This is a genomic window from Bacillus sp. 17RED48, assembly GCF_019837545.1.
Lineage (GTDB): Bacteria > Bacillota > Bacilli > Bacillales > Bacillaceae_G > Bacillus_A > Bacillus_A wiedmannii.
Window position 1 is genome coordinate 283,036 of record NZ_JADAXG010000001.1, and the last position, 230,686, is coordinate 513,721.

A 230,686-nucleotide genomic window follows, 5' to 3' on the forward strand; every position below is an offset into this window, starting at 1 on the left:
TTGGATTATCGATTGTAAAGCATTTAGTTGAGGCACATCACGGTACGATTACAGTGGATAGTGAAGTTGGGGAAGGGACAACATTTACAGTTGTTTTACCAAAATCAGCAACTGAAAAATAGGATGAAGGATATTTACAATATATTAACAATGGCTTAATTAAATATTAATAAAGGTCTGTTAATATAATACATGAAAACCCCTTCATCCAAGGAGTAATTTTGGACGAGAATAGTTATGCTGTTCTCGTCACTTCCCTTTTATGTTAGTAAACGTTTGTATATATAATAGAAAATAGCCGTTATTTTTCTTCTCTCTATTAGTCATGTTAATATAGAGAGAGGAAAGGAACGGTTTTTTTCTGTGAAAAAAATCATTTCAAATTTGTATGGGGAGGTTTCTGGTTTGGAAAAAAAGGTCGTATTAGTAGATGGTAATAATATCGCGTATCGTGCTTTCTTTGCACTACCGCTTTTAAATAACGACAAAGGTATACATACGAACGCAATTTACGGTTTTACAATGATGTTAATGAGAATATTAGAGGAAGAAAAACCAACGCATATGTTAGTAGCGTTTGATGCGGGTAAAACGACATTCCGTCATAAAACGTATAGTGAGTATAAAGGAGGGCGTCAAAAGACTCCACCTGAATTATCAGAGCAATTCCCGTTTATTCGTGAGATGCTTGATGCTTTCAACGTACCGCGTTATGAATTAGAAAATTATGAAGCGGATGACATTATGGGGACGTTAGCGAAAGAAGCGAGTGAACAAGGGTTTCATGTAAAAGTTATTTCAGGAGATAAAGACTTACTGCAACTTGTTTCAGATAATACACTCGTATGTATTCCTCGCAAAGGGATTACAGAAGTGGATGAATATACGAAAGAAGCTTTATTTGAGAAATACAGCTTATCACCAAAGCAAATTATTGATATGAAAGGTTTAATGGGAGACCAGTCAGATAATATTCCAGGTGTACCAGGAGTTGGTGAAAAAACTGCGATTAAATTGTTAACACAGTTTGAAACGGTCGAGGCAGTGTATGAAAATATAGATCAAGTAAGCGGGAAGAAATTAAAAGAAAAGCTAGAAGCAAATAAAGACCAAGCTCTTATGAGTAAAGATCTTGCAACTATTATTACAGATGCACCGATTACAGTGCATGTGGATGATATGGAGTATAAAGGGTATGAAGCAAGTGATGTGATTCCAATGTTCGAGAATTTAGGATTTACATCCCTTTTAAATAAATTAGGTGTTACGCCAGAAGAAACGACTCCAGCTGAATTAGATGATATTACATTTGATATTGTGGAAGAAGTTACAGAAGAAATGCTAGTGCAAGATAGTGCGCTTATTGTTGAAGTACAAGAAGATAACTATCATAGAGCGGACATTCAAGGTTTTGGTATTCAAAATGAAAATGGCTGTTACTTTATTCAAACAGACATTGCTCTTAAGTCAGACGCTTTTAAAGAGTGGCTTGCAGATGGAGAAATGAGAAAGTATACCTTTGATGCGAAGCGCGCAATCGTTGCACTTAAATGGAACGGGATAGATATGCAAGGGATTGACTTTGATCTATTAATCGCTGCTTATTTACTTGACCCGGCTGATACGGATAAAGATTTCCGTACTGTAGCAAAAATGAAAGAAACACATGCTGTGAAATCTGATGAAGAAGTTTACGGAAAAGGTGCGAAGCGTGCTGTTCCAGAGCTAGAAGTAGTAGCGGAGCATGTAGCTCGTAAAGTGCACGTATTATATGATGTAAAGCAAACATTCGTAGAAGAGTTACAAAAGAATGAGCAATATGAACTGTTTACAGAGTTAGAATTACCACTTGCGCGTGTATTAGCTGATATGGAAGTAAAAGGTGTAAAAGTTGATACGGAGCGTCTTCGTAATATGGGAGAAGAACTTGCAGGTAGATTAAAGGAAATGGAACAGGAAATTTATAAGCTTGCGGGAACAGAATTTAATATTAATTCACCGAAACAGCTTGGTGTTATTCTGTTTGAGAACTTAAACTTACCAGTTATTAAAAAGACGAAAACAGGCTATTCTACGTCAGCTGATGTACTAGAAAAGCTTATGGATCGCCATGAAATCATTCCAAACATTTTACATTATCGTCAATTAGGGAAACTGAATTCAACTTATATTGAAGGTTTATTAAAAGTTGTACATGAAGATTCATCTAAAATCCATACTCGTTTCAATCAAGTATTAACGCAAACAGGTCGATTAAGTTCAACGGATCCGAACTTGCAAAATATCCCGATTCGATTAGAAGAAGGAAGAAAGATTCGTCAGGCATTTGTTCCATCAGAAGAAGGATGGATTATGTACGCGGCAGATTATTCACAAATTGAACTTCGCGTATTAGCTCATATTGCAAATGATAAAGGGCTAGTTGAAGCGTTCCAACATGATATGGATATTCATACGAAAACAGCGATGGATGTATTTGGCGTTGAAAAAGATGAAGTAACTTCGAATATGAGACGACAAGCGAAAGCTGTTAATTTCGGAATTGTGTATGGTATTAGTGATTATGGTCTTTCACAAAACTTAGGAATTACAAGAAAAGCAGCAGCGGAATTTATTGAAAAGTATTTAGAAAGTTTCCCTGGTGTACAAGAATACATGAGTGACATCGTAAAAGATGCGAAACAAAAAGGATATGTGGCTACATTATTAAATCGCCGCCGTTATATTCCGGAAATTACGAGTCGTAATTTCAATTTACGTAGCTTTGCTGAGCGTACGGCTATGAATACACCAATTCAAGGGACTGCAGCAGATATTATTAAAAAAGCGATGATTATTATGGCAGACCGTCTAGAAGAAGAAGGATTACAGGCGCGTCTACTTCTGCAAGTACACGATGAATTGATATTTGAAGCGCCAAAAGAAGAAATTGAAAAATTAGAGAAGCTTGTACCAGAAGTAATGGAGCATGCAATTGAACTCGCAGTTCCGCTGAAAGTTGATTATTCTTACGGTCCAACTTGGTACGACGCAAAATAAGGAAGTGATGAAATGCCTGAATTACCAGAGGTTGAAAACGTCAGACGGACACTTGAAAATCTTGTGACAGGAAAAACAATTGAAGATGTTATTGTTACCTATCCAAAAATAGTAAAACGTCCGGATGATGCAGAAATCTTTAAAGAAATGCTAAGAGGCGAAAAGATTGAAAATATAAAGCGAAGAGGAAAGTTTTTGCTTTTATATGTAACGAATTATGTTATTGTTTCACATTTGCGTATGGAAGGTAAGTTTTTACTGCATCAAGAGGACGAGCCAATTGATAAGCATACACACGTCCGTTTCTTATTTACAGATGGAACTGAACTACATTATAAAGATGTGAGAAAGTTTGGTACGATGCATCTCTTTAAGAAAGGTGAAGAATTGAATCAAATGCCTCTTGCTGACTTAGGTCCGGAGCCGTTTGATGCTGAATTGACACCGCAGTATTTACAAGAAAGATTGCAAAAGACCAATCGTAAAATAAAAGTCGTATTATTAGACCAGCGTCTTTTAGTAGGGCTTGGAAATATATATGTAGATGAAGTTTTATTCCGTTCTCAAATTCATCCGGAACGAGAAGCTTCGTCTTTAACAGCAGAAGAAATTGAACGAATTTACGAGGCGACTGTTACAACGTTAGGTGAAGCAGTGAAGCGAGGCGGAAGTACAATTCGAACGTATATGAATTCGCAAGGGCAAATTGGCTCATTCCAAGAACTTCTAAATGTATACGGAAAAAAAGGAGAACCATGTGTGACTTGCGGTACGATATTAGAAAAAACAGTTGTTGGCGGAAGAGGAACGCATTACTGCCCGATTTGTCAGCCGAGAATATAGAAAAGAGATAACATCGGATAGGCATTTGTCATATACATACAGCAGGGCTATGTATAAGGGAGGAGCTTACCGATGTACCTTTATTTATCTCTTATTTTATTAGCTTTTACATTAAGCTTAGATAGCTGTAGTGTAGGGCTAACATATGGTTTAAGAAGCGTAAGAATTCCACTAAGATCAATTATAATTATCGGAATGTGTTCAGCGGCTGTTATGCTTGTTTCAATGGGAGTTGGACATATGATCGCGAAAATATTTTCACCTGTTATCGCAACGCGTATCGGTGGGCTTGTTCTTATTGGAATAGGAATTTGGGTATTATACCAATTTTTTCGAAGTGAGAAAAAAGAAGAACCAAAGCAAGAGGAGAAGGTTTGGAAATTAGAAATTGCTTCGCTCGGGCTAGTGATTCAAATTTTACGGAAACCGACTGTTGCAGATTTTGATAAATCAGGCACCATTTCTGCAGGAGAAGCGTTACTTCTTGGTATCGCTCTTTCTATAGATTCGTTCGGTGCTGGAATTGGTGCATCTTTATTAGGTTATGCGCCCGCTATGATGGCAATATTGGTTGCGGTTATGAGTTCTTTGTTTTTATTTATTGGAATGAAACTTGGAACGGTTTTATCGAATATGAAATGGTTACAAAAATTTACATTCCTGCCTGGGGTATTACTCATTATTATTGGAATTTGGAAAATGTAAGTATGGGCGTGGAACATTAGTTTCGCGCCTTTTATATTGTGAGGAGGATTATGATGACAGTAGTAATTGGATTAACGGGAGGCATTGCAAGTGGAAAAAGTACAGTGTCTCAAATGTTTCGTGAACTGAGTATACCAGTTATTGATGCAGATATTATTGCGCGAGAAGTTGTAGAACGAGGAAAACCAGCATATAACAAAATTGTAGAAGTGTTTGGAACGGAAGTATTACAAGAAGATGGAGAATTGGATCGCCCGAAATTAGGAAGTGTCGTTTTCTATAATGAAGAAAAACGATTGCAGTTAAATAAAATCGTTCATCCTGCAGTTCGTGAGGAAATGAATACACAAAAGGAAAAGTACATAAAGGAAGGTATGCAAGCGGTTGTGTTAGATATACCTCTCTTATTTGAAAGCAAATTAACAAGTCTCGTTGACCGCGTTTTAGTTGTAGCGGTTAAGCCACATACGCAATTAGAACGTTTAATGAAACGAAATAATTTTTCAGAAGAAGAAGCAACAGTTCGTATTCAATCTCAAATGCCGTTAGAAGAAAAAGTGAAAAATGCAGATGAAGTGATAAATAATGATGGCACAATTATGGGAACGAAAACACAATTACAGGTGATTTTAAAGAATTGGAACATTATTGACTAAAAAATTGTGAAATTAATGAAAATGCTTAGTGACATATCCCCTTTTTGTGTTATACTATTATTGGGATTGGAGATAAATAGTATAACGCATTCAAGGGGGATAACATATTATGACTCGTGTGGCAATTAATGGATTTGGACGTATTGGGAGAATGGTATTTCGTCAGGCAATAAAAGAAAGCGCATTCGAAATTGTAGCAATCAATGCAAGCTATCCATCTGAAACGTTAGCACATTTAATTAAATATGATACAGTTCACGGCAAGTTTGACGGAACAGTAGAAGCATTTGAAGATCACTTGTTAGTTGATGGGAAAATGATTCGCCTTTTAAACAACCGCGATCCAAAGGAATTGCCTTGGACAGATCTAGGTGTTGAAGTTGTAATTGAAGCAACTGGTAAATTTAATTCAAAAGAAAAAGCAATTCTTCATGTTGAAGCTGGAGCGAAAAAAGTTATTTTAACAGCGCCTGGTAAAAATGAAGATGTAACAATTGTAGTTGGTGTGAACGAAGACCAATTAGATATTACAAAACATACTGTTATTTCAAATGCATCTTGCACAACAAACTGTTTAGCGCCTGTTGTTAAGGTGTTAGATGAGCAGTTTGGAATTGAAAACGGTTTAATGACAACTGTTCATGCTTATACAAATGACCAAAAAAATATTGATAACCCACATAAAGATTTAAGAAGAGCACGTGCTTGCGGACAATCGATCATTCCGACAACGACAGGTGCTGCGAAAGCGCTTGCAAAAGTTCTTCCGCACTTAAACGGAAAACTTCATGGTATGGCACTTCGTGTACCAACGCCAAACGTGTCTCTTGTTGACTTAGTAGTAGATGTAAAGCGTGATGTGACAGTTGAAGCTATTAATGAAGCATTCAAAACTGTTGCAAACGGTGCGTTAAAAGGCATTGTAGAATTCAGCGAAGAGCCTTTAGTATCTATTGACTTTAATACAAATACACACTCAGCTATTATTGATGGTTTATCTACAATGGTAATGGGTGATCGTAAAGTGAAAGTACTTGCTTGGTATGATAACGAGTGGGGCTACTCTCGTCGTGTTGTAGATCTTGTAACGTTAGTTGTTGACGAATTAGCGAAACAAAAAAATGTGCAACATATTTAAGTGAATAAGGGAGAGGGCAAGTGGATATTTGCCTTCTTTTTTTTATTTTTTTCTGAAAAGGAAAAAAATTATATAAGTATATTTTTGAAAGTGGACATACCACGAAACGTTGTGATTACTGTATTTGTGAATCGTTTATTTTTTTTAGGGAAAAGTAAAGAGGAAAATATGACAGAAAATCGAAAAAACTGTTGTTGCAAAATGAAAATAAACAAAGTATACTAACACTCGTAAACTTAAGAGCTGAGGTACGTAGTCACTACTTAAAGGGTTAGGACCTCTCTGGACTAACTTTCCCCCGTGGTAGTGGAGCAAGCCAAATTGCAAATTAGTTTTCAATTCGAACAGTTAGAATAAATTTACAAGGGGGAACTGTAGAATGGATACTATGGATACGATGGGTCGTCACGTAATCGCTGAACTTTGGGATTGCGATTTCGACAAGCTTAATGACATGCCGTATATTGAACAATTATTTGTGGATGCAGCACTGAGAGCTGGTGCTGAAGTGCGTGAGGTTGCTTTCCATAAATTTGCACCACAAGGTGTAAGTGGAGTAGTAATTATCTCGGAATCACATTTAACAATTCATAGCTTTCCGGAGCACGGTTACGCAAGTATTGATGTTTATACTTGTGGGGATCGTATTGATCCAAATGTTGCTGCAGAATATATTGCAGAAGGTTTAAACGCGAAAACGCGTGAGAGCATCGAGCTTCCTCGAGGCACTGGTAGCTTCGAAATTAAGCAGAGAGAAACAAAAGCTCTTTAAAAAAGAACATAATTGATTTAAAATGTAAAGAGGTGTATAATGCACCTCTTTTTTAGTTTATAAAAAAGGAAAAATATAACGTACTCGTTAGTGAGATAAATTGAGCTCTTACGAATAAGTTAGCACTCCATCTACCATCTTATTTTTGAAAACGAGATGATAAAATAATGTGTTTAAACTTAAAGTGGTAAGAGAGTTAGAATGAGTTATATAATATTGTATATATATTGTCAGATGAAGTAAGTAGAGAAAAAATAAAGAGTATAGTGTAAAGGAGTGAATATATTGCGTTGTCCATCCTGTTCTCATAATGGTACAAGAGTGTTAGATTCGCGTCCGGTAGACGAGGGGCGCTCTATTCGAAGAAGGAGAGAGTGTGAAAGCTGTTTAAGTCGCTTTACGACATTTGAAAGAGTAGAAGAGTCACCTCTTATCGTTGTAAAAAAAGAAGGTACACGAGAAGAGTTTAATAAAGAAAAGATTTTGCGCGGCTTAATTAAAGCGTGCGAAAAAAGGCCAGTATCTTTAAGACAATTAGAAGAAGTAACTCAAAGTGTGGAACGTGAACTTCGTAATTTAGGTATATCAGAAGTGAAAAGTGATATGATTGGTGAAATTGTTATGGAAGAACTGCGTGATATTGATGATGTTGCTTACGTGCGTTTTGCTTCTGTATATCGCCAATTTAAAGATTTAAATGTATTTATTGAAGAATTAAAAGATATACTGCAAAAAGAAAGAGAGTAGAAGTTGTATTTTATTCTCTTTACATACCGTAAGTAATGAGATAAGAGAGCTAGAAGCGAAAGCTAATAGCTCTTTTTCGCTAAGCAATTATATAATGAAGATAGAACGAATGAAGTAGAGGATAGATTGGATGAGAGAAAGGAAAAGCAAGAATGGAAAAACAGTCATGGATGGAGCTATTGCCAATTGATCGTTATAAAGTAAGTGCGAAAGGGTTACTGCATAATTACGACCGAAAAGTGTTAACGATGTTGTATCAGCCGTTAATAGGTAGTAGAGCTTTTAGCTTGTACATGACGCTATGGGGAGAGTTAGAGCAAGATCGTGTGTTTGGAAAAGAGAATACACATCATTCCCTTATGGTGACCATGCAAATGCAGCTTCCCGAAATATATGAGGAACGAGTAAAGTTAGAAGCAATTGGGCTTTTGAAAGTATATATTAAGAAAGAAAAAGATATTCGAATGTTTATATACGAATTGCAACCACCTTTATCTCCGAAGCAGTTTTTTGATGATATTGTGTTAAGCATCTTTTTATACAATCGATTGAGTCGGACAAAATATAATCAAGTAAAGCAATATTTCTTAGAAGAAGAATTTGATTTTGCTTCTTATGAAAATGTTACGCGTTCTTTCAATGATGTGTTTGGTTCGTTTAATCCAGGACAGCTTGAGCATGCGCAAGAAGATCTTCGTATTCCAAAAACGACAGCTATGCCAAGTAACGAGAAGGGAGACGCTCCAAAAGTTTGGAATGATTTCTTTGATTTCTCCTTATTTGTAGATGGCTTGTCCGCTCTTGTCCCTAAAAAGGCGATTACAGATCAAGTGCGAGAATGTGTCAGTACACTTGCTTACGTGTACGATGTAGATGTGTTATCGATGCAAAATATCGTTCTTGGTACGGTGACAGAGATGCAGACAATTGATATCGAAAGGCTTAGAAAAGGAGCACGTGATTGGTATCAGTTCGAAAATGGTCAAGCGTTACCTGTATTAAGTGAAAGAGTACAACCTCACGCTGCACGTATGATGGAAGGGAAAGAGCCTTCTACGCAAGAAGAGATGTTAATAAAACAGTTAGAGGAAATCTCACCAAAACAACTATTAAAAGAAATCTCTGGTGGTGCAGAGGCGACAAAGGCTGACTTGCAGATCGTTGAAGATGTAATGATCAACCAAAAATTAACGCCAGGTGTTGTGAATGTACTTATTTATTACGTTATGCTACGCTCAGATATGAAACTTGCGAAAACGTATGTGGAGAAAATTGCTGGGCATTGGGCACGTAAAAAGGTCGGTACAGTAGCTGAAGCAATGGCATTAGCGAAAGAAGAAAATCGTCAATATCAAGAATGGGCTGAGACGAAGAAAAAAGGCCGTACGTCGAAGAAAACGATAAGAAAAGAAATGGTACCAGATTGGCTGAAAGAAGAGCCGAAAGAACAAGAGAAAGAAACAGTGAAGAAAGATGTAAGTAAGAAAAAAGATGCAAGTACGTTAGATGATGAACGAAAACGACTAGAAGAAGTGTTAAAAAAATATAAGCGTGATTAATAGAAGAGAATGAACGCTCTTTGAGGTGAGAAAATGGAGCATATTCAAAATTCATTTGCAAAGTTAATGGAAAATAAAAATTTTAAAAATAGATATGAAGTATTAAAGGCGGAAGTAATGGCACATCCGCGTGTGAAAGAATTTATAGACGAACATCAAGGTGAAGTAACAACTTCTATGATTGAGCGTAGCCTTGTGAAGTTATACGAATATATTGGACAAAGTGTAGGTTGCGTAGATTGTCCGGATCTAGGTTCGTGTAAAAACATGCTGCAAGGATATGAGCCAAAGCTCGTTATCCAAGGGAAGATGATTGATATTCAATACGATCGTTGCGTTAGAAAAGTAGCATATGACGAGAGAAAGAAATATGAAAAACTCGTTCAAAGTGTATATATGCCAACTGACATTTTACAGGCAACGATGGAAAACTTAGATCCTTCAGATTTAGATGCGCGTATTGATGCAATTGGTGCTGCTAATGAATTTTTAAGTACATATGAACCTGGTAAAAAAGTACAAGGTTTATATTTGTACGGTAAATTTGGTGTAGGGAAAACGTATTTGTTAGGAGCAATGGCGAATGAGCTTGCTCAAAAGAAAATAAGTTCGATGCTCGTATACTTTCCTGAATTTCTACGTGAAATTAAAAGTTCGATTCAAGATAATTCGATTGGGGAAAAGATTGATGCGGTGAAACGCGTACAAGTTTTAATGCTAGATGATATCGGAGCAGAAGCGATGTCAAGCTTTGTGCGTGACGATGTGCTTGGCGCAATTTTGCAATTCCGTATGTTAGAAAACTTACCGACGTTCTTTACGTCTAACTTTGATTTCAAGGAATTGGAACATCATTTAACGTATACACAGCGTGGTGAAGCAGAACAAATGAAAGCAGCACGTATTATGGAACGAATTAAATATTTAGCGAAGCCAATTCCGATTGGCGGGAAAAACCGACGTCATAAGTAAAGAGTAAGCTGAAAAGCTTGCTCTTTTTTCGTTTTGAACACTTTTCAGAATAGGTGAATTGTAAAACGAAAAACTTCTTATAGAAAATTCATTGTAGCTTGTATCATTTTTTTCTCCCTCCCTTAATATATATAAAATTAGCAAGCCATATTGAGTGGATTTTCTAACGATAGGAAATGTAATTCTACTAAGAGTGAACTTCCACGGGACGGACTCTTATAGGATTTGTAACGTATAGATACAATCCTTTAGAGCAGGGATAAAAGGGGGGACAAAAGTGATTGAAATTTGCTTCGAAGAAAAAAATGATGCTATGCATGTATATAGACAACTATTGAAAAGAGCGGAACTGTTATATAAGGAAACGAGTGTGTATTTAGAGGAACAAAAAGTGGTGATTCATATACCAGTATGTGAATCGAATTATATTGAAAAGATTTTATTGCCCGTAATGGTATATTTCATTGTGAATGTAAAGCAAAATGAGTGGATTTATACAATCTTAAAAGAGAAGTTTTTTTATGAAGAAGAGGAAGAGTGTCATCAAATATTGCATATGGCACAAGAGATTTTAAAGGGAAGAAGAAAAGAGATTGCTCGAGAATTAACACGTCACACATTTGAATCATATATTAAATCCTCTTTAAATAACTGGCTTTGTGATCCGCTTTCGTTCTCGTTTTCATCATATGTTCGTTTTCGCCTTCGTACATATAGGGAAATGGTAGCTAAGCTTGCTGAAGTGTCGATTGATGAGTATAAGTTGGAACAAGAATATCAAATGTTTATTGAGACGCTAAGGCAACAAGTGCGTAGCCGAAAATCACGTTTGTCCTGTGTGCATCTTATTTTTGATGAAAGCTTTATTTTCTATGATGATAAAGGTAGACGTTTAAAACAGGAGAAATTGGTCCAATATATAGATGAGGAATTATTGAAGCAAAAGGATGTATATATTGATACGAAAGTAATTGCACCACTTCTTTCTATTTCGCCGAAAAAAATTTATTTATATACGAAAGAACAAGACCATAATATGATTATTACTTTGCGAAATGTATTTCAAGAACGGGTCCAATTACATGGATTACATGAGTTTGAGCGCAATGTGAAAAATTTAAAAAATAAAGGTAACGCCCTTGATTTTCTAAGTTTTTGAGCATATAATTACCTACATAAATGAAATATATTGAAATGTCATGATGAGGACATGAGTAGTTTTCTACGATTTTCAGAGAGGGAAGCCTTAGGGTGTGAGCTTCCTAGTACGGGATTATTACTTACCACCTCTAAACTTTAGCAGTGAACGGTTTTTCCTAGTAATTGCTAACGGACAACACCGTTATGTTGAACTTGAGCAATTAACAATAATGTTAATTGGAACAAGGGTGGAACCACGAATTCAACACTCGTCCCTTTTTACGGGATGAGTGTTTTTTATTTTGAAAAAAAGAGGAGTGACCAGTGATGGCAGATGTAGTTAAAATTACTTTCCCTGATGGAGCTGTGAAGGAGTTTCCAAAAGGCGTAACAACTGAAGAAATCGCAGCTTCTATTAGCCCAGGCTTAAAGAAAAAAGCTGTGGCTGGAAAATTAAACGATGAGATGATCGATCTTGTTACACCAATCGAAGAAGATGGTGCAGTTTCTATTATTACATTAGATTCTGAAGATGGCTTATACATTTTACGCCATTCAACAGCCCACCTATTAGCACAAGCGTTAAAACGTTTATATAAAGATGCTAAGCTTGAGCTTGGCATTGGTCCAGTAATTGAAAATGGCTTCTACTACGATATTGATATGGAAGAAGCAATTACAGTTGAAGACTTCAAGAAAATCGAAAAAGAAATGCAAAAAATTGTGAACGAGAACTTAGAAATCGTTCGTCATGAAGTGCCACGTGCAGAAGCACTTCGTCGCTTTGAAGAAATCGGCGATGAGTTAAAATTAGATTTAATTAACGACCTTCCAGAAGATGCAGTTATTTCAATCTATGAGCAAGGCGAATTCTTCGACCTTTGCCGTGGTGTTCACCTTCCATCTACAGGGAAAATTAAAGTATTTAAATTATTAAGCGTTGCAGGTGCTTACTGGCGCGGCGATAGCAATAATAAAATGCTACAACGTATTTACGGTACTGCATTCGTTAAGAAAGCAGAATTAGATGAGCACTTACGTATGCTTGAAGAAGCGAAAGAGCGCGATCACCGTAAATTAGGTAAAGAATTAAAACTATTTACTAATAGCCAAAAAGTAGGACAAGGTTTACCACTTTGGTTACCAAAAGGTGCAACTATCCGCCGCATTATCGAGCGTTACATCGTTGATAAAGAAGCAAGCTTAGGCTATGATCACGTATACACTCCAGTACTAGGAAGCAGAGAGCTTTATGAAACTTCTGGTCACTGGAATCACTACCGTGATGGTATGTTCCCATCAATGGAAATGGATAATGAAGAGTTAGTTCTTCGTCCAATGAACTGCCCTCACCACATGATGGTTTATAAAAATGATATTCACAGCTACCGTGAATTACCAATCCGTATTGCGGAACTTGGAACAATGCACCGCTATGAAATGTCTGGAGCATTATCTGGATTACAACGTGTACGCGGAATGACTTTAAACGATGCGCACATTTTCGTTCGCCCAGATCAAATTAAAGAAGAGTTAAAACGTGTTGTAAACTTAACTCTAGAAGTGTACAAAGATTTCGGTTTAGAGAACTATTCATTCCGTCTATCTTATCGTGACCCAGCTGATACTAAAAAGTACTATGCTGATGATGAAATGTGGGAAAAAGCACAAGGTATGTTAAAAGAAGCTATGGATGAAATGGGTCTTGATTACTATGAAGCTGAAGGTGAAGCGGCATTCTACGGTCCAAAACTTGACGTTCAAGTTCGTACTGCTCTTGGAAAAGACGAAACACTTTCAACTGTACAATTAGACTTCTTACTTCCAGAACGCTTTGAATTATCTTACGTTGGTGAAGACGGTAAACAACATCGTCCAGTTGTAATTCACCGTGGTGTTGTATCAACTATGGAACGTTTCGTAGCCTTCTTAATTGAAGAATACAAAGGTGCATTCCCAACTTGGTTAGCTCCAGTTCAAGCGCAAGTAATTCCAGTTTCTCCGCAAGTACATTTAGACTATGCGAAGAAAGTACAAGATGAATTACGACGTGCTGGTATCCGTGTTGAATTAGATACTCGCGAAGAGAAAATTGGTTACAAAATCCGTGAAGCACAAATGCAAAAAATTCCGTACATGCTTGTAGTAGGTGACAATGAAGTAACTGAAAACGGCGTAAACGTACGTAAATATGGTGAACAAAAATCAGAAACAATTGCATTAGATGCTTTTGTTGATATGATTAAAGTAGAAGGAAAACGATAAGACAGAGCCGCGGTATACCGCGGCTTTCGTATGTATTATAAAAAAGAAAAACTAGAAAAAATAACCAAACAATACTTATCATAAAAAAGTATTGCAAGTATGTTAGTTGTTTGTTACAATATTTCTTGTTGTTAGTAAAACACATCGCGTCTTCTTGACAGACGTCATGTCCTATGATAAACTCATCAAGGATAATAGAATATTGTTTTGTGGAAAAAGTAGAAGCACCCGCTTCTCACCTGATGGACGCATTCGCAGTTTACAGGTAAATGTATTTCTTACTTAAGAATTTACAAGTGTGGGTGTCGTATGCCCGCACTTTTTTTGTCGGGTTCTATGACTACAAAAGATGTTCTGAAAAAACCTTGGAGGTGGCTTACTATTAGCAAGGATATGATGATTAACGAGCAAATTCGTGCACGTGAAGTACGTTTAGTTGGTGCAAATGGCGATCAACTTGGAATCAAGTCTCGTAATGACGCTTTAGACTTAGCTGCAAATCTTAATCTTGATTTAGTATTAGTTGCTCCAAATGCGAAACCGCCAGTATGCCGCATTATGGACTACGGTAAATTCCGCTTTGAGCAACAGAAGAAAGAAAAAGAACAGCGCAAAAATCAAAAAGTAATTAGCATGAAAGAAGTTCGTTTAAGTCCAACAATTGATGAACACGACTTTAACACAAAACTTCGTAATGCTATCAAGTTTTTAGAGAAAGGCGACAAGGTTAAAGCGTCAATTCGCTTTAAAGGACGTGCCATTACTCATAAAGAAATCGGTCAACGTGTTTTAGATCGCTTCTCAGAAGCTTGTGCTGAAGTTAGTACAATTGAATCTAAGCCTAAAATGGAAGGACGTAGTATGTTCTTAGTTTTAGCACCGAAAAACGATAAGTAATAGATAGAGGAGGAAATACCTATGCCTAAACAAAAAACTCATCGCGGCTCTGCAAAGCGTTTCAAAAAGACTGGATCAGGTAAACTGAAACGTTCTCACGCTTACACAAGCCATTTATTCGCTAACAAATCTACAAAAGCTAAACGTAAACTACGTAAAGCTGGTGTAGTAAGCGCTGGTGACTTCAAACGCATTCGTCAAATGCTTGACAACTTAAAATAAGTTCGGCTGATATATAGAACAATTAGGAGGTAATATTATGCCAAGAGTAAAAGGTGGTACAGTTACTCGTCAACGTCGTAAAAAAGTTATAAAATTAGCAAAAGGTTACTACGGTTCTAAGAGTACATTATTCAAGGTTGCTAACCAACAGGTTATGAAATCTCTAATGTATGCATTCCGTGACCGTCGTCAAAAGAAACGTGACTTCCGTAAATTATGGATTACACGTATCAACGCAGCAGCTCGTATGAATGGTCTTTCTTACAGCCGCTTAATGCACGGTCTTAAAAATGCTGGCATCGAAGTTAACCGCAAGATGCTTGCTGACTTAGCTGTTCATGACGAAAAAGCTTTCGCTGAATTAGCAACAGTTGCAAAAAACAACATTAACTAATTAATTAGTTGAAACCTTAGAAGATTTTTCTTCTAAGGTTTTTTTATTTGTATTCAAAGAGAAGTATGTCGTTATCGATATGACAAAATCAATATAAAAGCTATAGCGATATAGAAGAATATATATATGAAGCCAGGAGAATTCTCCTGGCTTTTTTCAATTATCCCCCTTTGGAAAGAAGAGTATCTTTCCTACCTGAAACGACACTGCTATAATGGAAAGATGATATGGAACTTTCATCAGATAAAATAAATTTTTTATCAGTGGACAATCCCCGGATAATGATTAACTATCACCAATCGGAGTGAACAATCTAATAGTGATGATTGAAACGTATTTGTAAATTAAGGACAAGCTATTTTGTAAAGAGATAAATGGCTGACTTATTAATAAGAAACGAAAAATAATAATGAACTTTGAGATGAAACAACATTGTTGCGTAAAATGCGATGTTGGAGGAGGACAATAGAATGGACTTACTACAACTATTTAAATTACAAAAAGAATTAGATGACCGTATTGTGAAAGAGCATGATTTACAACCGAAAAAGTTGTTAAAAGAAAAAATGTTAGCTCTTCTTGTAGAAATTGGAGAACTTGCAAATGAAACACGTTGTTTTAAATATTGGAGCAACAAACCAGCATCAGAACGTGAAGTAATATTAGAAGAATACGTAGATGGCTTGCATTTTATCTTATCAATCGGAATTGATTTAGGTATTGATAAAAACTTCCTATTCTATAAATGTGCACAAACGAATAAAACACAAGTAGAAATTTTCTTAGACACATATGCGAAAGTAATTCGTTTTACAGATCAACCATCTATTACGAACTATATTGAATTATTTACAAGCTATCTTCGACTTGGACAAGCGCTAGAGTTTGAGCAAGAAGAGATTGAAAAGGCATATTTAGATAAAAATGAAGTAAATCATCAGCGTCAAACACAAGGATACTGATTTAATTTTTGAATATTTCAATTTCCTTTTGTATAATGAAGTGACTGAAGAAAAAGGAGGGTGTTGGCAATGACAAAATTAGACGCGACATTGACAATGCTAAAAGAATTAACAGATGCACGTGGTATTGCGGGTAACGAGCGTGAACCACGCGAAGTAATGAAGAAATATATTGAGCCGTTTGCGGACGAACTTTCTACTGATAATTTAGGAAGCTTAGTTGCGAAAAAAGTAGGGGAAGAAAACGGCCCGAAAATTATGGTTGCAGGTCATTTAGATGAAGTCGGCTTTATGATCACGCAAATTGATGACAAAGGTTTCCTTCGTTTCCAAACGGTTGGTGGCTGGTGGTCACAAGTTATGCTTGCGCAGCGCGTGACAATTGTAACGCGTAAAGGAGATGTAACAGGTGTAATTGGTTCAAAACCACCGCACATCTTACCTCCAGAAGCGCGTAAAAAGCCAGTTGAAATTAAAGACATGTTCATCGATATTGGTGCTTCTAGCCAAGAAGAGGCAATGGAGTGGGGCGTACGACCAGGAGATCAAGTTGTACCTTACTTTGAATTCCAAGTGATGAAAAATGAAAAAATGTTACTTGCAAAAGCATGGGATAACCGAATTGGTTGTGCAATTGCAATTGACGTATTAAAACAGTTAAAAGATGAAAAGCATCCAAACGTTGTATACGGCGTAGGGACTGTACAAGAAGAAGTTGGCCTTCGTGGCGCGAAAACATCTGCGAATTATATTAAACCAGATATCGCGTTCGCAGTAGATGTTGGCATTGCTGGAGATACGCCAGGTGTAACGGCAAAAGAAGCGCAAAGTAAAATGGGCGATGGACCACAGATTATTTTATATGATGCGTCTGTTATTGGTCATACTGGTTTACGTGACTTTGTAGTTGATGTTGCTGACGAATTAGAAATTCCGTATCAATATGATTCAGTAGCGGGCGGAGGAACGGATGCAGGTGCCATTCATATTGCTGTAAATGGTATTCCGTCTATGGCAATTACGATTGCAACGCGCTACATTCATTCTCATGCGGCAATGTTACACCGTGATGACTATGAAAATGCAGTGAAGTTAATTGTAGAAGTTATTAAACGTCTTGATAAAGAGGCTGTACATAACATTACATTTAATTAATAGAAAAAGCGAAGGAGGTTCTCCTTCGCTTTTTTATGTTTTAAAAAGGTCGTTCTAATCCTGCAGCAGTATGAGCTCCTAAAATAATTAAACGAGTTAATTGCATGGCCATAAAATGCGGGGTATAAATCATCCCTCTTTTTAACCATGACATAATCATCCCGATATGAGCTCCTGTCACATAACTAATTAAAATATCACGAGGAACCATAAGATCTTTATCATCTGGCTGTGAAATAGACAAGCTTAATGTTAAATGTGTTTGTATTGTTTTCATCATTTTATAAGAGTAGTTTCCAGCGGCTTTATCACCAAGCATAACGTTATAGAAGTTCACATTTTCTGCGATATGTTCGAACAAAGCCAAAAATGTCGGATGTGGTGAATCAAATGTAAGTTGAAACTCTTCTTTATTTCTATTTTTCGGCTTAATAACTTCTGTTAATTTCTCTAACATTTCTTCGATGCTTTTGTCTAATAGGTCATATTTATCATGGTAATGGCTATAAAACGTAGCACGATTTACGGGAGCACGTTCTGCAATATGTTGAACAGTTACATCATCAAATCCTTTTTCGCCTACTAAAGCGACAAAAGCATCCTGTATGAGTTGTCTCGTCCGCTTTACACGTGGATCATTTGTATTTTTAATAGACATTTTTACTTCCCCTCGTTTAATTTTTTATACTTAAACAACATATAGGTATTATATTGTTGTTTAAGCGACATTTCATACGTAAATTGTCGGTTGTAGATTCAAAATAATTATTTATAATTATAAACGATAGTCCTTCAGAAATCAGCACCGCTCGCAGGTAGATAAATTTCGATTTACACCGCAGATGGTGTGATTTTTTTGTTTAAAAGTTAATATAATTAACAATTAAACAATCTAAACAATAAGGACGTAAATAGTTTAGAAAAAAATTATATGCGATATAAGGAGAGGAATGCAATGAATCAGTTTCGAAGAATGGTGATTATCAACATTATCACATTAATTGTACTAGTTGGCGGCGGTATTGGCGGTTATTACTATTACAATCAAGCGGAAAATTATTTGAAAACAGAAAATGCAAAAATTGATGGAAAGGTAATTCCGATTGCATCACCAGTAGCAGGTAAATTAACTGACTGGAAAGCTGAAGTAGGAAAGAATTACAATGAAAATGATAAATTAGGTGCTGTTACTGTAGCGGCAGCAAATGGAGAACAAACAGTAGATGTAACAATTCCACAAAATGCAACAGTTGTACAATCAAATGCAACAACAAATGCTTTCGTTGGAGCGGGTAGCCCAATTGCTTATGCATTTGATATGAACAATTTATGGGTAACAGCAAACATTGAAGAAACAGATGTTGACGATGTACAAAAAGGTCAAGATGTAGATGTGTATGTAGATGCATACCCAGATACAACGTTATCAGGAAAAGTAGAGCAAGTTGGATTAACAACAGCGAATACATTCTCTATGTTACCATCAAGCAACGCAACAGCGAACTATACGAAAGTAACACAAGTAGTACCAGTTAAAATTTCTTTAGATCATAGTAAATCAGTAAATATTGTTCCTGGAATGAATGTGTCAGTTCGTATTCATAAGTAAGGGGGAGATGAGATGTCCTCAATTGCAATTGCAGGATATGCACTATTTTGTATAATCGTCTTCTTCCTTGTAAATCGTCTTTTACGAAAGAAAAAAACGAACGTGGGAGAAGAACAAGTCCCAGCCGTAAATAAAATAGAAGTAAGTAAGGTAGAAACAGAAGAGAAAGAAATTGAACGAAAGCAAGAAGCAGAAATTTCTAATGTAGTTGAGTTAGAAACAGGAAAGCAAGAAGAAGTAAAACAAGAAAAAGAAGTGCCGAAAAAACAAATGTTTACGCCTGCAGAGAATGTGAACGTAAAAGCAGTTGTAGCCGTATTAATTCTCGGTATGTTCGTTTCTATTTTAAACCAAACAATCATTAACGTTGCATTGCCTCCGTTAATGAATGAATTTAACGTATCAACTTCAACAGCACAATGGTTAATTACAGGTTTCATGCTTGTAAATGGTATTTTAGTACCAATTAGTGCCTTTTTAGTTTCACGATTTACGTATCGTAAATTATTCGTAGCGGCAATGTTATTCTTCACGGTAGGATCTATCATTTGTGCTATTTCAGGAAACTTTACAATGATGATGACGGGCCGCGTTATTCAAGCTGTTGGTGCAGGTATTTTAATGCCGGTTGGTATGAATATTTTCATGACATTATTCCCGCCTCATAAGCGCGGAGCAGCGATGGGATTACTAGGTGTAGCGATGATTTTAGCACCAGCTATCGGACCGACTGTAACGGGCTGGGTGATTGAAAACTATAGCTGGAACTTAATGTTCTATGCGATGTTTATTATCGGTTTAATTATTACATTCCTATCTTTAAAATTCTTTACACTAGCTCAGCCGGTATCTAAAACGAAGTTAGATGTATTCGGTGTTGTTAGTTCAAGTATTGGACTAGGTAGCTTATTGTACGGATTTAGTGAAGCAGGAAATAATAGTTGGACTAGTGCAGAGGTTGTTATTTCACTTATCATTGGTGTAGTAGGTATTGCGGTATTTATTTGGAGAGAGCTAACAACGGACAATAAAATGCTTGATTTACAAGTGTTTAAATACCCAGTATTTACTTTCACTTTAGTAATTAATGCAATCGTTACGATGGCATTATTCGGAGGTATGTTATTGCTTCCAGTATACTTGCAAAACATTCGCGGTTTCACGCCGATAGAATCAGGTTTATTATTACTTCCAGGATCATTAATTATGGGGATCATGGGACCTATTGCAGGTAAACTATTTGATAAGTATGGTATTCGTCCGTTAGCAATTGTCGGTTTAGCCATTACAACGTTTGCGACATATGAATTCACAACGTTATCGATGGATACACCATATAGCGTTATTATGACGGATTATATTATACGTTCGATTGGTATGTCATTCATTATGATGCCAATTATGACAGCTGGTATGAACGCACTGCCGATGAAATTAATTTCTCACGGTACAGCAACGCAAAATACATCAAGACAAGTAGCTGGTTCAATTGGAACAGCGATTTTAATCACACTTATGACGCAGCAAACGACTGCTCACGTAGCAGATTATGGAAATATGTTAACAATATCAAACCCAATTTTAGTTGATAAAGTACACGGCATGGGGCAAAGTTTAGCAGCGATTGCTGGATCAGCTCAAGCAGGAGATGCGATGAGCACGCAACTATTATTTGGACAAATTTCAAAACTATCTGCAATTAACGGTATTAACGATGCCTTCTTAATTGCGACAATATTAGCTGGTATTGCTTGGGTGTTATCGTTCTTCTTACCGTCAGGCAATAAACCAAATAGAAAAGCAGGGAATTAATTTCCCTGCTTTTTTGTCTTTTTAAAGAGTTAAATATAAAAAATGATAACCAGTTACGGAGCACAATCCTGTTATAAACAAAACCATTCCCAAAGCACGAATACTTGATATTTGTCTGCCACTTATAATAGCTAATAGTCCAGCCAAAGAGAAGAAACACCAATATAAAGTTCCCGAAATTGGAACCATCCCCTCTAAATCTATTCCAGAACCTATACAAAGGATAGGAACAACAATAAGCGATATGCTAATGAAACCAGCCATAATAGTAAGTGATTTACGACATTTAATACCAGCAATAATTAAAAAAATGCCAACGATGAATTGGCATAACATCAAAGTAAGAGCCACAACCAACCAAGTTAATATTCCGAACACTTTTGTATTACCTCCGATTTATGCGTTTCTAAAAAATATTATATATAGTATGAATCACCTACAGTCATGAGTAACCAGAAGATAACCCCTAATATACCAGCGATAAAAATAATGAATCCCATATTACGTATACTTTTAATTTTGGCTTGGACTCCACTTACCCCTGCTAATAATCCAGTTAAAGAAAACAGTATACAATATAAAGTTGTTGAAATAGGGAGGATTGTATTGCTATCCACTCCCATGCCCCAAAAAACAAAAGGTAGTGTGACAAAGGAGAAGCTAAGTAGCCCCATTAAACCAACAAATAATTTACGATGTTTCATGCTAATAACAATTAAAAAGATACCACCGAAAAATCCGCATAAAACAAGAAGTGGCATATAAACAACCCAAAGTAAGCTCAACATATATAGTCTCCTTCTATGTAATCAGTTATATTTTACTACATGAGGTTTATTTTGGATATTATTAATAAATATGTATAAATTGATAGAAATGAGAAGTAACAATACGAATTAATAAAAGAGGTATCGCGATGATACCTCTTTTTAACTCAAGAATGCCAACATATTATTCATAATATGAAATAACATAGCTGGAATAATGGATTTTGTTTTTTTACATAAAATAGCCATTAATAATCCCATGAAGAAAGTAATTACCATGACTCCAAGTGAGTATGTATGAGCGATACCGAAGAAGAAACTTGTTATGATGGCTGCAATCCAAAATGGAAATCGCTCTGAGAAGAAGCCAAGTATAAAGCCACGGAAAATAAGTTCTTCAAAAATTGGTGTGAGTATTGCGAAGCCGAGAAGTAATAATATTTGATACTGCTTAAAAACGTCTAAGTTAAGTGCGGAAGATTGCTGCTTTGTTGCGTCTTGGAACATATAATTTAACAAGATGTAATTGAGTATAATGTTTATAGTGAAGAAAAGAAGTAAGTATACGTATGTACGCCATTCTTTAAGTGCTTTAAAGTTAAAAGATTTTAGTAGTAATTTTTTTGCGGGTTCGAATTTAAAAATGAAGAATAACAACACGGCTAGTTGTAATACGATACTTGCAGTATTTACGATAGATTCATACAGGGCAATTTGTTTTTTATCTGTAAGACCGGCTGTATAAATTGTTAAGGGCATTGCGAGGAACACAGTAATAAGTCCGGTTCCGAAAAAAGCGAATAAAACTGAGCTAATAAATTGTCCCCATGACATAGAGTATTTCTGTTCATTAGAAAGTTGTGTAGCGGGTTGCATTTATAAAATCACCTCTTTATATTTGTATATTTAATTATAAAGTATTTTGTTTTTATATGTAATATTTAAATATTACATATAAAAGTGTATTTTCCATAAAATAATAAAAGAGGTATCACCCTATAGTGATGCCTCTTTCTCATTGATAACTATGTTCTATCTTGTTATTCGATTTTGATTGCTCTATTTGTAATTCACGTTCTACCAATCGGTCTAACTGCTGAATAGCTTTAAGTGCTTTTTCATAAGAAATCGTTCTATAATGGTGTGCTCCGCCTGGTTCTTCATCTGCTTCGTCTGCCCATTTAATAATGTTTTGAAGAGATGTCCTTTCAATTTCTTGCTGTACTAAGAAAGAATCTGTATGAAGAAGAATCGCGATAGAAATTTCTTTTGCTAGTTTCGGATGTTCTCCTAATCTAATAAGCAATTTATGAGCTCTTTCTGCTCCTTTAATTGCATGTATATCATTCTTTTTATACAAGTCATAGTCCCATTCTCCCTCGCTGTACCATGTGTGATGTCCGATATCATGAAGGAAACCAGCTTTTGTTGCAGCATCGACTGAGGCATGATGCTTTTTCGCTAAGTGAAACGCATGGTAAGCGACAGCAATCGCGTGGACCATTCCAGAACGGTTTACATATTTTTGTGTAATGTGATGTTTAAAAACTTGTTCAAGCGTAATACGTTGCATAAAACATTCACTCCTTTTTATCTAATGGTGTCTATAAGAAAATCGATCGGTTTAAATGTATTTTGAACATTGTACTCCATCGGGATAGCGTTAGTAAAGTAGAAATGTTTAGGAGAAGAAAAATTTTATAGACATAAAAGGTCACCTTAGTTTTTTTTCTAAGGTGACCTTTTATTGTTTATTTTTTTAATCCTTGCTCCAGTGTTCCTAACATTTCGTGTTTTTCATTTTCATCAGCATTTTTCCAAATGACTTCGAATAAAACGCCAAGACCTGGAAGCATTTTTTCTTCACCGCTTTGAATTGCATCGACAATCGTTTCTTGTAATTGATCTTGTGAATTTCCAGATACATTCGCTAATACAGCACCGCGTAAATTAAAACTCATTATCTTCACCTCTTCTTCAGAATTGAAACTGACGTTAGTTTTTGTTCTTTTTTATGTAAATATGTATGAAAAATAGGCTATAATGATAAGACAAGAAGAGAGGGAAATACATATTATGAAAAACATTGATTCAGTGCAAAATCCGCGTGTGAAGCAGTGGAAAAAGCTGCAGACGAAAAAAGAGCGCGATAAAAAAGGTTTATTTTTTGTAGAAGGATTCCACTTAGTGGAGGAAGCTTTAAAAGCAGGAGTTGTAACAGAACTTATCGTTTCTGATCAGACAGATCTTCCGAAAGATTGGACAGTTAATGATGTGGAAATGTATATCGTACCTGAAGCAATCGTAAAAGTACTCCGTGAAACAGAAACGACGCAAGGGGTATTTGCTGTTTGTGAGAAACACGAGAGTGAAGTAGCTCTTGCAGATGGAAAGTTTCTTTTATTAGATGGTCTTCAAGACCCGGGCAACTTAGGGACAATTATTCGTACAGCTGATGCAGCTGGTATTCATGCTGTTGTGCTTGGAGAAGGATGCGTTGATGCATATAATAGTAAAGTGCTTCGTTCTACACAAGGTTCTATTTTCCATTTACCAGTTGTAAAAGGGAACTTAGAAGAGTGGGTAGACAAGTTAAAAGAAAATAACGTTCCTGTATATGGAACCGCTCTTGAAAATGGAGTTCCATATGGTGAAGTAACACCAGCTGGTAGTTTTGCATTAATTGTAGGAAATGAAGGAAGTGGCGTAAGCGAAGAAATTCTTGCAAAAAGTGATCAAAACTTGTATATTCCGATTTACGGCGGGGCAGAATCATTAAATGTTGCGGTTGCAGCAGGGATTTTAACGTATTATTTGCAAAGCCCAGTTGCGAACAAATAAAAAACTTCTTATAATAAGTTGAAGTATATTATATTAAAAGTTAAATAACGAAAAACGTTGATAGAGAAGAGTAACTTACAAAATCGCCATAAAGGGAGAGAATGCCTTAGACTGAAAGTATTCTTATGGTAGACGGAAGTGAATTCACCTCTGGAGTTGACGCCAGGACCATATATATGTAAAGGCGTTCCGGTCAGAATTGATCGTTATAACTAATGAGTGGGCAGACCTGGTCTGTCAATTTAGGGTGGTACCGCGAATTTACCTCGTCCCTTTTTGGGAGCGAGGTTTTTTTATTTTTAAAATTAGGAGGGTTCCAAATGGAAGCACGTTTAAAAGAGCTAAAACAAAAAGCGTTAGAGCTTATTGAAGAAGCGAAAGAGCTAAAGGGCTTAAACGACGTACGCGTAGCGTATTTAGGGAAAAAAGGTCCAATTACAGAAGTATTACGCGGCATGGGAAAATTATCAGCAGAAGAGCGTCCACGTATGGGAGCATTAGTAAATGAAGTACGTGAAGCGATCCAAACGCGTTTAGAAGACAAAATTGGTAACTTAGAAAAAGCAGTAATTGAAGCGAAATTGGCTACGGAAACAATTGATGTTACACTACCAGGCCGTCCTGTTGAAACAGGTTGTCACCATCCGTTAACAGCTGTTGTTGAACAAATTGAAGATGTATTCATCGGTATGGGTTATGAAGTAGCTGAAGGAACAGAAGTAGAAAAAGACTACTACAACTTCGAAGCATTAAACTTACCGAAAGATCACCCAGCGCGTGATATGCAAGATACATTCTACATTACAGAAGAAACGTTACTACGTACACATACATCTTCTGTGCAAGCACGTACGATGGAAAATAATAAAGAAAAAGGCCCAATTAAAATTATTTGTCCTGGTAAAGTGTATCGCCGTGATGACGATGATGCGACGCATTCACACCAGTTCATGCAAATTGAAGGTCTTGTAATTGATAAAAACATTCGCATGAGTGACTTAAAAGGTACACTGCAAGTATTCGTGAAAAAGATGTTCGGTGAAGATCGTGAAATCCGTCTTCGTCCAAGTTTCTTCCCATTCACAGAGCCATCTGTAGAGATGGATATTTCTTGTATGATGTGTCACGGCAAAGGTTGCGGCACTTGTAAAGGAACTGGCTGGATCGAAATTTTAGGCGCAGGTATGGTTCATCCGAACGTACTTGAAATGGCTGGTTATGATTCAAAAGAATATCAAGGTTTCGCATTCGGTATGGGCGCAGAGCGTATCGCAATGTTGAAATACGGCGTAGATGACATTCGTCATTTCTATACAAATGATGTACGTTTCTTACAACAATTCAAACGAGCGTAAGGGAAGGAGAGGATAAGTATGTTCGTATCATATCGTTGGTTACAAGAGTATGTAGATATTAAAGATGTAACAGCACAAGAACTAGCAGACAAAATCACGAAAAGTGGTATTGAAGTAGAAGGTGTTGAAGTATTAAATAAAGGTGTAAAAGGTGTTGTAGTTGGTCACGTATTAGAATGTGAAAAACACCCAGAAGCTGATAAATTAAGCAAATGCTTAATCGATATCGGTGAAGAAGAGCCAGTTCAAATTATTTGTGGAGCTGCTAACATTGCAAAAGGTTTAAAAGTACCAGTTGCAAAAGTTGGTGCTGTACTTCCTGGCAACTTCAAAATTAAAAAGGCAAAACTACGTGGTGAAGCTTCTCACGGTATGGTTTGTGCGCTTCAAGAGCTTGGCATTGATGGAAAGTTAGTTTCAAAAGAATATGCAGACGGTATCTTCATCTTCCCGAGTGACGCTGAAGTTGGTGCAGACGCACTTGAAATTTTAAACTTACATGATGAAGTACTTGAGCTTGGTTTAACACCAAACCGTGCAGATTGCTTAAACATGCTAGGTGTTGCATATGAAGTCGCTGCTATTTATGGTCGTGAAGTAAAACTTCCAGCTATCAGCTTACAAGAAACAGCAGAAAAAACTTCTGATTACATTTCTGTAAGTGTAGAAGCGAAAGAAGAAAACCCATTATATATTGCAAAAATGGTGAAGAACGTAAAGATTGGTCCATCACCAATGTGGATGCAAACGCGCCTTATGGCAGCTGGCATTCGTCCGATTAGCAATGTAGTTGATATTACAAACTACATTTTAATGGAATACGGTCAACCGTTACATGCATTCGATTACGATAAATTAGGTTCAAAAGAAATCGTTGTTCGTCTTGCAAAAGAAGGCGAAAAAATTGAAACGTTAGATGATCAAGAGCGTACGTTACAAAGCCACCACCTTGTAATTACAAACGGAACAAAAGCTTTAGCTGTTGCTGGTGTAATGGGCGGAGCGGATTCTGAAGTTACAAATGAGACAGTAAATGTTTTGATTGAATCTGCATACTTTGCAGGTCAAACAGTACGCCGTACATCAAAAGACTTAGGTCTTCGCAGTGAATCAAGTGCACGTTTTGAAAAAGGAATCGACCCAACACGTACATTTGAAGCAATTCAACACGCAGCTGCTTTAATGGCGAAATACGCTGGTGGAGAAGCACTTGAAGGTGTAGTAGAAGCTGACAACTTACAAGTACAAGAGCGTACAGTATCTGTTACTGCTGAAAAAGTAAATCGTGTATTAGGTACAGATATTTCTGCAAGTGAAATGGGTACAATGTTCACAAACTTGAAATTCCCATTCACAGAAGTAGAAGGGACATTCCATGTAAATGTACCAGCACGTCGTCCTGACATTACAATTTCAGAAGACTTAGTAGAAGAAGTGGGCCGCCTATACGGTTATGACCACATTCCAGTTACATTACCTTCTGGAACGATGACTCGTGGTAAATTAACAGCAGCACAAACGAAACGTCGTAAAGTACGTCGCTTCTTAGAAGGTGCTGGTTTATATGAAGCAATCACATATTCATTAACAAGCACTGATAAAGCGAAACAATATATGGTTGAGCCAAATGAAAAAGCTCCTGTAAATCTTGCACTTCCAATGAGTGAAGAGCGTAGCCAACTTCGTTTAAGTTTAGTACCGCAATTACTAGAAGCAGTTTCATACAATGTTGCACGTAAAAACGATAGCGTTGCTTTATACGAAGTAGGTTCTGTCTTCTTACCGACAGAAGCAGGAGAACTTCCGAAAGAAGAACAACATCTTGCAGGTGTTATGACAGGTCTTGCTCTTCACCATGCATGGCAAGGTGAAAAGAAAGTAGTAGACTTCTTCGTTGTGAAAGGTGTACTAGAAGGATTATTCGATGTACTTGGCGTTTCAAACCAAATCACTTATGCACCAGCAAAACGTGAAGGTATGCACCCAGGTCGTACAGCTGACATCGTATTAGATGGCGAAGTAATTGGTTTCATCGGTCAATTGCACCCTGAAGCAGAAAAACAATTAGATGTGAAAAATACATTCGTATTCGAACTATCTCTTGTAAAAGTATTCGGTGCAGACGCAGAAGAAACTTACTACTCAGCAATCCCACGTTTCCCATCTATGACACGTGATATGGCTGTTGTCGTAACGAAAGAAACAAAAGCTGGCGAAATGAAGCAAGTCATTGCTGAAGCTGGAGGAGAACTTCTGAAAGACGTAGCGCTATTCGACTTATACGAAGGTGAAAAAATGGAAGAAGGCAAGAAATCACTTGCATTCTCTATGACCTACTTCGATGCAGAACGTACGTTAACAGACGAAGAAGTAACAGAAGCACATAACCGTGTATTAACAACGGTAGAAGAGAAATTTGGTGCGGAGTTACGTAAGTAAAAAAAGATTGCCGGTAAGTCGATATGTTACAAAAATCGCTGATATATTTTTTGGTATCTTGCATCTTTCTCTCGAATGTAGTACATTAATTTTAGTTTAACAAAATGAAAGACGATGATAAGGAAAAGTAGTATATACTATAATCCAAAGCGAGTCAGGGACGGTGAGAGCCTGATGAGGCGGTATATGTGAAGAACACCTTGGAGTTGCTAACCGAAATTGAAACTTGTATTCAAGAGTAGGCTTAGACGGGAATCCGGCCTGTTACAAACCGGGAAGTATGTATTACATACGAGTTAAAGTTGGTCTTTATGACAAATTGGGTGGTACCGCGAAGTTTAACCTTTCGTCCCTTTATGGATGAAAGGTTTTTTTGTATTTAAATATATGTGCAAAGGAGAATTTCACTATGGAAAACACATTAGTAAAAAGTCTGTATAGAGATACAGATAAATACGCAGGTCAAACAGTACAAGTATCAGGGTGGATTCGTAACTTACGTGATTCAAAAGCATTTGGTTTCATCGAATTAAACGACGGTAGCTTTTTCAAAAGCGTTCAAATCGTTTTCGATACAGAGTTAGAAAACTTCAAAGAAATTGCAAAACTTCCACTTAGCTCTTCAGTTAAAGTAGAAGGTACAGTAATTGCAACGCCTGGGGCGAAGCAACCATTTGAAATTAAAGCAGAAAAAATTGATATCGAGGGCTTATCAGATTCTGATTACCCACTTCAAAAGAAACGTCACACGTTTGAATACTTACGTACAATTGCTCACTTACGTCCAAGAACAAATGCATTCTCTGCAACGTTCCGTGTACGTTCTGTCGCAGCATTTGCGATTCACCAGTTCTTCCAAGAGCGTGGATTCGTACATGTTCACACACCAATCATCACTGGTAGTGATACAGAAGGTGCAGGCGAAATGTTCCGCGTAACAACGCAAGATTTAAACAACGTACCAAAAGGTGAAGACGGACAAGTTGATGAATCAAAAGACTTCTTCGGCAAAGAAACAAACTTAACAGTAAGTGGACAGCTGAACGCTGAAGCTTATGCATTAGCATTCCGTGACGTATACACATTCGGACCTACATTCCGTGCAGAAAACTCAAACACAACTCGCCACGCAGCTGAGTTCTGGATGGTTGAGCCGGAGATTGCATTCGCTGAATTAGGCGACGTAATGGATCTTACAGAAGATATGCTGAAATATGCAATGAAATACGTACTAGAGCATGCACCAGAAGAAATGGAATTCTTCAACAGCTTCGTTGATAAAACAGTTCTTGAGCGCATGAACAACGTAATCAACTCTGACTTCGGTCGTATCACATATACAGAAGCAATTAAAGTGCTTCAAGAGTCAGGTGCTGACTTCAAATATCCAGTAGAATGGGGTATTGACTTACAAACAGAGCACGAAAGATACTTATCAGAAGAAATTTTCAAACGCCCTGTATTCGTAACTGACTATCCAAAAGACATTAAAGCGTTCTACATGCGTATGAATGAAGATGGAAAAACAGTAGCTGCTACTGACCTTCTAGTTCCTGGCATCGGCGAATTAATCGGCGGAAGCCAACGTGAAGAAAGAATGGACGTTTTAGTAGACAGAATTAAAGAATTAGGTATGAACGAAGAGGACTACTGGTGGTACTTAGAACTTAGAAAATACGGCGGTACAAAACACGCTGGATTCGGTCTAGGTTTCGAGCGCTTCCTAATGTACATCACTGGCATGGCTAACATCCGTGACGTAATTCCATTCCCAAGAACTCCAGGCTCTTCTGAATTCTAAAATATAAAAAAGCGAGAGGATTTCCTCTCGCTTTTTTGTTTGCATAGTTTATTACCTCGTAGCAAAAAGTAACGCGAAGGGGTGAATATAAATGAGTAAAAAAGTAAAAAAAGATCATTCAAGATCAAGCCTAGGTTCTCCAGAAGTAGAAGGACAAGGAACGACGACACATGAAACAGGTTCTCATAAAGTATCTTCATCAAATAAGAAGCAGAAAAGAAGCTAACATAAAAAAGGAGAGTCTTGGCGGCTCTCCTTTTTTTATATGTATTACACCTTATTATCATTAATCTCTTTTGTAATTTTATCTACATCTTTGTCTAATTGATCTAAATAGAAAAACCACAGTAAGCTCATGAGCACGTAATAGATGGCCATCACACCAAGATTATCAGATATATTTTCGAATGTGGATTTAGAAGTGAAAAAAGCTCCCCAAATGGTAGAAATAGTGAGGTAAGAAAGTGGGCCTACGAGGTGTACGAAAACATATAATAACTTTTTAACTTTTAAAGCGTTCATATGAATTCCCTCCTTATGTAAACAATCTTTTTCTTCTAATCATACATTCAAGTTCCTCACAGAAGTGTTGTAGTTTTGCTGGATTATGTATTAACAAGCGGGCATCGTGTTTCCCGATAAATCTTCGAATCCGAAAGTTTAATAAGAAAGATCGGCCATAGCGCTCTATTAAATCGTTGAATTCTCGTTGTTCACTTAGTAGCTGAATGTTTTCTCTAATTTCAAACTGTCTTTCGTGTGGATCGCCTAGTAAAATATTTAGAATCATTTGTAGAAGTAGCAATGGGAATCTCCTCATGTGTTAGAATAATCTGTATATTTTAATTGTAACAAAAATAAACGGACAATAGTATAGTGAAACAAAAAACAGGAGTTTGTAGCCTCCTGTTTTTGTCGATACTATTTTAATAAGCGAAACGCCTTCTCCTTATTAGCGAAATGCATTTTCACAAACTCAGGTAATCGTTCTTTACCAAGCTTTTGAATTAATTTAGCAGCGGCGATATCAACTTGTTTACCGGCACCTTTTGGAAGTGGCATACCAGCTTTTTTGCTTAATTCGTCAAACTGTTTTACGAATGAGTAACGAGCTAAAATAGAAGCAGCGGCTACTGCTAAATGGACGCTTTCGCCTTTCGTCGCGAAGTAAACATTTTCACGCTGTACCTGTTTTTGTTTAGCTAAATATTTATAGTATGTATCAGGTTGTGTGAATTGATCGATTAAGACGCCTTCAGGCTTTGTAGGTGCAATTTTAGCTAATAAGTTTGTAATAGCTTTATTATGTAGTAAAGCTTTTAACTTACCTTGGTTGTTTCCTTTATCAAATAGCTCGTTATATTTTTCATTATGAAGGACAAGAGAGCTGTAAGGAACAACGTGTAGAAGTTGTTTTGCAATGGCAGTAATTTGATTGTCATTTAAGTTTTTAGAGTCTTTTACACCAAGTTCTTTTAACAATGGGATTTGCTTCGCATCCACATATACAGCAACTACTGTCATCGGTCCGAAGAAATCACCAGTACCAACTTCATCTGACCCTACGATAGACATTGTACTGATGGAAGCAGGCGGTGCATAACGGTGTGAATCGACAGCTTTTTTTACAGCTGTTTTCGGTGTTTGAGAGACAGTTTGCCAACGAGAAGCTTCTGCTTCAGCACGGCCACCTTGGAACATTACTTTTCCAGATTTATAAGCTGTAATCGTGCAAGATGGCACCTTTGCCATGAAGATCCCGCCTTGTGGGGTTTTTGGACTAAGCGCTTGTTTGTATTGTTGTTTCATGTCTTCAATTACTGTGGAACTTGTTTGTATTACGATAGAATTTGACAAGATGGTCGCTCCTTTTTTATATTGTTATTTTTATCATATCGGATTGTTCTTTCTGTTTCCATAATATGATGGTTCATGGTATGATAAACTTTAGGATTCTGTACGTGATTGGAGGCCGGTGAGTTGTCACAACAAAAGGGAAAGAAAAGTCGAATTAATGTAGAAATCTATGGTCAACAATATTCAGTTGTTGGCGATGAAAGTACAAGTCATATCCGCATGGTAGCAGCGATTGTGGATGATAAAATGCGCGAACTCAATGCCAAGAATCCTTCGCTTGACACGAGTAGACTAGCGGTATTGACGGCGGTAAACGTCATACACGATTACATAAAATTAAAAGAAGAACATGAGAAATTGAAAGAAAGTATGACAAAAAAAGGAATGGAATAACATGATTGATATTATTATCATTTTACTGCTTGTTATGGGATTTTTCCTCGGCTTACGCAGAGGGTTTATTCTGCAACTTGTAAAGTTAACAAGCTTTATTATCGCATACCTTGTTGCATACTGGTACTGTAAAGATTTAGCGCCAGCACTTGCGAAATTTATTCCGTATCCATTTGATAAAAACGTATCTGTTCCAGAATGGATTGATGCAAATAATATTGAAACAGTATTTTATCAAGCACTTGCGTTTATCATATTGTTTATTATTACAAAAATTGCACTTTCATTACTTGGTAATTTGTTAAATATGTTTGCAGAAATACCGGTTTTAAAGCAAGTCAATGCGTTTGCGGGGGCAATCCTCGGATTTTTAGAAGTATATATTATTTTGTTTGTTTTAATTATCGTTGGAAACATTCTTCCAATTGAACAAATACAAACACCATTACAAAAATCATCAATTAGCAAAATAATTGTAGACGATACACCGATTCTTTCTGAAAAGGTGAAGGAACTATGGCAGACAGGTAGCAGAGTATAACTTCTCTTTTTTCGGAAAGAGGAGTTTTTTTCTATGAAGGAAAGGCGGGGTAATGATGAAAGTAAATAAAAAACAAGTTATTAAATTACTAGAGACAATCGGCCTGTTTATGGAACTAAAGGGCGCGAATCCATTTAAAATATCTGCATTTCGTAAAGCGGCAGCAGCACTAGAAAGTGATGATCGTAGTCTTTCTGAGATTGAAGATTTTACGAAGATTCCGGGCATTGGAAAAGGAACAGCAGCAGTTATTCAAGAATATATAGAATCGGGAACATCTGAAGTATTACAAGAGCTTGAGAAAGAAGTTCCAAGTAGCTTATTACCGTTATTAAAATTGCCAGGACTTGGTGGTAAAAAGCTGGCTAAGTTATATAAAGAACTTGGTGTTGTTGATATGGAATCGCTAAAAGCGGTTTGTGAGGAAAATAAAGTACAAGCTTTAGCAGGCTTCGGTAAGAAGACAGAAGAGAAAATATTAGAAGCAATCGATCAAGTAGGATCTCGTCCAGAGCGTTTACCAATCGCAATGGTATTGCCTATTGCCGGGGAAATAGAGGAGAAATTGTCGAATATTGCTGAAGTAATTCGTTTCTCTCGTGCTGGTAGTTTGCGCCGTGTTCGTGAAACAGTGAAAGATTTAGACTTTATCATTGCAACGACAGAACCAGCTGCAGTACGTGAGCATTTACTGCAATTTGATAATATGATTGAAGTAATCGCAAGTGGAGATACGAAAGTTTCTGTTCGTCTTCAATATGAATATGATATTTCAATCGATTTCCGTCTAGTAAAACCAGAAGAATTTATTACAACCCTTCACCATTTCACAGGATCAAAAGACCATAACGTAAAAATGCGCCAAATCGCGAAAGATAGAGGCGAGAAAATTAGTGAGTACGGTGTAGAAAACTTAGAAACAGGTGAAGTGAGAACATTTGAAACAGAAGAGGAGTTCTTCGCTCATTTCGGTCTTCCATTCATCCCACCAGAAGTGCGTGAAGATGGAAAAGAAATTGAATTAATTAAAGAGTATCCGAACTTAATTCAGTTCTCTGATATACAAGGTGATTTACATATGCATACAACGTGGAGTGACGGTGCCTTTTCGATTGAGGAAATGATACAGGCATGTCGTGCTCGTGGTTATAAATTTATGGCAATTACCGACCATTCACAATACTTAAAAGTAGCGAATGGTTTAACGAAAGAACGCCTTCGTGAACAGGCAAAAGAAATTGAACGTATGAACGAAAAGTATCCAGACATTACAATTTTACGCGGAATTGAAATGGATATTTTACCGGATGCAACACTTGATTTTGATGATGAAGTATTAGCAGAATTAGATTATATAATTGGAGCGATTCACTCTAGCTTCTCACAAGACCGTGAAACGATTATGAAACGTCTTCGTGCTGCGCTGGATAATAAGCATGTCACAATGATTGCTCATCCGACAGGACGTCTTCTTGGACGCCGCGAGGGCTATGATGTGGATACAGATTTATTAATCGAGCTCGCAAAAGAAACAAATACAGTTTTAGAATTAAATGCGAATCCAAACCGTCTAGATTTAAGCGCGAAATTATTAAAACAAGCACAAGATGCTGGTGTAAAAGTAGCGATTAATACGGATGCTCATACGCTTGAAATGTTAGAAGATATGGAAACAGGTGTAGCAGCAGCACGTAAAGGTTGGATTCAAAAAGATAACGTAATTAACACGTGGGATATTGAACGTTTATTAGACTATATTAAACGTAATAAGTAACACAAGGGGGACCTGCAACATGTTAGAAAGAACGTTGCGTGTATTAGAATACAATAAAGTAAAAGAACAATTACTTGAACATACAGCCTCTTCACTTGGCCGTGACAAAGTGAAGCATTTAGTGCCGAGCACTGATTTTGAAGAAATTGTAGAAATGCAAGATACAACGGATGAAGCAGCGAAAGTCATTCGTTTAAAAGGTAGTGCACCATTAGGTGGTATTACGGATATTCGCTCAAATGTGAAGCGTGCAAAGATTGGAAGTATGTTAAGCCCGAATGAACTACTTGATATTGCCAATACGATGTATGGTAGTCGCAATATGAAACGTTTCATTGAAGATATGGTTGATAATGGTGTCGAGCTTCCAATTTTAGAAACTCATGTCGCTCAAATTATATCTTTATATGATTTAGAAAAGAAAATTACAAATTGTATTGGTGACGGCGGAGAAGTAGTCGATAGCGCAAGTGATAAACTGCGTGGTATTCGTACTCAAATTCGTACTGCGGAAAGCCGTATTCGTGAAAAGTTAGAAAACATGACGCGTTCTTCCAACGCGCAAAAGATGCTGTCTGACGCGATTGTAACGATTCGTAACGAACGTTACGTAATCCCAGTAAAACAAGAATACCGCGGTGTATATGGTGGTATTGTCCACGATCAATCAGCTTCTGGGCAAACGTTATTTATTGAACCACAAGTCATTGTAGAGTTAAATAACGCGCTTCAAGAAGCACGAGTGAAAGAAAAACAAGAAATCGAACGCATCTTATTCATGTTAACAGAAGAAGTGGCAGTAGAAGCGGATATCGTTTTATCTAATGTAGAAGTAGTTGCGAATCTTGACTTTATTTTTGCGAAAGCTTTTTATGCGAAGCGTATAAAAGCAACGAAACCAATCGTAAATAACGAGCGCTATATGGATTTAAGACAAGCACGTCATCCACTTATTGATTCAGAAATTATCGTGCCAAATAACATTATGTTAGGGAAAGATTTCACGACAATTGTTATTACAGGACCGAATACAGGTGGTAAAACAGTTACGCTGAAAACAGTTGGTATTTGTGTATTAATGGCGCAATCTGGCCTTCACATTCCAGTAATGGATGAATCAGAGATTTGTGTATTTAAAAATATCTTTGCCGATATCGGTGATGAGCAATCGATTGAACAAAGTTTAAGTACGTTCTCCTCACATATGGTGAATATTGTTGATATTTTAGAAAAAGCTGATTTTGAAAGCTTAGTTTTATTCGATGAATTAGGTGCTGGAACAGACCCGCAAGAAGGGGCTGCATTAGCAATTTCAATTTTAGATGAAGTATGTAATCGTGGTGCTCGCGTTGTTGCTACGACGCATTACCCAGAATTAAAAGCATACGGATATAACCGTGAGAAAGTTATTAATGCGAGCGTTGAGTTCGACGTGAACACATTAAGCCCAACGTATAAATTATTAATCGGTGTACCAGGACGTAGTAATGCCTTTGAAATTTCGAAGCGCCTTGGATTATCTGATCGCGTGATTGATCAAGCTCGTAACCACATTAGTACAGATACAAACAAAATTGAAAATATGATTGCGAAGTTAGAAGAAAGTCAAAAGAATGCAGAACGTGACTGGAACGAAGCAGAAGCACTTCGTAAGCAATCTGAAAAACTGCATCGCGAATTACAGCGTCAAATTATTGAATTTAATGATGAGCGCGATGAAAAATTATTAAAAGCGCAAAAAGAAGGGGAAGAAAAAGTCGAAGCTGCAAAGAAAGAAGCAGAAGGCATTATTCAAGAACTTCGTCAATTGCGTAAAGCACAGCTTATAAACGTGAAAGACCATGAGCTTATTGAAGCAAAGAGCCGTCTAGAAGGTGCGGCGCCAGAGCTTGTGAAGAAACAAAAAGTAAACGTGAAAAACACAGCGCCAAAACAACAATTACGCGCAGGTGATGAAGTAAAAGTGTTAACGTTTGGTCAAAAAGGTCAATTACTTGAAAAAGTAAGTGATACAGAGTGGAGCGTACAAATTGGTATTCTGAAGATGAAAGTGAAAGAATCCAATATGGAATACATTAATACACCGAAGCAAACTGAGAAAAAAGCAGTTGCAAGTGTGAAGGGTAGAGATTATCACGTTTCGTTAGAGCTTGATCTTCGCGGTGAACGTTATGAAGATGCAATGATGCGCGTTGAAAAATATTTAGATGATGCACAGCTTGCAAGCTATCCGCGCGTATCAATTATTCACGGTAAAGGAACAGGAGCGCTTCGCCAAGGTGTACAAGATTACTTGAAGAAACATCGCGGTGTGAAAAACTACCGCTACGGTGACATGGGCGAGGGAGGCCTAGGTGTAACAGTTGTCGAATTAAAATAGAAAACAACGAAACAAAGGGGAACCATTATATGTTTATGGACAAACTTGCAAAAGTATTGTTAGCTTGTTGTGGAATATTTTTGGTGATTGGGGTTATTTATTTAGTTGTTTTTGCGAAGTAAACGAGCGTCAATCGTGGCAGAGTGATATTGCCATAGATTGACGCTTTTAATATATAGGAAAAGGAATAAGCTATGAAAATCAACCAATACATAAGCGAAGCAAAATCTTGCTCAAGACGCGAAACAGACCGTCTCATTAAAGCCGGACGCGTGGCTATTAACGGCGAAATATGTACGCACGGTGCACTCGTGAGCGATGGTGATGTGGTAACGATTGATGGACAGGTTATTGCAAAAGAAGAGAAGGAAAAGGTGTATATTGCCTTTCATAAACCAGTTGGTATTACTTGTACAGCAGCCGAGCATATTGAAGATAATATTATCGATTATATCAATTACCCAGAGCGTATCTTTCCTGTTGGGCGATTAGATAAAGCGTCGGAAGGACTAATCTTATTAACGAATGACGGTGGGATTGCAAATCAAATTTTACACGGTGGTCATGAGCACGAGAAAGAATACATCGTTACGGTTGATAAGCCGTTTACAGATTGGTTTATTGATGAGATGTCCAGCGGTGTAAAGATTAAAGATGGAATGACGAAGCCTTGTAAAGTGACGAGAATGGATCAATCTACATTTCGCATCGTTTTAACGCAAGGAATGAACAGACAAATTCGTAGAATGAGCCGTGCTTTCGGGTTTACTGTAACAAAGCTAAAGCGGGTTCGTATTCTGAATATAGAGCTAGACGATCTTGAAGTGGGAAAATGGCGGAGCGTTACATCTGAGGAATTAGACATTTTAATAAATCAGTTATAGGGAGGAAAAATTTTCTCCCTATATTTTTTTGTCAGAAAAAATAAAACTATTGATTTTTTAAAAAATAGCCCATATAATAAAAAACAACAAGTTTCGACAAGATATTTTATAAAAGTAATGATGAGGACATGAGTTGTTTTTGACGATTCTCAGAGAGGGAAGCCTAGGCTGTGAGCTTCCTAATACGGAAAGACAAACTTACCACCTCTAAACTTCAAGAGTGAACTGCATGATGCATTGTAATTCTTGGCGGATAAAACCGTTATCAATTTACACGAGCTATAAAATGAGCTTATTTTGTTATAAATTCATTTTATTAGAATAAGGGTGGAACCACGATTTCAACACTCGTCCCTTTGTTAGGGACGGGTGTTTTTTGCGTTCTTTTACGGGGAAGTATGCTTGAAAGAGGATATGTGACGGTCTTTAATTCAGAATATTTTGTTAATCTAAAAATATGTAGGGGGTTAGTAGAAATGAAATCATCTTTAAAGTTTTCTGAGATGTTTGCAATAAGTTTAATGTTATTTGCACTATTTTTCGGTGCAGGTAATATGATTTTTCCACCAGCATTAGGACAAGGTGCTGGAACAGATGTATGGATCGCGTTGTTTGGTTTTATCGTAACAGGAGTTGGGCTACCGTTATTAGGGGTAATTGTTATAGCTTTAAAGGGAGATATTAATGAGCTAGCAGGGCGTGTACACCCTATATTCGCACTAGTTTTTATCACTGCAATTTATTTATGTTTAGGCGTATTCGTAAGTGTACCGCGTACAGGAACTGTTGCTTATGAAATGAGTGTTGCACCGTTTTTACCAAGTGAGATAGCTGGTCAATCATATCCACTTGTTATCTTTACATTTATTTTCTTTGCCGTAACTTTCTATCTAGCTTTAAATCCGTCGAAATTAGTGGGGCGCATTGGTAAAGTGTTAACTCCAATTTTGTTAGCTGTTATTGCAATTATCGTAGGTAAAGCACTTATTACACCAATTGGAGAATTTGGTGCACCGACAGAAGCGTATAGTGCTCCGCTCTTTAAAGGTTTTATTGATGGATATTTAACTTTAGATGGACTTGCAGCACTTGTTTTCGGAAATGTTGTGATTAATGCGTTAAAAGCAAAAGGTGTTACAAATAAGAACAGCATTGCAAAAGTAACAATCTTTGCAGGATTTATTGCAGCGCTTGGTTTACTACTTGTTTATTTAGCGCTTGCTTATCTGGGAGCTTCTAGTGTGTCTCTTGGAATGGGAGCAAACGGAGGAATTATTTTAACAAACGTTGTAAATCATTTGTTTGGTAGTTATGGAACTTTATTATTAGGAATTGCAATTACAGCAGCATGTTTAACAACTTCTGTAGGTATTGTTGCAGCTTGTGGGGAATATTTTTCTTCCTTATTACCAAAGCTTTCTTATCAAAAGGTCGTTTTCATTTTCTGTGTATTAGCATTTATGGTAGCGAATCTTGGATTAACTCAGTTAAATGCATTAGCATTACCGATTTTAATTGCAATTTACCCAATTGGTATCGTGCTGATTGTATTATCACTTGTTGAAAACTACGTTCGTCTTCCATTAGCGATGTATGTAGGTGGTATTGTAGGAGCATTTGCAATAAGTTTCTTTGATGGATTACACAATGCAAACCTTCAAATTGCAGCGCTAGCCCCTATTTTAGATAAGATTCCATTATATAGTGTAGGCATTGGCTGGTTAGTTCCAGGCATAATCGGTATAGGATTTGGTTATATAGTTTCTAAGTTTCAAAAGCAGGAAATTGCTGTAGAAAAATAGAGGAAAGAGGCTTTCTATGAAAGAAAGCCTCTTTTTTTGTAGAAAAAGCCGTATATAGAGAAATTTAGATATTAAAAATTTTATACGTAATATAGTTGACAAAAAATTTACGAGTAGGCTAAGATTGACTTAGTTGTGGAAATATTGGAAGGAAAGTGAGGAGTGAAAGGTATAAGGTTTTCTATAACGATATCATTTTTGTAGATAGAGGTGATAGAGTAGGAAAATGGATAGTTTTATTTTTTTTGAGTTTCATTGAGAATGATAATCAACAAATGGGATAGGGACTTATGTTAAAATATGAATCGCTCTTTATACGGAATAGAGGGGGATATTATTTTTAACATCAAGTGAGAATGATAATCAATAATGTCTACAGTACATAAAGAAAGTACAATTAAATAATGGTAGAGGATTATTATTTTTTTCTTATAAATTGAGAATAATTATCATTTTCAAAAAAGTGTGGATGAAAGATAAACAAGGAGGAAGTAAGCCAAATGAGAAAGATTTCTGTATTACCCGCTTTTATTATAACGTTCGTATGTATGCTAGCTTTTCTTGTCATGCCATATGGGAAAGCTTCAGCACAACTAGCTGACGGTACTTATGATATTAACTATGTCATTCAAAAAGCGGAAAATGATTCAGCTTCAATGGCAAATGATTATTTTGAAAAACCAGCTAAGTTAGTTGTAAAAAATGGTGAGATGAGAGTGCAAATTCCGATGAATCATAGTGCTTGGATTACAGAATTTAAAGCACCTGAGAACGGGAATTTTGTTGATGCAAAAGTTGTTAGTAAAGATGAATCAGCAGATAAAAGAACTGTAGAGTTTAAAATAGACGATTTATCTAAGCCAGCAGCTGCAAAAATTCATGTTGTTGTACCTAACGTAAATTATGACCATAACTACACAATTCGCTTTGCATTTGATGCAGATGTAAAAGCGGTAGGCGGAGAAAATAAAGCAATTACTGCAACAAAGAATAATGATCAAACAAAAACAGATACAAAAGTAAAAGAAGAAGTGAAGAAAGAAGAGAGTAAAGAAGCAAATAAAGAGGCGAACAAAGGAACAAATGAAAGCGGTAAAGCTGAAAAAACAGATAACCCAAAAACAGGCGATGAAGCACGCATCGGATTATTTGCAGCGTTAATTCTTATTTCAGGTGTTTTCTTAATTCGTAAAGTGAAGTTAAGTAAATAAATCTTTTGAAGGGTGATGAATATATGTTTAAACAATTTAAAATGATTATTGCCGTATTTGCTGTTTTATTTACGTTTATAGCAACACTAGGTTCACAAGATACAAAGGCTGCTACAAAAGTAGCTGATGGAAAATATAATATTGCTTTTACTGTATGGAAAGGCGATAAAGATGAATCGTCTAGAATGAATAGTTATTTTGAAAGTCCGGCAACATTAACAGTTAAAGATGGAAAACAATATGTTTCATTCAAAGTGAAAGATAGTACTTCTATTAAAAGTTTACAAGTAGAAAAAAATGGTCAATTCGTAGAAGCTACTGTGTTAAGTGAAAATACAAAAGAGAATACTAGAGTTGTAGAATTTGAAGTTGCTGACTTGTCAAAAAAACTAAATGGCAAGGTGAAAATTAATATCCCAATTATTAATTATAACGCTTCATATGATATTCGTTTTGTATTTGATGGGAACAGTATTAAATAATTAAAAAATTTTCAAAAGGGAGAGTCGTTCCATTGAACAGGTATGTAAAAATTATTGTTGCTATGTTTTTAATGGTATTTACATTCGTATCAACATTACAACCACTTGCAGTTCAAGCAGCTACCCAGTTGGCTGACGGTGAATATTCAATCGGTTTCAAAGTTCTTAAGGACACATCAGATGAAGAATCTATGATGAATCAATACTCTGTAAGTCCAGGAACTTTAAAAGTGAAGGATGGGAAGAAGAAGGTATCCTTTACGTTAGAACATAGTTCATGGATTACAAAGTTTGAAACAGAAAAAAATGGCCAGTTTGTTGCGACAAATGTAATTAGTGAAGATAAAGAAAAAGATACAAGAGTAGTAGAATTTGAAGTGGACGATGTAGAGAAAGTATTAAATGCGAAAGTAAAAGTAGACATAGACTTTTTAAATTATCATCATGATTATGATGTACGCATTGTATTTGATCAAAATAGTATTACACCGATTCATGTAGAACAACCAAATGAAAAAGAGGACCCAGCTAATAAGCCAGATCCAAATGAAAATCCGGATCCAAGTCAGAAGCCCGACCAAAAGCCTGACCCAGATCAACAACCAAATTCTAACACAATTAAAGATGGAGAGTACAGTATTCCATTTAAAGTGTTAAAAGATCAAACAGACGAAGAATCTAAGATGAATACTTACATGGTAAATCCAGGAGTATTAAAAGTAGAAAACGGTAAGAAAAAAGCGTTTGTAACATTAAAAAGTAGTTCATTAATTAAAAATTTCCAAACGGAAAAAAATGGCGCATTTGCTGATGCAAAAGTAGTGAGTGAAGATAAAGAAAAAGATACAAGAGTAGTAGAATTTGAAGTAGACGATTTATCTAAAAAAATAAATACAAAAGTATTTATTGAAGTGGCATCACAAGGTTACAAGCAAACACATAATGTACAACTTTTATTTGAACAAGATAAACTTGAACAAATTAAAAATGAAGAGAAACAACCGGATGGAGATAAAAAGCCGGAAGTAGAAAAACCAGAAGTTGAAACAATTAAAGATGGAGAGTACAGTATTCCATTTAAAGTATTAAAAGATAAGACAGATGAAGAATCTAGAATGAAAGACAAGCTAATAAGTCCAGCAGTATTAAAAGTAGAAAACGGTAAGAAAAAAGCGACTGTAACATTAACAGATAACGCATCAATTAAAAATTTCCAAACAGAAAAAGAGGGTTCATTTGTTGATGCGAAAGTAGTAAGTGAAGATAAAGAGAAAAATACAAGAGTAGTAGAATTTGAAGTAGACAGTTTATCTAACAAGTTGAATACAAAAGTATTTATTGAAGTGGCATCACAAAATTATAAACAAACGCATGAATTACAACTTCAATTTAATCAAGATAAACTTGAGCCGATTAAGAACGAAGAAAAGCAACCAGACGGTGATAAAAAGCCGGAAGTAGAAAAACCAGATGCTGAAACAATGAAAGACGGTGAATACAGCATCAATTTCAAAGCTTTAAAAGATCAAACAGAAGAAATTTCAATGATGAACACGTATACAAAGAGTCCAGGCGTGTTAAAAGTGAAAGATGGTAAAAAATATGTATCATTCACATTAACGAATAGTGCATGGATTACAAAGTTTGAATTTGAGAAAAAGGGTTCGTTTGTTAATGCGAGTGTATTAAGTGAAGATAAAAAAGCCGATACACGCGTAGTGGAAGTAGAAGTAGACGATTTATCTAAAAAGTTAAATGCAAAAGTAAAAGTAGATATCGATTCAATGAATTATCATCATTTCTACGACATTCAATTTGCATTTGATAAAGGTAGCATTAAACCGTTAGATAACCAAGGCGGAAACGATAACCAAGGCGGAAACGATAACCAAGGCGGAAACGATAACCAAGGCGGAAACAATAACCAAGGCGGGAACAATAACCAAGGCGGAAACGATAACCAAGGCGGAAACAATAACCAAGGTAATAACACAACCATTGATCCAAAAGCACTAAAAGATGGTGAATACAGCATTGGCTTTAAAGTTCTAAAAGATAAAACAGAAGAAATTTCAATGATGAACACATATACAAAGAGTCCAGCTGTACTAAAAGTGAAAGACGGTAAGAAGTATGTATCGTTTACATTAACGAACAGTACATGGATTACAAAATTTGAGTTTGAAAAGAATGGTTCTTTTGTTAACGCAAAAGTGTTAAGTGAGAATAAAGAGCAAAATACAAAAGTAGTAGAGTTAGAAGTAGATGATTTATTTAAAAAATTAAATGCAAAAGTAAAAGTAGATATTGATGCGATGAATTATCACCATTTCTACGATGTTCAATTTGTATTTGATCAAGATAGTATTAAAGCTTTAGGTAACCAAGGTGGAAACGACAACCAAGGTGGAAACGACAACCAAGGTGGAAACGACAACCAAGGCGGAAGTGACAACCAAGATGGAAATAATCAACCAAAAGTAATAGTTGATCCGAAAAATTTAGTAGATGGTCAATATGATATTCCATTTAAAGTGTTAAAAGATAAAACAAATGAGCTTTCAAAGATGCATGACTATACTGTACATCCGGCAAAATTAATCGTTAAAGATGGTAAAAAGTACATTGAGATGACGTTGAAAAATAGTGCATGGATTACAAAATTCCAAACGGAAAATAACAGTCTTTTTGCTGATGCGAAAGTAGTAAGCGAAGATAAAAATGCAAATACGAGAGTAGTGCAATTTGAAGTAAGTGATTTATTTGCAAAATTAAATGCAAAAGTAAAAGTTGATATCAACGAAATGAACTACCATCATTTCTACGATGTCCAAATTCAATTTGATACAAATAATATTGGTGCGTTAGGAACGATTAAAGAGGATCCAAAAAAAGATCCGAAAAATGATCCGAACAATCCAGTGATTACACCGAAAGTAGATAATATAAAAAAAGTAGATAATCCTGATTTTAACCGAAATGCAGATGATAAGAAGAAAAAAGAAGGCCAAAAAAATGATCCGAAAAAAGAGAAAAACTCAAAAACGGCAGATACAGCACAACTAGGCTTATACATGGTGCTATTGCTTGGGTCACTTGCTTTATTAGTTCGTAAATATAGAGCAGGAAGATTGTAATTTTGGAGTCTTGATGCATGTTCGCATGCATCAAGACTTGTTTCATATTGTTTGGAAAGGAGTGGTGATTGAAAGTGAAGAAAATTGCTAGTGTACTAATGGCTATCATTCTATTAGTGAGTATAGCTGGATGCTCGACGCCCAAAAAAGAAGCAGCAAAACAGGTAAAGAGTGAGAGTAAAGAGAGAGTAGTTTCCACGACAGTCGCTGTTACTGAAATTATGGATGCGTTAGAAGTAGATTTAGTTGGTGTTCCAACAAGTACGAAAGATTTACCAAAGAGATATAAAGGTTTACCTGAAGTTGGGAATCCGATGAGTCCTGATATGGAAAAGGTAAAATCATTAAAGCCGTCAGAAGTATTATCCGTGACAACACTTGAATATGAATTAAAGCCAGTTTTTGATGGTGTGGGCATGAAAGCAAACTTTGTAGACTTAACTAGTTTAAAAAACATGCAAAATACCATTAGTAATTTAGGTAAGCAATATGGACGTGAAAAGCAGGCGGAAGCAGTTGTAACGAAGTTAGATAACAAAGTTACAGAGATTCAAAAAGCAGTAAAGGGAAAGAAAGAACCGACAGTGCTTATTTTATTAGGTGTGCCGGGGAGTTATTTAGTAGCAACAGAGCATTCTTATATTGGAGATTTAGTGAAACAATTAGGTGGTAAAAACATTGTACAAGGTGAGAAAGTAGAGTATTTAGCTTCTAATACAGAGTATTTAAAAAAAGCTGATCCAGATATTATTTTACGAGCAGCTCATGGTATGCCTGATGAAGTTGTGAAAATGTTTGATAAAGAATTTAAAACAAATGATATTTGGAAACATTTCGCTGCAGTTAAAAATAACCGTGTTTACGATTTAGAAGAGCGCTTATTTGGGACGACAGGTAATTTAGCAGCAATTGAAGCGTTAGATGAATTGAAAAAAATGATGTATCCGTGATGCATTTTAATATAAAGGAAGAGTGGAATGAATAAAAAAACTTGGAGTTTCCTCATTGTTACTGCATTGCTTATTGTTATGACGTCATTGTCAGCGACGAAAGGAAGTTTAGAAATAGGGATAGTGGACCTTGTACAAGGGATATTTACAGGGGCCAATGAAGATGTGGAAGTAATTAAAGATTTACGTTTCCCACGTATTATTATTGCACTATTTACTGGAGCAGCTCTGGCCGTTTCAGGTGTGCTTTTTCAAGCTGTTATGAAAAATCCACTTGCTGATGCTGGGGTAATCGGGATATCTTCTGGAGCAAGTTTTATGACACTTGTTATTATTACGTTATTTCCGCAATTTTTTTTCTGGACACCCGTATTCGCCTTTTTAGGTGGTGCGTTTGCATGTTATCTCGTTTATGCATTTTCATGGAAGTCAGGGTTAAGTCCGCTTCGCATTATTTTAGTTGGTATAGCTATTAATGCAATGTTCACTGGATTAAATGAATCGTTCATTACAATTTGCGGATACTTCATTAAGAGTATTAAGCAAACGACGACTTCTAACATAACGATGAAGACGTGGGGCGATGTAGAAATAATGGTTACATATGGAACAATAGGTCTTATTCTTGCTCTATTTGTAGGAGCTTGGTGTAACTTATTATCGCTACAAGATAAGACTGCGAAAAACTTAGGTTTGCACGTGACGAGAGTTCGTCTTATTATTTCTGCTATTGCAGTACTTTTAGCAGCAGTATCAACAGCGATTGCAGGTGTTATTGCTTTCGTAGGATTACTCGTTCCGCACATTTCAAGACAACTAGTCGGTTCGGACCATAAAGTATTAATTCCATTTTCTGCTCTTGCAGGAGCGTTGTTAATTTTGACGGCGGATACGATTGGAAGGTTAATTGTGCCACCTAACGAAATTCCAGCAGCGACGATTATGGCAGTGATTGGTGGCCCATTCTTAATATTCTTGCTTAGAAAGAGTGATAAAGTTCATGGAAATTAAAAATGTAACCTTTTCGTATGATAATGTAACGGATCGATTAAAGTCGGTTAGTAGTGAAATAGAAATTGGTAAAATTACAACAATTATTGGTCCAAACGGTTGCGGGAAATCGACATTACTTGGTGTGATGTCAAGAAATCACGACCCTCGTAGCGGTGAGATAATACTCGATGGGAAGGCGATTAGTCAATATAAACCGAAAGAGTTTGCTAGAAAGTTAGCCATTGTCCATCAACAAAATGAAGCACCGGCAGACATGACGGTAGAGAAATTAACAAGTTATGGTCGTATGCCTCATAAAAATATTTTTTCCTCGCAAACTGATGAAGATAGAGACGCAATCGAAAGGGCTTTAGCATGTACGAATTTGCTAAGTAAACGTGATAAAGAGATTCACGCTTTATCTGGTGGAGAAAGACAACGGGTTTGGATTGCCATGACGCTAGCTCAGAAAACACCAATGCTCTTTTTAGATGAACCGACAACATATTTAGATATTTATTATCAACTTGAAATATTAGAGCTCGTAAAAGAGTTAAATGAAGTACATGGATTGACAATCGTTATGGTATTACATGATATCAATCAGGCGATTCGCTATAGTGATCATATCATCGTTATGAAAGACGGCGAGATTGTTACGAAAGGTAAGCCAAATGATGTTGTGACAGAAAGTATGATAAAGACGATATACGGTGTAGATGTCGTTGTAAAGCAAGATGAAGATACAGGGTTGTATATGGTCCCAATGGGTATTTAAATATGCGAACAATCCGTTTTGAGGTGATGATTTGAGTAGTAAAAAAGAACGGAAGAAGAATTCTTTTTTTCAACGAATACTTACAGTTGTTTTTTTAGGTACCTTTTTCTATTCAGTATATGAATTAGGTGATATTTTCATGGATTACTATGAAAATCGTAAAGTAATGGCCGAAGCACAAAACATTTATGAAAAGAGTCCGATGGAAGAGCAATCACAAGACGGAGAAGTACGTAAACAGTTCAAAGCTCTGCAGCAAATTAATCAAGAAATAGTTGGATGGATTACGATGGACGATACACAAATTAATTATCCAATCGTTCAGGCGAAAGACAATGATTACTATTTATTTCGTAATTATAAAGGTGAAGATATGAGAGCAGGCAGCATTTTTATGGACTATCGTAATGATGTGAAATCTCAAAATCGAAATACTATTTTATATGGTCACCGTATGAAAGATGGTTCTATGTTTGGAAGTTTAAAGAAAATGTTAGATGAAGAGTTCTTCATGTCGCATCGTAAATTATATTACGATACATTATTTGAAGGATATGATCTTGAAGTGTTCTCGGTGTATACAACAACAACTGATTTTTATTACATTGAAACGGATTTTAGCAATGATACGGAATACACATCATTTTTGGAGAAAATTCAAGAAAAATCGCTGTACAAAACGGATACAAAATTGACAGCAAGTGATCAAATCGTAACACTTTCGACGTGTGACTATGCACTGGATCCGGAAGCAGGAAGGTTAGTCGTGCATGCGAAACTAGTAAAGAGACAGTAAAAAAAAGTATAGAATATGAGAAGTGGTAACGCTTCTCATATTCTATACTTTAAAAAAGAAATATGTTTACTGTGCTGCAGCCATTGGCATACGTACAACTTCAACATTGTAGTAAGTGATTTTATTATCAAGAATATATTCTGGCATCCCGCCTTGATGTGAGTGAGCATCTTTAAATGCTGAGCTCTTCGTCCAACCTTGGAAATCTTCTTTTGCATTCCAGCGTGTGCTAATTGTTACTTCATCATAATCAACTGTATTTTGCGTTAAAAGAACTTCTAATCCTAAAAAGCCTGGCATCGTTTCGACTTGACCTACTTTATTAAAACGCTCAATTAATTTATGCCCATTTCCCTTTGTAATTTTAGCTGTATTTGTAACAATAATCATGTTTTATTCCTCCTATAAATGTAGCCTTTATTTTCGAGAACTCATATACATTAAATGATAATGAAAATCATTATCATTGTCAATGGTAAATGTGAAATAAATAAGTTTTTTTATTATTTTAGACAGTAAGATTTCCATTTCAAAATGTAGTAAATATGTGGCGGTTAAGTGAGAGAATGAGTGAGTTGTACTAGCAAAGCAATAATATGGTATAGTGAAACGAGGCTGTTTTTTCAGGCTCGTTTTTTAAATGCTTCCTATAGAGAAAGCATGCAAATGGAAAGGAAGTTATTATATGCGATCAGAAGTAACTGTAAAAATAAAACCGAAATTTATAAAAGAAATTAAAAGCGGATATCCGCTTATTTTAAAAGATGCGATTCAAAATTTAAATGATGTTCAGGAAGAAGGAACAATCATTAAAGTAGTAGATGAGAAGAACAATTTTGTCGGAAAAGGTTATTATGGAAAACAAAATAAAGGATACGGCTGGATTTTAACGAGAAAAGAAAGTGAACAAATTAATCAATCTTTCTTTGAAAGTAAAATAAAATCTGCCTTACATAAACGAAAGCAATTTTACAAATCAAGTGATACGACAGCATTCCGTGCCCTAAATGGTGAAGGTGATGGTCTTGGAGGCTTAATTATCGATTATTATGACGGCTATTATGTAGTCAGTTGGTATAGTGAAGGGATTTATACTTTCAGAGATGAGATTATAGCAGCTCTTCAAAAAGTAGCAAACTTTAAAGGTATTTATGAGAAAAAGCGTTTTGATACGAAAGGGAAATACATTGAAGGCGATGATTTCGTAGCAGGAGAGCGCGGCGAGTTCCCGCTTATCGTAAAAGAAAATGGTGTGAACTTTGCTGTTTATTTAAATGACGGAGCGATGGTTGGTGTATTTTTAGATCAGCGTAACGTTCGAAAACAAATTCGTGATAAATATGCGACAGGGAGAACAGTGTTGAATATGTTCTCTTATACAGGTGCTTTCTCTGTATTTGCAGCGCTTGGCGGAGCGAGCAAAACGACGAGTGTCGACCTTGCAAATCGTAGTTTAAGTAAAACGATTGAGCAGTTTAGTGTAAATGAAGTTGATTATGAAGCGCAAGATATTATTGTAGAAGATGTCTTTCTTTACTTCAAATATGCAGCGAAGAAAAAGATGAAATTTGATATGGTTGTACTTGATCCTCCAAGCTTTGCACGCTCAAAAAAATATACATTTAGTGCAGCGAAAGATTATAAAAACTTATTAAAAGAAACAATTGCGATTACAGAAAATAACGGGATTATCGTTGCCTCTACAAATTGTAGCGCATTCGATATGAAAAAATTTAAAGGATTTATTGATACAGCCTTTAAAGAAATGAATGGTAAATACAAAATATTAGAAGAACATTCTTTACCAGAAGATTTTCGTACCATTGATCAATTTAAAGAGGGAGACTATTTAAAAGTAGTTTTCATTGAGAAAATTAAAGGATAATAAAGAAAAAGGAGCTCGAGTTTACTTGAGCTCCTTTTCTTATTGAACGATATTTTGTACTCTACCGACTTGCCCGTCCTGCAATCGTACTTTAATGCCATGCGGATGAGAAGGGGAGTTTGTTAAAATATCTTTTACAATTCCACGTGTTAATTTACCGGTGCGTTGATCTTGTTTTAATACAATATCAACTTCAAGACCGGGTGCGATATTAGAACGTTTTTGTCCGTTCATTTATACACCTGTACGTCTACGTTGGTTGTTTGTTTTCTTCGTTTGTTGGTTTTGTAATTTTTTCGTTGCTTGGCTTTGATTTGTATTATTTGAACCATTTCCATTTCCTTGCTTTTTCTTTGCAAGTTGTTCACGCATTAAATCAGCTAAGCTTACTTTTTTGTTTTCTGACATGATAAGTCTCCTTTATATAAAGTTAATTATGAACAATAGTAGTGAATTTTATCATATCATTGTTAAGGAAGGAAGGGAAGTTGGTTTGAAAATTCATATAATTCTTTCCAGTATTCATTCGTTACGATACAATTGAAATGCTAATGTTTGTAAAAAAAGGGGATAGACATATGTCACATCATATTTTATTAGTTGAAGATGATATTTCAATTCAAGAGATGGTGGAAAAGTATTTAATAAAAGAAGATTTTCAAGTTACAATCGCGTCTGACGGAGAAGAAGGGGTGCAAGCATTTTTTAAATCATCCTTTGATTTAGTTATCCTTGATATAATGATGCCAAAGTTAGATGGCTTAGAGGTTGTACGTATTATTCGTGAGAAGAGTGCCGTTCCGATTTTAATGATGTCGGCAAAAGATACAGATGTTGATAAAGCTGTTGGATTAGGACTGGGAGCAGATGATTACATTTGTAAGCCATTTTCTATGATTGAATTGGCTGCACGTGTAAAAGCGGGTATTCGGAGGTCTACGAAATATTCGGCTACAGAAACAACAGAAAAGATGATTCAAATTGGTGATTTAGCAATTGATCCAATTAATTTTACGGTTGAAAAAAACGGAAAGCCCCTCAAACTGACTTTAAAAGAATTTGAGATTTTAAAGCTATTCGTAAAGAATCAAAATCGTGTATTTACAAAAGCGCAAATATATACGTTAGTTTGGAACGAAGAGTATTACGGTGATGATAATGTTATAAATGTTCATATGAGAAGATTGCGCGAGAAAATTGAAAGTGATCCATCTAATCCAGAGTATATTAAAACGTTATGGGGCATCGGCTATAAGTTGGAAGTGATGTAATATGGTCAATTTGTTAATAGGTATTATTTTTATATTGTTATGTGTCATTTACATACAGTATAAAATGAGGGAAAACAGTAGCAAAAATTTACGATACACATACAAAAAGTTAGAAAGTATTGTAAATGAACAAACAGGCGAGAAGTTACTCGTTATGACAGATGATCTAGAATTGCAAAAATTATTAGTGGCAATTAATCAATTATTAGCTGCAAAACAGAAAACGAATGCAGATCATGCGAAAGTAGAAATTTCGATGAGAAAAATGCTTTCCAATATTTCACATGATTTAAAGACGCCATTAACAGTTATTCTTGGATATACAGAAATGTTAAATAAGGATAAAACGATAAATAAAGAAGAGCAGCAAATATTACTTGAAAAGGTGCATGTAAAAACACTAGAAGTAATGGAACTGATTCATAAGTTTTTTGATTTAGCAAAATTAGAATCTGGTGACAAGGCAATTGAGATGACAAAAATAAATATGAATGAAGTTTGTCGCGAGAAGATTTTATCTTTTTATGATTTGGTGACGACGAAAGGATTTCAAGTTCATATTGATATACCAGAAAGAAATATATATGCACTTGGAAATGTAGAAGTATTAGGTAGAGTATTAAATAATTTAATATCAAATGCAATTACATATGGAGACGATGGAAAGACACTTGGGATGACACTAAGAGATGATGAAACGAGTGTTTATATAGATGTATGGGATACAGGAAAAGGAATTGATGAATCTCATATTGATAAAGTGTTTGAGCGTATGTACACACTTGAAGATTCAAGAAATAGATTGTATCAAGGAAGCGGTCTAGGATTAACGATTACGAAAAGGCTTGTGGAAGCGATGGACGGAGAAATACATCTTTCTAGTAAGCCGTATGAAAAAACAATTTTTACAGTTGTATTAAAAAAGATGCTGTTTTAGCTTGTAGAGAAGTAAATTCTACAAGCTTTTTTTCAGCGTAAGGAATTTGTAAGGAACGGGTAAGAAAAAAGAGATTTCCGTTGTCTATTATAGAAATATAAAGTAGTGCGAAAGGAGAAAATGACATGACATATATATTAAAAACGAATCAGCTAACGAAAGTGTTTAAAGGGAAAGAAGTTATTTCTAGCGTTAACATGCATGTGAAAAAAGGAGAGATATACGGTTTCTTAGGACCGAATGGTGCAGGTAAAACAACGATTATGAAAATGATCACAAATTTAATAAAACCGACGAGCGGTGATATTGAAATTTTTGGTGAGAAGTTAACGGATACATCTTATGAATTGTTAAAGCGCATGGGGACAATTATCGAATATCCAATCTTTTATGATAAATTAACGGCGAAGGAAAACCTAGAATTACATTGTGAATATATGGGGTATTACGACAAGAGCGCAATTGATCATGCTTTACATTTAGTGAAACTGCACGGTATAGATGATAAAAAAGTAAAAGATTTTTCATTAGGTATGAAGCAACGACTGGGTATTGCAAGGGCGATCATGACAAAGCCAGAATTACTCATTTTAGATGAACCGATTAACGGTTTAGATCCAATTGGTATTAAAGAATTACGAGACTTATTTAAAATGCTCTGCAAAGAATATGGTATTACGTTATTAGTTTCTAGTCATATTTTAGGCGAGATGGAACAAATGGCGGATACAATTGGTGTAATTCAAAATGGAAAACTAATAAAAGAAGTTTCAATGAAGAGTATTAACGGAAAACAAACAGAGTACATCGAAATTACTGTTCCTGATGTGAAGCGTGCAGCTTATATTTTAGAAGATAAACTCGGTATAAAAAATTACAAAATAATGAGTGGAAATATGATTCGTGTGTATGAATTGGCAGCGACACAGCAAGCTATTTCAAAAGCGCTTATTATGAACGATGTAGAAATTGAAAGTATTAATAAGAAACATAGTTCCTTAGAAGAATATTTCTTAAATGTAATGGATGGAGAAGGCATTCATGCTTAATGGATTGTTAATGAATCTAGTAAGTGGATTGATCGTAATGTTCATAAGTGGGATTTTCTATTATAGGAAACCAGAGCGGAAATGGTTGTTAATTTTACTAGTGATAGGAATGTTAAGCGTAATTACTGCTGGAATTAGAATGTTAGCAGTGTAGAGACAGTTATATAAAGAATGGAGGCGTGGTTTATATGTTTAAATTAATGAAGCTCGAATGGAAAAAACATAAATTATCTAGTTATTTTAAAGGAGTAGCGATTTGTATTATAGCAATTTTTGCTGCGGTAAGTCTTATGGTATGGGGAACTAAAGTAGAGGATGGTTTGATGTTCTCTAGCTATATGGAATACATGTCTTTAGCAAATATTTTTATTAGAATTACATTTATTATTTTTGCATCGGTTATTTTATCACGTTTAGTGATTGATGAATACAAGAACAAAACAATACAGCTACTATTTATGTACCCACTGCAAAGGAAAATGCTAATGAGAGCGAAATTAGCAATTGTTTTTAGTTTTTGCTTTGTGAGCACAATAATCGCAACATTCATTATTAGTTTGCTCATATTCTGTATGAATCCAATAATGGGACTACTTGAAACGCCTGTTACAATGGGGGAAATAATAGCTACCGTTCCAGCTACCTTTATAAATGCATTTATGATATCTGGTATAAGTTTAATTCCTTTATTTTTTGGGATGAGAAAGAAATCAACACCGACAACAATTACTTCTGCAGTAATAATTGGGATGATGATGAACAGTAACGTTGGTTCTGGAAACGGTCAAGTAAGTATGTTTGATTTTATAGCTATCCCAATAGTGTTCTGTTTATTAGGAATTTTCATCAGTTATCTATCATATCGTAAAATCGACAAGATCGATGTGGCGTGAAGCAAGGTTAAAACAACAACGAACTGGGGTATGAATGTTGAAAAAAATAATAGTAATTGCAATTTTATTTCTGACAATTGCTAGTGTGATTTTTGGTTTTAAGACATTTCAGAGGAAAGATTTTAAGAAAGAAAAGTCTTTTGAGATAAATCATATAAAAGAAATAGAAGTGGACAATGAAAACTGGGATATTGAATTTAAAAGTACAGACGCTAACAAAATAGTAATTTCCGCCCAAGGTAAACGAGTAGATAAAGAGATAGACCCCATCGAAATAGAACAAGCAGGGAATAAAGTTATAGTTAAGCAAAAACAAAAGGTGACCAGATTCTTTAATGGTTTTACGTTTCGGAAGAAAAATAGTATATGTATAGCTATTCCGAAGAAAGAAATAGATAAAATTGTATTAAATAATAAATCGGGTGATGTGAAAATAAGCGATATAGAAGTGAAAAATATCGTGACAGAAAGTGAGTCTGGAGATGAAATGGTTGTAGGACTATCAGCCGAGAAAGGTGAATTCATATCGCAAAGTGGAGAGTTAGCTGTAAAAGATAGTTCAGTACAAGAATTAAATATAAAGTCTACGACTGGTGATAACTATATAACAAGTGTAAGTAACTCAAATATAAACATCACTTCAACATCTGGGGAAGTATTACTGAAAGATATGAAAGAAGGAAAATCATTATTTGTAGAAACAAAATCAGGAGATATCGGCGTACGGTATAAAGGTGTTCCGACTTCTTTGAAACTTACGGCTAAAAGTAATTCGTCTGACGTAATGGTGAATGTAAATGGACTTAAGAAAGATAAAAATACAGAAAAAATAAAAGCGGGAACCATTGGTGATGCAAAAAACGAAGTGAAGATTTTAAGTAAAACAGGAGCGATTTATATCGATTAAAATGTAAATGAAAGGAGGACTATTATGCTACGTCTTATGAAGCTAGAATTGAAAAAGTTTAAGCTTGGATGGTATGTGAGGGGAGCGATTATTGCAAATATCGCTATACTGGCATTAATGATCTTTACGAGCATCGTTGCTCAAGTAGAAGGTGATCCGGAAATGAGGGATCCACAGACAATTTTGTTGATGGCCAGTACAGTAGTAAGGGCAACATTTATTATTTTTGGTAGTGTGTTAATCGCAAGGTTAATAATTAGTGAATATAAAACTAAAACAATACTACTCATGTTTTCTTATCCAATTAACCGAAAGAAAATGATGGCTAGTAAGTTGGCTATTACAGCGATAGTAACATTTATAACAGTTATTTTATCTAACATTTTAGTAGTAGGAGTTTTCTTTGGGATAGATAACTATTTTTCAATTCTTCCTAATTCATTCACAGTAGATCAATTGACGCAAGAAGGGATAAACCTTGTTCCTTTAGCCATTTCCACTGCTGGAATAAGTTTAATCCCTCTATATTTCGGAATGCGTAAACGTTCAGTGCCAACTACAATTGTTTCATCTCTTATCGTTGTATCAATTGCAATTAATAACACCCCAATGTTTTCTACAGCAACTTTTCTTCCCCTTCAGCTAGCGTTGGCAGCAATTGGAGTTGCGATTGCATATTACGGAATTAAAAATATAGAGAAGGAAGATATAACAGTATGACAAAAATAAGAAAAAAGAGTTGGCGTTACACCAACTCTTTTTCTGTATATGTATGCTTCGTTACTACTCTATAAATTTGGAGTGTTTGCTTAAATACTCTTGCACTCCTGGGGAAATATTAAAGTTATTAGGGCTTTTATATTCAATAGTAAACTCTCCGTCTTTACTTGTTTCAAAGGAGATTGCATAGCTATTCATTTTAGCATCGTAAGAAGTGTTTTTGACTTCCACATCTAGATTAAAGTGTTTTGTAATATACTCTTTTGATTCCGTAATTGCTGTTTGTTTTTCCCAAGGGGTACCGTAACTTATGAAATAAAGAGATACAGTTATAACTCCAATAATAGAAGTTAGTAAAATAGTTCCCATAACTATTTTTTTATTTTTTGTATTCAATTTGGTTGCTCCTCTTCATAAATATGTACTTATTTTAACGTATTTTTTTCATAAAACAACCATTTAGCAAAAATAGTTTCACATGAAACAAGTTACAGAAAAAGACAAGATGTGTAAACAACTTGTCTTTTTCTGTTGTTACATTTTAGGAGTTTCCATTCCAGCTGCAGCCCATTCTTCTTTTGCAGGACCATATACGCCAGGGACAGTTAAGCCAGCTTGGCGCATTAAAACAGTCATTTGTCCGCGGTGGTGATTTTGATGATTAATGAGTGTCATTAAAAATATAGAATTCGGCATAGGACGACCAAAGAAGTCATTAATAGTAGCTAAGTCTTTATCAGTCCATTCACTTTGAAGCGTTTCAACAAAAGCTGCATTCACTTTACGATATTGATCAGCAATTGTTGTTGCAGAAGGTGGAACAGGATAATCTTTCGTTTCTCCTTCAAACTTAAGCCCTGTGCCAGATAGTATAACAGGAATTGCCGTCACGATATGCCAAGCAACTCTGCCTAATGTCCAGTGCTCAGGTGCAATTTCTTGTGACAAAGATTCATCTGTTAATGCATCGAGCATCTTTTGAGTAGACTCAGCCTCGTATGTCCATGATTGTAGAAAGCCTTCAATAGTTTGGTACATATTTATCCCTCCTAGTTATGTTCATAGGTTACATTCGTGAAAAAAAGATAGTTTCCTTTTAACCTATCAGAACAAATAAAAAAGAGGCTTCTCATATTAAGAAGCCTCTTTTTTTAACCAACCTTCTTCCCATTTTTCCTCATCAACCATAAGAAATAAGGTGCTCCAAGTACGGCAACGACAAGACCAGAAGGGATTTCTTTCGGGTATGCAATTGTTCGTCCGAGTAAATCAGCAATGGAAAGAAGGATTGCTCCAAATAGTGCGGAGCAAACGAATAATCTTTGATGATTCATACCAACGACGATTCGTGCTAAGTGTGGCGCAACAAGACCTAGAAAGGCAATCGTACCGACAGCTGCGATATTTACAGATGCAAGTAGTGTTGCTAACACAATGAGGGCAAGGCGCGTTTTATTTACTGGTTGCCCGAGTCCCGTTGCTAAATCTTCTCCAAGTACGAGAACATCAAGTTGTTTTATTAAGAAAAAGATAATGAATACAAGAATTAGCGATGGATATAGAATGATATTTTCTAAGTGATTCCATCCTCTTGCATACGTGCTACCTGATAGCCATGTTAAAGCAGCAGCAACGTTCAAATTTGCTCTAACGATAAAGATTTGAATAATCGCTGAGCCGAGAGCTGAAATACCAATTCCTATTAAAGCAAGGGCTGTTGGGCTAAATCCTGATTTCCATGAGAAGAAGAGGACAATTCCAACTGCAAGTAGTCCGCCGATAAATGCACCAATTGGTAGGAAGAAACCAGGAAGTGCGGGAAAGACATACATAATAGTTAAAGCACCAACACCAGCTCCCGATGAAATACCAATAATAGAAGGATCGGCGAGTGGATTTCGTAATATACCTTGGAAAACAAGCCCGCTTATTGCAAGGCATGCGCCAGCAATAGCAGCAACGAGCATTCTTGGTAAACGAAGGTTCATCATCATATTTTTATCAAATTGTGTTAATTGTCCTGATATAACATTTGTAATACTTTCGATATAAGCGTTACTACCAATTGTAACACCAAGAGCAATTGTCACAATGCAAAGTGTGATAGAGATAATGATTACCTTTTTATAAGAGTAATAGCGAGAACTAGCTCCAGCTGCATTCGCTCCGTTATCATTCATATATTGTTTCGATTTCATCATTCGATACACTAAATAAATAAGCCAAGGTGATCCAATCATTGCCGTGACTGCTCCGACAGGAAGTTCAGCCCCAGTTGGATCTATTAGTCTACCAACGACATCAGCTCCAAGTAATAGTACAGCTCCCCATAAGAAAGAAGAGAGAAGGAGAGTAAAGTGTTGACGGTAGCCAATAAGACGCATTAAATGTGGTGCAACTAAGCCGACAAATCCAATTGGTCCAACAACAGTTACAATTACTGCTGTTAAAAAGATCGCAGCAATGAAGGCGATAAGACGTGTTACTGCTGTTTTTTCACCAAGAGAAACAGCGACATCATCACCAAGTAAGAGAATGTTGAGTTTACGAGACATAAATAGTAAAACTAGGAAAGAAATAATGATAAATGGAAAAGCAAATTGAACGCCATCCCAGTTATTTTGAATAAGAGATCCAGCTCCCCATAAAAATAAACCAGCTGTTTCATTTTCATAGAAAAGCTGCATCGTTCCGGTAAAGGCAGAAAGCATTAATGTAACGACCATACCAGCTAGTGCCATTCTAAGTGGGGTTCCCTTTTTTCCACCAGAAATACGGTATACAAATAAAGCAGTAATAGCACCGCCGATAAATGTGAAAAGAAGTGAATTAATTTGCAGACCTTTTGGTAAGAAAATTGTAGCCGCTACTAGAAAGAAATATGCGCCAGAGTGAATACCCATTGTACTGGATTCAGCAAGTGGATTTTTCGTTAATGTTTGTAAAATGACCCCAGATGCAGCAAGAGCACCTCCAGCTAAAATGGCAATTACGGCCCTAGGTAATCGAAGCATAATTAAAGTTTGATGCTCTAGTGATTGGTTCGGTGAGATAAGAGCATCAATAATCATACTATAGGAAATGTTTGCTTGACCTTGTCCGATATGAATAAAGAAAAGGAGGAGCAAGAGAGCTGCTCCTCCTCCGAATACAAGACTTGCTCGAAGTGTATGTTGGAAGCTATTCATCGCTGAATCACTTCTTCGCTGTCATTACATCTGCTACTTGTGTTGCTAAAGATTTTGCAGATTCAGGACCACCGAAAATCCAAGTGTCGCCTTTTAATTTATACATTTTGTCTTCTTTTTTGAAATTTAACCCTTCCCAAGCAGGATTCCCTTTTAGTTGCGTGTCAAAAATGTTATCATCATCCGCCACAATGTAAATGAAGTTTGAATCTTGTACACTTTGTAATGATTCTACAGTTGTTTGTTTGAAACCATCTGCCTCTGATTTCCCAGCTTCAAAAGTGTTTGTTAAACCTAATTTTTTTGTAACTTGTAAAGCTGTAGAATTGTCAGTCAATATACGGAATGTTGGTACGTTTTTAGCTGTAAATGCTTGTACCATTGCGATGTTTTTATCTTTTAAGTCTGCTTTTTCAATTTTTGCTTTTGCATCAGCGAATACTTTATCCATATCAGCTAATACTTTTTTACCTTCTTCTTCTTTTCCAACTGCTTTTGCGATTTGTTTAAATGTTTCTGTCATTTCAGCAAAGTGATCGTTATTACTTGTTGATGGATCAAACATAACTGTTGGTGCAATTTGCTCTAATTCGTTTTTAATAGCTTTACTACGGAATGAAGCTGTGATAATTAAATCTGGTTTTAGACGGCTAATTTCTTCTAAGTTTGGTTGTTGACGTGTCCCTACGTCTACAACATCTTTACCTGGTTTTGTTGCTGTATTTACCCATTTATTATAATTCTTAATGTCTGCCATCCCTACTGGCTGAACACCAAGTGCTAATAAGTCTTCTGAATATACCCACTCAAGTACAACAACTTTTTTCGCTGGTTTATCTAACTTTGTTTCCCCTTCAGCGTGCTTAATTGTTATAGCTTGCTTTTTATCGTCTGTCTTTGTTTCTTTTTTCTCCTCTTTTTGCTGTCCGCATCCAACAGCGAATAGAAGAACTACTATGAAAATACTGAGAATTTTCTTCATCTTCTGCCCCCAAATTAAGTGTTTTTTGTAATTAGCGCCATAAGTGAAAATGGTTATCAATTACAACACCCAAATCATACTATGAGGATATTTTAAGTGTCAATATTTTTTTAAAATTTTGACGAAAAACAACAAATTATACGGGTTTTTATATACTATAGTCGCTATTTATGAAGAATAAGCCTCTTTACTAAAAAAATTGGTGAATATGGGGGAGTTTAAATGGGGACTTGGCTGTGTACGAAAGTGTAATGTGTATGGTTAATAATCTGTGGAGATGGGGCGAAAGTACAAGCAAAAGGAGAGCGAATCGCATGTAATAATTACTAGAATGTATGGAATAAATCTGTGTGTATCTACTAGGTAAAGTATTTCTTTGTTATTTAGATAGGTGTTTTCTAATTCGGTGATTGTACTTAAAAGATCGAATGTAAAGGAAGTGATCAACATGTCTTCATGGGGCAATAATATAAATGGATATTGTGGATGTAATAATCAAAATGGTGTACATGTTGATTCATGCTGTTTTAGTTGTGATGGAACAGTTCCTAAGCTTGGCCCAACAGGTCCGACGGGAGCAACGGGCCCAACAGGTGACACAGGCCCAACGGGAGCAACGGGTCCAACAGGTGACACAGGTCCAACGGGAGCGACGGGAATAACGGGAGCAACAGGTCCAACAGGTCCAACAGGAGCGACAGGAATAACAGGTTCAACGGGTCTGACGGGAGCAACAGGAATAACAGGAATAACAGGAATAACAGGGGCAACAGGAGCGACGGGAATAACAGGTTCAACGGGTCCGACGGGAATAACGGGTCCAACAGGAGCAACAGGAGAAACGGGGGCAACAGGTCCAACAGGAGCGACGGGAATAACAGGTTCAACGGGTCCGACGGGAGCAACAGGAATAACAGGGGCAACAGGGGCAACAGGAGCAACAGGAATAACAGGGGCAACAGGGGCAACAGGGGCAACAGGGGCAACAGGAGCGACGGGAATAACAGGTTCAACGGGTCCGACGGGAATAACGGGTCCAACAGGAGCAACAGGAGAAACGGGGGCAACTGGCACCAGTATAACGGCAACATACGCTTTTGCAAATAATACATCGGGAACAGCGATATCGGTACTTCTTGGTGGAACGAATGTCCCGCTTCCGAATAATCAAAATATTGGTCCAGGTATTACTGTTTCTGGGGGGAATACAGTATTTACGGCTGCAAATGCTGGGAATTATTATATTTCATATACGATTAATATAACGGCTTCATTATTAGTCAGTTCGCGGATTACAATTAATGGAGCACCTCTTGCTGGAACGATCAATTCTCCTGCGTTAGCAACTACATCATTTAGTGCAACAATTATTACGACTCTTGCGGCTGGAAGTGCCATTAGTTTGCAACTATTTGGTTTGTTAGCTGTTGCAACGTTATCAACAACTACACCAGGAGCTGTGTTAACGATAATAAGATTAAGCTAAATAATAACTCTCTTATTCTTTTAAGATTAGGAGAGTTTATACATATAATAAGAAGTTAATGGAGTGAAGCATAGTTATATAAAAGTCAGAATATTATGATTGTAACGTTATGGCGACTATAATATAATGAAAACAACCATCATGAATGAACATTCATTTATTTTTATGTATTTGAAGGGGGAATGAAGGTGGAAAAACCATGGTTGAAAAGTTATCCAGAAGAAATTCCAAGTACGATTTCTTATGATATTCAGCCGCTTCATGGATATGTGGAACAGGTGGCTTCCCGTTATCCAGAAAAGAAAGCGCTTCACTTTTTAGGGAAGGATATTACATTTTCAGACTTCCACGATAAGGTGAAGAGGTTTGCAAATTATCTTCAAAAGCTCGGTGTGGAAAAGGGTGATCGAGTTGCTATTATGTTGCCGAACTGTCCGCAATCTGTAATTGGTTATTATGGTACATTACTTGCGGGAGGTATCGTAGTACAAACAAATCCACTATATACAGAAAGAGAATTAGAATACCAGCTTCATGACTCGGGAGCAAAAGTAATTCTTTGTCTCGATTTAGTGTTTCCAAGAGTAACGAATGTTCAATCTGCTACAAAAATTGAACATATTATCGTAACTCGGATTGCGGACTTTTTACCCTTCCCTAAAAATTTACTTTATCCATTTGTACAAAAAAAGCAGGCAAATCTTGTTGTGAATGTGTCGGAAAGCGAAACGATTCATCTATGGAAATCAGTAGAACGAGAAAGTAATGTTAATGTTGAAGTTCCTTGTGATCCTGAAAATGATCTAGCCCTTTTACAGTACACAGGAGGAACAACTGGATTTCCGAAAGGCGTTATGTTGACGCATAAAAACCTTGTTTCGAACACTTTAATGGGAGCTCATTGGCTATATAATTGTAAAGAAGGAGAAGAAGTAATTCTTGGTGTCCTTCCGTTCTTTCATGTATATGGGATGACAGCTGTAATGAATTTAAGTATTATGCAAGGATATAAAATGGTGCTGATTCCGAAGTTTGATATGAAAATGGTTTTTGAAGCGATAAAAAAACATAAAGTCACACTATTTCCAGGGGCACCGACCATTTATATTGCTCTATTAAATAGTCCCCTCTTAAAAGAATATGATATTTCTTCTATTCAAGCTTGTATTAGTGGATCTGCCCCGCTTCCTGTAGAAGTACAGGAAGAGTTTGAGAGAGTTACAGGTGGAAAATTGGTAGAAGGTTATGGATTAACGGAGTCGTCGCCAGTTACACATGGGAATTTTTTGTGGGAAAAACGTGTGCCAGGAAGTATTGGTGTGCCGTGGCCAGATACAGAGGCAAACATTATGTCACTTGAAACTGGAGAGGCTTTACCTCCGGGTGAAATTGGTGAAATTGTTGTAAAGGGTCCTCAAATTATGAAAGGGTATTGGAATAAGCCAGAAGAAACAGCAGCTGTATTACAAGACGGATGGCTTCATACAGGGGATGTTGGTTACATGGATGAAGATGGATTTTTCTATGTGAAAGATCGTAAGAAAGATATGATTGTTGCGAGTGGATTTAATGTGTATCCTCGTGAAGTAGAAGAAGTATTATATGAGCATGAAAAAGTGCAAGAAGTGGTGACGATTGGAGTTCCCGATCCGTACCGGGGAGAGACAGTTAAAGCATTTGTTGTGTTAAAAGAAGGTGCGGAGTGTTCTGAGGAAGAATTAAACCAGTTTGCGCGTAAATATTTAGCGGCTTATAAAGTGCCGAAAGTATATGAGTTTAGAGATGAACTGCCGAAAACGACAGTTGGAAAAATTTTACGCCGTGTCCTAATAGATGAAGAGAAAAGAAAAAATGAGGATGAGCAAACGGGCTAAGGCCCTTTCTTTTTGAAAAAATAGGATTGACACTTTTCTAAATAGTCAGTATTATAAGAATATGAATGACTATTCATTCAGTCATCTTCTTGAAGGGGACAGTAAAGTGAAGAAAAATAGACCGAAATACAATCAAATTATTGATGCGGCAGTCATTGTGATTGCGGAGAATGGGTACCACCAAGCGCAAGTTTCTAAAATAGCAAAGCAAGCTGGGGTAGCTGATGGCACGATTTATTTATATTTTAAAAATAAAGAAGATATATTAATATCCTTATTTCAAGAGAAGATGGGAGATTTTGTCGAAACAATTCGTCAAAAAACAGCAGGAATTGAAAGCGCTGTATCGAAGTTATTCATGTTGGTAGAAACGCACTTCTTGCTGTTATCACAAAATGATCCTCTTGCTATCGTTACGCAATTAGAGCTAAGACAGTCCAATCAAGACTTACGCCTTAAAATAAATGAAGTATTAAAAGGCTACTTACAAGTTATGGATGAGATTTTAGAGACAGGTATAAAGCAAGGTGAATTCCAAGCGGATTTAAATGTTCGCGTGGCAAGACAAATGATCTTTGGAACAGTAGATGAAGTTGTGACCAATTGGGTAATGAGCGATCATAAGTATGATCTGGTCGCACTTTCAAAAACGGTACATGGGCTACTTATTGCAGCTTGTGGTTATCGTCAATAATGGGAGGGATCATGTTGAAATTCCTATCTGTAAGAGTTGAAGATCATATCGCGGTGGCGACGTTAAATCATGCGCCGGCAAACGCGATGTCTTCACAAGTTATGCATGACGTTACTGAATTAATTGATCAAGTGGAGAAGGATGATAACATTCGTGTTGTTGTTATTCATGGTGAAGGGCGCTTCTTCTCGGCGGGAGCAGATATTAAAGAATTTACATCTGTTACTGAAGCGAAGCAAGCGACAGAATTAGCGCAGCTTGGACAAGTTACGTTTGAACGTGTTGAAAAATGTTCAAAACCAGTTATCGCGGCAATTCATGGAGCGGCACTTGGCGGCGGCCTTGAGTTTGCTATGTCTTGCCACATGCGCTTTACAACTGAAAGTGCAAAACTTGGTTTACCTGAATTAACACTTGGATTAATTCCTGGATTTGCAGGTACACAGCGATTACCACGTTATGTTGGGAAAGCGAAAGCTTGTGAAATGATGTTAACAAGTACACCGATTACAGGTGCAGAAGCATTAAAATGGGGACTTGTTAACGGAGTTTTTGCTGAAGAAACATTTTTAGATGATACGCTTAAAGTTGCAAAACAGATTGCTGGAAAAAGCCCAGCGACGACTCGTGCTGTACTAGAGTTATTGCAAACGACGAAATCGTCTCATTATTATGAAGGTGTACAACGCGAAGCTCAAATCTTTGGTGAAGTATTTACGGGTGAAGATGGAAGAGAAGGTGTAGCAGCGTTTTTAGAAAAACGTAAGCCTTCATTTAGTGGCAGGTAGTTCAATTATTTTTTAATATAAATTAACAGAAAATTAAAATTGATAGAATCTTTCTGAAAAACAAGGGGGTAAATGGAATGAACATCTACGTACTCATGAAACGAACATTTGATACAGAAGAAAAAATCGTAATTAAAAACGGTGCAATTTACGATGGCGAAGCGGAATTCATCATCAACCCTTACGACGAATATGCGATTGAAGAAGCAATTCAAGTAAGAGACGCACAAGGTGGCGAAGTTACTGTTGTAACAGTCGGTGGCGAAGATAGTGAGAAAGAACTTCGTACGGCATTAGCGATGGGCTGCGATAAAGCTGTATTAATTAATATTGAAGATGATGTGGAAAATGGTGACCAGTTCACGACAGCAAAAGTACTTGCTGAATATTTAAAAGATAAAAATGCAGATTTAATTTTAGGCGGGAACGTTGCAATTGATGGTGCATCTGGACAAGTTGGTCCACGCGTAGCAGAAGCGTTAAATATTCCGTACGTAACGACAATTACAAAACTTGAAATTGACGGTACAAACGTGAAGATTGAGCGTGATGTTGAAGGTGATACGGAAGTGATTGAAACTTCATTACCAGTTTTAGTAACAGCACAACAAGGTTTAAATGAACCTCGTTATCCATCGCTTCCAGGTATTATGAAAGCGAAGAAAAAGCCACTAGAAGAAGTAGAATTAGATGATTTAGATTTAGAAGAAGATGATGTGGAAGCAAAGACAAAAACAATTGAAATCTATTTGCCTCCTAAGAAAGATGCAGGAAAAGTGTTACAAGGCGAGCTGCAAGATCAAGTAAAAGAACTTGTATCGTTGCTCCATACAGAAGCGAAAGTAATCTAATAAAATACGAAATTATATATGCAGGAGGGAAAATCTATGGCTCGTAAAGTATTAGTAATGGGTGAAGTTCGTGATGGATCGCTACGTAACGTTTCGTTTGAAGCGGTAGCAGCAGCAAAAACAATTGCAGAAGGCGGTGAAGTAGTAGGTCTTCTAGTTGGAGACAGCGTTGCCTCTTTTGCAAATGAATTGATTCATTACGGTGCAGATCGCGTTGTGACAGTTGAAAATGATAAATTAAAATCATATACATCTGATGGGTATGCACAAGCATTTTCAGCTGTATATGCTGAAGAAAAGCCAGAAGGTATTGTATTTGGACATACAGCACTTGGTAAGGATTTATCACCAAAATTAGCAGCGAAGCTTGAAGCTGGTCTAGTTTCTGACGTAACTGCTTTAGATGTTGAAGGTGGAAATGTTATCTTTACTCGTCCAATTTACTCTGGTAAAGCGTTTGAGAAGAAGATTGTAACAGACGGTATCTTATTTGCGACAGTGCGTCCAAATAACATTGCGACGCTTGAAAAAGATGAGTCTCGCAGTGGTGACGTGTCTTCTATTACAGTAGATGTGAAAGATTTACGTACAATTATTCAAGATGTCGTCCGTAAGACGGCAGAAGGTGTTGACCTTTCTGAAGCGAAAGTTATTATCGCTGGTGGACGCGGTGTGAAGAGTGAAGAAGGATTCAAGCCATTAAAAGAGTTAGCTGACGTATTGGGCGGTGCTGTTGGAGCATCTCGTGGTGCTTGTGACGCTGAGTATTGCGATTACTCATTACAAATTGGTCAAACTGGTAAAGTTGTTACGCCAGACTTATACATTGCATGCGGTATTTCTGGTGCGATTCAGCATTTAGCTGGTATGTCTAACTCAAAAATAATCGTTGCGATTAATAAAGACCCAGAAGCAAGTATCTTCAAAGTAGCTGACTATGGTATTGTTGGCGATCTATTTGAAGTCTTACCTCTTTTAACAGAAGAGTTTAAAAAGTTAAAAGTACATTCATGATTTGAGTACCCTTGAGTTCCAAGTGAAGTACCCCTATATATAGAAAAGGTGAGAGATCCCCTGTCTCTCATCTTTTTAGTATTTAATCCGTATTTTTATATAGTATAAAGGAACACTTTTTTGTTACAATACATAACGATACATATTATTCGCCACGTATATAAGTTAATGATATACTCTTGGTAGAATATACTTGAAGGAGGAAATAAAATGGCAATTGTAAATGCAAATGACCAAAGCTTCGCAGCTGAAACTAGCGAAGGTGTTGTATTATTAGATTTCTGGGCACCTTGGTGTGGACCTTGTAAAATGATCGCTCCTGTATTAGAGGAAATTGATGCAGAACTAGGCGAAAAAGTAAGAGTAGTAAAAGTAGACGTGGATGAAAACCAAGAAACTGCTCGTCAATTCGAAGTAATGAGCATTCCAGCTCTTTTCGTATTAAAAGACGGTAAAGTAGTTGATCAAGCGTTAGGTTACAAACCGAAAGAAGCGTTAGTAGAATTAGTTTCTAAACACTTCTAAAATAAAGGGCTACCATTTGGTAGCCTTTTTTATTTTCCTTTTTTACACCTTTCCGTTACAATAAAGGAACGTATGTTGGGTGTTTTGGCATAGTATGTTTTCAGGTGAAAATAAAGATGCTAAGCATGTAGAAATGGAGGGTAACGAGTGCACGAACATTTAAAAGAAAAATTGGCTATTTTACCAGATCAACCTGGTTGTTATTTAATGAAAGATAAGCAAGGAACGGTTATATATGTCGGAAAGGCAAAAGTGCTTAAAAATCGTGTGCGCTCGTACTTTACTGGTTCGCATGATGGAAAAACACTGCGGCTTGTAGGAGAAATTGTAGATTTTGAATATATTGTAACCTCCTCAAATCTAGAGGCTCTCATTTTAGAGTTAAACTTAATAAAAAAACATGATCCAAAATATAATATTCAATTAAAAGATGATAAAACATATCCTTTTATTAAAATTACAGCTGAGAAACAGCCGCGATTACTTATTACGCGAAATGTAAAAAAGGATAAGGGAAAGTATTTTGGCCCCTATCCGAATGCACAATCAGCTCATGAAACGAAAAAACTGCTAGATCGTATGTATCCGCTTCGTAAGTGCTCAAATATGCCCGATAAAGTTTGTTTATATTATCATATGGGTCAATGTTTAGCACCTTGTGTGAAAGAAGTGACGGAAGAACAAAACAAAGAAATTGTAGATGAAATTATTAAGTTTTTAAATGGTGGGCATAAAGAAGTTCGTTCAGAATTAGAAACAAAGATGTATGAAGCTTCAGAGAAACTAGAATTTGAACGCGCAAAAGAGTTGCGGGATCAAATTGCGCATATTGATGCGATTATGGAAAAACAAAAGATGATTATGAGTGACTTAGTGGATCGTGATGTATTCGGGTATGCAGTTGATAAAGGATGGATGTGTGTTCAAGTTTTCTTCGTTCGAAAAGGAAAGCTAATTGAACGTGATGTTTCTATGTTTCCAATCTACGATGAACCAGAAGAGGGATTTTTAACATTTATCGGTCAATTTTATGAGAACAGCAGTCATTTTAAGCCGAAGGAAATTGTCGTTCCAGGAAGTATAGACTCAGAATTAGTAGAGCGCTTTTTAGAAGTTGAAGCGACACAGCCGAAACGTGGTAAGAAAAAAGATCTTGTAGAATTAGCAAATAAAAATGCGAAGATTGCTCTTGAAGAGAAATTCTACTTAATTGAACGTGATGAAGAGCGAACGATTAAAGCGGTAGATCATTTAGGGAAGCAGCTCGGGATTGAAACACCTTATCGTATTGAGGCGTTTGATAACTCGAATATTCAAGGGACAAATCCTGTTTCTGCAATGATTGCTTTTATCGATGGGAAACCAGCTAAGAAAGAATATAGGAAATATAAAATTAAAACAGTTCAAGGACCAGATGATTATGAGTCTATGAGAGAAGTTGTGAGACGCCGTTATACAAGGGCACTGAAAGAGAGCTTGCCTTTACCAGATTTAATCATTATTGATGGCGGAAAAGGTCATCTGGCGGCTGCAAGTGATATTCTAGAAAATGAACTCGGTTTATATATTCCGATGGCAGGGCTTGTAAAAGATGACAAACATAAAACCTCCCATTTAATTATTGGAGATCCACCTGAACCTGTGATGCTTGAGCGAAATAGCCAAGAATTTTATTTATTGCAGCGCATTCAAGATGAAGTGCATCGATTTGCGATTACATTTCATCGCCAATTACACGGGAAATCTGTTATTCAATCAGCACTGGATGATATTCCAGGAATCGGTGATAAACGGAAAAAGGTATTGTTAAAACATTTTGGTTCATTAAAGAAGATGAAAGAAGCTTCTTTAGCTGAATTTGTCGAAGCAGGTATGCCGAAAAATGTCGCGGAAACAATTTATACGTATTTAACAGATAAGAAGACGTTGTAGTTTACAACGTCTTCTGTTTTTTGGTATAATTTCTGAAGATTTAAAATAAATCTAACTGAATGAAAATACAAAAAAGTCAACTAAACTTATATGTCTAGTTGACTGTAGGTAATGCTACACTTCAATGAGATCTTTTATATCCCATTTCACAAGAAATGTAATAGAGTCTGAACGCTTTTTCTTTTCTTCATAGGACTCTGCAACGACGTTTCGTTGCTTTTGAATTTGTTCAGCGATGAATCCAGCTTCTAATTGATAAGAAGAATGTCTGTTTTGTTTTTGACGTTCAGCGATGAGTGTGCTTTTAAGTTGGAACTGCATTTCACGACGCTTATGTTCAATAATGCTTAAGGTGCCCCAGCCAGCTTTTTCAAAGAACTGAATGACTTCTTCAATTGTTTCTAGTGGATATTTTCTTGCAAGGTTTCTACCAGACCAGTATAAAATACCATCTAAATCGTTACCGATTAAATCAGGTAGTAATTCTTCACGTAGCAATTCATAAGCGAAGGCGTTCAATGAAACATCTTCTAAAGATGTTGTATCGATTGTATTTTTACTCACAATATTCCCCTCTTTCTATAGGGATTATTATATAACATTTTTCATTTATAAAAACAGATTTTTCTTTGGGGAAATCTGAATATATAAGAAGGGAAAAAGAATTGGCAAATTATATGCAAATTATGTATACGTTTTCTTGACGCTTCGACAAAAATAGGGGTAAAATGAACTTGTTATCAAATTATGCTGAAATATTTCGAATAATTTTTTCAGTTTTTCTTATGCCAATAGTGAAAAAACATTATTGTTGTAAATTAATCTGAAAACAGCAGTCAAACATTCAAGGGGGTAATGGGGACATGAAAGGCCGCGAGTATACGTTTCGTAAGTGGCACTCATTAATGGGGGTCATCCCGGTTGGTGTCTTTTTGACGCAACATCTAATTGTAAACAACTTTGCAACAAGAGGAGCAGAGGCTTTTAACAAAGCTGCAGGCTTTATGGAGCTCCTTCCATTCCGGTATGCGCTAGAAATTTTCATCATCTTTTTACCTATACTGTACCATGCTATATATGGCTTATATATTGCATTTACAGCTAAGAACAATGCGGTATCTTACGGTTATTTCCGTAACTGGATGTTCGTCTTCCAACGAATTTCAGGTATCGTTACGCTGATCTTCATTTCTTGGCACGTCTGGGAAACTCGTATTCAAGCATTGTTAGGTAAAGAGGTAAACTATGATATGATGGCAGATATTTTAAACAATCCAGCTATGTTTGCATTCTACTTAGTTGGTGTTGTTTCAACAATTTTCCACTTTGCAAATGGACTATGGACATTCTGCATAAGCTGGGGAATTACAGTATCTCCACGTTCACAAAGAATCTCTACTTATGTAACATTAGCTATTTTCTTAGGTCTATCTTATGTAGGTGTGAGTGCATTATTAGCGTTCATCGATCCACAGCTAGCAAACCAGTAAGGAGTGGGAGAGCATGAAAGGGAAACTTATAGTAGTCGGCGGTGGCTTGGCCGGCTTAATGGCAACGATTAAAGCGGCAGAAGCAGGAGTAAATGTTGAACTATTTTCTTTAGTACCAGTAAAACGTTCACATTCTGTATGTGCCCAAGGTGGAATTAACGGTGCCGTAAATACGAAAGGTGAAGGGGATTCTCCATGGATCCACTTTGACGATACAATTTATGGTGGGGACTTCTTAGCGAACCAACCGCCAGTTAAAGCAATGTGTGAAGCAGCACCTGGTATCATTCATTTAATGGACCGTATGGGTGTTATGTTCAACCGTACGGAAGAAGGACTTCTTGATTTCCGTCGTTTTGGTGGAACACAACATCACCGTACAGCATTTGCTGGTGCAACAACTGGACAGCAATTACTATACGCATTAGATGAGCAAGTACGTCGTCACGAAGTAGCAGGACTTGTAACGAAATATGAAGGTTGGGATTTCTTACGAGCTGTTGTTGATGACGAAGGTGTGTGCCGAGGAATCGTTGCACAAGACTTACAAACAATGGAGATTAAAAGTTTCCAAGCTGATGCCGTGATTATGGCAACAGGGGGCCCTGGTATCATCTTTGGAAAATCAACTAACTCTATTATTAATACAGGTACAGCAGCTTCTGCTGTATATCAACAAGGCGCATATTATGCAAACGGCGAGTTCATTCAAATTCATCCAACGGCAATTCCTGGAGACGATAAATTACGTCTTATGAGTGAATCTGCACGTGGTGAAGGTGGCCGTGTTTGGACATATAAAGATGGTAAACCATGGTACTTCCTAGAAGAAAAATATCCGGCTTACGGAAACCTTGTACCTCGTGATATTGCAACGCGTGAAATCTTTGACGTTTGCGTAGAGCAAAAACTAGGTATTAACGGTGAAAACATGGTGTACTTAGATCTTTCTCATAAAGATCCGAAAGAACTAGATATTAAACTTGGTGGAATTATTGAAATCTATGAGAAGTTTACAGGTGATGATCCTCGTAAACTACCAATGAAAATCTTCCCAGCAGTTCACTATTCAATGGGCGGACTATGGGTTGATTATAAGCAGATGACAAGTATTCCAGGTTTATTTGCAGCAGGTGAGTGTGATTATTCTATGCACGGTGGTAACCGTCTAGGTGCGAACTCACTATTATCAGCAATTTACGGTGGTATGGTAGCAGGACCGAACGCGATTGAGTATATGAAAGGTCTTTCTAAATCGTCTGATGCTGTTTCATCTACTGTATATGAGCAAAATGAATTAATCGAAACAGAGAAATTTAACAATATTTTAACGCTTGATGGTAACGAAAATGCATATGTTCTTCATAAAGAGCTTGGAGAATGGATGACAGATAACGTTACAGTAGTTCGTGAAAATAAAAAGCTACTAGAAACTGATGCGAAAATTGAAGAGTTAATGGCGCGTTACAAACGCATTAACATTAACGATACAGCGAGATGGAGTAACCAAGGTGCTTCATTTACACGCCAACTTGCAAATATGTTTGAGTTAGCGCGTGTTATTACAATTGGAGCGTATAACCGTAATGAAAGCCGCGGGGCGCATTACAAACCTGAATTCCCAAATCGTGATGATGCAAACTTCTTAAAAACTACGATGGCGAAATTTGAGGGAGAAGGAAAAGCACCAGCATTCCATTACGAAGAAGTGGATGTTTCATTAATTAAACCACGTAAACGTGACTATTCCTCAAAACATGATGTAGCTGCTAAGGGTGAAGAGAAGGGGGATAAGCAACATGTCTGAGAAAACAATCCGCCTCATCATTACGAGACAAGATGGACCAGATGCACAAGAGTTTGACCAAGAGTTTGAAATCCCATATCGTCCAAATATGAACATTATTTCGGCACTGATGGAAATTCGTCGTAATCCTGTTGATTCAAAAGGAAACCAGACGACTCCGATTGCATGGGATATGAACTGTTTAGAGGAAGTATGTGGCGCATGTTCGATGGTGATTAACGGAAAACCACGTCAATCATGTACAGCTCTTATTGATCAGTTAGAACAACCAATTCGTTTAAAGCCGATGAAGACATTCCCAGTTGTACGTGACTTACAAGTTGACCGTAGTCGCATGTTTAACGCTCTAAAACGCGTTAAAGCTTGGATTCCAATTGATGGAACGTATGACTTAGGACCAGGACCAAGAATGCCTGAGAAGAAACGTCAATGGGCTTATGAGCTTTCAAAATGTATGACATGTGGTGTTTGCTTAGAATCATGTCCAAACGTAAATAGTAAATCTGACTTTATTGGACCAGCACCGTTATCACAAGCTCGTTTATTCAACTCACATCCGACGGGTGAAATGCATAAAGCAGATCGCTTACGTGCAATTATGGGAGATGGAGGACTTGCAAACTGTGGTAACTCTCAAAACTGTGTGCAATCATGTCCAAAGGGTATTCCATTAACAACTTCAATTGCGGCATTAAACCGTGATACAACAATTCAATCGTTTAAAGATTTCTTTGGTAGCGACAATAACTATTAATAAATATTGCCTCTTCATGTTGAAGAGGCAATATTTATAACTTTATTTTTCTGTTTATTCTGTTTATTTTAAGGGCGAAAAGGAGAGGGAATAATGAAGAGGATTTCTTATATTGAAGACTTTGAGCAATGGGAAAGTGGTTTTTCATTTTACAATCCTGTAAAAGTTCGTTTTGGTGAAGTAGATATGTTTGGGCATGTAAATAATGTCGTTGCCTTTACTTATTTTGAAGAAGCACGTATCGCATTGTTTAAAGAACTTGGATTTATGCAAGAATGGACGCATGAATCTTCAGAAACGATGATCGTTGTTGCAGATTTACAATGTAATTTTATTAAGCAAATATATTTTGATGAACAGTTGAAGGTATATGTAAAAGCGGGAGCGGTTGGGAATTCTTCTTTAGATTTGCATTATATGGTGAAGAATGCAGAAGGAGAAGCTTGTTTAGTCGGTCGTGGAATGATGGTTCAAGCATCGAAAAAAACGGGAAGAGGTGAACCGTGGCCTGAAGAGTGGAAGAAAAAATTACTACAATAATAGAGTAAAAGAAAAATAAGAGAGCAATTTGCTCTCTTATTTTTTGTCTTTCATTGCTTCTTCTAATGTTAAATGATGTTTATATATGTATGTAGCGTATGGATTACCAACGTAGCGCAAATGCCACGGTTCATATGAATATTCTGTTGTTTCTGTTTTATCTTCTAAATAACGAATGACAAAGCCAAATTCATGGGCATGTTTTGCAACCCATTTTCCTTCGGCTGTCTCTCCAAAAATAGGCTCTAATTGGAATTTAGCAGATTTTGAACTAATATCCATTGCTAAACCAGTTTGATGTTCACTCGTACCAGGAATGGCACTTACTGAATCAGCTTCAGCTTTTCCTTGACGTCTAACGTACGTATCATGTAATGATTTTTGGCGTTTGTATGAACGATAACCAGATACAGCTGTAAGTTCAAGTCCTTCTTTCTTTGCCGCTTCAAACATATTTTCAAGCGCATCTGCAGCATCTTTACGCAGTAGCGTTTTTTCTTTATCTTTTGGACTAGTAAATGGTACATTTGGTCTTGTTAAGTCTTCAGGCGTGTATCCGTCTGGTAATTTACGATGTTTATTAACTAATACAAGATTAGATTCTGGATTTGTTACAACGAAAAAATTATTGTCTAGTTTCTTTGCATTATGATCAGCTTTAGGAAAAGCAGGAATCTCTTCTTTTTGATGGTTACTATGTTTTTGATTTTCGACAGCTTTCGCCTCATTTTGTAGTGGCGATTTAGAACCGAAATAAGCGAAAGATGTGATACCGATTACAATAGTAGCGGCAGAAATAATGATTATTTTTTTCATGATACCTTGTAATCACAGTCCTTTCTTAATAAAATATGTATCGTTTTTATTATAAGTCTAGTTTGTTGAAAAAGAAATATAAGAGTCATAACGTAATAGAAATGCAAAGAAAATGTCAGAAAATGTGTAAAAATGTAGTATTTTTTTATTTAATTCATTTCTTATCTTTCATGAAATGAATTTTTTATGTAATATATATACATAAGAAGATGTAGCGATTATCGAGAATGAAGAACTTCTTGTATAGACTAGGAGTGAATGGGAATGGATTTTGCAACAATTATTGGGCTTATTTTAGGATTTGTAGCGGTAGTAGTAGGGATGGTCGTCAAGGGCGCTGACGTAACATCCTTATTGAATCCTGCCGCAGCATTAATTATTTTTATCGGTACATTTGCTGCAGTATGTATAGCATTTCCGATGAATCAACTAAAAAGGGTTCCAAAATTATTTAAAGTTCTTTTTGGTTCAAATAAAAAGGATTTAAGTTATGAACAGTTGCTAGAATTATTTGTTCATTGGACATCAGAAAGTAGAAAATACGGTATTTTGTCTTTAGAGCAACAATTAGACAAAATTCAAGATGAATTTCTTTTGCGTGGTATGAAATTTGTGATTGATGGCGTATCCGCAGAAGATTTAGAACAAATTTTAGAAGCTGAATTAGAAGCAATTGAAGAAAGGCATGCAAAAGGAGCAGCAATTTTTTCTCAAGCTGGTACATATGCACCGACATTAGGAGTTTTAGGTGCTGTTATTGGTCTTGTAGCTGCGCTTGGTAATTTAACTGATATTGAAAAGTTAGGACATGCTATTTCAGGTGCGTTTATTGCAACGATTTTTGGTATTTTTTCAGGTTATGTATTATGGCATCCATTTGCAAATAAGTTAAAACAAAAATCTGCAGCTGAAATCGAGAAAAAACGTTTAATCATTGATTGTTTATTAATGTTACAAGAAGGTACATATCCGTTTATTATGAAGAACCGCATTTTAGGTTCACTTTCTGCAACTGAGCGTAAAAAGCTAGAACAAGGAGCAGAAAAAAATGCGGAGTAAGAAAAATAGAAGAGGCAAAAAGAAAAAACATGATGAGCATATCGACGAAACTTGGTTAATTCCATATTCAGATATGTTAACGTTGTTATTTGCATTGTTCATCGTTTTATTCGCAATGAGTAGTATAGATGCTGCGAAGTTTAAACAGATGGCAGTTGCTTTTCGAAGTGAATTAGCCGGTGGAACAGGTAACAAAGAATTTTTAAGTGATCAAAAGCCAAATGATGAAAAAGAATTATCAGCAAGTAGCCTTGAGGCAGAACAAGCAAAAAAACAAGAAGAAGCTAGAGCGAAAGAAAAAAAAGAGATGGATGAATTGAAAGCATTACAAAAAAAGATTGATCAATATATTAATGAAAAACAATTATCCTCTTCTTTTCAAACTAAATTAACTGAAAAGGGATTAATGGTGACAATATTAGAGAATATACTGTTTGATTCGGGGAAAGCAGATGTGAAATTAGAATCTTTAGGGATTGCAAAAGAGATGTCTAGCTTACTTGTTTCAGCGTCACCTCGTGAAATTACAGTATCGGGTCATACGGATAATGTCCCTATTGCCAATGCGCAGTTTGCGTCGAACTGGGAATTAAGTACGCAGCGGGCAGTTAATTTTATGCAAGTATTACTGCAAAATAAAGAATTACAACCAGAAAAATTTAGTGCGATTGGTTACGGAGAATACCGTTCGATTGCTCCAAACGATACACAAGAAGGAAAGGCTAAGAATAGACGTGTGGAAGTATTTATCTTGCCTTTAACAGAGAAAGAAAAATAAAAGAGGATGGCGAATGCCATCCTCTTTTATTTTTCTTCAAATGATTTTAAGTTGTCGCGACGGACTTTATCTTTTTCTGCATCTGACTTTTTGAAATCATAATCATATAAAGCGCCTTCCCAATCACCGTACATTGGATTAGGGAAAATAATAAATTTCTCACCAAATTGTGCTTTTGAATCTGCAACTGTTTGATTGCGATCTTTTACAGATTTCCCATCAAAACCTGTGAAATCAGATAAGTTATCACCGAAGAATAAGACGATATCATGTGTTTGAGAAACGAGTTCACGGCGTTTTTCTTTTCCTTTTTCTTTCGGATCTTGTAGTAATATATGTTCTTTCGTTGCTTGAGGAGCACCTACACGCTCAAGATTTTTAATTGTTGCATCTAGTTGGTTCGTTTTACGATTTGAGATGTAGTAAATATCTACACCTTTAGATTCCGTATATTTTAAGAAATCAATTGCGCCTGGAAGGGCTTCAGCTTCAGCCTTATTAATCCAATCATCCCATTTGTAAGGATAGCCTTTTCCTGTTTTTACGCTCATTGCTTGATGAGGGCTGTTGTCTAAAACAGTTTCGTCTAAATCAAGTACGATAGCAGGCTTTTTCTCTGTCCCTTTTGCAAGAGCTGCATCAAGCTTCAATTGACCGATATTGTACCCTTGGTAGTAAAGTGCTTTCGTTTCACCGGCTGTTTGATACCATAAATCAGCCATTAATTGCTGTTCTGTTAATTTTACTTTTTCTTCTTTTGCCACTGTTTTCTCTGGTGTTCCTGAACATGCTACAAGCGATGTAGATAGAACTGCTACAGATAATAAAGTGGTAATACCCCTCTTCATCTTCATATGTATCCTCCTTGATGTTAGAAAATCATCTTATATTATATATTAAAATATAAAAATTTTTTATGAACATTTGCATATTGTCTTTTGTATATATAGTAGTATGTCCTATATTAGAAAGATGAGAAAAATGATGGAAATCATTTTGACAACTTTTATTGTCTTAATGACAATTATAATTGACAAACGAAATGATATTATTTACAATTTTAACTAAATAGAACAAATGATGGATTAAGGAGATGTTACATACTAAGAGGATGAAGTGTAGTGCTATATTTTATCCTGAATAAACATAGTCTTTGAAAGAGAGTATGAATGATATTAAAGGGGAGGCTTTATACTTTGAGTTTACAAATTCAAAACTTAACGAAACTATTTGGGGAATCAAAAGCAGTGAACGGTTTGCAAATTTCGTTACCAAAAGGTGAAGTACTAGGATTACTTGGACGAAATGGTGCAGGGAAAACAACGACAATCAAAATGCTTCTCGGATTATTAACGCCTAATGAAGGCTCTATTACATGGGATGGAAAATCATTTGGGACTAGTGGGGTAACAATTGGTTATTTACCAGAAGAAAGAGGTTTATATACAAAAAGTAGAGTAATAGACCAGTTGCGATATTTTGGTAGATTAGAAGGAATGACGAAAAAAGAAGTAGATCTTGCTATTGATCACTGGTTAGAGCGATTAGCGATACCAGAATATAAATTTAAAACGGCAGGAGAGCTTTCAAAAGGAAATCAGCAAAAAATCCAATTAATTGCTGCTCTTCTTCATAATCCTGAACTTCTCATTTTAGATGAACCATTTAGTGGACTGGATCCAGTTAATGCTGGAATGTTAGCTAGCATTATTGAAGAACAAGTACAGAGCGGAAAGACAATTATTTTATCCAGTCATCGTATGGAACAAGTAGAGGCTTTTTGCCAACATGTATGTATTTTGAAAAAAGGCGAAGCAGTCGTAAAAGGCCAGTTAAGTGATATTAAAAAAGAATACGGTTTCCGCAATTTAACGATTGAAGATATAGAAGAGAATGCGAAGGGATTAGAAGCTATTCATGTATCGTATGAAAAACAACAAGGCCTTCTTTATGTGCAAGTACAAGATGATGCAGAAGCTCTAAAGATTTTACAACAATTGCAAGAACAAGGTGTTACCTTACGACAATTTAAAATGTTAGAGCCGACGTTAAACGAAATCTTTGTAGAGAGGGCGAAATAACGATGCGTAAATTTTCTCACGTATTTTCATTTTATTTTAGGGAAGCGTTTTTATCTAAAAAATCATTAATTACGAGTGCGATTTTATTTTTAGTTGTGTTTGGACTTTTCGCATTTAATCATTTCACTGCTGATAACGATAAAGGAAAAGATAAATTTGCGGTAGTAACTGAAAGCGATACTTATAAAGTACAAGAAAGTGATATAACAAAGTTACTTCCGTCTGCTAAAGTAACTGTAGAAAATAAGGATAAATTTAATGAGCTACGTAAGCAAGTGGAAGATGGGGATTTAGATGGCTTATTCCGTATTACAGAAAAGAATGGTATTCCAGAAGTGACGTATATGTATAGTGGTTTTCCGAGCCAATCAACAGCTACACTTATGGCAAGTTATTTAAAGGAACAGTATACAGCGGTAATGATTGAAAAAAATAATGTATCTGCAGAAGTAGCCAAACAGTTACAGATGGAAATTCCGTTAAAGCAAGAGGCAGTAAAGGATCATGCATCTTCCTTTGGAATTGGTTATGTTTTCTCGTTTGCCTTATATATGTTTATTATTGTGTTTGGAACTGCAATTGGAACGACGATAGCATCTGAAAAATCATCTCGTGTTATGGAGTTAATGCTTCCGAAAGTAAAACCATTAACAATGCTACATGCCAAAATTTTAGCAATTGTTTCTAGTGCTTTACTATTACTAGTTATTGCTTCCTTCGGTTTTCTTGTACCATATTTATTAGGTTGGGTAGATTTAGAAAACGCATCTTTAATAGGACTTACACTAGACTTTTCTAAATTGGATGCGGTAGTAATTAGTATGTTCGTTGTATATTTTGTAACGGGTTACTTACTATATGCGATGTTATATGCAGCGGTTGGTGCTGTTGTATCAAAAATTGAGGATGTACAGTCTCTTTCGTTCCCAATTACAATGTTAGGGATAGCAGCATTTTTCATTAGTATTAAATCATTATTTGATCCTAATAGTACATTAGCTGTAGTTAGTTCATATATTCCATTCTTTACACCTATGGTTACATTTTCAAGACTTGTAGCTGGTGAAGCTGGGGCTGTAGAAATTGGTGTGACGTTAGTAATTTTATTGGTGACTATCGTTATCATCAATATGCTTGCAAGCCGCATTTACGTAAACGGCGTAATGAATTACTCAGATAAAGTGAAATTTAAAGATTTAGCGAAATTTATAAAGCGTCAATAATGAGAGAAAAGTATGATTTCCTATTGAAATCATGCTTTTTCTTTATGTATAAATTAAAAATAGTATATAATAATAAGAGTCGTCTTTTAATAGAATGAATACAAAGGAGGGTGTGCAGATGGGGATTAGTAGTCGGTTTACAGTAGGTGTTCATATGCTGACATTACTTGCGATAGATCGAAACTCTCGCTGTACCTCTGAATGGATTGCTGGTAGTGTGAATACAAATCCAGTTGTGATTCGTCGCATTACAGGAATGTTGAAGAGAGCAGGACTTGTTGATGTACAAGCTGGTAAAGGTGGTACGACACTTGCTCGTGATTTAGAAGAAATTACATTACTTGATGTATATAAAGCAGTGGAAGTTGTAGAAGAAGGGCAACTATTTTCCTTCCATGAAAATCCCAACATTGAATGTCCAGTAGGAGCTAATATTCAATCAGTATTAGAAATTATTTTAATGCAAGCGCAAGAAGCGATGGAAAACGTACTTGCAAATGTAACAGTAGATCAATTAGTTACAAACTTAAAGTCTAAAATGAAAGAGTAAAAAAGCGAGCAACCTCATAATGAGGGCTCGCCTTTTTTTAGTCAGAAATATTGAAAATTCTATTTTTCAGTATTTAAAATAAATTTACCAACAATAGCTGCTACGATACCACCAAGAATTGGTGCAACGATGAATACCCATAGTTGAGAAAGTGCTTCTCCGCCAGCGAATAAAGCTGGTGCGATACTACGAGCTGGGTTAACAGAAGTTCCAGTTAACGGAATACCTAATAAGTGAACTAAAACTAATGTGAAACCAATTACTAATCCTGCTAGAGAAGAACTTCCTTTTTTACCTGTTACAGCAACGATAACTAAAATGAATACGAAAGTTAAAATAAATTCAACTAGAAATGCTCCAGATAAACCAAGAGTTCCAAAACCATTTTGTCCTAAATTATCTAAAGGTGTTTTAGCAGAGCGTAAAATCGTTACTAACGTTGCAGTTCCTAATAAACCACCTAAAATTTGAGCTAATACATAATAACAAAGTTCCATAGCGTTCATTCTTTTGTTGATGAACATTGCTACTGATACTGCTGGGTTAATGTGACATCCAGAAATTGTCCCGATGCTATATGCCATAGCCACAATAGATAGACCGAAAGCCATAGCGATTCCTAATGTTCCAATTCCTTCAATTCCGCCGCCAATGACAGCTACTCCAGTTCCGAATAATACAAGTACAAATGTACCAATAAATTCAGCGATTGCTTTTTTTAACATAATTTACCTCCTAATATTGCGCATGAAACGTATTATAACATAGGTTTTAGTATAAACAGCTAATGAAATACTATTCTGATAAGGCGAAATAGGAGGACAATAAAAAAAGAGTATAGTTCTTTGTTAGAGAACTATACTCTTTTTTATGCAGTTTTTTTCTGCTTAACGACTGGAGCAGAACGGTTTAAAACGCTATTTGCAACCATTCCTAACATAATAATAATCATTCCAAGTAGGGAAAGACCACCAGGAAATGAACCATTCAAGAAAACAATTTCGCCAAGCACGGTAAAGACCATCGTTCCAGCTTGCGTTGCTTCAACAGCTCCAAGTAGAGCGAAGTTATCTTTGGCTAAGTCAGTAGCAAAGAAAAATGTCATCGTTGCAATTACACCAGAACATAATGCTAATAAAAATCCTTGCAACATTTGGCTGGATGTTGGAATACCAGTAGTAGAAAATCCGTATATACCAAGTAAAATTGTTATAGGTAGACTTCCTATTGCCATTCCTAATACACGTTGGAACGTATCAAGACGTCCACCAACAAGTTCCATCATTTTTCGGTTGCCGAATGGATATAAGAAGGCTGCTACTACGACAGGTAAAAAACCTGAAATGAACTGAGTCATTGTAATATGACCTGCTGCAGTTGCTTGCATACAAATTACACCAAGTAAAATAAATAATGCGACATATAAACTACGAAGTGGAATTTTTCCGCGTACAAGTTTTGTGCCTGATTTCGTTTCTATTTTAACGAAGAATAACGGTGATAAAAGTAGCCCTGCTAATATAGTAACTTGCCAAGTTCCAGCAACGAGCCAAGCTGGAGAAAAGACAGCTGCGAAACTTAATAAAGAATAGAAACCAATACCAGCAACAGACCCCCATCCAATCCACGCTAATGGATGTTTCTTTAATTCTTCCCATAAACCTCTTAAGTTTTTGCGAAATAAAACGATAAGGAATAAAATAGGGAGAGCAAATAAAAAACGGAAGGAAGCTGTCCAGGCCCAGCTCGTTCCAGATACATTCATCGCTCGATTAATAATAAAGGTTGCGGAAAAAAAGGCTGATGATAAAAGGCCTAATAAAATTGCGCGCATGAAGTATAGCACTCCTTTCGGGATTTGATGATTATGTATAGTATAATATACTTAAAAATAATAAAAGTAAACTATTTTATACTTTAAGGTGGTTTTATAGATGAAAGAATATGAAGATATGCAAACGAAAGAAGTCATTCAGCAAGTAGGTCAGCTGTTAAGACAAATTCGAAATGAACAAAAATTAAGTTTAGAAGAATTAGCTCAAAAAACAGGAGTTAGTAAATTAACATTAGGAAAGATTGAAAGAGGCGAAACGAATCCAACGTTAGCTGTCATTTGGAAAATAACGAAAGGGTTATCGATTCCTTTATCGAGATTGATGGTTGTTGGAGAACCTGTAGCTGTGGCGCGCTGTGGAGAAGGATTTGCAGTAGATGTAGGACAAGCATGGCACTTAGAAACGATGTTCCGTTATACGAAAGAAACGGGGATGGAAATGCACCGTGCTTGTTTAAGGTCGAATAGTATATATGAACCAGAAGCTCATCATGAAGGTGCTATTGAGCTTGTAACGGTAATGAAAGGGAAAGTATGGATTCAAGTAGAAAGCGATGTATACGAATTAAATGAGTTTGACTCTATTCAATTTGAAGCGAATAAGAAACATAGTTATAGAAATGAAGAAGATGAAGTAGCAGTATTACATTTAACGATGAAATATTCTTCATGAAAAAATTCCCTATAGAAAAATCTATAGGGGGATTTTTTGTACGCTATGCTCAAATATATGAAAAAATGTTATTAGTAAGAGCGTGGCATAAGTAATAAACAAATAAAATAAACTAAAAACCCCGTCCCAAAACATAAAATAGCAATGACCCAAAGTATGCGAATGAGAGTAGAGCTAATATCAAAATATTCCCCTAAACCACCGCATATACCAAATAGCATTTTATCAGTTTCGGATTTACATAATCTTTTTGACATCTTCCAATCCACTCCTTTTTATCCCGCTTTAACTGCCCGTTAAAGCCCGATTGGTTCAACTAATGATCAGTGGGGGATGAACAAAACCCCCACTAATCAAAGTTTTACTTTATAGCAAACTATATACTTCTATTCTATATGGAAATTTATGAGAACACTATGAGGTTGTATGACATTTTTTTTAGGGAACAGTCGTATTAATTGTCTTAATTTTCAGTTGATATTACAATTATAGTAAGGGATATAAGGTAACTTTTAATAAAGGGTGGGGGAAATAGAGATGACAGTATATTGGTTGACTAATGTAATGCTTGAATCGGGGTATACATATGAAGAGGGAAGAATTTCCCGAACAGAAACAGAGTTATGTAGTTTACTCATTGAAGACGGACGAATTAAAAAAATGATAGCGGGGGCTGTTCAAGAGGAAGAGGTACTAATTCTTGATGCTAATCGTTTATTGATTTTGCCTGCTTTCGAAGAGATGCATATTCATATTGATAAGACGTATTATAGTGGCCCTTGGAAAGCATGTATGCCAGCAGAGAATATTTTCACACGTTTTCATGAAGAAGAAAAAATTTTGCCGAAGCAATTAGCAACTGCTCAAGATAGGGCAGAAAATATGTTAGCGTTATTGCTTCGAAATGGTGCAACGAATATAAGAACGCATTGTAATGTTGATCCGATTATTGGACTTGGTAATTTGGAGGCGACGTTAGCGGCGTTGGAAACATATAAAAATCAGGTTTCTGGTAGAATTGTTGCTTTTCCGCAACATGGATTATTGCGCAGCAATTCTGTGCAACTTGTGAAAGATGCGATGCGTATGGGTGCGCATCTAGTCGGTGGAGTGGATCCAGCTACAGTGGATAATGATATTGAAAAATCATTACATACCATTATGGATATTGCAGTAGAATTTAATGCGGATGTTGATATTCATCTGCATGATGCGAATAATCTTGGGACGTTTACGATGAAGCGATTGGCAAGTTTAACAGAAGAAGCGGGATGGCAAGGTCGCGTAACAATTAGTCATGCGCTTGGACTTGGTGGTGTTACGGATAAAGAAGTTGAAGAAGTGGCGGAAAGACTAGCTGCTTTAAACATTGATATTACTTCAACGGTGCCAATTGGGAAACAAGTAATCCCAATTCCGTTATTAGATAAAAAAGGTGTGAAAGTTTCATTAGGAAATGATAGTATTACTGATCATTGGTCACCGTTTGGCACAGGTGATATGCTGCAAAAGGCAAATCGATTAGCGGAACGTTTTGGCTGGAGTGACGAAAGGTCTTTAGGAAAAGCCCTTCGCTTTATTACGGGAGGAAAAGAAACGTTAAACAATGAAGGGAAGCGAGCATGGCCGAATGTAGGAGATGAAGCGAGTTTTGTTTTGACGAATGCAACATGTACTGCTGAAGCGGTAGCGCGTCAAACAGAGAAACGTTTAGTCGTGCATAAAGGGAATATTGTTGTTGGTAGTTTAAATGAGGTGGAATTAAATAATCTTGTGTAAAAGAATCGTTTGAATGTTTAGAGGAGGGTTCTAATTGTGAGTGTAGAACCCTTCTTTGTTATGCTTGCAATATATTTCTTATAGGGAAGCTAGAAAGGATGAAAAATTTGGACAATCAACATAACCAAAATCATATTATGGGAACTTTGCAATGGTTTATATTTTTATTAGCGAATTCGATCGCACTACCAATTGTCGTTGGCGGATTATTTCATCTTACGACGGAAGAAATATTTTATTTAATGCAGCGTACGTTTTTTGTAGTTGGTATATCTTCTTTTTTACAAGGGTGGTTTGGACATAGACTACCAATTGCGGATGGCCCAGCTGGATCTTGGGTTGGCGTATTTACCGTACTTGCTTACGCAACTGTCGGACAAGATCAATTACATAGTACGTTGCAAATTTTAGAATTAGGAATGATAATTTCCGGTGTTATTTTAATAGGATTAGGAGTAACTGGTTTTATCGGACGTATTTTATTTTTATTTACGCCACTTGTGACAGGAACATTTTTACTTTTATTATGTTTACAATTAAGCGGTGTATTTCTAAAAGGGATGCTAGGAATTACTGCTACTGTTTCTCAAATCGATGGATTTACAGCGATAATTGCGTTTAGCATATTTCTTTTCGTTATTATACTATCTAACTTCGGAAAAGGTTTTGTCAAAAGTTATGCGGTTTTAATAGGATTAATTAGTGGGTGGATTCTTTTTCTAATTGCAGGAAAAGTGACGATTCCAGCTCAAGTAACTCATTTTGTGCAACTTCCGCAAATACTTGCTTGGGGACTTCCAAAGTGGAATACAGGTATGGCTGTATCGAGTTTCGTTATGGTATGTATTTTAGTTTCAAATACAGTGGCAGCGATTATAGCAATTAATCAAGCTACTATCCAAAAAGGGACTATTGAACAGAAACAGTTGAAGGATGGTACGTGGGTTGGAGGGATTTCACATATCATTTCTTCTGTATTTTCAACTGTAGGTGTCGTGCCATTACCAGCGACGGCGGGATTTATACGTTTAACGAAACAAAAGTATATACGATCATTCTTACTAGCATGTATGTTACTAGTCGTAATGTCACTGTTTCCAAGTATTATTCGTTACTTAGCATCGTTGCCATCCGCTGTCGCATCTGCGGTTTTAATGGCTTCGTTCGTACAGCTAATTGGAATTGGATTTCATAATATAAAACAAGTGCCAATGAACGAAAGGAATGTAACGGTTTTAGGAGTTGCTGTATTATTTGGAAGCGGTGTTATGTTTTTACCGTCTGGAGCACTCCAATCCTTACCGTCTGTTATGCAATATATATTCGGGAATGGTTTGTTCGTAGGTACAGTTTTCAGTATATTACTAGAACAAATATGGCGTACTGAAAAGTGAGTGGATACAAAGAGTGTGCGAACTGTATAAAAGTCTAAAATAACATGTGAAATAAAGCCCATTTTCATTCACCACCCGCACATTTCGTTCATACAATATCTTGACTAAATAAACACCCAACTTACACATACACGGCTCTGGCTTAAGCAAGGAGGGTTATACCAGTTGAAGGAAAAAGCGTATCAATCTAAACCGTTACTCACAAAGAGAGAGAGAGAAGTATTTGAATTACTGGTTCAAGATAAAACAACGAAAGAAATTGCAGGTGAACTTTTTATCAGTGAAAAAACAGTGCGCAACCACATCTCAAACGCAATGCAAAAGCTAGGAGTTAAAGGACGTTCACAAGCAGTTGTTGAGCTTCTTCGCATGGGAGAGCTCGAACTATAAAAAGAAAGCCGGCTTATATAAAGAGTCGGCTATTTTTTTTGCTTATATTTTGAATTTAAAAAGGTATCTCAGACTTTGAGAGGGAAGGTATGTTTCAGGCAGAAATGTTAAAAATAATTGTTTTAGAACATGATGAGGTATTCAGGTTAGGTATCTTTGTCATTTATAAATAAGAAGGTGCAAATATGAAGTTGTATTTTAAGGATATGGAGATAGGTGAAATTAAAGATGTTTTTGGAGACATGCCATGGATGTATGGAACAATTCATCTATTCGAGAATAGTAAACCGTTCCAAAAATATTTTCGTGAGATGGTAGACGAAGATAGTGTATTTGATTTTGAAAGCATAGACCCTGAATTTTCATATGAAGAAAATTGGTCTATTTTTGATGAGGATGATCAGCGGTATTTAGGGATTAATATACCTGCTATTCATATGGAGGATAACACGATTGCGTGGCGTTGGAGGTAAAAGCTATCAGATTGTGAACATCTTTGTACGAAATAATTCAAACGAGAACAACAAGCAGAATTTTATACAAAAGGTCAGCTTGTTGTTCTCGTTTTTTCCGCTTGCTGTATGAATGATAAGAACACTCCATACATAAATAGGTAGTAAGGAGGGGATATGTTGAAAAGGATATTGTTAGTTTCAACAAGCGCTCATGATATGAATGGACACCCGACTGGTTTGTGGTTGGAAGAGCTCGCAGCTCCTTATAATGTATTTAAAAAGGCTAAGTTCGATGTTGATATTGTGTCGATAAAGGGCGGTAAAGTACCTATTGATAGAGTGTCTATTCCAAATGGCATACCTCGTGAATTTAAGTATGTCGCTTCTTTATTGCAAAATACGAAGCCGATCTCAAATGTTCATTTTTCGGATTATGATGCAGTTTTATTTGGTGGTGGGCACGGGGCGATTGTAGATTTTCCGGGTAATCCATATGTTGCAAATTTAATTGAGAATATGTATAACAATAACAGAATTGTAGCGGCTGTTTGTCACGGAGTAAGTTCTTTAGTCGGTGTGAAAAATAAGGATGGCTCGTTTTTTAGTGCCGGTAAGCGTTTAACAGGTTATACGAATGATGAGGAAAAAGCTGTACATTTAGAAAAGCGAGTGCCGTTTTTATTAGAAAGTAAATTGAAAGAAGAAGGGGCTTTGTTTTATGTTGCTCCAAATTTCACACCGCATGTAGTAGTAGATGGACATTTAATTACAGGGCAAAACCCGCAGTCTAGTATGGAAATAGGGAAAGCTATAAGAAGAGCTGTAAATAAATTATAGAAAAAATGCTCGCTACTAATAAAGGTAGCGGGCATTTTTTCTATAGTGCAAATGAAAAATACCTTAAACTAAAAAGATGTATTGAGTATAATGACTTCATTTATAATTAATCGTGAATTTGCTATACTATTTTGTATGGACAAAAGGGGAGGCTCTTTTAATGAGAAAAGTTGCGTGTGCAAACACTTATATTAATAAAATAAAGCCCGTTATTAGAAAAACGAGTTTTAGCCAATTGAAAATAGATGAAATTGCGAAGTATATGGATATTAGTAAAGCTACTTTATATAAACGTTTTTCTTCAAAAGATGAGATTATTGAAGCTGTGGTAGAAGATTTTATGAACTACCTTCTTGAAGGAGATGCGGATAATCAAGATGAAAGTATGTCTTTTGCAGAACGTTTCCAAAAGACGTTTATCCATTCTTTAAAGTGTGTGACATATATTTCTGATGTCTTTTTACAAGATTTGAAAGAGGCATATCCGCACTTATCTGATCGGTTAGTTGCTGCACAACAAAATCGTAATCATAATTTGCAAATGTTTTTTGAAGCGGGTATGGAACAAGGCTACTTTAATAAAATGAACGCACAATTATTTATGGTGCAAGATGATGTGATGTTAAGACGTATTATAGATCATTCTTTTTGTATTCAGTACGATATTACGTTAAAGAAAGCGATACTTGATTTTTATCAACTAAAGAAGTACCAACTTTTTAAACCAGAGTATATAGAAGCAATTGATGATTCGGAAATTGAAAAAGAAGTTATTGCTATTTTGCAAATGATTTCGTAAAAAAGCAGGTTTTCCTATAGTAATGGAAAACCTGCTTTTTTTATTACATGTTATTTTTTATGTGTTGTAATACTAATTCAGCTACTGGACCACCTGAAGCTGGGTTTTGACCAGTTATAACACGATTATCTTCTACAGCGTAAGCTTCCCAAGGTTGCGCGGCTTTTTCGTAAAGCCCTCCATTTTTAATGAGTTCATCTTCTGTTAAAAATGGAACGAATTGATCCAATTTAACTAGTTTTTCTTCTTCATTTGAGAATCCTGTTACTTTTTTGCCACTAATTAAGCGTTCCCCATTATTTAATGTGATATGAAATAAACCAGCAGCTCCGTGACAAACAGAGGAGACGATTCCGCCATTTTCATAAATGTTGCGGCTAATCATTTGAAGTTCTTTATTTTCTGGGAAGTCCCAAATTACACCGTGACCGCCTGCGTAATAAATCGCAGCGTAGTCTGCTGGATTCACTTCACTCGGTTTCATTGTAGAACCGAGACGATTCATAAATTCTTTCTTTTGATACCATTCCCAATCGACGCTCTCCGCCATTGCTAAACTATGCGGATCAATCGGTGTATAGCCGCCTTGTGGGCTGACATAATCTACTTCGTAACCAGCGTCTTCTACTTTTTTAACGAAATGGACAGCTTCACCGAGCCAAAGCCCAGTCGCTCTATTTAAATTTGGATATTTTTCTACGCTCGTTAATACAACTAACATTTTTTTCTTCATCATAATCCTCCTGTAATGTTTCTTCTATATAAAAATTCTTTATTTACTTGATTTTATTAAGTTAGAAATTGCAAATTTGAATAACCATGTCAGTCCTCCTTATATCGGATTCGAAATTAGTGTATAATAATTTTTGAACAAAGTAAACTAAAAACACTAAATTAGTTCACTTTGTATGTTTTTCGTTGACAAAGTGTAATGCTGAAACTATGATAGTTCCATGAATATCGAACAACGTACATGTTTCGTTTCGAATTCAGTTTGTCGCGCGATACATGTATACATTTGATGAAGTTGTTTAATAGTGATAGCAGAGCTAAACAACTTTATTTTTCATTTAGAATTATTACAATCAGGAGAGGTGTTACACATGGGGAAAGTTATAAGCAACCATTCAAAATGGTTTGTTTTCACATTATGTTTTATCGTTTTATTAGGACCGATGAATGCGGTGTTATTTAATGTAGCTTTAGAGGATATTGCGAATGATTTATCCATTAGCCAATCGAAAGTAAGTTGGGTTGTAGTAGGGTATTCGTTAGTTGTCGGTATTGGTTCGATGATCTACGGGAAGTTGGCTGATCGTTATAGTGTAAAAAAACTATTAATTATTTCAATTATCATATTTGTAGCGGGTTCTATTATTGGATTTATGAATCAATCTTATGCGATTACCATTCTTGCAAGATTAGTGCAGGCAAGTGGGGGCGCGGCGTTTATTGCGCTTAGTATGATTGCAGTGGCAAAATTAGTTGTTCCTGATAAGAAGCCTGGTGCGTTAGCGATGATTAGTTCTTCTATTGCATTAGCAATAGGTGTTGGTCCTTTAGTTGGCGGGGCTATTACAAATACATTGGGGTGGCCATATTTATTTTTATTTATGGTTATTTCAGTAGTTGGGATTTTCTTGCTTATGAAATTTATGCCAGAAGAGGCGCAGCATACGGATGGAGCGTTTCATTTTGATTACATTGGAGCGGTGTTATTATTTGCGTTCATTACGACTGTTTTATTAGGTGTAAATATTAATAGTTGGCTATTTGTGTTATCGGTAGCTTTCTTATTTTTATTCACGGTTCGTATGAAGAACGCGGAGCATCCATTTATTGATATTGAGTTGTTTACAAATAAACCATTTCTTCGTTTAATAGCGGTCGGATTTATAATGAATGTGGCGCTATGTGCTAGTTTATTATTATTACCATTGCTGTTAGGTAGAGAGCACGGATTGTCTCCATTTGTTATCGGAATTGTTTTGTTTGTTGCATCACTTTTTGGTATTGTATCTAGTTTTATTACTGGAAAGATTGTCCCTTCGTTTGGAAATGTGAATATGATTTATGTAGCGTCTGTCATTATGATCGTTGGCTTTTTAATTTTAGGGATTATTCCAAACGGGAACATAGTCGTTATTGTGTTGGCGATTATTTTAACGTTTATGAGTTATTCAGCCATTCAAGTATCAGTAAACACATTTATACCGAAAACATTACATCCAGCTAAAGTTGGAGTCGGTCTTGGTTTATATAATTTAATTAACTTTTTCGGTATGGCATTTGGACCAGCTGTAGCGAGCAAAATTATGGAATCTACAAATAGTTATCGTTTGAATTTTATTTTAATCGTCATTTTAATCTCTGCTCATTTCTGCTTATTAATAGGAATGTCTTCTTTCCAAAAAAAGATGGAGCGATAAATATGTACTTTATATAGAAGAAACCGACTTTCATATAGAAGGTCGGTTATTTTTCTGTCTTGCAAATTATGAAAAAAAGGAGCAAAATAAAAAAGTCCTAGTCTATACAGGTACAAATGAAAATTTTCATACAGAAGCAGTTTAAGTGAGCGAACTTAAAGTGTGTAAAATATAATGATAAAATAAGATGATGAATGAGAAAACGGGTGATGAAGTTGAATAGAGCAATCGGTGTTATCGATTCAGGAGTTGGCGGTTTAACAGTAGCGAAGGAATTAATTCGTCAGTTGCCGAAAGAGCGCATTATATATTTAGGGGATACAGCACGTTGCCCTTATGGTCCACGTTCTCGAGAAGAAGTGCGTCAATTTACGTGGGAAATGACGGAGCAGTTACTAGATTTAAATATCAAAATGTTAGTTATTGCGTGTAATACAGCAACTGCGGTTGTATTAGAAGAGATGCAGAAACAATTACCAATTCCAGTGGTAGGAGTGATTCACCCAGGATCACGTACAGCTTTAAAAGTGACAAACACGTATCATGTTGGGATTATTGGAACAATTGGAACGGTGAAAAGTGGTGCGTACGAAGAAGCGTTAAAGTCTATTAATAACCGTGTTATGGTAGAAAGTTTAGCGTGTCCGCCTTTCGTTGAGCTTGTAGAGAGTGGGAATTTTGAAAGTGAAATGGCGTATGAAGTTGTACGAGAAACGTTGCAACCACTGAAAAATACTGATATTGATACACTTATTTTAGGGTGTACACATTATCCAATTTTAGGTCCTGTTATTAAAAAAGTAATGGGAGATAAAGTACAACTAATTAGTTCAGGTGATGAAACAGCGCGCGAAGTAAGTACAATTTTATACCATAGTAAAATGTTGAATGAGGGAGAGGAACAAAGTGATCATCTCTTCTTAACAACAGGAAAAATAGGACTATTTAAAGAAATTGCATCAAAATGGTTCGGTCAACCGATTGAAAATGTGAAACATATTTATTTAGAAAAAAAATAATAGTAGAATTTATATAAGTGAGCTCCTGAGAAATCAGGAGTTTTTTGTTTATCCCGCTATTTGCCGGGCAGTAAGACCACCATTGATTAAAGTTTCACTTTATAAGAAGTATAGCTAGTTCTAAAACATGAAACAGCTCGTATACATAATAGTACAAACTTAGATTTTAGGGGGGAATGGCATGCCTAAATCCACTTTTAAATGGGTTGTTGGTGCTACTGTGAGCGCTGTTTTACTAACAGGGTGTGGCTTTATAAATCAGGAGAAAGCAACGGAACAAATTGATCCGCCAAAACAAGTTACGTATACAGAGGGTGGAAAGAAAGAAGTAGCTAAGAAAGATAAGCAAGGACAAACGGTGAATAGAGAACTATACCTTGTTGATAAAAATGGTTATGTTGTACCGCAAACGTTAGCTATACCTACTCCGAAAGCGAATGAGGTCATTCAGCAAACGTTAGAGTACCTTGTGAAAGATGGACCGGTAACGAATTTATTACCGAATGGGTTCCGTGCAGTCATTCCAGCGAATACATCGATGACCTTAAATTTGAAAAAAGATGGGACGGCAGTCATTGATTTCTCTAAAGAAATGAAAAACTATGCAAAAGAAGAAGAGCGTCAAATGGTTGAGTCAATAGCGTGGACGTTGACGCAATTTAAAGAAATAAAACAAGTGCAGTTCCAAATAAATGGTGAGAAATTGGCGAAGATGCCTGTTGGTGGTACACCGCTTGGTGAAGGGGTGAGCCGTGCTAATGGTATCAACTTCGATGATGAACAAGTAGCGGATGTAACAAATACAAAACCAGTTACACTTTATTTTATGGCACAAAATAATAATAAACAGCAATACTACGTGCCAGTAACACGCCGCGTTGTAGAAGGGAAAGAAAGTGATTATGCAGCAATTATAGATGAACTTGTAAAAGGACCGATTCATCAATCGCTTCTGAATGATTTTAATCCAGGAGTTAAGTTGATTACGAATCCGAAGTTACAAGATGGAAATCTTACATTAAACTTTAATGAAAATATATTTATAAACCCAGATAAAAATATGGTTTCAAATTACGTATTGAAGTCGTTAGTTTTATCTTTAACAGAAAAGAAAGGCGTGAAAAGTGTTTCTATTGAAGTAAATGGTAAAGCGAATCTTATAGATGAAAAGGGCGGAAAGTTAATAAAACCTGTCGATCGTCCAGAAAACGTGAATACAGGTAGTTTTTAATCTTCAATAATTTGATATACTTAAGTAAGAAAGGGGAATTGCTTTTTGGGTTCCTCTTCTTTTATTGTATACATATCATACATTTAAATTTGGCTATACTAACAAGTAGTTATGAGGAGGTTATTTTTATGCGAGTAGATGGTAGAGAGAAAACAGAATTACGCCATATACATATTCATACGAATTATTTAAAAAATCCAGAGGGATCAGTATTAATTGAGGTTGGGGATACAAAGGTAATTTGCTCAGCGACAATTGAAGAGCGTGTCCCACCGTTTATGCGTGGAGAAGGAAAGGGCTGGGTAACAGCTGAATATGCGATGATTCCACGTGCAACAGAACAACGTACAATTAGGGAATCAAGTAAAGGGAAAGTAACAGGACGTACAATGGAAATCCAGCGCTTAATTGGACGAGCTTTACGTGCGGTAGTTGACTTAGAAGCACTTGGTGAGAGAACGGTTTGGATTGATTGTGATGTTATTCAAGCGGATGGTGGAACGAGAACTGCTTCTATTACAGGTGCATATGTAGCAATGGTATTAGCGTTTGAGAAGTTATTACAAGCAGAAAAAGTATCTAAAATTCCAGTAAAAGATTATTTAGCAGCAACGTCAGTAGGGATTGTTGAAGAGCAAGGTGTTGTTTTAGATTTAAACTACGTAGAAGATTCTAAAGCAGACGTTGATATGAACGTGATTATGACTGGAAAAGGCCAGTTTGTTGAAGTGCAAGGAACTGGAGAAGAAGCGACGTTTAGCAGAGCGCAGTTAAATGAATTGCTTGATGCTGCGGAACAAGGCATCTTCCAACTGATTGACATGCAAAAAGAAGCGTTAGGTGACATCGTATCTCATATAGAGTAGAGGTGGAAAGTATGAAACAAGTTGTTGTAGCGACAAAAAATATGGGGAAAGTACGTGAATTTGCTGAGTTATTTGAGCGATTTGATTTAGAAGTAAAATCATTACACGATTTTCCTCATATTGAAGAAGTCGAAGAAACTGGTGAAACATTTGAAGAAAATGCGATCTTAAAAGCGGATAGTCTGAGTAGACAGCTGAATGCGATCGTAATCGCGGATGATTCAGGTCTTATTGTAGATGCTTTAAATGGAAAACCGGGCGTGTATTCAGCTCGTTTTGCTGGAGAGCCGAAAGATGATCAAGCGAATATTGATAAAGTGTTACAAGAATTAAATGACATAGCGTTTGAAAAGCGTAAAGCTCGTTTCTACTGTGCATTAGCAGTGGCTTTCCCTGAAGGTGATAAAAAGCCTGTCATTGTAAACGGGACGTGCGAAGGGTATATTTTAGAGCAGCGCCGCGGGGAAAACGGCTTTGGATATGATCCGATTTTTTATGTGGAAGAATATAAAAAAGCGATGGCGGAACTAAGTTCAGATGAGAAAAATGCCATTAGCCACCGTGGACGTGCTCTTCGTAAGTTAGAAGAAAAAATCCCTGAATGGTTTTTAGGAGAATAAGGGAGAGAGATTGATGAAAGCTTTAATCGTAAGCGATAGTCATAGCTCCGTGAAGGAATTACAGCAGTTGAAAGAGAAATATGAAGGAAAAGTAGATATCATGATTCATTGCGGTGATTCAGAGCTAACGCCTGCTCATGAAGAGCTGCAAGGTTTCCATGTTGTAAAAGGGAACTGTGATTATGCTAACTTTCAAGACGAAATTGTAACTGATGTAGATGGCATTCGTTTCGTAGTTGTGCACGGACATCGTCATAACGTGAAAATGACATTACAAACATTAGCGTACCATGCAGAAGAGGTAGGGGCGCAAGTTGCATGCTTCGGACACTCTCACGTATTAGGTGCAGAATTAATCGACGGCGTATTATTTATTAATCCAGGCAGTATTTTATTGCCACGTCAGCGTGTAGAAAAGACATTTGCTTTATTAGAAATGGATGAAAATCAAATGGAAGTTCGTTTTGAAACATTAGACGGACAACTAGTTGAACAAGCAGTTTTTAAAAGAGGATAAGAAAAATTATCCTCTTTTAAAAAAGGTGTTGACTTTATGTATGGTTATACATATAATAAATATTGTCGATAGGGCAACAGCGCTAACGAAGAAAAATAAAATAACATATGCGGGTGTAGTTTAGTGGTAAAACAAGAGCCTTCCAAGCTCTGGTCGAGAGTTCGATTCTCTTCACCCGCTCCATGTCCCAGTAGCTCAGCCGGATAGAGCATACGCCTTCTAAGCGTACGGTCGGGAGTTCGAATCTCTCCTGGGACGCTAACAATCGGGTAGTAAACCCCGTCAAATAAGCCTTTTAATTCGAAAGTTGAAACGTACAGTGTGCGGTCAACATCGAGTTAGGAGGCTTATTTTTTTATGTCTAAAAGACGAGATTCTTTAACGGTTAGCGAAGACTTATCGAATATCTTTGACCGGAAGCTGGAAAGGAAACAAGTGAAGGGTCTAACTATTAAGAAGGCTCTCTCTACAGTGATACGTCAAATGAGAGCAACAGGCTTGCGTGACCGTACTATTAGCGACTATGAGTTGCATGTTGGTCATTTTATGAGTGTGGCGGGTGCTGAGTTTCTCCAAGAGTTGACCGTTGATCATATCTATTTGTGGCTTTCATCTATGAATGTCAGTAATCAAACCAAGTTAACACGTTTGAAGTGCCTCAAAGCGTTTCTGGGACGTTGTTTTGATAATGGTTGGATAGAGATTAACTTTTGGAAGAGTATCAAAATAAAGGTTGATAGCCCTGTGAAAGAGGGGGCAACGGATAGGGAAATTAATCTTCTGCTTTCTGTTCTAGATTTAACTCGCTTCATAGAATTGAGAGATGCTACTTCCGTATTGCTTATGTATCAGACGGGAATACGAGTTGGGACGTTGTCTCAATTGGAGCATAAACATGTGAACTTAGAAAATAAAGTGCTACGTATTGGTGGTGGAATTATTAAGAATCATGAATCCATACATTTACCCTTTGATGATGTTCTGGCTAGAGTCTTAGGTGCTCTTATGAAGCAGAACGACATTATCCGGAAAGAGTGTCGAGTGAATAATGATTACTTATTTATTACGAAGAATGGAGGGCGGATCGCTACGAGTCCTACAAATAACAATATAACTAAGAGGTTGAGTAAACATTCTAGGGATTACGGTCTGAAGAATATAAATCCTCATGCTTTACGGAGAGGGTTTGCGAAGAATTTACTCAAGAAGGGAGCAAATATAGCTCTAATCTCTAAGGCTCTTGGGCATAGTGATCTAGCCGTTACTACACGTTATTTACATTTAGATAAGGAAGAAGTAGCGGAAAGTCTGAGAAACTTCCTGTAAATAAAAAAGAGCATCTTGGCGGATGCTCCTTGCAGGGTAGACTGTTGGCGCAGTCTGTGACCCTAAAATTCATCGATAAAAACTAAATAACGGACAATCCCGTCCATTCAGTACCTTCATTTTATCGAAAAAATTCGAGAGATGCAAGGCTTCTTAAGTATTGCCTTTTTTAGCTACTGAGTTACGGGATTTCCACACGAGGAATGACCTAACACTCGTAAAACTTGAACAGGTGAGCCTAGCCGATGTCAGAAAGTAAGGCGTACACCCTCTAAAGTGTTTCCTTGTTTACGCTGGGTGTAGCTCTAGGTGCGAACGACCATTAAAGGTTCGGTGGCTGCTTGGTGTTCTACGGAACAGGTGGCGACGGATAGATATAAGCTCACAGGACAAGCTTTGTGAGTAGAAAGTCCGTTGAGGGAGAAATCCCTGTGTTTAAACAAGGTGATACAATACGGATACTTCAACAACTCATCCTTAGCTCAGTATTAAGACATCTACTTTATGTCGTTTAACTTTTGTTTTTACGATGTAAGGTAGATATTTTCTGTCCAAGCCGTTGCTTAAGCAATCTAAGCCATGCTCAGTGGAAGGGAGATCTAAAGTCAACTGCTAAGGAAAAGGAAAGTGGAAAAGTTCTCAAAAAGTGAACTTAAACTGGGCAAGAGAGAACGACTACTTTAAGTAAACTTTTCTTGTAACTTGACCTGGAGTCAAGGTATAATGTTGCTATAAGGATACAAAATGTATCAAAAGTAAGTATGAAATGATAAAAAATGTATCAGGTAGATCCTGGAGGTGGAGGGTTTGAAATCACCTTTAGGAAACAAAAGTTCACTTTTTGAGAACATCAGAGCTTATTTTTTTTTAGATTAGGGTTAACTTAAAGTAAACTTTATTAGAAGAAAAGTTATTTTTTTTTACTTCTAGGTTACCCTAGAGGTAACTTTGTCTGGAAAGTTGTCAAAACGTAAACTTGTTATGCCTTGTGAGTAAACCTATAGTTTACTTGAGGGGAATTTGTCTTGAAGGTTATAAAATGAAAACTTTTGATGCTTTGTGAGTAAAAGCATTACCTGAGTAATATTCCTTGTTAGAAGTGGAATACTATATAAAGAAAAAAGCCTCTCAGTGCGCTAACACTGAAAAGCTTTCAATAAAATATTACTTTTTGTCTTTACTCAGATTGATCACGCTAATGACAACAACGAGTAAAGAGCAAACCGCAGTAACGGTAGGTGCATCCATATGTACTCACCACCTTTAGACTCACCGTACCCCAATACGGTGAGTTTTTCAATTTCTATTATACATGACATTCTGTACATAAAACAAAAGTATTTTTTTATACAAACTTGTTTTTTGTTTCAAACGAGGATATGGATACGTTAAGGAGAAATTTACTCAGGTTGCTTTGTCTGAAATGACGAGAATACCTAGAAGTATGATGAGTGGTTATATAAAAGGGAATAGCGCAAAGAGAAAAGAGAATGTGTAATGCTTCGGGGAGAAAGCAAAAGGATATCGTAAAACAGGTAACAGCTAAGTAGAATTCTACTTAGCTGTTTTTTTTTGTTTGAATAACTATTAAAAAAGTGACCTGAAAGTAAGTGAATAGCTATAAGAATAGGGGGAGAAACATAGAGTGAATGCTTGGTAACATCCTAAACAAACTTAATGAAAAACACCTTAGTATAGCGGGTTGAGTGAAGTTTTAGAATGATATTTAATAGGGAGGGAACGACTATTTGAAAGGAAGTACTACATATGGAAAAACACATTGATTATGTACGAGCCGAGGATAAACGGTTGCGGCAAGAAGCTAAAATGAATGGTGGACGATACCAGTCAAATCAAGAGATAAAGATCTCGAGACAGAAGGTTGAGGAAAAGAAAGCTAAAGATCTAAGGGGAAACGTAGACAAACGACATTACTCTGTACAGATGACAGAGGCGCATTTTAATAAGGGAGTCTCTCATGAATTGAAGGGTCTAGTATTCTCGATGGCTACTCTGCTAGAAACTAAAGGTGGGGGACGGGTTACAGATCGAAACTATAATGATTTAAACATAAAAGAAATTGCTAATAGAATTGGGAAGAGTAGAAACACCATTTCACCGTTACTGGATCAGGCTGTAGAAGAAGGCATGATATCTGTACGTAAAGAAGGGAAAGACAAATACTTTACCTTATCAAAAGAGTTTTACGGAATTGGTAATCTCGGAAGGAATATTCCTCACTTTGTAAGGCTGATTCATACAGAAGTGTTAAAAGTGTGTAAGAAGCTTAACCTTGAAGAACTTGGACTCTTAAGTGATCTGATTAACTTTATGCATCCTGAGTTGTTTATACTAGTCAGAAACCCTCTAGAGCCGTCTGAGAAGTATTTAGAGATTCTGAGACCGAAAGATATTGCCATAATGTTTAATATGGATACGCCAAAAGTAAACCGTACTATCCGTAAGTTGATAGCTTTAGAAGTATTCTTCAGAATGGAAGTGGGAGACAAGGAAACACGGACAATTACGAAAGTCATCGGAGCTGACTCTAATTTCTTTAGTAAGAAAGTAGAAAGAGTGCCTTTAGACAAAATAAAGAGGGCTATCTCTCAGACAGCCCTATCAAATAAAAATCACATAAAATATTAAACTGGTGCCCTCGAGTCCTCCTCCTACAGATGTCTCGGGGGTTTTTCGTTCTCATTTACTCTACAGATAGAATACCATGACTAGTAATAATTTTACAAGGGAATGATAATTACAAAAAAGTTAATATTTTGGGCATATACTATGTAAAAAAGTTAATATTCTGTGCGTATAGAAAATACCGTTAAGCCTTACTCCCTGTAAGTGTTAGAGTCCTTTAGATAAGCACTGACTTAATATTATAAATACCCTCTAAGATGAAAGGATAGCCGAAGGCAAAGGAATAAGCTAGTAACTAACGTTCCTATCTGTCAGCCGTCCACTCTGCTCCCGTCTCACTAATTTATTAAAGTTTACATACTTATAGCTATGTATGATGGTTCGCAAGGAGTGAAACGGATTGCTGACGTTAGTCAAATCTTTACAGGTCTAACCTTAAAAGTGTTGAAAGGGAAAGCTTAAAAGATATTACCAATGATGAAACCTAAAAGCTAAAAGTGAACCCTGAAGCTTTGATACTACTGGGCTTGTAAGCTAAATGAGGATGCTCTCAATTGAAGTAGAAATCTGATGAAATTCCCCTTTGAGGACTATCAGCTTGTGAGACATAAATACTCTTATATTAAGGCTCTTATAGGCTAAAAGTGCACAAAAAGAGTCCGACTATTCCGCCTGACCCTCACGCTTGTACCTATAGATTGTTCTCTCGGATATATTCATAATGTTTGCTACTTGCTTAACGGAATGAGTCTCTAAAAGATTCATGCACTCAGTGTAACGGCTAGTAGTAAGAGCTTTCGGACGTCCTTCCTTATAGTTTGGATTGTTTGCCTTAGCGTGTTCCTTGCCTTCTTGAGTTCTCTCATAAATCATAGATCGCTCCATTTCTGCGACAGACAGAAGCGTAGTTAGGAAGAATCTACCCATTGGAGTATCTTCAAGAAGTCCAACATTCAGCACATGAGCGCTGACACCTTTCGAGAATAGCTCCTCTACAATCTGAATTCCCTCTTTTGTATTCCTTGCCAAACGGTCAAGCTTGGTCACTATAAGTGTATCTCCTTCTTTCAATACATTTAGTACTCTCTGAAGCTCAGGGCGATTAGAGGTAGCTCCGGTGAATTTCTCCGAGTAAATTTTAGTAGCTCCTTTGTTTGTAAGCTCTTCAATCTGTACTGACAGGTCTTGTCCCTTAGAGGATACACGAGCATATCCGAATACTGTCATTTTGTCATCTCTCCTTTTGTCAGTAAGTTTTGTCATGTCGATAGGCTTGATTCTATCACTCTAAAAGCATACTGTCAAATCTGTTGAGTTTTGTCATATCGACAAGCATCATCTCTGTATATCAGACGGGAAGCCTATCTTATAAGTCTAAAGCTGATACATATAGCCACGAGCTGATAACTATAATGTATTGCTTATGTACTAACACATATAGTATAACTTCATACAGTCACGATATGAGCTGATACCACCGATACCACCGACCACACACCCATAGAGCTCCACGAACTTGACGGAAGCCGAGGTGGAGGAGGCTGACAGGTTTTATCAACAAAGGAGACACTGAGATTTACTCATTGAAGAGAGGGTTGACGGAGGAGTCAATGGAGTCTTAGATGCGCCTGTCCAGTGGCTTTAGTGTTCTGTGCGTTCACGACCTTCATTGTCTTCGGAGAGGACAGGAGCGATTGCGGGAAAGTTTGGAGAAGTGATGAGGAAGTCGGGAAAGAAAAAAGAATTTGTGGGAGATTCGAGAAAAACTTTTGAAAATATCACAAAAAGAAATAAAAAATTTGCTGAATCTTATTTGATCGATTTGCTGACGGGAAATTCTGTGGAGAAGCGAAGAAGAAAAAACTTCGGGGAAGGTGCGGGGGGGCGCAACCAAATCGACAAGCCTTCCGACCCTCCACTACCAACCTGTAGAATATTCCTTAACGTGATTGGCGAATTGCCCCTAAAATTTTTAGCCTCACGTGTTAGCAATCTTTTTGAAAAGCACTCATTTACGAGATGTGTAGACAGTTGTATACTTAATGTGTAAGGTTAATTGACGGATTTACTCACTGTATGGCATTAGCTGATTACTTACATTCCGTCAATTTTAAAACTTACCGCACATTAATCACCTTGCAACCCTTCTATTACTTCCGATATGAACTACTCCTTTGAACCCTCCCGTTGAGGGTCTCATGAAGCTATTGAGCTCAGGTCAATTGAAGGCTGGCTCTGAGTTATCAGCGAAGTGTTTGCTTGATAGTTTCATGATACGTTCAATCGTATCCATGTAAGCTGAAAAATTATTGTAAACTTCTTCTGAAACTATCAAGCTGACGGATATGTCTTTTCTGATTTTTCTTATACACGGATAGGTAAATTTTGTAAGTTTTATCCCGTAAGTTTGATGGTTAACTAAAAGCATTCATCACAACCTCGCAAGAGTGTTTTTTTTATTTGACCTAATTGTAGACAACTGTATACGAGGAAAGGAATGATACAAATTAAGATTGATACACGTTTACCCTTCGTACCACCCACTACTAGGAGAAACCTTCGTTTTCTTCTCTTTACAATTCAACATAATGGATTATCTCTTTCAGAATTACTTCGCAAAGCTGATATTTCAAGACCTTCGTTTTATAAAGTCATCAAAGGGAAAAGTTCACTGATACAAGCGGAAGAGGTTACACAAAAGCTTATGGACTTAATCCCTGAGCATAATTACACCTATGTTAAGCAAGCAAATGAAATTCTTGATAAAGCGGAAGCGGTTGCTGGAAAGATTGATCTTAGATTGCACGGCAACAAAGCAATAATTTCAGAAAGATAAATAACTAATAAAGGATGATTACGAAATGAATTTCAACGACCAACAATTACAAGATTTCTTCAACGGGACACCACTAGGGAAGAGATTACTAGCTGAAGCTAAAAAATCACAAGCAGAATTTGATTCTAAACTTAATGAGATTCGTGGAAGTATCAATACATTGCAGCAGAACATTGAATACGCTACCTATGGAAGACCTGATACCCGTAACTCGCATATGGTTTCCTACTTTAGCGGAAATCCTGTGTTGATCCAAACGGACAATCGAAGTCGTGTAATCTCTTGTGAGCCTATCACAAATGAAAACTGGAAAGGTTTAGATTTAGGCGTGAAGCAATCCGTAAAAGGCTCTAACCCTGTCGCCTATCAGCGATTGCAACACGGTAAGTTTATCCTCAATGATGATGATACTTATTTCCTAAACTTAGCACGTGCAGAGTCAGGGTTAAACGTAGATGTACTTAACGCATATGCTAATATGAAACAGCCTCATGAGAGGGACTACGCAGAGCAATTCGATAACGCTGAAGACATGGAAAATGGAGTGCTGTCTTTCCATAAATGGCACAACGCAATGACAACCGATCAGAACATTGCAGACTTACACACAGAGCTCCACGCTTATGAGAAAAACTTGAATGACTCAATTAATGCTAATGAGATTATTCCGTTTGATGTATCAGCAATTGAAGGCGAGCAGGATGGCGCATTTTGTGTGACAGCTGAGTGGTAACACAAAGACGTGGAAGACTGATCCGAAAGATTGAAGTCAATTAGAATGGCTTGGATAGTTTTCATAGTAGGAGTGGCAATAGCTTTAATGTTAATAAGTTAAGGGGCTCTTAGGAGTCCTTTTCTTTTTTGCCTATTATAGAAGGAAAAGAAAATATAAAATAATTTCCGAAATTGTATTGAACTAATTTCCGAAATCGTGTAAAGTTGTCCGTGTAAGAGAGAACCACTCTTACTGAAATGAGGTGATTTCATATGAATGAAACTGCTCAGAAGTTTTATGAGCGAATCCAAGAAGAGATGAACTTGAAAGATATCAAGGAAGCTCAAAAAGTTTACAGATTCTATAGTGCTCTTAAAGGGATGACTAAGATAGTAAGCGAGGAAGAGCTACAGAAGTTACTCAGGATGGCTCTTAACGGTGAAGCTCTAATTTCAGAGGACAGAAGGTTTAAAGGGTAAAACCTTTTTCTTTCTTAAGTAATTTCGGAAATTATAATTTAATAAGAAGACCTTCAAGATTGGCAGATCTCAAAGGTCGGAAAGGAGCATATAAAATGCCACTTAAACCTTTTTGGAAAGCATTCTTAGGCGGAAGCTTCCTGTTTACAGCATTCTATACACTTATATTCTTATACAGTCATCTTATCACGATGTAAGTTAGACCGTCCAGCTAATGGACTACGTAAAGCAACTAAAAGGGAGATAAGTTGTCTCTCGTTAAAATAAAAACTTAAGGAGATTAAAACTATGCATACATTATCGAGATTGCTAGAAGCGCAGGATCAAATAAGAGAATTATATAAGGACGGAATTATGGGTGATTACTCATTTGGGGAGATATCTGAATACATCGAGGGATTGATTGAGGACGTTTATGAAGAAGAGAAGGAAGCTCAGAAGTTAGGTGTCAGCTAAGTAATACCTAAAAAGTCCCATTCTTTAAGTTGAGTCTTACGGGATGTGTGTTACTTTCTGGAATCTATCCTGTATATCTTCATGTAAGGAATGACATAACAAGGAGGTTTTAACATGAGGAAACAGTATGAAAGCACACTGCTAAAGCTTAAAGGAGTTGAGCCAATAACTACAGCAGAGTTAATGGAGAGGTTTGGCATCGAAAAGGAAAGCTTCTTTGCGATCCGTGAAGAAGAGGTGAATTTCTTCAAAGGTGATGTCATGAAAGATGAATGGTTGAAACATCCTTCCTATGAAGGTTACTGGGGCAGTAGTATGGGCAGGGTCTTCCGTGAAGCTTACGAGAGAAAAGGAAGAAAGTACAAGACCTCACTATTAGACATAGGTGTTCATAATACTGGTAGAAACGGATACTTGGGTGTACATGTGAACAGGAAAAAGAAATATCTTCACCGCTTTATTATGGAATGTTTATTACAAGCGGAAATACCTAAAGGTTTTATAGTTGACCATAAGAATAATAATCCTGAAGACAATAGAGCAGATAACCTTCAGTTGCTAACGACTAAGCAGAATAATCGTAAAGGACTCTTTGAAAACACAGGTCGTACTTGGACAGAACTTTGGGGGATTTTCGAAATGGCAAGAAACGGTCATACACCTGAAAATATTGCTTCAATCCGTTATCCTGATGAAGAATTGAATGATGTTATCTCTGAGATTGAAAGTATTCTAGCTTCTAGTGTGCTTCGTAAGATGTATAATGATGGATTATTACCAAGTGCAGACCCTTTTGAAGAAGTATTCACACTTTGGGAAGAAATGAAAGTTCGTGGTGAAGTTAAAGTGACGGATAGGAAAGAGTAAGCGATCTACACATTGGTATAATCTTTAGGGAGAAGGCTTCAAAGACTTTATTCTTTGTTATTACTAGAGGATTTAGTCTTTGGAGTCGTCTTTTTAGATTCTAATGAATTCAATTTACTCTCTCGTTCCATTCTTCGTTCCTCTCTCCTTACAATTCGTATAAACTCCTTAGCAAACAATTCAAGGTTTAACTCGCCAACAGTTTCCACCTTCACTAGTCAATCACTCCTTTAGGAAAAGGCTCCAAAGATTTTATTCTTTGTTATTGGGGGATTTAGTCTCTGGAGTCTTAGATTCACCCTGATATACATCTCCCAACCTATCCTTTTCTAAAACCATTAAAATAATCTGCCTAGCAAACTCTTCAACGTTTAATTCCCCGACAGTTTCTACAATCACCAGTCAATCACTCCTTTAATTTTATACTGTAGATTGTATCATTTGATAGAGAGAATGGACTTGAGAAAGATTTGCCTTGACGGTAGTCTATATAATAAGGTAAGATTTTCTCAAAAGGTCACTTGACCGAAAACTGGAATGTTTCAAAACTGAATTGTATTGGCTATTATGACGCAAGTTTTATAGATTGGTTCGGGAGTTCGAATCTCTCCTGGGACGCTAAAAAAACCTTGTTATCTTTTGATAACAAGGTTTTTTGTTTGTTTAAAAATTGATGTATGTGCAAGAGGTGTAAAACATAACGTAATATATGATAATTATTATATATTACAGATTGAAGTACATTAAGAAAAGAGCGCCGTTTATGCGCCCTGTTCCTCATATTTAATTTAAAGAATCGATAGGCTTATGATGGAACTTAAATCCATATCCATATTCTCCTAATTGTTCACTTAGAATGTTATAAAACTTTTTACCATTCTAGTACGATTGAGCAGCTGTTATCGGAACTTATCCACGACAGTGTGTTACAATTAATAGAAGCGGAAAACGAGAATCTCCAATTGACTGGACGTGTGATTGGTTGGACAGTTTAAGAAGGTTGTATAAAAAAGGGAGATGGCGCAAAGATGGCGAGATCAAATGAGAATGATTTAACGGAGAAATTGGCAGAAGGTCACCGGAAATATGGTGATGGCAACTTTACAGTACAGAACATCGGTGATGAAACTAACCCAGATTGGACTGTCATAAAAAATGTGAGGAAGGGATCGGCAGGCATTCGTGAAGGAGAAGATATATTAAGACTGCGATCAAAATATATAAAATAGTACAGAAATGAGCGGAGTGGGAGTTCAACTCTCTCCTGGGACGCTAAAAAAACCTTGTTATCTTTTGATAACAAGGTTTTTTGTTTGTTTTAAATTAGTTATTAATAAATTTGTCAAAGACAAAACCATAATCTTTCACGTTATATTGTTTCTTCGTATCAACGAGCCAGTTAAAGGCGATCTCGTTCATTTCTTTAAATTGTTCTGCTAAATTTACTTGTGCGTTTGAAATACGGCTGAAAGCGTTAGATGCCATATCTAGACTTTTATGTGCATACTGCAATGTAATGTCGTTGTCGTATGAAATTTCTTCTATTTTAAGTAAAGCCTTATATAAATCTTTTAATTCTTCGATATGTTTTTTATGAACATCAATTGAATAATGCTCATCTCCCATTTGAAACTTAATTTCTACATCTAAATCAATTGTTCCCGCAGTTTCAAGTGCTACATTTTTAATTTGATATTTACTATAGCTAAAGCGGCGTAGTGTACGTTTTTTACTTGTTGCGCTTGTACCATCTAGGTGAAGTAATCCTTTGTTTGTGAAACAATATTCATCTGATTTTGATTTGATTAGAAAATAAATTTTCTCCCCATCTTCATGCATCACGTAATCATCAGCGTCAACTTTATCGTAATCTTTCGGTGTGATGACAGAACCAACATCGCTTAGTCCTAATACATCTGCAGCCATTTTCTTAAACATATATAATCCCCCTTGTAAATTAAATTCTAAATTGTATAAAAATATATTAACATGATTTCAATAAAGTGTTTTCTTATAATTGAAAATTTTTAAAGGTAAGTTAAGAAAAGTAACGAATAATTATTTCAACTCTAAGTTATTTAGTAAATCTATCAGTTTAAGAGTGGATTCTCCGAAAAAAAATCAAGAGAAAAAAGTTAATCTTGTAAGTAATTATAGAGAAATTCCGTGAAAACCTCTCAAGTAATATGAGGTTTTTTTCTATCCATTTTGAAATCTTACAATTCTGTAAGGTAACTGTAAGGAAGTTCGATGGTAACAAATTGCTAATCCTCTATAATGAAGGTAACAACGATAAAACGAGGAGGAAGAAATGATGAAAGGGTTAATCGTAACGGGTTTAACAGTTGCTTTTGGATTTGTAGCGTATGAGAAATTAACGTATGTAGTTGATGTTGTAAAACATTTAATCGCTTAGTAAAAAAACTGCCATGAGAGGGAAAGGGAATGAGTGAATGAATGGAATGGTTATTTGGAATTATAGGTACTTGTAGTGTAGTGTTATTGTTCTTTGTCCCGAGTGGTATACTTAGTTCGACAACGAGTTTGTTCTTTTTAAGTTTGTTTGCTTGTACGATGCTTATTATTATGTTTTTAATGAAGCGAAGTAAACCAATCTTCTATTGTAGCATGATTGTTATGGCAATTATTGTTCTCCAAATTATTACCCTTGTTATATACCCCACTATTATAAAAGCTTTCCATTAATGATGAATCCTCTGCTTTAATTGCTGAGGATTTTTATTTGCACATTTTTAATTTTCGGTAAGGATTTGTTTATATTCAAATATAAAAATTAAATATTTCCATATTTCAAACAAAGGGTTTTGGGATGTTGTGTTCTTATTACTCATTTGATATATTTACTTTAAAGATAATTAAAATCTAGAAAAAGAGGCGGACGTATGGATAAAAAAGAAAATACGGTCGTATTGTTTCCACAACTATCAGAGCGATATATTGATGAAGGTTTTTTAGCGCTGAAAGAGCGGAAATTCGAAGATGCATTGCGCTGCTTTGAAATATTACGTCAGTATAATGCAGAAACGGAACAAACGGAACTCGCTTCTGTTATTTGTTTGTTAGAATTAAAACATATGGAAGAAGCGAAAGACAAATGTGAACAGTTACTTGAAACAGGAGCTGTATTATTTGGTGATATTCTTGAAACATATGTGACGATTTTAGTTCAAACAAATGATTATGAAGGTGTCATTGAAATCGTTGAAAAGGTTTTGCAAACGAAAGATGTAATGCCTGAGCAAAAGGAAAAATTAGCACAGCTCGCTTTATTTGCAGAAGGTATGTTAAGTGAAGTAGATACGTCACTAGTCGATTCGAATTTTGAATTGGATGAGTTTACTAATGAAATGTTTGGAGAAAACTTTGGACAAAAGCTAAGAGCGATTCAGCAACTTTCGTTAAAAGACTTGGATCTTGCATTACCTATTTTAAAGAAAGTTTTAATAGACGAAAAACAGCACCCTTATTTGAAAACTTCTATTTTATATAAAATGATAGAAAATCAAATAGAAGAAGAGGTAGAAGTGGAAAAGTTTGGGAATACGATCAAGGTGATTCCAGCATTTACAGGTCATAATGAGGAGCAATCCGATAACATTATACATACATTATCAAGCCGATTAGAGCAAAATTATCCCGATATATTTGATGCAATGGTTACATATTGGAAAGAATTGCGAATTAGCGTTTTCCCATTCGCTCTATTAATGGATAAAGTGGAGATTTGGGCTGCTGTTTTAGAGAGAATTGGAAGAAAACGTTTCGGATTGACTATTGATGAAGAAGAGCTTATGACAGCGTATAATATTGAATTAGAAGAGTTTCATATTGCCTATCAATGGTTATTACGTGTTGAAAGAGAAGGATATTTGCCCGTATAATTATGAAAAAGAATCGTTCGGTTCTTGAAACGAGCATATTCTATGTTATAATGTAAGGGTTGCAAAAGGCAGAAATCTGCCTGTTTGTAAGAGAAGAGAAGTGTAATTCTCTTACTTAATATGTTTCATATTATTCTCGAACAAAATATACCGTAGTTGTCTTTTAGACAATTAGTAGATTGGAACATTATATCTGAAAGCTTTTGCTAGAGGATTATTTGTACTTTTGTTATTTCAAAAAAGAGATAATGAAGATTTTAATCTATAGAGGTATGTGCATACATTATTATAGTTGGAGGGAAAGAATAAATGGCTACAAAATGGGAAAAATTAGAAGGTAACGTAGGCGTTTTAACAATCGAAGTTGATGCTAAAGAAGTAAACAACTCTATCGACGCTGCGTTCAAAAAAGTAGTACAAACAATCAACGTACCAGGTTTCCGTAAAGGAAAAATGCCTCGTCCGTTATTCGAACAACGCTTTGGTATCGAATCTTTATATCAAGATGCTATAGATATCATCTTACCAAAAGCATACGGTGAAGCGATTGATGAAGCTGGTATCTTCCCAGTTGATCATCCTGAAATCAACATCGAGAAGTTCGAAAAAAATGCTAACCTTATCTTCACTGCAAAAGTTACAGTGAAACCTGAAGTTAAATTAGGTGAGTACAAAGGTTTAGCAGTAGAAAAAGTTGAAACAACTGTAACTGACGAAGATGTAGAGAACGAATTAAAATCTTTACAAGAGCGTCAAGCTGAACTAGTTGTTAAAGAAGAAGGAACTGTTGAAAACGGTGATACAGCTGTAATCGACTTCGAAGGTTTCGTTGATGGCGAAGCATTTGAAGGCGGAAAAGGCGAAAACTATTCTCTTGCAATCGGTTCTGGTACTTTCATCCCTGGTTTCGAAGAGCAAGTAATTGGTCTTAAATCTGGTGATTCTAAAGAAGTTGAAGTTTCATTCCCAGAAGAGTACCACGCTGCTGAATTAGCTGGTAAACCAGCTACATTCAAAGTAACAATTCACGAAATCAAAACAAAAGAACTTCCTGAGTTAAACGACGAGTTCGCTAAAGAAGCTGACGAAGAAGTTGCAACTCTTGATGAATTAAAAACAAAACTTCGTACAAACTTAGAAGAAGGCAAAAAGCACGAAGCTGAGCACAAAGTACGTGACGAAGTAGTAGAATTAGCTGCTGCTAACGCTGAAATCGAGATTCCAGAAGCTATGATCGACACTGAGTTAGATCGTATGGTTCGTGAATTCGAGCAACGTTTAAGCCAACAAGGTATGAACCTTGAGCTTTACTACCAATTCACAGGTACTGACGCTGACAAGTTAAAAGAGCAAATGAAAGAAGACGCTCAAAAACGCGTAAGAATCAACCTTGTTCTTGAAGCTATCATTGAAGCTGAAAACATCGAAGTTACTGAAGAAGAAGTAACTGCAGAAGTTGAAAAAATGGCTGAAATGTACGGTATGCCAGTAGACGCTATCAAGCAAGCTCTTGGAAGCGTAGACGCTTTATCTGAAGACCTTAAAGTGCGTAAAGCTGTAGACTTCTTAGTAGACAACGCTGCATAATAAAATAACAAGGCGCGATTTTAATCGTGCCTTGTTTTATAAATATAGAAATATATTTATAAAACTTTTCGATGAAGGAGGAAAACTTCCTTTACAAGTCGAATATACATATTTCAAAAGTTTTAAAATTTTTTTATTTGTACATAACTAGTCATATTATTTGTATTTCTCGCCACGTAGTGACATAATATGTATTTACATACGATACATTTATCGTGTACATACGAAGGCAAGAGGTTAGCACTTTGTAAGGGGTGTGAAAATATGTTTAAATTTAATGATGAAAAAGGTCAATTAAAATGTTCTTTCTGTGGTAAAACACAAACGCAAGTTCGAAAGTTAGTTGCAGGTCCAGGTGTTTACATTTGTGACGAGTGTATCGAACTTTGTACTGAAATTGTACAAGAGGAGCTTGCGAAGGACGAAGAAGTAGAATTCAAAGATGTACCGAAACCGGTAGAAATTCGTGAAATCTTAGATGAGTATGTCATCGGACAAGATAACGCGAAAAAAGCACTAGCGGTAGCGGTATATAACCATTACAAACGCATTAATTCTAACAGTAAAATTGATGATGTAGAATTAGCGAAGAGTAATATTTCACTTATTGGGCCAACTGGTAGTGGTAAAACATTATTGGCACAAACATTAGCGCGTATTTTAAATGTTCCATTTGCGATCGCGGACGCAACATCTTTAACAGAAGCTGGATATGTAGGGGAAGATGTAGAAAACATCTTACTAAAATTAATCCAAGCAGCTGATTATGATGTAGAGAAAGCGGAAAAAGGAATCATTTATATTGATGAGATTGATAAAGTGGCACGTAAGTCCGAAAATCCATCAATTACACGTGATGTATCTGGTGAAGGCGTACAGCAGGCACTTCTGAAAATTTTAGAAGGTACTGTAGCGAGCGTTCCACCTCAAGGTGGTCGTAAGCATCCGCATCAAGAGTTCATTCAAATTGATACAACGAATATCCTATTCATTTGTGGTGGAGCGTTTGATGGCATTGAGCCAATTATTAAACGTCGCCTTGGTGAGAAAGTAATTGGATTTGGTGCTGAGAAGAAAAATGCTGATGTAAATGAGAAGCATGTTTTATCTCACGTTTTACCAGAGGATCTTTTAAGATTCGGTTTAATTCCGGAGTTTATCGGTCGTCTTCCAGTTATTGCGAACCTAGAGCCGCTTGATGAAGATGCTCTTGTAGATATTTTAACGAAACCAAAAAATGCACTTGTTAAGCAATTCCAAAAACTATTGGAGCTTGACGATGTTGAGTTAGAGTTTGAAGAAGGTGCACTAATTGAAATTGCGAAAAAAGCAATTGAACGTAAAACAGGTGCTCGTGGACTTCGTTCTATTATTGAAGGCTTAATGCTTGATGTAATGTTCGAACTTCCATCTCGCAAAGATATCGAGAAGTGTATTCTGACGAAAGAAACAGTAGCTGATAATGAACCACCGAAATTGGTGTTACAAGACGGTACTGTACTTGATACAAAAACATCTGCATAGTGCGAAGAAGAAACAGCAATTTTTATAATTGCTGTTTTTCTTTATGTTTAGCTATGTTCCTCCACGGAAATACTAAGTGATAAAACATTGCGGGAGGAAATAAATTATGAGCTGGACAAATATATTTTTACTTGTTCAACTTGTTTTTGGTGTAATTGTCGGATTGTATTTTTGGCATTTACTTCGAAATCAGCGAACACAAAAAGTTTCAATTGATCGAGAATCGAAAAAAGAATTAGAACAGCTTCGTAAAATGCGTGAGATTTCTTTAACAGAGCCGCTTGCGGAAAAGGTACGTCCTACATCCTTTTTAGATATTGTAGGGCAAGAGGACGGAATTAGGTCGTTAAAAGCGGCTCTTTGTGGTCCGAATCCGCAACATGTAATTATATATGGTCCGCCAGGTGTCGGGAAGACAGCGGCAGCACGTCTTGTATTGGAAGAAGCGAAACGCAATCCGAAATCTCCATTTCGTACAAATGCAACATTTATCGAACTTGATGCGACGACAGCAAGATTTGATGAACGTGGTATTGCAGACCCATTAATTGGTTCAGTCCATGATCCGATTTATCAAGGGGCCGGTGCAATGGGGCAAGCGGGTATCCCACAGCCGAAAAAAGGAGCTGTAACAGATGCGCATGGTGGTATTTTGTTCATTGATGAGATTGGTGAATTACATCCAATTCAAATGAACAAAATGTTAAAGGTGTTAGAAGATCGGAAAGTATTTTTGGAAAGTGCGTACTATAGTGAAGAAAATTCGATGATTCCAACGTATATACATGATATTTTTCAAAAAGGTTTGCCAGCCGATTTTCGCTTAGTTGGGGCGACGACACGTTCGCCAGAGGAGATTCCTCCTGCTATTCGGTCACGCTGTTTAGAAGTGTTTTTCCGTGAGTTAGATACAGAAGAGATTCAAAAAGTAGCGAAGAATGCAGCTGATAAAGTGGAAATGCAAATAGGTAAAAATGGTATTGAAATGATCGGAATGTATGCAAGAAATGGACGAGAAGCGATTAACCTTGTACAAATTTCTGCTGGTATGGCAATAAATGAAGAACGTTCTTTCATTAAAGATGAAGATATAGAGTGGGTTGTTCACTCTAGTCAACTTACACCGAAATATGAAAAACGTATTTATCCTATTCCGAGAATCGGTCTTGTAAATGGACTTGCTGTATACGGACCAAATACAGGCGCGTTATTAGAAATTGAAGTAACAGCAATCAAGGCGAAAGATAAAGGATCAGTAAATGTAACTGGTATTGTGGAAGAGGAAAGTATTGGTAGTCAAACGAAATCCATTCGCCGTAAAAGTATGGCGAAAGGTTCTGTAGATAATGTATTAACAGTACTTCGTTCTCTAGATGTGTTGCCAGAAGGGTATGATATACATATTAATTTTCCAGGTGGTATCCCAATTGATGGGCCTTCGGCAGGTATTGCTATGGCAACAGGTGTATATTCAGCAGTGCATCGTACGTATGTGAGTAATGAAGTAGCGATGACCGGTGAGATAAGTATACATGGGGAAGTGAAACCTATTGGTGGTGTGTACGCAAAAATAAAAGCCGCGAAAAAAGCAGGTGCTAAGAAAGTCATCATTCCTGCTGAAAACATGCAACCGTTTTTGTATACAATAAAAGGAATTGAAATCATTCCTGTTCGTAAGTTAAAAGAAGTATTTGAGCTAACATTTATGCAGGAAAATATGCATCGAGACCTTGATATACATAATACTGTGGATGAAACAGATGCACAATCAATGTGAGAATGAACGATAATAAAATTTGCCAGACTTCGTTTAAGTTTGTATGCTTAAGCGGAGTCTTTTTTCCTTTTTATAAGAGAGAAAAAACGAGAGATTTACAATTGCGGAAAATCTCTGCAATTGCATCTAGATGTATTGTAATATAAAATAGTTGAACAGGAGTTTAATTTATTATGGAGGTGCTATGTCTAGTATGAATACGAATGAAAGAATCGTACCCCTCCTACCATTAAGAGGCGTTCTCGTATATCCAACGATGGTTCTGCATCTTGATGTAGGACGTGATAAATCGATACAAGCACTAGAGCAGGCGGCAATGGATGAAAATATCATCTTTTTAGCGATGCAAAAAGAAATGAATATCGATGATCCGAAAGAAGATGACATATATAGTGTAGGTACAGTGGCGAAAGTGAAGCAAATGTTAAAATTGCCGAACGGTACGCTTCGTGTCCTTGTAGAAGGTTTACATAGAGCTGAAGTAGTAGAGTTTATCGAAGAAGAGAATGTAGTGCAGGTTTCTATCAAAACGGTAACTGAAGAAGTGGAAGATGATCTAGAAGAGAAAGCTCTTATGCGTACATTACTCGAGCATTTCGAACAATATATTAAAGTTTCGAAAAAAGTTTCAAATGAAACATTTGCAACGGTAGCTGATGTAGAAGAGCCAGGAAGATTAGCTGATTTAATTGCTTCTCACTTGCCGATTAAAACGAAGCAGAAACAAGAAATCTTAGAGATTGTATCTGTGAAGGAACGATTACATACACTTATTTCAATTATTCAAGATGAACAAGAGTTACTTAGTTTAGAAAAGAAAATTGGACAAAAAGTGAAACGTTCAATGGAGCGCACGCAAAAAGAGTATTTCTTACGTGAGCAAATGAAGGCGATTCAAACTGAACTTGGTGATAAAGAAGGTAAGGGCGGGGAAGTTGAAGAACTTCGTGAGAAAATTGAACAGTCGGGAATGCCTGAAGAAACAATGAAGGCTGCACTGAAAGAATTAGACCGTTATGAAAAGTTACCAGCAAGTTCTGCGGAGAGCGGTGTTATTCGCAATTATATGGATTGGTTATTAGCACTTCCATGGACAGAAGCGACAGAAGATATGATTGATCTTGCTCATTCTGAAGAGATTTTGAACAAAGATCATTACGGTCTCGAGAAAGTGAAAGAGCGCGTACTGGAATATTTAGCTGTACAGAAGTTAACGAATTCATTAAAAGGGCCTATCCTTTGCTTAGTAGGACCTCCTGGGGTCGGGAAAACTTCGTTAGCGCGTTCGATTGCAACATCATTAAATCGTAATTTCGTCCGTGTATCCCTTGGTGGTGTACGTGATGAATCGGAAATCCGTGGTCACCGTCGTACGTACGTTGGAGCGATGCCAGGACGCATTATTCAAGGTATGAAAAAGGCGAAAACAGTTAATCCAGTCTTTTTATTAGATGAGATTGATAAAATGTCTAACGACTTCCGTGGAGATCCGTCAGCGGCATTACTTGAAGTGTTAGACCCAGAACAAAACCATAACTTCAGTGATCATTACATTGAAGAACCGTATGATCTATCGAAAGTTATGTTTGTAGCAACTGCGAATACACTTTCAAGTGTTCCAGGTCCGCTGCTTGACCGTATGGAAATTATTTCGATTGCTGGCTATACAGAACTTGAAAAAGTTCATATTGCCCGTGAACATTTATTGCCGAAACAATTAAAAGAGCATGGCTTACGTAAAGGTAATTTACAAGTACGTGATGAAGCACTTCTTGAAATTATTCGTTATTATACACGTGAGGCTGGTGTTCGTACGCTAGAGCGTCAAATTGCAAAAGTTTGTCGTAAAGCAGCAAAAATTATCGTTACAGCAGAACGCAAGCGTATTGTAGTAACAGAGAAAAACATTGTTGATTTACTTGGTAAGCACATATTCCGTTATGGACAAGCCGAAAAAACAGACCAAGTTGGTATGGCAACAGGGTTAGCGTATACAGCAGCAGGCGGTGATACACTTGCGATTGAAGTGTCTGTAGCGCCAGGTAAAGGGAAATTAATTTTAACAGGTAAACTTGGGGATGTTATGAAAGAATCCGCACAAGCAGCGTTTAGCTATATTCGTTCTCGTGCAGAAGAGCTTCAGATTGATCCGAATTTCCATGAGAAAAATGATATTCATATTCATGTTCCAGAAGGAGCAGTTCCAAAAGATGGACCGTCAGCAGGTATTACGATGGCAACGGCACTTATTTCTGCACTAACAGGTATTCCTGTAAGTAAAGAAGTGGGGATGACAGGTGAAATTACACTTCGTGGTCGTGTATTACCAATTGGTGGTTTAAAAGAAAAAACATTAAGTGCTCACCGCGCAGGCTTAACAAAAATTATTTTGCCAGCAGAAAACGAGAAAGATTTAGATGATATTCCAGAAAGCGTAAAAGAAAACCTTACGTTTGTGCTTGCATCTCATTTAGATGAAGTATTGGAGCACGCATTAGTAGGAGTGAAACAATGAAAGTAACAAAAGCAGATATTGTAATTAGTGCTGTTAAACCAGAACAATATCCAGACAGTGATTTACCAGAAATTGCATTAGCAGGTCGTTCAAATGTCGGGAAGTCTTCCTTTATTAATAAAATTTTAAATCGTAAAAAGTTAGTACGTATTTCTTCTAAACCAGGGAAAACGCAAACGTTGAACTTTTTCTTAATCAATGAGATGATGCATTTTGTTGACGTTCCAGGTTATGGCTATGCGAAAGTATCTAAAACAGAGCGCGCAGCATGGGGCAAGATGATTGAGACTTACTTTACAACACGTGAGCAATTAGACGCAGCTGTATTAGTAGTTGATTTACGTCACCAACCAACAAATGATGACGTGATGATGTATGATTTCTTAAAGCATTATGAAATCCCAACAATTATTATTGCGACGAAAGCCGATAAAATTCCGAAAGGGAAATGGCAAAAGCATTTAAAAGTTGTAAAAGAAACGCTTGCTGTTGAAATTGGTGATGAAATCGTTCTATTCTCTTCTGAAACAGGACTTGGAAAAGAAGAAGCGTGGAAGGCAATTCATAGAATGACAAAAACAAAAAACGCGTGACGAATGTCGCGCGTTTTTTTTTATTTACTAAATTTTTTAGTGTACGTTTAATGTGACCTCAATATTACCTCTTGTTGCTTTCGAATAAGGACATACACCGTGAGCGGCTTCTACAAGTTCTTGTGCTTCGGTATGAGAGACGCCAGCAACGTGTACATCAAGTACAGCAGATAGGCCGAAACCACCATCTGTATCTTTTCCGATAGAAACGTGAGCAGTTACTTCTGTACTTTCTACTTTCACACGTTTTGTACGAATGACAAGTTGTAATGCACTATCAAAACAAGCGGCATAACCAGCAGCAAATAGTTGTTCTGGATTCGTTGCCTCTCCGCCTGCACCACCTAGTGCTTTCGGCATTTTTACATCAAGATTTAATATGCCATCATCTGAAATTACTTTTCCGTTTCTTCCACCTGTAGCAGTTACTGAAGCAGTATATAATTTATCCATGTTTATTCCCCTTTTCTATCATTAATTGTTTTCATTGTTTCAATTAGTTTATTTAATTGAATTAATAAAGAACGATATTCTTGTTCTGTAATTCCTAAATTTGTTGCCATCGTTGTCGGCAATGAACAAGCCTTTTCTTTTAAATCTTTACCTTGTTCTGTTAATTCAATACAAACTTTGCGCTCATCTTCTTTGGAACGAACGCGTTTTACAAGTTTTAATGATTCCATTCGTTTTAACATAGGTGTTAACGTACCAGAATCTAAAAATAAACGTTCTCCAATTTCTTTTACTGTTAGTCCATCTTGCTCCCATAGTACGAGTAAAGTAATGTACTGGGGATACGTAATACCCATCTCTTCTAAATATGGTCGATAAAAGCGGGTAACTTCTTTAGAACAGGCGTAAATAGAAAAACAAAGTTGGTTATCTAGGTGTAAAGAATTCTCTGTCATACATAACTCCCTTCCAATTAAGTTGTGCACAACTTAATTTTGTAAAATCAATATAACGAAAAAGAAATACAATGTCAAATACATTGTATTGAGAAAGTCTGTGCTACAATTTGGAACAATCATACATATTTTCCTTCATGATGAAAGAAGATAGGAAAGATGATGTTATAATTCATATGGAATAGTTTCCATCACTTGATTATGAGGGCTTTTTTTGGTAACGTACAAATAGAGTTATTAATTTATAATCATTATAAAGTAGGAAGTCTTTATTAGTTTTACTGAATCTCCTTTATTACATACGGAGAATAAATAAAAAATAATCGGTTGTTCACACGATTGTCAGATTCATAAGAGGAAAGTTGTATTATGATAGTAGATAAAGTGATAAAACGGGTGAAGGGGGACATGCTGCGTGCATATTCTTGTTGTTAGTGTAAATTATCGAACAGCCCCTGTAGAATTTCGTGAGAAACTCACATTTCAGGCAGCAGAGCTAGAGGAAGCAATGACTACATTACAAAATCAAAAGAGCGTGTTAGAGAATGTCATTGTATCAACTTGTAATCGCACTGAGATTTACGCTGTTGTCGATCAATTACACACGGGACGGTATTATATTAAGAAGTTTTTAGCTGATTGGTTTCAGCTTGAAATAGAAGAAGTCGCACCATATTTAACTATTTTTGAACAAGATGGTGCAATAGATCATTTATTCCGCGTGACGTGCGGTTTAGATTCTATGGTAGTTGGAGAAACACAGATTTTAGGCCAAATAAAAGATAGCTTTTTAGAAGCGCAACAAGTAAAAGCGACAGGCACAATTTTTAATGAGTTGTTTAAGCAGGTGGTTACGTTAGCGAAACGTGCGCACTCAGAAACGACGATTGGTGAAAGTGCGATGTCTGTTAGTTATGCCGCTGTTGAGCTCGGAAAGAAAATATTTGGTGAGTTAACAGATTGTCATGTGCTTATTCTTGGTGCTGGTAAGATGGGTGAATTGGCACTGCAAAACTTATATGGAAGCGGTGCTCGAAAAGTAACAGTCATGAATAGAACGTTTACGAAAGCGGAAGTAATGGCTGAGAAATATATGGGACATGCAAAGCCTTTAAGTGAATTGCAATGTGCATTATTAGAAGCAGATATTTTAATTAGTTCAACTGGTGCATCTGAATATGTCATTACGAAAGAGATGATGACAAAGGTAGAGAAAATGCGCTCTGGTCGTCCGTTGTTTATGGTGGATATTGCAGTGCCGCGTGATATTGATCCAGCGATTGATGAACTAGAAGGTTCTTTCTTATATGACATTGATGATTTGCAAGGAGTAGTGGAAGCAAATCGTGCTGAGCGTTTGAAAGAAGCAGAGAAAATTCAATTTATGATTGAAGAGGAAATTGTTTTATTTAAAACGTGGTTAAGTACACTTGGTGTTGTTCCGTTAATAGCAGCTCTTCGTGATAAGGCACTTGCTATCCAAAGTGAAACGATGGAAAGCTTGGAACGAAAAATACCGAATCTTAGTGATCGTGAGAGAAAAGTAATTAGTAAGCATACGAAAAGTATTATTAATCAATTATTAAAAGACCCAATTTTAGTAGCGAAAGAAATAGCTGCTGAAGAGGGAGCAGACGAAAAATTAGCGTTATTTGCAAAGATTTTTGACTTAGAAATGGAAGATGTAGAGAGTTGTGCGGAAGAAGTAGAACATAAAAGAGCGTGGACACCATCCGTTCCATCTTTATAATTTGGAAGGATGATCGGATGAGTTTTTTAAATAACAGTATTATTTATCATATTGCAATTATTTTATATGCTTGTAGCATTAGTTTATATTTTATAGATTATTTCCAAAGTAACCGAAAGGCGAACCGATTTGCTTTTTGGTTACTTTCGATTGTATGGGTTCTGCAGTCTATCTTTATGTTACTTAGGGCTACAGATTCAGAAACGAACCCTATATTAACTTTATTATCAGGGATTTATTTTTATGTTTGGCTATTGATTACGATGTCGTTAGTCATTAATCGATTTATGAGAATTGACTTTTTAGTCTTTTTTACAAATGTTGTCGCATTTGGCGTAAGCGCTTTTTCTATTTTTACACCGCTCGGAAAGATGTCGCCGGTACTGGCAGAGCAATTAGTTTCAGAACTTGTATATGTACATGTCGGTATGGCTATTATTTCTTATGCAACTTTCACTGTATCGTTCATTTTTTCTATTATGTATTTATTGCAATATCGCCTATTAAAAAAGAAAAAATGGAATGCGAGATTAAGAAGGTTAGGGAATTTACCGAAGCTAGAATCGATGTCTTACGGATTAAATTTATTTTCTGTTCCATTTTTCTTACTAGCCATTTTATTAGGATGCATATGGGGATATACGAAATTGGACAATTTCCATTGGTATGATACGAAAGTGATCGGGTCTTTTGTCGTTCTATTTGTATATTGTGCTGGCCTATATTTACGAGTGGCAGATGTGTTGCAAGGGAAGAAAATCGTGCAGTGGAACATCGGAGCATTTCTCGTAATGCTAATCAATATTTTTCTATTAAGCAGTTTATCCAACTTCCACTTTTGGTATTTATAATGAGGAGAGAGAATTATGCGCAAAATTATTGTAGGGTCACGAAAGAGTAAATTAGCATTAACGCAAACAAACTGGTTTATTGATCAGTTAAAAGCACTAGGTTTACCATATGAATTTGAAGTGAAAGAAATCGTCACAAAAGGTGATGTTATTTTAGATGTTACTCTTTCAAAAGTAGGCGGAAAAGGCTTGTTTGTTAAAGAGATTGAACATGCGTTACTTACGAAAGAAATTGATATGGCTGTACATAGTATGAAAGATATGCCGGCCGTACTTCCAGAAGGATTAATGATTGGTTGTACACCGAAGCGTGTTGACCCTCGTGATGCTTTTATCTCAAAAAGCGGAGCATCGTTTAAAGAGTTAGCAGAAGGCGCTATTTTAGGTACGAGTAGTTTAAGACGCAGTGCACAATTATTAGCTGCGAGACCAGATTTACAAGTGAAGTGGATTCGAGGGAATATCGATACACGTTTACGTAAATTACAAGAAGAAGATTACGATGCAATCATTTTAGCAACAGCTGGATTACAAAGAATGGGCTGGGATAATGAAGTTATTACAGAACATTTAGATGAGACGTTATGTGTACCTGCTGTAGGACAAGGTGCATTAGCGATTGAGTGCCGTGAGGATGATAAGGATTTACTACAGTTGTTAGCGCATATGAATGATGCAGTAACAGAAAGGACAGTCGCAGCAGAACGAGTATTTCTTCATAAACTTGAAGGTGGATGCCAAGTTCCGATCGCTGGATATGCAACTCTTACAGAAAATGATGCAATCCAATTAACAGCTCTTGTCGGTTCTATGGACGGTTCTGTTTTATTGAAAGAGACAGTAGTAGGAACTAATCCAGAGGAAGTAGGATTAGAGGCTGCGGACCGTTTAATTAAACAAGGCGCAAAAGAACTCATTCTTGCTGCAAATAAGGGGCAACAATAAATATGAACGCTCTCGCTGGCAAAACGGTATTAATTACACGTGCCCAGCATCAAGCGAAACAAATGAGTGTAGCGGTGAAAGAAAAGAGCGGAATTCCATTGGAAATTCCGCTTTTGCGTATGGAAGGTATGTCTCATAGGCAAATTCAACATATAGCAGGGCAGCTGCATTCGTATGACTGGGTTATTTTTACGAGTAAAAATGGGGTAGCTTTTTTTCTAGATAGTTTGAGAAAGAAGCTACCCGCAAAGACTAAAATTGCTGCAGTAGGCGTGAAAACAAGGTTAGAGTTAGAAAAGCGGGGCTATCAAGTGGACTTCGTTCCAACTTCATTTGTTGCAGAAGTATTTGCAGAAGAGTTTGTAAAAAGACTAAGTGGAAACGAGTGCATTTTATTTCCGAAAGGGAATTTAGCAAGAGATGTAATTCCAGTTGCACTTCGCGAAATTGGTGTTTCTCTAGAGGAGCTAATCGTATATGGTACGAAAGAGAATATAGAGAAAAGGCAAGAGCTTATAGTAGCGTTAGAAGTAGGGAAAGTAGAAATTATTACATTTACGAGCCCTTCAACTGTTACTAGTTTTGTTCGTTTACTTGAGGGTACAAACTGGAGAGAATGGACAAAAAACTGTACAATTGCTTGTATAGGGCCTATTACGGAAAAAGAGGCGATCCTTTATTTTCCACATGTTATTACGCCGAAAGAGTACACTGTAGAAGCATTACTACAATGCATTTGTGAATCTATAAAATAAAAGAATGGGGATAGAAATCTATGAACTCTTTACAATTTAATCGTCATCGTCGCTTAAGACAAAGCGGTAATATGCGTGCGCTTGTGCGTGAAACGTTTTTACATACGGAAGATTTTATTTACCCTATTTTTGTATTAGAAGGAGAAAATGTTCGTAATGAAGTGCCTTCTATGCCAGGCGTATATCAAATGTCTTTAGATTTATTGCAAGCTGAAATGCAAGAGGTTGTTGATTTAGGTATTCGTTCTGTTATTGTATTTGGTTTACCTGCTGAAAAAGATGAAGTTGGATCATCAGCATATTGTGATCATGGAATTGTGCAACGTGCAATTAAGCAAATTAAAGGTGAATTCCCTGAGCTAGTAGTAGTTGCAGATACATGTTTATGTCAATTCACAAGCCATGGTCATTGCGGTGTAATTGAAGATGGTATTATTTTAAATGACGAGTCTCTTGCAGTTCTTGCGAAAACAGCTGTAAGCCAAGCGAAAGCAGGAGCGGACATTATTGCGCCATCAAACATGATGGACGGATTCGTAACAGCAATTCGCCATGCATTAGATGAAAATGGTTTTGGACACGTACCAGTAATGTCGTACGCTGTGAAATATTCATCAGCATTTTACGGACCATTCCGTGATGCGGCGCACGGTGCCCCGCAATTTGGTGATCGTAAAACATATCAAATGGATCCAGCGAACCGTATGGAAGCATTCCGTGAAGCAGAATCAGATGTAATGGAAGGGGCAGATTTCTTAATTGTAAAGCCAGCTCTTTCTTACTTAGATATCGTTCGTGATGTGAAAAATAACTTTAATTTACCAGTCGTTGCTTATAACGTAAGTGGTGAATATTCGATGATTAAAGCAGCGGCGCAAAATGGTTGGATTAATGAAAAAGAAGTTGTACTTGAAAAATTAATTAGCATGAAACGTGCAGGAGCAGATTTAATTATTACGTATCATGCAAAAGATGCAGCAAGATGGTTACAAGAAGGAGGCGCTAAATAATGAAAAAGTTTGATAAGTCGATTGCGGCGTTTGAAGAGGCACAAGATTTAATGCCTGGTGGCGTAAATAGCCCCGTTCGTGCTTTTAAGTCTGTTGGTATGAATCCGTTGTTTATGGAGCGCGGAAAAGGCTCTAAAGTATATGATATCGATGGAAATGAATACATCGATTACGTATTATCATGGGGTCCTTTAATTCATGGTCATGCGAATGATCGTGTTGTTGAAGCTTTAAAATCTGTTGCTGAAAGAGGAACAAGCTTCGGTGCCCCAACGGAAATTGAGAATAAATTAGCGAAACTTGTTATTGAGCGCGTACCATCAATTGAGATTGTACGTATGGTTAACTCTGGAACAGAAGCGACAATGAGTGCACTACGTTTAGCTCGTGGTTATACAGGACGTAATAAAATTTTGAAATTCATCGGTTGTTACCACGGTCATGGTGATTCGTTATTAATTAAAGCGGGTTCTGGTGTGGCGACGCTAGGTTTACCAGATAGCCCTGGTGTACCAGAAGGTGTAGCGAAAAATACGATTACCGTAGCGTATAACGATTTAGAAAGTGTGAAATACGCTTTCGAACAATTTGGTGATGATATTGCTTGTATAATTGTAGAACCAGTAGCAGGAAATATGGGTGTTGTTCCTCCGCAACCAGGATTTTTAGAAGGTCTTCGTGAAGTAACAGAGCAAAATGGTGCATTGCTTATTTTTGATGAAGTCATGACAGGATTCCGAGTTGCTTATAATTGCGGACAAGGTTATTACGGTGTAACACCTGATTTAACTTGTTTAGGTAAAGTAATCGGTGGTGGCTTACCAGTAGGAGCATACGGTGGTAAAGCAGAAATTATGCGCCAAGTTGCACCGAGCGGACCGATTTACCAAGCAGGTACTTTATCAGGTAACCCACTTGCAATGGCAGCAGGTTATGAAACGTTAGTACAGTTAACGCCAGAATCATATGTAGAATTTGAGCGTAAAGCTGAAATGTTAGAAGCTGGCTTACGTAAAGCGGCTGAAAAACATGGCATTCCGCATCATATTAACCGTGCGGGTTCTATGATTGGTATTTTCTTTACAGATGAACAAGTTATTAATTACGATGCAGCAAAATCTTCAAACTTAGAATTCTTTGCGGCTTACTATCGTGAAATGGTAGAACAAGGTGTATTCTTGCCACCATCTCAATTCGAAGGTCTATTCTTATCGACAGCACATAGTGATGCAGATATTGAAGCGACGATTGCAGCAGCTGAAATTGCAATGTCAAAATTAAAAGCTTAATTGTTGAAAGAAAATCGCTCTCCATAAGGGGAGCGATTTTTTTTATTCATAAAGTCAGCTTTCCATACATAAATCTGTAATGACATATAGTTTGGGAGGGGGAAAAGAAGTGGCAACAGATCATTCATTACGTTTTTCATTAAAAGAATCTGTTTGGTTCCAAAAAGGACAGGAAGTCGAAGAACTTTTGTCAATTTCGTTAGATCCAGACGTTGAGATAGAAGAGCTTGATCATGAAGTTATCGTGAGAGGGCAATTAGATTTAACGGGAGAGTATGTTGCGCGGCAAGATGATTCGGCTTATTCATTAAGAGATTTATCGCCAGCGAAATCAATTGATTATGTAGAAACAAGGGAAGATGGGGTTAATGAACTTGTTCATTCCTTTCCGCTTGAAATATCAATTCCGAGAAACCGTGTGAAAGTAATTGAAGAACTATATGTATCTATTGAGGAATTTGATTATGAATTAAAGGAAAATGGTTGCTTACAATTATTAGCGGATATATCTATCACTGGTTTATGTGATGAAGAAAGAATCGAGGATGAAGAGGAAGAAACAGCGTATGCTGAGTTAGAGACTGATTCCGCACAAGAAGATGAAAATAGACCTGCCATGCACGTAGAAGAACCAGTCTATAAGGAATCAGATGAGTGGGAAGATTACGCATTTGAACCGTTTCAACTAGAGGAAAGAAAAGAGCAGGAAGTAGAGGAAGAGGAAGTAGAAGAACATGAATTTGTGGAGCGTGAAGAGGAGAAAGAATCAACGCCACAATTTGAATTGTTCGGAAGAAAAGATTTCAAGAAAGAAAAAGCGAAAAAACAAGAAGAGCAAGAAGAAGAAACGTATTCACAGCGGGATGAAAATGCACTTTATTTAACGAAAATATTTACGAAAGAACCGGAAGAAGAATTTACAAAGTTAAGAATGTATTTCGTGCAAGAAGGGGATACAATCGAATCTGTTGCAGACCGTTATGAAACGTCTGTACAAAACTTATATCGTGTCAATCAAACAGAAGATATATATTTAACTGCGGGACAAATTATTTATATTCCTGTTTCAAGGGCAAAAGCGAAGTAAGTGAGTGTTTTCACTCACTTATTTTCCTAAAGGCTATGTTTTGAATAGAAAGGGTTATTCGTATGGATATTGAATTACGAAATCGCTATGAACCCATTGTAAGGCAATATAGATTGGATACACAGCATATGGAAGAGCACGGAAGTGTAACGAAAATTTACACGAATCAAGGTCCGTATGCGCTCAAGAAAATAGAAGACGGGAAGTTAGAGCGGAATAACTTTTTGCACCATATTCAATATTTGAAGGAGAACGGTTTTTCAAATTATGTACCTATATACCATGCGACGGATGGAAATTATATTTTAAGTGACGGGACGTATAATTATTATTTAATGCCTTGGTTAGAACGTGCGGAAGGCAACGGCGAGGATAATGATCAATACCATAAAATGTTTCAAACTCTCGGGACGTTACATCAAAAAACGGTGAAAGAAGAAACGTATACAGAAGAAGATTTAGAAAAACATTATACAAATATATCCGATCGCTGGAAGAATGATGGTGAGATGTTAGAAGAGTTTCTCGTAGAATCTGAAGCGAAGTGGTATATGTCTCCGTTTGAATTGCAATATTGTACGTACTATCATCATGTAATGAGGGCGCGTGAGTTTGCAACGAAGCAATTAACTGAGTGGAACGATGCGATGAAGGAAAAAGAAAAAACACGTATTACTTTTGTACATGGTAACGTATCGCTTAATCATTTCTTATTTGATTATGAACGGAATGGCTATTTTATTAGTTTAGAAAAATCGAAGTTTGCCACACCGGTGCAAGATATAGTAGGGTTTTATTCTCGGTCTTTAAACACGTATCCAATTGCGCGAAGTGATCGGTTTGAATGGTATCAAATGTACCAAAAAAATTTCCCTTTTACGAAAGAAGAGCAACTACTCATGTTTGCGTATATGACGTATCCATCGCAATTTATTCGGCAAATCCAGTCTTATAAGAAAAGAAGAGAGAGTCGCAATGAGGACAATGAACTTCTCGGAGTAAAGAGCTTACAACAATCGCATTGGCTCGTTAGCAATATAGAATATTTCCTTTCGCAATTACAAGCTGCCCAGCAAGGGAACGGATAAAAAGATAAGTAGTATCTCTACTTATCTTTTTTTTTTCGTTCGTCCAAAAAGCCGTAGTATTAAATTTATCTTGACGAATAGGGTTTCGTTTTTTACACTATTGTATATAATAATTAACAATCATATAAATGCCTTGAAAGGGAAGAGTATAACAAGAAACGTCTTCAGAGAGGAGAATCATTAGCTGGAAGATTCTCTAGATAGTTATGTTAGAAGGTAGCCCTGGAGCATCTTTTCTGAACGGAATAGTTCTCATTAGGAAAAGACGGATTTGTCCGTTATCAAATTAAGAGTATAAGCAAATTCCTGAATTTGTTTGTAAATAAAGGTGGTACCGCGATGTCCCTCGTCCTTTTTGGATGAGGGGCATTTTTTATTTTAAGGAGGGAAAATAATGTCAAACACGGAAAAGAATTTACCAACTAAATATGATCATATGTCCGTTGAAGAAGGCCTTTATCAATGGTGGCTTGAAGGCAAATATTTCGAAGCAACAGGAGATGAGAAGAAACAACCATATACAATTGTAATTCCACCTCCGAACGTAACTGGTAAGTTACACTTAGGTCATGCTTGGGATACAACTCTTCAAGATATTTTAACTCGTACGAAGCGTATGCAAGGTTACGATGTATTATGGCTTCCAGGAATGGACCATGCGGGTATCGCAACACAAGCGAAAGTAGAAGGAAAACTTCGTGAAGAAGGTATTTCACGTTACGATCTTGGCCGTGAGAAATTCCTTGAAAAAGCTTGGGAATGGAAAGAGGAATACGCGTCTCACATTCGTCAACAATGGGGGAAAGTTGGTTTAGGACTAGACTATTCTCGTGAACGTTTCACATTAGACGAAGGTTTATCTGATGCGGTTAATAAAGTATTCGTTCAATTATACGAAAAAGGCTTAATTTACCGCGGTGAATATATTATTAACTGGGACCCAGCAACACGCACAGCTCTTTCTGATATTGAAGTAATTCATAAAGAAGTTCAAGGTGCGTTCTACCATATGAACTATCCATTAACAGATGGCTCTGGTCATATTCGTCTTGCGACTACTCGTCCAGAAACGATGCTTGGTGATACAGCAGTAGCAGTTCATCCAGAAGACGATCGTTACAAACATTTAATCGGAAAAACAGTTACACTTCCAATCGTAGGCCGTGAGATTCCGATTATTGCTGATGAGTACGTAGAAAAAGATTTCGGAACAGGCGTTGTAAAAATTACACCAGCTCATGACCCGAATGACTTTGAAGTAGGTAACCGCCATGACTTACCACGTATCTTAGTAATGAACGAAGATGGATCAATGAACGAAAAAGCTGGTAAGTATAACGGTATGGATCGTTTCGAATGCCGTAAAGCGTTAGTGAAGGACTTACAAGAAGCGGGCGTATTAGTAGAAATCGAGCCTCATATGCATTCAGTAGGTCATAGTGAGCGTAGTGGTGCAGTTGTTGAGCCTTACTTATCAACACAATGGTTCGTAAAAATGGCTCCACTTGCTGAGAAGGCAGTAGAGCTTCAACAAAAAGAAGAAGAGAAAGTAACGTTCGTACCAGAGCGTTTCGAAAACACATATTTACGCTGGATGGAAAACATTCACGACTGGTGTATTTCTCGTCAATTATGGTGGGGACACCGTATTCCAGCTTGGTATCATAAAGAAACTGGTGAAGTATACGTAGGTACAGAAGAGCCAGCAGATATTGAAAATTGGAATCAAGATAACGACGTACTTGATACATGGTTCAGTTCAGCGTTATGGCCATTCTCAACACTTGGTTGGCCTGATGAAGATGCAGCAGACTTCAAACGTTACTATTCAACAGATGCATTAGTAACGGGTTATGACATCATCTTCTTCTGGGTATCTCGTATGATTTTCCAAGGTTTAGAGTTTACAGGCGAGCGTCCATTTAAAGATGTATTAATTCACGGTTTAGTTCGTGATGAGCAAGGACGTAAAATGAGTAAATCTCTTGGTAACGGTATTGATCCAATGGATGTTATCGAGAAGTACGGTGCAGATGCAATGCGCTATTTCTTATCAACAGGAAGCGCACCAGGTCAAGATCTACGTTTCAGTATGGAAAAAGTAGAGTCTACTTGGAACTTCATTAATAAAATTTGGAACGCATCACGTTTCGTATTAATGAACATGGATGATATGAAGTATGAAGAAATCGATTTAACTGGTGAAAAATCAGTTGCGGATAAGTGGATTTTAACTCGCTTAAACGAAACAATCGAAAGCGTAACGCGTAACATGGATAAATATGAGTTCGGTGAAGCTGGTCGTTCATTATACAACTTCATTTGGGACGATTTCTGTGACTGGTACATTGAAATGGCGAAACTTCCACTATACGGTGAAGATGAAGCAGCTAAGAAAACAACTCGTTCTATTTTAGCTTACGTATTAGACCAAACAATGCGTCTATTACACCCATTCATGCCATTCGTAACAGAGAAGATTTGGCAACATTTACCACATGAAGGCGAATCTATTACAGTAGCAGCATGGCCAACAGTTCGCGAAGATTTACAAGATACAGAAGCTGCGGCAGAAATGCACCTTCTAGTTGATATCATTCGCTCTGTTCGTAACATCCGTGCAGAAGTTAATACGCCAATGAGCAAAAAAGTTCAAATGCAAATTAAAGCAAAAGATGAGGCTGTACTTGCTCAACTTACAAAAAACAGCTCTTACATTGAGCGTTTCTGTAACCCAAGCGAATTAATAATTCAAACGGATTTACAAGCACCAGAAAAAGCGATGACTGCAATCGTATCAGGTGCAGAGTTATTCTTACCGTTAGCTGATCTTATCAATCTTGATGAAGAGAGAGCACGTCTTGAGAAAGAATTTGAGAAGTTCGACAAAGAAGTAGAACGTGTACAGAAGAAACTTTCAAACCAAGGTTTCGTAGCGAAAGCTCCTGCAGCAGTTATTGACGGAGAGCGTGCGAAAGAGCAAGATTACCTAGAAAAACGTGAAGCAGTTCGCCAACGTCTAGCAGATCTTGAAAAGTAAAATATTTTTTAGAGGCTCACTATATTGGTGGGTCTCTTTTCTTTGCGTATAATAGGAGTATGAAGGTTGTCTTTTGAAAGGGGAAAGCATACGTGATACATACATACGAAGAAGCGATAGGGTGGATTCATAGCCGATTGAAGTTTGGTATTAAACCAGGATTAGAAAGAATGAGATGGATGCTAGAAGAGCTTGGAAATCCAGAGCGTCACATAAAATGTGTTCATCTTGCTGGCACAAATGGAAAAGGTTCAACGTTAACATATATGCGCTACATGTTAGAAGATGCAAAGTATAAGGTAGGAACATTTACCTCTCCATATATTGAAACATTTAACGAACGTATTAGTGTGAACGGGACACCAATTGCAGATGAAGAGATTACTGAACTTGTAAAGATGGTAAAGCCAGTCGTTGAAAAACTAGATGAGACGGATTTAGGGGAAGCGACTGAGTTTGAAATTATTACTGTTATGGCAATTTGTTATTTCGGTAAAGTTAATTTCTGTGATGTTGTTTTATTTGAAACAGGGCTTGGAGGGCGCTTTGATTCTACGAATGTTATTCATCCTGTTCTTACGATTATTACAAATATCGGCCACGATCATATGCATATTTTAGGGAACACACTAGGAGAAATTGCATATGAAAAGGCGGGGATTATTAAATCTGGTGTTCCAGTTATTACTGGTGTACGAGATGAGGAAGCATTGCAAGTCATTCAAAAAGTTGCAAAGGAAAATCATGCAAACTTATACGAGATGGGCAAGCATTTTACAGCGTTACATAAACAGTCTAGTGAAGATGGAGAACAGTTCGATTTCACTTGTCCCTTTGCCAGCTTTGAAGATGTGCGAATCTCAATGAAAGGTATTCACCAAGTAGGAAACGCAGCACTTGCACTTATGGCAGTCATGTATGTCAAAACATACTTATCATTTTTAATTGAGGAAGAAGAAATAAGAACTGGATTACAGGAAGCGTATTGGATTGGGCGATTTGAAAAACTGCAAAGCAATCCAGATATTATTATAGACGGTGCCCATAACCCAGAAGGTATCGAAAGTCTTGTGAAAACAGTAGAATCACATTACAAAGATAAAAATGTAATAGTTTTATTTACTGCCCTAGGTGATAAACAATTGCATAATATGGTAGATCAATTAGAAACCATTGCCGATGAAATTATTTTTACAACATTCGCCTTTGATCGTGCTATTTCTGCTGACAAGCTTGCATCGTATTCAAAGAAAAAGTCAAAATTAGTTTTTGAAAATTGGAAAGAGGCAATTGATACGAAGGTTGAAATGATTGGAGAAAATGATGTTTTTATCATAACAGGTTCTCTTTATTTCATTTCGGAAGTTCGAAAATATATTCGCGAGAAAAACTAGATAGTCTTTGCTATCTAGTTTTTTGTTCTACAAATGAAGTCAAATGCATACATATAAGATAAATATATAGGGTTATTTGGCGAATTCCTCTGACAAATATCTCGTTTTTTTGTGAAATGAATATGATATGATGCGGACAACGATAAGAGGTGAGGTGTGAGTGTATGGACAAGCAATCACGAACGATCTCAGTGAAAGTGAATGGAGCAGAAGCTAAGTATGAGGAGAAAAAGAAAGATGAATTTGAATGGATGGTAGTAGAAAGTGAAAGACCGAAAAACGTTGTTCCGTTTCAAAAAGCGAAATTGGTGTCTAAGGAAAAAAAACGAAAGAAGTGGAGCAATACGTTAATTGCAATCGTTGCAACTGCAATTGTTATTGGTACGGCGTTTGGGATGGGAATGCTACAGTTACTGAAAGGACAAGGTGCGACAGGGGGAAGCGAAGTAACAGCTTCGAAGCAGATGCGAAATGAAGAATCAAAGGTGGGCGGAACGGCAGAACAAACACCGGCACCAAAAGAAGAAAAACAAAAAGCACAGACAGGAACGTCATTAGATCCAATGAAATTATTTTTTGTGCAAGGAGGAATTTATTCTTCCGAAGAAAAGGGACAGGCCGCTCTTGAAGAGTGGAAAGGTAATGGAGGCGTTGCAGCTTTAAAACCGAGCGGTGATAAGTATGCATTAGTTGTTGGTGTTGCTAGCGATGAACAAGGCATAAATCAATTAATGACGCAGTATAAAAATGATAATGTCTCCGTATTGAAAAAGAACTGGGATATAACAGATAAAGCGTTACTTAAAGATGATAAAGAAGTTGGGGCGTTTTTAACAAAAGTACAGCCATTATATACTCATTTAGCAAAATATGCTTCCAGCGTACAAGTTAGTGGAAAAAGTAATGCAAAAGATATAGGTGCGATTGAAAAAGAGTGGAAAGCAATTGAAAAAGAAGGGAAAAGTATGAAGCAGGAAGAAGCAAAGAAATTGTATATGTATACGTCAGTAGCTGTGCAAACAGTGAAGGATGGAAAAGGTGATAAGGAATCTTTGGCGAAATTAAATCAAGTTATTATTGATGGTATACTTTCATATGAAAAAATTGTTTCCCAAAAGGTGAAATAATAGGATAATGAAATGACGAAGGAAGAAGTATAGGTACTTCTTTCTTTTCTTTTGAATTTAGAGCAAAATGCTTTCTCTATGGCAGGAATATAATCGTATTTTAGTAAAAAGTATTATTTTATTTAGAGAAAATAATATTTCTTTCATTTGTGGACAAACTATTCCTTTGATACGATTGATGTAAATGATTCTGCTTCATGTGAGAAAGGAAGGAGAAAATATGAGAAAAATTATTTTAGCATCAGGGTCACCTCGCAGGAAGGAACTGCTTGAGTTAGCGGATGTACCATTTGAAATCATTGTAAGTGAAGTAGAAGAGACGATTGGTGCGTACTCATCACCTTCTGATATTGTTATGTCGCTTGCCCTGCAAAAAGCATCTGCAGTAGCAGAAAATAACAGTGATCATATTGTGTTAGGTGCAGACACAATTGTTACATATGAATCGCGTATTCTTGGAAAGCCTTCTAATGAGGGTGAGGCGAAAGAAATGTTGCAATTATTATCAGGGAAAACACATGAAGTGTATACTGGTGTTGCAATTATAACAAAAGACAAAACAGTCACTTTTTACGAGCGTACAGAAGTTACGTTTTGGGAATTAACAGAAGAGGAAATTGACGTATACGTTGCATCGAAAGAGCCTCTTGATAAAGCAGGAAGTTATGGAATTCAAGGTAAAGGATCTATTTTTGTTCAACATATTCAAGGGGATTACTATAGTGTAGTCGGTTTACCAATTTCACGTCTTGTTCGGGAATTAAAACAATTTAATATTGATATAACCCATGCGTAAAATTGCATGGGATTTTCTTTGAAAGAACAAATAAAGGGGTGGAGAAATGAACGGTATTCGTGATGTTGTCAAAGAAGAACAGCCACGGGAGCGTTTATTGTTAGAAGGAGCTGGAAGTTTATCAAATCGGGAGCTTCTTGCAGTTTTACTCAGAACAGGTTCTAAAGAAGAAACAGTTTTAAAGTTATCAGATAAAATTTTACATCACTTTGATGGTTTACGCATGTTGAAAGATGCAACGTTAGAAGAGCTTGTCAGTATACATGGTGTTGGGATTGCAAAGGCAGCCCAGCTTATAGCTGCTTTTGAACTCGGTAGAAGAATGGTACGTTTAGAATATCAAAATAGATACAGCATTCGAAGCCCAGAAGATTGTGCGAGATATATGATGGAAGAAATGCGCTTCCTGCAGCAGGAGCATTTTGTATGTTTATATTTGAACACAAAAAATCAAGTTATACATAGGCAAACGATTTTCATTGGCAGTTTAAACACATCAATTGTACATCCAAGGGAAGTTTTTAAAGAAGCGTTCCGTCGTGCAGCAGCCTCTATCATATGTCTTCATAACCATCCTTCAGGAGACCCCGCGCCGAGCCGAGAAGATATTGAAGTAACAAAACGGTTAGTAGAATGCGGCCAGATTATCGGAATTGAAGTGCTTGACCATATTATAATAGGCGACCATAAATTCGTGAGTTTAAAGGAAAAAGGTCATATTTAAGACTATGCTTTTTACTTATTTTGTTTTATAATGTGATTTATGAGTTTTTTGTAGAAATTTATCTACAAAAAGGATAAAGATATAAAAAACGTACTGTTTTTATAATATAAAGTAAGAAAAAATGAGTCCGTGAAAACAAGAAAGGAAGATAAATAATATGTTTGGATTTGGTGGCTTTACTCGCGATCTTGGAATAGATTTAGGAACTGCGAACACGCTTGTATATGTAAAAGGAAAAGGTGTAGTTTTACGTGAACCTTCAGTAGTAGCGTTACAAACTGATACGAAACAAATCGTTGCTGTAGGTAGCGATGCAAAACAAATGATTGGTCGTACACCAGGAAACGTTGTGGCACTTCGCCCGATGAAAGACGGTGTAATTGCTGATTACGAAACGACAGCAACAATGATGAAATACTACATTCAACAAGCTCAAAAATCAAATGGATTCTTCTCACGTAAGCCTTACGTAATGGTATGTGTACCGTCTGGTATTACAGCTGTAGAAAGACGTGCAGTAATCGATGCGACTCGTCAAGCGGGCGCTCGTGACGCTTATCCAATTGAAGAACCATTTGCAGCAGCAATTGGTGCGAACTTACCTGTTTGGGAACCAACTGGTAGCATGGTTGTTGATATCGGTGGCGGTACAACAGAAGTTGCAATCATTTCTTTAGGTGGTATTGTAACAAGTCAATCAGTTCGTGTTGCTGGTGATGATATGGACGATTCAATCATTCAGTACATTAAGAAAAGCTACAACTTAATGATTGGTGAAAGAACAGCTGAAGCATTAAAATTAGAAATCGGTTCTGCAGGCGAGCCAGAAGGTATCGAGCCTATGGAAATTCGCGGTCGTGATTTAGTAAGTGGTTTACCAAAAACAGTACTAATTCAGCCAGAAGAAATTGCAGATGCATTAAAAGATACAGTAGATGCAATTGTAGAATCTGTTAAAAATACGTTAGAGAAAACTCCACCTGAATTAGCGGCAGACATTATGGACCGTGGTATCGTATTAACAGGCGGCGGAGCATTACTACGTAACTTAGATAAAGTGATTAGTGAAGAAACAAATATGCCAGTTCTTGTTGCGGAAGATCCATTAGATTGCGTAGCAATTGGAACGGGTAAAGCATTAGACAATATCGATCTTTTCAAAACTGCTGCTCGATAATATTGCAAAATAAAAATCAATGAAATTAAGAGGGTGTGAACGTGCCACAGTTTTTCTTAAACAAAAGATTAATTGTTTTGTTAGTTAGTATTATTCTTCTCGTGGCATTGATTGGAATCTCATTGAAAGAACGGAACAGTTTAACATGGCCAGAGCAGTTTGTTAAAGACACTGTCGGTGTTGTAGAACGTGTATTCCAAAAGCCAGCGAAATACGTAGCTGGATTCTTCGAAAATGTAGAGGATGTAAAGCGCACGTATGAAGAGAATAAAGAATTAAAAGCAAAATTAGATAACTATGCAAAGTTATCAGGTGACGTAAAGCAATTAGAAGATGATAAAAAGAAGTTACAAGAGTTAACTGGTAAAAAAGAGTTGCCTAGTGATTATACTGAAATTCCATCTACTGTCGTTTCTCGTAACCCGGATAAATGGTACGATTTAGTTGGAATTGATAAAGGGGCACAGCAAGGAATTAAAAAAGATATGGCTGTAGTGACTTCACAAGGTTTAGTTGGACGAGTGAAAAGTGTATCTCAGTTTACATCATCAGTAGAATTGCTAAGCTCTATGAGCCGAACAAATCGTGTTTCTGCTATCGTGCAAGGTGATGAGAAGATCTTTGGATTGATTGAAGGTTACGACAAAGAAAAGCACTTACTTCTTTTCACAAAGATTGGCTCTGATGCAGAAGTGAAAAAAGATCAACTAGTTGTAACATCTGGACTTGGTGATATTTTCCCGAAAGGTCTTGTAATTGGAACAATCGTTGATGTTCAGCCAGATCCATACGGCTTAACAAAAACAGCTTATGTAAAACCGGCCGCTGACTTGAATGACGTAGAGCATATTATGGTTGCGAAACGTGCAAAGCCTTCAGCGCCATTAGAATAGGAGGGGGAGAAGAGATGATGAAGATTCTAAAAAGAGCAGCTCTTCCTCTTTTGCTCCTTTTTGTTTTTCTATTTGAAAATATGTTTGCTACTATTGTTCCAACAGAGGTTTTTTGGAAAAATGGTATAGCAGCACCTCATTTCTTTATAATTGTGTTATGTTTTATTACTGTGTACTATAGTCCGGTCCAAGGGATTTATTACGGACTCTTATTTGGTTTCTTATTTGATACCGTATACACAGAACTTGTCGGCATATATATATTTGCGTATCCGATTTTAGCTTATTTAGTTTATAGTGTGATGAAGATACTACAATTGAATTTATTTATTGTTGCTTCTATTGTACTAGCTAGCATTGTAGCACTAGAGTATTATGTGTATGGATTTTTAACTTTGTTAGGACGTACTCATATGTCAGCGTATGTCTTTTTCACAGATCGTCTCCTGTCTACTTTATTGCTAAATGCAATTTTCTTATTGATAGTTTGTTTCCCACTGAGACGATATTTAGTGCGTCTTTCAAAAGCGATGGAAGAAAAAGAAAAAAGGATTTTCTAATTTTATGTCGAATTGAATCGGTGGGGTGAACTTTAGTGGAAGAAAAAAAGCAACAAAATGTAACAATAAAAGGGACAAAAGACGGAATAACGCTTCATTTAGATGATTGTTGTTCATTCTCTGAATTACTGGAGGAATTGGATGAAAAGCTTTCTACACATTACTATGATGGTGATGGGCGCTCTTTAATTGAAGTGCATGTGAAAGTGGGAAATCGTTATTTAACAGAAGTCCAACAAGAAGAGATTCGTACGTTAATTCGTAATAAAAAGAATCTTGTTGTGGATTCAATTGAAAGTGATGTTATCACGAAAGCAGAAGCAATAGCTTGGAAAGAAGAAACAGAAATTGTCCCTATTTCCAAAATTGTTCGCTCTGGACAAGTTTTACATGTAAAAGGAAATTTATTGTTAATTGGAGATGTTAATCCAGGCGGAACGGTTATCGCTGGAGGGAATATTTTTGTCGTAGGATCATTAAGAGGAATTGCGCATGCTGGGTATTATGGGGATTCGGATGCTGTAATCGCTGCATCTGATATGAACCCGATGCAACTTCGAATTAGTGATGTGGCAATGCGGGCTCCGGAAGAGAAAGAAGACGGAGCGGAGGCGGCAGAATGTGCGTATATTAATGAGAACAATCACATTGTTGTCGATCGACTGCAACTTCTCACTCATCTTAGACCTAATTTAACAAAGTTAGAAAGGGGAATTGTATAGCTGTGGGAGAGGCAATAGTAATTACATCTGGAAAAGGCGGAGTAGGTAAAACTACAACGTCTGCGAACATTGGTACAGCCCTGGCGTTATCTGGAAAGAAAGTGTGCTTAATTGACACAGATATCGGTCTTCGAAACTTAGACGTAGTAATGGGGCTGGAAAATCGTATTGTATTTGATCTTGTTGATGTCGTTGAAGGGCGTTGCCGTTTACCTCAGGCGCTTATTAAAGATAAGCGTTTTGATGATCTTTATTTATTACCTGCAGCACAAACGAGTGATAAATCAGCGGTAACACCTGAACAAATGGATGAATTAATACAAGTATTACGTCAAGATTATGATTACATATTAATTGATTGTCCTGCGGGGATTGAGCAGGGATTTAAAAATGCGGTAGCTGGTGCGGATAAAGCAATCGTTGTTACGACGCCAGAAGTATCCTCGATGCGCGATGCGGATCGTATTATCGGGCTTTTAGAAAAAGAGGATATTGAACCACCAAAACTTGTTATTAATCGTGTGCGTAGTCATATGCTTCATGAGCAGGATATGTTAGATGTTGATGAAATCGTACGTACATTGTCAATCGAGCTTCTTGGTGTTGTCGAGGATGATGATGAAGTTATTCGTGCTACAAATACAGGTGAACCTGTAGCGTTGCAACCGAGCGGAAAAGCAGCGTTAGCTTATCGTAATATTGCAAGACGCTTGTTGGGTGAGAATGTACCATTGCAAGCATTTGGACAAGAAAAGGTATCGGTATTTACAAAGGTGAAAAACTTCTTTGGAATCCGTTAAAAGCACTTCGCGCATATGCGAAGTGCTTTCTTTTTTCTTCACACGAATATCTTCCTTTCTTAGCTCATACATATGTACAAACTGTATACAACTGTTTCTATTTAAATTAGCTTAACGAAAGAAAGGAGACAGTATGAAGAATAGACGTGTAGAAGAAATTAAAAAACGGATTGCGAAAAGAAAAGCAGAGCAAGAAAGGATGGAGGAAGAACAGTATTTTGCTGGAGGGAATTTTGATAGTGAAACAGTATTTATTGAAGAAGGAGAAAAGGAAATTCATCCTTTATTTCAAAAAGAAGTATTTTTCTTCAAAGTTTTGTTATCAGCAATATTAGTTCTTTCTGTCGCTATTTTATATAAGAATGCACCCTCTTCTTTCGACGGTGCTAAAGCTGTTACAGAAAAAGTGATGAAAGAAGAATTTCAGTTTGCTACTGTAGCGAAATGGTACGAAAAGCAGTTTGGAAAACCGCTCGTATTTTATTCACCTACTGAGAAAAAAGAAGGAACTATTCAGCAAAAAGATTATGCCATCCCTGCTTCTGGAAAGGTGATGCAAGGGTTTCAAAAAAATGGCCAAGGTGTATTTGTTCAAACAGCTACAAATGCAACTGTTGAGTCAGTGAATGAAGGGCTAGTTGTTTTTGCAGGTAAGAAAGAGGAACTTGGTAATACGGTTCAAATTCAGCATGCAGATGGAACAGAATCGTGGTATGCGAATTTAAATGACATGACAGTGAAATTATATGATTACGTTTCAAAGAAACAAAAAATTGGAACGGTGAATAATGATGCAAATAATAAAAATGGTAAGTTTTATTTCGCGATAAAAAAGAATGAAAAATTTATTGACCCGATTCAGGTGATTTCATTTGATTAAATATAGAGAAGTTTTAACGAAGATTTCAGTGCATCCGTTGTTTTGGGTTATTATTGTCATTGGTATTTTTACGGCACGTTTTAAAGAGTTACTACTGTTATTTTGTATCGTTCTTATCCATGAACTTGGGCATGCTTTTGCGGCGGCACACTACAATTGGCGTATTAAAAAGATTCAACTTTTACCCTTTGGTGGTGTGGCTGAGCTTGAGGAACATGGGAATAAGTCATTGAAAGAGGAACTTGTTGTTGTAATTGCAGGACCTATACAACATATTTGGATGATGCTGGTAGGTTATATAGTGTTTGAAGCTGGTTGGCTGGGTGCGGATTTATATTATTTCTTTATATGGAATAATATAATTATTTTAGCATTTAATTTACTACCTATTTGGCCGCTTGATGGTGGAAAAGTATTGTTTAACGTATTATCATATCGTTTTCCTTATTTACAAGCACATGAAAAGATGATGAAATTATCATGTGTTTTTTTTGGTGTAATACTAGTGTGGCAGTTACTTTGGAATAGTAACAATATTATGATGTGGGTACTACTCATATTTTTAGCGGTGTCGTTATATCAAGAGTGGAAACAAAGACAGTATGCCTTTATGCGTTTTTTATTAGAACGTTATTATGGGAACAAAAGAGGAATTGAAAAGATTGCACCTATTGAAGTGCAATCAGAAGATCATTTATATAAGATATTCACAAAATTTCGTAGAGGGTATAAGCACTCTATTATCGTCCATGGAAAATATAAAGAACATTACACATTGGATGAAAATGAATTACTCTATGCGTATTTTACTGAAAAACGAACAACTTCATCTGTTGAAGAATTAATCGGTTAGTGTTGACGATAGCACTAACCTTTTATTATTGTAAAAGCAAAGAAGATTATAAAGTGAGGAAAGAATTTTGAAAACGTTATATATGAACTATGCAGGATCGGAAAAACGCGTTGCAATTGAAGAGAAGAAAAAAATTGTTGAGTTTTTATGGAAACGAAATGAAGAACAAGAGATTGTTGGACATATTTATGTTGGACGTATCGTAAGAACGATTGCTGGAATGAACGCAGCTTTTGTAAACATCGGTTTAGAAAAACATGCGTACCTTTCATACGATGATGTACCATCTTCTTATCGTATACATGAAGGGCAAGCAGTACTCGTGCAAGTTGTGAAAGAGGCAATTGATACGAAAGGGCCGAAATTGACGGCGAACGTAGAATTTACCGGGAAATATGTCGTTTATATGCCATATGATGAAATGCGTGCGGTTTCTAGAAAAATAAAAAATAATAAAAGAAGGCAACAGCTACTCCAAATTGAGGTAGAAGGGACAGGAGGTTATATTTTCCGCTCTGCTTCTGAAAAAGGAGAAATTGAAGAAATACAAGCTGAAATGCAAAGGTTACAGCAGTTATATGAAGAGCTAAAAAGAAAAGAGGGCCAAGGAAAGGCACCGTTACTACTTCATCGACCAGCGACCTTTTTAGATCGTGTATTCCAAGAGAATCCGATTGAAACGATTGAAAAAGTAGTTGTAGATACAAGAAGTATAGTAAAAGAATTAGAAGAAAAGATCGGAAAAGAAAAAGTATCTTTTTATAATGAAAAATCTTCAATGTTTAACCATTTTGGAATAGAGCGTGAAATCGAGAAAGCACTTCAAAAAATTGTGTGGCTCCCGAATGGTGCTTATTTAATTGTGGAACAAATGGAGACGATGACTGTAATTGATGTGAATACGGGCAAGTTTACTGGAAAACAGAATTTACAAGATACAGTCCTTCGTACAAATGAAGTGGCAGCTGAAGAGATTGCACGTCAATTAAGACTGCGTGATATCGGTGGTATGATATTAATTGATTTTATTAATATGAAAAGAAGAGAAGATAAAGAAAAGGTAAGAGAAAGTCTCATGGCTGCTATGCAAAATGATCGCACATATACAAGAGTGCTCGGTTTTACAGAGTTAGGGATTTTGGAGATGACACGTAAACGTAAGAAACATTCTTTACGCGACGTATTACTAGAAGAATGTGTACCTTGCAAAGCGACGGGGTATGTGATGTCATATGAAACAATTGCGTATGAGTTAGAGAGAGAGCTAATCACATATGGCAATATAGAGGATGAGGCAGTATTAATCGCTGCACCTAAAAATCTGCAAAAACAATTTTTGCAAAAAGAATTACAAAAAAATATTCCATTTGAAATTTATTTCAAAGATGATATGATCGAAAAGTATGCAATTGTCCGTTTTGGAAGTAAAACAGAAATTGTAGAACGGAAAAAATAGTTAGTAGAACATTTATTGACAACCGTCTATGATTCATGATAACATCTTTATGTTATAGTTTATAGCACCTAAACGGCTATATGCTACAACCGCACAAGATAGGTTCCCTAAAGGCATTTATGTCTACCTCGTTTTTGGCGAGTCTTAGTAATTAAGAGGAGGTGCAAGTATGTACGCAATTATCGAAACAGGTGGAAAACAAATTAAAGTTGAAGCTGGTCAAGCAATCTACATTGAAAAATTAGATGTTGAAGCTGGTGAAACTGTTACTTTTGACAAAGTTCTTTTCGTTGGTGGCGAAAACGTTAAAGTTGGTAGCCCAGTTGTAGAAGGTGCAACAGTTACTGCGAAAGTTGAAAAACAAGGTCGCGCTAAGAAAATCATCGTTTTCAAATACAAAGCGAAAAAGAACAATCGTAAGAAACAAGGTCATCGTCAACCTTACACTAAGCTAGTTGTTGAAGCTATCAACGCTTAATTCAGGTTAACATGATTAAAATTACGATAAGTCGCACGAAATTAGGAAGTATCCAATCATTTAAAATGACTGGACATGCCAATTATGCGCCACATGGACAAGATCTTGTCTGTGCTGGAACTACAGCGGTTGTGTTTGGTTCTATAAATGCAGTGGAAGAACTTTGTAATGTGCAGGCAACTATTGAACTCGGAAGTGATGGCGGATTCTTAACGTATGAATTGCCTAATGATTTAGACGTTCATACAGCAGAAAAAGCACAGATACTTTTAGAAGGATTGGTTGTTTCGCTTAAGACGATCGAACTTGATTACGGAAAGTATATCCGTTTAATAGAAAAAGTGCAGGAGGTGTAACGTATGTTAAGATTAGATCTTCAGTTTTTCGCATCTAAGAAAGGTGTAGGTAGTACAAAGAACGGTCGTGACTCTCAGTCAAAACGTCTTGGTGCTAAACGCGCAGATGGTCAAACGGTTTCAGGTGGTTCAATTCTTTACCGTCAACGCGGTACAAAAATTTATCCAGGTGTTAACGTTGGTCGTGGTGGCGATGACACTTTATACGCGAAAGTTGACGGCGTAGTACGCTTTGAGCGTCTTGGCCGTGACCGCAAACAAGTGAGCGTATATCCTGTTGCTCAAGAAGCATAAGAACTCACGGAAAACTCTAACCTGAGTGCAGGTTAGAGTTTTTCTATATTAAGGGGTATCTAAATGAATGAAAAATGGACAATTATAGATGCATTGCGTCATTCAAGACATGATTGGCTCAATCGTATGCAGATGGTGAAAGGAAACCTTTCCCTTGGAAAAGTGGAAGAGATTCATAGTCTCATCGATCGTTTTGTCCAAGAAGCGAGACAAGAATCCAATCTGATAGGGCTATCAATGCCTTTATTTTCAGAGTGGATTTTAACATATAATTGGAAACAGCAGCCGTGCTTATTGGAGTACGAAGTATTAGGGGAATTACATAACTTATCTCACTTAGATGAGATTGTATGTACATGGACGAATCAATTTTTCTCAATGCTTCAGCATAGTTTAGACGTATATGTTGAAAATTATGTTTGTATCACAATTGAATGTGACGCGGAGAATGCTCGTTTCTTTTTTGATTTTCGTGGTAAGCTAACGAGTGTAGAAGAACTACAGAATTGGCTTGCGAACCAAAACAATAAATGGTATTCCATTTCTTATACAGTACGAGACGAAGAAGTCTCAGTTATATTACAACCAATCGAAAAAAGTGTGGTGAAATAATGTTTGTAGATCAGGTCAAGATATATGTAAAAGGCGGCGACGGTGGTAACGGAATGGTTGCGTATCGTCGTGAGAAGTATGTACCTAAAGGTGGCCCAGCAGGTGGCGACGGTGGTAAAGGTGCAGATGTTGTTTTTGTTGTTGAGGAAGGCTTACGTACATTAATGGACTTCCGCTACCAACGTCATTTCAAAGCTGATCGTGGTCAGCACGGAATGAGTAAAGGTCAGCACGGTCGTAAATCTGAAGATTTAATCGTAAAGGTTCCACCAGGAACAATAGTAAAAGATGAAAAAACAGGTGAAATTCTTGCCGATTTAGTAACGCATGAACAAACAGCTGTAATCGCAAAGGGTGGCCGCGGTGGTCGTGGTAACTCACGTTTCGCAACACCGACGAACCCAGCGCCAGAAATCGCTGAGAACGGGGAACCAGGTCAAGAACGTGATGTCACGCTAGAACTTAAAGTGCTAGCAGATGTTGGACTTGTTGGATTCCCAAGTGTAGGTAAATCTACATTATTATCTGTTGTATCATCAGCGCGTCCGAAAATTGCAGAGTATCACTTTACAACAATCGTTCCAAATCTTGGTGTTGTTGAAACTGGTGATAACCGCAGCTTCGTTATGGCTGACCTTCCTGGACTAATTGAAGGCGCACATGCCGGCGTCGGACTTGGACACCAATTCTTACGTCATATTGAGCGTACACGTGTAATCGTGCACGTTATCGATATGTCTGGTTTAGAAGGCCGTGAGCCATATGAAGATTATGTAACAATCAATAGTGAACTAAAAGAATACAATATGCGTTTAACTGAGCGTCCACAAGTTGTTGTTGCAAACAAAATGGATATGCCAGGCGCAGAAGAAAACTTACAAGCATTTAAAGAGAAATTGGGAGACGAAGTGAAAATTTTCCCAATCTCAGCTGTAACGAAACAAGGTGTTCGTGACTTACTATTTGAAGTAGCGAACTTATTAGAAACAACACCAGAATTCCCAATGTACGATGATGTAGAAGAATCTGAAGCAAGTGTAATGTACAAATTTGAATCTGAATCTAATTTTGAAATTACACGCGAAAGTGATGGTACATTTGTTATTTCTGGTTATGATATTGAGAAAACATTCAAAATGACAGACTTCTCACGTGATGAATCTGTACGCCGATTTGCTCGTCAAATGCGTGGAATGGGTATTGATGAAGCCCTTCGTGCACGTGGTGCAGTAGACGGAGATATTGTAAAAATTCTTGAATATCAATTTGAATTTATCGATTAAGACTGCCGAAATATGGCAGTCTTTTTTTTATCCCGCTATTCACCGGACAGTAAGACCCCCACCTCAAAATTCAGTGAAGCAAAGTGAGGGCGGGCTGCCCGTAAAATCCCGGTTGGTGAGGGCTGATTAAAGTTTCACTTTATTGTAAAAGTCTGATTTGTACAGGAAAAATTCCCCACTAATTAAATTTTCAATTTATAATAGAACAAGGAGTGGTTTTGGAAGAATTTTTTATGGGGAGAAAACGAACATGTATAAAATATTAATTGTAGAAGACGATGAAAAAATAGCGGGAATATTAGAGGAGCATTTAGAAAGGTATGGCTATCAATCATTTAGAGCAAGTGATTTACGTCATATAAAAGATGAGTTCGTGAAAATAAATCCTCATCTCGTATTACTGGATATTAATTTACCATATTTTGATGGTTTTTATTGGTGTCGTCAAATTCGTACTGTATCGAATGCGCCGATTATTTTTGTTTCTGCAAGAACAGGGGAAATGGATCAAGTAATGGCAATCGAGAATGGCGGAGATGATTACATTACAAAACCATTCCATTTAGATATCGTAATGGCGAAAGTGAAAAGTGCACTTCGCCGTGGATATGGTGAGTACGCCTCTGTTGCTGAGAGTGATTGTTTAGGTGTAAATGGACTGTTGTTATTTCCGTCCCAGCACATTGTTGAGTGCCAGGGGCAACAAACGGAGCTGACAAAAAATGAATTTTACTTATTAGAATGTTTAATGAAACAAGCAAATCAGTATGTAACGCGTGAAGAACTGTTAGAAGCCCTGTGGGATGAGGTAGCTTTTGTTGATGATAATACATTAACCGTAAATGTAAAACGCGTAAGGAAGAAACTAGAGGAGCTAGGCATTAAAAATGCCATTGTAACGAAACGTGGATATGGTTATGCGCTTCTTACAGAGTGGGGCGAAGGGCATGAAGGTTAAAAATTACCTCTTGGACCGCTTTTCTCTACTTCTTTCTTATATTGTTAGCCTTTGTTTATTTGGGCTCGTTTTGCAGTTGCAAAGTCTTTTAGAAAAAAGATCCATTGATTGGAGTACGTGGTTATATGGCCTTTTATTAGGGACGGTTGTAGTTACTGTATACCTCATTTACGATTATCGAAAACGAAGTATATTTTTAAAAAGAATTGAAAAATATGTTGCCAGCGGAAATACATTACACGATTCTTTACTTATTGATACTTCTTATACGTCAGAGCAAGAGATGGTTGTTGAATCGTTTACGCTATTAAGACAGCAATATATGAATGAAATTCATAAACAACATGCGAAAGAACAACAACAAATGATATTTATGAACCAGTGGATTCATCAAATGAAAACACCAGTATCGGTTATAGAATTGCTTTTACAAAAGTTTGGTAAAGAGCATCGTGAAGCAAGAGCAACAGTTGAAAGTATTCGTGAAGAAAATAACCGCATACTAAATGGTTTAGATTTAGCGTTACATATGGCAAGGTTAGAGCAATTTGCGAAAGATTATAAAGTAGAAGTAGTAAATGTGATAGATATCATCAGGGGTATTATTAATGAAAATCGAAAATCTTTCATTCAATCGTCGGTATTTCCGAAAGTAATGTTTGATGAAGATACTTGTATGGTTGCATCTGATAGAAAATGGCTCAGTATTGCTATAGGGCAAATTGTTGTAAATGCAATTAAGTATACGAAAATTTCAGAAGCAGAGAAAAAGGAAATTCAATTTCAAATTGAAGAGAAAGATCAAAAGGTGTTACTACATATTAAGGACAATGGAATTGGTATTCCAAAGCAAGATGTAAAGCGTATATTTGATCCATTCTTTACGGGAATAAATGGCCGTAAAACGAGAGAAGCGACTGGAATGGGTTTATATATTACGAAGGAAATTTGTGATAATTTACATCACGGTATTTATGTGCAATCGGCTGAAGGGGAAGGGACAACATTCACGTTCCAATTTGCAAAAGATGAAGAATATCATACATTAATGAGAAAAATGACAAAACTGTAAGATAACAAAACGTTTTGTAAGGGAAATCACTCGTTTCTTTTTCTTATTTTTCTTATAGTAAATGTAAGAAGAAAACACATAGGGGGATTAGAAATGAGTGTTCTTGAAGTAAAAGGATTAACGAAGGTGTACCAATCAAAAGGTTCAGTAGCGACGACTGCTTTAAATGATATAAATTTTAAAATAGAAGAAGGCGAATTTGTAGGGATTATGGGTCCTTCAGGAAGCGGGAAAACAACGCTTTTAAATTTATTAGCAACAATTGATAAGCAAACTTCAGGTCATGTGCTTGTAAATGGCGAAGAAATTAATCAAATGCGTGCTGCAAAATTAGCGGAGTTTCGCCGTACACATTTAGGATTCATCTTCCAGGATTTTAACTTACTTGATACGTTATCGATTAAAGAAAATATCATTTTACCACTTGTAATGGCGAAGAAATCTGTAAATGAAATCGATGCAAAAGTGCTTGAGATTGCAAAGTTCTTAAATATCGAAGAAATATTAAATAAAAAAGTATATGAAGTATCAGGCGGACAGCAACAACGTGCAGCAGCTGCGAGAGCGATCATTCATGAACCGACGTTAATTTTAGCGGATGAGCCAACTGGAAACTTAGATTCAAAGTCAGCAAAATCATTAATGAGTGCGTTGCAAGACTTACATGAACAAAAGAAAGTAACAATTGCAATGGTAACGCATGATCCAGTAGCGGCGAGTTATTGCGAACGTATTCTTTTCATTCGCGACGGAGAAATTTTTTCAGAAATACATAAAGGAAGAACGAAACAAGCCTTTTTCCAAGAAATTCTGGACGTACTTGCGATGCTAGGAGGAGAATATCATGAACTTTCGCCAGCTCGCGCTTAATAACGTAAAAGGAAATTGGCGTAATTATAAAGCTTTCCTTATTAGTAGCTGCTTATCGATTGTCGTATTTTTCATGTATGCTTCCTTTATTTATCATCCAGATGTCGTAAGTGGTAATATTAGTATGAGAGGGATGATCTCAAAAGGGCTAGAATCGATGAATTATATTGTAGTCATCTTCTCAGCACTCTTTATTTTATATGCAAATTCAACATTTTTACGAGCAAGAAAAAAAGAGTTTGGTCTATTAACATTAATAGGCGGAACAAAATCTCAACTTGGCCGAATGATTATATTAGAACAGCTTATGTTAGGTAGCATTGCAATTGTAGTAGGTATTGGGCTTGGCATGCTTTGTTCAAAATTATTTTTCCAAGCATTAAGCGTAATATTGAAAATAGATAAAACACTTCCACTCGTATGGAATAGTAAAGCAATTCTTATTACAGCAGGTATATACTTTATTCTATTTTTAATCCTATCATTGTTTAGTGTTTGGACAGTAGGACGCTTGCAAATTATTGATTTATTAAGAGAAGCAAGAAAACAAAAAGTAGAACCTTTTGCATTTACATCGTTATGTGTAGTTGGTATAGGATGTATTATTGTTGCATATGTACTGAGCTTCCAAGTGACATTTATGAATTTTATCATTCTGTTTTTACCGATTGTAGGGCTGACGATAGGCGGAACTTATTTACTGTTTACACAAGGTAGTACAGTCGTATTAAAAGCATTGCAAAAAAGAAAAAGATCTTTTTATACATATCCAAATATGTTCGTACTTAGCAATCTTATTTATAAAATGAAAGATAATGCTCGTTTTCTATTTGTAATTTCTATCATTACGGCCGTTGTATCTTCAGCAGTTGGTACACTGTACGTATTTTTTGAGGATATGAGTTATAAGGCAGTAACTAGTACCCCGCATGCTATTTCGTATGAGGAAAAGGGAATAAATACGCATAATGTCATCAAAGAAGGAAAGGCAAAAGAATTAATAAAAAAATACGGATTTGAAGAAGCGCGAGAAGTAATGTACGTAAAACTTCCTGGAACTCAAAAAATCACGATGTTTAACAGTGAACATGAAGTACCGATGGCGATTGTTTCAGAAAAAGAATATAATGCTGAAGTACGTAAACAAAAGAGAGAGCAAGTTAGAGAAGTTCATAATGCACCAGGTAGTGCAACGATGGTCGTAATGGATATGGCGAACGATATGATGAAGATAGATCGTACGAAACCGTATGAAATTAAAATTAACGGACAAACGCAGTCTGTTCAATTAAATGATCCAACTTCATTTTCTGTTTTTAATGATAGTGAATATCTCATTGTGAATGATCAAGATTTTGAGAAATACGCAAAGCTCGTACCAGATGAAGAAAAGACGAAATATTATGGTTATTATATAGAAGACTGGAAAAGTACGGAAGACCTTGTGTTAGATTTGAAAAAGGAAATTGCACCAGATAAGCAAGGGGAATTAAATAACTCGGTGTTTGCTTATAAAAATATAAGGGAATCAGGAGCAATTACGATGTTTATCGGTTTCTTCGTAGCTGTACTGTTCTTCTTTTTCGCTTGTAGTATGACATACTTTAAATGGTTTAACGATAAAGAACAAGATCGTATTCAATTTAAATCGTTAAAGAGAATCGGTATGACAGATAAAGAAATTCGTAAAATTGCGATTCGACAAATGGGCGTTATCTTCTTTATCCCAATTTTGATCGGTGCAATTCATAGTGGATTTGCTCTTCATACGTTAGGGAAAATGCTTTATATTGATTTATGGAAATCAGGTGCGATTGTAATTGGAGCATACATTGTAGCTTCTGCGATTTACTTTATGATCGCGCAAAGGGGATATTTGAAACACGTGCAAAGCTAGAGAAACCTCTAGCTTTTTGCCTATGTAGTAAGTTATAGGGGGACGATAGATGAACATTCGGCAACTAGCGCTGCAAAATATAAAAGGAAATTGGCGTAATTATAAAGTGTTTTTCTTAAGTAGTTGTTTTGCGATATTTGCGTCTTTTGCATACATGTCTGTCATTGTACATCCGTATATGCAAGAGACGATGTGGTATCAAAACGTACGCTGGGGACTTATCATATGTAATGTTATAATTATTTCTTTTTTCGTCATATTTATTTTGTACGCTACTTCTATTTTCATAGAGGCACGTAAGAAAGAATTAGGATTATATATGTTAATGGGAGCAACGAAATCTAACGTAATAGGAGTGATTATGACCGAGCAAATATTGATCGGGGTATTTGCTAATATTTTCGGTATTGGGCTTGGTATAATCTTTTTAAAGCTCTTTTTCATGGTGTTTAGTATGTTACTGGGGCTTCCGAAAGAACTCCCTGTCATATTTGATGTGAGAGCAATTGGGGGAACGTTTATTACGTATATGTTCGTATTTGTTGTTTTATCTTTTATAAGTGCTTTACGAATATGGAATATAAAAATCATTCGGTTATTGAAAGAATTTCGAGCAGATAAAAAAGAGAAGAAAACATCAATGTGGCTTTGTATATTCGGCTTTATTTGTTTAGGGATAGGATATGCGTTAGCGTTACAAGCGACGGTGACAACGATAGCATTCTATTTTTTCCCTGTGTCTATACTTGTCTTTTTCGGAACGTATTTTTCTTTTACACACGGCACTGCTCAAATATTAGAAATGATAAAACGAAATAAAAAGATTATGTATACATACCCGTATTTATTTATAGTGAATCAATTGTCACATCGAATGAAGGAAAATGGTCGTTTTTTCTTTCTAATGTCAATGGCAACGACGTTTGTAGTTACGGCAACAGGTACGGTATTTTTATATTTTTCTGGTATGCAAGATATGTGGCGGGGCGGGGGAGTACACTCATTTTCTTACATAGAAAAAGGTACTTCTTCTCATGAAGTCTTTGCGGAAGGTGCGGTTGAACAATTATTGCATCAATATGGGTATAATGATTTTCAAACTATGAGTTTTGTTGGAGTGTATGCATCTTTTCAGTCCAATAAGGGAGAAACAGAAGTAGCGCCGCTCATTAAAGAAAGTGAATACAATCAAGAGGCAAGAAAACAAAAACAGAAAACGTATCATCCTAAAAAAGGAACAGTTACACTCGTTTATTATAGTAAATACAATCATCCGTATATGTATGATCAAAAAGAGATTCAATTGCAAGTAATGAATCAACCATATCAATTCGTATTTAACGGTCAGAAAGAAGGGGTTCAATTTAACCATCATCCTTCGTACATTAATGGTCTGTTCTTCGTTATGAATGATGAAGATTTTGACAGTATAGCAAATCAGGTTCCTGATTCTGAAAAAATGATATATAGAGGCTACACATTACCAAATATCGAAAAGACGAAGAAATTAAATGAAGATTTACGGAAACATATGAAACAAGATAATAATGCATTTCGAAGCAATATGGAGTTATATGTAAATATGAAAGAAGGCGGCGATATTACTCTATTTTTAGGCTCATTTATTAGTATATTATTCTTTCTTACTTCATGTAGCATCGTATATTTTAAATGGTTTCATAACATTTCATCGGATCGTAAAGGGTACGGGGCGCTCTCTAAGCTTGGAATGACGAAAGAAGAAGTGTGGAAAATTTCCCGTTGGCAATTGTGTATGCTATTTTTTGCGCCAATTATAGTAGGAAGTATGCATAGTGCAGTTGCGCTATATACGTTTCATAATACGATCTTTATGGATGGTTCATTAAGAAAAGTAGGCTTGTTTATTCTGTTTTATATCGCTGCATGCATCGTTTATTTCTTTTTCGCTCAAAGAGAATATAGGAAACATTTAGACTAGCGAATGCTAGTCTTTTTTTAATATTCGAAATTTACATAGAAGAATATTAAAAAGTATGGTATAACAGTAAGAAAACGAAAAAGAGGGGAAAAGACGATGATTCGAGTAGGATATTTAGGACCAGAAGCAACATTTACAAATATGGCGGTGAGTCGTTTTTTTCCGGAAGCAGAGCATGTACCGTATCGCACGATTCCAGATTGTATTGATGCAGCTGCAAATGGAAATGTAGACTTCGCAGTTGTACCGTTAGAAAATGCCATAGAAGGTTCAGTGAATATAACGGTTGATTATCTTGTACATGAGCAGCCGCTCTCCATTGTAGGAGAAATTACAGTACCAATTCAGCAGCATTTACTTGTACATCCGCAGTATGCAGAAGTGTGGGATGAAGTATATGCGGTGCATTCTCATCCGCATGCCATTGCACAGTGCCACAAGTTTTTAAATGAAGAATTAAAAGGAGTAACTGTTCGAGATATGACATCAACAAGTGCTGCTGCGCAATATGTGAAAGAACATCCTGAAGAAAAAATCGCTGCTATTGCAAATGAAGCAGCCGCAGAAAAATATGGATTAACGATCGTAAGACGTAGCATTCATACACATAAAAATAATCATACACGCTTTCTCGTGCTCCATAAGAAAAAGAAAGCAATACTCCCAAATAACGGAGAAAACCGCGGAGAGAAAACGACACTTATGATAACGTTACCTGCTGATTATGCAGGGGCACTGTATCAAGTGTTATCAGCTTTCGCATGGAGAAAATTAAATCTATCAAAAATCGAGTCTCGCCCGATGAAAACAGGTCTTGGAAATTACTTTTTCTTAATCGATGTCGATAAAGCATACGATGATGTATTATTGCCAGGCGTAACGATGGAACTTGAAGCACTCGGCTTTTCTGTTACTGTGCTGGGGAGTTATTCTTCTTATTGGTTGTAAGGGAAGTGGATGAACTGTCGACATTTCCCTTCTAATCGCTGATATAATTTCATCGGATAATACATTTTGTGATAGAAAAATAGAATCCCACCTATAAATGGTGGGATTCTATTTATTTTAACTTCGCAAGACGATCTTCTAACTGACCACGCCAAATATCGGCTAGTTCTGGAACAGCAAGAATCTTTTCGATGCCATCTTTATCTTTTCTATTATGAAAATAAATTTCGTTAGAGAACAAAATAGAAACATTGCTCGGTTGACGTTCTAGTAATGTAATTTTAGAATCTTTACGTACAGTACCTTCTTGAAGAACGCGGCATAGGTAACCAGTAAATCCAGTTGCTACAATGCGAGGCAGTATGCCAGGAATACCGAGACGTTTTGAAATCGTGCTACAAGGTACTCTTGCTTGTGTAACCTGAATGATTGCTTCACCTAGTTGATATGTATCTCCAATGCAAACATCACGCTCTAACATATTTGTTACGGTAATGTTTTCGCCAAATGTGGAAGCTGGAAGCGTAGTTTGAAATTCTTCTTCCCATAGTGCGTAATGCTCATGTGGGTACACACAAACTGCGCGATCAGGTCCCCCGTGGTGTTTTAAATCTGCTACGTCATCACCGAGGAATCCGTCTTTTGAGAGGAAAGCTTCTTCTGTAAGTTCTTTACATATACCAGTAATCATTTCTTTATCTTCGCTATATTTCATTTGTTTCGGTTTGCCAATGCTAAAGTGAACGAGTTCGATTCCCATGTTTGATCCCCTTTACAATTGATTACAATATTATAGCATTAAAAAAGCACAGAGAATGATAAAAAAACTCTGTGCTTTACATGAATTAATAAACGAGAAATCCTGCTTTATCTAGTGCCTCGCAAGCAGCGTCTAATTTCTCTTTTGAGTCTGCCTCAATTGTATGTAAATGAATACCATCTGTTAGTTGCGAAAGATAGGAAGCATTCGTGTTTTCGATTTTTTGTAAATATTGCTCTACATCAAAGCGATTACTTACCATGATGGATGCTGTTAAGTCACCGTATACAGGATGCTCAACTTTTACATCTTTAATCGTAACGCCGTGGTCAACAAGCATTGTAAGTTCTTGACGTACTTCTGCTGGTTTATGTTGGCATACAATTACGCGTTCGAAAGCTTGTTGTTTCTCTTGTGGTTTTAAATATAAATATCCTTGAGCAGTTGCAATAATTGGTTCGTTTCGTGCTTTAAGCAAGGAAATATCTTGCACGATAACTTGTCGACTTACATTTGTTTTTTTCGATAGTTCATTCCCAGATAACGGTTCATTTGCAGCGAGAAGCCATTGAAGGATGAGCTGTCGTCTTTCTTCACCTAAAATCTTTTTTTGGTCATTTTGTTTCATTATGATTTAACACCTCTATAAAATTGATTTCCAATTGTGTGTAGTGCATGAATAGTAGTATCAATTTGATCTTTCGTTGTTTGTTGTCCGAAAGAGAAGCGAACATATTGTTTTGCCTCTTCATACGTTTTTCCAATTGCAAGCATTGTTTTCGAAGGTTCTTGTTTACCGACTTGGCAAGCACTTCCGGTGGAAATGGCAATACCATGGCGATTACATTCTAGCATTGTATATTGACCTTCTATTCCTTTTATTGTAACCCCAACAATATGTGGTAAACAAGAAGTAGAATGACCTTCTACTTGAATTTCTAGAGGGAGCGCTTGTAAATGTCTTAAAAAGTAGGATCGTAACTCTGTAAAACGTAAGTTTTCTTCCTGCTGATTTTTTAATATATTCTCAGCAGCTGTTAAAAAAGATGCGATGCCAGGAACGTTTACTGTACCTGGACGAAACCCTTTTTCGTGAGAAGTTCCCGGAAATATTTGTGCCCAGCGAACTTGGGGATTTATATAGCAAGCGCCAACACCCTTTGGTCCGTATATTTTATGTGCTGAAACAGAAAGACTATCAATCTCCATCTCAAAAACATTGATAGGAAGTTTACCAAATGTTTGTACACAATCTGAATGAAATAAAACGTTATATTTTTTTAAAAGTGCTCCGATCTCTGCGATGTTTTGAACGGTTCCAATTTCAGAGTTTCCGTGCTGTATACTTGCTAGAACAGTATTTTCTGTAATAGCTGATTCTAAATCATCTAAATGGATTACCCCGCTTTTATCAACAGGAATTTCAGTAATTGTATACCCTTCTGATTGTAAGGATTGAAAATAACTTCGAATGGATGCGTGTTCCATAGGTGTCGTAATAATGTGCTTCTTATTTCGAGCATTGAGAAGGGATTGAATCGCAAGGTAGTTGGATTCCGAGCCGCCGCTTGTGAAGAATACCCCTTGTTCCTTTCCGCCAATCATTTCAGCAAATGTTTTTCGGCAAACTTGTAATAAAGAAGAGGCTGTTCCTCCAATATCATGTAAACTTTGTTCATTTCCGAAGTATTGCGATGCTGCTTTCATATATGTGTGTAATGCTTCTTCACTCATAGGTGTAGTAGCTGCATAGTCAAGATATATCATCATGTAAGTTCCTCTCCCTAGTAAGAGTTACATTTCTTATATTTTTTTAATGGTAGTGAAAATAAGAATTATAAAAAACTCTTGTCATTATTTTAAAACTATGTAAATATAGGTGTCAAGACAGTTGAAAAGTGTAAAGTAGGAGGCAACAATTATGCCAAGTGCAGATGTCTTAATTATTGGAAGTGGCGTTGCGGCACTTCGTGTTGCGAAAGAGATTTGTCACGAAAAGAATGTGATTATTATCACAAAGGAAACAAATCGTAATAATAATACATATTTAGCGCAAGGTGGAATTGCCGCAGCGGTTGCTACATATGACAATCCAAATGATCATTTTGAAGATACGTTAGTAGCAGGATGTCATTATAACAATGAAGATGTGGTCCGTTATTTAGTCGAGGAAGGACCGAAAGAAATGAATAATCTCATTGAAAATGGAATGAAATTTGATGGAGATGAAACGGGTCCTTATCTTGGAAAAGAAGGCGCACATCGAAAGCGTCGTATTTTACATGCAGGTGGCGATGCAACAGGAAAGAATTTATTAGAGCATTTCATTCAAGAAGTAGCTCCGCACGTTACGGTAGTGGAACAGGAAATGGTGCTTGATTTTATTATAGAAAATGATAAATGTGTTGGAGTTTTAACAAGAACTAGTGAAGGAAAGTTGAAGCGTTACGTTGCAGAGTATACGGTGTTAGCAACAGGCGGGATTGGCGGTTTATACGCCTTTACTTCTAATGATAAGACAATTACGGGTGATGGACTTGCGATGGTGTACCGCGCAGGCGGGGAGCTCGTAGATTTAGAGTTTGTACAATTTCATCCAACAATGTTATACGCAAGCGGGCGATGCTGCGGCCTCGTCTCTGAAGCTGTCCGTGGCGAAGGAGCTGTCCTTATGAATGGAAAAGGGCAGCGTTTTATGATGAATATACACCCTGATCACGATCTCGCACCACGTGATGTAGTAGCAAGAGCGATTCATGAGCAGCTTTTGGCGGGTGAACAAGTGTATGTAAATATCGAGTCTATCCAAAATTTCGAAGAACGTTTTCCGACTGTATCATCATTGTGTAAAAAAAATGGTGTCGATATAAATGAAAAACGCATTCCAGTCGTACCCGGTGCTCATTTTCATATGGGCGGCGTGAAAACGAACTGTGATGGGGAGACGTCCATTCCAAATTTATATGCGGTCGGTGAAGTAGCTTGTAATGGTGTTCATGGAGCAAATAGATTAGCAAGTAATTCATTATTAGAAGGTCTTGTGTTTGGAAAAAGAATAGGACAACATATTTTAACCAAAGCGACAAAAGAAAGCTGGAACAACGTGGCTGAGAAGGAAAAAAAGTTTATTGTTCTGAATCATTTGCCGGCGAAAGAAGAAATACAAGAATGCATGATGAAATATGTTGGGATTGTGCGAACAGAGAAAAGTTTATCTTATGCAAAGAGATGGCTTAGTAAGTACGGTGTTCGAAATATGATATTACAACATGATGCTCTTACAAATGAAGAGATAACGCTTATTAATATGTTAACAGCCTGTGAGCTTATAGTCGTATCAGCTTTGCAAAGAGAAGAAAGTATTGGTGGCCATTATCGAAGTGATTATCCAGATAGAAATAGCGTAAAAAAAGAGATCGTTCGAGTGAAAAGAAAACTACAACTTGTGTGATGAAGGGAAGAGGGGCTCTATGAACACGATAAAAGTGAAAGAAGCATTAAATCGATTTTTTCTAGAAGATATAGGAGAAAGAGATGTCACATCTCAGCTTATTTTTCCAGACAATTTACTTTCAAAAGGAACGTTTCTTGCGAAGGATACAGGTGTCTTTGCGGGGCGTTTAGTAATTGAAGAAGGATTTAAATTAATTGATGAAAGAATTGAAGTGGAGCTTCATAAAAAAGATGGAGATCTTGTAGAAAAGGGCGAAATAATAGCAACTGCGCAAGGGCCAATTGCTTCGTTATTAACGGCAGAGCGCGTTATATTAAACGTTATCCAGCGTATGAGCGGGATAGCTACGATGACACATAAAGCTGTCCTTGCTTTAGATAGTGGTCATACACGTATTTGTGATACGCGAAAAACGATGCCAGGGCTACGTATGTTTGATAAGTATGCAGTCGTGTGCGGAGGTGGATTTAATCACCGTTTTGGTTTATATGATGGTGTCATGATTAAAGACAATCATATTGCTTTTGCTGGTTCTATTACGAAAGCTGTTACATCGGTGAAAGAAAAATTAGGACATATGGTGAAAGTGGAAGTGGAAACAGAAACGGAGGAGCAAGTGAGAGAGGCTGTAGCTGCTGGTGCGGATATTATTATGTTTGATAACCGTACGCCAGATGAGATTCGGGAGTTTTCAAAGATTGTACCAAGTGCTATCGTTACGGAAGCATCAGGAGGCATTACAATTGAAGGTTTATCGAAATATGGAAAAACAGGGGTCGATTATATTTCACTTGGAGCGTTAACACATTCAGTGAAAGCACTTGATATTAGTTTCAATATTGAGGCGTAAGGAAAGTGGCTTAGAGGGGGAGAAAGGGATATGAGTATTTTAGAAAAAGTACAACCGATTGAAACGATGTTACCAGAGCGTTATTACACGATGTCAACAGAAGATATGGAAAAGCGTGTTCGTGAAATTAAAGAAAAAATGGGGAAAACACTATTTATTCCAGGGCATCATTACCAAAAAGATGAAGTGGTACAATTTTCTGATGCAGCAGGAGATTCGCTTCAGCTTGCGCAAGTTGCAGCGAGCAATAAAGAAGCAAAATATATTGTATTTTGTGGCGTACACTTTATGGCAGAAACAGCAGATATGTTAACGACAGATGATCAAATCGTTATTTTGCCAGATATGCGTGCAGGTTGTTCGATGGCAGATATGGCAGATATTGAACAAACAGAAAGAGCATGGAAAGAGCTCGCAAAATTATTTGGAGATACGATGATTCCGTTAACATATGTTAACTCTACAGCTGCAATTAAAGCGTTTTGTGGTCGTAATGGCGGAGCAACAGTAACTTCTTCTAATGCAAAACAAATGGTGTCTTGGGCGTTTACACAAAAAGAGCGTCTTGTCTTTTTACCGGATCAACATTTAGGAAGAAATACAGCATACGATTTAGGTATCCCGTTAGATAAAATGGCAGTATGGGACCCGCATACAGATTCATTAGAATACGATGGAGATATAGAAGGAATTCAAGTGATTTTATGGAAAGGGCATTGTTCGGTTCATCAAAACTTTACAGTGAAAAACATTGAGAATGTACGAAAAAATCATCCGGATATGAATATTATTGTACATCCGGAATGTTGTTATGAGGTCGTTGATGCTTCGGATTACGCAGGGTCAACGAAATATATTATTGATATGATTGAAGCAGCGCCACCTGGAAGTAAATGGGCAATTGGTACAGAGATGAATTTAGTGAACCGAATTATTCAGCAACATACAGATAAAGAGATTGTTTCACTTAATCCATTTATGTGTCCGTGTTTAACGATGAACCGAATTGATCTGCCGCACTTATTATGGGTGCTTGAAACGGTAGAAAGAGGAGAAGAAATTAACGTTATTAGCGTAGATAAACAAGTGACTGAAGAAGCGGTTCTCGCATTAAATCGTATGTTAGAGCGTGTGTAAAGCAACGGTATTTCTGTTGCTTTTTTTCATGCATATAATCATAACGAGAACGAAATGGGCATACATTGTTTTGAAGAAATCATTGCGATTTTTTTATGCTTATTCCACTTCTAATGATATTAAAAATCGAAGAAGTGATACAAGTGAACAGAAGTTAGCGTTATTTAGAAAGGGTTACTTCATGAGATTTGTTACTTATAGATAAGTTATACAGGAGGGGGAAAATTTGAAAATTCATATCGTGCAAAAAGGGGATACCCTTTGGAAAATTGCGAAAAAGTACGGAGTGGATTTTGATACGTTGAAAAACACAAATACACAACTTAGTAATCCAGATTTAATCATGCCAGGTATGAAAATTAAAGTACCATCAAACAGCGTTCACGTAAAACAACAGGCTGGGGCAGGTTCAGCACCTCCAAAACAATATGTAAAAGAAGTACAGCAAAAAGAATTTGCAGCAACACCAACGCCACTTGGAATAGAAGATGAGGAAGAAGTTACGTATCAATCAGCACCAATTACACAGCAACCTGCTATGCAACAAACACAAAAAGAAGTGCAAGTAAAACCACAAAAAGAAGTACAGGTAAAACCACAGAAGGAAATGCAAGTGAAACCGCAAAAAGAAGTACAGGTAAAGCCACAAAAAGAGGTGCAAAAAGAAAAGCCAATTCAAATAGAAAAACCAGTTGAAAAACCGTCTGTTATTCAAAAACCACCTGTTATAGAAAAACAAAAACCAGCAGAAAAAGAAAACACGAAGTTTTCGGTAAATGTATTACCACAGCCGCCGCAACCACCAATAAAAGCAAAAAAAGAATATAAAATTTCAGATGTAATTAAAAAAGGAAGCGAGTTAATTGCTCCTCAAATTACTAAAATGAAACCTAATAACATCATTTCTCCGCAAACGAAAAAAGATAATATCGTGTCACCGCAAGTAAAGAAAGAAAATGTAGGGAATATCGTGTCACCGCAAGTGAAGAAAGAAAATGTAGGAAACATCGTGTCACCTCAAATAAAGAAAGAAAATGTAGGAAATATCGTGTCACCGCAAGTAAAGAAAGAAAATGTAGGAAATATCGTGTCACCGCAAGTAAAGAAAGAAAATGTAGGGAATATCGTGTCACCGCAAGTAAAGAAAGAAAATGTAGGGAATATCATGTCACCGCAAGTGAAGAAAGAAAATGTAGGAAACATCGTGTCACCAAATGTATCGAAAGAAAATGTAGTTATTCCACAAGTAATACCGCCAAATATTCAAATACCAAACATCATGCCAATCATGGATAACAATCAACCGCCAAACATCATGCCAATCATGGATAACAATCAACCGCCAAACATCATGCCGATAATGGATAACAATCAACCGCCAAACATCATGCCGATAATGGATAACAATCAACCACCAAACATCATGCCGATAATGGATAACAACCAAATGCCAAATATGATGCCGATAATGGATAACAACCAAATGCCAAATATGATGCCGATAATGGATAACAATCAACCACCAAACATCATGCCGATAATGGATAATAACCCAATACCAAATATGATGCCGATAATGGATAACAACCAAATGCCAAATATGATGCCGATAATGGATAACAACCAAATGCCAAATATGATGCCGATAATGGATAACAACCAAATGCCAAATATGATGCCGATAATGGATAATAATCAAATGCCAAACATGATGCCGATAATGGATAATAATCAACCACCGAATATGATGCCATATCAAATACCATACCAACAGCCTATGATGCCGCCAAATCCGTATTATCAACAACAAAATCCATATCAAATGCCATATCAGCAAGGAGCACCGTTTGGACCGCAATATACGTCTATGCCAAATCCAAATATGATGCCAATGGATAATAATATGCCGCCACTCGTACAAGGTGAAGAAGATTGTGGATGCGGAGGAGAGAGTAGGTTATATAGTCCTCAACCTGGAGGACCACAATATGCGAATCCTTTATATTATCAACCAACTCAATCGGCATATGCGCCACAGCCAGGAACGATGTATTATCAACCGGATCCACCAAATGTATTTGGAGATCCAGTTTCAGAAGAAGAGGACGAAGAGGAAGTTTAAAAAAGGTGGGATTATTCCCGCCTTTTTTTATGTAGAGTCGTTCTGAAAATGGAAGATTTACATCAAATGTTAGAAAATCCCCAGTGAAATATTAACAGTGTAAAAACCTTCTCTGTTACTCATCATAAGAGGGAGCTTTTCAGAAAAGAAGCTCATTCTAACAGAGGGGGTTTTTGTATTGAATACGAAAGTAAAAGTGATCGCTGCTTCTTTGTTAGTTACCAGTGCATTAGCTGCATGTGGTACACCAAAAGATAATAATGCAATGGATGGACGTAACTACAATTACGAGCGTACATCTTATAATGATACACACCAGTATCGTGATAATGTAACGCGTAATGATCGTTATACAGATTATGTAACATATAGAAATGGTCGTAATGATACAGGATATAACAATTATTACCGAGATGTAAATTACAACGGTCAAATTGCTAACCCGCATCCAACACGTAATATTACAATGAACAATTCATACATTAACAATGATGGTAAAACAGCAGAAAAAATAACAAATCGTGTAAAGCGTATGAATAACGTAGACCGCGTGTCTACAGTTGTATATGGAAACGATGTGGCGATTGCAGTAAAACCGCGTAATCCAGTATCGAATGAAACGGCACTTGCAAACGAAGTTCGTCAAGCTGTTGTAAATGAAGTTGGAAACAGAAATGTATATGTTTCTGTAAGAAATGACATGTTTACTCGTGTCGATGCAATGAGTACACGCCTACGTAACGGTACAGTTACAAACGATTTTAATCGTGATATAGGGAATATGTTCCGAGACATTCGTTACGGTTTAACTGGTACTATGCGATAGCAAAACAAAAGAGGAAGGGGTAGCCCTTCCTCTTTATTCATCGTTGTCTTGTAAACGACGTTTTTTAATGAAATAACTAATGGAATAAGAAATTAAAAAACATATAAAGAAAATACTACCTGTTAGAATAGCCTCAAAGAGAGGTCTTTCTGGACTGAAAATAATATAAATAATGGCTATAATAGTTCCTACAATAAGAGAGCGTAAAATAATTTTGTAATAAGGAGTTAACTTTATATCCTTTTCGCCTTCTTCTACATCGATAGAAACGCTTAACTGTAAATAACTAAGTACAATACTTGTAAGGATAAATAATAACCATAATGGAGATTTCGTAATTTGATCCATTCCTTCAGTGAATCCGATATATCCTAAAATGCCAATTATACCAAGCGATTGAAAAAGAAAGGCAATACGTATGTTTTTTAATGTTTTCAGAATGAGACGTTCATCCTTTATTTTTTTCACAATATCCATCTTCTGTTTATTATGATTTCGCTGTTATATTAATTGTAACATATATATTGCATTTATCAATTTATAATTTACATAAAGTTCGTTTGGGAGAAAGAGGAAATAAAATATTTTTATAAACATGTTGCACTTATAATTTATTAATGTTATATTAGCAAAGCGATGAGCTAATTTACGTAAGACGAGAGATATGCTTAAGTGCTAAACACGCGAATGTGGTCGCCTGGTCTCTCGCCGTAAACGCATCAAGACGCCTGCTTTGCAGGCGTCTTTCATTTTATATAAAAACAAATGCTAATGCAGATAAAGATAAAACTTTATCTGCATTTTTTATTTTCGAGAGAAATGTAATACGGTCATTTATATGGATAAAACCCCCATTTCCGGAAAAACTACTAATGAAAGTTTGATCTTGCCTAAAAGAGGTGAACGGAAATGAAATGGATACTGATTGCAGTACAAGCTTTCGTTATGATGTTTTGTTTCGTTTATGAAACGAATGTGAAGGCGGAAGGGCCAGTACCAGAAGTAACAGAAAAAGAGCCGGAAGTTACAATTTTATTAGAGCGAATGTATGTTGATGGAGAAGTAAGCGAGGAAATATTTACAGAAAAAGTAGCGGACTTAGAAAAGTTTCTACAGCAATATAAAGAATGGCAGCTCGTTGATCGTGATGATGTACAAATCGTATTACAAAAGAAAGTTGATGATATTTCTCCATTATTGAAAACGAGCGGATATTTTGGTGTGTCAGAGGAAGGGATATTACAAATTTTTAAAGGTGTACCGAAAAGTGATAATGCGATTCATTCCTTCTTTCAAATTGATATGAAAAAGCTGGAGAGTTATGAGCGTGCAAAATTGAAGCGTGGTATTCGCATTAAATCAAAAGAAGGTTTTGTGAAGACGATTGAAAAAATGAAGCAATACGCAGTGCAAAATAAGAAAAAAAGCAGCTCATGGTGAGCTGCTTTTTTTTACTTGTTTTTATCTAAAATTTGTTTTGCGATTTCATCAATTAGCATATCTTTTCCGATTGGATTGAAAGCTTTCGTATTGAAGATTTCATTTGATACTTCATATACGTGATTGTTTTTAACTGCTTTATTGTCTTTCCAAACGGCACTGTTTTTGTAGTCTTCGTAAACTTTATCAGCTTCGCCGCCAAAGTTTACAATAAACATTTGATCAGGTTGGAATGCAACAAGACCTTCTAGCGATACTTGTGCCATCGTTTGTTTTAAATCTGTACCTTTTGTTACTGGAAGTTTTAAGTCATTAAAGATGATGTCACCGTATCCGAAGCTACCGTATACACGGAAGTTTTGTGGTGTAACTGCGACGAACATAAAGTTCTCATCTTTTGTTTTTTCTTTAATTTTTTTAGATAAAGAGTCTGCTTTTTTATCGTAGTCTGCAATCCATTTGTCTGCTTTCTTTTCTTCGTCAAATAGTTTACCTACTTCTTTAAACTTACCGCGCCAGTCTTCTAAGTTTGTTTCTAAAACAACTGTTGGTGCAACCTTTTCTAATTGATCATAGATCTTCAACTGACGATTATTTAAAATAATTAAGTCTGGTTTTAATGCAGTAACAGCTTCTAAATCAATTTTAGGTGCCCAGTACCAACCTACTGCCTTTACGCCGTCTAATTTTTCTGTTAAATGATTTTGGATTTTATCTTTATATGTGTTTGCTGTACCAACAGGTTTGTGTCCGAGAAGTAATAATTCTTCTGTTGATCCAGATAGGTCAACAATTCTCTTTGGATTTACTGGAATTGTAGCTTCCCCTTTAGCGTGTTTTACAACTTTTGTTTTCGGTTGTTCTTTCGCTTTCGATTCTTCTTTTTGAGAAGAACAGCCAACGATAGAAAGAACAACTAGCATAATAGTAAATAAAATAAATAGCTTCTGTTTCATCCTGATGTAACCCCTTTAATTAGTATTGATAATCATTATCGACTTCTGTATATTAAGGTGCTTCATACTTTCTGTCAATGGAAAATAACAGAAGTTTTAAATAGAGAACATTTGTTGGGGTAGTCTCGCTTTTCTATCATTAAATATGTTAAAATGGAATACATGATTTAAGAGGGAGAGATCGTATTTTGTTTGAATATGTTACAGGTTACGTGGAATATGTAGGACCGGAATATGTCGTAATTGACCATAATGGAATTGGTTATCAAATTTTCACACCAAATCCGTATGTATTTCAAAGAAGTAAGCAAGAAATCCGTGTCTATACATATCATTATGTGAGAGAAGATATTATGGCACTTTACGGGTTTAAAACACGTGAAGAGCGTTTATTATTTACAAAGTTGTTAGGTGTGTCTGGTATTGGACCAAAAGGTGCTCTTGCAATTTTAGCATCTGGTCAAACAGGACAGGTCGTTCAAGCGATTGAACACGAAGACGAGAAGTTTTTAGTGAAGTTCCCGGGCGTCGGAAAGAAAACAGCACGCCAAATGATTTTAGATTTAAAAGGAAAACTAGCTGATGTCGTGCCAGATGCGTTTGTTGATTTATTCTCAGACACAGAACGTTTTGATGAGAAGAAAGGTTCATCAGCTGAGCTTGATGAGGCGCTGGAAGCTCTGCGCGCACTTGGATACGCAGAACGAGAAGTTTCTCGCGTTGTACCAGAGTTATTAAAAGAATCATTAACGACGGATCAGTATATTAAAAAGGCACTTAGTCTTTTACTAAATGGTAAGAGGTGAGTATAATGGACGAACGTCTCCTTTCAGGGGAATCTGCATATGAAGATTCGGATTTAGAATATTCATTACGGCCACAGACGCTCCGTCAGTATATTGGCCAAGATAAAGCGAAACATAATTTAGAGGTGTTTATTGAAGCAGCGAAAATGCGTGAAGAAACGTTAGATCATGTGCTTCTATATGGACCACCAGGACTTGGTAAAACGACGCTTGCCAATATTATTGCCAATGAAATGGGCGTAAATGTTAGAACAACTTCAGGCCCAGCAATTGAAAGGCCGGGAGATTTAGCAGCTGTATTAACAGCACTTCAGCCGGGTGATGTATTATTTATTGATGAAATTCATCGTTTGCATAGATCAATTGAAGAAGTGTTATATCCTGCGATGGAGGATTTTTGCCTTGATATCGTAATTGGAAAAGGGCCGTCAGCACGGTCTGTACGTTTAGATTTGCCTCCGTTTACACTAGTTGGAGCAACGACGCGTGCGGGGGCATTATCAGCGCCGCTTCGTGACCGTTTCGGTGTACTTTCAAGATTAGAATATTACACAGTAGATCAGCTTTCTGAGATTGTTGAACGTACAGCAGAAGTATTTGAAGTTGAAATTGATTCGTTAGCCGCACTAGAAATTGCAAGACGTGCTCGTGGTACACCTCGTATTGCGAATCGTTTATTACGACGTGTACGAGATTTCGCACAAGTTCGTGGTAACGGAACGGTTACAATGGAAATTACACAAATGGCGTTAGAACTACTGCAAGTAGATAAATTAGGTCTAGATCATATCGATCATAAATTATTACTTGGTATTATTGAGAAATTCCGTGGTGGCCCAGTCGGGTTAGAAACGGTTTCGGCAACGATTGGAGAAGAATCTCATACGATTGAAGATGTATATGAGCCATATTTATTACAAATTGGCTTTTTACAACGAACGCCAAGGGGCCGAATCGTAACGCCGCTTGCATATGAGCATTTCGGAATGGAGATGCCAAAAGTATGACGGAGATGCCAAAATTGCTTATTACAGCAGGTATCTTACTCATCGTTGTTGGATTAGCTTGGAAGTTCATTGGAAGGCTTCCAGGCGATATTTTTGTGAAAAAAGGAAACGTTACCTTTTATTTTCCTATCATTACATGTATTGTGTTAAGTATTGTATTATCTTTTATTATGTATATAATAAATCGATTTAAATAAGAAATAGGTGGATATAGTTATGGATATTAATCTGTTTGATTTTCATTTACCAGAAGAACTTATTGCACAAATCCCATTAGAAGATCGTGAAACATCAAGATTAATGGTGTTAGATCGTGAAACAGGCGATATTGAGCATAAACATTTTACAGACATTCTTTCTTACTTACATGAGGGGGATTGCTTAGTTTTAAATGAAACGAAAGTTATGCCTGCTCGTTTGCATGGTGTGAAAGAAGATACAGGCGCGCACATTGAAGTACTTCTTTTAAAACAAGAAGAAGGCGATAAGTGGGAAACGCTTGTTAAGCCAGCGAAACGTGTAAAAGAAGGAACTGTTATCTCTTTTGGCGAAGGGAAATTAAAAGCAACTTGTATAGGAACTGCAGATCAAGGTGGACGTCAGCTTGAATTTTCATATGACGGCATCTTCTATGAAATTTTAGATGAACTTGGGGAAATGCCACTTCCTCCATATATTAAAGAGACGCTAGAAGATCGCGATCGCTATCAAACAGTATATGCGAAAGAAATCGGTTCAGCAGCAGCGCCGACTGCGGGACTTCACTTTACAGAAGAGCTACTGGAGAAGTTAAAACAAAAAGGCGTTGGGTTAGCTTTCATTACACTTCACGTAGGACTTGGAACATTTAGGCCAGTTTCTGCAGATACGATTGAAGAACACCATATGCACGCAGAATATTACCATATGTCTGAAGAGACAGCGGCATTATTAAATCGTGTGAAAGAGAGTGGTGGACGTATTATTACGGTAGGTACGACTTCAACTCGTACGTTAGAAACAATTGCGACAGATCATGACGGCAAGCTTTGTGCTGCTTCGGGCTGGACAGACATTTTTATGTACCCAGGTTATGAATTTAAAGCAATTGATGGTTTAATTACAAACTTCCATTTACCGAAATCAACATTAATTATGCTTGTAAGTGCATTTGCAAATAGAGATAATGTACTTCATGCTTATAATGAAGCAGTAAAAGAAAAATATCGTTTCTTTAGCTTCGGTGATGCAATGTTCGTTGCATCTCACGCTAAAATGGGAAACAAATAAAAGGAGTAAATTATGACAGCAATTCGTTATGAATTTATTAAAACTTGTAAACAAACGGGTGCGCGTTTAGGGCGTGTACATACGCCGCACGGTTCATTTGATACACCAACATTTATGCCAGTTGGTACACTTGCAACAGTTAAGACAATGTCACCAGAAGAATTAAAAGCAATGGATTCTGGCATTATTTTAAGTAATACGTATCATTTATGGCTACGCCCAGGTCACGAAATTATTCGTGAAGCAGGCGGTTTGCATAAATTTATGAACTGGGATCGTGCAATCTTAACGGATTCTGGTGGTTTCCAAGTATTCAGTTTAAGTGACTTCCGTCGTATTGAAGAGGAAGGCGTTCACTTCCGTAACCACTTAAATGGAGATAAATTATTCTTATCGCCAGAAAAAGCGATGGAAATTCAAAATGCATTAGGTTCAGATATTATGATGGCATTTGATGAGTGTCCACCATTCCCAGCTACTTTTGAATATATGAAGAAGTCTGTAGAACGTACAAGCCGTTGGGCAGAACGTTGTTTAAAAGCGCATGAGCGTCCACAAGATCAAGGTTTATTCGGTATTGTACAAGGTGGAGAGTTCGAAGAGCTTCGTCGTCAAAGTGCAAAAGACCTTGTTTCAATGGACTTCCCTGGTTACGCTGTAGGTGGTTTATCTGTAGGTGAGCCGAAAGATATTATGAACCGTGTACTTGAGTTTACAACACCACTTCTTCCAGATAATAAGCCACGTTACTTAATGGGAGTAGGTTCTCCTGACTCATTAATCGATGGTGCAATTCGTGGTATTGATATGTTTGACTGCGTACTTCCAACTCGTATCGCTCGAAATGGTACATGTATGACAAGTGAAGGCCGTCTAGTTGTAAAAAATGCGAAGTTTGCAAGAGACTTCGGTCCGCTTGATCCAAATTGTGATTGCTATACATGTAAAAATTACTCTCGTGCATACATTCGTCACTTAATGAAATGTGATGAAACGTTCGGAATTCGTTTAACGTCTTATCACAACCTTCATTTTCTGTTAAACTTAATGGAGCAGGTGAGACAAGCTATTCGTGAAGACCGTCTTGGCGATTTCCGCGAAGAATTCTTTGAACAGTATGGCTTTAATAAACCGAATGCTAAAAACTTCTAATACATAATTTAAAAGGAGGAACAAAAGATGAATCCAGGTATGATGAATATCGTTATGATCGTTGCGATGTTTGCGATTTTCTATTTCTTATTAATTCGCCCGCAACAAAAGCGTCAAAAAGCAGTTGCTCAAATGCAAAATGAGTTAGCAAAAGGTGATGCTATCGTAACAATCGGTGGTTTACACGGTACAATCGAATCAGTAGATGAGACGAAAATCGTTATTAAATCTGGTGGTTCACACTTAACTTTCGATCGTAATGCGATTCGTGAAGTTGTGAAAAACTAATGAGGAAGGCCCTGCATGAAATGTGCAGGGCCTTTTTTAGTTATTTTGTTTTGACATATTTACCCCGAAAATACCACCGAGTGTACTCGCGCCCATTAATGCTAATTGATAAAGTAACTGGGAGTTCGATAAAGTTTGAGAGAAGCCTAAATAGTTAACTAGAAAAACAAGTATAGCGAATGTAAGACCTGTTGTGAAACCTACTAGCCAACCTTTCCCTTGTGCTTTTTTGCCGGCAGTAAATCCGGATATAAGCATAGATAAAAGAGCTAGTATAAAAATAGTAACGGCTAATGTCCCTTCAGTCATATCTGTAAACTTTAATAAAAGAGCTATAACCATGCTAATAATTGATGCGAGAATTAATAAGGTAATGATACCAAAGCCGATTGCGGTTGATAATTTTTTCGTTCCATCCATTTATACATTCCCCCTTTTTAATACAAGCATATTTTCTTTTTGCCCAAGTTAGACTAGTTTATTTTTTATAGGGGAGTCTATACGTAAAAAAGGAGATGTAGAAATGGAATGGGTATCAATCATTGGCCGGACGATGCTTTTGTATTTCATCATATTAATTATTTTTCGTCTTATGGGTAAACGTGAAATTGGAGAGTTAAGTGTATTAGATTTAGTCGTATTCATTATGCTTGGCGAAATGGCTGTAGTCGCAATTGAAAATACCGATAAATCACTTTGGCACCAATTAGTTCCCATGACTTTTCTTATGTGTATACAGATTATTTTGTCAGTCATTTCATTAAAGTTTCAACGATTTCGGCATTTAATAGAAGGTGAGCCGGCTATTCTTGTAAATGCGGGGAAAATTGATGAAAAGAAGATGAGAAAGCAGCGTTATAATATAGATGATTTATTGATGCAATTAAGGGAGCAAGGAGTTGGAGATATCCGAGATGTAGAATACGCTATTTTAGAACCATCTGGGAAGTTATCTGTCTTTCAAAAACAAAAAGGTAAACAGGATACATTGCAGTTTACTCTTCCTCTTATTATTGATGGAGAAATTCAATTGAATCATTTACAAATGATTGAACATACAGACGAATGGCTTATTGGCAAATTAAAAAACTTAGGTTATAACGATATCAAACAAATTTTATACTGCAGCTTTCAAAATGGACAATTTTTTGTTGATTTGAAAGAAAACTAGAGGCTTACTATATGAAATAGTAAGCCCGTTTACTTCAAAAATGAAAGTTTTCGAATGATTGGGAGTCGGCTTAACTCTTCTTTTCGAATGAGTTTGAAAGTGAAGAGGAGGATAATATAAACGATTGTTGTTAAAGTGATTTCCCATAATGTTTGTACGCCGAGTGAATGAGAGAAAATCATATATTTATGAAGATAAAAACCGAAAGCGCCTGCAATACCGATAGCAAGTCCACCGAAAATGTAGTCTTTTGCGTAAATGGTAAATGTAATTTTCTTTAAAACAGTAGCGTAATGAAGGAATGTTACCGTTACTATATTTGCTGCAATTGCAAGGGCAACCCCCATCATTTGAAAATCTGGCCTTGAAGCTAGTACAAAAATAAGGATTAATTTCACGATGGCGCCAATAAATGTATTCATCATTGCAGCTCTTGCTAAGTTTAAAGCTTGTAAAACAGAGGTAAGTGGACTTTGAAAGTAATGAAATAAAAAGCAAGGTGCAAGAAGCTGGATAAATGCTGTTGCACTATCCGATCCATACATAAGAGTTAAAATAGGAGAAGCGAATACGTATAATATAACGACTGACCACCCACCAGTAATTAATGAGATCCGAAGTGCTTGTTGTAGTCGGTGTTCCACTAATTTATGCTGTCTTTTAGCCATCGCTTCACTAATAGATGGAACGAGCGCTGTAGAAAGAGCGTATGTAATAAAGGCTGGCAGTGATAGAAGTGGGAATGCATAACCGTTTAATATACCGTATTGCTGGGTTGCGACAGAGGCAGCAACTCCGGCAATCGCTAAGCTTTGCATAACGACGATAGGCTCAAAGAAATATGAAACGGAACCGATTAAACGACTTCCTGTAGTCGGAAGAGCGATATCCATCAGAGAATAAAATGTACCTTTGCTCTCCTTTACAGTAGTGAAAAATCCAGAGCGTATAGATAAATGTTTTTCGCGCTGGAATAAAGTGAGTAAAAATAATAACGATGCAACTTCACCGAGAACGGCTGATAACATAGCGCCAGCTGCAGCATATTCTACGCCGTAAGGTAAAAATAACTGAATGCATATAGCGATAATTGTAATGCGGACAACTTGTTCTATAACTTGAGCATAAGCGCTAGGTTTCATATTTTGTTTCCCTTGGAAATAACCGCGTAAAACAGAAGAAACAGCAATAACAGGAACGACAGGTAAAATGGCCATTAATGGATAGTACGTTCGTTCATCAGTTAATAATGTTTTTGCTAAAATAGGTGTGAGGAGCATAATTCCGATTGTTAAAATGATACTAATAACGGATGTAACAGCTAATGATACTGTTAATATTTTTTTAACCCTTTGTCTATCGTTCACAGCTTCCGCTTCTGCTACAAATTTTGCGATTGCGACAGGAAGGCCGATTTGTGTTAATGTAATTGCTAGAATGAATGTAGGAACGGCCATCATATAAAGGCCAACACCTTCTTCCCCTAAAATACGTGCCATTACAATCCGGTTAATAAATCCAAGGATTTTGGTAATAAAGCCGGCTATCATTAAAATAAATGCGCCTTTTAAAAAGCTTTGTCTCGTCATGGTCTTCTCCTACCTTCTCAAAATCAGTGGAATGATTTACAATAATTTATATGCACGTATGAGACAAGAATGACAAGCATTTAAGAGAGTGAAGTATGAGAGTGCTCTTGAAAGTAGTTATTGCTGTCCATTAGAGCGGGATTAAAAGCGACTTTTCGTGCTGAAATAAGAAGGAGATGTTTATGTATGTTAGAAAAAGAGGCTTTGGTAGAATCGTACCGCGGACAGTTACAAGTCGTTTTAGAAAGCAAAGTAGAAGAGTTTCACATGTTCGGTTATGACCGAGTAACAGATGATGATATTTGGAAGTTTCTTAAAGTGAAGAAGTGGAAAAAAATAAACGGTGATGTTAGATTATATGAATTAGTAAATGATGTATTAAGAGTAAGTACTAATGAATATATGAATTATTTAACTGTTGAAGCATATCAAGCGCCACTTTGGTCATTTGATGAATATGAAAATAAATAACCGACTGCAATTGGTTTGTTCTTCCTTTTGCAGTATAATGATAGGTATTGATAATGAGGAAATAATTATGTCTAAGATTATATATAAAGGGGGTAGTGAAGAGAAAAAATAAATAATGAAAGTGTAGGTATTGTGAAAAACGTACCGACACAGCTAGTGATGAACTAGCAAAATTATAGAAAGGAAGTCTACTAACTAGGCGTATGCATACGTGTAAAAGTGAATCGTAAGAGATTTATTTAAAGTGTTAGTAGCAGAAAGAGGGTACATATGGCAAAGCGTGGTACGAGAATTGCCGCCTTTTTCCTCATCGTTTTATTAATCGGTGGAGTAATTGGTGCGGCAGGAAAAGACATAGCAAAAGGAATTAGTCTAGGACTAGACCTTCGCGGTGGTTTTGAAATTCTTTATGAAGTAAAACCAGCCAAAAAAGGTGATAAAATCGACCGAGAGGCACTTGTAAGTACAGTAGGTGCTCTTGAAAATCGTGTCAATGTTCTCGGTGTAAGTGAGCCGAACATTCAAATTGAAGGACAAGATCGAATTCGCGTACAGCTTGCTGGTGTACAAGATCAGCAAAAAGCACGTGAAATGTTATCAACACAAGCGAAATTAACATTCCGTGATGTAGATGATAACCTTCTTATGGACGGAACGGATTTAAAAGGCGGCGGAGCGAAACAAACATTTGATGAGCAAGGCCGTGCGAGCGTAGGTCTTACACTAAAAAGCGCTGATAGATTCCGTGAAGTAACTGAAAAAATTTCAAAAATGCCACCACCAACGAATTTAATGGTAATTTGGCTTGACTTTGAAGAAGGAAAAGATTCGTATAAAGCAGAGTCTGCAAAACCGAATCCGAAGTTCTTATCAGCAGCAACAGTAAGCCAAGTGTTTAATCAAGCTGAAGTATCTATCGTAGGTGGAAACTTCACAGTTGAAAGTGCGAAACAACTGTCATCTTTATTAAATGCAGGTGCACTTCCTGTTGATTTAAAAGAAATGTATTCAACATCAGTTGGAGCGAAATTTGGTCAACAAGCGTTAGAGCAAACGATTTTCGCTAGTGCGATTGGTATCGCTCTTATTTTCTTATTTATGCTTGTATACTACCGTTTACCAGGAATTGTAGCGGTTATTATGTTAGGTCTATACATTTTTGTTACGCTACTCGTATTTAACTGGATGCATGCGGTTCTGACATTACCAGGTATTGCGGCATTAGTGCTCGGGGTAGGTATCGCAGTTGATGCGAATATTATTACGTACGAGAGACTGAAAGAAGAGTTGAAAATTGGTAAGTCAATGATGTCAGCATTCCGTGCTGGTAATCATCGTTCATTAGCAACAATTTTAGATGCAAACGTTACGACTCTTGCAGCGGCTGGTGTATTATTCGTTTATGGTAATAGCTCTGTAAAAGGATTCGCAACAAGTTTAATCGTAAGTATTTTAGTTGGTTTCGTTACGAACGTATTCGGTACTCGTTTCTTACTAGGTTTACTTGTAAAGAGCCGTTACTTCGATAAAAAGCCAGGATACTTTGGTGTGAAACAAAAGGATATTATTCCATTAACAAAAGGTGTAGTACATCCACCGACAAGATTTGATCGTATTAACTTCGTAAATATCGGTCATAAATTCCTTGTTTTCTCGATTGTAGTTGTAATTGCAGGTGCAATTATACTACCAATTTTCAAATTGAATCTTGGTATTGATTTTGCGAGTGGTACACGTATCGACTTGCAATCAAAACAAACACTTACTGTGTCTGATGTTCATAAAGATTTTAAAGAATTGAAAATTGACGTGAAGGAAGAAAATATTGTACCGACTGGGGATGACAATAAAGGATTCGCAGTTCGTACATTAGGTGTTCTATCAAAAGATGAAATTGCGAAAACAAAAACATTCTTCCATGATAAATATGGTACAGATCCAAACGTAAGTACGGTTTCACCAACAATTGGTAAAGAAATTGCACGAAATGCATTTATCGCAGTATTAATCGCTTCTGCAGTTATCATTTTATACGTAAGTATTCGATTCAGATTTACGTACGCATTATCTGCAGTACTTGCATTATTACATGATGCATTCGTTATGGTTGTTATATTTAGTATTTTCCAATTAGAGGTAGACTTAACGTTTATCGCTGCAGTGTTAACAATCATCGGTTATTCTATTAATGACTCAATTGTTACGTTTGATAGAAACCGTGAATTATACAAACAGAAAAAACGAGTTCGTGATATAAAAGACTTAGAAGAAATCGTAAATGCAAGTATTCGCCAAACGCTTGGTCGTTCAATTAACACCGTATTAACAGTGTTATTCCCGGTAATTACATTACTTATCTTCGGTAGTGAGTCATTACGTAACTTCTCGTTTGCGTTACTTGTTGGATTAGTTGTAGGTACGTACTCTTCTGTTTTCGTTGCTTCTCAAATTTGGTTAATGCTTGAAAACCGTCGTTTGAAAAAGGGCAAAAACAAGAAAAAGGTTGAGAAAGTAGAATCTGAACCACAAGTATAAAAAAGATGATGTCTCTTTATGAGGCATCTCTTTTTTCGTTTGTGGATACAATAAGATAGCAACTTTTTAACAGAAGGAAGATGGAAGAAAGTGGTGGTGTTATCGCTGTTTTTGCTACAATAAAAAGATAGGTTAAGAAAAGAAGGGATTTTAATTATGGAAAAAGATGAACGTTTTAAACAGGCCGAGTTTGGTGCTATTGTCGGAATCGTTGGTAATATTATATTAGCGATTGTAAAGGCGGTAATTGGTTATATTGGGAACAGTAAAGCACTATTAGCGGATGCCGTGCATTCTGCATCAGATGTAATTGGTTCGCTCGCTGTACTTTTTGGATTGCGAGCAGCAAAGCAACCGCCTGATGAAGATCATCCGTATGGTCATGGTAAAGCGGAATCGATTTCAGCAATTATTGTTGCAGTATTATTATTTATTGTGGGAATCGAGATAGCGATTTCGTCTATAAAAGCTTTTTCGCAGGAACTAGAACCACCGAAAGGAATTACGATTTTTGCTGTTGTTCTTTCAATTATAGTGAAAGAAGGAATGTTTCAATATAAATTCCGATTAGGGAAGAGGGTAAATAGTGATGCAATTATTGCAAATGCATACGAGCACCGTTCGGATGTATTTTCTTCAATTGCAGCTTTAATCGGTATTTGTGCAGCGATTATGGGTGGTAAGTTCGGGTTAGATTGGCTTGTATATGCCGATCCGATTGCAGGATTATTTGTTTCACTTCTTGTTGCAAAAATGGCGTGGAGTATTGGGGCCGAAGCAATTCATGCAACGTTGGATCATGTTCTTCATGAGGAAGATGTTGTGCCGCTTAGAGAGGCTGTGCTTCAAATAGACGGTGTAAAAAAAATCGGCTCTTTATATGCAAGGGAGCATGGTCATTACGTTATTGTTGATATTAAAGTTTCTGTAGATCCATACATTACTGTAGAAGAAGGGCACCGCATTGGAAAGCATGTGAAAGAAACGCTTATGGAACAAGATAACGTACAAAATGTGTTTGTACATATAAATCCGTATTCTCCAAATTAAATATCATCAACATTTTAGTATATAGATATTGCATCGTAGTTTGCATTATATTGTCACCCCTTAATCTGTCTTGTATAATGAACAGGTTAAGGGGTGATTTCGTGTTACAACCGAAGACGCGTTGGAAAGAAAAAGAATATAATAATGAGCGAGTGAGTGAATTAGCAAGTAAATTACAATTATCACCACTTGTCGTTTCGTTATTCCTCGGTAGAGGACTAGATACAGAAGATAAGATTTTAGATTTTTTAAATACAGAAAATCAAGAATTTCATGATCCATTTTTATTAGAAGGAATGGATAGAACGGTAGAACGTGTAAATAAGGCGATTCAAAATGGAGAGCAAATATTAATATTTGGTGACTACGATGCGGACGGAGTAAGTAGTACGACTGTGTTATATCTTGCTTTGCAAGAATTAGGTGCAGACGTAGAATTTTATATTCCAAACCGTTTTACAGAAGGATATGGACCAAACGAAGAAGCATTTCGTTGGGCACATAGCGCAGGATTCTCCCTAATTATTACTGTCGATACTGGTATCGCAGCAGTGCATGAAGCGAAGGTAGCGAAGGAGCTTGGAATAGATCTTATTATTACAGATCACCATGAGCCACCACCAGAATTGCCAGAAGCACTTGCGATTATTCATCCGAAATTAGATGGCGGTGTATATCCGTTTCACTATTTAGCTGGTGTAGGTGTTGCGTTTAAAGTTGCACATGCACTACTAGGCCGTGTACCAGAACATTTATTAGAAATTGCAGTAATTGGTACAGTAGCCGATTTAGTGTCACTTCATGGTGAAAATAGATTGCTAGTGAAGCGCGGTTTAAAGCATATGCGCATGACGAAAAATATCGGACTAAAGGCGCTATTTAAAGTTGCTAACGTTTCGCAAAGTGAAATTACAGAAGAGAGCATTGGATTCTCACTCGCACCACGTATTAATGCAGTTGGCCGTTTAGAAGATGCTACGCCGGCTGTACATCTTTTATTATCAGATGATCCAGAAGAAGCAAAAGAGCTGGCTGAAGAAATTGATGAGCTGAACAAACTGCGAAAAGATATTGTAAAGCAAATTACAGAAGAAGCTATCGCTGAAGTGGAAAATAATTTCCCGCCAGAAGACAATAAAGTACTAGTACTGGCAAAAGAAGGCTGGAATCCAGGTGTAATTGGAATTGTCGCATCTAAATTAGTTGAACGTTTTTATCGTCCAACGATTGTATTATGCATTGATCCTGTAAAAGAAACAGCAAAAGGTTCAGCACGTAGTATTGCAGGATTTGATTTGTTTGCAAACTTGTCAGATTGTAGAGAGTTATTGCCACATTTCGGAGGACATCCGATGGCAGCGGGAATGACGCTACATATGAATGATGTAGATGAATTACGCCGCCGCTTAAATGAACAAGCAGAGGTAATTTTAACAGAAGAAGATTTTATTCCAATTACAGCTGTTGATGTCTTTTGTAAAGTGGAGGATGTAACACTGGCAGCAATTGAAGATATGCAAAAGTTAGCGCCATTTGGTGTTGGAAATCCAAAACCACGTATTGCAGTGAAGGATGCAGAGCTAGAAAGTATTCGTGCAATCGGATCAGACGGTTCACATTTGAAAATGGCTCTTCGCGATGGACAAGCGACACTGGATACAATCGGATTTGGATTTGGTACGTATGCGAAAGAAATTTCTCCAGTTGCAAAGGTATCTGTAATAGGGGAAGCATCTATCAATGAATGGAATAATTTTAAGAAGCCGCAATTAATGGTGCAAGATATTGCTGTAGAGGCGTGGCAATTATTTGATTGGCGTAGTATGCGTAACGTAGAAGCGAATGTAGCAGAACTTCCGAAAGAAAAAATAACGTTGGTGTATTTTTCTGAAGAGGTATTGAATAAATTTTCTTTAGAAGACTATAAAGAGCATATGATGCATGCATCAGAAGTAACTCATTTAGACGATCAATACATCGTGTTACTTGATTTGCCAAAAGGAACAGATGAATTACGAGATTTATTTAAAGTGGGGTTCCCGTCGCGAATTTATACGCTATTTTATCAAGAGAATAATCATTTATTTAGTACTGTTCCAACGAGGGAACATTTTAAATGGTACTATTCGTTCTTGAGCCAAAAAGCACCATTTTCTTTAAGACAATATGGAGAACAACTATGTCGACATAAAGGTTGGTCAAAAGATACAGTAAATTTCATGACACAGGTGTTTTTTGAGTTAGAATTTGTTACAATAAAAGATGGCGTCATTTTTATGGCAGACAAAAAACAAAAGCGTGATTTAATTGAATCGAACACATATCGTGAGAAAATGAACCACTTACAATTAGAAAAAGAATTGGTTTATAGCACATATCAGCAACTATATACATGGTTTGAAACGATTCGTAATCATAAAGAAGTAGAACAGTTAGGGTAAAGGATTTGTATTTACAAACCTTTTAGATCTGAGGAGGATTCAGAAATATGGATTTCAAGCAACATATCGCAATTGTACCGGATTATCCAAAAGAAGGTATTGTATTTAAAGACATTACACCGTTAATGAACGACGGTAAAGCATACAAAGCAGCAACAGATGCAATCGTTGAGTATGCAAAGAAAAGAGACATTGACGTTGTAGTAGGGCCAGAAGCACGTGGCTTTATTATCGGTTGCCCAGTTTCTTATGCGTTAGAAGTAGGTTTTGCACCAGTTCGTAAATTAGGAAAATTACCACGTGAAGTAATTACAGTTGACTACGGTAAAGAATATGGTAAAGATGTTTTAACAATTCATAAAGATGCAATTAAGCCAGGTCAACGCGTATTGATTACAGATGATCTATTAGCTACAGGTGGAACAATTGAAGCGACAATTAAGCTAGTTGAAGAACTTGGCGGAGTTGTAGCAGGAATTGCATTCTTAGTAGAGCTTACTTACTTAGATGGTCGTAAAATGTTAGATGGTTACGATGTATTAGTATTAGAAAAATACTAATCACTATATAGGTAAAACTACGGTGATAAAAAGTACCCGTGAATCTCTTGGAGAGGAGCGGGTACTTTTGTATAATTGCACAAAAAAATAAGGTGAAATGTCAGTAAAATCTTTTCCTTTTCACAATTCACAATCATTAGGTTATAATGATAGAATATAATTTATTCTACTTAATTAAGATAAAGTCAATTTTCAATAAAAGGTGATTCGATGGCAAATGAGCAGGTACTAACAGCTGAACAGGTACTCGAGAAAGCAAGTCAATATTTAGCAAATGAAGATATTGAGCTAGTGGCACGTGCCTATGGATATGCACGTGATGCGCATAGCGAACAATACAGAAAATCGGGTGAACCGTACATTATTCATCCAATTCAAGTTGCAGGTATTTTAGTTGATTTACACATGGATCCAGCTACGGTATCAGCAGGCTTCTTACATGATGTAGTGGAAGATACAGAAATTACATTAGAAGATATTGAACGGGAATTTAATAAAGAAATTGCTATGCTTGTCGATGGTGTAACAAAGCTCGGAAAGATTAAATATAAATCTCATGAGCAACAACAAGCAGAAAACCATCGCAAAATGTTTATTGCAATGGCTCAAGATATTCGAGTTATTTTAATTAAACTAGCTGATCGTCTTCATAACATGCGTACATTGAAACATTTGCCTCAAGAGAAGCAGCGTCGCATTGCAAATGAAACGTTAGAAATCTTTGCACCTTTAGCACATAGACTCGGAATTAGTACTATTAAATGGGAGCTAGAGGATACGTCACTTCGCTATTTAAATCCACAGCAATACTATCGTATTGTAAATTTAATGAAGCGTAAACGTGCAGAGCGTGAAGAATATTTAGATGAAGTAATGACTGGTATTCGTGAGAAATTAAAAGAAGTTGCAATTCAACCTGAGATTTCTGGAAGACCAAAGCATATTTACAGTATTTATCGTAAAATGGCACTGCAAAATAAACAGTTCAATGAAATTTACGATTTATTAGCTGTACGTGTCGTTGTAAATAGTATTAAAGATTGTTATGCAGTACTTGGAATTATTCATACGTGCTGGAAGCCGATGCCAGGTCGTTTTAAAGATTATATTGCGATGCCGAAAGCGAATCTATATCAATCGCTTCATACGACTGTAATTGGCCCGAAAGGTGATCCGCTTGAAGTGCAAATTCGTACGAAAGAAATGCATGAGATTGCAGAATTCGGGATCGCGGCGCACTGGGCGTATAAAGAAGGAAAAACAGCAGAAACAACAGGTACATTAGAGAAGAAACTTACATGGTTCCGTCAAATATTAGAATGGCAAAATGAAGCTTCTAATGCAGAAGAGTTTATGGAGTCATTAAAAATTGATTTATTCTCTGACATGGTATTCGTCTTTACACCGAAAGGCGACGTAATGGAATTGCCACTTGGATCTGTTCCGATTGACTTTTCGTATCGCGTGCATTCGGAGATTGGAAATAAAACAATTGGTGCAAAAGTAAACGGGAAAATGGTGACGCTTGATTATAAATTAAAAACAGGTGACATCATTGAAATTTTAACATCGAAACATTCGTATGGGCCAAGTCAAGACTGGGTGAAACTTGCTCAAACATCTCATGCAAAAAACAAAATACGTCAATTCTTTAAGAAGCAACGTAGAGATGAAAATATTGAAAAAGGCCGTGAACTTGTTGAGAAAGAAGTGCGTAGCCTAGAGTATGAGATGAAAGAAGTGTTAGCTCCTGACAATTTAAAACGTGTTGCTGAAAAATTCAACTTTGCAAATGAAGAAGATATGTTTGCAGCAGTTGGATATAATGGCATCACTGCATCACAAATTGTTACGCGACTAACGGACAAGTTCCGTAAGCAACGTGAAGAAGAAGAGATTGTTGAAGTTAAAGAAGTTCGTAAACCGATGAAAATTCGAAAATGGGATTCTGGCGTTAAAGTAAGTGGTGCGGATAATTTATTAATTCGCTTATCAAAATGCTGTAACCCAGTACCGGGTGATGATATCGTTGGATATATTACGAAAGGCCGAGGCGTATCGATTCACCGCCGTGATTGTGTAAATGTTCATACAGAAGAAGCTGTAGAACGTTTATTAGAAGTAGAGTGGGAAGGTAGCCCTGAAAAAGAAATTGAGTATAACGTTGATATTGAAATTTCAGGTTACGATCGCCGTGGTTTATTAAATGAAGTATTGCAAGCTGTTACAGAGACGAAAACGTACATTTCGGCAGTTTCTGGTAGAAGTGACCGTAATAAGATGGCGACAATTAATATGTCAATCTCTATTCGTAACTTACAGCATTTGAAAAAAGTAGTAGAACGCATTAAACGTGTTCCAGAAATTTATGCAGTACGACGCATGATGCATTAATAGGGAGTGTAGAAAAGATGAGAGTTGTTTTACAACGATCAAAAGAAGCGTCTGTCACAGTAGACGGTGAGATCGTAGGACAAATTCCGTTCGGTTTAACATTACTAGTTGGCATTACGCATGAAGATACAGAAAAAGATGCAACTTACATTGCAGAAAAAATTGCGAACTTACGTATTTTTGAAGATGAGAGTGGAAAGATGAACCATTCTGTACTTGATGTAGAAGGACAAGTTCTATCAATTTCGCAATTCACATTATACGGAGATTGCCGCAAGGGAAGACGTCCAAACTTTATGGATGCTGCCAAACCTGACTATGCAGAGCGTTTATATGATTTCTTTAATGAGGAAGTTCGTAAGCAAGGATTGCATGTAGAAACAGGGAAGTTTGGAGCAATGATGGATGTTTCTTTAATCAATGATGGTCCGGTGACCTTAATTGTGGATAGTAAATAGTGTTGCTTAAAAAGAGAGGATTATATAATCCTCTCTTTTTTATACTTTATTGTATATTTTGTTCATTTATCTCGCTATTTGTGGGAGATCAACTGCCTATAAAAGCCTGATTAGTGAGGGTTAATAATGAATCATAATGGACAAAACCCCTATTCATTAAAGTTTCACTTTATTTGGAATCAATAGCTGTTTCAGTTATGTATAACTCTTTCATCAATATGGAACAATAAAAAGTAAAACATCTATATTGAATGTGAGGGATATACGTATGCGTATGAATGAAAAAGGGCATTCTGTTACAAATGGTGCAAATCAACTGTTTAACGTAAATTTTCATGATTTTATTTCAAAAGAGCAAAACAATACTTCAATGGAGCTTGCTTCTGAGTTTGGGATTTCTCTTCAAGATGTAAAGCGTCTAAAGAAGCAGATTGAACGCTCTTAGAGTACTTGACAATCCTACTCAACAAACGTATAGTAATTTTATATTTACATATGAATATAACCGTTGATAGAGAAGAGTAAATGAGACACACATGGAAAGAGAAGAAATGTCTTAGGCTGAAAACATTTCTGCATGATGACTGATTGAATGACACTCTAGAGGTTTCAACTTGAACGGCATATATGCTTAGTAGGGATGAACGCACATTTAAGCGTTATTAAAAAAGTGGAAGCATACGTGCTTCAATTAGGGTGGCACCACGGGTATAATACTCTCGTCCCTACTGTTCAAACAGTAGAGGCGGGAGTTTTTTTATTTTTATTAAGATTAAAACAATTTGAGGAGGAACTGAATATGTCTATTCAAATCCCACGCGGAACGCAAGATATTCTTCCAGGTAGCGTTGAGTTATGGCAGTATATCGAAGGGCAAGCACGCGAAATTTGCCGTCGTTACAACTATAAAGAAATTCGTACACCAATTTTTGAACAAACGGAGCTATTTTTACGTGGTGTTGGTGATACGACAGATATCGTACAAAAAGAAATGTACTCATTCCAAGATCGTGGAGAGCGCAGTTTAACATTACGTCCAGAAGGTACTGCACCTGTTGTACGTTCTTACGTTGAAAACAAAATGTTCGGTGATGCAACACAACCAACGAAATTATACTATATCGGTCAAATGTTCCGTTACGAAAGACCACAAGCAGGTCGCTATCGTCAATTCGTACAATTTGGTATTGAAGCAATCGGTAGTAACGATCCTGCAATTGATGCAGAAGTAATTGCACTTGCTGTAGAGTTTTACCGCGGCATGGGCTTGAAAAATATTAAAGTTGTATTAAACAGTTTAGGTGATGCAGCCAGCCGTCAAGCGCACCGTGATGCGTTAATCGCACACTTTGAGCCACGTATCGGCGAGTTCTGTTCTGACTGTCAATCTCGTTTAGAAAAGAACCCTCTTCGTATTTTAGATTGTAAGAAGGACCGTAACCATGAATTAATGGGAACAGCACCATCTATTACAGAATACTTAAACGAAGATTCGGCAGTATACTACGACAAAGTTCAAGAATTATTAACGATGATGGATGTTCCGTTTGAAAAAGATCCGAACTTAGTACGTGGTTTAGACTACTATCAACACACTGTTTTTGAAATCATGAGTGAGGCAGAAGGTTTCGGTGCTATCACTACATTAAGCGGCGGCGGCCGTTATAACGGGCTTGTACAAGAAATCGGTGGACCAGAAATGCCAGGTATTGGTTTTGCGATGAGTATCGAACGTTTAATTATGGCGCTAAAAGCTGAAAACATCGAATTACCAATTGAACATAGTATTGATTGCTATGTTGTAGCGCTTGGTGAAAAAGCGAAAGACCATGCTGCAAAAGTTGCGTTTGATCTTCGTAAAGCTGGATTATCAGTTGAAAAAGATTATTTAGACCGCAAAATGAAAGCACAATTTAAATCAGCAGATCGTCTAAAGGCGAAATTTGTAGCTGTATTAGGGGAAGATGAGCTAGATAAAGGTATCATTAACTTGAAAAATATGGCAACAGGCGAACAAGAAGAAGTAGCATTAGATGTATTTGCTTCATACGTAGCAGAGAAATTAATATAGGGGGAACTTACAGTGGCTGAAAGAACACATGCATGTGGAAAAGTAACAGTAGAAGCAGTTGGACAAACAGTTCAATTAAAAGGTTGGGTACAAAAACGCCGTGATTTAGGTGGATTAATCTTTATAGACTTACGCGACCGTACAGGTATCGTGCAAGTTGTATTTAACCCAGAAACATCAAAAGAAGCGTTAGAAATAGCAGAAACTATTCGTAGTGAATACGTATTGCACGTAGAAGGTACAGTTGTTGAGCGTGGTGAAGGCGCAATTAATGACAATATGGCAACGGGTCGTATTGAAGTACAAGCAACGAAAGTAAACGTATTAAATGCAGCAAAAACAACGCCAATCATTATTGCTGATGATACAGATGCATCAGAAGATGTGCGTTTAAAATATCGTTATTTAGACTTACGTCGTCCTGCAATGTTTAACACATTCAAAATGCGTCACGATGTAACGAAAACAATTCGTAACTTCTTAGACACAGAAGAGTTCTTAGAAGTAGAAACACCAATTTTAACGAAGAGCACACCAGAAGGAGCTCGTGACTATTTAGTACCAAGTCGTGTACATGATGGTGAATTCTATGCGTTACCACAGTCTCCACAATTATTTAAACAGCTTCTTATGGTCGGTGGATTTGAGCGTTACTATCAAGTAGCACGTTGTTTCCGTGACGAAGATTTACGTGCAGACCGTCAACCAGAATTCACGCAAATCGATATCGAAGCTTCATTCTTAACGCAAGATGAAATTTTAGATATGATGGAGCGCATGATGACGAAAGTTATGAAGGATGCAAAAGGTGTAGAAGTGAGTGCACCATTCCCTCGTATGAAATATGCTGATGCAATGGCTCGTTACGGTTCTGATAAGCCAGATACACGCTTTGAAATGGAACTAACAGACCTATCTGAATTTGCAGTAGGTTGTGGTTTTAAAGTATTTACAAGTGCTGTAGAAAGTGGCGGACAAGTAAAAGCAATTAATGCAAAAGGTGCTGCGAGCAAATATTCTCGTAAAGATATCGATGCATTAACTGAATTCGTGAAAGTATACGGTGCAAAAGGTCTAGCTTGGCTTAAAGTGGAAGAGGACGGCTTAAAAGGACCGATTGCAAAATTCTTCGGTGAAGAAGATGCAAACGTGTTAATGACTACGTTAGAAGCTACCGCTGGTGACTTATTACTATTCGTAGCAGATAAGAAAAGCGTTGTTGCAGATAGCTTAGGTGCACTTCGTTTACGTCTAGGTAAAGAGCTTGAGTTAATTGACGAAAGTAAATTTAACTTCCTATGGGTAACGGATTGGCCACTTCTTGAGTACGATGAAGATGCAGATCGTTACTTCGCGGCTCACCACCCATTCACAATGCCATTCCGTGAAGATGTTGAGTTATTAGAAACGGCACCAGAAAAAGCACGTGCACAAGCATATGACCTTGTATTAAACGGTTATGAGCTTGGTGGTGGATCACTTCGTATTTACGAGCGTGACGTACAAGAAAAAATGTTCAAAGCACTTGGATTCTCACAAGAAGAAGCACAAGAGCAATTCGGATTCTTATTAGAAGCATTCGAATATGGTACTCCACCACACGGCGGTATCGCATTAGGTTTAGACCGTCTTGTTATGTTACTTGCAGGCCGTACGAACCTTCGCGACACAATTGCATTCCCGAAAACAGCAAGCGCAAGCTGCTTATTAACAGAAGCTCCAAGCCCAGTTGCAGAAGCTCAGCTTGAAGAGCTAAGCTTAAAATTGAGCGTGAAAGAAGAGAAGTAAGAGAAGTAAAAATAAGGTCTAGATGGTTATACTAATACCATCTAGACTTTTTTAATGGATAATTGAGAGAAGAGGTAAAGCGCGGTTTACACTATGCTTTCCTTCTCGAAATATGTATTTTTAGGAATTCTATAACTTTTTCTATACAAATAGTCGGAAAAACGCTAGAATACATGATAGACCATTTTTGTAATAGGAGTGTAGAGCTGAATGTTACATCAATTTTCACGTAATGAATTAGCCTTCGGTAAAGAAGGACTTGAAATATTAAAAAATAGTACAGTCGGTATTTTAGGAATTGGCGGCGTAGGGTCATTTTCGGCAGAGGCGTTAGCACGTTCTGGCGTAGGACGTCTCGTATTAGTTGATAAAGATGTTGTAGATATTACAAACGTAAACCGTCAAATTCACGCGTTAGTATCTACTGTAGGACGTTCAAAAGTAGAATTAATGAAAGAGCGTATCGCAGACATTAATCCAGAGTGTGAAGTAATTGGACTAGAAATGTTTTATACTGATGAAACATATGAAGAGTTCTTCAAACATGGATTGGATTTCGTAGTAGATGCATCTGATACGATTACGTTCAAAATTCATTTAATTAAACAGTGCTTACGTCGAAAAATTAAAATTATCTCATGCATGGGTGCAGCAAATAAAATGGACCCAACTCGTTTCCGTATTGCGGACATCTCTAAAACACATACAGATCCAATTGCGAAAGTAATTCGTACGAAGCTTCGTAAAGATGGTATTAAAAAAGGTGTAAAAGTTGTCTTCTCTGACGAAAACCCAATCGTAATTCGTGAAGAAGTACGTAAAGAAATCGTACCAGACGAAAATGCAAAAATTCGTAAAGCGAAATTACCACCTTCATCAAATGCATTCGTACCATCTGTGGCAGGCCTAATTATGGCAAGTCACGTTGTACGTGAACGTATTAAAAACGTTGAAGTGAAGCGTGTAGGACAAGAATAAAGTAAAAGCATGTATCCATTTCGGATATATGCTTTTTTATATGTATTAAAGAAATATGGATATTTGCAATACTAATAATTCGAATGTAAGTAATCCTAATAAAGAATAATCGTATTTATCCGACTTATAGGCGGAAGTCTTTTTTAAACTCTGAATGGTAAAAAGTCCTAATGTTAGAACGAGAATACCGAGTGTTATTTTGAAGACTATTAATGAAATAGCGACCATCTCCTTTCAAACATATATCTTTATAGCAACATTCAAGTGAGGAATATCCAATTATTACCTGACGTTTCTTTGTGTGAATTTGAGGTTTATTGTTGTCAATTTTTGCTGATAAATCTATGTAACTTTATTTAACAATATATTTTTACCGAAGAAAAAAGATGCCACACAGTCAGAAACCCCGACTAGGTGACATCCTTTTTAATTTTCTGCAGAATATATAATATCTAAATTTCCATTTTGATCTGTCTTGAAAATTGGAGCGATCTGTTCTTCTTGTTCTTCAACTGAAACGAGTTTTCGAGCACGGTCCATAATTCTAACAAGCATTGCGTAATCTTCTTCGATTGCTTGTTGTTTTTTTGAGAGTACCGCTAATTTTGCTTCAAGTTCATGATTTGTTTTTTGCAGGGAAGTGAGCTGAGCTTGTAATACATCATTTTCAGTTTGTAACTTTGCGAGTGAAGGATTATTGTGCTCCAAGTTTTGCAAAAATGAAATAACACTTTGCATGGTAAGATCCTGTTTACTTAGCGTAATATCTTCAGAAAACTCGGCATCGATTACGAGTTGTTTCGTTTTCGTGAAATGCTCTTTTTCTATTTTAGCTTCAGAGCGTTTTAATTCTTTCCGTTGTTTTTTTGCAAGTTGCACCGCATCTTCGTAATTCGGTCGTACTTCAGCATTCCATCTAAAGCCGCAAGCTGCGGAAGTACGGTTCAATGTATCGCCGACTTCATCGAATGCTTTTATTTGTGTGCTACCGCTGCGAATATGTCGTAAAACAGTTTCTGCTAAAAGGAGATCGTCTTCTTTTGTCCATGCATCTTGACGTGTTTTCATAAGCGAAGCCTCCATAATGGTGACGTTTTCGCTTATGTTACCCTTTATTTTTCGTTTTATTCGAACTTTGTAATCTTTCATATACAGTAGAAAGTACTTGCTCAAATTTCCCTGTCGTTTTCGGTTTATAATATTGTTTGTTTTTTATTTTATCAGGTAAGTATTGTTGTTGTACCCAGCCATTTGGATGGTCGTGTGGGTATAAGTATCCAATGCCTCTTCCAAGTGATTCTGCGCCTTTGTAATGACTATCTTTTAAATGACTTGGAATGTCGCCTGTTTGACCGTTGCGTAAATCGTGTAAGGCAGCATCAAGTGCTTTATAAGCTGAGTTTGACTTTGGTGATAAGCAAAGCTCGATAACAGCATTTGCAAGTGGTATGCGTGCCTCCGGGAATCCAACTCGTTCCGCTGATTCTATAGCTGCTAGTGTACGCGGTCCGGCTTGTGGGCTAGCAAGTCCGATATCTTCATATGCCATAATAAGAAGACGTCTACCAATGCTTTGTAAATCACCAGCTTCAATAAGACGTGCTAAATAATGAAGTGCTGCATTTACATCACTTCCGCGCACCGATTTTTGAAATGCCGATAATACGTCATAATGAGCATCACCGCCTTTGTCGTGAACGAAGCTCTTTTTTTGCAAGCATTCTTCTGCAATTTCTAGCGTAATTACCGCAGCTTTTTCGTCCGTTGTAAAGCTAGATAAAACAGCTAGTTCAAGTGCATTATAAGCAGAACGCATGTCTCCACCAGATGCATTTGCAAAGTGATGTAATGCTTCAGACGTAACCGTTACATCATATTCACCGAGACCTTTTTCTTTATCTTCAAGTGCTCGTTTTAAGCCAATTAAAAGATCCTCTTCTGTTAATGCGTGTAATTCGAAGATTTGACAACGACTTCGAATAGCAGAATTAATAGCATGGAACGGATTACTCGTTGTTGCACCGATTAAGGTAAGGAGTCCGCTTTCTAAATGAGGTAATAGAAAATCCTGTTTTGCTTTATCTAGACGGTGTACTTCATCTAAAATTAAAACGAGGTGTCGATGCATCTTTGCTTCTTGTACGACAACTTCCATATCTTTTTTATTATGAGTAACAGCGTTTAATAGGCGAAAAGGGGTTCCAGTACTTCCTGCAATTGCGCTCGCAATGGATGTTTTTCCTGTGCCTGGAGGGCCGTATAAAATCATAGATTGAAAATGATTTGCTTGGACCATTCGCCATAAAATTTTTCCTTCACCAACTAAATGTTGTTGTCCGATAATTTCTTGAATATTTGTAGGGCGCATTCGATGTGCGAGTGGCTGTTTCATTTTTACCGTCTCCCTTAATGTATAATCTCTTTCTATCGTATCATTTTTTTTAGTGGAATTTGAAATAGGATGCTGTTTTGTGGGAAAAATGAATATAAATATTTTCATTTTTCTTTCAATTGTAATAATTTCCGAGTTTTTCAATGTGATTTTATGTTATCATTTTGATACACAAGTTGAAATTTCTTATAATACTATATTATGCTATAATTTCATAGGATTTTAAATTGTGTTCTTTTATAAATAAGATATAACCAATAGAAGTGAAAATTTGAAAAGAGGTGCAAAATAGATGAAGATTTCAACGAAAGGCCGCTACGGCTTAACAATTATGATCGATCTTGCAAAAAAGTTTGGTGAAGGTCCAATTTCCTTAAAATCAATTGCGCAGGCACATGATTTATCGGAACATTACTTAGAGCAATTAATTTCACCACTTCGTAACGCTCGTCTAGTAAAGAGTACGCGTGGGGCATATGGCGGATATGTATTGTCTGATCAGCCAGCTAACATTACAGCTGGGGATGTAATCCGTGTATTAGAGGGTCCGATTAGTGTTGTAGAAATGATAGAAGAAGAGGAACCGGCACAACGCCAATTATGGATGCGTGTTCGTGATGCGGTGCAAGAAGTATTAGATAGTACAACGTTAGAAGATTTAGTACGTTATGAGGAAGAAAATCACGGGGGCTATATGTTTTACATTTAATTCCTTGTGAAACGATTTGGAAAGAAGGAGATTTAATGGAACGCATTTACTTAGATCATGCTGCGACATCTCCGACTCACCCAGAAGTGGTCGAAAAGATGATTCCATATATGACAGAAACATTCGGGAACCCGTCTAGTATTCACTTTTATGGACGTCAAACGCGCCATGCAGTAGATGAGGCGAGACGCGCGGGTGCACGTAGCATTCATGCGAATCCGAATGAAATTATATTTACGAGCGGTGGTACAGAAGCTGATAATTTAGCACTTATAGGTGTAGCACGTGCGAACCGTCATAAAGGTAACCATATTATAACGACGCGAATTGAACATCATGCAATTTTGCATACGTGTGAATTGTTAGAGCGCGAAGGGTTTGAAGTGACATATTTACCTGTCGATGAAACAGGACGCGTTCAAGTTTCTGACATACAAAATGCATTAACAAAAGAGACGATTCTCGTATCCGTTATGTTTGGGAATAATGAAGTCGGGACGATGCAACCAATCGCGGAAATAGGGAAGTTGCTAAAAGAGCATCAAGCTTATTTTCATACAGATGCGGTACAAGCTTACGGATTAGTAGAAATAGATGTGAAAGAGTTCGGCATTGATTTATTATCGATTTCAGCTCATAAAATTAATGGACCAAAAGGTGTAGGGTTCCTATACGCTGGTGCAAATGTGAAATTTGAACCGTTATTAATAGGCGGGGAGCAAGAAAGAAAACGCCGTGCTGGTACTGAAAATGTACCGAGTATCGTTGGTTTGCAACATGCAATTTTGCTAGCTGAAAAAACTCGTGAGCAAAAAAATGCCCAATATGAAGAGTTTAAAGATATAATGGTATCTGTCTTCAAAAATGAAGACATTACTTTCGAGGTAAACGGAAACTTAGAATATCGCTTACCACATGTGCTTAATATCAGTTTTACAGGAATGAACATTGAACCGTTCCTTGTGAACTTAGACTTAGCTGGCATTGCAGTGTCAAGTGGTTCGGCGTGTACAGCTGGTTCGATTGATCCATCACATGTATTAGTAGCGATGTTCGGAAAAGACTCCGATCAAATACGTTCATCCGTACGCTTTAGTTTCGGACTTGGAAATACGAAAGAGCAAATTGAGAAAGCGGCGTACGAAACAGTGAAAATCGTGAAGCGATTAACACAAAATTAGCATGGGAGGTGACATGATGAACAAACTACCTCAAGAAACACGCGTTGTCATCGGGATGTCCGGTGGCGTCGATTCATCTGTAGCAGCTCTTTTATTAAAAGAGCAAGGTTATGATGTAATCGGAATTTTTATGAAAAACTGGGATGATACAGATGAGAATGGTGTCTGCACAGCAACAGAAGATTACAATGATGTAATTGAAGTGTGTAACCAAATTGGCATTCCATATTATGCAGTAAACTTTGAAAAACAATACTGGGATAAAGTATTTACGTACTTCCTAGATGAGTACCGAGCTGGTCGTACACCGAACCCAGATGTAATGTGTAATAAAGAAATTAAATTTAAAGCATTTTTAGAGCATGCGATTGCGCTTGGTGCTGATTATGTAGCGACAGGTCATTATGCACGCGTTGCTTATATGGACGGCGAATATAAAATGCTTCGCGGCGTTGATGATAATAAAGACCAAACGTATTTCTTGAATCAATTAAGCCAAGAGCAATTATCAAAAACATTGTTCCCGTTAGGTGAATTAAAGAAACCGCAAATTCGTGAAATGGCGACAGAAGCTGGTTTAGCGACAGCGGCGAAGAAAGATAGTACTGGTATTTGCTTTATCGGTGAGCGTAACTTTAAAGATTTCTTAAGCAACTATTTACCAGCGCAACCAGGTGTGATGCAAACATTATCTGGTGAAGTGAAAGGGAAGCATGACGGTTTAATGTACTATACAATTGGACAACGTCATGGCCTTGGTATTGGTGGTAACGGTGATCCGTGGTTTGCTGTTGGGAAAAATTTGAAAGAAAACATTTTATATGTTGATCAAGGATTCCATAACGAACTTCTATATGGTGATGAAGTTATTGCTACGAATATCGGCTGGGTAAGTAATGAAGCGAAAGAAAAAGAATTTAAGTGCACAGCGAAATTCCGTTATCGTCAAGAAGACAATAAAGTAACGGTTCAAATCGTTGATGAAAATACAGTTCGTATTCTTTGTGACGAGCCAATTCGTGCAATTACACCAGGACAAGCAGTTGTTTTCTATGATGGAGATGAGTGCTTAGGCGGTGCTACAATTGATGAAGTATATCGTAGTGGTAAGAAATTGGATTATTTAGGATAAAATGAGAAGCCTCTGCCGATTAGCGGTTAGAGGTTTCTTTTACATAAAGCGAATTTTCGTTCGCTTGGAAAATACATTCTTTGTTATAATTTGTTGTAGAGGTGAAGGACATGTCAAACAAACTTGAAACAGGTATTCAATATATGCAAGAAGGAAACTGGGAAGAAGCTGCTAAAAATTTCACAGAAGCAATCGAAGAAAATCCGAAAGATGCGCTTGGGTACATTAATTTTGCGAACTTATTAGATGCACTAGGTGATAGTGAAAGAGCAATTTTATTTTATAAACGGGCATTAGAATTAGATGATAAATCTGCGGCTGCTTATTATGGATTAGGAAATGTGTATTACGGTCAAGAGCAATTTACAGAGGCAAAGGCTGTATTTGAACAAGCGATGCAAGCGGGATTACAATCAGCTGATGTAACATTTATGTTAGGTATTACACATGTGCAACTTGGAAATGATCGTCTTGCACTGCCGTTTTTACAAAGAGCAACAGAATTAGATGAAAACGATGTAGAAGCTGTGTTCCAGTGCGGACTTTGCTTTGCACGTTTAGAACATATTCAAGAGGCGAAACCTTATTTTGAAAAGGTATTAGAAATGGATGAAGAGCATGCAGATGCGTATTATAATTTAGGTGTTGCGTATGTATTTGAAGAAAATAACGAGAAGGCTCTTACTTTATTTAAGAAAGCAACTGAAATTCAGCCAGATCACTTTTTAGCTGGTAATGGTGTTCGTTTATTGGAGCAAGAAGCTGAATAAGATGAAAATATAGTTTAATGGGTAGTTATCCCTCATCTAAATAGGTGGGGGATGTACTGCTCATTAAAGTGAAACGAACCGGAAAGGAGAGGAAAGATGGGAAATCAACATGCAATGGATTTGTTTGAGGAAGAGAAAAAGTTTATAAAAGCGCAAGTTCTTCATACCATTTTCCACAACGAAGAAAACCTCTATTCCGTTGTCAGTATGAAAGTCATTGAGACGAATGAAACGTACGATGAAAAAAAAGTGATGATAAACGGTCATTTTCCCCGCATGCATGAAGATGAAGTGTTTACATTGACAGGGCATTTTAAAGACCATCCGAAGTATGGGAAACAATATTTAGTTGAAACGTTTAAGAAAGAATTGCCACAAACAAAAGCTGGTATGGTGCAATATTTAGCGAGTGATTTATTTAAAGGGATAGGAAAGCGTACAGCTGAAAAAATTGTGGATCATCTTGGGGAACATGCCATTTCTAAAATTATGGATGATCCGGATGCGTTAAATGGTGTTGTCAATAAGCAAAAAGCGCAAGAAATATATGAGACAATTGTTGAACATCAAGGATTAGAGAAAGTAATGAGTTTTTTAAATGGTTACGGTTTTGGAACGAAGCTTTCTATTAAGATTTACCAGCAATATAAAGAGATGACATTAGAAGTGATTCGTAATAATCCATATCAGCTTATTGAAGAAGTGGACGGGATTGGTTTTGGACGAGCGGATGATATAGGACGTGCGTTAGGTATATCAGGTAATCATGATGACCGTGTACGTGCGGGATGTTTTTATACGTTAGAGAATGTTTCACTGCAGCTCGGCCATGTTTATATGGGGAAAGATCAACTTGTAAGAGAAACGATGTCACTTTTAAATAATCAAGAAGGTAGAGTGACTGAGGAAGATATTATAGGTTGTGTTGAAATGATGCAAAGTGAAGGGAAAGTCATCATTGAAGAAGAACGAGTGTATTTAGCGTCGTTATTTTACTCTGAAAAAGGTGTTGTAAAGTCTATTCGCAGGCTTATGAATCAAGAGGAAACCCCTTCATTTCCTGAAGCAGAAGTGTTAAAGACGTTAGGTGAAATTGAAGAACAGCTGAAGGTGCAGTATGCACCGTTTCAGCAAGAAGCAATTCAAACGGCACTTCATAAGCCGATGATGTTATTGACAGGTGGACCAGGAACGGGGAAAACAACAGTTATTAAAGGAATTGTTGAAATGTACGCATCCTTGCATGGTGTATCATTAAATCCGAATGAATACAGTGATGATAATCCATTTCCGATATTATTAACGGCTCCAACAGGAAGAGCAGCGAAGCGAATGAGTGAATCTACCGGGCTCCCTGCTTGTACAATTCATCGTCTGCTTGGTTGGACGCCAGAAGGGTCTTTCCAGCGTAATGAAACCGATCCAGTTCAAGGGAAGTTACTCATTATTGATGAGTTTTCGATGGTAGATATTTGGCTTGCAAATCAGCTGTTTAAATCATTGCCGACTAATATTCAAGTTATCGTTGTAGGTGATGAAGATCAATTACCATCTGTAGGACCTGGACAAGTGTTGAAAGATTTATTGAATGCAGGTGCAGTTCCAACAGTAAAGCTTACTGAAATTTATCGTCAAGCGGAAGGCTCATCTGTTATTCAACTCGCTCATGCGATAAAAAATGGAACGCTCCCGCCAGATTTAGCGCAAAATCAAAAAGATCGTTCATTTATCGGCTGTACAGGAGCTCAAATTGTTGAGGTTGTTAAGAAGGTTTGTGAAAATGCTAAGACAAAAGGGTTTAGCGCAAGAGATGTACAAGTACTGGCCCCGATGTACCGTGGACCTGCCGGCATTAATGTACTAAACGAAGCGTTGCAAGAAGTGTTTAATCCGAAAAGGGAAAAGAGTAAAGAAATTGCTTACGGTGATGTTGTATACCGAAGAGGCGATAAAGTACTGCAACTCGTTAATCAGCCGGAGAGCCAAGTGTTTAATGGTGATATCGGAGAAATTGTTTCGGTGTTTTATGCGAAAGAAAATGTTGAGCAACAGGACATGATTATCGTTTCATTTGATGGAATCGAAGTAACGTATACAAAGCCGGATTTAAATCAAATTACCCATGCATATTGCTGCTCGATTCATAAATCACAAGGTAGTGAATTTCCAATAGTTATTATGCCGATTGTAAAGAGCTACTACCGTATGTTACGTCGTAATTTAATTTACACGGGCATTACAAGGAGTAAGAAATTCCTTATTATTTGTGGGGAGGAAGCGGCTTTTCAATCCGGTGTAAATCGCCTTGATGATGCAATGCGTCAAACGACTTTAGCTGGTCGTTTGCAAGAATCACAAGGAGAAGTACAGATGGTAACAGTTAATGGCGAAGAAATGGACGTGGAAAACATTTCACCGTATGATTTCATGTAACAAGGTGAAATTATATAGTGAAACTTTCAAACGTATAACGTTGAAAGGCTCCAGCAATGTATAAATGAATGCGGTTTGGACATAATGGCGAATAGAATCTGGGAGACTGTAAGGAGATGAAAGCCATATGTTCATTTGTCCAAATTGCAAAGGGAAAGACATTGGGAAAATAGGTGTCAACCAATTTTATTGCTGGAATTGTTATATCGAATTATCGGTTTCAAAGGGGAAAATCCATACACATCAAGTAGAGGAAGATGGTTCATTAAGCTCTCTTGATGATTTATTTGATGAGAACGAAAGAACGATCGGATAACGAAAAGGGGGATTTACTTTGAATCTACGCAATTCATTAATCGCATTAGGTGTTGGAGCTGCAGCATATCAATATGCTCGCAAGCAAGATGTATTTTCAAAACGCAATATGAAAAAAGCACGTAAGATGATTAAATCTTATCTATAAGCGTAAAAAACTCCCTTCATCATAAGGGAGTTTTTTTATGCACTTGTATGCAAATATAAAAGTCCGATTTCAGAGAAGAGATAAGATAGGCCGTAACATCCAACGCCAAGCATTCCGTAATGAAATAATTGCTTCGCCCTTTCTTTTCGTGAGGAACGAATAAAGAAACCTTTCCAAATACCAAATCCGATACAAACCCATTCAAGAATCATAAAAAGTGCTGATAATACGAGCATAAATAAAACCATTATGAGCCCTCCTGATTATATTGTTTCATGCTGCGTTCTCAGGGGTGGTTGTCCTTATTATGTTATGTATATGTACGTCTTTACAAAACAGTATGGTCTGCACGAAAAGATTTTAAAACTTTTGCACATAACCTAACCTATTTATTTTCAAAATAAAGGTGGAGGAGGTTTTTCGTGTGAAGAATCTTAAAATCATTTGGATATATCGTTTAGGGTTATTGTTACTTGTATTTCTTTGTTTGCTTGTCTTTTTAAAAATTAAGCCGCTATGGGCACCGATTATCTTTGTATTTAAAGTGGCAATTACACCGTTTCTTATTGCGTGTTTTATTGCGTATTTATTGCATCCTTTAATTGAAAAAATTCATAAAGAAGGGATGCCGCGCACACTCGCTATTTTGCTTATTTACATCCTTTTCTTTGGTGGGATTGGTTATGGAATTTATAAAGGAACGCCAATTGTTATTAAGCAATTACAAGAGATTAATGAACAATTTCCGCAGTTTACAAAAATGTATGATTCTTGGATGGATGGCGTTACGGAACAAACAGCGAACTTCCCGTCCTTTATTCATGAAAAGGTGAAACAAATTTTTGGTGGAGTAGAAACGAAGATACAATCACTTTTAAATAAAGTGATGAGCACAGCCCGTGGCGTATTGGACTCGTTGCTTATTATTTTTTTAATACCGTTCATTGTATTTTACATATTAAAAGATTACGGTGAGTTTTATAATATTTTTTGGAAACTAGTCCCGAGTAAGTGGCGTAGTACAGGGCAAATGCTGGCGAAAGAAATTGATAAGTCACTCGGAAGTTATATTCGAGGACAGTTATTTGTTTGCTTAGTATTAGGGGGAGTATCTGTTCTTTCTTTTTGGTTTATCGGTATGAAATATCCATTATTACTCGGCATTATTATTGGGGTAACGGATATAATCCCGTACTTCGGTCCTATTTTAGGGGCGATTCCGACATTGATGATTGCGGCAACGGTATCAACGAGTTTACTCATTAAGGCGGGAATTACGATTGCCATTTTGCAATTTTTGGAAAGTAACATTTTATCACCTTACATCGTTGGTAAGTCACTTCGTATGCATCCTGTTATTATTATGCTTGCATTATTAGTTGGAGGAGAAGTGGCAGGAATTGTAGGGTTATTAATATCAGTTCCTGTTTTAGCGGTCATTCGTACGGTGATCGTTCATGTAAGGCCTCTTTGGAAAAAAGAAGATGTGTAATATGATAGCCCTCTGCTTATAAAAGTAGAGGGCTATCATTATTTAGAGAGTTGCTCGTGTATTTGTTGAACGAGAGAGCTTACATCATTTGTTTGAATATGTTTTATTTTTTTCCATTCATTATCGTACATAAATATAATTTGATTGCTGAAAAGACGCTTTTGCACTTTTAGATTAGAAATGTTTGCAAAAGAGTACTCTTCAAATATTGGGTTCTTACTTACATCTGGTCCATAAAAGAAGAGCCGTTTGTTTGTTAAAATTAACAGTCCTGGTCTTGCAACGGAACGATAAATAAATATATTTAATGAACATGCAGTGTAAAATAATATCGTTTCGTCAGTCGTTAATATGTTTTTAGCCTTGTTCAATAAAGTTGTCATTTTGCTCGCTTCTTTATTATTGATAATTTAATTATAACAAAAATATAATATTCCGAAAAAAATATAGAGGTAGTACAATTTATTAATAAATGCATAATATATGGAAAGGCTGTTAAGAATGAATAGTAGAATAACTATGGTTAATGCAATATAAATGATTATCTACATTGACAAACTTAAGAGAATTCTATTATATTTAGTCATATAATACATTAAATCAATGACGGAAAAAGTACGTTACAGTCCATTTATAGAGAGAAGCTTCCATATGGCTGAAAGAAGCTTTAAATGAAGGGTAACAGAAAGCTAATCCTGAGAGCAGCTAATCACTGCCGTCTTGCCACGTTACGGCACCATGAGGTGATGAATTGATTGTTATAATAATCAATTCATAATTAGGGTGGTATCGCGAGTTAACTCTCGTCCCTTTTATAGGGGCGGGAGTTTTTTATATTTAAGGAGGAAAATACAATGAAACAACTAACAGGCGCACAAATTCGTCAAATGTTTTTAGACTTTTTCCAAGAAAAAGGACATGCAGTAGAACCTAGTGCATCACTAGTTCCGCATGAAGATCCATCTCTGTTATGGATTAACAGTGGTGTAGCGACATTAAAAAAATATTTTGATGGACGTGTAATCCCGCAAAATCCACGTATTACAAATGCTCAAAAATCAATTCGTACAAACGATATTGAAAACGTAGGGAAAACAGCTCGTCACCATACATTCTTTGAAATGTTAGGAAACTTCTCAATCGGTGATTACTTTAAAGAAGAAGCAATTACTTGGGCTTGGGAATTCTTAACGAGCGACAAATGGATCGGATTCGATAAAGAATTACTATCAGTTACAATCCATCCAGAAGATGAAGAAGCATTCACAATTTGGAATGAAAAAATGGGTGTTCCAAAAGAGCGCATCATCCGTTTAGAAGAAAACTTCTGGGATATCGGTGAAGGACCAAGCGGACCGAATACAGAGATTTTCTATGACCGCGGAGAAGCTTACGGTAATGACTTTAGTGACCCAGAATTATATCCAGGCGGAGAAAACGAGCGTTACTTAGAAGTATGGAACCTTGTATTCTCTCAATTTAACCATAATCCAGACGGTTCATATACACCGCTTCCTAAGAAAAACATAGATACAGGGATGGGTCTAGAGCGTATGACATCTATCGTTCAAGATGTACCTACAAACTTTGACACAGACTTATTCATGCCGATGATTGGCGCAACAGAATCAATTTCTGGTGAGAAGTATCGTAATGGTGACTTAGAAAAAGATATGGCGTTTAAAGTAATTGCCGACCATATCCGTACAGTAACATTTGCTGTAGGTGACGGTGCTCTTCCATCTAACGAAGGCCGTGGTTATGTATTACGTCGTTTATTACGCCGCGCGGTTCGTTATTCGAAGAAATTAAACATCAACCGTCCATTCATGTTTGAATTAGTGCCGGTTGTTGGAGAAGTAATGAAAGACTTCTACCCAGAAGTACTTGAAAAGAAAGATTTCATCGCAAAAGTTGTGAAAAACGAAGAAGAGCGTTTCCATGAAACACTTCATGATGGGGAAGCAATTTTAGCTGAAGTTATCACAAAAGCAAAAGAAGAAAAAACAACTGTTATTTCTGGAGTAGATGCGTTCCGTCTATATGACACATACGGTTTCCCGATTGAATTAACTGAAGAATATGCAGAAGAAGCTGGTATGACAGTTGATCAGGAAGGCTTTGAAAGTGAAATGGAAAAACAACGTGAGCGCGCACGTGCAGCTCGTCAAGACGTTGATTCTATGCAAGTTCAAGGCGGTGTCCTTGGAGAAGTGAAAGTAGCGAGCGAGTTCGTTGGTTACGGTACAGTTGCAACAGAAAGTAACGTTGTTGCACTTGTGAAAAACGGCGAATACACAGATAGCTTACAAGCTGGTGAAGAAGGGCAATTAATGCTTGATGTAACACCATTCTATGCTGAGAGCGGTGGACAAATTGCAGACCGTGGTTATCTTCTTGCTGACGGCGTGAAAGTACTTGTAAAAGACGTACAAAAAGCACCAAATGGTCAAAACTTACACAAAGTTGTTGTTGAAGAAGGTACATTAACGAAAGATGCGGCTGTGAAAGCTATTATCGACACGAAAAACCGCAGTAGCGTTGTGAAAAACCATACAGCAACTCACTTACTACACCAAGCATTAAAAGATGTACTTGGAACGCATGTTAACCAAGCAGGTTCTCTTGTAACTTCTGAACGTTTACGCTTTGATTTCTCTCACTTCGGTCAAGTACAAGCTGACGAATTAGAAAAAATTGAGCGTATGGTAAACGAGAAAATTTGGGAAAGTATTGATGTTGAGATTTCTCAAAAAGCAATTGAAGAAGCGAAAGAAATGGGCGCAATGGCATTATTCGGTGAAAAATATGGTGATGTTGTACGCGTTGTACAAGTAGGCGATTACAGCTTAGAGCTTTGCGGTGGTTGTCACGTTGATAACACAGCTTCAATCGGTATTTTCAAAATCGTTGCTGAGTCTGGTATCGGTGCAGGAACGCGTCGTATTGAAGCAGTAACTGGTAAATCTGCATACGAATTAATGAACGATCAAGTAGGTTTATTAAAAGAAGCAGCAGGAAAAATGAAAACAAATCCGAAAGATATTTTAACAAGAGTGGATGGTTTATTTGCTGAAGTAAAACAACTTCAAAAAGAAAACGAATCTCTTGCTGCAAAATTAAGCAATATTGAAGCTGGAAACTTAACTGATTCAGTAATGACAGTTGATGGAGTAAACGTATTAGCAGCGAAAGTAAACGTTGCAGATATGAACAACTTACGTACGATGATGGATGACCTGAAAAATAAATTAGAGTCTGCAGTTGTCGTATTAGCGTCTGTAAATGATGATAAAGTAAACATCTTAGCTGGCGTAACGAAAGATTTAATTAGCCAAGGTTACCATGCTGGTAAACTTGTGAAAGAAGTAGCTTCTCGTTGTGGCGGCGGCGGTGGTGGCCGTCCTGACATGGCTCAAGCAGGTGGTAAAAACCCAGCGCAAGTTGAGGAAGCTTTAGCATTTGTACAAGAGTACGTTAAATCTGTTTCAAAATAAAGAGATAGTAGTGTACAATGGTAGGGAGAGGAGAAGTTCTTCTCCCTATACTTACTATATAAGTGAGGTGCTTGAAATGGACGGTTTTGATAAAACAATGAAGTTTAGCATTCAAGATGAAAAACAGAGTGTCCATGTAAATGATGTACTTTTAACTGTGTATGATGCACTTCAAGAAAAAGGCTATAATCCGATTAACCAAATCGTCGGTTATTTATTAAGTGGAGACCCAGCATACATACCTCGCCATAAAGATGCACGAAGCATCATTCGCAAGCTTGAACGTGATGAGTTAATTGAAGAGCTTGTGAAGTCGTACTTGAAACATCATCGTGAGGAGTAGTTTATGCGGATATTAGGTTTAGATGTAGGTACAAAAACAGTCGGAGTTGCAATGAGCGACGAAATGGGCTGGACAGCGCAAGGGCTGGAAACAATCAGGATTAACGAAGAACGAGGCCACTTTGGTTTTGACCGTATTTCTGAGTTAGTAAAGCAGTACAATGTGGACAAAATAGTAGTAGGTTTACCTAAAAATATGAATGGTACAATTGGCCCACGTGGTGAAGCGTGCCAGCAATTTGCAGAAAACCTGCGAAATCTGTTACAATTAGAAGTTGTAATGTGGGACGAGCGTTTGTCAACGATGGCAGCGGAACGTCTGCTCATTTCAGCTGATGTGAGTCGTAAGAAGCGAAAACAGGTAATCGATAAGATGGCTGCAGTCGTAATCTTACAAGGGTTTTTAGATAGTAAATAAGAGGTGACCAAAATGGAAGAAAATCAAATTACAATTGTAGACGAAAAAGGTAACGAACATTTATGTGAAATTATTTTCACTTTTGATGCTGAAAAATTTGGCAAAAAATCATACGTAGTCTTCTCTCCAATCGGTGAAGTAGACGAAGATGGAGACCCAATTTATGATGCAATGGCTTATGAGCAAAATGAAGAAGAGGGCGGAAGTTTACTTCCAATCGAATCTGAAGAAGAGTGGGAAATGGTACAAGAAATGTTCAATACTCTAGCTGATGAGCAAGAAGCTGAATAATAAGTACTGAAAAGGTGGACGACATATAGTCCATCTTTTTTTATATGTAAAATGAAAGATTTTTTGTCGAAACTGTGTAATCCTTTGTAGTATAATGAGACGGATTGTAGAAAAATAAAGTGTCTATCTAAAAAAGATAAATAATTTTATTGTGTTTTTATATCGTGTTGTGTAGAAAGATATACATACGGTCTACAATTTAATTGAGGAGGAAGAGTGTTGATAGAGAATCAAGTGAAAAAAAAGCGTAGACGTCTTTTTTTATTTTCGATTATTGCACTGCTTTTAGTTTGTGGTTCAGTCTATGCGTATATTTCATCCGCATTAGGACCAGTTGATAGCGGGAATAAAAAAGAGGTTGAAGTAGAAATTCCAAAAGGATCATCTACTAGTAAAATTGGTGAGATTTTAGAAGAAAAAGGTGCTGTGAAAAACGGTACAGTTTTTAGTTTTTATACAAAGGCTAAATCGAAAAATTTACAAGCGGGTACATATTTATTAAATCCTTCAATGAGTGCCTCAGATGTTATTGAACAAATGTCATCTGGTAATGTACATCGTCCAGCTCTTTATAAAGTGACGATAAAAGAAGGTGCACAAGTAACTGAAATTGCAGAAACGGTTGCAAACGAATTAAAGTGGAATAAAGATGATGTCGTACGTCAATTAAACGATAAAGCATTTATTCAAAAAATGCAGCAAAAGTATCCGAAGTTGTTAACGGATAAAATCTTTGATAGCAATATTAAATACCCATTAGAAGGTTATTTATATCCTGCGACGTACTCTTTCTATAAAAAAGATACGACGTTAGAAGAAATTATAATTCCAATGCTTGAGAAAACGAATGCAATCATTGTTCAAAACGAGGCGAAAATGAAAGCGAAAAACTGGGATGTTCATCAGCTTTTAACATTGTCTGCACTTATTGAAGAAGAGGCAACAGGCTTTACAGATCGTCAAAAAATCTCTAGTGTCTTTTATAATCGTTTGGAAAAAGGTATGCCCCTGCAAACTGATCCAACGGTATTATATGCACTTGGAAAGCATAAACAACGTGTATTATACGAAGATTTAAAGATAAACTCACCGTACAATACGTATGTTGTGAAAGGATTGCCAGTTGGTCCGATTGCAAACTCTGGTAAACATTCAGTGGAGGCGGCGTTAGAACCTGCGCAAACAGATTATTATTATTTCTTAGCTGCACCAACTGGTGAAGTGTACTATGCGAAAACATTGGAAGAGCATAATGCATTAAAGCAAAAATATATTACGAAAAAACAGTGAAATGGGGAGGGATAGCGAAAAAGGTCGCACATCCCTCTTTTTTGTGGTAAAATATATCGGGTTAAAAACTGGCAGAAGAATCGTTTTTAATATCAAAACGGGACGTACAAGCTAAGGGTGAAACTGGCTTGTATTTTTATTGCATTCTATGTGTGAAAAGACGTCATAGAGGCACTTCTCCATGTAAATAAGGAGGACCATTATGGAGGATGCAGTTAACGAGTACCTATTATCATTTATTGATCCAAAAGATAAATTAATTCTTGAAATGGAAGATTATGCGAAAGAAAATCATGTGCCGATTATGGATCGACTTGGAATGGAATTTATGTTGCAATTTTTACGTTTAATTGGACCAAAAAGCATTTTAGAGCTTGGTACAGCAATTGGTTATTCTAGTATTCGTATGATGCAAGCTATTCCAAATTCTCACATTGTGACAGTTGAACGCAATCGCGAGCGATATGAAAAAGCACTTGAATATATAGAATGTTCACCAGTTAAAGAGCGTATTTCCGTTATTTACGGTGATGCGTTAGAAACAGGCGAGCAAGTAGAAAAACATGGAACGTTTGACGTTATTTTTATTGATGCAGCAAAAGGACAATATCGTCGCTTTTTTGACTTATATGAACCGTTATTAAATCCTGGTGGCGTAATTATTTCAGATAATGTTATGTACCATGGCCTTGTAACGACAAAAGAGAAAATTGAAAACAGACGTACACGTGGTTTAATTCGTCGTATTAAGACGTACAATGAATGGCTTATGAACCATGAAGGATATGATACAACGATTTTCCCAATTGGTGATGGAGTAGCTGTTAGTAAAAAGAGAGGGTGACCAAGGTATGAAGAAACCTGAATTGTTAGTAACGCCAAAAGCAGTAGTGGATATCGAACCTCTTGCGAAAGCAGGAGCAGATGCGGTAATGATCGGTGAGCAAAAGTTCGGTTTACGTTTAGCAGGGGAATTTTCACGTGAAGATGTGAAACAAGCTGTGAAGATTGCGCATGAAAATGGTATAAAAGTATACGTAGCAATGAACGCTATGTTCCACAATGATAAAGTAGAAGAATTAACAGAATATGTTGCATTTTTAAACGAAGTAAGTGTAGATGCAATTGTTTTCGGAGATCCAGCAGTATTAATGGCGGTCCGAGAAGTAGCGCCAAATATGCAATTGCACTGGAATACAGAAACAACAGCAACAAACTGGTTTACTTGTAACTACTGGGGACAAAGAGGAGCAAAACGAGCTGTATTAGCTCGTGAGCTTAGCTTAGATGAAATTGTTGAATTAAAAGAAAATGCTGAAGTGGAACTTGAAGTACAAATTCACGGTATGACTTGTATGTTCCAATCGAAGCGTTCCTTAGTAGGAAACTACTTTGAGTATCAAGGACGTAATCTTGACATTGAAAAGAAAAAATATGAAGAGAATATGTTCTTATATGACCCAGAGCGTAACAATAAATATCCAATTTATGAAGATGAAAATGGTACTCACATTATGAGTCCAAACGATATTTGTTTCATCGATGAGTTAGAAGAACTAATTGACGCTGAAGTCGCTAGCTTAAAAGTTGATGGTGTACTAAAAAGCTCTGCATACATTATTGAGGTAACGAAGAAATATCGTAAAGCAATTGATTTATGTGTAGAAGATCGTGATGCGTATTATGACGTGAAAGACGATTTATATAAAGAGATAGAAGAAATGCAACCAGTAAATCGTCCGTTAGATACAGGATTCTTCTTTAAAGAGACGGTTTACTAAACGAGGAGGGTGTAGGAAATGACTGTACAAGAAATTTCACGAGTAATCGATGGCAAACGCGTTATTGTGAAGAAACCTGAACTGTTAATCCCTGCGGGTAACTTAGAAAAATTAAAAGTAGCTATCCATTATGGGGCAGATGCTGTATATTTAGGTGGACAAGAATTTGGTCTTCGTTCGAATGCAGGTAACTTTACACTGGAAGAAATGGCAGAAGGTGTTGAATTTGCAAAGAAATATGGAGCAAAAATATATGTAACAACAAATATCTTTGCACATAATGAAAATATGGACGGGCTAGAGGAATATTTAAAAGGGATTGAAAAAGCTGGCGTAACGGGAATTATCGTTGCTGATCCGCTTATTATTGAGACTTGTAAACGTGTAGCGCCTTCTGTTGAAGTGCATTTAAGTACACAACAATCACTATCCAACTGGAAAGCAGCACAGTATTGGAAAGAAGAAGGTTTACATCGTCTTGTATTAGCTCGTGAAGCAAGCTATGAAGAAATGAAAGAAATTAAAGAAAAAGTGGATATTGAAATTGAAGCATTCGTCCATGGTGCAATGTGTATCGCATATTCAGGCAGATGTACGTTAAGTAACCATATGACAGCACGTGACTCTAACCGTGGTGGTTGTTGTCAATCTTGCCGTTGGGACTATGATTTAGTTCAAACAGTATCACAACATAAAGATGCAAAAGAGCTTCCTCTATTCCAAGAAGAAGATGCTCACTTTGCAATGAGTCCAAAAGACTTAAATTTAATTTTATCAATTCCGAAAATGATTGAAATTGGAATTGATAGCTTAAAAGTTGAAGGACGTATGAAATCAATTCATTACGTAGCGACTGTAGCAACGGTATACCGTAAAGTAATTGATGCGTATTGTGCGGATCCGGATAATTTTGAGTTTAAACAAGAATGGTTAGATGAGCTTGATAAATGTGCAAATCGTGATACAGCTCCCGCATTCTTTGAAGGGGTTCCAGGACATCAAGAGCAAATGTTTGGAAATCATAGTAAGAAAACAACGTATGATTTCGCTGGTTTAGTGTTAGATTATAATGAAGAAACGGGCATTGTAACGATTGAGCAACGTAATCATTTCAAACCAGGACATGAAGTCGAGTTCTTTGGACCAGAAATAGAAAACTTTACGCAGACGGTGGAGAAAATTTGGGATGAGGATGGAAACGAATTAGATGCAGCGAGACATCCGTTGCAAATCGTGAAATTCAAAGTGGATCAACCAGTGTATGTGAATAATATGATGCGCAAAAGCATACTTCAATAAGAAAGAGTGATAGTCGAATGGGGACGAATAAGCCTGTTGTAATTGGAATTGCTGGTGGTTCGGGATCAGGTAAAACGAGTGTAACGAAAGCGATTTTTGACCATTTTAAAGGTCATTCTATTTTAATCTTAGAGCAAGATTATTATTACAAAGATCAAAGCCATTTACCAATGGAAGAGCGTTTAAAAACAAATTATGATCATCCGCTTGCGTTTGATAATGATCTGTTAATTGAACATTTGCAGCAGTTGCTTGCATATGAGCAAATTGATAAGCCTGTATATGACTATACATTGCATACGCGTTCAGAAGAAGTTATTCCAGTTGAGCCGAAAGATGTAATCATTTTAGAAGGAATTCTTATTTTAGAAGACCCACGTCTTTGTGAGTTAATGGACATAAAGCTATTCGTTGATACAGATGCAGATCTTCGTATTTTACGCCGCATGCAGCGTGATATTAAAGAGCGCGGTCGTACGATGGATTCAGTAGTTGATCAATACGTAAGTGTTGTACGTCCAATGCACAATCAATTTATTGAGCCTTCTAAGAAATTTGCGGATATTATTATCCCTGAAGGTGGACAAAATCATGTTGCAATTGATATTATGGTGACAAAAATTGCAACAATTCTTGAACAAAAAGTAAATTTGTAATAGCATAGTAAAAGATATACGATAGGAAGGGATTTTTTCCCTTCCTATCGAATACAATGAAACATGCAACCTCATCTATATATAGGTGAGGGCATATTTATATCAACTTTCCATACATATCTTCTTTATATAAAGAAGAATTGGGAATACGGGGTTGTATGTGACAACTCCGCTAGTACAGGCGTGCTAGAAACCTCCGCTATACATATAAGTGGGGGAGTTTTCATATGGAACTCCTCTTTTTTTTCGGGGGATTGGTATATAAAAGGAGTGGAAAATATGGCAACAGAAAAAACATACCCTATGACGCAAGAGGGTAAGCAAAAGCTAGAGAACGAACTTGAAGATTTAAAAACGGTAAAACGTAAAGAGGTTGTAGAGCGCATTAAGATTGCACGTAGCTTCGGAGATCTTTCTGAGAACTCTGAGTACGATGCAGCGAAAGATGAGCAAGCGTTCGTAGAAGGACGTATTACACAATTAGAAAACATGATTCGTAACGCAGTTATCATCACAGATAACGGCGAAGAATCTACAGTTGTTACATTAGGTAAAACAGTAACATTTAAAGAGTTGCCAGGTGGAGATGAAGAATCTTACACAATCGTAGGTAGCGCAGAAGCAGATCCATTTGAAGGAAGAATTTCTAACGATTCTCCAATTGCAAAAAGCTTATTAGGTAAGCAAATTGGTGAGAAGGTAGCAATCCAAACTCCAGGTGGAGAAATGCAAGTAGAGATTATCTCTGTAAAATAATAAAAAATCACTCGTGTAAAAGCGAGTGATTTTTTTATTTGTATAAAAGATGAAACACTCCGTCCAAACTATAATAGACGAGGTGTTTTTTTATGAAAATAAAACGGAGAATTACAATTGTTTTAATTTGTTTTATGTGTATCATGTTTATTTTACTTTGTCGTTTAATTCAAATACAAATTATAGATACAGAATCATTTACAGATCGTAAGATAAATTTAATTGAAAAAAGTGTTACACAACGGACGCAGTCCATTACGGTAGATGATGGAAGAGGCCATTTTATAGATCGGAACGGTAAGGAAATAGGTGAGAAAAAGTATCCTGTTTTAATTGTTTTTCCATTTCTACAAATAAAAAATGACATGTTAGAGAAAATTGCGCATATCATTGGTGTGTCGAGACAAGAGATTGAAAGTCAAATGAAAGACAAGAAAAGTGCATTTATCATGCAAAGGGGAAATGGTCCATTTCGATTGGCACGAGAGCAGATGGAGAAGGTAAATCAATTAAATGTATTAGGTATTGTAGCAGCTGAAGTTCGTTTACGGCAAACTGGCGCGATGAATCATTTAATTGGCGATGTGGGGGAGAATGAACGAGAATTTCAAAAACGATACGGAGAAGTAAGAAAAATTTCAAGGCAAACGCCAATTGGCATTTCAGGATTGCAGCAATCATTTGATGAATTTCTTTTGACCGATGGAGAGGCAAAAGTATTGTATCAAGTGGACCGACAAGGAGAACCGATTTTTGGAAAACAAGCGAAATATACTGCGCCTGGAAATCCGTTTTATCCAGTGACGATTCAAACAACTTTACATAACAGGTTACAGCAAAAAGCAGAAGAAGTGGTTGAAGCAAGCGAAATAAAGAAGGGGGGATTAGTATTACTTGATGTAAAGAAAAATGAAATTTTAGCGATGGTCAGTAAACCATCTGTACAGGTGAAGGATGAGCGTTTATATACAACTACACTTGAAAATCAAATGTTAACACCACATTTTCCCGGTTCTGTTTTTAAAACAATAGTTGCAGCGGCAGTGATTGATCAAAATGAAAATGTGTTTAATCGTACATTTAATTGTAATCAAGATTTATATGGTGAAGACCATCCACAAGTTATGATGGGTACACTTAGTTTTAAAGAGAGCTTTGCTAGAAGCTGTAATAGGACATTTTCAGAGTTAGGTAATGAGCTAATACAAAAGGATAAGATGGTGTTAGAAACTTACGTAGCAGCGTTAGGAGGCGCTGGTAAGGTTGGATGGAAAGGTTCTGTATTTCATACAACTCATTTTGAGCAAATGCCAGAGGAGAAGAGGGTTACGATTTGGGGGAGTGAAGGAAATAAGAATAGTAAAAAGGCGGTAGCGCAAACCGCGATTGGACAGAAAGATGTACGTATGTCACCTCTAGCGATTGCAAATATGATGGCGACGATTGCTAGGGATGGAGAAAAGATGGAAGTGAAAGCTGTGGAAAAAATAATGTATAAAAATGGAACGGACTTTTATACATTTGAAGACCATACAATAGGCGGGAAACAGCTTTCGTATGAAGCGGTTAAAACATTACAAGAGTTATTAAGGGGCGTTGTAACAACGGAGAAAGGAACAGGAGCCGCATTCAGGTCGTTGCCACTAAGTGTTGCCGGAAAATCTGGGACAGCGCAAACAGGAAAAGGGACGAAAGTGAATCGTTGGTTTGCAGGGTATTTTCCATATGAAAATCCAAGATATGCTTTAGTTGTCGTGGATATAGAAACGAATAGTAATGGAAATGAAGTTACACCTATTTTCAAAGCTATCGTAGAATCAATCTATCGATTAGAGAATGAAAAGTAATCTTGCAATTCATATTGAAATGTTTTCATTTCGTGAAAATATTATTGTAAATGTTCAACCTTTCTAGATTTAATGTTACAATAGCAAGTATGAAAAACTGCATGGAGGTTTGAAGAATGGCAGGAGGATCTAGATTCCAACAGAAACAACAAAAACGTCGTCAAAACGGTGTTTTAAATATTGCAATTGCAATTGTATTAATATTAGTAGCTATTGTATCATATCAATTGTTTGTTCCTGAAAGAAAAGAGCAAGCGTCTTCTAGTGATAAAAAAGTAGCTCAGCAAACAACGAAAGAGAATAAAGCTGAGAAAGCTAAAGGCAAAGAAGAGCCGAAGAAGAACGAGCAAGATAAGACAGAGGCTAAGAAGCAGGAAGAAGAAGCGAAGCAAAAGGCTGAGGAAGAACAGAAAAAAGCTGAAGAAGAAGCGAAAGCTAACGAGAAAGCACCAGCTGAAAAAACACAGTCACAGGCAACAGATGCTTATACGAAATCTTCTTGGAAGCCAGTAGGTACAGAGCAAGGTGCAACACCTGCGATGACGTTTAAAAAAGGTACAGCAGATTGGAATGAGATGAATCAAGCGATTTCAGCTGCAATTGACGTTCCAGTAAATCAATTAGTTATCCATAGAATTGGAAATAACGGTAAGAATAAAGCTTACGGTAACGTACAAGATAAACAATCAGGTAAAAAATATTATGTGAATATTGATTGGGTAGAAAATGAGGGCTGGAAACCAGTACTTGTTCAAACTCTAAACTAAAAAAGAGAGGCTCCTTAGGAGCTTCTCTTTTTTAGTTAGCGTAATTTCTTTAATTTAAAATGAACAACCGCGCTATAATATGGACTTTTGCTTTCGGGATCCATAACCATTTGATGCGAGATATGATGAACTTCAAGCATAAGTGCTTTATTATTATCGATTTGTTCGCTAATTTTTCGTTCCAAAGAAGCTAAGTCTCCTGCTTCGAAAAACTCTACTTTATCTTCTAACATTTCAAAGGTAAATGACACGAAGACGACCCCTCTCCTATGTAATCAACTATAGTGTAACAAAGAAAAGAATGAAATACCATGTACATTTCAATTGACATTTTTAGCAAGAGGGCATATCATACTGATAAAACCGATAAGAAAAAGGGGAATTTTTATGGGGACAGAATTTAATGGTTTATTTGATGAGTGGGCTCATACGTACGACTCATTCGTACAAGGCGAAGATATACAATATAAAGAAGTTTTCGCTCATTATGAGGATATTCTAGAGGATGTAGTTAACAAGTCATTTGGTAATGTATTAGAATTTGGTGTTGGTACTGGAAATTTAACAAATAAATTATTACTTGCTGGCCACACAGTTTACGGTATAGAACCGTCACGTGAAATGCGCATGATTGCAAAAGAGAAATTGCCGCAAGAGTTTTCGATTACAGAAGGTGATTTTCTTTCGTTTGAAGTTCCAAATTCAATTGATACCATTGTAAGCACCTATGCATTTCATCATTTAACAGATGCTGAAAAAAATGTAGCGATTGCGAACTATAGTCAATTGCTAAACAAAGGTGGTAAAATAGTGTTTGCTGATACGATATTTGCAGATCAAGATGCATATGATAAAACTGTTGAAACAGCAAAACAAAGAGGTTTCCATCAGTTAGCAAACGATTTGCAAACGGAATATTATACACGTATTCCAGTCATGCAGTCTATTTTTGAAAACAATGGCTTCCATGTAACGTTTACGAGATTAAATCATTTCGTTTGGGTAATGGAGGCAACTAAGCAATAGAAAGAGGGATTAGATTGAGAATTGCTGTAATTGGAGCAATGGAAGAAGAAGTACGTATTTTACGTGACAAATTAGAACAAGCAGAAACAGAAACGGTTGCGGGTTGTGAATTTACGAAAGGACAATTAGCAGGACATGAAGTAATCTTGTTAAAGTCTGGTATTGGTAAAGTAAATGCAGCGATGTCAACGACAATTTTATTAGAAAGATATAAGCCTGAAAAAGTAATTAATACTGGTTCAGCTGGTGGCTTCCATCATTCTCTAAACGTTGGAGATGTAGTTATTTCAACAGAAGTTCGTCATCATGACGTAGATGTAACAGCATTTAACTATGAGTATGGTCAAGTACCAGGAATGCCTCCTGGATTCAAGGCTGATGAAGCATTAGTTGCATTAGCTGAGAAATGTATGCAGGCAGAAGAAAATATTCAAGTTGTAAAAGGTATGATTGCAACAGGTGATTCATTTATGAGTGATCCGAACCGCGTTGCAGCAATTCGTGATAAATTTGAAGACCTTTATGCAGTAGAAATGGAAGCAGCAGCTGTTGCACAAGTATGCCACCAATATGAAGTTCCGTTTGTTATTATTCGTGCACTTTCTGATATTGCTGGTAAAGAATCAAATGTTTCATTTGATCAATTTTTAGATCAAGCAGCTCTTCATTCTACAAACTTTATCGTAAAAGTACTAGAAGAGTTAAAGTAATGTAACAAAAAGGCAACTGTCTCATATAAAGAAAATACATACAGTTGCCTTTTCTTTATTGGCAAATAAGGGGGAGAACACGATGAATGTATATCGTGGAGTTCATGAGTTGATTGGTCATACACCAATTGTAGAAATTACTCGTTTTTCACTTCCAGAAGGGGTCCGTTTATTTGCAAAGCTTGAATTTTATAACCCAGGTGGAAGCGTTAAGGACCGTTTAGGAAGAGAATTAATCGAAGATGCGCTAGAAAAAGGGCTTGTTACCCAGGGTGGAACAATTATTGAACCGACCGCTGGAAATACTGGTATTGGACTGGCACTTGCAGCGTTACAACATGATTTACGCGTTATTGTTTGTGTACCAGAGAAATTTAGTATTGAAAAACAAGAATTAATGAAAGCGCTAGGCGCAACGGTCGTGCATACACCAACTGAGCAAGGAATGACCGGTGCAATTGCAAAAGCAAAAGAATTAGTAAATGAAATACCGAATTCATACTCTCCAAGTCAGTTTGCGAATGAAGCAAACCCGCGTGCTTATTTCAAAACACTAGGTCCTGAACTTTGGGATGCACTGAACGGAGAGATTAACATATTTGTTGCAGGAGCAGGAACTGGTGGTACATTCATGGGGACTGCATCTTATTTGAAAGAAAAAAATGTAGATATAAAAACGGTTATTGTGGAACCAGAAGGATCCATTTTAAATGGTGGTAAAGCTGGTTCGCATGAAACAGAAGGGATCGGCCTTGAATTCATCCCGCCATTTTTGAAAACATCTTATTTTGATGAAATTCATACAATTTCTGATCGAAATGCATTTTTACGAGTAAAGGAATTAGCGCAAAAAGAAGGACTGCTTGTTGGGAGCTCTTCAGGAGCAGCATTTCATGCAAGTTTACTTGAAGCAGAGCAAGCGGCACCAGGTACAAATATTGTAACGATTTTTCCTGATAGTAGTGAGCGTTATTTAAGTAAAGACATATACAAAGGATGGGAATAAAAAATGAGAGCAAAGACAAAGTTAATTCATGGTATTCGCATAGGAGAACCTTCAACTGGATCTGTAAATGTACCGATTTATCAAACAAGTACGTACAAACAAGAAGCAGTTGGTAAGCATCAAGGATATGAATATTCACGTACAGGCAACCCAACACGTGCAGCTTTAGAAGAAATGATTGCAGTATTAGAAAACGGTCATGCTGGTTTTGCATTTGGTTCAGGAATGGCTGCTATTACAGCTACAATTATGTTGTTCTCAAAAGGTGACCACGTTATTTTAACAGATGATGTGTATGGTGGAACGTACCGCGTTATCACGAAAGTATTAAATCGCTTCGGTATTGAGCATACATTTGTAGATACAACCAACTTAGAGGAAGTTGTAGAAGCAATTCGTCCGAATACGAAAGCGATTTATGTGGAAACACCAACGAACCCATTACTGAAAATTACTGATATTAAGAAAATATCTACTCTTGCTAAAGAGAAAGATTTATTAACAATTATCGATAACACATTCATGACGCCATATTGGCAGTCGCCGATTACTTTAGGAGCAGACATTGTACTTCATAGTGCAACGAAATATTTAGGAGGTCATAGTGACGTAGTTGCAGGCCTAGTAGTTGTAAATAGCCCGCAATTAGCAGAAGACCTTCACTTTGTACAAAACTCAACAGGAGGCATTCTTGGCCCGCAAGATAGCTTCTTACTACTTCGTGGCTTAAAAACATTAGGAATTCGAATGGAAGAGCATGAAACGAATTCACGCGCAATTGCCGAGTTTTTAAATAATCATCCAAAAGTAAATAAAGTATATTACCCAGGTCTTGAGTCACATCAAAACCATGAACTTGCAACAGAACAAGCAAATGGATTTGGTGCTATTATCTCATTTGATGTAGATAGCGAAGAAACATTAAATAAAGTACTTGAGAAATTACAATACTTTACACTTGCTGAAAGTTTAGGGGCAGTAGAAAGTTTAATTTCTATCCCATCTCAAATGACACATGCATCAATCCCAGCAGATCGCCGCAAAGAATTAGGAATTACAGATACATTAATTCGTATTTCTGTCGGTATTGAAGACGGTGAAGATTTAATTGAAGATCTAGCACAAGCGTTAGCATAATAAAAATGCACTGCTAATATAAGGCAGTGCATTTTTATCACATCATTTTGTGAAATATTTCACAAAATAGACATACACAAATGAAATTATTTCATGTATATTAAGTTCATGAAATGTTACTCACGAACAATCTTGTGAAATGTTTCACAAACAATGAGGTTCATGTAGGAAAGCAACTCTATTTTTTTACGCTAATCGGGACTTATTATGACCTATAGGGTCTCATTTAGTCCACGATAGCAGAATAGGAGGAATTTACATGGTAGTCAAAGAGAAAGTTGTAAATGAAATGCAGGAAGTAAAAGAGATGATTGATACGTTAGTGAATAACGGTCGAAAGGCTTTACAAGCATTAGAAGGTTTTACACAAGAGCAAATTGACAACATTGTTCACGAAATGGCATTAGCAGGTGTGGATCAACATATGCCGCTTGCGAAGTTGGCTGTTGAAGAAACGGGTCGTGGTGTATATGAAGATAAATGTATTAAAAATATTTTTGCTACTGAATATATTTGGCATAGCATAAAAAAAGATAAAACAGTAGGGATTATTCACGAAGATCCTCATGAAGAAATAATAGAAATTGCAGAACCTGTCGGTGTAGTAGCTGGGGTAACGCCAGTAACGAATCCAACGTCGACAACAATGTTTAAAGCATTAATCGCGATAAAAACGAGAAATCCAATTATTTTCGCATTTCATCCTTCAGCACAAAACTGTTCCATTGCAGCGGCGAAAACAGTATATGATGCAGCGGTGAAGGCGGGGGCACCAAAACATTGTATTCAGTGGATTGAAAAACCTTCTGTCGAAGCAACAAAACAATTAATGAACCATGAAGGTGTTGCGCTTGTTTTGGCAACTGGAGGAGCAGGTATGGTGAAATCAGCTTATTCTACTGGAAAACCAGCGCTAGGTGTAGGTCCTGGTAATGTACCATGCTATATAGAGAAATCAGCGCATATAAAACGAGCTGTTAATGATTTAATTTTATCAAAAACATTTGATAACGGTATGATTTGTGCATCAGAACAAGCAATCATTATAGACAAGGAAATTTATGATGATGTGAAAACAGAAATGATTGCAAACAATTGTTACTTTGTAGCAGAAGAAGAGAGAAGAAAATTAGAAAAGCTAGTTATTAATGAAAATACATGTGCAGTAAATAGTGATATTGTAGGGAAATCAGCGCAGTACATTGCCGCATTAGTTGGAATTACTGTGCCTGAAAATACAAAAATGCTTGTAGCTGAAATACAAGGTATCGGAGCAGCATATCCACTATCTCGTGAGAAACTGAGTCCAGTATTAGCGTGTGTAAAAGCAAATTCATTAGAAGAAGGATTTACATATTGCGAAGAAATGTTAAACCTTGGTGGTTTAGGACATTCAGCAGTCATTCATTCTACAAATAAAGAAGTACAAAAACAATTTGGATTACGTATGAAAGCTTGCCGTCTTATTGTAAACGCCCCTTCATCACAAGGTGGAATCGGTGACATATATAATGGATTTATTCCATCACTTACGCTTGGTTGCGGCTCGTATGGGAAAAACTCAGTTTCTCAAAACGTAACAGCGACGCATTTATTAAATATAAAAAGGTTGGCAAATAGAAAAAAGAATATGCAGTGGTTCAAATTACCACCAAAAATTTATTTTGAAAAACATGCGACAGCATATTTAGCAAATATGCCTAACATTTCACGTGCATTTATTGTAACGGATCCAGGAATGGTTGAGCACGGATATGTAGATACGGTTACGCATTATTTACGTAAACATGCAAATGATGTAAAAGTCGAAGTTTTCTTTGAGGTCGAGCCAGATCCATCAGATGAAACTGTGTTTAAAGGTGCGGAAATGATGAGAAGTTTTAAGCCAGATGTAATTATCGCACTTGGTGGTGGTTCAGCTATGGATGCAGCGAAAGGGATGTGGCTTTTCTATGAGCACCCAGAAACAACATTCTATGGAATTAAACAGAAGTTTTTAGATATAAGAAAACGTACATGTAAATATCCGGAATTAGGAAGTAAGGCGCAGTTTGTTGCCATTCCAACAACATCAGGAACAGGATCAGAAGTGACACCATTTGCGGTTATTACAGATAAGAAAAATAATATAAAGTATCCGCTCGCGGATTATGAATTAACACCAGATGTAGCAATTGTTGATCCACAGTTTGTAATGACAGTACCACCACATGTAACAGCAGACACTGGTATGGACGTATTAACGCATGCAATCGAGGCGTATGTGTCTGTTCTAGCAAATGACTATACAGATGGATTAGCATTAAAGGCCATTGATCTCGTATTTAAATATTTACCAAGAGCATTTAAAGATGGAAATGACGAAGAAGCGCGAGAAAAAATGCATAATGCTTCTGCAATCGCTGGGATGGCATTTGCAAATGCTTTCTTAGGTATTAATCACAGCTTAGCACATAAAATTGGACCGGAATTTCATATTCCGCATGGGCGTGCGAATGCAATTCTTATGCCGCACGTAGTTCGCTATAATGCTATTAAGCCACGAAAACACGCGTTGTTCCCAAAATATGAGCACTTTGTAGCTGATGAACGCTATGCACATATTGCGAGAATGCTCGGGCTTCCAGCAGGCTCGACAGCAGAAGGTGTGGAATCACTCGTCCAAGCAATTATTGAGCTTGGAAAAAGCTTAAATATAAATATGAGTATTGCAGGACAAGGAGTTGCTAAAGACCAATTTGAAGAGGTTGTTGGATTATTAGCAGAAAGAGCTTTTGAAGATCAATGTACAACAGCTAATCCAAAATTACCTCTCATTTCAGAGTTGAAAGAAATTTATATGGAAGCATATAAAGGGGAGTAATGGTTATGAAAGAGTCGTAATAAAGCGGCTCTTTTTCATTTGGAAAACATCTCCCAGAATGGCTGTATTTACTGGTCTTTAAGTTTAATAGAATATGATACAGTGAAATAGGGGAGTGAGAATATAATGAAAGAATTACAAGGAAAAATAGAAGATTATACTCGGTTCGGACAAATCCTTCTCGCTGTAAGTACATTGTTAATGGTTGGCTTATTGATTCCGAATGGAGCAAAAGAAACAATACAATCTTTTGTTATGATGGGGAGCACCATTATATTTTTAAGTTTATCATTCTTTTTCTTTCAGCGTGTGAAAGTGATGCGAGATCAGTTAGAGGGAAATGAATGTGAGTAATATTATGAAATAGAGCACTACGAAAAGAACGAATCTTTTTGTAGTGCTTTTTGTTTTTGAAAAAAATGTATGCGGTTTATATTGACAATGATAATCCTTATCAATTAAAGTAGAATAGTAGTTAATGATTATCATTATCAGTTAGAGGTGAAAGAATGAAAAAATCTATTACGCTATTCACAGCGATTTTATCTATTTTTTTCTTGTTAATAGGTTGCAATGCAAAGGGAGACGAAAAAGCATCTGCAACAAAAACAGAAAAAGGAAAAGAGAAAATCGAAGTTACCGACCTGTCAGGAAGAAAGGTAACATTCGATAAAGTGCCAGAGAGTTTTGCAACATTAAGTATGGGAGACATGAATATTATTCATGCTTTAGGCGGAAAAATAGTAGGTCGTCCGGATGCAAAAATAACTCTTCCAGAGGATTTAAAGAAAGTACAAGTAATCGGGAATGCACATCAACCGAATTTTGAGCAAATTGCTAGTTTAAAACCGGATGTACTTATTGCTAACAATGGGTTTCAAAAAAATGTTCCAACGGTTGAAGGACAAGGAACGAAAGTAATGATTTCTTCTGCGAATTCTGTACAAGATATTCAAAAGAATATTGAACTATATGGAACGATAATGAAGAAAGAAGATAAAGCAAAAGAACTTAATCAAAAAATTAATGATCAAATGAAGACATATGAGAAAAAGAGTGATGTGAAAGCACTGTTAGTATACGGAGCACCAGGTACTTATTTAGCAGCATTACCAACATCTTTATCAGGCGATATTTTAGAAAAAACAGGCGGGAAAAATATTGCAGCTGATTTTCCGGAAATGAAGGAATATCCGCAATATGCGCAGCTAAGTGTAGAACGTATTATTGAGGCAAATCCAGATGTGATTTATTTAATTACACATGGAGATCCAAATAGCGTTAAAAAAGCATTTGAAGGCGAAATGATGAAAAATGCAGCGTGGAAAAATTTAGATGCAGTAAAACAAAATCGTGTAGTTATTTTGCCACCAGACTTATTTGGATCAAATCCTGGAACAAAAGTTACAGAAGCAATGGAATTTATGTATAAAAGTATACAAGATGTAAGGAAATGATAAGTATGGAAAGTAGTGAAGTAGTAAGGGAAAAGGAACATCCTTTTGCGAAAAAAAGGTGGATAATAGCAGTTACTTTAGTTGTATTAGCGATTTTAGGTCTTTTTTACGGTCTTTTCGCAGGAAGCCTATCCTTTTCTTTACGAGATATTCTAACAGGGATACAAGATGAAGGTTCGACGGTTCATCGAATTGTATGGGACCTTCGTATACCGAGAGTGCTCGTTGGATTTATAGTAGGAACATGTTTAGCAGCATCTGGTGCACTGCTGCAAGGGGTTATGAGAAATCCTCTTGCAGACCCTGGTATTATCGGGGTTTCATCTGGAGCAGGCCTTGTAGCAATTGTAATTATGATTTTATTCCCTCAGCATATGGCATTTTTACCGCTCGGGGCATTTATAGGAGCTTTCATAACGGCGATGGTCATTTATGCTTTATCATGGCAAAAAGGGGCGCCGCCTTCAAGGATTGTCTTAGTAGGTGTATCAATCAATGCATTAATTGGTGCAGCGACGTCAGCGTTAATGTTATTACATAGTGACAAAGTACAATCGGTGTTACCGTGGTTAGCAGGTGGCATTGGTGGTGTAAGTTGGGCACATTTAAACATGATTATTTATTATGCAATATTCGCTATTATATTAGCCTTCTTTGGTATAAAGCATATTCGAGTATTAATGCTTGGAGATGAAATGGCGAAATTATTAGGTCATAACGTGGAGAGAAGCCGGTTTTATTTAATAGTAGTAAGTACACTATTAGCTGGAATTGCAGTTAGTGTTTCTGGTCTTATTGGATTTGTCGGTCTTGTTGTACCACATATGTTACGTTTATTAGTTGGAAATGACTATAAATATTTACTGCCATTATCATGCCTTGGCGGAGGGATATTACTTGTTTTCGCGGATGCGATAGCTCGAAGTTGGTTCGATCCAATTGAATTGCCTGTTGGTATTTTATTATCATTCTTAGGCGGTCCGTTCTTCTTATATTTAATTCATAGAGGAGGAAGACAACGTGATTTCCGTTAATAAAGTGTTTTACGCACATTCTGAAAGATTTCAAATGCAAAATATGAATGTACATATTAAAGCTGGGGAGGTCGTTAGTTTAATTGGACCGAATGGATCAGGGAAATCTACTTTGCTTCGTTTAATGGCAAGACTACTTAAACAAAGCGAAGGGGATATCATTTTAGATGGAAAAAGTATTCATATGATGAAAAGTGCCGATGTAGCGAAGCAATTAGCGATGTTACCACAAATGCATGATCATCAATTAGATTTAACAGTGAAAGAATTAATCGAATTTGGAAGAGGACCTCATAAATCATGGAAAGATCGCTTAAATAAAGACGATGAAGAAATTGTTGATTGGGCATTGTCTGTTACAAATCTTGAAGGGTATGAATATCGTCTTTTACAATCTTTATCAGGAGGGGAAAGACAACGTGCCTGGATTGCAATGACGCTAGCACAACGTACAAATGTCTTATTATTAGATGAGCCAACAACTTTTTTAGATATCGTTCATCAGTTGGAAGTAATGGAACTTGTGAAACGGTTAAACGAGGAGTTTGGCATGACAATTGTAATGGTTTTACATGATATTAACCAAGCGGCTCAATATAGTGATCGTTTACTCGTATTAAAGCGAGGGAAGCTTCAGTATGACGGTATACCAGAAGAAGTGTTATGTCATGAAATGTTTCAACGTGTGTTCGGCATAGAGGTAGATATTTTTCAAGGAAGCGACAAGCCATTTTTCACACCAAAACGAATTTCTAAAAAAGGAGGAGCAAGATGCGAACAGAAGAACGTATTACCACTGAGTTAGTAAGAGAATTTGTTATGGCAGCTCACGGAGATTTAGAAAAAGTACAAGAACTGTTGGCTGAATTGCCAAGCTTACTTCATGCCTCTTACAATTGGGGCGGATCAGATTGGGAAAGTGCGTTAGGAGCAGCAGCACATGTAGGTCGTAAAGATATTGCTCTCTATTTACTAGAAAAGGGTGCTCGAATGGACATTTTCGCGGCCGCGATGCTTGGAGAATTAGAAGTTGTACAAGCTATTTTAGTAGCACAACCAGAGGCATTGCGTGCATCGGGTCCACATGGTATTTCCCTTCTTCAACATGCACGAATGGGTGGAGAAAAAGCACAGCGTGTATTTGAGTACTTAGCGGTGCTCTCTTAATGACCGCAAAGGTTCTTATGTGCGGTAAACTTTTCACTTTCATATAATTGAAAAGTTTACCGCCCGTTAGAACGGGATAAGTATCTAGTATATTTGAAAATCCTACACCCCCCTCAATTGTAGTTTTCTTTATGCTAGTTATGATATGGATGCAGTAGACAATATTTGTCTACTGTCTTTTTTTAATCCTTTAGAGATTGAATATTCTGTATTTAGTCATTAGTTCATTTATCCCACTATTTGTGGGCAGTAAGACTCCCACCTCAAAATTCAGCTAGAGAAAAAAGTTAGGCGGGAGGTCCACTGTCCGTAAATATCCGATTGGTGAAGGCTAATAATCAGTGAGGATGAACAAAAGCCCCCACTGATTAAAGTTTCACTTTATAATAGATAGTAACATTTAGTATACATACAAAACATGAGCGTGTAGTTAAGTACAAATTCGTGGAAAGGAGTGCAGAGATGTTTCATACAGATCGTTTACAAATTCGCAAATACACAATGGATGATTTGCAGTTCTATGCTTCGCTATGGGGAAATGAGAAGGTAATGCGCTATATTGGAAATGGGACGTTAAAAACATATATGCAATGTAAAAAAAGTTTGGAGGAGTGGGTAATTCCTAGCTATAAAAACGGTCTTGGTTTATTTGTATTGATTGAAAAGGAAACGGGAATACGAATTGGTCATGCAGGGTTAGTAAAGCAGCAGATAGATGGAAAAGAGGAAATTGAAATTGGTTATTGGTTATCACCTCAGTATTGGGGAAAAGGGTATGCGAAAGAAGCAGCGGCAGCATTTCGAGACTATGGTTTCCAAGCATTAAGAATGAATAAATTAATTTCTCTTATTAATCCGGATCACCCCGCCTCAATCTTTGTTGCTAGAAAAACAGGGCTTAGTTATGAGAAAACAACTTCATTTCATGGGATGGACGTTCTCGTTTATTCCATTAAACGCGTAGGATGAAAAAAGGTAAATTGCATCTTTTGAAGAATGGTATATAAAAATAAAGGGGGGATTACATGTATATTTATCATAATGGCCTTATTATTCGTGAGGGAACGAATGGTGTGCCAGCATATGCAATTAAAACTTTATTCGAAGATGCTGGTTGGAGTAATGATAATATCCCTTCTTGGCAAATTGAAAAATTCACGATAGCATTTGAAAATTCAACATGGGCATTCACAATTTGGGATGAAGAAGAGATGATTGCGATGGTTAGAGTCATTTCTGATGGAATCATGATCGCGAACATAGTAAATTTAGTTGTGAAATGTGAATATAGAGGGAAGGGATTAGGTAAGAAACTTGTCGCTCTTTGTTTGCAAAAGTTGCCACATGGAGACTGGTTTGCACATACATCTGCGAGTAATTTTGATTTTTATAGAAGTTGTGGTTTTGAGGTGAGAGAGTTATCGAGAAATGGAACATGTGCGTACTACGGGTATCAAGTAGCAAAAAAAGATGGGCACCGATAAAAATAAGATAGTGTAAAAAAGGATCGCTATTTTAATAATATAAACTGAACTGAGACTCATTTTATGATAAAATAAAAGAAAATTCTGTTTATTAAACGGGGGATAAAAATGAATGTAAAAGTTGGGGATATATTTAAATACGAAAGAAGATTTACTGAGGAAGAGGTTTTTGAATTTGCAAATATTACAGGAGATAAAGGTAGGCATCATATGGAATATGATGAAAATGGACGTTTAATGGTTCATGGTTTATTAACTGCTAGTATTGGAACGAAAGTAGGAGAAGAATTACATTACATAGCAAGAGAATTAGTAAGTGAGTTTATTAGACCGGTTTTTACAGGAGATACGATCACTTGTGAATTAACTTTAACAAATATTGAACAGATGGAAGGATATAAAAAGGTTTCAATCGAGTCAGTTTATCGCAATCAACATGAAAAGACTGTACTAGTTGGGACAAGTTATGGAGTTATAAGGGGATAAAAAAGAAGCCTGATTTACAGGCTTCTTTTTTATTTAATAAACACGTTTTCGATTTTCTGCATGACTAGAGATGAGTAATAATGCAGTTTCTTCTCCTATATTACGAACAATATGAGGAACACATGCATTCCAAGAGAAAGAATCACCTTCTTCTACAATTGCAATATCTTCTCCATGTTGAACTTCTAGTTTTCCGCGTAATACAAGGTGACATTCTTCCCCTTCATGGGCATTTGGTATATTTTCTTTCGGAAACCCAGCAGGAATTTCCACGAGATTTAGGCGAAGGCCACCTTGCTCCGCAACATGTTCAATTCTTTGTTCATCTTTTCCGTATACACTGTATTTACGCTCTCCCTTTTTGACAACTTTCAACCGATCTTTTTGTTCTAATAATAAATAGGGAAGGGGAACGTTTAAAAAATTGGAGATTGTTTCTAAAGTTGAGATAGATGGTGATGTTTTATTATTTTCAACCTGACTCATAAATCCTTTAGAAAGACCTGTTCCCTCACAAATTTGTGCGATTGTTATGCCTCTACGTTGACGAATTTCACGTATTGCAGAACCAATATTCATAAAATCAAGCTCCTTTTTGTAAACAACTATTTGTATCATAGCAAAAAAAATATATTTTTTCCCAGTGAAAATGAATTGACGAATAAAAAAAATTAGTGTATGTTTTGTAATGTAAATAAAAGTTTTGTATAAGAAAACTATAAAGGAGAGAATGAAATGAATCAACATATCGGTAACTTAATTATTCGTATCGTGTTAGGGGTAACGTTCTTTATGCACGGTTTAACAAAATTCCAATCGGGGATTGACAATATTGCAGGGTGGTTTACAAGCATTGGTTTACCAGGAGGTCTTGCATACGGTGTAGCAACAGCGGAAGTAGTTGGTGGTATATTGTTAATTCTAGGTTTAGGTGTAAGATATATTGGATTATTATTTGCACTTGTAATGGTTGGAGCAATTGTAAAAGTAAAATGGTCAGCTGGTTTATTAGGAGATGGAAAAAATCCTGGCTTCGAATTAGAACTTGCATTGTTAGCAATGGGTGCGTACTTATTTGTTGCGAAAGCAGACGGTTTTGTAGATAATTTCTTAAAAGAGAGAATGTTAAAGAAGAACTAAATTAAATGGGGGGCTAACAAGATGAGTTTTCAACTTCATCCCGACACAACACTTGATGTTGTTCATTTATATGTATCAAATATAAAGAAATCACTAGAGTTTTATACAGAAGTACTAAGTATGAAAGTACTAAAAGAAGATGAAATGGTTGTTACATTTGGGAATGAAAATAACGAACCACTCCTTATTATTGAAGAAAAGAAAGAAGCTCTACCAAAGCAAAGAGGGAGAACGGGGTTATATCATTACGCAATCTTATTACCAAGCAGACAGGATTTAGCGAATATTCTTCGTCATCTTGTAGAAATGGTATATCCACTGCACGGCGGAGCCGACCATTACTTTAGTGAGGCCCTTTATTTAGCTGATCCAGATGGAAACGGGATTGAAATTTATCATGATCGCCAAAAAGAAGTTTGGCGTGATGAGAATGGAGAACTACCATTTGTTAGTAACCCGTTAGCTGGTGAAGAACTATTACAGCAAGGAAGTACATGGAATGGATTTCCGGCGGGTACTGTGATGGGACATATTCATCTCCATGTAGCTGATTTGGAAGAAGCGAAACGTTTCTATGTGGATGGTCTTGGTTTTGAAGTAACAATCCCAGCTCGTAATGGAGCGTTGTTCGTATCGGCAGGTGGCTATCATCACCATATCGGTTTAAATACGTGGCAAGGTGAAGAAATACCGCCGCAAATGCCAAATTCCGTCGGCTTGAAATATTTCACAATTGTACTAGCGGATGAAAAACAAAAAGAGCAAGTATGTGAAAGCTTAAAAAATATTGGCAAAGTCGCTACGTACAAAGATGGAATATTACAAGTTGAGGACCCATTTGAACATTGTATTCATTTCAAAATAAAAGGAGAAGCCTAAAAAAGGCTTCTCTTTTTTTACTTTCTTATAATTGCTTTTTCGTTTTGTAAAAATAGTTCATCAAACTGCTTTGCAAGCTCAAAATCTAGTTTCGTTAAACCTTTTGCATTCCAAGATGACAAAGTAATAATGACTGCTTTATACTGGATAAGGATAAATGGATGGTGATTACGTTCTTCTGATAGTTTGGCGGCTTCAGAGACAAATTCGACTCCTTTTAAGTAGTCGGAAAACATATATTTTCGTTCAATCCATTTTTCATCTTTTACTATCCATTTATCCACCTTGAATAATTCCCCTTGAACTTCTTCTTCAGTTAATCGCAGCATCATTTTTCACATCCTTTACATGCAGTAGTGCAAGACCATTGTTAATAAGGCGTGTTACAGCTTCGTCAGTTGTGAAAGTAGAAAGTTTTTGTAATAATGCTGCTGATGTTTCGTGCCCTTTGTTATGCTCTAAAAGTAATTCTAATATTTCAAGGCGAAGCAGCCATTCTTTCGGATAAAATTTATTTAATACCTCTTGAATTGCTACTAATTGATCGACATGTGCGTCGTGTAAAATACCTCCACCTCGAATATCACGAACTGTTTGATACATACGATCCAGCTCAGTTAATGCAAGAGGTGCTGGAGTTTCCTCTATTTCCTCATCAATTGGGAAAAATGATGCTGCATCTGCTGCTCCTGGGAATACTGAAATGATTTGTGAGCCAACAGCCATATCAAATGCGCCCCATGAAGCATCAAATAATACGCGGGCGTTATAAGTAACAGTGCAATCGATAAAGGAAATAAGAGCAATTTTCTTATCATTTTTTATAATATCTGTTACTTTTCCTTTTACATGAATACCACTTGCAAAAGTAAATTCAGCAATGTTTCCAATTGTAATTCCTAATGATTGTAGTTGTTCATCTGTACAATTTTCTAATGCAATATTTTCAGTGAGTAATCCAATTGGTGTTCCAAAGCCGTCACTGTGTACAGACGTAGAATGATTCGCTAGTTGTTTATTATGAATTGCTAATGCAGTTGGCGAATTTGTTCGCATGTAAATCACTTTACCTGCATCGTTTTCAATTGTCTCGCTGAATGTACCTGTAATCTGTAATCCACTAGTTAGTTCAGCGGTTGCATAGTTTTCAGAGCGAATCGCTTTTTCTAAACCTTCCTTTCCACCTGTTTTAAAGGCCATCGTTTCAGCAAATGTCTCAAGTGCTTCAGTCAGCTCTTCAAATGATTCACAAACAAATAGTTGTGGTTGCATTTTTGTTACGTCATAAGTTGTACCTGTACATGCCTCGATAGAGAATGGAACCTTTTCTACAGCGTCTGTTAAGCAATGTTTGCTTTCGCCAACAGAAGAAAGGAGACCAGCACCATATATTTTTGGAGCATCTATATTTCCGATTAATCCATATTCTACTGTCCACCAGAAAAGACGTGAAATTTGTTCAGCTTCTGATAAACCAGAAACTAACTTTTGTTTTTCAATTACAGTATTTTCAGCAGCGGCAACTTCGTCAGGAGTAGAAGTAGGGCTTTCTTTTACGATTGTTAATGTACGAACAGCTTCAAAAGCATCATGTTCTTCTTTTGTAGAGAAAGCTTTCGCACCAATTTGTCCAAAGCGTTTCACATACTTCGCATATGTAGGATCCAGTAAAATAGGTGCGTGTCCTGCTGCTTCGTGTACGATATCTGGAGCTGGTGTGTACTCGATATTTTCTACTTTCCGAATATCTGTTGCGATTGGTAGTAAGCCGTGTCCTTGGAAATCAAAGAATGCAACGCCAGGAATAAGTCCATCAATTGTTACAGCTCCCCATCCGCTTGGTGCTAAACAGTCATTCATTTCTTCTACCTTTGGAATTGCATCTATATTTATACCAGATGATTGTAGTCCGTTCACATAGGCTGGATGAGCAACGTCTTTTAAGAAACTATGATTTTGTCTCATAATGTAACGCCAAACAGCGTGATTCACCGGTGTATATTGATCATAATGCTGCGTGGATACGAATGGTTTTAAATGCGATGGAATTTCTGTTTTCTTTGTCATTTAGACATCCTCCTTGTTTTCTATAAAATTGAATATTGGTTGGGTATAGCTGGAATCACCACCTTTCAAAATTGTAAGCGCTTATAAAATTTTATCATAAGATTCGGAATTATTTAACATTTGTTTCTGTGAGAAATAGAAAAAGCCCCTATCGGAAAATCCGATAGGGGCGAAAGAATCGCGGTACCACCCTATTTGTAAGTGAAAACATACTTACATCTCAATTAATGATAACGGAAAAACTCCGTCTTTTCCTTCATGCGTACAAGCACTACGAAAAAGAAGCTCCAGAATTGTAATTCATACTTATATATGTGCTAATTTCCACCGACCATTAGCTCTCTGTAACAGGGATATAAGATATTACTGCGATTCTTTCAACGCGTATATATGAAATTGTGCAAAAGGGAAGGACGCAAAAAAGCCCCTATCGGAAAATCCGATAGGGACGATAAAAATCGCGGTACCACCCTAATTGTAAACAGAAAAATTGTTTACCACTCACTTTAAGATAACGGAAAGATCCGTCTTTCTCTTCATGCATTATGTGCACTACGGGAAAGAAGCTCCAGAATTGTAATTCACGCTTGTATATGTACTGATTCGCACCAATCATCAGTTCTCTGAGACAGGGATATAAGTCGCTACTAGTATTCCTTCAAAGCCGATATATAATTCGTTCAACTAAACTATGTTTCGTATTATAAAACTATTTTTAAAAGATTGTCAACAATAATTTTATCCCGCTATTTGTGGGCAGTAAAATTCCTACCTCAAAATTTGGCCGGAGCAAAGAAGTTAGATGGAAGCCTTACTGCCCGTAAACGTCCGATTGGTGAGTGCTGATTAAAGTTTCACTTTATTTCACTTCTAAATCAATATTTAAATTAGTCGTATTTCCAGCTGCATCGGTTGCAACGATATGAATGGTATTCTTTCCTTCTTGTAATTGATTACGATCGAAATAAATTTCGTAGTTTTTCTCCCAAGTGTTTAGGAATGCACTCTCCCATACACCATTTCCGTTAATTTCATATTGCATTCTTACTGGAATACCAGGTGCAATCCAACCAGATTCTGTCATCCAATCTAGTAGAATATCATCAACTTTCCCTCTAATTATGAGATTTTCTTGATCAATTTCGTGTGTTAACTTAGGTGCTGTTCGATCGATAAATACAGCTCCTGTTTGTTTTGTTTCTCCACCAGAGTTAGAAGCAACAGCTTCGATTTGATATAAGCCATCAGGCAATGGAGATCCGTCCTTTCTTGTACCATTCCATTTGAAAGATTTATAACCAGGTGTTTCGTTTTTGCCTTGGTATACCATGCCTTGATATGTCACACGGTCTTTCGTAATTAAATTAGCATGAAACGCTATATCCTCAACAGGTGTAACTAAATAGTAATTGATTAGGTTGTCATCTAGTATGTTGTCATTATTTGGACTGAAAGTAGAATTAACGATTTCAACGCCATCGATACGCTTGTATTCTTTCGGATCAATACTAAATGTAAATGGGATACGCATTTCTTCAGTTTTACCTTGTTCTTTTACATACAGATTTCCTGTATATACACCTTGTGGTAAGGAGCTGTCCACAGTAATAGTAAAAGGCTTTTCGATGTTACTATTTGGTTTTAAACTAATTGAAGAAGGGAAAGAAGTCTGGATTTTTGTTTTTGTATCTAGTAATTCAATACGAGTTGAAAAGTTTTTCTTTTTGTTAGAAAGATTTTGTAACGTAATATTTTGTGTTAGTTTCACTTTGCTACTATTTGGCTTAATAAGACCGAAACTTACATTGTTCGGTTTCACTAATGCATCTGTTTGGGCTGCTTTTGGAATGTTAATTAAACCTGATCCTTGTGCCATGATAGGATATGTATTTTCATTGACATCCTTTAATGTTTTTGCAGTGTTGGCAAGAGCAGATTTCAATTGTTCTGTCGTCCAATCAGGATGCATTTGACGCAGTAAGGCAACGGCTCCCGCTACTTGCGGAGCAGCCATACTTGTTCCGTTGTGAGATTCATAGCCACCTCGTGGCACTGTGCTTGTAATCTTTACTCCAGGTGCAATAACATCAGGTTTTATAAGCCAACTTCCTTGTGATGGTCCTCTTGAGCTGAAGTTACCAATCAGTTCGGTTTTGTTTGGTTGTCCAATCTTTATATTTTTCTTTCGTTTTGTAATTAAAGTTTTCAACTCTTCGCCATTTGTATTTGATAGCTGCATAACCGGAAGAGCTACATCTTCATGTCCAAAATATTCGGGCATAATATTAATTTCTTTTTCATTAGAAATTAGTAGTACCCCGATAGCGCCAGCTTGTTTCGCTTGTTCTGCTTTTACTAATGTGCTTGAAGTTCCTTGTAAGACAAGGGCGAACTTACCCTTCACATCTTGTTTAGCATAATCGCTCGAATTACCGTAGCCAACATAGACAAGTTGAGCATCGTTTCCTACTTGGAAATCTGCGTTTGATAACGGTAATCCTTGGTAAGATTTATTAGAACCAGCTACTTGGAATGTCGGGAATGGAATAGAAACAGTAGATGCACCAACAGAGATGACACTACTAGCATTACCAGGAGCATCAATAGACCAAGGCTTTGGTCCATCGTTTCCATTTGAAACGACTGCAGTAACACCAAGTTTTGCTGCGCGTTCTAACGTCATTGTTACAGGTTGATCAGGGACATTCAAATCTTGACCGAGAGATAGATTTAAAACATCTGCACCATCTTGAATAGCGCGCTCAATACCTTGAATAATATCATCGGTCGTGCCAGTACCACCATCATTCATGACACGGTAAGCGAGTATAGAAGCGTTCGGAGCAATCCCCTTTATTTTTCCGTTACCAGCAATAATTCCAGCTACATGAGTGCCGTGGACATTTCCATCCATCGGATCGTTATCCTCATCGACTGTATCATATCCACCGATATAATTTGCTTGTAAGTCAGGGTGTGTATAGTCTACACCTGAATCAATAATAGCGACTTTCATTCCTTTTCCATCAAGCGGTTTGCCAGTTGGATCTTTTAGTTTCCAAGCTTCAGGTGCACCGATTGTCGGTCCGCCAATATTTGGCGCTTCTTCTTTAGTAGCGCTTTTTGCTGTTTCATGCAATTTATATGTTAAGTTCGGATAAACAGCTTTTACTTCGGGTAAAGAAGCTAAAGCAGCAACTTGATCTCCTGGGATAGAAATAGAAAATCCAGAAAATAGTGTACTATACGTTTCTTTTATCTTTGCTTTTGGTGCTTTTTCTTTAATTTTCTTTGTTGTATCCTCTTGTGCCTTTTTTAGTTGTGCATGGTATGATTGCACATTGCCGTTTTTTAAATCCGGAGCATGCTGAATGTTACTTTGTGAAGCGAGCGGAGCATGTTGCAATTCTACAATGACTGAAATTTCTTTTGATGTTTTTGTTTCAACATTTTGCGCGATTTTGTTTTCTCCCCATTGTTCAATATTCACTTTTAATTGTGGACTAAATTGCTTCTCCTTTTGCAGCGATTCAGCACGTGCGCTTAAAGCTCCAAAACTAGAAAAGACGAGCGCCATACTTAATAGTGTAGACGTAGTTTTTTTCATTGAAACTCCCCTTAATAAAAAGTGTCAATATTCCGAAAATTTATCTTGCATTTTTGTTCTGAAATATAAAACCGAATGTTGGCTAAACTATACTTTCGACATAATTCATACCAATCCTCTTTGAATTAAAAATTTCTTGGGAAATGTTTTGGGATTATGTCGAATGGCTAATATTCAGCGAGGAAAGCCCATCATCCACTGAGCATGAATCCACAAAAATTGTGCAGTAACTGTCAATTAATGCAGGGTGAAGTTCGCATATAGTAAGCGGAATATGAGGAATGCTATAAGAAAAATGGAGGGACGTATGAAAAAAATTATCGTGAGTAGTAGCGTGGTTTTTTTTGTTTTTTTATCTTCAATTTTTAGTACTAGTGCGGAACATAATGGGGTGAAAGTTGCTTTTATTCGTCATCATGATCTTTGGATTAAAATTGATGGAAAAGAAAAACAAATAACAAAAGGCGAGTACATAACAGGGCCGAAATGGTCTCATGATGGAGAATGGATTTCTTATGCTAAAGGAAACAAGAAAAACACCTTGGAATTGTACCGATTGGAAGATGGAAAGAAAGTTAGGCCATTGCAATCTGAAGTATCGAATTATCAATGGTCACCGAAAGAGAATATAATTGCATTTGTATTTATGAATACACTAAATACGTTTGATGTCAAAAAAAAGAATACAGATTTTGAAAATGTATCGGCTGGTGTAGGTGATTATGCATGGTACCCTGATGGAAAGAAGTTTCTTGTATCCTCTGAAGCACACTTAATTCCAACAGGTTGGACAGGAGCTCAGCTATATGAAGTGCAAAAAGATGCACATATGAATCCTCACAAAATGAAGCATTTGTATGCATTACCAAATGAACATGATGATTTTCTAGCGCTAGTTGCAAGTGGGTTTGAGTGGTCACCAGATCAAAGGTGGATTTCATTTTTAGCGGTACCGACAGCTTCATGGTCAGCTGATAGTAATACGCTTTGCTTAGTTCGAGCAGATGGCAGTCGATTTGAAAAGGTAGATCAAATGCTATTAAACACCCAATGGTTCAAATGGGCGCCATCCAACAATATATTAGCCTATATTGAAGGAAGCGGGAGAGTTGCGTTAGAGAATAAGCATTTAAAAGTAAAAGAACTGCCTGCACTTCAGCAGAACACATTTACGCCGAAAGGATATGTCGATTGGGATTTTGCATGGAAGAACGATAAAGTAATAATCGTTTCACGAGCAAAAGAGGCAGGGATAGAAACGCCACCAGAAAAAAGGCCACTACCATCTTTATATGAGATCGATAGTACAAGCGACGAACAATATCAAATCACAAAGCCAGCTCATAAGCAAGGTGATTATCATCCGATCTTCATGAGGAAGAGCAATCAATTAATATGGATACGTTCAGACCGTAAGAAAGCCAATGTATGGATTGCCAATAGTGATGGAAAACAGGAAAAGAAGTGGATTGAAAATATAGATGTACCAGAATGGTATTATGAGAAATGGAACTGGGAAAATGTTATCTCGGTGAAAGAAGAATAAAAAACGTGCCTAAAAAATAATTTTAGGCACGTTTTTTTATTGTTATTTATGAGTTTTATTCGGCTTTTTCTTCGCTGGGTTTCCGTTCCCCTGACGCTTTCTGTTTTGTTCATCTTTTGCTTGTTTTTCCTGTAGTGTATCTAAAAAGTCATTCGAGTTACCCATTTTTATATCGCTCCTTTCATTTCGTCCTAATTACTATAACCATTTCGGAGGATAATCATGAAATAAAAGTTAAGCACTTAGTTTTCTTCGAAAATATACGTAAAATATGCCATACGTAATAAATAGCATAAATAAAATTTGTAACTCTACATTTTCTTTTAAAATAGTTGCGACAGAAGATGGTAAGTAAGGTGATGTATTGCTTGTTCCTACACCTAACCATTTGTTTAAGAGGTTAATGGTACAAAACATAAAAACACCAGACCAGCTTGCTGTAATTGCTTTCTGTTTAATTTTTGTTTCACGTTCATCATCTGTAATCCAAGGATTAGCAGTTTTATCACTATTAAAAAATCCATTTATGTATCCCCATATGATCATTCCGATAAAGGCGATAATCCATTTCATATTTGTGATTCCCCTCTCTCTTGTAAAAAGTATTTGACACAACTAATTGTAATGTTTTCCAATTAATTATGTCGAATGTTTTTTACATACCAGTTTTTCATATAGCAGGAATAAAGAATGAGATAGGGAAGAAATGTGTAAGAGGATTTCATAGTGAGAGGAGGCTGGATATGAAACTCGTCTTTGTTCGGCACGGTGAAGGAGAACATACAAAAGATTTGCCGTCAAGTTTACAAGTGTTGCATCCACCATTAACGGATGAGGGAAAGAATCAGGCTAAATGCATTCAATTCGATGTACCATTACAGGAAAAGGATATATTAATTGCCAGCCCTACACTTAGAACTTTACAAA

General features: G+C 36.7%; 230 protein-coding genes, 2 tRNA genes, 1 pseudogene and 11 other annotated features (2 of these 244 running past the window's edge). Of the genes and pseudogenes, 186 read left to right on the plus strand and 47 right to left on the minus strand.

Translation table 11 applies throughout. From position 1 onward, the window contains the following. The 17 genes from phoR to ILT06_RS01660 form a co-directional block, all read left to right on the plus strand. Positions 1 to 122, plus strand: partial view of a sensory box histidine kinase PhoR gene (gene phoR / locus ILT06_RS01580; protein WP_001032126.1) — the 3' portion only. It extends 1,642 nt beyond the left edge of the window; 122 of the gene's 1,764 nt are visible here — the last part of the coding sequence; the start codon falls outside the window, past its left edge; the stop codon is at positions 120 to 122. A 283-nt stretch (positions 123 to 405) separates the two neighbouring features. Next, a complete protein-coding gene (gene polA / locus ILT06_RS01585; RefSeq protein ID WP_000412834.1) occupies positions 406 to 3,039 on the plus strand; it encodes a DNA polymerase I in 2,634 nt (877 codons plus the stop codon). 12 nt (positions 3,040 to 3,051) lie between these two features. Next, positions 3,052 to 3,882: a DNA-formamidopyrimidine glycosylase gene (mutM, locus tag ILT06_RS01590; RefSeq protein ID WP_001114486.1), complete on the plus strand. Its 831-nt coding sequence runs from the start codon at positions 3,052 to 3,054 to the stop codon at positions 3,880 to 3,882. A gap of 72 nt (positions 3,883 to 3,954) precedes the next feature. Then, positions 3,955 to 4,587 (plus strand): sporulation membrane protein YtaF, encoded by a 633-nt coding sequence (gene ytaF / locus ILT06_RS01595; RefSeq protein WP_000281748.1) that lies wholly within the window; start codon positions 3,955 to 3,957, stop codon positions 4,585 to 4,587. 53 nt (positions 4,588 to 4,640) lie between these two features. Further along, the gene (gene coaE, locus ILT06_RS01600; protein ID WP_000219319.1) at positions 4,641 to 5,243 is read left to right on the plus strand and encodes a dephospho-CoA kinase; all 603 of its coding nucleotides are present in this window, start codon (positions 4,641 to 4,643) and stop codon (positions 5,241 to 5,243) included. Between the two features lie 109 nt (positions 5,244 to 5,352). Then, on the plus strand, positions 5,353 to 6,381 hold the full coding sequence (locus ILT06_RS01605) for a glyceraldehyde-3-phosphate dehydrogenase (RefSeq protein ID WP_000198978.1): 1,029 nt from the start codon (positions 5,353 to 5,355) through the stop codon (positions 6,379 to 6,381). Between the two features lie 388 nt (positions 6,382 to 6,769). Next, positions 6,770 to 7,153 carry an adenosylmethionine decarboxylase gene (speD, locus tag ILT06_RS01610; protein WP_002003660.1) on the plus strand — a complete coding sequence of 128 codons (384 nt, stop codon included), beginning with the start codon at positions 6,770 to 6,772 and terminating at the stop codon, positions 7,151 to 7,153. Positions 7,154 to 7,438: 285 nt separating this feature from the next. Further along, positions 7,439 to 7,900: a transcriptional regulator NrdR gene (gene nrdR, locus ILT06_RS01615; protein ID WP_001203687.1), complete on the plus strand. Its 462-nt coding sequence runs from the start codon at positions 7,439 to 7,441 to the stop codon at positions 7,898 to 7,900. A gap of 152 nt (positions 7,901 to 8,052) precedes the next feature. Then, positions 8,053 to 9,459 (plus strand): replication initiation and membrane attachment family protein, encoded by a 1,407-nt coding sequence (locus tag ILT06_RS01620; protein WP_000415023.1) that lies wholly within the window; start codon positions 8,053 to 8,055, stop codon positions 9,457 to 9,459. Positions 9,460 to 9,492: 33 nt separating this feature from the next. Beyond that, the gene (gene dnaI / locus ILT06_RS01625; RefSeq protein WP_000400116.1) at positions 9,493 to 10,431 is read left to right on the plus strand and encodes a primosomal protein DnaI; all 939 of its coding nucleotides are present in this window, start codon (positions 9,493 to 9,495) and stop codon (positions 10,429 to 10,431) included. A 277-nt stretch (positions 10,432 to 10,708) separates the two neighbouring features. Further along, entirely contained in the window at positions 10,709 to 11,590 is an 882-nt protein-coding gene (gene ytxC, locus ILT06_RS01630) for a putative sporulation protein YtxC (RefSeq protein WP_000569607.1), read from the plus strand. 31 nt (positions 11,591 to 11,621) lie between these two features. Further along, positions 11,622 to 11,851, plus strand: a binding site (T-box leader). 47 nt (positions 11,852 to 11,898) lie between these two features. Continuing rightward, complete coding sequence (thrS, locus tag ILT06_RS01635) at positions 11,899 to 13,836, plus strand: threonine--tRNA ligase (RefSeq protein ID WP_000786074.1); 1,938 nt, start codon at positions 11,899 to 11,901, stop codon at positions 13,834 to 13,836. 210 nt (positions 13,837 to 14,046) lie between these two features. Then, positions 14,047 to 14,167: a sequence feature (ribosomal protein L20 leader region), on the plus strand. Positions 14,168 to 14,229: 62 nt separating this feature from the next. Continuing rightward, complete coding sequence (gene infC, locus ILT06_RS01640; RefSeq protein ID WP_000973214.1) at positions 14,230 to 14,733, plus strand: translation initiation factor IF-3; 504 nt, start codon at positions 14,230 to 14,232, stop codon at positions 14,731 to 14,733. Between the two features lie 21 nt (positions 14,734 to 14,754). Then, positions 14,755 to 14,955, plus strand: coding sequence for a 50S ribosomal protein L35 (rpmI, locus tag ILT06_RS01645; RefSeq protein WP_001125946.1), 201 nt, complete (start codon positions 14,755 to 14,757; stop codon positions 14,953 to 14,955). 37 nt (positions 14,956 to 14,992) lie between these two features. Beyond that, the gene (gene rplT, locus ILT06_RS01650; protein WP_001138364.1) at positions 14,993 to 15,349 is read left to right on the plus strand and encodes a 50S ribosomal protein L20; all 357 of its coding nucleotides are present in this window, start codon (positions 14,993 to 14,995) and stop codon (positions 15,347 to 15,349) included. Between the two features lie 470 nt (positions 15,350 to 15,819). Beyond that, complete coding sequence (locus ILT06_RS01655) at positions 15,820 to 16,311, plus strand: dUTP diphosphatase (protein WP_000365057.1); 492 nt, start codon at positions 15,820 to 15,822, stop codon at positions 16,309 to 16,311. A gap of 69 nt (positions 16,312 to 16,380) precedes the next feature. After that, positions 16,381 to 17,466 carry a M42 family metallopeptidase gene (locus ILT06_RS01660; RefSeq protein ID WP_000163550.1) on the plus strand — a complete coding sequence of 362 codons (1,086 nt, stop codon included), beginning with the start codon at positions 16,381 to 16,383 and terminating at the stop codon, positions 17,464 to 17,466. A gap of 40 nt (positions 17,467 to 17,506) precedes the next feature. Here the strand turns inward: ILT06_RS01660 and ILT06_RS01665 are convergent, their stop codons facing one another. After that, complete coding sequence (locus ILT06_RS01665; RefSeq protein ID WP_000023655.1) at positions 17,507 to 18,124, minus strand: TetR/AcrR family transcriptional regulator; 618 nt, start codon at positions 18,122 to 18,124, stop codon at positions 17,507 to 17,509. Positions 18,125 to 18,421: 297 nt separating this feature from the next. On the opposite strand from ILT06_RS01665, the gene ILT06_RS01670 reads away from it, so the two are divergent. Both ILT06_RS01670 and ILT06_RS01675 read left to right on the plus strand, forming a co-directional pair. After that, positions 18,422 to 19,075, plus strand: coding sequence for an HlyD family secretion protein (locus tag ILT06_RS01670; protein ID WP_001071413.1), 654 nt, complete (start codon positions 18,422 to 18,424; stop codon positions 19,073 to 19,075). Positions 19,076 to 19,087: 12 nt separating this feature from the next. Then, positions 19,088 to 20,887: a DHA2 family efflux MFS transporter permease subunit gene (locus ILT06_RS01675; protein WP_000094766.1), complete on the plus strand. Its 1,800-nt coding sequence runs from the start codon at positions 19,088 to 19,090 to the stop codon at positions 20,885 to 20,887. Positions 20,888 to 20,908: 21 nt separating this feature from the next. On the opposite strand, the gene ILT06_RS01680 is transcribed toward ILT06_RS01675, so the two are convergent. The 5 genes from ILT06_RS01680 to sspI form a co-directional block, all read right to left on the minus strand. Then, positions 20,909 to 21,265 carry a hypothetical protein gene (locus tag ILT06_RS01680; RefSeq protein ID WP_000467049.1) on the minus strand — a complete coding sequence of 119 codons (357 nt, stop codon included), beginning with the start codon at positions 21,263 to 21,265 and terminating at the stop codon, positions 20,909 to 20,911. Between the two features lie 38 nt (positions 21,266 to 21,303). Beyond that, the gene (locus ILT06_RS01685) at positions 21,304 to 21,675 is read right to left on the minus strand and encodes a DNA-binding protein (protein ID WP_222654775.1); all 372 of its coding nucleotides are present in this window, start codon (positions 21,673 to 21,675) and stop codon (positions 21,304 to 21,306) included. 141 nt (positions 21,676 to 21,816) lie between these two features. Then, the gene (locus tag ILT06_RS01690) at positions 21,817 to 22,530 is read right to left on the minus strand and encodes a CPBP family intramembrane glutamic endopeptidase (protein ID WP_001182116.1); all 714 of its coding nucleotides are present in this window, start codon (positions 22,528 to 22,530) and stop codon (positions 21,817 to 21,819) included. Positions 22,531 to 22,669: 139 nt separating this feature from the next. Further along, positions 22,670 to 23,227 (minus strand): HD domain-containing protein, encoded by a 558-nt coding sequence (locus ILT06_RS01695; RefSeq protein ID WP_098251610.1) that lies wholly within the window; start codon positions 23,225 to 23,227, stop codon positions 22,670 to 22,672. A 178-nt stretch (positions 23,228 to 23,405) separates the two neighbouring features. Then, entirely contained in the window at positions 23,406 to 23,615 is a 210-nt protein-coding gene (sspI, locus tag ILT06_RS01700) for a small acid-soluble spore protein SspI (protein ID WP_000009511.1), read from the minus strand. An 82-nt stretch (positions 23,616 to 23,697) separates the two neighbouring features. Between sspI and ILT06_RS01705 the strand changes: the two genes are divergently transcribed. The 5 genes from ILT06_RS01705 to ILT06_RS01725 all read left to right on the plus strand — a co-directional run bounded on the left by ILT06_RS01705 (position 23,698) and on the right by ILT06_RS01725 (position 30,316). Continuing rightward, a complete protein-coding gene (locus ILT06_RS01705; protein WP_002096285.1) occupies positions 23,698 to 24,495 on the plus strand; it encodes a TrmH family RNA methyltransferase in 798 nt (265 codons plus the stop codon). A 48-nt stretch (positions 24,496 to 24,543) separates the two neighbouring features. Continuing rightward, positions 24,544 to 24,772: a binding site (T-box leader), on the plus strand. A 43-nt stretch (positions 24,773 to 24,815) separates the two neighbouring features. Further along, positions 24,816 to 25,850, plus strand: coding sequence for a phenylalanine--tRNA ligase subunit alpha (gene pheS / locus ILT06_RS01710; protein ID WP_000388220.1), 1,035 nt, complete (start codon positions 24,816 to 24,818; stop codon positions 25,848 to 25,850). An 18-nt stretch (positions 25,851 to 25,868) separates the two neighbouring features. After that, positions 25,869 to 28,289: a phenylalanine--tRNA ligase subunit beta gene (pheT, locus tag ILT06_RS01715; RefSeq protein ID WP_000498198.1), complete on the plus strand. Its 2,421-nt coding sequence runs from the start codon at positions 25,869 to 25,871 to the stop codon at positions 28,287 to 28,289. A 105-nt stretch (positions 28,290 to 28,394) separates the two neighbouring features. After that, positions 28,395 to 28,646 (plus strand) — a binding site (T-box leader). A gap of 52 nt (positions 28,647 to 28,698) precedes the next feature. Next, a complete protein-coding gene (gene asnS / locus ILT06_RS01720; protein WP_000432172.1) occupies positions 28,699 to 30,090 on the plus strand; it encodes an asparagine--tRNA ligase in 1,392 nt (463 codons plus the stop codon). 91 nt (positions 30,091 to 30,181) lie between these two features. After that, positions 30,182 to 30,316 carry a YuzL family protein gene (locus tag ILT06_RS01725; protein ID WP_000039594.1) on the plus strand — a complete coding sequence of 45 codons (135 nt, stop codon included), beginning with the start codon at positions 30,182 to 30,184 and terminating at the stop codon, positions 30,314 to 30,316. A gap of 44 nt (positions 30,317 to 30,360) precedes the next feature. Here ILT06_RS01725 and ILT06_RS01730 read toward each other — a convergent pair whose 3' ends face one another. From ILT06_RS01730 to rnhC, 3 genes are all read right to left on the minus strand, one after another. Beyond that, the gene (locus tag ILT06_RS01730; RefSeq protein WP_088048034.1) at positions 30,361 to 30,612 is read right to left on the minus strand and encodes a hypothetical protein; all 252 of its coding nucleotides are present in this window, start codon (positions 30,610 to 30,612) and stop codon (positions 30,361 to 30,363) included. A gap of 13 nt (positions 30,613 to 30,625) precedes the next feature. After that, complete coding sequence (locus tag ILT06_RS01735) at positions 30,626 to 30,895, minus strand: hypothetical protein (RefSeq protein ID WP_000925541.1); 270 nt, start codon at positions 30,893 to 30,895, stop codon at positions 30,626 to 30,628. Between the two features lie 116 nt (positions 30,896 to 31,011). Next, on the minus strand, positions 31,012 to 31,947 hold the full coding sequence (rnhC, locus tag ILT06_RS01740) for a ribonuclease HIII (protein ID WP_088048035.1): 936 nt from the start codon (positions 31,945 to 31,947) through the stop codon (positions 31,012 to 31,014). A 123-nt stretch (positions 31,948 to 32,070) separates the two neighbouring features. On the opposite strand from rnhC, the gene zapA reads away from it, so the two are divergent. The 13 genes from zapA to srtB all read left to right on the plus strand — a co-directional run bounded on the left by zapA (position 32,071) and on the right by srtB (position 48,068). Then, on the plus strand, positions 32,071 to 32,340 hold the full coding sequence (gene zapA / locus ILT06_RS01745) for a cell division protein ZapA (protein ID WP_000082701.1): 270 nt from the start codon (positions 32,071 to 32,073) through the stop codon (positions 32,338 to 32,340). A 1-nt stretch (position 32,341) separates the two neighbouring features. Beyond that, positions 32,342 to 32,881, plus strand: a complete 540-nt coding sequence (locus tag ILT06_RS01750) for a CvpA family protein (RefSeq protein ID WP_000565411.1) — start codon at positions 32,342 to 32,344, stop codon at positions 32,879 to 32,881. 55 nt (positions 32,882 to 32,936) lie between these two features. After that, positions 32,937 to 34,655 (plus strand): DNA polymerase/3'-5' exonuclease PolX, encoded by a 1,719-nt coding sequence (gene polX / locus ILT06_RS01755; RefSeq protein ID WP_088048036.1) that lies wholly within the window; start codon positions 32,937 to 32,939, stop codon positions 34,653 to 34,655. Positions 34,656 to 34,674: 19 nt separating this feature from the next. Next, positions 34,675 to 37,035, plus strand: coding sequence for an endonuclease MutS2 (locus ILT06_RS01760; protein WP_064474631.1), 2,361 nt, complete (start codon positions 34,675 to 34,677; stop codon positions 37,033 to 37,035). Between the two features lie 194 nt (positions 37,036 to 37,229). Beyond that, complete coding sequence (locus ILT06_RS01765) at positions 37,230 to 37,919, plus strand: 23S rRNA pseudouridine(2604) synthase RluF (RefSeq protein WP_088048037.1); 690 nt, start codon at positions 37,230 to 37,232, stop codon at positions 37,917 to 37,919. A 108-nt stretch (positions 37,920 to 38,027) separates the two neighbouring features. Beyond that, positions 38,028 to 38,278, plus strand: a binding site (T-box leader). A 117-nt stretch (positions 38,279 to 38,395) separates the two neighbouring features. Continuing rightward, complete coding sequence (brnQ6, locus tag ILT06_RS01770) at positions 38,396 to 39,721, plus strand: branched-chain amino acid transport system II carrier protein BrnQ6 (RefSeq protein WP_016086034.1); 1,326 nt, start codon at positions 38,396 to 38,398, stop codon at positions 39,719 to 39,721. 500 nt (positions 39,722 to 40,221) lie between these two features. Beyond that, on the plus strand, positions 40,222 to 40,932 hold the full coding sequence (gene isdC / locus ILT06_RS01775) for a heme uptake protein IsdC (RefSeq protein ID WP_064474634.1): 711 nt from the start codon (positions 40,222 to 40,224) through the stop codon (positions 40,930 to 40,932). A 23-nt stretch (positions 40,933 to 40,955) separates the two neighbouring features. Further along, positions 40,956 to 41,414: an NEAT domain-containing protein gene (locus tag ILT06_RS01780; RefSeq protein WP_064474635.1), complete on the plus strand. Its 459-nt coding sequence runs from the start codon at positions 40,956 to 40,958 to the stop codon at positions 41,412 to 41,414. 32 nt (positions 41,415 to 41,446) lie between these two features. Further along, complete coding sequence (locus ILT06_RS01785) at positions 41,447 to 44,551, plus strand: NEAT domain-containing protein (RefSeq protein WP_222654776.1); 3,105 nt, start codon at positions 41,447 to 41,449, stop codon at positions 44,549 to 44,551. A 68-nt stretch (positions 44,552 to 44,619) separates the two neighbouring features. Then, the gene (isdE, locus tag ILT06_RS01790; protein WP_064474637.1) at positions 44,620 to 45,501 is read left to right on the plus strand and encodes a heme ABC transporter substrate-binding protein IsdE; all 882 of its coding nucleotides are present in this window, start codon (positions 44,620 to 44,622) and stop codon (positions 45,499 to 45,501) included. A 27-nt stretch (positions 45,502 to 45,528) separates the two neighbouring features. Beyond that, complete coding sequence (locus ILT06_RS01795; protein WP_064474638.1) at positions 45,529 to 46,512, plus strand: FecCD family ABC transporter permease; 984 nt, start codon at positions 45,529 to 45,531, stop codon at positions 46,510 to 46,512. Next, a complete protein-coding gene (locus ILT06_RS01800) occupies positions 46,502 to 47,272 on the plus strand; it encodes an ABC transporter ATP-binding protein (RefSeq protein WP_098102913.1) in 771 nt (256 codons plus the stop codon). Before ILT06_RS01795 ends, ILT06_RS01800 begins: the two co-directional genes overlap by 11 nt. A 31-nt stretch (positions 47,273 to 47,303) precedes the next feature. Next, positions 47,304 to 48,068, plus strand: a complete 765-nt coding sequence (srtB, locus tag ILT06_RS01805; RefSeq protein WP_087982261.1) for a class B sortase — start codon at positions 47,304 to 47,306, stop codon at positions 48,066 to 48,068. Positions 48,069 to 48,134: 66 nt separating this feature from the next. Here the strand turns inward: srtB and isdG are convergent, their stop codons facing one another. Continuing rightward, on the minus strand, positions 48,135 to 48,458 hold the full coding sequence (isdG, locus tag ILT06_RS01810; protein WP_000587825.1) for a heme oxygenase: 324 nt from the start codon (positions 48,456 to 48,458) through the stop codon (positions 48,135 to 48,137). Between the two features lie 295 nt (positions 48,459 to 48,753). Between isdG and ILT06_RS01815 the strand changes: the two genes are divergently transcribed. Further along, positions 48,754 to 49,953 carry a class I SAM-dependent rRNA methyltransferase gene (locus tag ILT06_RS01815; protein ID WP_064474641.1) on the plus strand — a complete coding sequence of 400 codons (1,200 nt, stop codon included), beginning with the start codon at positions 48,754 to 48,756 and terminating at the stop codon, positions 49,951 to 49,953. Between the two features lie 39 nt (positions 49,954 to 49,992). On the opposite strand, the gene ILT06_RS01820 is transcribed toward ILT06_RS01815, so the two are convergent. Together ILT06_RS01820 and ILT06_RS01825 are read right to left on the minus strand one after the other, a co-directional pair. Beyond that, a complete protein-coding gene (locus tag ILT06_RS01820) occupies positions 49,993 to 50,187 on the minus strand; it encodes a YwbE family protein (protein WP_001014310.1) in 195 nt (64 codons plus the stop codon). After that, the gene (locus ILT06_RS01825) at positions 50,188 to 50,361 is read right to left on the minus strand and encodes a hypothetical protein (RefSeq protein ID WP_001293584.1); all 174 of its coding nucleotides are present in this window, start codon (positions 50,359 to 50,361) and stop codon (positions 50,188 to 50,190) included. A gap of 170 nt (positions 50,362 to 50,531) precedes the next feature. Between ILT06_RS01825 and ILT06_RS01830 the strand changes: the two genes are divergently transcribed. The 7 genes from ILT06_RS01830 (at position 50,532) to ILT06_RS01860 (ending at position 55,730) form a co-directional block, all read left to right on the plus strand. Continuing rightward, positions 50,532 to 51,224, plus strand: coding sequence for a response regulator transcription factor (locus tag ILT06_RS01830; RefSeq protein ID WP_064474642.1), 693 nt, complete (start codon positions 50,532 to 50,534; stop codon positions 51,222 to 51,224). A 1-nt stretch (position 51,225) separates the two neighbouring features. Beyond that, positions 51,226 to 52,161, plus strand: a complete 936-nt coding sequence (locus ILT06_RS01835) for a HAMP domain-containing histidine kinase (protein ID WP_064474643.1) — start codon at positions 51,226 to 51,228, stop codon at positions 52,159 to 52,161. Between the two features lie 125 nt (positions 52,162 to 52,286). Then, positions 52,287 to 53,210 (plus strand): ABC transporter ATP-binding protein, encoded by a 924-nt coding sequence (locus ILT06_RS01840; RefSeq protein WP_064474644.1) that lies wholly within the window; start codon positions 52,287 to 52,289, stop codon positions 53,208 to 53,210. Beyond that, a complete protein-coding gene (locus ILT06_RS01845) occupies positions 53,203 to 53,364 on the plus strand; it encodes a hypothetical protein (RefSeq protein ID WP_176713060.1) in 162 nt (53 codons plus the stop codon). Before ILT06_RS01840 ends, ILT06_RS01845 begins: the two co-directional genes overlap by 8 nt. Before the next feature lie 34 nt (positions 53,365 to 53,398). Further along, on the plus strand, positions 53,399 to 54,103 hold the full coding sequence (locus tag ILT06_RS01850) for an ABC transporter permease (RefSeq protein WP_000475540.1): 705 nt from the start codon (positions 53,399 to 53,401) through the stop codon (positions 54,101 to 54,103). Positions 54,104 to 54,137: 34 nt separating this feature from the next. After that, on the plus strand, positions 54,138 to 55,010 hold the full coding sequence (locus ILT06_RS01855; protein WP_142289402.1) for a DUF4097 family beta strand repeat-containing protein: 873 nt from the start codon (positions 54,138 to 54,140) through the stop codon (positions 55,008 to 55,010). A gap of 24 nt (positions 55,011 to 55,034) precedes the next feature. Further along, entirely contained in the window at positions 55,035 to 55,730 is a 696-nt protein-coding gene (locus ILT06_RS01860) for an ABC transporter permease (RefSeq protein WP_222654777.1), read from the plus strand. Between the two features lie 63 nt (positions 55,731 to 55,793). On the opposite strand, the gene ILT06_RS01865 is transcribed toward ILT06_RS01860, so the two are convergent. From ILT06_RS01865 to ILT06_RS01880, 4 genes are all read right to left on the minus strand, one after another. Continuing rightward, positions 55,794 to 56,126: a YfjL-like protein gene (locus ILT06_RS01865; RefSeq protein WP_098102909.1), complete on the minus strand. Its 333-nt coding sequence runs from the start codon at positions 56,124 to 56,126 to the stop codon at positions 55,794 to 55,796. A 138-nt stretch (positions 56,127 to 56,264) separates the two neighbouring features. Next, complete coding sequence (locus ILT06_RS01870) at positions 56,265 to 56,768, minus strand: DinB family protein (RefSeq protein ID WP_222654778.1); 504 nt, start codon at positions 56,766 to 56,768, stop codon at positions 56,265 to 56,267. A 113-nt stretch (positions 56,769 to 56,881) separates the two neighbouring features. After that, complete coding sequence (fhuB, locus tag ILT06_RS01875; RefSeq protein WP_222654779.1) at positions 56,882 to 58,918, minus strand: Fe(3+)-hydroxamate ABC transporter permease FhuB; 2,037 nt, start codon at positions 58,916 to 58,918, stop codon at positions 56,882 to 56,884. Between the two features lie 7 nt (positions 58,919 to 58,925). Beyond that, entirely contained in the window at positions 58,926 to 59,900 is a 975-nt protein-coding gene (locus ILT06_RS01880) for an ABC transporter substrate-binding protein (RefSeq protein ID WP_088048043.1), read from the minus strand. Between the two features lie 448 nt (positions 59,901 to 60,348). Here ILT06_RS01880 and ILT06_RS01885 point away from each other — a divergent pair, with 448 nt between their 5' ends. The 8 genes from ILT06_RS01885 to uvrC all read left to right on the plus strand — a co-directional run bounded on the left by ILT06_RS01885 (position 60,349) and on the right by uvrC (position 69,064). Continuing rightward, positions 60,349 to 61,386, plus strand: a complete 1,038-nt coding sequence (locus tag ILT06_RS01885; RefSeq protein ID WP_222654780.1) for a BclA C-terminal domain-containing protein — start codon at positions 60,349 to 60,351, stop codon at positions 61,384 to 61,386. Positions 61,387 to 61,574: 188 nt separating this feature from the next. Beyond that, on the plus strand, positions 61,575 to 63,260 hold the full coding sequence (locus ILT06_RS01890) for a long-chain-fatty-acid--CoA ligase (RefSeq protein WP_064474652.1): 1,686 nt from the start codon (positions 61,575 to 61,577) through the stop codon (positions 63,258 to 63,260). Between the two features lie 106 nt (positions 63,261 to 63,366). Continuing rightward, complete coding sequence (locus ILT06_RS01895) at positions 63,367 to 63,954, plus strand: fatty acid metabolism transcriptional regulator FadR (protein WP_000742213.1); 588 nt, start codon at positions 63,367 to 63,369, stop codon at positions 63,952 to 63,954. An 11-nt stretch (positions 63,955 to 63,965) separates the two neighbouring features. Next, positions 63,966 to 64,742, plus strand: coding sequence for an enoyl-CoA hydratase (locus tag ILT06_RS01900; RefSeq protein ID WP_088048045.1), 777 nt, complete (start codon positions 63,966 to 63,968; stop codon positions 64,740 to 64,742). A 77-nt stretch (positions 64,743 to 64,819) separates the two neighbouring features. Beyond that, on the plus strand, positions 64,820 to 65,593 hold the full coding sequence (gene etfB / locus ILT06_RS01905) for an electron transfer flavoprotein subunit beta (RefSeq protein WP_064474654.1): 774 nt from the start codon (positions 64,820 to 64,822) through the stop codon (positions 65,591 to 65,593). A gap of 36 nt (positions 65,594 to 65,629) precedes the next feature. Beyond that, complete coding sequence (etfA, locus tag ILT06_RS01910) at positions 65,630 to 66,607, plus strand: electron transfer flavoprotein subunit alpha (RefSeq protein WP_000101967.1); 978 nt, start codon at positions 65,630 to 65,632, stop codon at positions 66,605 to 66,607. Positions 66,608 to 66,817: 210 nt separating this feature from the next. Beyond that, on the plus strand, positions 66,818 to 67,132 hold the full coding sequence (gene trxA / locus ILT06_RS01915; RefSeq protein ID WP_064474655.1) for a thioredoxin: 315 nt from the start codon (positions 66,818 to 66,820) through the stop codon (positions 67,130 to 67,132). Between the two features lie 147 nt (positions 67,133 to 67,279). Further along, a complete protein-coding gene (uvrC, locus tag ILT06_RS01920) occupies positions 67,280 to 69,064 on the plus strand; it encodes an excinuclease ABC subunit C (RefSeq protein ID WP_064474656.1) in 1,785 nt (594 codons plus the stop codon). A 114-nt stretch (positions 69,065 to 69,178) separates the two neighbouring features. Here the strand turns inward: uvrC and ILT06_RS01925 are convergent, their stop codons facing one another. Then, positions 69,179 to 69,628, minus strand: a complete 450-nt coding sequence (locus tag ILT06_RS01925; protein WP_064474657.1) for a YslB family protein — start codon at positions 69,626 to 69,628, stop codon at positions 69,179 to 69,181. A 299-nt stretch (positions 69,629 to 69,927) separates the two neighbouring features. Here ILT06_RS01925 and sdhC point away from each other — a divergent pair, with 299 nt between their 5' ends. The 4 genes from sdhC to ILT06_RS01945 all read left to right on the plus strand — a co-directional run bounded on the left by sdhC (position 69,928) and on the right by ILT06_RS01945 (position 73,655). Continuing rightward, positions 69,928 to 70,554: a succinate dehydrogenase cytochrome B558 gene (sdhC, locus tag ILT06_RS01930; RefSeq protein ID WP_000678353.1), complete on the plus strand. Its 627-nt coding sequence runs from the start codon at positions 69,928 to 69,930 to the stop codon at positions 70,552 to 70,554. A 13-nt stretch (positions 70,555 to 70,567) separates the two neighbouring features. Next, entirely contained in the window at positions 70,568 to 72,361 is a 1,794-nt protein-coding gene (sdhA, locus tag ILT06_RS01935; RefSeq protein WP_061677094.1) for a succinate dehydrogenase flavoprotein subunit, read from the plus strand. Beyond that, complete coding sequence (sdhB, locus tag ILT06_RS01940; RefSeq protein WP_001291830.1) at positions 72,354 to 73,115, plus strand: succinate dehydrogenase iron-sulfur subunit; 762 nt, start codon at positions 72,354 to 72,356, stop codon at positions 73,113 to 73,115. The genes sdhA and sdhB overlap by 8 nt, the downstream gene beginning before the upstream one ends. Before the next feature lie 93 nt (positions 73,116 to 73,208). Next, positions 73,209 to 73,655, plus strand: a complete 447-nt coding sequence (locus tag ILT06_RS01945) for an acyl-CoA thioesterase (RefSeq protein ID WP_222654781.1) — start codon at positions 73,209 to 73,211, stop codon at positions 73,653 to 73,655. A gap of 36 nt (positions 73,656 to 73,691) precedes the next feature. Here ILT06_RS01945 and ILT06_RS01950 read toward each other — a convergent pair whose 3' ends face one another. Further along, on the minus strand, positions 73,692 to 74,471 hold the full coding sequence (locus tag ILT06_RS01950) for a M15 family metallopeptidase (RefSeq protein ID WP_064474659.1): 780 nt from the start codon (positions 74,469 to 74,471) through the stop codon (positions 73,692 to 73,694). A gap of 264 nt (positions 74,472 to 74,735) precedes the next feature. On the opposite strand from ILT06_RS01950, the gene motA reads away from it, so the two are divergent. Together motA and motB are read left to right on the plus strand one after the other, a co-directional pair. Then, positions 74,736 to 75,530 (plus strand): flagellar motor stator protein MotA, encoded by a 795-nt coding sequence (gene motA, locus ILT06_RS01955; RefSeq protein WP_064474660.1) that lies wholly within the window; start codon positions 74,736 to 74,738, stop codon positions 75,528 to 75,530. Beyond that, positions 75,520 to 76,308 carry a flagellar motor protein MotB gene (motB, locus tag ILT06_RS01960; RefSeq protein WP_064474661.1) on the plus strand — a complete coding sequence of 263 codons (789 nt, stop codon included), beginning with the start codon at positions 75,520 to 75,522 and terminating at the stop codon, positions 76,306 to 76,308. Before motA ends, motB begins: the two co-directional genes overlap by 11 nt. Positions 76,309 to 76,334: 26 nt before the next feature. Here motB and ILT06_RS01965 read toward each other — a convergent pair whose 3' ends face one another. Then, the gene (locus tag ILT06_RS01965; protein WP_088048047.1) at positions 76,335 to 77,162 is read right to left on the minus strand and encodes a 5'-nucleotidase, lipoprotein e(P4) family; all 828 of its coding nucleotides are present in this window, start codon (positions 77,160 to 77,162) and stop codon (positions 76,335 to 76,337) included. A 342-nt stretch (positions 77,163 to 77,504) separates the two neighbouring features. On the opposite strand from ILT06_RS01965, the gene ILT06_RS01970 reads away from it, so the two are divergent. The 3 genes from ILT06_RS01970 to ILT06_RS01980 all read left to right on the plus strand — a co-directional run bounded on the left by ILT06_RS01970 (position 77,505) and on the right by ILT06_RS01980 (position 80,162). Continuing rightward, positions 77,505 to 78,389 (plus strand): ABC transporter ATP-binding protein, encoded by an 885-nt coding sequence (locus tag ILT06_RS01970; RefSeq protein WP_064474663.1) that lies wholly within the window; start codon positions 77,505 to 77,507, stop codon positions 78,387 to 78,389. Between the two features lie 2 nt (positions 78,390 to 78,391). After that, positions 78,392 to 79,612 (plus strand): ABC transporter permease, encoded by a 1,221-nt coding sequence (locus ILT06_RS01975; protein WP_064474664.1) that lies wholly within the window; start codon positions 78,392 to 78,394, stop codon positions 79,610 to 79,612. Between the two features lie 118 nt (positions 79,613 to 79,730). Continuing rightward, positions 79,731 to 80,162: an Rrf2 family transcriptional regulator gene (locus tag ILT06_RS01980; protein WP_000512998.1), complete on the plus strand. Its 432-nt coding sequence runs from the start codon at positions 79,731 to 79,733 to the stop codon at positions 80,160 to 80,162. Positions 80,163 to 80,221: 59 nt separating this feature from the next. Here ILT06_RS01980 and ILT06_RS01985 read toward each other — a convergent pair whose 3' ends face one another. Together ILT06_RS01985 and ILT06_RS01990 are read right to left on the minus strand one after the other, a co-directional pair. After that, positions 80,222 to 80,887, minus strand: a complete 666-nt coding sequence (locus ILT06_RS01985; protein WP_000913204.1) for an MIP/aquaporin family protein — start codon at positions 80,885 to 80,887, stop codon at positions 80,222 to 80,224. Between the two features lie 143 nt (positions 80,888 to 81,030). Beyond that, positions 81,031 to 81,996: a DMT family transporter gene (locus tag ILT06_RS01990; protein WP_064474665.1), complete on the minus strand. Its 966-nt coding sequence runs from the start codon at positions 81,994 to 81,996 to the stop codon at positions 81,031 to 81,033. A 100-nt stretch (positions 81,997 to 82,096) separates the two neighbouring features. Here ILT06_RS01990 and ILT06_RS01995 point away from each other — a divergent pair, with 100 nt between their 5' ends. Beyond that, positions 82,097 to 82,669, plus strand: a complete 573-nt coding sequence (locus ILT06_RS01995; protein ID WP_064474666.1) for a helix-turn-helix domain-containing protein — start codon at positions 82,097 to 82,099, stop codon at positions 82,667 to 82,669. A 71-nt stretch (positions 82,670 to 82,740) separates the two neighbouring features. Here the strand turns inward: ILT06_RS01995 and ILT06_RS02000 are convergent, their stop codons facing one another. Continuing rightward, on the minus strand, positions 82,741 to 82,926 hold the full coding sequence (locus ILT06_RS02000) for a PspC domain-containing protein (protein ID WP_000044335.1): 186 nt from the start codon (positions 82,924 to 82,926) through the stop codon (positions 82,741 to 82,743). A 280-nt stretch (positions 82,927 to 83,206) separates the two neighbouring features. On the opposite strand from ILT06_RS02000, the gene ILT06_RS02005 reads away from it, so the two are divergent. The 6 genes from ILT06_RS02005 to ILT06_RS02030 all read left to right on the plus strand — a co-directional run bounded on the left by ILT06_RS02005 (position 83,207) and on the right by ILT06_RS02030 (position 88,323). After that, on the plus strand, positions 83,207 to 84,448 hold the full coding sequence (locus tag ILT06_RS02005) for an amidohydrolase family protein (protein WP_098101645.1): 1,242 nt from the start codon (positions 83,207 to 83,209) through the stop codon (positions 84,446 to 84,448). Positions 84,449 to 84,546: 98 nt separating this feature from the next. Next, entirely contained in the window at positions 84,547 to 85,842 is a 1,296-nt protein-coding gene (locus ILT06_RS02010) for a purine/pyrimidine permease (protein ID WP_098111484.1), read from the plus strand. 165 nt (positions 85,843 to 86,007) lie between these two features. Then, on the plus strand, positions 86,008 to 86,232 hold the full coding sequence (gene gerE / locus ILT06_RS02015; RefSeq protein ID WP_000659484.1) for a spore germination transcription factor GerE: 225 nt from the start codon (positions 86,008 to 86,010) through the stop codon (positions 86,230 to 86,232). A 185-nt stretch (positions 86,233 to 86,417) separates the two neighbouring features. Continuing rightward, a complete protein-coding gene (locus ILT06_RS02020; RefSeq protein ID WP_098654349.1) occupies positions 86,418 to 86,705 on the plus strand; it encodes a hypothetical protein in 288 nt (95 codons plus the stop codon). Positions 86,706 to 86,861: 156 nt separating this feature from the next. Beyond that, on the plus strand, positions 86,862 to 87,524 hold the full coding sequence (locus tag ILT06_RS02025; RefSeq protein WP_088048054.1) for a type 1 glutamine amidotransferase domain-containing protein: 663 nt from the start codon (positions 86,862 to 86,864) through the stop codon (positions 87,522 to 87,524). A 160-nt stretch (positions 87,525 to 87,684) separates the two neighbouring features. Beyond that, the gene (locus ILT06_RS02030) at positions 87,685 to 88,323 is read left to right on the plus strand and encodes a TetR/AcrR family transcriptional regulator (protein WP_001233026.1); all 639 of its coding nucleotides are present in this window, start codon (positions 87,685 to 87,687) and stop codon (positions 88,321 to 88,323) included. Positions 88,324 to 88,366: 43 nt separating this feature from the next. On the opposite strand, the gene ILT06_RS02035 is transcribed toward ILT06_RS02030, so the two are convergent. After that, the gene (locus ILT06_RS02035) at positions 88,367 to 89,056 is read right to left on the minus strand and encodes a type 1 glutamine amidotransferase domain-containing protein (protein WP_222654782.1); all 690 of its coding nucleotides are present in this window, start codon (positions 89,054 to 89,056) and stop codon (positions 88,367 to 88,369) included. Between the two features lie 370 nt (positions 89,057 to 89,426). On the opposite strand from ILT06_RS02035, the gene ILT06_RS02040 reads away from it, so the two are divergent. The 10 genes from ILT06_RS02040 to ILT06_RS02085 all read left to right on the plus strand — a co-directional run bounded on the left by ILT06_RS02040 (position 89,427) and on the right by ILT06_RS02085 (position 98,980). Beyond that, positions 89,427 to 90,752, plus strand: a complete 1,326-nt coding sequence (locus tag ILT06_RS02040; RefSeq protein ID WP_222654783.1) for an MFS transporter — start codon at positions 89,427 to 89,429, stop codon at positions 90,750 to 90,752. Between the two features lie 209 nt (positions 90,753 to 90,961). Then, positions 90,962 to 91,771: a glutamate racemase gene (gene racE, locus ILT06_RS02045; RefSeq protein ID WP_222654784.1), complete on the plus strand. Its 810-nt coding sequence runs from the start codon at positions 90,962 to 90,964 to the stop codon at positions 91,769 to 91,771. A 181-nt stretch (positions 91,772 to 91,952) separates the two neighbouring features. Then, positions 91,953 to 93,002: a spore germination protein GerM gene (gerM, locus tag ILT06_RS02050; protein ID WP_088048059.1), complete on the plus strand. Its 1,050-nt coding sequence runs from the start codon at positions 91,953 to 91,955 to the stop codon at positions 93,000 to 93,002. A 128-nt stretch (positions 93,003 to 93,130) separates the two neighbouring features. After that, positions 93,131 to 93,868, plus strand: a complete 738-nt coding sequence (rph, locus tag ILT06_RS02055; RefSeq protein ID WP_001261774.1) for a ribonuclease PH — start codon at positions 93,131 to 93,133, stop codon at positions 93,866 to 93,868. 11 nt (positions 93,869 to 93,879) lie between these two features. Then, on the plus strand, positions 93,880 to 94,488 hold the full coding sequence (locus tag ILT06_RS02060; protein WP_046956272.1) for an XTP/dITP diphosphatase: 609 nt from the start codon (positions 93,880 to 93,882) through the stop codon (positions 94,486 to 94,488). A 13-nt stretch (positions 94,489 to 94,501) separates the two neighbouring features. Further along, positions 94,502 to 95,005, plus strand: coding sequence for a metallophosphoesterase (locus ILT06_RS02065; protein ID WP_064474675.1), 504 nt, complete (start codon positions 94,502 to 94,504; stop codon positions 95,003 to 95,005). Between the two features lie 109 nt (positions 95,006 to 95,114). Next, positions 95,115 to 95,188, plus strand: a tRNA-Gly gene (locus ILT06_RS02070). 1 nt (position 95,189) lies between these two features. Beyond that, positions 95,190 to 95,263, plus strand: a tRNA-Arg gene (locus tag ILT06_RS02075). Positions 95,264 to 95,362: 99 nt separating this feature from the next. Next, positions 95,363 to 96,331 (plus strand): tyrosine-type recombinase/integrase, encoded by a 969-nt coding sequence (locus ILT06_RS02080; protein ID WP_222654785.1) that lies wholly within the window; start codon positions 95,363 to 95,365, stop codon positions 96,329 to 96,331. 1,767 nt (positions 96,332 to 98,098) lie between these two features. Continuing rightward, on the plus strand, positions 98,099 to 98,980 hold the full coding sequence (locus ILT06_RS02085) for a winged helix-turn-helix domain-containing protein (RefSeq protein WP_222654786.1): 882 nt from the start codon (positions 98,099 to 98,101) through the stop codon (positions 98,978 to 98,980). A gap of 660 nt (positions 98,981 to 99,640) precedes the next feature. On the opposite strand, the gene ILT06_RS02090 is transcribed toward ILT06_RS02085, so the two are convergent. Beyond that, the gene (locus ILT06_RS02090) at positions 99,641 to 100,204 is read right to left on the minus strand and encodes a recombinase family protein (protein WP_222654787.1); all 564 of its coding nucleotides are present in this window, start codon (positions 100,202 to 100,204) and stop codon (positions 99,641 to 99,643) included. 490 nt (positions 100,205 to 100,694) lie between these two features. Here ILT06_RS02090 and ILT06_RS02095 point away from each other — a divergent pair, with 490 nt between their 5' ends. The 6 genes from ILT06_RS02095 to ILT06_RS02120 all read left to right on the plus strand — a co-directional run bounded on the left by ILT06_RS02095 (position 100,695) and on the right by ILT06_RS02120 (position 104,330). Next, complete coding sequence (locus ILT06_RS02095; RefSeq protein ID WP_222654788.1) at positions 100,695 to 101,027, plus strand: hypothetical protein; 333 nt, start codon at positions 100,695 to 100,697, stop codon at positions 101,025 to 101,027. 447 nt (positions 101,028 to 101,474) lie between these two features. After that, on the plus strand, positions 101,475 to 101,813 hold the full coding sequence (locus ILT06_RS02100; RefSeq protein WP_222654789.1) for a hypothetical protein: 339 nt from the start codon (positions 101,475 to 101,477) through the stop codon (positions 101,811 to 101,813). A gap of 25 nt (positions 101,814 to 101,838) precedes the next feature. Beyond that, a complete protein-coding gene (locus ILT06_RS02105; protein WP_222654790.1) occupies positions 101,839 to 102,546 on the plus strand; it encodes a hypothetical protein in 708 nt (235 codons plus the stop codon). 254 nt (positions 102,547 to 102,800) lie between these two features. Then, positions 102,801 to 103,007 carry a hypothetical protein gene (locus ILT06_RS02110; RefSeq protein ID WP_222654791.1) on the plus strand — a complete coding sequence of 69 codons (207 nt, stop codon included), beginning with the start codon at positions 102,801 to 102,803 and terminating at the stop codon, positions 103,005 to 103,007. Positions 103,008 to 103,295: 288 nt separating this feature from the next. Then, positions 103,296 to 103,463 carry a hypothetical protein gene (locus ILT06_RS02115; RefSeq protein WP_222654792.1) on the plus strand — a complete coding sequence of 56 codons (168 nt, stop codon included), beginning with the start codon at positions 103,296 to 103,298 and terminating at the stop codon, positions 103,461 to 103,463. 114 nt (positions 103,464 to 103,577) lie between these two features. Beyond that, positions 103,578 to 104,330: an HNH endonuclease signature motif containing protein gene (locus ILT06_RS02120; RefSeq protein ID WP_222654793.1), complete on the plus strand. Its 753-nt coding sequence runs from the start codon at positions 103,578 to 103,580 to the stop codon at positions 104,328 to 104,330. A 47-nt stretch (positions 104,331 to 104,377) separates the two neighbouring features. On the opposite strand, the gene ILT06_RS02125 is transcribed toward ILT06_RS02120, so the two are convergent. Both ILT06_RS02125 and ILT06_RS02130 read right to left on the minus strand, forming a co-directional pair. Then, complete coding sequence (locus ILT06_RS02125) at positions 104,378 to 104,545, minus strand: hypothetical protein (RefSeq protein WP_222654794.1); 168 nt, start codon at positions 104,543 to 104,545, stop codon at positions 104,378 to 104,380. 37 nt (positions 104,546 to 104,582) lie between these two features. Then, positions 104,583 to 104,729 carry a hypothetical protein gene (locus ILT06_RS02130; protein ID WP_222654795.1) on the minus strand — a complete coding sequence of 49 codons (147 nt, stop codon included), beginning with the start codon at positions 104,727 to 104,729 and terminating at the stop codon, positions 104,583 to 104,585. Positions 104,730 to 105,358: 629 nt separating this feature from the next. On the opposite strand from ILT06_RS02130, the gene ILT06_RS02135 reads away from it, so the two are divergent. Beyond that, positions 105,359 to 105,559, plus strand: coding sequence for a hypothetical protein (locus ILT06_RS02135; protein ID WP_000124457.1), 201 nt, complete (start codon positions 105,359 to 105,361; stop codon positions 105,557 to 105,559). A gap of 94 nt (positions 105,560 to 105,653) precedes the next feature. Here ILT06_RS02135 and ILT06_RS02140 read toward each other — a convergent pair whose 3' ends face one another. Next, on the minus strand, positions 105,654 to 106,268 hold the full coding sequence (locus ILT06_RS02140; RefSeq protein WP_000473874.1) for a PH domain-containing protein: 615 nt from the start codon (positions 106,266 to 106,268) through the stop codon (positions 105,654 to 105,656). Between the two features lie 519 nt (positions 106,269 to 106,787). Between ILT06_RS02140 and ILT06_RS02145 the strand changes: the two genes are divergently transcribed. From ILT06_RS02145 to ysxC, 7 genes are all read left to right on the plus strand, one after another. Beyond that, positions 106,788 to 107,036, plus strand: a complete 249-nt coding sequence (locus tag ILT06_RS02145; protein ID WP_001973787.1) for a hypothetical protein — start codon at positions 106,788 to 106,790, stop codon at positions 107,034 to 107,036. 197 nt (positions 107,037 to 107,233) lie between these two features. After that, positions 107,234 to 108,232: a hypothetical protein gene (locus ILT06_RS02150; protein ID WP_088048061.1), complete on the plus strand. Its 999-nt coding sequence runs from the start codon at positions 107,234 to 107,236 to the stop codon at positions 108,230 to 108,232. Between the two features lie 309 nt (positions 108,233 to 108,541). Beyond that, entirely contained in the window at positions 108,542 to 109,819 is a 1,278-nt protein-coding gene (gene tig, locus ILT06_RS02155) for a trigger factor (RefSeq protein WP_064474678.1), read from the plus strand. Positions 109,820 to 110,083: 264 nt separating this feature from the next. After that, the gene (gene clpX, locus ILT06_RS02160) at positions 110,084 to 111,343 is read left to right on the plus strand and encodes an ATP-dependent protease ATP-binding subunit ClpX (protein ID WP_000472283.1); all 1,260 of its coding nucleotides are present in this window, start codon (positions 110,084 to 110,086) and stop codon (positions 111,341 to 111,343) included. A gap of 106 nt (positions 111,344 to 111,449) precedes the next feature. Then, on the plus strand, positions 111,450 to 113,120 hold the full coding sequence (lonB, locus tag ILT06_RS02165; protein ID WP_064474679.1) for an ATP-dependent protease LonB: 1,671 nt from the start codon (positions 111,450 to 111,452) through the stop codon (positions 113,118 to 113,120). A 184-nt stretch (positions 113,121 to 113,304) separates the two neighbouring features. Next, positions 113,305 to 115,635: an endopeptidase La gene (gene lon / locus ILT06_RS02170; protein WP_000097312.1), complete on the plus strand. Its 2,331-nt coding sequence runs from the start codon at positions 113,305 to 113,307 to the stop codon at positions 115,633 to 115,635. After that, complete coding sequence (ysxC, locus tag ILT06_RS02175) at positions 115,632 to 116,228, plus strand: ribosome biogenesis GTP-binding protein YsxC (RefSeq protein ID WP_000869124.1); 597 nt, start codon at positions 115,632 to 115,634, stop codon at positions 116,226 to 116,228. The genes lon and ysxC overlap by 4 nt, the downstream gene beginning before the upstream one ends. Positions 116,229 to 116,264: 36 nt before the next feature. Here ysxC and ILT06_RS02180 read toward each other — a convergent pair whose 3' ends face one another. Both ILT06_RS02180 and ILT06_RS02185 read right to left on the minus strand, forming a co-directional pair. Next, positions 116,265 to 116,681: an organic hydroperoxide resistance protein gene (locus tag ILT06_RS02180; RefSeq protein ID WP_064474680.1), complete on the minus strand. Its 417-nt coding sequence runs from the start codon at positions 116,679 to 116,681 to the stop codon at positions 116,265 to 116,267. A gap of 2 nt (positions 116,682 to 116,683) precedes the next feature. Further along, positions 116,684 to 117,136, minus strand: a complete 453-nt coding sequence (locus ILT06_RS02185) for a MarR family winged helix-turn-helix transcriptional regulator (protein WP_044737640.1) — start codon at positions 117,134 to 117,136, stop codon at positions 116,684 to 116,686. Positions 117,137 to 117,551: 415 nt separating this feature from the next. Here ILT06_RS02185 and hemA point away from each other — a divergent pair, with 415 nt between their 5' ends. The 32 genes from hemA (at position 117,552) to pheA (ending at position 151,061) form a co-directional block, all read left to right on the plus strand. Next, complete coding sequence (gene hemA, locus ILT06_RS02190) at positions 117,552 to 118,886, plus strand: glutamyl-tRNA reductase (protein WP_088048062.1); 1,335 nt, start codon at positions 117,552 to 117,554, stop codon at positions 118,884 to 118,886. Positions 118,887 to 118,903: 17 nt separating this feature from the next. After that, the gene (locus ILT06_RS02195; protein WP_000008998.1) at positions 118,904 to 119,737 is read left to right on the plus strand and encodes a cytochrome c biogenesis protein; all 834 of its coding nucleotides are present in this window, start codon (positions 118,904 to 118,906) and stop codon (positions 119,735 to 119,737) included. 15 nt (positions 119,738 to 119,752) lie between these two features. Continuing rightward, a complete protein-coding gene (gene hemC, locus ILT06_RS02200; protein ID WP_222654796.1) occupies positions 119,753 to 120,682 on the plus strand; it encodes a hydroxymethylbilane synthase in 930 nt (309 codons plus the stop codon). Between the two features lie 2 nt (positions 120,683 to 120,684). Then, the gene (hemD, locus tag ILT06_RS02205) at positions 120,685 to 121,437 is read left to right on the plus strand and encodes a uroporphyrinogen-III synthase (protein WP_088048063.1); all 753 of its coding nucleotides are present in this window, start codon (positions 120,685 to 120,687) and stop codon (positions 121,435 to 121,437) included. Between the two features lie 20 nt (positions 121,438 to 121,457). Continuing rightward, the gene (gene hemB, locus ILT06_RS02210) at positions 121,458 to 122,447 is read left to right on the plus strand and encodes a porphobilinogen synthase (protein ID WP_001087076.1); all 990 of its coding nucleotides are present in this window, start codon (positions 121,458 to 121,460) and stop codon (positions 122,445 to 122,447) included. Further along, entirely contained in the window at positions 122,447 to 123,736 is a 1,290-nt protein-coding gene (gene hemL, locus ILT06_RS02215) for a glutamate-1-semialdehyde 2,1-aminomutase (RefSeq protein ID WP_048541355.1), read from the plus strand. The genes hemB and hemL overlap by 1 nt, the downstream gene beginning before the upstream one ends. Before the next feature lie 109 nt (positions 123,737 to 123,845). After that, positions 123,846 to 124,823, plus strand: a complete 978-nt coding sequence (gene spoVID, locus ILT06_RS02220) for a stage VI sporulation protein D (RefSeq protein ID WP_088048066.1) — start codon at positions 123,846 to 123,848, stop codon at positions 124,821 to 124,823. A gap of 62 nt (positions 124,824 to 124,885) precedes the next feature. Then, positions 124,886 to 125,911 (plus strand): spore coat protein YsxE, encoded by a 1,026-nt coding sequence (ysxE, locus tag ILT06_RS02225; protein ID WP_222654797.1) that lies wholly within the window; start codon positions 124,886 to 124,888, stop codon positions 125,909 to 125,911. A 124-nt stretch (positions 125,912 to 126,035) separates the two neighbouring features. Then, positions 126,036 to 126,268: a binding site (T-box leader), on the plus strand. A gap of 37 nt (positions 126,269 to 126,305) precedes the next feature. After that, positions 126,306 to 128,951, plus strand: coding sequence for a valine--tRNA ligase (locus ILT06_RS02230; RefSeq protein ID WP_064474686.1), 2,646 nt, complete (start codon positions 126,306 to 126,308; stop codon positions 128,949 to 128,951). Between the two features lie 92 nt (positions 128,952 to 129,043). Further along, positions 129,044 to 130,345 carry a bifunctional folylpolyglutamate synthase/dihydrofolate synthase gene (locus ILT06_RS02235; RefSeq protein ID WP_088048067.1) on the plus strand — a complete coding sequence of 434 codons (1,302 nt, stop codon included), beginning with the start codon at positions 129,044 to 129,046 and terminating at the stop codon, positions 130,343 to 130,345. A gap of 164 nt (positions 130,346 to 130,509) precedes the next feature. After that, positions 130,510 to 131,472, plus strand: a complete 963-nt coding sequence (locus tag ILT06_RS02240; RefSeq protein ID WP_064474688.1) for a hypothetical protein — start codon at positions 130,510 to 130,512, stop codon at positions 131,470 to 131,472. A gap of 220 nt (positions 131,473 to 131,692) precedes the next feature. Further along, entirely contained in the window at positions 131,693 to 132,268 is a 576-nt protein-coding gene (locus ILT06_RS02245; protein ID WP_064474689.1) for a Maf family protein, read from the plus strand. Positions 132,269 to 132,314: 46 nt separating this feature from the next. Next, positions 132,315 to 132,992, plus strand: coding sequence for a DNA repair protein RadC (gene radC, locus ILT06_RS02250; protein WP_064474690.1), 678 nt, complete (start codon positions 132,315 to 132,317; stop codon positions 132,990 to 132,992). A gap of 157 nt (positions 132,993 to 133,149) precedes the next feature. After that, on the plus strand, positions 133,150 to 134,169 hold the full coding sequence (gene mreB, locus ILT06_RS02255) for a cell shape-determining protein MreB (RefSeq protein WP_000466737.1): 1,020 nt from the start codon (positions 133,150 to 133,152) through the stop codon (positions 134,167 to 134,169). Positions 134,170 to 134,210: 41 nt separating this feature from the next. Beyond that, positions 134,211 to 135,062: a rod shape-determining protein MreC gene (gene mreC, locus ILT06_RS02260; RefSeq protein WP_088048068.1), complete on the plus strand. Its 852-nt coding sequence runs from the start codon at positions 134,211 to 134,213 to the stop codon at positions 135,060 to 135,062. A 14-nt stretch (positions 135,063 to 135,076) separates the two neighbouring features. Beyond that, a complete protein-coding gene (gene mreD, locus ILT06_RS02265) occupies positions 135,077 to 135,622 on the plus strand; it encodes a rod shape-determining protein MreD (protein ID WP_088048069.1) in 546 nt (181 codons plus the stop codon). A 35-nt stretch (positions 135,623 to 135,657) separates the two neighbouring features. Next, positions 135,658 to 136,344 carry a septum site-determining protein MinC gene (gene minC, locus ILT06_RS02270; RefSeq protein ID WP_000391511.1) on the plus strand — a complete coding sequence of 229 codons (687 nt, stop codon included), beginning with the start codon at positions 135,658 to 135,660 and terminating at the stop codon, positions 136,342 to 136,344. A 2-nt stretch (positions 136,345 to 136,346) separates the two neighbouring features. Continuing rightward, positions 136,347 to 137,144, plus strand: coding sequence for a septum site-determining protein MinD (gene minD / locus ILT06_RS02275; protein ID WP_064474693.1), 798 nt, complete (start codon positions 136,347 to 136,349; stop codon positions 137,142 to 137,144). 133 nt (positions 137,145 to 137,277) lie between these two features. Continuing rightward, the gene (gene spoIVFA, locus ILT06_RS02280; RefSeq protein WP_064474694.1) at positions 137,278 to 138,024 is read left to right on the plus strand and encodes a stage IV sporulation protein SpoIVFA; all 747 of its coding nucleotides are present in this window, start codon (positions 137,278 to 137,280) and stop codon (positions 138,022 to 138,024) included. After that, a complete protein-coding gene (gene spoIVFB / locus ILT06_RS02285; protein WP_064474695.1) occupies positions 138,017 to 138,877 on the plus strand; it encodes a stage IV sporulation intramembrane metalloprotease SpoIVFB in 861 nt (286 codons plus the stop codon). Before spoIVFA ends, spoIVFB begins: the two co-directional genes overlap by 8 nt. Positions 138,878 to 138,944: 67 nt before the next feature. Next, positions 138,945 to 140,333: an Rne/Rng family ribonuclease gene (locus tag ILT06_RS02290; protein ID WP_064474696.1), complete on the plus strand. Its 1,389-nt coding sequence runs from the start codon at positions 138,945 to 138,947 to the stop codon at positions 140,331 to 140,333. A gap of 77 nt (positions 140,334 to 140,410) precedes the next feature. Then, positions 140,411 to 140,488: a sequence feature (ribosomal protein L21 leader region), on the plus strand. Positions 140,489 to 140,502: 14 nt separating this feature from the next. Then, entirely contained in the window at positions 140,503 to 140,811 is a 309-nt protein-coding gene (rplU, locus tag ILT06_RS02295) for a 50S ribosomal protein L21 (RefSeq protein ID WP_000270907.1), read from the plus strand. Between the two features lie 11 nt (positions 140,812 to 140,822). After that, on the plus strand, positions 140,823 to 141,167 hold the full coding sequence (locus ILT06_RS02300; protein WP_002008596.1) for a ribosomal-processing cysteine protease Prp: 345 nt from the start codon (positions 140,823 to 140,825) through the stop codon (positions 141,165 to 141,167). Positions 141,168 to 141,170: 3 nt separating this feature from the next. Further along, positions 141,171 to 141,461: a 50S ribosomal protein L27 gene (gene rpmA, locus ILT06_RS02305; RefSeq protein ID WP_000944957.1), complete on the plus strand. Its 291-nt coding sequence runs from the start codon at positions 141,171 to 141,173 to the stop codon at positions 141,459 to 141,461. A 63-nt stretch (positions 141,462 to 141,524) separates the two neighbouring features. Then, on the plus strand, positions 141,525 to 142,073 hold the full coding sequence (locus ILT06_RS02310; protein WP_064474697.1) for a sporulation initiation phosphotransferase B: 549 nt from the start codon (positions 141,525 to 141,527) through the stop codon (positions 142,071 to 142,073). Beyond that, the gene (gene obgE, locus ILT06_RS02315; protein WP_000497117.1) at positions 142,073 to 143,356 is read left to right on the plus strand and encodes a GTPase ObgE; all 1,284 of its coding nucleotides are present in this window, start codon (positions 142,073 to 142,075) and stop codon (positions 143,354 to 143,356) included. The genes ILT06_RS02310 and obgE overlap by 1 nt, the downstream gene beginning before the upstream one ends. Positions 143,357 to 143,606: 250 nt before the next feature. Then, positions 143,607 to 144,314 carry a response regulator transcription factor gene (locus tag ILT06_RS02320; RefSeq protein ID WP_222654798.1) on the plus strand — a complete coding sequence of 236 codons (708 nt, stop codon included), beginning with the start codon at positions 143,607 to 143,609 and terminating at the stop codon, positions 144,312 to 144,314. Then, positions 144,304 to 145,386: a HAMP domain-containing histidine kinase gene (locus ILT06_RS02325; RefSeq protein WP_088048071.1), complete on the plus strand. Its 1,083-nt coding sequence runs from the start codon at positions 144,304 to 144,306 to the stop codon at positions 145,384 to 145,386. The genes ILT06_RS02320 and ILT06_RS02325 overlap by 11 nt, the downstream gene beginning before the upstream one ends. A gap of 93 nt (positions 145,387 to 145,479) precedes the next feature. Next, positions 145,480 to 146,256: an ABC transporter ATP-binding protein gene (locus tag ILT06_RS02330; protein ID WP_000114530.1), complete on the plus strand. Its 777-nt coding sequence runs from the start codon at positions 145,480 to 145,482 to the stop codon at positions 146,254 to 146,256. Beyond that, a complete protein-coding gene (locus tag ILT06_RS02335; RefSeq protein ID WP_149173657.1) occupies positions 146,231 to 148,153 on the plus strand; it encodes an ABC transporter permease in 1,923 nt (640 codons plus the stop codon). Before ILT06_RS02330 ends, ILT06_RS02335 begins: the two co-directional genes overlap by 26 nt. Positions 148,154 to 148,202: 49 nt before the next feature. Continuing rightward, positions 148,203 to 150,113 carry an ABC transporter permease gene (locus tag ILT06_RS02340; protein ID WP_222654799.1) on the plus strand — a complete coding sequence of 637 codons (1,911 nt, stop codon included), beginning with the start codon at positions 148,203 to 148,205 and terminating at the stop codon, positions 150,111 to 150,113. 96 nt (positions 150,114 to 150,209) lie between these two features. After that, a complete protein-coding gene (pheA, locus tag ILT06_RS02345; protein WP_064474702.1) occupies positions 150,210 to 151,061 on the plus strand; it encodes a prephenate dehydratase in 852 nt (283 codons plus the stop codon). A 112-nt stretch (positions 151,062 to 151,173) separates the two neighbouring features. On the opposite strand, the gene ILT06_RS02350 is transcribed toward pheA, so the two are convergent. The 3 genes from ILT06_RS02350 to ILT06_RS02360 all read right to left on the minus strand — a co-directional run bounded on the left by ILT06_RS02350 (position 151,174) and on the right by ILT06_RS02360 (position 153,591). Continuing rightward, positions 151,174 to 151,821 (minus strand): MOSC domain-containing protein, encoded by a 648-nt coding sequence (locus ILT06_RS02350; protein ID WP_064474703.1) that lies wholly within the window; start codon positions 151,819 to 151,821, stop codon positions 151,174 to 151,176. Between the two features lie 85 nt (positions 151,822 to 151,906). Further along, complete coding sequence (locus tag ILT06_RS02355) at positions 151,907 to 152,449, minus strand: transcription repressor NadR (RefSeq protein WP_000812240.1); 543 nt, start codon at positions 152,447 to 152,449, stop codon at positions 151,907 to 151,909. Further along, complete coding sequence (locus ILT06_RS02360; RefSeq protein ID WP_064474704.1) at positions 152,449 to 153,591, minus strand: IscS subfamily cysteine desulfurase; 1,143 nt, start codon at positions 153,589 to 153,591, stop codon at positions 152,449 to 152,451. Before ILT06_RS02360 ends, ILT06_RS02355 begins: the two co-directional genes overlap by 1 nt. A 151-nt stretch (positions 153,592 to 153,742) precedes the next feature. Here ILT06_RS02360 and nadB point away from each other — a divergent pair, with 151 nt between their 5' ends. The 5 genes and pseudogenes from nadB (at position 153,743) to ILT06_RS02385 (ending at position 160,210) form a co-directional block, all read left to right on the plus strand. After that, entirely contained in the window at positions 153,743 to 155,272 is a 1,530-nt protein-coding gene (nadB, locus tag ILT06_RS02365) for an L-aspartate oxidase (RefSeq protein ID WP_064474705.1), read from the plus strand. Positions 155,273 to 155,291: 19 nt separating this feature from the next. Beyond that, the gene (gene nadC, locus ILT06_RS02370) at positions 155,292 to 156,125 is read left to right on the plus strand and encodes a carboxylating nicotinate-nucleotide diphosphorylase (RefSeq protein ID WP_064474706.1); all 834 of its coding nucleotides are present in this window, start codon (positions 155,292 to 155,294) and stop codon (positions 156,123 to 156,125) included. 30 nt (positions 156,126 to 156,155) lie between these two features. Then, on the plus strand, positions 156,156 to 157,262 hold the full coding sequence (nadA, locus tag ILT06_RS02375) for a quinolinate synthase NadA (RefSeq protein WP_064474707.1): 1,107 nt from the start codon (positions 156,156 to 156,158) through the stop codon (positions 157,260 to 157,262). A 226-nt stretch (positions 157,263 to 157,488) separates the two neighbouring features. Beyond that, positions 157,489 to 157,645: pseudogene (safA, locus tag ILT06_RS33015) on the plus strand (SafA/ExsA family spore coat assembly protein); the annotation flags it as partial. Between the two features lie 1,917 nt (positions 157,646 to 159,562). Continuing rightward, on the plus strand, positions 159,563 to 160,210 hold the full coding sequence (locus ILT06_RS02385) for a YhcN/YlaJ family sporulation lipoprotein (RefSeq protein WP_048562224.1): 648 nt from the start codon (positions 159,563 to 159,565) through the stop codon (positions 160,208 to 160,210). 33 nt (positions 160,211 to 160,243) lie between these two features. Here ILT06_RS02385 and ILT06_RS02390 read toward each other — a convergent pair whose 3' ends face one another. Then, the gene (locus ILT06_RS02390; RefSeq protein ID WP_081257175.1) at positions 160,244 to 160,687 is read right to left on the minus strand and encodes a branched-chain amino acid ABC transporter substrate-binding protein; all 444 of its coding nucleotides are present in this window, start codon (positions 160,685 to 160,687) and stop codon (positions 160,244 to 160,246) included. Between the two features lie 432 nt (positions 160,688 to 161,119). On the opposite strand from ILT06_RS02390, the gene ILT06_RS02395 reads away from it, so the two are divergent. Continuing rightward, positions 161,120 to 161,650, plus strand: a complete 531-nt coding sequence (locus ILT06_RS02395; RefSeq protein WP_000871201.1) for a BofC C-terminal domain-containing protein — start codon at positions 161,120 to 161,122, stop codon at positions 161,648 to 161,650. An 11-nt stretch (positions 161,651 to 161,661) separates the two neighbouring features. Here the strand turns inward: ILT06_RS02395 and ILT06_RS02400 are convergent, their stop codons facing one another. Further along, entirely contained in the window at positions 161,662 to 162,606 is a 945-nt protein-coding gene (locus ILT06_RS02400) for an iron-hydroxamate ABC transporter substrate-binding protein (protein ID WP_222654801.1), read from the minus strand. 188 nt (positions 162,607 to 162,794) lie between these two features. On the opposite strand from ILT06_RS02400, the gene ruvA reads away from it, so the two are divergent. From ruvA to yajC, 6 genes are read left to right on the plus strand one after another with little or no spacing between them, the layout of a single operon-like run. Continuing rightward, positions 162,795 to 163,412 carry a Holliday junction DNA helicase RuvA gene (ruvA, locus tag ILT06_RS02405; protein WP_000464511.1) on the plus strand — a complete coding sequence of 206 codons (618 nt, stop codon included), beginning with the start codon at positions 162,795 to 162,797 and terminating at the stop codon, positions 163,410 to 163,412. Positions 163,413 to 163,417: 5 nt separating this feature from the next. Then, on the plus strand, positions 163,418 to 164,419 hold the full coding sequence (gene ruvB / locus ILT06_RS02410; protein WP_000344467.1) for a Holliday junction branch migration DNA helicase RuvB: 1,002 nt from the start codon (positions 163,418 to 163,420) through the stop codon (positions 164,417 to 164,419). Beyond that, complete coding sequence (locus tag ILT06_RS02415; protein ID WP_000138162.1) at positions 164,416 to 164,616, plus strand: DUF2905 domain-containing protein; 201 nt, start codon at positions 164,416 to 164,418, stop codon at positions 164,614 to 164,616. The genes ruvB and ILT06_RS02415 overlap by 4 nt, the downstream gene beginning before the upstream one ends. Before the next feature lie 19 nt (positions 164,617 to 164,635). Beyond that, entirely contained in the window at positions 164,636 to 165,688 is a 1,053-nt protein-coding gene (gene queA, locus ILT06_RS02420) for a tRNA preQ1(34) S-adenosylmethionine ribosyltransferase-isomerase QueA (protein WP_064474710.1), read from the plus strand. A gap of 12 nt (positions 165,689 to 165,700) precedes the next feature. Next, positions 165,701 to 166,840: a tRNA guanosine(34) transglycosylase Tgt gene (tgt, locus tag ILT06_RS02425; RefSeq protein ID WP_000125362.1), complete on the plus strand. Its 1,140-nt coding sequence runs from the start codon at positions 165,701 to 165,703 to the stop codon at positions 166,838 to 166,840. 27 nt (positions 166,841 to 166,867) lie between these two features. Continuing rightward, a complete protein-coding gene (yajC, locus tag ILT06_RS02430; protein ID WP_001068064.1) occupies positions 166,868 to 167,128 on the plus strand; it encodes a preprotein translocase subunit YajC in 261 nt (86 codons plus the stop codon). A gap of 36 nt (positions 167,129 to 167,164) precedes the next feature. Here yajC and ILT06_RS02435 read toward each other — a convergent pair whose 3' ends face one another. Next, entirely contained in the window at positions 167,165 to 167,548 is a 384-nt protein-coding gene (locus ILT06_RS02435) for a TIGR04086 family membrane protein (RefSeq protein WP_048562228.1), read from the minus strand. Between the two features lie 103 nt (positions 167,549 to 167,651). On the opposite strand from ILT06_RS02435, the gene ILT06_RS02440 reads away from it, so the two are divergent. After that, complete coding sequence (locus tag ILT06_RS02440; RefSeq protein WP_064474711.1) at positions 167,652 to 168,299, plus strand: DUF421 domain-containing protein; 648 nt, start codon at positions 167,652 to 167,654, stop codon at positions 168,297 to 168,299. 29 nt (positions 168,300 to 168,328) lie between these two features. On the opposite strand, the gene spoVB is transcribed toward ILT06_RS02440, so the two are convergent. After that, positions 168,329 to 169,888, minus strand: a complete 1,560-nt coding sequence (gene spoVB, locus ILT06_RS02445) for a stage V sporulation protein B (protein ID WP_064474712.1) — start codon at positions 169,886 to 169,888, stop codon at positions 168,329 to 168,331. A 186-nt stretch (positions 169,889 to 170,074) separates the two neighbouring features. On the opposite strand from spoVB, the gene ILT06_RS02450 reads away from it, so the two are divergent. The 11 genes from ILT06_RS02450 (at position 170,075) to ILT06_RS02500 (ending at position 184,634) form a co-directional block, all read left to right on the plus strand. Then, complete coding sequence (locus ILT06_RS02450; RefSeq protein WP_000890214.1) at positions 170,075 to 170,359, plus strand: post-transcriptional regulator; 285 nt, start codon at positions 170,075 to 170,077, stop codon at positions 170,357 to 170,359. Positions 170,360 to 170,629: 270 nt separating this feature from the next. Next, a complete protein-coding gene (secDF, locus tag ILT06_RS02455) occupies positions 170,630 to 172,894 on the plus strand; it encodes a protein translocase subunit SecDF (protein WP_064474713.1) in 2,265 nt (754 codons plus the stop codon). 156 nt (positions 172,895 to 173,050) lie between these two features. Next, complete coding sequence (locus ILT06_RS02460) at positions 173,051 to 173,944, plus strand: cation diffusion facilitator family transporter (RefSeq protein WP_000409734.1); 894 nt, start codon at positions 173,051 to 173,053, stop codon at positions 173,942 to 173,944. 101 nt (positions 173,945 to 174,045) lie between these two features. Next, positions 174,046 to 176,385 carry a single-stranded-DNA-specific exonuclease RecJ gene (gene recJ, locus ILT06_RS02465; RefSeq protein ID WP_064474714.1) on the plus strand — a complete coding sequence of 780 codons (2,340 nt, stop codon included), beginning with the start codon at positions 174,046 to 174,048 and terminating at the stop codon, positions 176,383 to 176,385. 47 nt (positions 176,386 to 176,432) lie between these two features. Further along, positions 176,433 to 176,945, plus strand: a complete 513-nt coding sequence (locus ILT06_RS02470) for an adenine phosphoribosyltransferase (RefSeq protein ID WP_000346221.1) — start codon at positions 176,433 to 176,435, stop codon at positions 176,943 to 176,945. Positions 176,946 to 177,155: 210 nt separating this feature from the next. Continuing rightward, positions 177,156 to 179,339: a GTP diphosphokinase gene (gene relA / locus ILT06_RS02475; RefSeq protein ID WP_064474715.1), complete on the plus strand. Its 2,184-nt coding sequence runs from the start codon at positions 177,156 to 177,158 to the stop codon at positions 179,337 to 179,339. A 17-nt stretch (positions 179,340 to 179,356) separates the two neighbouring features. After that, complete coding sequence (locus tag ILT06_RS02480; RefSeq protein ID WP_001266955.1) at positions 179,357 to 179,797, plus strand: D-tyrosyl-tRNA(Tyr) deacylase; 441 nt, start codon at positions 179,357 to 179,359, stop codon at positions 179,795 to 179,797. 268 nt (positions 179,798 to 180,065) lie between these two features. Continuing rightward, positions 180,066 to 180,242, plus strand: coding sequence for a hypothetical protein (locus ILT06_RS02485; protein ID WP_001242605.1), 177 nt, complete (start codon positions 180,066 to 180,068; stop codon positions 180,240 to 180,242). A gap of 54 nt (positions 180,243 to 180,296) precedes the next feature. After that, positions 180,297 to 180,527 (plus strand) — a binding site (T-box leader). A 69-nt stretch (positions 180,528 to 180,596) separates the two neighbouring features. Beyond that, complete coding sequence (gene hisS, locus ILT06_RS02490) at positions 180,597 to 181,868, plus strand: histidine--tRNA ligase (RefSeq protein ID WP_064475082.1); 1,272 nt, start codon at positions 180,597 to 180,599, stop codon at positions 181,866 to 181,868. 12 nt (positions 181,869 to 181,880) lie between these two features. After that, entirely contained in the window at positions 181,881 to 183,656 is a 1,776-nt protein-coding gene (aspS, locus tag ILT06_RS02495) for an aspartate--tRNA ligase (protein ID WP_064474716.1), read from the plus strand. Between the two features lie 210 nt (positions 183,657 to 183,866). Next, complete coding sequence (locus ILT06_RS02500) at positions 183,867 to 184,634, plus strand: tRNA threonylcarbamoyladenosine dehydratase (protein ID WP_000903181.1); 768 nt, start codon at positions 183,867 to 183,869, stop codon at positions 184,632 to 184,634. A 426-nt stretch (positions 184,635 to 185,060) separates the two neighbouring features. On the opposite strand, the gene ILT06_RS02505 is transcribed toward ILT06_RS02500, so the two are convergent. Further along, on the minus strand, positions 185,061 to 185,702 hold the full coding sequence (locus tag ILT06_RS02505; RefSeq protein ID WP_064474717.1) for an RsfA family transcriptional regulator: 642 nt from the start codon (positions 185,700 to 185,702) through the stop codon (positions 185,061 to 185,063). A 37-nt stretch (positions 185,703 to 185,739) separates the two neighbouring features. Continuing rightward, the gene (locus ILT06_RS02510; protein WP_222654802.1) at positions 185,740 to 187,026 is read right to left on the minus strand and encodes a replication-associated recombination protein A; all 1,287 of its coding nucleotides are present in this window, start codon (positions 187,024 to 187,026) and stop codon (positions 185,740 to 185,742) included. Between the two features lie 292 nt (positions 187,027 to 187,318). Between ILT06_RS02510 and cymR the strand changes: the two genes are divergently transcribed. The 7 genes from cymR (at position 187,319) to ILT06_RS02545 (ending at position 193,714) form a co-directional block, all read left to right on the plus strand. Then, on the plus strand, positions 187,319 to 187,735 hold the full coding sequence (cymR, locus tag ILT06_RS02515) for a cysteine metabolism transcriptional regulator CymR (RefSeq protein ID WP_000704116.1): 417 nt from the start codon (positions 187,319 to 187,321) through the stop codon (positions 187,733 to 187,735). A gap of 35 nt (positions 187,736 to 187,770) precedes the next feature. Continuing rightward, positions 187,771 to 188,916: a cysteine desulfurase family protein gene (locus ILT06_RS02520; protein WP_064474719.1), complete on the plus strand. Its 1,146-nt coding sequence runs from the start codon at positions 187,771 to 187,773 to the stop codon at positions 188,914 to 188,916. 16 nt (positions 188,917 to 188,932) lie between these two features. Beyond that, positions 188,933 to 190,048: a tRNA 2-thiouridine(34) synthase MnmA gene (mnmA, locus tag ILT06_RS02525; protein ID WP_064474720.1), complete on the plus strand. Its 1,116-nt coding sequence runs from the start codon at positions 188,933 to 188,935 to the stop codon at positions 190,046 to 190,048. A 110-nt stretch (positions 190,049 to 190,158) separates the two neighbouring features. Then, positions 190,159 to 190,818: a tetratricopeptide repeat protein gene (locus tag ILT06_RS02530; protein ID WP_064474721.1), complete on the plus strand. Its 660-nt coding sequence runs from the start codon at positions 190,159 to 190,161 to the stop codon at positions 190,816 to 190,818. A gap of 96 nt (positions 190,819 to 190,914) precedes the next feature. Then, a complete protein-coding gene (gene recD2 / locus ILT06_RS02535; protein WP_064474722.1) occupies positions 190,915 to 193,251 on the plus strand; it encodes an SF1B family DNA helicase RecD2 in 2,337 nt (778 codons plus the stop codon). Between the two features lie 127 nt (positions 193,252 to 193,378). Then, positions 193,379 to 193,567 (plus strand): hypothetical protein, encoded by a 189-nt coding sequence (locus tag ILT06_RS02540; protein ID WP_000469281.1) that lies wholly within the window; start codon positions 193,379 to 193,381, stop codon positions 193,565 to 193,567. 18 nt (positions 193,568 to 193,585) lie between these two features. Beyond that, entirely contained in the window at positions 193,586 to 193,714 is a 129-nt protein-coding gene (locus ILT06_RS02545; protein ID WP_001053553.1) for a YrzQ family protein, read from the plus strand. A 35-nt stretch (positions 193,715 to 193,749) separates the two neighbouring features. On the opposite strand, the gene ILT06_RS02550 is transcribed toward ILT06_RS02545, so the two are convergent. Beyond that, positions 193,750 to 193,962: a hypothetical protein gene (locus tag ILT06_RS02550; protein ID WP_000242555.1), complete on the minus strand. Its 213-nt coding sequence runs from the start codon at positions 193,960 to 193,962 to the stop codon at positions 193,750 to 193,752. Between the two features lie 176 nt (positions 193,963 to 194,138). Between ILT06_RS02550 and ILT06_RS02555 the strand changes: the two genes are divergently transcribed. Next, positions 194,139 to 195,206, plus strand: coding sequence for an AI-2E family transporter (locus tag ILT06_RS02555; protein WP_064474723.1), 1,068 nt, complete (start codon positions 194,139 to 194,141; stop codon positions 195,204 to 195,206). A 38-nt stretch (positions 195,207 to 195,244) separates the two neighbouring features. Here the strand turns inward: ILT06_RS02555 and ILT06_RS02560 are convergent, their stop codons facing one another. Beyond that, entirely contained in the window at positions 195,245 to 195,589 is a 345-nt protein-coding gene (locus tag ILT06_RS02560; protein WP_064474724.1) for a PH domain-containing protein, read from the minus strand. 211 nt (positions 195,590 to 195,800) lie between these two features. Beyond that, positions 195,801 to 196,020 (plus strand) — a binding site (T-box leader). Positions 196,021 to 196,060: 40 nt separating this feature from the next. On the opposite strand from ILT06_RS02560, the gene alaS reads away from it, so the two are divergent. From alaS to ILT06_RS02620, 12 genes are all read left to right on the plus strand, one after another. After that, a complete protein-coding gene (gene alaS / locus ILT06_RS02565; protein WP_000811817.1) occupies positions 196,061 to 198,703 on the plus strand; it encodes an alanine--tRNA ligase in 2,643 nt (880 codons plus the stop codon). A 76-nt stretch (positions 198,704 to 198,779) separates the two neighbouring features. Beyond that, positions 198,780 to 199,046, plus strand: coding sequence for an IreB family regulatory phosphoprotein (locus ILT06_RS02570; RefSeq protein ID WP_000348590.1), 267 nt, complete (start codon positions 198,780 to 198,782; stop codon positions 199,044 to 199,046). A gap of 3 nt (positions 199,047 to 199,049) precedes the next feature. Then, positions 199,050 to 199,463 carry a Holliday junction resolvase RuvX gene (ruvX, locus tag ILT06_RS02575; RefSeq protein WP_001221204.1) on the plus strand — a complete coding sequence of 138 codons (414 nt, stop codon included), beginning with the start codon at positions 199,050 to 199,052 and terminating at the stop codon, positions 199,461 to 199,463. Positions 199,464 to 199,475: 12 nt separating this feature from the next. Further along, positions 199,476 to 199,754 (plus strand): DUF1292 domain-containing protein, encoded by a 279-nt coding sequence (locus tag ILT06_RS02580; protein ID WP_000392245.1) that lies wholly within the window; start codon positions 199,476 to 199,478, stop codon positions 199,752 to 199,754. A gap of 219 nt (positions 199,755 to 199,973) precedes the next feature. Beyond that, positions 199,974 to 201,044 carry an endolytic transglycosylase MltG gene (gene mltG, locus ILT06_RS02585; RefSeq protein WP_064474726.1) on the plus strand — a complete coding sequence of 357 codons (1,071 nt, stop codon included), beginning with the start codon at positions 199,974 to 199,976 and terminating at the stop codon, positions 201,042 to 201,044. 202 nt (positions 201,045 to 201,246) lie between these two features. Then, positions 201,247 to 201,888 carry an O-methyltransferase gene (locus tag ILT06_RS02590; protein ID WP_000389088.1) on the plus strand — a complete coding sequence of 214 codons (642 nt, stop codon included), beginning with the start codon at positions 201,247 to 201,249 and terminating at the stop codon, positions 201,886 to 201,888. Between the two features lie 7 nt (positions 201,889 to 201,895). Next, positions 201,896 to 202,825, plus strand: a complete 930-nt coding sequence (locus ILT06_RS02595; RefSeq protein WP_064474727.1) for a peptidase U32 family protein — start codon at positions 201,896 to 201,898, stop codon at positions 202,823 to 202,825. 18 nt (positions 202,826 to 202,843) lie between these two features. After that, positions 202,844 to 204,124: a peptidase U32 family protein gene (locus tag ILT06_RS02600; RefSeq protein ID WP_000217969.1), complete on the plus strand. Its 1,281-nt coding sequence runs from the start codon at positions 202,844 to 202,846 to the stop codon at positions 204,122 to 204,124. A gap of 17 nt (positions 204,125 to 204,141) precedes the next feature. After that, complete coding sequence (gene udk, locus ILT06_RS02605) at positions 204,142 to 204,780, plus strand: uridine kinase (protein ID WP_000537083.1); 639 nt, start codon at positions 204,142 to 204,144, stop codon at positions 204,778 to 204,780. A gap of 279 nt (positions 204,781 to 205,059) precedes the next feature. After that, the gene (gene greA, locus ILT06_RS02610) at positions 205,060 to 205,536 is read left to right on the plus strand and encodes a transcription elongation factor GreA (protein WP_000179964.1); all 477 of its coding nucleotides are present in this window, start codon (positions 205,060 to 205,062) and stop codon (positions 205,534 to 205,536) included. Positions 205,537 to 205,628: 92 nt separating this feature from the next. Continuing rightward, positions 205,629 to 207,383 (plus strand): peptidoglycan D,D-transpeptidase FtsI family protein, encoded by a 1,755-nt coding sequence (locus tag ILT06_RS02615; protein ID WP_064474728.1) that lies wholly within the window; start codon positions 205,629 to 205,631, stop codon positions 207,381 to 207,383. Between the two features lie 116 nt (positions 207,384 to 207,499). After that, positions 207,500 to 208,150: a YrrS family protein gene (locus ILT06_RS02620; protein ID WP_064474729.1), complete on the plus strand. Its 651-nt coding sequence runs from the start codon at positions 207,500 to 207,502 to the stop codon at positions 208,148 to 208,150. Positions 208,151 to 208,185: 35 nt separating this feature from the next. On the opposite strand, the gene ILT06_RS02625 is transcribed toward ILT06_RS02620, so the two are convergent. Next, a complete protein-coding gene (locus tag ILT06_RS02625) occupies positions 208,186 to 208,401 on the minus strand; it encodes a YrzA family protein (protein ID WP_064474730.1) in 216 nt (71 codons plus the stop codon). A 136-nt stretch (positions 208,402 to 208,537) separates the two neighbouring features. On the opposite strand from ILT06_RS02625, the gene ILT06_RS02630 reads away from it, so the two are divergent. The 13 genes from ILT06_RS02630 (at position 208,538) to ILT06_RS02690 (ending at position 220,520) form a co-directional block, all read left to right on the plus strand. Continuing rightward, entirely contained in the window at positions 208,538 to 209,176 is a 639-nt protein-coding gene (locus ILT06_RS02630) for a class I SAM-dependent DNA methyltransferase (protein ID WP_064474731.1), read from the plus strand. 14 nt (positions 209,177 to 209,190) lie between these two features. Next, positions 209,191 to 209,886, plus strand: coding sequence for a 5'-methylthioadenosine/S-adenosylhomocysteine nucleosidase (mtnN, locus tag ILT06_RS02635; RefSeq protein ID WP_001217038.1), 696 nt, complete (start codon positions 209,191 to 209,193; stop codon positions 209,884 to 209,886). An 82-nt stretch (positions 209,887 to 209,968) separates the two neighbouring features. Further along, positions 209,969 to 210,892 (plus strand): O-acetylserine dependent cystathionine beta-synthase, encoded by a 924-nt coding sequence (locus ILT06_RS02640; protein ID WP_001103870.1) that lies wholly within the window; start codon positions 209,969 to 209,971, stop codon positions 210,890 to 210,892. Positions 210,893 to 210,895: 3 nt separating this feature from the next. Beyond that, positions 210,896 to 212,029 carry a bifunctional cystathionine gamma-lyase/homocysteine desulfhydrase gene (locus ILT06_RS02645; protein WP_001201925.1) on the plus strand — a complete coding sequence of 378 codons (1,134 nt, stop codon included), beginning with the start codon at positions 210,896 to 210,898 and terminating at the stop codon, positions 212,027 to 212,029. Between the two features lie 259 nt (positions 212,030 to 212,288). Further along, positions 212,289 to 214,892 carry a bifunctional acetaldehyde-CoA/alcohol dehydrogenase gene (gene adhE, locus ILT06_RS02650; RefSeq protein WP_064474732.1) on the plus strand — a complete coding sequence of 868 codons (2,604 nt, stop codon included), beginning with the start codon at positions 212,289 to 212,291 and terminating at the stop codon, positions 214,890 to 214,892. 126 nt (positions 214,893 to 215,018) lie between these two features. Next, a complete protein-coding gene (locus ILT06_RS02655; RefSeq protein ID WP_000661459.1) occupies positions 215,019 to 215,246 on the plus strand; it encodes a YrhC family protein in 228 nt (75 codons plus the stop codon). Between the two features lie 155 nt (positions 215,247 to 215,401). Beyond that, positions 215,402 to 216,349: an ABC transporter substrate-binding protein gene (locus ILT06_RS02660; protein ID WP_064474733.1), complete on the plus strand. Its 948-nt coding sequence runs from the start codon at positions 215,402 to 215,404 to the stop codon at positions 216,347 to 216,349. Between the two features lie 5 nt (positions 216,350 to 216,354). After that, positions 216,355 to 217,383 (plus strand): FecCD family ABC transporter permease, encoded by a 1,029-nt coding sequence (locus ILT06_RS02665; RefSeq protein WP_064474734.1) that lies wholly within the window; start codon positions 216,355 to 216,357, stop codon positions 217,381 to 217,383. After that, positions 217,370 to 218,188 carry an ABC transporter ATP-binding protein gene (locus tag ILT06_RS02670; RefSeq protein ID WP_064474735.1) on the plus strand — a complete coding sequence of 273 codons (819 nt, stop codon included), beginning with the start codon at positions 217,370 to 217,372 and terminating at the stop codon, positions 218,186 to 218,188. The genes ILT06_RS02665 and ILT06_RS02670 overlap by 14 nt, the downstream gene beginning before the upstream one ends. After that, entirely contained in the window at positions 218,155 to 218,550 is a 396-nt protein-coding gene (locus tag ILT06_RS02675; protein WP_222654803.1) for an ankyrin repeat domain-containing protein, read from the plus strand. Before ILT06_RS02670 ends, ILT06_RS02675 begins: the two co-directional genes overlap by 34 nt. A 390-nt stretch (positions 218,551 to 218,940) precedes the next feature. Further along, entirely contained in the window at positions 218,941 to 219,519 is a 579-nt protein-coding gene (locus tag ILT06_RS02680) for a GNAT family N-acetyltransferase (RefSeq protein ID WP_240368384.1), read from the plus strand. Positions 219,520 to 219,575: 56 nt separating this feature from the next. Further along, entirely contained in the window at positions 219,576 to 220,034 is a 459-nt protein-coding gene (locus tag ILT06_RS02685; protein ID WP_000276112.1) for a GNAT family N-acetyltransferase, read from the plus strand. 108 nt (positions 220,035 to 220,142) lie between these two features. Further along, on the plus strand, positions 220,143 to 220,520 hold the full coding sequence (locus ILT06_RS02690; RefSeq protein WP_222654804.1) for a hotdog family protein: 378 nt from the start codon (positions 220,143 to 220,145) through the stop codon (positions 220,518 to 220,520). Between the two features lie 33 nt (positions 220,521 to 220,553). Here ILT06_RS02690 and ILT06_RS02695 read toward each other — a convergent pair whose 3' ends face one another. Beyond that, complete coding sequence (locus tag ILT06_RS02695; RefSeq protein WP_064474738.1) at positions 220,554 to 221,099, minus strand: helix-turn-helix domain-containing protein; 546 nt, start codon at positions 221,097 to 221,099, stop codon at positions 220,554 to 220,556. 156 nt (positions 221,100 to 221,255) lie between these two features. Here ILT06_RS02695 and ILT06_RS02700 point away from each other — a divergent pair, with 156 nt between their 5' ends. Together ILT06_RS02700 and ILT06_RS02705 are read left to right on the plus strand one after the other, a co-directional pair. Beyond that, positions 221,256 to 221,660 carry a DoxX family protein gene (locus ILT06_RS02700; RefSeq protein ID WP_001071551.1) on the plus strand — a complete coding sequence of 135 codons (405 nt, stop codon included), beginning with the start codon at positions 221,256 to 221,258 and terminating at the stop codon, positions 221,658 to 221,660. Between the two features lie 21 nt (positions 221,661 to 221,681). After that, on the plus strand, positions 221,682 to 222,539 hold the full coding sequence (locus ILT06_RS02705; protein ID WP_088048084.1) for a VOC family protein: 858 nt from the start codon (positions 221,682 to 221,684) through the stop codon (positions 222,537 to 222,539). Between the two features lie 17 nt (positions 222,540 to 222,556). Here the strand turns inward: ILT06_RS02705 and ILT06_RS02710 are convergent, their stop codons facing one another. From ILT06_RS02710 to ILT06_RS02720, 3 genes are all read right to left on the minus strand, one after another. Continuing rightward, on the minus strand, positions 222,557 to 222,871 hold the full coding sequence (locus ILT06_RS02710) for a 4a-hydroxytetrahydrobiopterin dehydratase (protein ID WP_000979547.1): 315 nt from the start codon (positions 222,869 to 222,871) through the stop codon (positions 222,557 to 222,559). Beyond that, the gene (locus ILT06_RS02715; RefSeq protein ID WP_064474740.1) at positions 222,852 to 224,606 is read right to left on the minus strand and encodes an aromatic amino acid hydroxylase; all 1,755 of its coding nucleotides are present in this window, start codon (positions 224,604 to 224,606) and stop codon (positions 222,852 to 222,854) included. Before ILT06_RS02715 ends, ILT06_RS02710 begins: the two co-directional genes overlap by 20 nt. Positions 224,607 to 224,768: 162 nt before the next feature. Continuing rightward, positions 224,769 to 224,996 (minus strand) — a binding site (T-box leader). A gap of 51 nt (positions 224,997 to 225,047) precedes the next feature. Then, positions 225,048 to 225,277, minus strand: a binding site (T-box leader). 188 nt (positions 225,278 to 225,465) lie between these two features. Continuing rightward, the gene (locus ILT06_RS02720; RefSeq protein ID WP_088048085.1) at positions 225,466 to 228,213 is read right to left on the minus strand and encodes a S8 family serine peptidase; all 2,748 of its coding nucleotides are present in this window, start codon (positions 228,211 to 228,213) and stop codon (positions 225,466 to 225,468) included. 307 nt (positions 228,214 to 228,520) lie between these two features. Between ILT06_RS02720 and ILT06_RS02725 the strand changes: the two genes are divergently transcribed. Continuing rightward, positions 228,521 to 229,759: an eIF2A-related protein gene (locus ILT06_RS02725; protein WP_149173391.1), complete on the plus strand. Its 1,239-nt coding sequence runs from the start codon at positions 228,521 to 228,523 to the stop codon at positions 229,757 to 229,759. Positions 229,760 to 229,801: 42 nt separating this feature from the next. Here ILT06_RS02725 and ILT06_RS02730 read toward each other — a convergent pair whose 3' ends face one another. Together ILT06_RS02730 and ILT06_RS02735 are read right to left on the minus strand one after the other, a co-directional pair. Continuing rightward, a complete protein-coding gene (locus tag ILT06_RS02730; RefSeq protein ID WP_064474743.1) occupies positions 229,802 to 229,924 on the minus strand; it encodes a DUF4023 domain-containing protein in 123 nt (40 codons plus the stop codon). Positions 229,925 to 229,993: 69 nt separating this feature from the next. Beyond that, complete coding sequence (locus ILT06_RS02735) at positions 229,994 to 230,332, minus strand: hypothetical protein (RefSeq protein ID WP_064474744.1); 339 nt, start codon at positions 230,330 to 230,332, stop codon at positions 229,994 to 229,996. A 170-nt stretch (positions 230,333 to 230,502) separates the two neighbouring features. Here ILT06_RS02735 and ILT06_RS02740 point away from each other — a divergent pair, with 170 nt between their 5' ends. Continuing rightward, positions 230,503 to 230,686, plus strand: the start of a protein-coding gene (locus ILT06_RS02740) for a histidine phosphatase family protein (RefSeq protein WP_222654805.1). 419 nt of this gene lie beyond the right edge of the window; only the first 184 of its 603 coding nucleotides appear in the window; the start codon lies at positions 230,503 to 230,505; the stop codon falls past the right edge of the window.

What these genes read in the sequence shown, in the direction of transcription:
- ILT06_RS01795 (WP_064474638.1), top strand. Translation starts at nt 45,529, where the DNA reads ATGAATAAAAAAACTTGGAGTTTCCTCATTGTTACTGCATTGCTTATT.
- fhuB (WP_222654779.1), bottom strand. Translation starts at nt 58,918, where the DNA reads ATGAATAGCTTCCAACATACACTTCGAGCAAGTCTTGTATTCGGAGGA.
- greA (WP_000179964.1), top strand. Translation starts at nt 205,060, where the DNA reads ATGGCAACAGAAAAAACATACCCTATGACGCAAGAGGGTAAGCAAAAG.
- ILT06_RS01655 (WP_000365057.1), top strand. Translation starts at nt 15,820, where the DNA reads ATGGACTTACTACAACTATTTAAATTACAAAAAGAATTAGATGACCGT.
- sdhA (WP_061677094.1), top strand. Translation starts at nt 70,568, where the DNA reads ATGAAAGGGAAACTTATAGTAGTCGGCGGTGGCTTGGCCGGCTTAATG.
- ILT06_RS02685 (WP_000276112.1), top strand. Translation starts at nt 219,576, where the DNA reads ATGTATATTTATCATAATGGCCTTATTATTCGTGAGGGAACGAATGGT.
- ILT06_RS01765 (WP_088048037.1), top strand. Translation starts at nt 37,230, where the DNA reads ATGAAAATCAACCAATACATAAGCGAAGCAAAATCTTGCTCAAGACGC.
- spoIVFA (WP_064474694.1), top strand. Translation starts at nt 137,278, where the DNA reads ATGAAGAATAGACGTGTAGAAGAAATTAAAAAACGGATTGCGAAAAGA.
- recD2 (WP_064474722.1), top strand. Translation starts at nt 190,915, where the DNA reads ATGGGAAATCAACATGCAATGGATTTGTTTGAGGAAGAGAAAAAGTTT.
- ILT06_RS02725 (WP_149173391.1), top strand. Translation starts at nt 228,521, where the DNA reads ATGAAAAAAATTATCGTGAGTAGTAGCGTGGTTTTTTTTGTTTTTTTA.
- ILT06_RS02320 (WP_222654798.1), top strand. Translation starts at nt 143,607, where the DNA reads ATGTATAAAATATTAATTGTAGAAGACGATGAAAAAATAGCGGGAATA.
- ILT06_RS02325 (WP_088048071.1), top strand. Translation starts at nt 144,304, where the DNA reads ATGAAGGTTAAAAATTACCTCTTGGACCGCTTTTCTCTACTTCTTTCT.
- ILT06_RS02440 (WP_064474711.1), top strand. Translation starts at nt 167,652, where the DNA reads ATGGAATGGGTATCAATCATTGGCCGGACGATGCTTTTGTATTTCATC.
- ILT06_RS01855 (WP_142289402.1), top strand. Translation starts at nt 54,138, where the DNA reads ATGTTGAAAAAAATAATAGTAATTGCAATTTTATTTCTGACAATTGCT.
- ILT06_RS02645 (WP_001201925.1), top strand. Translation starts at nt 210,896, where the DNA reads ATGAGAGCAAAGACAAAGTTAATTCATGGTATTCGCATAGGAGAACCT.
- ILT06_RS02640 (WP_001103870.1), top strand. Translation starts at nt 209,969, where the DNA reads ATGAATGTATATCGTGGAGTTCATGAGTTGATTGGTCATACACCAATT.
- spoVB (WP_064474712.1), bottom strand. Translation starts at nt 169,888, where the DNA reads ATGACGAGACAAAGCTTTTTAAAAGGCGCATTTATTTTAATGATAGCC.
- lon (WP_000097312.1), top strand. Translation starts at nt 113,305, where the DNA reads ATGTCTAGTATGAATACGAATGAAAGAATCGTACCCCTCCTACCATTA.
- coaE (WP_000219319.1), top strand. Translation starts at nt 4,641, where the DNA reads ATGACAGTAGTAATTGGATTAACGGGAGGCATTGCAAGTGGAAAAAGT.
- ILT06_RS02120 (WP_222654793.1), top strand. Translation starts at nt 103,578, where the DNA reads ATGAGGAAACAGTATGAAAGCACACTGCTAAAGCTTAAAGGAGTTGAG.
- ILT06_RS01950 (WP_064474659.1), bottom strand. Translation starts at nt 74,471, where the DNA reads ATGAAAAAAATAATCATTATTTCTGCCGCTACTATTGTAATCGGTATC.
- ILT06_RS02720 (WP_088048085.1), bottom strand. Translation starts at nt 228,213, where the DNA reads ATGAAAAAAACTACGTCTACACTATTAAGTATGGCGCTCGTCTTTTCT.
- ILT06_RS02415 (WP_000138162.1), top strand. Translation starts at nt 164,416, where the DNA reads ATGACGGAGATGCCAAAATTGCTTATTACAGCAGGTATCTTACTCATC.
- cymR (WP_000704116.1), top strand. Translation starts at nt 187,319, where the DNA reads ATGAAGATTTCAACGAAAGGCCGCTACGGCTTAACAATTATGATCGAT.
- motA (WP_064474660.1), top strand. Translation starts at nt 74,736, where the DNA reads ATGGATTTTGCAACAATTATTGGGCTTATTTTAGGATTTGTAGCGGTA.
- obgE (WP_000497117.1), top strand. Translation starts at nt 142,073, where the DNA reads ATGTTTGTAGATCAGGTCAAGATATATGTAAAAGGCGGCGACGGTGGT.
- clpX (WP_000472283.1), top strand. Translation starts at nt 110,084, where the DNA reads ATGTTTAAATTTAATGATGAAAAAGGTCAATTAAAATGTTCTTTCTGT.
- ILT06_RS01835 (WP_064474643.1), top strand. Translation starts at nt 51,226, where the DNA reads ATGGTCAATTTGTTAATAGGTATTATTTTTATATTGTTATGTGTCATT.
- ILT06_RS01825 (WP_001293584.1), bottom strand. Translation starts at nt 50,361, where the DNA reads ATGTCAGAAAACAAAAAAGTAAGCTTAGCTGATTTAATGCGTGAACAA.
- udk (WP_000537083.1), top strand. Translation starts at nt 204,142, where the DNA reads ATGGGGACGAATAAGCCTGTTGTAATTGGAATTGCTGGTGGTTCGGGA.
- sdhC (WP_000678353.1), top strand. Translation starts at nt 69,928, where the DNA reads ATGAAAGGCCGCGAGTATACGTTTCGTAAGTGGCACTCATTAATGGGG.
- ILT06_RS02615 (WP_064474728.1), top strand. Translation starts at nt 205,629, where the DNA reads ATGAAAATAAAACGGAGAATTACAATTGTTTTAATTTGTTTTATGTGT.
- ILT06_RS01900 (WP_088048045.1), top strand. Translation starts at nt 63,966, where the DNA reads ATGTTGAAATTCCTATCTGTAAGAGTTGAAGATCATATCGCGGTGGCG.
- ILT06_RS02330 (WP_000114530.1), top strand. Translation starts at nt 145,480, where the DNA reads ATGAGTGTTCTTGAAGTAAAAGGATTAACGAAGGTGTACCAATCAAAA.
- hemD (WP_088048063.1), top strand. Translation starts at nt 120,685, where the DNA reads ATGAACGCTCTCGCTGGCAAAACGGTATTAATTACACGTGCCCAGCAT.
- ruvX (WP_001221204.1), top strand. Translation starts at nt 199,050, where the DNA reads ATGCGGATATTAGGTTTAGATGTAGGTACAAAAACAGTCGGAGTTGCA.
- ILT06_RS02450 (WP_000890214.1), top strand. Translation starts at nt 170,075, where the DNA reads ATGTTAGAAAAAGAGGCTTTGGTAGAATCGTACCGCGGACAGTTACAA.
- ILT06_RS02335 (WP_149173657.1), top strand. Translation starts at nt 146,231, where the DNA reads ATGAACTTTCGCCAGCTCGCGCTTAATAACGTAAAAGGAAATTGGCGT.
- ILT06_RS02180 (WP_064474680.1), bottom strand. Translation starts at nt 116,681, where the DNA reads ATGGATAAATTATATACTGCTTCAGTAACTGCTACAGGTGGAAGAAAC.
- rph (WP_001261774.1), top strand. Translation starts at nt 93,131, where the DNA reads ATGCGAGTAGATGGTAGAGAGAAAACAGAATTACGCCATATACATATT.
- ytaF (WP_000281748.1), top strand. Translation starts at nt 3,955, where the DNA reads ATGTACCTTTATTTATCTCTTATTTTATTAGCTTTTACATTAAGCTTA.
- ILT06_RS01605 (WP_000198978.1), top strand. Translation starts at nt 5,353, where the DNA reads ATGACTCGTGTGGCAATTAATGGATTTGGACGTATTGGGAGAATGGTA.
- ILT06_RS02350 (WP_064474703.1), bottom strand. Translation starts at nt 151,821, where the DNA reads ATGGGAATCGAACTCGTTCACTTTAGCATTGGCAAACCGAAACAAATG.
- ILT06_RS02710 (WP_000979547.1), bottom strand. Translation starts at nt 222,871, where the DNA reads ATGATGCTGCGATTAACTGAAGAAGAAGTTCAAGGGGAATTATTCAAG.
- ILT06_RS02025 (WP_088048054.1), top strand. Translation starts at nt 86,862, where the DNA reads ATGTTGAAAAGGATATTGTTAGTTTCAACAAGCGCTCATGATATGAAT.
- pheA (WP_064474702.1), top strand. Translation starts at nt 150,210, where the DNA reads ATGATTCGAGTAGGATATTTAGGACCAGAAGCAACATTTACAAATATG.
- ILT06_RS02520 (WP_064474719.1), top strand. Translation starts at nt 187,771, where the DNA reads ATGGAACGCATTTACTTAGATCATGCTGCGACATCTCCGACTCACCCA.
- ILT06_RS01820 (WP_001014310.1), bottom strand. Translation starts at nt 50,187, where the DNA reads ATGAACGGACAAAAACGTTCTAATATCGCACCCGGTCTTGAAGTTGAT.
- ILT06_RS01695 (WP_098251610.1), bottom strand. Translation starts at nt 23,227, where the DNA reads ATGCAACGTATTACGCTTGAACAAGTTTTTAAACATCACATTACACAA.
- asnS (WP_000432172.1), top strand. Translation starts at nt 28,699, where the DNA reads ATGGAAAACACATTAGTAAAAAGTCTGTATAGAGATACAGATAAATAC.
- ILT06_RS02005 (WP_098101645.1), top strand. Translation starts at nt 83,207, where the DNA reads ATGACAGTATATTGGTTGACTAATGTAATGCTTGAATCGGGGTATACA.
- ILT06_RS02195 (WP_000008998.1), top strand. Translation starts at nt 118,904, where the DNA reads ATGAGTTTTTTAAATAACAGTATTATTTATCATATTGCAATTATTTTA.
- ILT06_RS02300 (WP_002008596.1), top strand. Translation starts at nt 140,823, where the DNA reads ATGATTAAAATTACGATAAGTCGCACGAAATTAGGAAGTATCCAATCA.
- ILT06_RS02040 (WP_222654783.1), top strand. Translation starts at nt 89,427, where the DNA reads ATGGGGAAAGTTATAAGCAACCATTCAAAATGGTTTGTTTTCACATTA.
- ILT06_RS02085 (WP_222654786.1), top strand. Translation starts at nt 98,099, where the DNA reads ATGGAAAAACACATTGATTATGTACGAGCCGAGGATAAACGGTTGCGG.
- ILT06_RS02550 (WP_000242555.1), bottom strand. Translation starts at nt 193,962, where the DNA reads ATGGTTTTATTTATGCTCGTATTATCAGCACTTTTTATGATTCTTGAA.
- ysxC (WP_000869124.1), top strand. Translation starts at nt 115,632, where the DNA reads ATGAAAGTAACAAAAGCAGATATTGTAATTAGTGCTGTTAAACCAGAA.
- etfA (WP_000101967.1), top strand. Translation starts at nt 65,630, where the DNA reads ATGGCTCGTAAAGTATTAGTAATGGGTGAAGTTCGTGATGGATCGCTA.
- ILT06_RS02505 (WP_064474717.1), bottom strand. Translation starts at nt 185,702, where the DNA reads ATGAAAACACGTCAAGATGCATGGACAAAAGAAGACGATCTCCTTTTA.
- pheT (WP_000498198.1), top strand. Translation starts at nt 25,869, where the DNA reads ATGTTCGTATCATATCGTTGGTTACAAGAGTATGTAGATATTAAAGAT.
- ILT06_RS02035 (WP_222654782.1), bottom strand. Translation starts at nt 89,056, where the DNA reads ATGAAGAAAAAAATGTTAGTTGTATTAACGAGCGTAGAAAAATATCCA.
- ILT06_RS01845 (WP_176713060.1), top strand. Translation starts at nt 53,203, where the DNA reads ATGCTTAATGGATTGTTAATGAATCTAGTAAGTGGATTGATCGTAATG.
- ILT06_RS02360 (WP_064474704.1), bottom strand. Translation starts at nt 153,591, where the DNA reads ATGATGATATATCTTGACTATGCAGCTACTACACCTATGAGTGAAGAA.
- tgt (WP_000125362.1), top strand. Translation starts at nt 165,701, where the DNA reads ATGACAGCAATTCGTTATGAATTTATTAAAACTTGTAAACAAACGGGT.
- ILT06_RS01620 (WP_000415023.1), top strand. Translation starts at nt 8,053, where the DNA reads ATGGAAAAACAGTCATGGATGGAGCTATTGCCAATTGATCGTTATAAA.
- ILT06_RS02655 (WP_000661459.1), top strand. Translation starts at nt 215,019, where the DNA reads ATGAAAGAATTACAAGGAAAAATAGAAGATTATACTCGGTTCGGACAA.
- ILT06_RS02150 (WP_088048061.1), top strand. Translation starts at nt 107,234, where the DNA reads ATGGATAAAAAAGAAAATACGGTCGTATTGTTTCCACAACTATCAGAG.
- ILT06_RS02340 (WP_222654799.1), top strand. Translation starts at nt 148,203, where the DNA reads ATGAACATTCGGCAACTAGCGCTGCAAAATATAAAAGGAAATTGGCGT.
- etfB (WP_064474654.1), top strand. Translation starts at nt 64,820, where the DNA reads ATGAACATCTACGTACTCATGAAACGAACATTTGATACAGAAGAAAAA.
- nadA (WP_064474707.1), top strand. Translation starts at nt 156,156, where the DNA reads ATGAGTATTTTAGAAAAAGTACAACCGATTGAAACGATGTTACCAGAG.
- ILT06_RS01885 (WP_222654780.1), top strand. Translation starts at nt 60,349, where the DNA reads ATGTCTTCATGGGGCAATAATATAAATGGATATTGTGGATGTAATAAT.
- ILT06_RS02060 (WP_046956272.1), top strand. Translation starts at nt 93,880, where the DNA reads ATGAAACAAGTTGTTGTAGCGACAAAAAATATGGGGAAAGTACGTGAA.
- ILT06_RS02115 (WP_222654792.1), top strand. Translation starts at nt 103,296, where the DNA reads ATGCATACATTATCGAGATTGCTAGAAGCGCAGGATCAAATAAGAGAA.
- ILT06_RS01985 (WP_000913204.1), bottom strand. Translation starts at nt 80,887, where the DNA reads ATGTTAAAAAAAGCAATCGCTGAATTTATTGGTACATTTGTACTTGTA.
- ILT06_RS02065 (WP_064474675.1), top strand. Translation starts at nt 94,502, where the DNA reads ATGAAAGCTTTAATCGTAAGCGATAGTCATAGCTCCGTGAAGGAATTA.
- ILT06_RS02000 (WP_000044335.1), bottom strand. Translation starts at nt 82,926, where the DNA reads ATGTCAAAAAGATTATGTAAATCCGAAACTGATAAAATGCTATTTGGT.
- ILT06_RS02090 (WP_222654787.1), bottom strand. Translation starts at nt 100,204, where the DNA reads ATGACAGTATTCGGATATGCTCGTGTATCCTCTAAGGGACAAGACCTG.
- mreD (WP_088048069.1), top strand. Translation starts at nt 135,077, where the DNA reads ATGATGAAGATTCTAAAAAGAGCAGCTCTTCCTCTTTTGCTCCTTTTT.
- ILT06_RS02460 (WP_000409734.1), top strand. Translation starts at nt 173,051, where the DNA reads ATGGAAAAAGATGAACGTTTTAAACAGGCCGAGTTTGGTGCTATTGTC.
- ILT06_RS02735 (WP_064474744.1), bottom strand. Translation starts at nt 230,332, where the DNA reads ATGAAATGGATTATCGCCTTTATCGGAATGATCATATGGGGATACATA.
- ILT06_RS02435 (WP_048562228.1), bottom strand. Translation starts at nt 167,548, where the DNA reads ATGGATGGAACGAAAAAATTATCAACCGCAATCGGCTTTGGTATCATT.
- ILT06_RS01670 (WP_001071413.1), top strand. Translation starts at nt 18,422, where the DNA reads ATGAATCAGTTTCGAAGAATGGTGATTATCAACATTATCACATTAATT.
- ILT06_RS02185 (WP_044737640.1), bottom strand. Translation starts at nt 117,136, where the DNA reads ATGACAGAGAATTCTTTACACCTAGATAACCAACTTTGTTTTTCTATT.
- ruvB (WP_000344467.1), top strand. Translation starts at nt 163,418, where the DNA reads ATGGACGAACGTCTCCTTTCAGGGGAATCTGCATATGAAGATTCGGAT.
- rplT (WP_001138364.1), top strand. Translation starts at nt 14,993, where the DNA reads ATGCCAAGAGTAAAAGGTGGTACAGTTACTCGTCAACGTCGTAAAAAA.
- ILT06_RS02110 (WP_222654791.1), top strand. Translation starts at nt 102,801, where the DNA reads ATGAATGAAACTGCTCAGAAGTTTTATGAGCGAATCCAAGAAGAGATG.
- ILT06_RS01760 (WP_064474631.1), top strand. Translation starts at nt 34,675, where the DNA reads ATGTTAGAAAGAACGTTGCGTGTATTAGAATACAATAAAGTAAAAGAA.
- hemB (WP_001087076.1), top strand. Translation starts at nt 121,458, where the DNA reads ATGAACTCTTTACAATTTAATCGTCATCGTCGCTTAAGACAAAGCGGT.
- trxA (WP_064474655.1), top strand. Translation starts at nt 66,818, where the DNA reads ATGGCAATTGTAAATGCAAATGACCAAAGCTTCGCAGCTGAAACTAGC.
- ILT06_RS02145 (WP_001973787.1), top strand. Translation starts at nt 106,788, where the DNA reads ATGGAATGGTTATTTGGAATTATAGGTACTTGTAGTGTAGTGTTATTG.
- ILT06_RS02485 (WP_001242605.1), top strand. Translation starts at nt 180,066, where the DNA reads ATGCGTATGAATGAAAAAGGGCATTCTGTTACAAATGGTGCAAATCAA.
- ILT06_RS01990 (WP_064474665.1), bottom strand. Translation starts at nt 81,996, where the DNA reads ATGCGCGCAATTTTATTAGGCCTTTTATCATCAGCCTTTTTTTCCGCA.
- ILT06_RS02690 (WP_222654804.1), top strand. Translation starts at nt 220,143, where the DNA reads ATGAATGTAAAAGTTGGGGATATATTTAAATACGAAAGAAGATTTACT.
- mnmA (WP_064474720.1), top strand. Translation starts at nt 188,933, where the DNA reads ATGAACAAACTACCTCAAGAAACACGCGTTGTCATCGGGATGTCCGGT.
- pheS (WP_000388220.1), top strand. Translation starts at nt 24,816, where the DNA reads ATGGAAGCACGTTTAAAAGAGCTAAAACAAAAAGCGTTAGAGCTTATT.
- yajC (WP_001068064.1), top strand. Translation starts at nt 166,868, where the DNA reads ATGAATCCAGGTATGATGAATATCGTTATGATCGTTGCGATGTTTGCG.
- relA (WP_064474715.1), top strand. Translation starts at nt 177,156, where the DNA reads ATGGCAAATGAGCAGGTACTAACAGCTGAACAGGTACTCGAGAAAGCA.
- ILT06_RS02480 (WP_001266955.1), top strand. Translation starts at nt 179,357, where the DNA reads ATGAGAGTTGTTTTACAACGATCAAAAGAAGCGTCTGTCACAGTAGAC.
- ILT06_RS02600 (WP_000217969.1), top strand. Translation starts at nt 202,844, where the DNA reads ATGACTGTACAAGAAATTTCACGAGTAATCGATGGCAAACGCGTTATT.
- dnaI (WP_000400116.1), top strand. Translation starts at nt 9,493, where the DNA reads ATGGAGCATATTCAAAATTCATTTGCAAAGTTAATGGAAAATAAAAAT.
- ILT06_RS01690 (WP_001182116.1), bottom strand. Translation starts at nt 22,530, where the DNA reads ATGCAACCCGCTACACAACTTTCTAATGAACAGAAATACTCTATGTCA.
- rplU (WP_000270907.1), top strand. Translation starts at nt 140,503, where the DNA reads ATGTACGCAATTATCGAAACAGGTGGAAAACAAATTAAAGTTGAAGCT.
- sdhB (WP_001291830.1), top strand. Translation starts at nt 72,354, where the DNA reads ATGTCTGAGAAAACAATCCGCCTCATCATTACGAGACAAGATGGACCA.
- racE (WP_222654784.1), top strand. Translation starts at nt 90,962, where the DNA reads ATGAAGTTGAATAGAGCAATCGGTGTTATCGATTCAGGAGTTGGCGGT.
- ILT06_RS01750 (WP_000565411.1), top strand. Translation starts at nt 32,342, where the DNA reads ATGATTGATATTATTATCATTTTACTGCTTGTTATGGGATTTTTCCTC.
- ILT06_RS02400 (WP_222654801.1), bottom strand. Translation starts at nt 162,606, where the DNA reads ATGAAACAGAAGCTATTTATTTTATTTACTATTATGCTAGTTGTTCTT.
- ILT06_RS01870 (WP_222654778.1), bottom strand. Translation starts at nt 56,768, where the DNA reads ATGTACCAAACTATTGAAGGCTTTCTACAATCATGGACATACGAGGCT.
- ILT06_RS02390 (WP_081257175.1), bottom strand. Translation starts at nt 160,687, where the DNA reads ATGGATATTGTGAAAAAAATAAAGGATGAACGTCTCATTCTGAAAACA.
- ILT06_RS02470 (WP_000346221.1), top strand. Translation starts at nt 176,433, where the DNA reads ATGGATTTCAAGCAACATATCGCAATTGTACCGGATTATCCAAAAGAA.
- ILT06_RS02590 (WP_000389088.1), top strand. Translation starts at nt 201,247, where the DNA reads ATGGAGGATGCAGTTAACGAGTACCTATTATCATTTATTGATCCAAAA.
- ILT06_RS02540 (WP_000469281.1), top strand. Translation starts at nt 193,379, where the DNA reads ATGTTCATTTGTCCAAATTGCAAAGGGAAAGACATTGGGAAAATAGGT.
- polX (WP_088048036.1), top strand. Translation starts at nt 32,937, where the DNA reads ATGAAAGTAAATAAAAAACAAGTTATTAAATTACTAGAGACAATCGGC.
- ILT06_RS01830 (WP_064474642.1), top strand. Translation starts at nt 50,532, where the DNA reads ATGTCACATCATATTTTATTAGTTGAAGATGATATTTCAATTCAAGAG.
- ILT06_RS02135 (WP_000124457.1), top strand. Translation starts at nt 105,359, where the DNA reads ATGGCGAGATCAAATGAGAATGATTTAACGGAGAAATTGGCAGAAGGT.
- ILT06_RS02310 (WP_064474697.1), top strand. Translation starts at nt 141,525, where the DNA reads ATGAATGAAAAATGGACAATTATAGATGCATTGCGTCATTCAAGACAT.
- ILT06_RS02030 (WP_001233026.1), top strand. Translation starts at nt 87,685, where the DNA reads ATGAGAAAAGTTGCGTGTGCAAACACTTATATTAATAAAATAAAGCCC.
- radC (WP_064474690.1), top strand. Translation starts at nt 132,315, where the DNA reads ATGAACGGTATTCGTGATGTTGTCAAAGAAGAACAGCCACGGGAGCGT.
- ILT06_RS01880 (WP_088048043.1), bottom strand. Translation starts at nt 59,900, where the DNA reads ATGAAGAAAATTCTCAGTATTTTCATAGTAGTTCTTCTATTCGCTGTT.
- ILT06_RS02580 (WP_000392245.1), top strand. Translation starts at nt 199,476, where the DNA reads ATGGAAGAAAATCAAATTACAATTGTAGACGAAAAAGGTAACGAACAT.
- gerM (WP_088048059.1), top strand. Translation starts at nt 91,953, where the DNA reads ATGCCTAAATCCACTTTTAAATGGGTTGTTGGTGCTACTGTGAGCGCT.
- lonB (WP_064474679.1), top strand. Translation starts at nt 111,450, where the DNA reads ATGAGCTGGACAAATATATTTTTACTTGTTCAACTTGTTTTTGGTGTA.
- isdG (WP_000587825.1), bottom strand. Translation starts at nt 48,458, where the DNA reads ATGATTATTGTTACAAATACAGCTAAAATTACAAAGGGAAATGGGCAT.
- alaS (WP_000811817.1), top strand. Translation starts at nt 196,061, where the DNA reads ATGAAACAACTAACAGGCGCACAAATTCGTCAAATGTTTTTAGACTTT.
- sspI (WP_000009511.1), bottom strand. Translation starts at nt 23,615, where the DNA reads ATGAGTTTTAATTTACGCGGTGCTGTATTAGCGAATGTATCTGGAAAT.
- ILT06_RS02700 (WP_001071551.1), top strand. Translation starts at nt 221,256, where the DNA reads ATGAATCAACATATCGGTAACTTAATTATTCGTATCGTGTTAGGGGTA.
- ILT06_RS02715 (WP_064474740.1), bottom strand. Translation starts at nt 224,606, where the DNA reads ATGACAAAGAAAACAGAAATTCCATCGCATTTAAAACCATTCGTATCC.
- ILT06_RS02660 (WP_064474733.1), top strand. Translation starts at nt 215,402, where the DNA reads ATGAAAAAATCTATTACGCTATTCACAGCGATTTTATCTATTTTTTTC.
- ILT06_RS02675 (WP_222654803.1), top strand. Translation starts at nt 218,155, where the DNA reads ATGCGAACAGAAGAACGTATTACCACTGAGTTAGTAAGAGAATTTGTT.
- ILT06_RS02730 (WP_064474743.1), bottom strand. Translation starts at nt 229,924, where the DNA reads ATGGGTAACTCGAATGACTTTTTAGATACACTACAGGAAAAACAAGCA.
- ILT06_RS01815 (WP_064474641.1), top strand. Translation starts at nt 48,754, where the DNA reads ATGCGATCAGAAGTAACTGTAAAAATAAAACCGAAATTTATAAAAGAA.
- ILT06_RS02100 (WP_222654789.1), top strand. Translation starts at nt 101,475, where the DNA reads ATGATACAAATTAAGATTGATACACGTTTACCCTTCGTACCACCCACT.
- secDF (WP_064474713.1), top strand. Translation starts at nt 170,630, where the DNA reads ATGGCAAAGCGTGGTACGAGAATTGCCGCCTTTTTCCTCATCGTTTTA.
- ILT06_RS01660 (WP_000163550.1), top strand. Translation starts at nt 16,381, where the DNA reads ATGACAAAATTAGACGCGACATTGACAATGCTAAAAGAATTAACAGAT.
- ILT06_RS02665 (WP_064474734.1), top strand. Translation starts at nt 216,355, where the DNA reads ATGGAAAGTAGTGAAGTAGTAAGGGAAAAGGAACATCCTTTTGCGAAA.
- thrS (WP_000786074.1), top strand. Translation starts at nt 11,899, where the DNA reads ATGGCAGATGTAGTTAAAATTACTTTCCCTGATGGAGCTGTGAAGGAG.
- ILT06_RS01730 (WP_088048034.1), bottom strand. Translation starts at nt 30,612, where the DNA reads ATGAACGCTTTAAAAGTTAAAAAGTTATTATATGTTTTCGTACACCTC.
- ILT06_RS02240 (WP_064474688.1), top strand. Translation starts at nt 130,510, where the DNA reads ATGGACAAGCAATCACGAACGATCTCAGTGAAAGTGAATGGAGCAGAA.
- ILT06_RS01850 (WP_000475540.1), top strand. Translation starts at nt 53,399, where the DNA reads ATGTTTAAATTAATGAAGCTCGAATGGAAAAAACATAAATTATCTAGT.
- ILT06_RS02230 (WP_064474686.1), top strand. Translation starts at nt 126,306, where the DNA reads ATGTCAAACACGGAAAAGAATTTACCAACTAAATATGATCATATGTCC.
- mreB (WP_000466737.1), top strand. Translation starts at nt 133,150, where the DNA reads ATGTTTGGATTTGGTGGCTTTACTCGCGATCTTGGAATAGATTTAGGA.
- ILT06_RS02395 (WP_000871201.1), top strand. Translation starts at nt 161,120, where the DNA reads ATGAAATGGATACTGATTGCAGTACAAGCTTTCGTTATGATGTTTTGT.
- isdC (WP_064474634.1), top strand. Translation starts at nt 40,222, where the DNA reads ATGAGAAAGATTTCTGTATTACCCGCTTTTATTATAACGTTCGTATGT.
- speD (WP_002003660.1), top strand. Translation starts at nt 6,770, where the DNA reads ATGGATACGATGGGTCGTCACGTAATCGCTGAACTTTGGGATTGCGAT.
- ILT06_RS02560 (WP_064474724.1), bottom strand. Translation starts at nt 195,589, where the DNA reads ATGACAACTTTATTGAACAAGGCTAAAAACATATTAACGACTGACGAA.
- ysxE (WP_222654797.1), top strand. Translation starts at nt 124,886, where the DNA reads ATGGATATTGAATTACGAAATCGCTATGAACCCATTGTAAGGCAATAT.
- ILT06_RS01965 (WP_088048047.1), bottom strand. Translation starts at nt 77,162, where the DNA reads ATGAAGATGAAGAGGGGTATTACCACTTTATTATCTGTAGCAGTTCTA.
- hemL (WP_048541355.1), top strand. Translation starts at nt 122,447, where the DNA reads ATGAAAAAGTTTGATAAGTCGATTGCGGCGTTTGAAGAGGCACAAGAT.
- ILT06_RS01860 (WP_222654777.1), top strand. Translation starts at nt 55,035, where the DNA reads ATGCTACGTCTTATGAAGCTAGAATTGAAAAAGTTTAAGCTTGGATGG.
- hemC (WP_222654796.1), top strand. Translation starts at nt 119,753, where the DNA reads ATGCGCAAAATTATTGTAGGGTCACGAAAGAGTAAATTAGCATTAACG.
- ILT06_RS02355 (WP_000812240.1), bottom strand. Translation starts at nt 152,449, where the DNA reads ATGAAACAAAATGACCAAAAAAAGATTTTAGGTGAAGAAAGACGACAG.
- nadB (WP_064474705.1), top strand. Translation starts at nt 153,743, where the DNA reads ATGCCAAGTGCAGATGTCTTAATTATTGGAAGTGGCGTTGCGGCACTT.
- ILT06_RS01800 (WP_098102913.1), top strand. Translation starts at nt 46,502, where the DNA reads ATGGAAATTAAAAATGTAACCTTTTCGTATGATAATGTAACGGATCGA.
- ILT06_RS01975 (WP_064474664.1), top strand. Translation starts at nt 78,392, where the DNA reads ATGCGTAAATTTTCTCACGTATTTTCATTTTATTTTAGGGAAGCGTTT.
- ILT06_RS02010 (WP_098111484.1), top strand. Translation starts at nt 84,547, where the DNA reads ATGAAAAATTTGGACAATCAACATAACCAAAATCATATTATGGGAACT.
- ILT06_RS02595 (WP_064474727.1), top strand. Translation starts at nt 201,896, where the DNA reads ATGAAGAAACCTGAATTGTTAGTAACGCCAAAAGCAGTAGTGGATATC.
- ILT06_RS02530 (WP_064474721.1), top strand. Translation starts at nt 190,159, where the DNA reads ATGTCAAACAAACTTGAAACAGGTATTCAATATATGCAAGAAGGAAAC.
- ILT06_RS02630 (WP_064474731.1), top strand. Translation starts at nt 208,538, where the DNA reads ATGGGGACAGAATTTAATGGTTTATTTGATGAGTGGGCTCATACGTAC.
- ILT06_RS02140 (WP_000473874.1), bottom strand. Translation starts at nt 106,268, where the DNA reads ATGTTTAAGAAAATGGCTGCAGATGTATTAGGACTAAGCGATGTTGGT.
- brnQ6 (WP_016086034.1), top strand. Translation starts at nt 38,396, where the DNA reads ATGAAATCATCTTTAAAGTTTTCTGAGATGTTTGCAATAAGTTTAATG.
- ILT06_RS02105 (WP_222654790.1), top strand. Translation starts at nt 101,839, where the DNA reads ATGAATTTCAACGACCAACAATTACAAGATTTCTTCAACGGGACACCA.
- ILT06_RS01840 (WP_064474644.1), top strand. Translation starts at nt 52,287, where the DNA reads ATGACATATATATTAAAAACGAATCAGCTAACGAAAGTGTTTAAAGGG.
- ILT06_RS01980 (WP_000512998.1), top strand. Translation starts at nt 79,731, where the DNA reads ATGGGGATTAGTAGTCGGTTTACAGTAGGTGTTCATATGCTGACATTA.
- ILT06_RS01995 (WP_064474666.1), top strand. Translation starts at nt 82,097, where the DNA reads ATGAAAGAATATGAAGATATGCAAACGAAAGAAGTCATTCAGCAAGTA.
- ILT06_RS02620 (WP_064474729.1), top strand. Translation starts at nt 207,500, where the DNA reads ATGGCAGGAGGATCTAGATTCCAACAGAAACAACAAAAACGTCGTCAA.
- ILT06_RS02245 (WP_064474689.1), top strand. Translation starts at nt 131,693, where the DNA reads ATGAGAAAAATTATTTTAGCATCAGGGTCACCTCGCAGGAAGGAACTG.
- infC (WP_000973214.1), top strand. Translation starts at nt 14,230, where the DNA reads ATGATGATTAACGAGCAAATTCGTGCACGTGAAGTACGTTTAGTTGGT.
- rpmI (WP_001125946.1), top strand. Translation starts at nt 14,755, where the DNA reads ATGCCTAAACAAAAAACTCATCGCGGCTCTGCAAAGCGTTTCAAAAAG.
- ILT06_RS01685 (WP_222654775.1), bottom strand. Translation starts at nt 21,675, where the DNA reads ATGTTGAGCTTACTTTGGGTTGTTTATATGCCACTTCTTGTTTTATGC.
- ILT06_RS02020 (WP_098654349.1), top strand. Translation starts at nt 86,418, where the DNA reads ATGAAGTTGTATTTTAAGGATATGGAGATAGGTGAAATTAAAGATGTT.
- nadC (WP_064474706.1), top strand. Translation starts at nt 155,292, where the DNA reads ATGAACACGATAAAAGTGAAAGAAGCATTAAATCGATTTTTTCTAGAA.
- rpmA (WP_000944957.1), top strand. Translation starts at nt 141,171, where the DNA reads ATGTTAAGATTAGATCTTCAGTTTTTCGCATCTAAGAAAGGTGTAGGT.
- tig (WP_064474678.1), top strand. Translation starts at nt 108,542, where the DNA reads ATGGCTACAAAATGGGAAAAATTAGAAGGTAACGTAGGCGTTTTAACA.
- ILT06_RS02695 (WP_064474738.1), bottom strand. Translation starts at nt 221,099, where the DNA reads ATGAATATTGGTTCTGCAATACGTGAAATTCGTCAACGTAGAGGCATA.
- ILT06_RS01780 (WP_064474635.1), top strand. Translation starts at nt 40,956, where the DNA reads ATGTTTAAACAATTTAAAATGATTATTGCCGTATTTGCTGTTTTATTT.
- queA (WP_064474710.1), top strand. Translation starts at nt 164,636, where the DNA reads ATGGATATTAATCTGTTTGATTTTCATTTACCAGAAGAACTTATTGCA.
- ILT06_RS02705 (WP_088048084.1), top strand. Translation starts at nt 221,682, where the DNA reads ATGAGTTTTCAACTTCATCCCGACACAACACTTGATGTTGTTCATTTA.
- ILT06_RS02510 (WP_222654802.1), bottom strand. Translation starts at nt 187,026, where the DNA reads ATGAAACAGCCACTCGCACATCGAATGCGCCCTACAAATATTCAAGAA.
- ILT06_RS02095 (WP_222654788.1), top strand. Translation starts at nt 100,695, where the DNA reads ATGAGGAAGTCGGGAAAGAAAAAAGAATTTGTGGGAGATTCGAGAAAA.
- ILT06_RS01725 (WP_000039594.1), top strand. Translation starts at nt 30,182, where the DNA reads ATGAGTAAAAAAGTAAAAAAAGATCATTCAAGATCAAGCCTAGGTTCT.
- ILT06_RS02080 (WP_222654785.1), top strand. Translation starts at nt 95,363, where the DNA reads ATGTCTAAAAGACGAGATTCTTTAACGGTTAGCGAAGACTTATCGAAT.
- ILT06_RS01945 (WP_222654781.1), top strand. Translation starts at nt 73,209, where the DNA reads ATGAAGAGGATTTCTTATATTGAAGACTTTGAGCAATGGGAAAGTGGT.
- ILT06_RS02500 (WP_000903181.1), top strand. Translation starts at nt 183,867, where the DNA reads ATGTTACATCAATTTTCACGTAATGAATTAGCCTTCGGTAAAGAAGGA.
- motB (WP_064474661.1), top strand. Translation starts at nt 75,520, where the DNA reads ATGCGGAGTAAGAAAAATAGAAGAGGCAAAAAGAAAAAACATGATGAG.
- mutM (WP_001114486.1), top strand. Translation starts at nt 3,052, where the DNA reads ATGCCTGAATTACCAGAGGTTGAAAACGTCAGACGGACACTTGAAAAT.
- ILT06_RS01705 (WP_002096285.1), top strand. Translation starts at nt 23,698, where the DNA reads ATGATAAGACAAGAAGAGAGGGAAATACATATTATGAAAAACATTGAT.
- adhE (WP_064474732.1), top strand. Translation starts at nt 212,289, where the DNA reads ATGGTAGTCAAAGAGAAAGTTGTAAATGAAATGCAGGAAGTAAAAGAG.
- ILT06_RS02570 (WP_000348590.1), top strand. Translation starts at nt 198,780, where the DNA reads ATGGACGGTTTTGATAAAACAATGAAGTTTAGCATTCAAGATGAAAAA.
- hisS (WP_064475082.1), top strand. Translation starts at nt 180,597, where the DNA reads ATGTCTATTCAAATCCCACGCGGAACGCAAGATATTCTTCCAGGTAGC.
- ILT06_RS01665 (WP_000023655.1), bottom strand. Translation starts at nt 18,124, where the DNA reads ATGTCTATTAAAAATACAAATGATCCACGTGTAAAGCGGACGAGACAA.
- ILT06_RS01675 (WP_000094766.1), top strand. Translation starts at nt 19,088, where the DNA reads ATGTCCTCAATTGCAATTGCAGGATATGCACTATTTTGTATAATCGTC.